The sequence below is a fragment of the Streptomyces sp. NBC_01092 genome, assembly GCF_045039535.1.
Classification (GTDB): Bacteria; Actinomycetota; Actinomycetes; order Streptomycetales; family Streptomycetaceae; genus Streptomyces.
In genome coordinates, this window is sequence record NZ_CP108659.1 from 3,590,347 (window position 1) to 3,821,032 (window position 230,686).

Below are 230,686 nucleotides of genomic sequence, written 5' to 3' on the forward strand. Positions count from 1 at the left end.
GCGCTGGGTTCGGACATCCGGGCGCTGCTGCTGATGGCCTCGAACCCGGTGGTGTCGGCGCCGCGTGCCGCGCACATCGAGCAGCGGATCAGGTCCCTCGACTTCCTCGCGGTCTGCGACGTCGTCCTGTCGGAGACGGCCGAGCTCGCGGACGTCGTCCTGCCCGTCACGCAGTGGGCCGAGGAGACGGGCACGACGACCAGCCTGGAGGGCCGCGTGCTGCTGCGCAGGCGCGCGATCAGCCCGCCCGAGGGCATCCGCAGCGACCTGGACGTCATGCATGAGCTGGCCACGCGGCTGGGGGTGGAGAAGGGATTCCCGACCGACCCCGAAGAGGTCTTCGAGGAGTTGAGGCGGGCGAGCGCCGGCGGGCCGGCCGACTACTCGGGGATCACGTACCGGAGGCTGGCGGAGGAGAGCGGGGTGTTCTGGCCGTGTCCCGCGGCGACGGGTACAGCCGACGACGCCGCCGGCGACTGCGAGGATGCCTCACTGGACGCCGGGCCCGACGACCCCGCGCAGGACCACGATGCCGTCGCGGCACCGCACCCCGGCACGCCCCGCCTCTTCCTCGACCGGTTCGCCACGCCGGACGGACGGGCGAGGTTCGTCCCCGTCTCACACCGGGCGGCCGCCGAGGAACCCGACGACGAGTACCCGGTTCTCCTGACCACCGGCCGGGTCGTGGCCCAGTACCAGTCCGGCGCCCAGACCCGCCGCGTGGACGAGCTGAACGCCGCCGCGCCGGGCCCGTTCGTGGAGCTGCACCCCCGGCTGGCGGCGCGGCTCGGGGCGGCCGAGGGCGACCCGCTGGCGGTGGTCTCACGCCGGGGCCGCGCGGTGGCCCCGGCCCGCATCACGACCGGCATCCGCCCGGACACGGTCTTCATGCCGTTCCACTGGCCGGGCGAGGGCCGCGCCAACACCCTGACCAACCCGGCACTGGACCCGACGTCACGCATGCCGGAGTTCAAGACGTGCGCGGTGCGGGTGGAGACGGTGCAGCAGTAGCGGAGGGGACTCCAGCGCCCCCAAGGGCGGATGGAGACGGTGCGTTGCAGCCGACGGGATCCCAACTCCCTCAGGGGCGCGGGGAACTGCGCGACCAGCCACCACGGCGCCGCAGCCGAACAACCACCGATCGCGGCACCCACAGTGGATCCCTCAGCGCCGCCCCCAGTCCCCGCTCTCGATCAGCCTGCCCCGCGCCCGCAGCCGGGCGGCAACAGACGGAGCGGCCACATACACCCACGCCCGCACGGCAGTTCCGTCGCCATCGCGAAGCACCTCGCGGGCGACGCGCTCATAGAGGCTGCGCGGATCGCCCGGGGCGTACTCCTCCAGACGATCCAGGTCGGCGAGCAGCGTGGCGTACCCCTCGGGGCGGGCGGTGACCAGATCGCCGCACACCATGCCGCCGCCGCGCACGTCCTCGACGACATACGGATAACCCGGCCCGTCGTACAGCACCGCCCCCTCCATCCGCGCCGGCTCCTCCGCGCGGACGCGCCCCCGCAGGAAGGCGTCATGGTTGGGCTCACCGGGGCGCAGGGTGCCGTAGACGAAGAACGGGAGTCGAGGAGAGAGGGTCACGGAAACGATTCTCTCCTCTCACACACCTGCACGTATTCACCCTGGCCACGGCATGTTCATGCCCCCTTGAATCATGGTCAGCTTCCGAGCCGCCCAGTTCAAGGAGACCGATGAGCCGAATACGGTCGCACATCCGAGGTTCCCGCCTGGCCACCGCGGGCGCCGCCGTCGCCGTCGCCGGCCTGCTGGCCGCCGCCCTCACCCCCACCGCCGACGCGGACGAACCGCCCAGCAGGGCCGACGCCGTGAAGAACGCGGCATCGGTCCTCTCCGATGTCGCGGGGAGTCTGGGGCTGACGGCCGTGCAGGGCACGCGCGTTCGGGACGTGGTGGTGGACACGGATGGCGCACAGCACGTCCGCTACGACCGGACGTATCGCCAACTCCCCGTTCTTGGGGGCGACTTCGTCGTGCATCTGGAGAAGGACGGTGCGTACCGAGGCGCCTCCCGCGCCGTCGCGCGCCCGATCTCCCTGAAGAGCGTGTCGCCGAAGGTCTCGGGGCCCAGGGCCGCCGACCTCGCCGCGAGCGCGCTGCGCGCCGTGAACGTCGGCGAGGCGCTCAAGAGGCTCACCTCCAGGCCCGAGCTGGTGGTCGACGCCCTGCACGGCGCCCCGAAGCTGGCCTGGCGGACCGACGCGGTCGCGCAGGACTCCCTCGGCAACCCGGTCGCCCGGACCGTGCTGACCGACGCCGGCACCGGTGCGCAGATCGACGCGTGGGACAGCATCGAGACGGCGTCCGGCGACGGGAAGTCGCTGTACGCGGGCACGGTGCCGTTGGAGACGACGGCGTCGGGATCGACGTACCAGCTGAAGGACGCGACGCGCGGCGGCACGTACACGGGTGACGCGACGAACAAGACGGACCTGTGCGTCCTGACCGTCTGCCTCAACCGGGCGCCCGCGACGGTCTTCACCGACGCCGACAACCACTGGGGCACTGGTACGGCGGCCGACCGCTCGTCGGCGGCGGTGGACGCGCAGTACGGCACGGACGCGACGTGGGACTACTACCGGGACGTCCACGGGCGCAACGGCATCGCGGGCGACGGCAAGGGGTCGTTCAACCGGGTGCACTACGGCAACGCCTACAACAACGCCTTCTGGGACGACCGTTGCTTCTGCATGACGTACGGCGACGGTGACGGCACGCAGCTCGGTCCGCTGGTGTCGCTGGATGTCGCCGGGCACGAGATGTCGCACGGCGTGACGTCGAAGACCGCGGCGCTGACGTACTCGGGCGAGTCCGGCGGACTGAACGAGGCGACCTCCGACATCTTCGGGTCGCTGGTGGAGTTCCACGCGGGCAACTCCTCGGATCCCGGGGACTATCTGATCGGCGAGAAGGTCGTCCGGTCGGGGCTCGGGCGGGGTGCCCTGCGGTTCATGGACAAGCCGTCGAAGGACGGGGTCTCGGTGGATTGCTGGAGCACGTCGACCGCGCAGCTCGATGTGCACTACTCGTCGGGGATCGGCAACCACTTCGCGTATCTGCTGGCCGAGGGCAGCGGCGCGAAGTCGATCAACGGGGTGAGCTACAACTCCCCCACCTGTGACGGCTCTTCGGTGAGCGGGATCGGGCGGGCCAAGCTCGGGAAGATCTGGTACCGGGCGCTGACGGTCTACATGACGTCCTCGACGAAGTACGCGGGGGCACGGACGGCGACGCTGAGCGCGGCCAAGGATCTGTACGGGGCCGGGAGTGCGGAGGAGCGTGCGGTGGCTGCGGCTTGGAGTGCGGTGAACGTGGGCTGACGTTCGGGGCAGGGCTCGGGGGCGGGGCTGCGTGGCCGGGTGCGGGTCGTAATTGGCTGGTCGCGCCCACGCGGCGGAGCCGCATATTGACGCAGCCCCGCGCCCCTAGGTTGGCTGGGCCAACGCCTGTTCAGACTGCGGAGCCAGATGCGCTCCGCCGTCTGCCGTCCTGCCCAGCCGAGATGGAGCCGTATGCCGTCCAGCCGTGAGTCGTCGCCCGTTGTCAAGATGCATGTCGATGAGCTGGACATCGACGCGGCGCTGGTCGGCCGGCTGGTCGCGGAGCAGTTCCCGCGGTGGGCCGGGCTGCCGGTGACGCCAGTCCGCTCGGCCGGGACCGACAACGCGATGTACCGGCTGGGCGACGACATGGTCGTACGGCTGCCGCGGCTTCCCGGCGGGGCCCGGCAGGTCGACACCGAGCACCGCTGGCTGCCGCGACTGGCCCCGTATCTCCCGCTCGCCGTCCCGACACCGCTGGCGAAGGGCGAGCCGGGCGCCGGTTACGCACTGCCGTGGGGCGTGTACCGCTGGCTGGACGGCGAGAACGCCTACGATGCGCCCCTGACCGAACTGCGGGACGCCGCCGAGCAGTTGGGCCGGTTCGTGGCGGCGCTACGGAAGGTGGACGCGGTCGGCGGTCGGCCGTCCTGGCGGGGCGACCCGGTTCGCAAGAACGACGTCCATGTCCGCGCCGCGATCCTCGACCTGGGCGCCGCCGGCACGCTGGACGCCCCGGCGGCGACCGCGGCCTGGGAGGACGCCCTCCGCCTCCCCCAGTGGGACGACGCCCCCGTCTGGCTGCACGGCGACCTCCTCCCGGGCAACCTGCTGACCTCCTCCGGGCGTCTCACCGCCGTCATCGACTTCGGCGGCCTCGGGGTCGGCGACCCGGCGGCCGACACCATCGCGGCGTGGGCCGTCTTCGACGCCGGCACCCGCGAGGCGTTCCGCGCGGCGGCCGACGTCGACGACGCGACGTGGGCCCGGGGGCGGGGGTGGGCGCTCTGCTTCGGCCTGATGGCCGAGCACTACTACGGCGACACCTGCGGCAACGGAACGAACCCCGTACTGGCGTCCGTGGGGCGGCGGGCGGTGGCCGAGGTACTGGCGGAGGCCCGTCCGGGCCACGTGGCCGGCTGACTCCGTCACCCGTTCACACCCCAGCGCCCCGCCCAACCGATTCTCTTCCACGGCGCCCTCGTCCCGCCCCGGTGACCTGCTGAAACGGTGCCGTACGCGCGCCCCTCCGCCTCCTCCGGGCGCCCGTCGACCCCTCTTTCGGCGTTCTCTCGGGGAGCGCGCTCGCCGTGCCGGGACTCTCCTCGGAAGGGCAGGGCTCGGCCGACGGCGGCACATGGGGGTGTCGCGGGTCGTGGGTCCGTGCGCTCGGAGGAGCACGATGCGTCGTACCGCCCGTCTGCTGACCGGGACCGCGCTGGCCGTCGGCGCTCTGGGGCTCGTCGTCGCGCCCTCGTACGGCGCCGACACAGGCGGCCTGAAGTTGCGGCCGGCCTCGGTCGTGCCGGGCGGGCAGGTCACGGTGCACACGGCCGCGTGCCGGGACGGCGGTGCGGCGGGCGACGCCAGCGCGGTCGGCGCCGGAACGTTCACGCTGGCGCCGCAGGAGCGGGAGGCGACCGGACGGTTCCGGGTGCCGCCGAGCGCGCAGCCGGGGACGTACGAGATCGTCGCGACCTGCGCCGAGGGCGGCCGGCGGGTCACGGGCGACCTGGTGGTCACGCTGACGGCGGCGCGCGGGCAGGTGCATCCGAGAGGAAGTGTGAAGACGGGGGTCGGCGGCACGCTCGGCCGCGATCCCGTGCAGACCGCGGTCGGCTGGGCGGCTCTCGCCGTCGCCGCCGCGGGCGGTACCTGGCTCCTGCATCGCCGGGCGAGAGGCGACGGGATCTGACGGACACCCTCCGCTGTCCGTCCGCCGGTACCGCACGTCCCCTCCCCCTCCGGGTCCGACGCCCCTCGCGGCCCGGAGGGGGAACGGGGTGGCCCGAGGAGAGTCCCAGGAGGCTCGCGTGCGCAGTCACAGCAGCGTCGGTGATGCCGCGATAGCCGCCGTCACCGTGCTGGCCCTCTGCTCCGGTGCCTGGCTGCTGCAGAGCGGCGGCACCGGGACACACGCCCCGCCCCAGCCGTCGGCCGCGCAGGCCGGGGAGACCGCGCCGGGGGCACAGGGCGGCGGCCACGCGCTCCCGCCCTCCCCGCCCGACCGCATCCGCATACCCGCGCTCCGCGTCGACGCCCCCCTCATGGGCCTCGGCCTGACGAGGACCGGCAGCCTCGACGTCCCGCCCGCCGGGCGCGCGAACCTCGCCGGCTGGTACGAGGCCGGCACCACGCCCGGCGAGACGGGCACCGCGATCGTCGCCGGCCACGTCGACAACGCCGACGGGCCGGCCGTCTTCTACCGCCTCGGCGCTCTGCGCAAGGGCAGCACGATCGAGGTGGACCGCCGCGACGGCGGCACCGCCCTGTTCTCGGTCGACGCCGTCGAGGTGTACGACGCGAAGGCCTTCCCCGACGAGAAGGTGTACGGCGCGGCGTCCCGCCCCGAACTACGGGTGATCACCTGCGGCGGCGGCTACTCACGGACGACCGGATACCGCGGCAACGTCGTCGTGTTCGCCCATCTGACCGGCACCCGCTGAACCCAACACCCCGAGCACGGCTACCCGTTACGGGCCGGCAATTCACGATCTTCGCTGTCGCAGAGGTCGCGACGAGGTCGGGACGGAGGGGGGCGGTGAGGGTATTGAGAGCGATGAGCAGGACGGTAACGGCCCCTTTTCGTCGCGAGTGACGCAAAAGCGATCTTGACTGCTTTGCTGGAGCACAGCACCATCCGAGCATGGATGCGGACCCGGACATGACCGCGACGCGGGTGGAGCACGTCGTACGCCGTGATGCCGCGCTGCTGGAGGGCGACCTGCGCACGTTCCTCGGCTCCCTGGCACCCGGCACGACCTCCCTGCACGGCGCCGCCCTGCACCGCTCCCTCCACGCCCCGGTCTCCGACGCGCTCGGCTCCAAGGTGGGCCAGCAGGCACTGCCCCCGGCCCCGGGGGCGCCCGGCGGCGCGGGCCCGCTGCGGCCGTCGATGGTGTACTGGGCGTATCGCAACTACCGGGGCTTCCCCGAGGAGTTGCCGGACGAGGAGGCCTCGGCGGACCTGGCCGTCGTGCGGCGGGTGGCGGTGGCCGTGCGGGTCCTGCTGAAGGCCGCTGTCGTGCTCGACGACATCCAGGACGACAGTGACGTCCGCTACGGCGAGCCCGCGCTCCATGTCACCCACGGCGTGCCGGTCGCCCTCAACACCGGCTGCTGGCTGATCATGCAGGCCCTGCGGCACGCGGCGGACCCGGCCGTGGCGGACAGCCTGGCCCGCAGCGTCGCTCACGGCTTCACCGGTCAGGCCCTCGACCTGGCGACCCGGTCGGCGGACACCCGCGCCGAACTGCCGGCCGCCTCAGCCGAGATGCGGGTGCAATTCTGGGAGTCGGTCGCCGAGCGCAAGACCGGCACCCTGTTCCGGATGCCCCTGGACGCGGCCCTCGCGGGGCTGCGCGTCGGCCCGGAGGAGCAGGACGTCCTGGACGGGGCGATGCGCCGGCTCGGGCTGGCCAGCCAGCTGTTCAACGACCTGACGGACGTCGTGCCGGAGCTCGGCGGCGCCAACACCCACGAGGACTTCGACGGGCTCGGCAACCGGGTCTTCCTGGAACTGCTCGGCTCCGGGACGGCTCCGGAGGACCCGGACGGCCTCACGGGCGCTCGGCTCAAGGCGTACGTCCTTGGCCACCCTCGGCTGCGGGACACCCTCCTCGAACTCTCCGCCCGGGCCGTGGAGTTGAAGCGGTCGGCGAAGGAGGCCGTGCACGGTGTGTGCCGGTCGGCCGGCGCCGCGGCCTATTTCGACCTGACGATCGAGCGCAAGGGCCACCTCATCGACCGGCTGCACGAGACGGTGCGGCGGCAGGGCGGCGCGTGACCCGGCTCCTCGACCGGGCCCGGTCCCTCACGCGCGCGTGCCCTCCAGATATCTGAGAACGGCCAGTACCCGGCGATGTCCCGTCTCCGACGGCGGCAGGTCCAGCTTGGTGAAGATGTTGGCGACGTGTTTCTCCACGGCCCGTTCGGAGACCGTGAGCGCGGTCGCGATGGTGTGGTTCGTCCGGCCCTCGGCCATCAGCGCGAGCACCTCGCGCTCCCGGGGCGTGAGCGCGTCCAGGGCCGTGGCGCGCCGGCTCGCGCCGAAGAGCTGGGCGACGACCTCGGGATCCAGCGCGGTGCCGCCGGCCGCGACCCGCTCCAGCGCGGCCACGAACTCCCCGATGTCGACGACCCGTTCCTTCAGCAGGTACCCGAACCCGGCGGGCTCGGTGAGCAGCCGGGCGGCGTGCACGGTCTCGACGTACTGCGAGAAGAGCAGAACGCCCAGGCCGGGGTGCTCCCGCCGCAGCTGCAGGGCCGCCCGTACGCCCTCGTCGCTCTGGTCGGGCGGCAGCCTGATGTCGACGACGGCGACGTCCGGGGCGTGTTCGGCGACGGCGGCCAGGAGCGCCTCGGCGTCGGAGACGGCGGCGGCGACCTCGACGTCCCGCAGCTGGAGCAGTTGCACGATTCCCTCGCGCAGGATGGCGTTGTCCTCGGCGATGACGACGCGCATGCGGCTCCGATCGGCGGTCGGGGGCGGTCCGGGCGGGCGGGTCAGGCGCAGGGCAGCTCGACCGTGACCACCGTAGGCCCTCCCGCCGGGCTGTCGCAGGTGAGGGTGCCGTCGACCGTGCGCACCCGGGCCAGCAGCCCGGTGAGTCCGGAGCCCGCGCCGATCACCGCTGCGCCCCCGCCGTCGTCGGCGACGCGCAGGCGCAGCAGGCCGTCGTGGGCGGCGACGGTCACCGTGGCCGCGTCGGCGCCGCTGTGTTTGGTGGCGTTGGCGAGGAGTTCGGCGGCGCAGAAGTAGGCGATGGACTCGACGGCCGGGGTGGGGCGGGCGCGGATGTCGGTGGTGACGTCGACGCTCAGGGCGCAGTCGGCGGCGAGGGTGGCGAGGGCCGCGGGCAGGCCCTCGTCCAGGACGGGCGGGTGGATGCCTTTGACCAGGTGGCGCAGGTCGACGATGGCCTGGGTGGCGTTGCCGCGGGCGGTGTCGACCACGGCGAGGACGCGCTCGCCGTCGGCTCCTGCGGTGACCAGCTCACGGATCACGGTCAGATGCATGGCCAGGCCGACGAGCCGGGCCTGGGTGCCGTCGTGCAGGTCGCGTTCGATCCGGCGCAGGGTGGCGGCGGCGTCCTCGACGGCGTGCGCGCGGGTCTCCTCCAGGGCGCGGATCCGGCGGTCGGCGGCGCTCGGGCCGAGCAGCGCGGTCAGCAGGAGTCGGTGGGGTGTGAGGGCGTGGCGCAGGAGGCCGGGGGCGACGGCGAGCAGCAGCAGTCCGGCCGCGACCGGGATCAGCCAGCGCGGCCAGCTGTCGACCTGGTACCCGAAGAACTCCAGCGACACCCGCGACACCGAACCGTCGGGGTGGTGCAGGGTCCGGTAGTTCAGGTGCTTGAGCAGCGGGTGCAGGGTGAACAGGACGCCGTATACGTATCCGACGAAGATCGCCGCCAGCCCGAGCACCGCGGTGAACGGGGTCGCCAGCGCGCATCCGACGGCCCGCCAGCCGACCCGCTCGCCGAGCACCGCCCGCCGCCACCCGAGCACCCCTGCGCCGCTCGGCGGGGTCGGCTCCTCGATCTCCACGCCGAGCAGTCCGCGGGCCAGCCCCCGCTGCACCGTGCCCAGCGCCATCGCCCCCCGCACCGTCCCGGCGATCAGCCACAGCCCCAGCGTGGTCACGGACAGCGCCCCGCCCACCACCAGCCCGACCAGGACCAGTACGCAGCCGACCAGTGCCAGCGGGAAGGCGATCACCGCGTACAGCAGGGCGGCCAGGGCGCGGCGGCCGAAGGTGGCGGCGGCGAGGGAGCGCAGGCGATTCACAGCGGCCAACCTAGGCGAGGGCCGTACGGGCCCACCGGAGCTGGAGCCCGGTCAGGGTGCGCACGACCCAGGGCATGAGCAGCAGGAAGCCGAGCCCGCCCACGATCGCGTGGAACGCCCAGGCGCCGGGATACGTCGGTCCGCCCCACGCGTCGGCGGGGTCGCCGCCCGCCCGCAGGGGCCAGCCCAGGTTCATGGGCACGATCGACCAGCCGTACACCGTGACGACGGCGGTGACGAGGTTGAGCGGCAGCGCGACCAGCGCGTGCAGCAGCCCGGAGCGGGAGCCGCGGGCCGGAGCCGCGCCGAGCAGCGTCCGTGCCAGCCCCCGCTGCCAGCGCCCGGCCGGCAGGCCCGCGAGGCCGAGGGGGACACACACCACACCGATCGGAAGAGCGGTGACCGCATACGCGGTGCGCCGCCACGTCGCCGCGGTGAACGGCTCGCGCACGAGCCGCCAGACCCACACGGCGGCGACGTCCCGCTGCGCCGGTCCCGGGTCCGGCACCGGGATCTTCCGAATGAGGTCCATGACGCATCCCCCTGAGCGTGAGCTGCCGAAAGCCGATGTCTCAAGGGTCCCTTCGCCGCCGGTCGTATGCGATGGGGGCTGCACGGAGACCGGAGGTACGGTTCACCCCACCGCGCCGCCCGCGCATCCGGCCTCACAGCCCACCCCCACCGCGCCCGCCGAACCCTCACACCCACCCCCGGGCCTCGCTGAGGGCAGCGTTCCTCATGGGAAACAGACGTGATGCGGTCGGGAAACACCCGCACCGCACGCTCGACACCATGACCTCGAATACGCGTGTGGTGGTGATCGGCGCCGGCCTCGCGGGCGTACGGCTCGCCCGGCGGCTCGGCGAGCTGGGCACGCCCGTGACGCTCGTCGGCGACGAGGAGCACCGCCCGTACAACCGGGTGCTGCTCGCCGAGGTGCTGGCCGGGCGGTACAGCCCCGAGGTGATCGCCCTGCCGGCGCCCGCGGAGCTGACCCGGGGCCGGGTCACCGGCATCGACCGCGAGATGCGAGCCGTACATCTCGCGGACGGGTCGGCGATTCGCTTCGACACCCTCGTCCTGGCCACCGGCTCCAACGCGGTGCTGCCGCCGCTGCGCGGGCTGTTCACCCCGGACCATGAACTGCCGGAGGGCGTCCACGCCTTCCGCACCATGGACGACTGCCTGGGCCTGTCCAAGGCGGTACGGCCGGGTGCGCGGGCGGTCGTGATCGGCGGCGGGCTCCTCGGGGTCTCCGCGGCCCGCGCCCTGGCGCTGCGCGGCGCACAGGTCGTACTCGCCCAGCAGTCCGAGCGGCTGATGGAGCGTCAACTCGACCCGGCCGCCTCGAAGCTGGTCCGGCGCCATCTCGTCGACCTCGGCGTCGAGGTGCACACCGAGTGCCGGGTGCGTGACGTGCGCTCGGTGGGCGGTGCGGTCCGCTCGGTCGAGATGGCCGACGGATACGCGCTCGACGCGGACCTCGTGGTCATCGCCTGCGGGGTGCACCCGCGCGTCGGTCTCGCCCAGAACGCGGGCCTCGCCGTCCACAAGGGCATCCTCGTCGACGACGAACTGCGCACCTCCGACCCGCACATCCGGGCGATCGGCGACTGCGTCCAGCACGACGGCCAGGTGTACGGCCTCGCGTCCCCGGCGCTCGAACAGGCGGATGTTCTGGCCGAGTTGCTGGTGGGGGACGGCGACGCCCGTTACACCGGCACCCGGGCACTGACCCGGCTGACGCTGGCCGGTGAAGGCTTCTTCGACCTCGCCGCCTTCGGCGAGACGGAGCCGCGTCCCGGCGACGACGTCGTGCAGCTCGCCGACGCCACCCGCGGCACCTACCGCAAGGTCGTCGTCCGCGACGACCGCCTGGTCGGCGGGGTTCTCGTCGGCGAACTCGGCACCGTCGGCGCGCTCGCCCGCGCCTGGGAGGGAGCAGAGCCGCTCCCCGACGACGCCCCGCTGCTCCACCTGCTCACCAACGATGGAGGCTCCTGATGACCGCCACCCCGGAGGCCACGGAGGCCACCCCCACGATCGTGCTCGTCGGCCACGGCATGGTCGGCCAGCGCTTCCTGGAGGCGCTCGCCGAGCGCGGCCTGACCGCCACGCACCGCGTGGTCGTGCTGTGCGAGGAGCCGCGTCCGGCGTACGACCGCGTGGCGCTCACCTCGTACTTCTCGGGCAGGACCGCCGAGGACCTGTCCATGACGGACATGGAGTTCATCGCGACGCACGGCATCGAGCTGTACATCGGTGACCCGGCCGTCGCCGTGGACCGCGAGGCCCGCAAGGTCACGGCCAGGTCCGGCGAGGTCTTCGAGTACGACGTCCTCGTCCTCGCCACCGGCTCCTACCCCTTCGTGCCTCCCGTCCCGAACAAGGACGCCACCGGCTGCTTCGTCTACCGCACGATCGAGGACCTGCTCGCGATCGAGGAGTACGCGAGGACGAGGGCCACGACCGGTGCCGTGGTCGGCGGCGGTCTGCTGGGCCTGGAGGCGGCCGGGGCGCTGAAGGGCCTCGGCGTCGAGGCGCACATCGTGGAGTTCGCGCCGCGGCTGATGCCGGTGCAGGTCGACGACGGCGGCGGCGCGGCGCTGCTGCGCACCATCGAGGACATGGGCCTGAGCGTGCACACGGGTGTGGGCACGCAGGAGATCGTGACGGACGCCGAGGGCGCCGTCACCGGCATGAAGCTGTCCGACGGCTCCGAACTCGCCACCGACATGGTGGTGTTCAGCGCCGGTGTCCGCCCCCGCGACCAGCTGGCCCGCGACTGCGGTCTGACGGTCGGCGAGCGCGGCGGCATCACGGTCGACGAGCAGTGCCGTACGGTCGCCGACCCGCATGTGTTCGCGATCGGCGAGTGCGCGCTGGCGGCGGACGGCCGGGTGTACGGCCTGGTGGCCCCCGGATACGAGCAGGCGGAGACAGCGGCCGCGACGATCGCGTCCGACGAAGCCGCCTTCGTCGGCGCCGACTTGTCGACGAAGCTGAAGCTGCTCGGCGTGGATGTCGCCTCCTTCGGTGACGCGCACGGCACCACCGAGGACTGCCTGGACGTCGTGTACTCCGACTCCCGCGCGGGCCTGTACAAGAAGCTGGTCATCGGCCGCGACGGCACACTGCTCGGCGGCATCCTGGTCGGCGACGCGGAGGCGTACGGCACGCTGAAGGCGTTCACCGGCTCGGTCCCGCCGGTCTCGCCCGAGTCGCTGGTGCTGCCGGCCGGTGCCGGGGCGCCCGCCCAGATCGGGCCGGCCGCGCTGCCGGACGACGCGATCATCTGCTCCTGCAACAACGTCCGCAAGGGCACGATCCGCGGCGCCGTCACCGAGCACAACTGCACCACCGTGCCCGAGGTGAAGAAGTGCACCAAGGCCGGTACGACGTGCGGCAGTTGCGTCAAGGTCCTCGGCCAGCTGGTCACCGCCGAGCTGGAGGCCTCCGGCGTCGAGGTCGACAAAGGCCTGTGCGGCTGCTTCGCACAGACCCGCGAGGAGCTGTACGAGATCGTCCTCGCCCTGCGCGTCAACACCTACCAGGACCTGCTCGACCGCTACGGCCGCGACGGCGCCCGGGGCGGCGACGGCTGCGAGATCTGCAAGCCGGCGGTCGGCTCGATCATCGCCTCCCTCGCCCCGACGATCGGCGCGAGCGGCTATGTCCTGGACGGCGAGCAGGCTGCCCTGCAGGACAGCAACGACCACTTCCTCGCCAACATCCAGAAGAACGGCTCGTACTCGGTCGTCCCGCGGATCGCCGGTGGTGAGATCACCCCGGAGGGGCTGATCGTGATCGGCGAGATCGCCCGGGACTTCGGCCTCTACACGAAGATCACCGGCGGCCAGCGGATCGACATGTTCGGCGCGCGGGTGGAGCAACTCCCGCTGATCTGGGCCCGGTTGGTGGACGCGGGCTTCGAGTCCGGGCACGCGTACGGCAAGTCGCTGCGCACGGTGAAGTCCTGCGTAGGCCAGACCTGGTGCCGCTACGGCGTCCAGGACTCGGTCCGGATGGCAATCGACCTGGAGCTGCGCTACCGAGGGCTGCGCTCCCCGCACAAGCTGAAGTCGGCCGTGTCCGGCTGCCAGCGCGAGTGCGCGGAGGCCCAGTCGAAGGACTTCGGCGTGATCGCCACCGCGGGCGGCTGGAACCTCTACGTCGGCGGCAACGGCGGCGCGACCCCGCGCCACGCGGACCTCCTCGCGCAGGACCTGTCCGACGCCGAGCTGATCCGGCTGATCGACCGGTTCCTGATGTTCTACATCCGCACCGCGGACCGACTGGAGCGCACGAGCGTGTGGCTGGAGCGGATCCCCGGCGGCCTTGACCACGTGCGTGACGTGGTCGTCGAGGACTCCCTCGGCATCTGCGAGGAGCTGGAGTCCCTGATGGCGGCCCATGTCGCGAACTACCGCGACGAGTGGTCGGAGACCATCAACGACCCCGAGAAGCTGGCCCGCTTCGTCTCCTTCGTGAACGCCCCCGACACCCCCGACCCGGTCGTCGGCTTCGTCCCGGAGCGCGACCAGATCAAGCCCGACCTGCCGCTGCTGACCATCGGCCAACGCCCCCTGGAAGGAAGCGCCCAGCGATGACCCTGGCACCCGAGACGACCGACCTGAAGATCCAAGTACGGCTGGACGAAGACTGGTTGACGGTCTGCGACCTGACCCACCTGCTCCCCGGACGCGGTGTGGCGGCCCTGCTGCCGAACGGCGGCCAGGTGGCCCTGTTCCGCGACCGCGCAGGTCAGCTGTACGCCATCGACAACCGCGACCCGTTCGGTGGCGCGGCGGTCCTCTCGCGCGGCCTGACCGGCACCCACCAGGGCCGCCCGTTCGTGGCCTCGCCACTGCTGAAGCAGCGGTTCGACCTGGAGACCGGGCAGTGCCTGGACGACGAGGCGGTGCGGGTGGCGACGTACGAGGTGCGAAGCGCTTAACGACAACGCCCGTCGGCAGTAAGCACGAGCTGTACGTCAACGACTCGGCCCCAACGGACTGAGCTTGTTGACTCAGCCCGAATAGGGCTCCGTTTATGCTCCCGACTGCCCCCTACGACAGGGCGGTCACGGGTCACATCTACCGGTCCCGGCTATATTGCCGGGACCGGATCGGGCATGTTGACGAATACCCACGCCGAGCGTGCGCGGGTGCGCACGTTGACCCCGGCGACGACATCGGCCGGCCCAGCGAGGCCGCACCGACGACAGTGGAAGTGGTCCCGAGTGGGGCGGTTGCCGCGCTCGGTGTGGCCGCAGCGCGGGCAGCGCTGCGAGGTGTAGGCCGGGTCCACCTCGATGAACGGCACCCCGGCACGCCTCGCCTTGTAGGCGATGAACGCGCCAAGCTGGTGGAACGGCCACGAAGAGAGTCGTGCTCGCTGGTCGCGGGGAACCGTAACCCGTTCACGGATGCCCTGGAGTTCCTCCAGGGCGACACCGCGCTCGGTGCGTTGGGCGACAGCAACGACTTCCTTGGCCACCTTGTGGTTAACGTGGGTGGCGTGGCGGGCTTCCTTCCTCGCCCGCTTCCTGAGGAGCTGCTTGGCCGAGCGAGTCTGCCTGGCCTGGAGTTCGGCCCGCTTGCGGGCCTGCCAGCGCCGGTAGCGGCCCAGACGCCTGCCCTGGTGGTTGTCCCCATCACTGGTGGTGGCAAGGTTGACGACACCCCGGTCCACGCCAATGAAGTCCTTCGGCTTGAAGGCCTCGGGCTCGGGCACCTCGCAGGTGGCGATCAGAAACCACTTGCCGTCCCGGAACACCAGGTCGGATTCTCCTTGACGGTGCTCGGCAAGCTCCTTGAGCGCGTCTGGGGAGCAGGCGAAGCGGACGTTCCTGACCCTGCCGTCCAGAGTCCAGATGCTCACGGTCTGCGCGTCGTAGTTCCACGACAGACAGCGGTCGTCGTACGTGTGCGCGGCGTGCGGACGGAAGACAATCGGCTTGGACTCCGCCTTACGGCGCCGCTTGGACTTCTCCGACCCCAGGTTTCCGACCCGGATGTTCGCTCGCAGCGCCGTATAGGCATCGGCCACGCGCTTGATGATGTGCTGAGCGGCCTGCGCCCCGAAGCCCCGGGCTTTGAGTTCGCCGTAACACAGCTTCCGCAGCTCACGGACGCTTCCTTTGAGGCCGAAGTGCTCGAACGCCACCTCGGACGCCCAGTTGGCCGCATCGTTGATCGCGGGCAGGGTGCGTTCAAGTGCCGGTGCCTGCGCGGCATCCGGCATCAACTTGACCTGCCTCATGATCTTCACAAGCGTGATCATAGTTTCTATGTCTCTTGATAGGAGCCAAATCCAGATATCAACAGGGACCCTTGGCTTCGTCCACACCGAGCACGCGCGCTGAGGCTTCCACCCAAGTACGACGGGGCGCGATCGTGAACCTCTCCGCCCTGACGAGACTGAGCCCGACCGCGCCGAACGCGCGCAGGCCACCCTCACCTCGGACGACGCCACGTCGGTGGTGGGCACCGACCTGGTGGTGGGCAGCGGGGCCACGGCCTGAGCACAAGCCCGGCGCTCACACCTTCACGACGTCGTACGTCACCCCCGTCAGCCGCTCCGATTCCTCCCAATGCCGATCGCCCGCCCGGTCATCGAGGGTCCACGGCGCCCTCAAGACGGGGCGGGGGAGCCGCGCCAGTTGGCGAAGGACGGGCCCGTGAAGGAGTCGGGGCGGACGTCGGGGGCCCCGGCGGCACTCACCCCACCAACGGCGGCCGCTGCGCGTAGTCGTCGTACCCTCGGCTGTAGTCGTCGGACAGGGGCCGGGTGTCCAGGTAGAACCACTCGGCCCCGGGCCCCGGCAGCGGCGCCGGCTCGACGGCGTCCGTCGGCTCGGGTGCGGCGGCGACGGGTACCTCCGTCTTCGCCGGGCCCGGCATCAGCAGTTCCACCCGCAGCCCCGTCCCGCGCTGCTGCGCCGTGAACTCCTCCACCTGGCTGCGGCACGCGTGGTCCAGATGCGTCACGCCGGTCAGGTCCAGGCGGATGCGGGGCTTGCCCGAGGCCGCCGCGTTCTCCAGCGCCTCGATGACCTGGGGCAGCCGCAGGAACGTCGCGTTGCCGGCCATGACGACCTTCGCCGTGTCGTCCTCGACGTGCTGCCGGATCACCGTCTGCGACATACGCAGGGCGGCCAGGACGATCCCGGCCGCGAGGCCGATGAGGACGCCTTCCAGCAGTGCCGTCGCGACGATGACCAGGGTGGTCACCGTCATCACCACGCACTCGCCCCGGTCCTGGCGCCACATCTTCGGGAACTCCTCCGGCGCGAACAGCTTCCAGCCGCTGTGCACGAGGACGCCCGCGAGCACCGAGATCGGGATCAGCGCCAGGACCTGCGGCAGCAGCAGCGCGAAGGCCAGCAGCCACAGGCCGTGCAGGGTGCGGGAGATCCGGGTCTTCGCCCCCGCCTGGACGTTGGCCGAGCTGCGCGCCACGACCGCCGTGATCGGGAGGGCCCCGAGGATGCCCGCGATCGTGTTCCCGGCGCCCTGGGCGATGAGTTCGGTGTTGTAGCGGGTGCGCGGACCGCTGTGCATACGGTCCACGGCGGCCGCGGTGAACAGGCTCTCCGCGGAGGCGATGACCGTGAAGGTGAGGATGGACGTGATGACCGCCGCGTCCGCCAGCCCCGCGAACTCCCCCGCCCCCGGCACCCGCACCGACGCCAGCAGATTGCCGACCTGGAGCGTCTTCACGTCCACGCCGGGCAGCGCGGCGACCGCGACACCGACGCCGACCGCGACCAGCGCGGCCGGGATCCTCTTGGCCGGGCCCGGCACCTTCTTCCACACGAAGCTCAGCACGATCGTGGCGACGCCGAGCAGCGTCGCGATCATCGCCTGCGGGTTGGTGAGGATGTCGGCGAAGAGGCCCGGGATGCCCGCCATGTTCTCGATCGGCGTGCCGGGTGCCTTGGAATCGGCCATCGGATAGGCCTGACTGAACATCAGCGGCAGCCCGATACCGGCCAGCATCCCCTGGACCACGGCGAGGGAGATCGCCTGGAACAACCGGCCCAGGCGTACGACCCCGAGGACGATCTGGAGGATGCCCGAGAACAGGACGATCACGCCGAGCATCGCCAGGCCGTGCTCCAGCACGGTCTCCGCGACCAGCGCGGCGAGCCCTGCGGCCGGCCCGCTGACCTGGAGCGTGCTGCCCCGGACCGCGCCGACGACCAGGCCGCCGATCACCCCGGAGATGATCCCGAGCTCGGCGGGGACACCGGAGGCGACGGCCACGCCGATGCACAGGGGCAGGGCGACGAGGAACACGACGAGGGAGGCGGTGATCTCATTGGCGAGGTTGGGCGTGGAACCGGGCCTGGAGCCGGACTTGGAGCCCTTGTCCGCCGATGGCACCGCTGGCGCCGCGACACTCTGCGCCGCCGCCTTCTTCGTACGCCCCACCCCACGCCCCCGCGCATGCGCCCCGCTCATCCGGCATGCACCCGGAACCGGCCGTCGCCCTCCCGCTCGTGCACCTGCCCGGTGTCGACCTCGTAGTACCAGCCGTGCAGCCGCAGCCGTCCCCCGTCAAGCCGCTGCCGCACCACCGGGTAGGTCCGCAGGACGGCGAGCTGGTTGACGACGTTGCCCTGCGCCACGTCGGGCAGCGACGGGTCGTCGGAGGCGGAGTCGAGGACCGGCGCCAGTTCGGGGCGGGCCAGCTGGAGCCAGGCGTCCACACCGGGCAGCGCGGTCAGGTCGTCGCCGGACTTCAGCGCGCCCATCGCGCCGCAGTGTGAGTGACCGCACACGACGATGTCCTGAACCCCGAGCACCTCCAGTGCGTACTCGATGGTGGCGGCCTCCCCGGACGCGCCGGGACTGCCGTACGGCGGCACGATATTGCCCGCGTTGCGCAGCTCGAATATCTCGCCGGGCCGCGCGCCGGTAATCAGGGCGGGTATGACCCGCGAGTCTGAGCAGGTAATGAAGAGTGCCTCGGGATATTGCCCCTCGGCCAGTTTCCGGTATTCACCGCTCTCGAAATCGACCCTGCGACTGAACGAGCGGGCACGGTCCAGCAACGCCTTCAACGATGCCTCCTCAGCTGGGAGTTCGACCAGTTCACGGCAACCGTAGAGGTGGGCACACCAGAGGAAGGTTAAGTAAAGGCCAGTACGCGTCCAGGAATTGGACATTCTTTGTCGCAATGCCCCGCAAGCGCTTGTTTCTTGTAGCGTGTCGACGTCGGGGCAGAGAATGCAAATTCACCGAGAGACAGGACGCATGGGCATACGAGTGCTGCTCATCGAGGACGACGAGACGATCGCCGAACCCCTTGTCGAGGGACTGGGTCACTTCGGGCTGACGGTGGATCACGTGACGACCGGGGCGGAGGGGTTGAGAAGTGAGTACGGCGATGTCGTCCTGCTCGACCTCGGATTGCCGGACATGGACGGCATCGACGTGTGCCGGGGCATCCGGCAGGTCTCGGACGTGCCGGTCATCATCCTGAGTGCGCGGGGTGAGGAGGCCGACCGGGTGCTGGGCCTTGAGCTGGGGGCGGACGACTATCTCGCCAAGCCGTTCAGCATGCGGGAGCTGGTGGCACGGGTGCGCGCCGTGACCCGGCGCTCGCAGCGCACGGAGGCGGGGGCGCAGGCAGTGCGCGTGGAGACGCCGGTCGACCGCGGCCGTACGGAAGCGCTGGTGGAGCGGCTGCGCGCGGAGGCGGGCGCGCAACCGGCGCTCACCGCGCCGCCCACGCCCCCGTCGTACGAGGCCGCGCCGCCCGCGTCGTACGAGGACCCGGCGCCCCGACCGCCGTACGCACCCGGCCCCTTGGTCGTGGACCGCCGCACTCGTCAGGTCTGGGTGGGCGAGATCCCCGTCACTCTCACCCCCAAGGAGTTCGAGCTGCTGGCGCTGCTCACCGAGGATCCGGGGGCGGTGTACTCCCGGCAGCAGATCCTGGACCGGGTGTGGGACCCGCACTACGAGGGCCCGACCAAGACGCTGGACGTCCATGTCGCCTCGCTGCGGCGCAAGCTGGGAGCCGCGGAGTGGATCCAGACGCTGCGCGGGGTCGGCTTCCGGCTGGCAGTGCAGACCGAACCGGCCGGGCAGCAGGTGCCCTCGCCATGACCCGTCGGCTGCTGCTCAGCTACCTGAGCCTGGCCGCGCTCGTGCTGTTGTGCCTGGAGATCCCGCTGGGCTTCGTGTACTCGCGCAGCGAGCGGGAGCGGGTGGTGAACGCGGCGAAGGACGAGGCCGAGTCGGTCTCCGCGTACGCCTCGCTGTCGCTCAGCGCGGGCCGTGCCGAGCGGGACCTGCCCCGCCGGGTGGTGCACTGTGCCGAGCGGATCGGCGGGAAGGTGGTGATCGTGGACGCCGTGGGCACGCTGCTCGCCACCTCGCATCCGCGCGCCGCCGTCATGTCGTCCGACCTCGCCTCCCGCCCCGGTATCGCGGCCGCCCTGCACGGCACCGCCACGGTCGACGTGCGCACGTCGACCATCGGCGGGGTCGAGTACCTCTCGGTCGCCGCGCCGGTCCGGCACACCTCGGGGTTGCAGGGCGCCGTGTGGCTGACGCTGCCGACCCGGACGGTGCACGAACGCGTCCATCACGTCTGGCTGTTGCTGTGCCTCGGCGGGCTCGGGGTGCTGGCGGCGGTCGCCGTGGTGGGGTTCGCCATCGCCCGCTGGACCGGCCGGCCGATCCGCGAACTGGAGCGGGCCACCCATGAGTTGGCCGAGGGCGGGCGGGCCACGCCGGTGACGATGACGAAGGGCCCGCCGGAGGTGCGCCGGCTGGCCGCCGCGTTCAACCGTACGGCGGCCCGGCTCGCCCATCTCCTGTCCGCCCAGCGGGCGTTCGCGGGCGAGGCCTCGCACCAGCTGAAGACGCCGCTGGCGGCGCTGCGGCTGCGGCTGGAGAACCTGGAGCCGAACGTCACCGACCGCGGCCTCGGCAGCCTCACCGCCGCCGTCACCGAGACGGACCGGCTCTCCCGGATGGTCGAGGGGCTGCTGGCGATGGCCCGCCTGGAGGAGGACTCCGCGACGCCCGCCCCGGTCGACGTGGGCGCCGTCTGCGCGGAACGGCACCGGACATGGCTGCCGCTGTTCGAACAGCAGCGGGTCGCGCTGGTGCTGTTCGCGGGCAGCGTGGGGCCGGTCCTCGCGGTGCCGGGCGGGGTCGAGCAGATCCTGGACAACCTGCTGTCCAACGCCCTGCGCGCCTCGCCGCGCGACAGCACCGTGACGATGGAACTGAGGCTTTACGTCCCGGCCCGCCGCGCCCTGCGCGACGCCCGCCCCGCCTGGGTGGACCTGCACATCACCGACGAGGGCCCCGGCATGACCCCGGAGCAGCGCGCCCGCGCCTTCGACCGGTTCTGGCGGGCGCCCGGCGCCCCCAAGGGCGGCACGGGCCTGGGGCTGTCCCTGGTGCAGCGCCTCGCCCTCGCGAGCGGCGGCGAGGCGAGCCTGCACGCGGCGAGTTCGGGCGGCCTGGACGCGGTGATCCGGCTGCCGTCGGCGGAGCCCGCGCAGAGTGCCGGGGGCGGCCACCCGCTGGGCAGAGGCGGGCAGCGCCGCCGGGAAGCCCCGGCCCTCCCGGCATAGCGCCGCCGGAACGCCCTGGCCCTCCCGGCGCAGGGCCGCCGTGCCGGATCCGCGCGTACCGCACACCCGCTTCACAGCCTGTGCATAGGACGTCCACCCCGCACCCCTGGGGTCTTTAACCCCGCGCCCCTAGCGTCCGTCACCGCGCGACCCCGCCCCCGACCGGGGGCGGGTCGGTCACGGCACCCTTTGGAGCAGAAGTGGAACGTCGTACCTTCCTGCGTGCGACCGCCATCGGCGGCGCCGCCGTCTTCGGCGGAACCCTGTGGCGCGGCGCCGCCTACGCCGCGCCCGCCCAGCCCGGCGCGGGCCCGTACGGGGCGCTGGGCTCGCCCGACGCCAACGGCATCCGACTGCCGAGCGGCTTCACCAGCCGCGTCATCGCCCGTTCCGGCCAGACGGTCTCCGGAACGTCGTACAGCTGGCACAACGCCCCGGACGGCGGCGCCTGTTACGCCGACGGCTCCGGCTGGATCTACGTCTCCAACTCGGAGATCAACCCCTCCGGCGGCGCGAGCGCGGTGAAGTTCTCGTCGGCGGGCGCGATCACGGCCGCGTACCGCATCCTCTCCTCGACCCGGCAGAACTGCGCGGGCGGCAAGACCCCGTGGAACACCTGGCTGTCCTGCGAGGAGGTGTCCCTCGGCTACGTCTACGAGACCGACCCCTGGGGCACGAACGCGGCCGTGCGCCGCGCGGCGATGGGCCGCTTCAAGCACGAGGCGGCGGCCGCCGACCCGGTCCGCAAGGCGATCTACCTGACCGAGGACGAGACGAACGGCCGCTTCTACCGCTTCGTGCCGACGACCTGGGGCGACCTGTCCTCCGGCACCCTCCAGGTCATGGTCGCGGGCAGCGCGACGTCGGGCTCCTTCACCTGGGCGAACGTCCCCGACCCGGACGGCTCCCCCACCGCCACCCGCTCCCAGGTCTCCGGCTCGAAGTCCTTCAACGGCGGCGAGGGCTGCCACTACGCGAACGACACGGTCTGGTTCACCACCAAGGGCGACAACCGCGTCTGGCAGGTCAACCTCACCAACAACACCTACGAGTTGGCGTACGACGACTCCCTCGTCAACGGCACCGCCCCGCTCACCGGCGTCGACAACATCACCGGCTCCTCCTCCGGCGACCTGTTCGTCGCGGAGGACGGCGGCAACATGGAGATCTGCGTGATCACCCCGGACGACGTGGTCGCCTCGTTCCTGCGGATCGACGGCCAGTCGGGCTCGGAGATCACGGGCCCGGCGTTCTCCCCGGACGGCAGGCGTCTGTACTTCTCCAGCCAGCGGGGCACGAGCGGTAGTTCGTCCGGCGGCATCACGTACGAGGTGACGGGCCCCTTCCGCGCATAGCGGTCACAAAACAGCCACACGCCCTTCACACTCGGACGCGGAGCATTACGGTCATCCCCTCACGCAACACCAGTGGGGGGATGACATGACCAATCCGTACACCACACCACCCATGCCCGGGCAGCCCGTCCGCCCGGGCCCCAGGTGGGCCCGCAAACGCTACGTACTCCCGGCGCTGGGCCTGGCCTTCTTCGTGGGCTTCGGCGCGGGCGGCGCGTCCGGCGAGGACGCGAAGAACACCGAGGCAAAACCGACAGCGGCCTCACCCCAGCCCACGGTCACGATCACGACGACCACGACGGCACCGGCCGAGGAACCCGAACCGGCGCCGACAGTGACCGCCACGAAGACCATCAGGGCCACCACCACGGTCACGGCAGCACCGGCGGCGGACAGCGGCTCCGCCTCCGACGACGACTCGTCCGCCGGCGACGTCTACTACGCCAACTGCTCGGAGGCCCGCGCGGCCGGCGCCGCCCCCGTCCACCGAGGCGAACCGGGCTACGCCTCCCACCTCGACCGGGACAACGACGGGGTGGGCTGCGACAGCTGAGGGGCGTGAGTGACCGCCCGCCGCGGCGCCGGCCGCGGCGGACGGTCACTTCACCGGTCTGGGCTCACTTCACATCGACGAAGTCGGCCGAGCCGGTCGTGGCCACGGTGAGGCTCGTGCCCGCGAAGTCGTAGCGGTAGGCGCCGTCGGCCGTCGCCTGCACGGTGGTGGTGGCCCAGCCGTTGCGGTCGGTCTTGATCTTCTTCAGCGTGACGAAGGGGCCGCTCGTGCCCTTGCGGTACTGGAGCAGCACCTGGTGCCCGATGAGGGGCACGTTCGTGCGCGTCTCCCAGCCGGCGACGGTCATCCGGGCCTTGACCGTGAGGTCCTTGCCCTTCTTCACCGGCTGCGGGGTGGCGACGGTCTGGGACATGGACGTCTGGCGCTTGATGCGGGCGAAGTAGGCGCCGTCTCCACGGGTGACGTTGCCGGCCCCGTCGGTGGCCACGGGAGTGATGGTCCAGACACCGGCAAGGGCGTTGCTGCGGAGGTTGACGTTCGGGTCGGCGGTGACGAGGGTCTCGCAGTAGGAGGTGGTCTCGTTCAGCTTGTGGCAGTCGCTGGACCCGACCAGGACCCCGTCGGCATGCGCCCGGTCCGCCCCGTGCCACAGCTCGTACGACACGCTCTGGACGCCGGACGGGTCGGTGACCGTCGCGGAGACCGAGAAGACCCGCTTGCGCGCGGCCTCGACGCCCACGGTGTAGTCGCGGTCGTGGTTGACATCGATGTTCCAGAACCTCGTGCCCGAGTCCTCCTGATCGGCCCCGGAGGCCGGTACGGCGAGAGCGGCTACGGCCAGGACGGCGCTGAAGGCGGCGGCAGTGGCGGTGACGGCAGTGGTGCGTCTGCGCATGGTGTGGTTTCCCCCCACGTCTGTGAATCGAGTGGTGACTTCACCCGCAGCAGACAAGGGAGGAATCCAGGGGGTTGTGCACCCTGGCCGGCCCGACCCAGCTCTTAACCCAGCGGCCGCCCTGAGTTGGCGGAATCCCGGGTTGCCGGACACACGGGAGGGCGGCACCCCCGCACGGGTGCCGCCCTCCTTCGTGATCCGGAGCCGCCGCCCATCGGTCTTGAGGGTCGGGGACAGGCGGCGGCTCCGGGGTTCAGTGGCCGTACGGCCTAGCGGTGGTCGCTGCCCACCGACTGCGACGCCGCGCGGCCCGCCTCAAGGCGCGCCACCGGGATCCGGAACGGCGAGCAGGAGACGTAGTCGAGACCGACCTCGTGGAAGAAGTGCACCGACTCCGGGTCACCGCCGTGCTCGCCGCAGACGCCGAGCTTCAGGTCGGGGCGGGTTTCGCGGCCCGCCTTCACCGCCGACGCGACCAGCGAGCCCACGCCGTCCTTGTCGATCGTCTCGAAGGGGGAGACTCCGAAGATGCCCTTCTCCAGGTATGCCGTGAAGAAGCTGGCCTCCACGTCGTCCCGGCTGAAGCCCCACACCGTCTGGGTGAGGTCGTTCGTGCCGAAGGAGAAGAACTCCGCCGCCTCGGCGATCTGACCGGCGGTCAGCGCGGCACGCGGGAGTTCGATCATCGTGCCGATCGCCAGCTTGAGCTTCGTACCCGTCGCCGCCTCGACCTCCGCGATGACCTGGTCGGCCTCCTCGCGGACGATCTCCAGCTCCTGGACGGTGCCGACGAGCGGGATCATGATCTCGGCGCGCGGGTCGCCCTTGGCGTTCTTGCGCTCGGCCGCGGCCTCGGCGATCGCGCGGACCTGCATGGTGAACAGGCCGGGGATGACGAGTCCGAGGCGTACGCCGCGCAGGCCCAGCATCGGGTTCTGCTCGTGCAGGCGGTGCACCGCCTGGAGCAGCCGCAGCTCGTTCTCGTGCGGCTCCTGGCGGGACTCCGCCAGCGCCACTCGCACCGACAGCTCGGTGATGTCGGGCAGGAACTCGTGCAGCGGCGGGTCCAGCAGACGCACCGTGACCGGCAGGCCGTCCATCGCCGCGAACAGCTCGACGAAGTCCTTCTTCTGGAGCGGGAGCAGCGCCTGCAGGCTCTCCTCGCGCTCGTCCTCCGAGTCCGCCAGGATGAGGCGCTCGACCAGCTCACGGCGGTCGCCGAGGAACATGTGCTCGGTGCGGCACAGGCCGATGCCCTGGGCGCCGAAGCGACGGGCGCGCAGCGCGTCCTCGGCGTTGTCCGCGTTGGCGCGCACCCGCAGCCGCCGCTTGCGGTCGGCGAACGCCATGATCCGGTGCACGGCCTCGACCAGCTCGCCGGCATCGTGCGCTCCGGCGTGCATCCGGCCCTCGAAGTACTCCACGACGGGCGACGGGACCACCGGGACCTCGCCCAGGTAGACCTTGCCGCTGGAGCCGTCGATGGAGATGACGTCGCCTTCCTCGACGACGTGTCCGCCCGGGACCGTCATCCGGCGGCGCTTGGTGTCGACCTCGAGCTCCTCGGCGCCGCAGACACAGGTCTTGCCCATGCCGCGCGCGACGACGGCCGCGTGGGAGGTCTTGCCGCCACGGGAGGTCAGGATGCCCTCGGCGGCGATCATGCCGTCCAGGTCGTCGGGGTTGGTCTCCCGGCGGACCAGGATGACCTTCTCGCCCGAACGCGACCACTTCACCGCGGTGTACGAGTCGAAGACCGCCTTGCCGACCGCAGCACCCGGCGAGGCCGCGATGCCCCGGCCGACCTGCTCGACCTTCGCGTCGTCGTCGAACTTCGGGAACATCAGCTGGGCGAGCTGGGCGCCGTTGACGCGCTGGAGCGCCTCCGCCTCGTCGATGAGGCCCTGGTCCACGAGCTGCGTGGCGATGCGGAAGGCCGCGCCCGCCGTGCGCTTGCCGACCCGGGTCTGGAGCATCCACAGCTGACCGCGCTCGATGGTGAACTCGATGTCGCAGAGGTCCTTGTAGTGGTTCTCCAGCGTCTCCATGATCTGCATCAGCTGGTCGTACGACTTCTTGTCGATCGTCTCCAGCTCGGCGAGCGGCACGGTGTTGCGGATACCCGCGACCACGTCCTCGCCCTGCGCGTTCTGGAGGTAGTCGCCGTAGACGCCCTGGTGGCCGGAGGCGGGGTCACGGGTGAAGGCGACGCCCGTGCCCGAGTCGGGGCCCAGGTTGCCGAAGACCATGGAGCAGACGTTGACGGCCGTGCCCAGGTCGCCGGGGATGCGCTCCTGACGGCGGTACAGCTTGGCCCGGTCGGTGTTCCAGGAGTCGAAGACCGCGTGGATCGCGAGGTCCATCTGCTCGCGGGGCTCCTGCGGGAAGTCCCGGCCGGCCTCCTTCTTGACGATCTTCTTGAAGGCGGTGACCAGCTTCTTGAGGTCGGCGGCCTCCAGGTCGGTGTCGACCGTGACCTTCTTGGCCTCCTTGGCCTTCTCGAGGGCCTCCTCGAAGAGGTCGCCGTCGACGCCGAGGACCGTCTTGCCGAACATCTGGATGAGGCGGCGGTACGAGTCCCACGCGAACCGCTCGTCGCCGGCCTGCTCGGCGAGGCCCTTCACGGACTTGTCGGAGAGCCCGATGTTGAGGACCGTGTCCATCATTCCCGGCATGGAGAACTTGGCGCCGGACCGCACCGACACGAGCAGAGGGTTGTCGGCCTGGCCGAGCTTCTTGCCCATGCGGGACTCAAGAGAGTCGAGGTGCGCACTCACCTCGTCACGCAGTGCCGCGGGCTCCTCGCCGCTGTCGAGGTAGACCTTGCAGGCTTCCGTCGTGATCGTGAAGCCCGGGGGAACGGGAAGCCCCAGGTTGGTCATCTCCGCGAGGTTGGCGCCCTTGCCACCCAAGAGGTCCTTGAGGTCTTTGTTTCCCTCGGTGAAGTCGTAAACGAACTTCGCTACGTGGGGTTCTTTGTTTTCCGACACGGTCTCGACTCCCTCGAGGACGTGGTGGCTGCCCTGACGGCGAGGAACATACCCAGATCGAAGGCATCTGGGTACGTCTACTCACGCGTCATGCGCCTGTAACCACCCGTCCGCCAGTGGATCGAAAGTCAAGGCTTGGCAAGCCGTGACGGGCTGATGTTTTCACTTCTTGAACGCAAGAGCGTCCACAGGTGCGGTTTTCCGCTCACATGAGCAGCCTTACCGCACGTTTGAGTTCGATCGATGAACGATCAAGAGGTGGCACCCAGTGCCACCCCTTGGAGAAGTGCAGTCGCTCAAGATCTGCTCATCTGAGCGCAGCCCTTATCAAGGGTGGCGAGAATCACGCTGCCACAGCCGCCGGGATTTCACCATGCGGACGTCTGCGCGAAACCGAAACGCGGACGTCACACACCCAGCGCGAGCAGCCGCTCCTCCACCCGCTCGGGCGCGTAGAGATGCTCCACGACCAGCGCACCGGCCCCGATCAGCCCGGCCCGCTCCCCCAGCCGCGAGGTCACGACGTCCAGATGAGCGGTGGAGCGCGGCAGCGCCCGCTGATACAGCAACTCACGGACGCCGGTGAGGAAGGGTGTTCCGGCCAGATCTCCGGCGATCATCAGCACCCCGGGGTTGAGCAGCGTCACGACGGTCGCCAGCACATCCCCGACCTGCCGCCCGGCCTCCCGCGCCAGCGCCGCCGCCCCCGGGTGCCCGGCGGCCAGCAGGTCCCGCACATCCGAGCCGGAGGCCGCCGGGACCCCCTCCTCCGCCAGCCGCCGGGCCACGGCACGGCCGCTGGCGACGGCGGCGAGACAGCCGTACGAACCGCAGCGGCACTGCGCGTCGGCACCCACCCGGATGTGCCCGATGTCGCCGGCGCCGCCGTCGATGCCCCGGTACACCGAGCCGTCCACCACGACCCCGGCGCCGATTCCGGTGGACACCTTGACCAGGACGAAGGCTGAGCAGTCCGGGTATCCCGTGCGCTGTTCGCCGTACGCCATGAGGTTGGCGTCGTTGTCGACCAGGACCGGGACCGCCTCGGCCCCGGTCTCCTCGCCGAAGGCCCTCGCCAGTCGCCCTCTTATGTCGTAGCCGTCCCAGCCGGGCATGATCGGCGGCTGGACGACCCGGCCGGAGTCGCTGTCCACCGGCCCCGGCACCGCGAGCCCGATGCCGCACACCTCTCCGGCCCGCCGCCCGGCCTTCTCCAGCAGCTCGGCGAACCAGCGCGCCAGCTCGCCCAGCACCGCCTCCGGTCCGTCCCGGACGACCAGCGTGCCGCTGTGCTCGGCGAGGATCTCGCCGGACAGCGACAGCACGGCGGCACGCGCGTGCCGGGTCTCCAGGTCGGCGGCCAGCACCACGGCATGGGCGTCGTCGAACTCCAGCGTGATGGAAGGGCGCCCGCCCAGCGGGGAGTCCACGGGGCCGCCGGCACCCTCGCGCAGCCAGCCGGCCCTGAAGAGGCGGTCGAGGCGCTGGCCGACGGTGGCACGGGACAGTCCGGTCGCCTGCTGCAGTGCGCCGCGCGTGACGGCCCGTCCGCTCCGCACCAGTTCGAGCAGTTCCCCGGAACTCGCCTGACCCCGTGCGCTCATGCACACCCCCTTGTGTTTCTCAAGCTTGCATTACATATTGGGTTTTGCGTGTTAAATAGACGTAACTCTACGGTGGCGCCGACCGAACCGGTCGGCCGGACGTCTTTCGGGGAGCCCCGAGTGGATCGCACTGCCCAACTCACCGCCCGCCGCGCGGACCGTGACATTGCATACGATCCGCCGCCCGGCGCCGGTTCCCCGCACGTCAGGGCCGCCCGAGTGCTGGAGGCCAACTGGACCGGCACCTCGACGGTGCCCTCGCGCGGCCTGTATCCGCACCAGTGGTCCTGGGACTCGGCGTTCATCGCGATCGGCCTCAGGCACGTCTCGCCGTTACGGGCGCAGACCGAACTGGAGACGCTGCTCGACGCCCAGTGGGGTGACGGGCGCATCCCGCACATCGTCTTCAACCCCTCCGTGCCGCTCGACGCCTACTTCCCGAGCCCCGACTTCTGGCGCTCCTCCACCGCCGGGCGGGCCGCCGGCGCCCCGCGCACCGTACAGACCTCCGGCATCGTGCAGCCACCGGTGCACGCGCTGGCCGCCTGGCTGGTGCACCGCGCCGACCCCGGACTGTCCCGGGCGCGCGGCTTCCTCTCCCGGGTGTATCCCCGCCTGGCCGCCTGGCACCGCTATCTGCTGCACCGGCGTGACCTCGGCGGCGCCGGCCTCGCGTCGGTCGTGCACCCCTGGGAACAGGGCATGGACAACAGCCCCTGCTGGGACGCGCCGCTGCGCCGCGTCACGCCCGCCCCGACCCGCTCCTTCCGCCGCGCCGACCTGGACCACGGGGCGGCCGAGGACCGGCCGACGGATCTGGACTACGGACGGTATGTGCGGCTGGCGACGGACTACCGGGACGGTGAATACGCCGACGGCGCAGGAGACTTCGCGGTGGAGGACCCGGCGTTCAACGCCCTGCTCATCGCTTCCGAACACGCGCTGGCCAGGATCGCGACGGAGCTGGGGGCGCCGGGGACGGCCCGGCACGCCCGCGCCGAGCGGCTGACGACAGCGCTGATCGACCGGATGTGGGACCCCGCCGAGGAGATGTTCCTCTGCCGCGACGTGCGGGCGGGCGGGCTCATCCCGGAACGCGGCGTCACCGGCCTGATCCCGCTCCTGCTGCCCACGCTCCCGCGCGACATCACCACCGCCCTGGTCCGCACGGCACAGGGCCCGCACTTCGGCCTCGGCGACTCGACCCGCCTCGCCCCGTCGTACGACCTCCTGGGCGAGGCCTTCGACCCGCACCGCTACTGGCGCGGCCCGGCCTGGTTCAACACCAACTGGCTGCTGGAGCGCGGCCTGCGCACCCATGGCGAGCACAAGCGGGCCGACGCGCTGCGTGAGGCGGCGCTGGAGCTGGCCGTCGCCTCCGACTTCGCCGAGTACGTCGATCCGTACACCGGCGAGGCCTGCGGTGCCACGCGCTTCAGCTGGACGGCCGCGCTCACGCTCGATCTGCTGCACGACCTCAAGGAACCGATGGACTCCAAGGGAGGGATCCGGGGATGACGGACCGTCATCATCTGCTCGTGTTCGGGGGGACGTTCGCCGCCGTGGGCGACGCCGGCGACATCAGCGGCGTACGGGCCGCCGGCTCTCCGGAGGGCTTGTTCGTACGCGACGCCAGGCATCTGAGCCGCTGGCAGCTCACCGTGGACGGGGCGGTGCCGGAGACGCTCTCCCCCGTGGCCGACGGCGACACGGCACGCTGTGTGCTGGTCCCGCGCGGCGGACGCGACGAGCCTCCGGCGTACACGCTCTTCCGCGAACAGGCGGTGGGGGACGGCTCGTTCATCGACGCGATCCGGGTGACCAGCAACCGCCCGGTGCCGACGACGATCCGCCTCGCGCTGACCGCGGACGCCGACTTCACCGACCAGTTCGAGCTGCGCTCCGACCACCGCACCTACGCCAAGACCGGCGCGACGCGCACCCGCCAGGTGCTCGACCATGGCGTGGAGTTCACCTACCAGCGCGGCGAGTGGCGCTCGGTGACGTCCGTGACGGCCGAGCCCGTGCCCGACGCGGTGGAGCAGACAGGAACCGGCGCCCGCCGTCTGGTGTGGGCCCTGGACCTCGAACCGCACGGCACGGCGGAGCTGACCCTGCGGGTGATGGCCCGCCCGCACGGCGACAAACGGGCACTGCGCGTGCCCCGCTCGCCCGCGGCCCTGTCCGCCCAACTCCTCTCCCTGGAGGGCGAGTTCGTGGAGGGAGTGGCCTTCCCGACAGGCTGGCCCGAGCTCGCGGCGGCCTGTGCGCGCGGCCTGGCCGACCTCGCCACGCTCCAGGTCCCTGCGACGGGCCCCGACGGCGAGGAACTACGCGTACCGGCGGCGGGAGCCCCCTGGTTCCTGACGCTGCTGGGCCGCGACGCCCTGCTCACCTCGCTCTTCGCCCTCCCCTACCGCCCCCGGCTCGCCGCGGCCACCCTGCCCGCGCTGGCCGCGACGCAGGCGTCCGGCACGCGAGTCGACGCGGTCTCCCAGCCCGGCAAGATCGTGCACGAGGTACGGCACGGCGAGCTGGCGCACTTCGGGCAGGTGCCGTACGGCCGTTACTACGGCTCGGTGGACGCGACGCCGCTGTTCCTGGTCCTGCTCGGCGCGTACGTGGAACAGACCGGCGACACGCTCCTGGCGCACCGCCTCGAGCAGCACGCCCGCGCGGCGATCGGCTGGATGCTGGACCACGGCGGCCTCACCACCCGCGGCTACCTCGTCTACCGCGCCGACCAGGGCGGCCTGGCCAACCAGAACTGGAAGGACTCCCCCGGCGCCATCTGCTCGTCCGACGGCACCCGCCCGGCCGGGCCCGTGATGGCGGCGGGCGCCCAGGGCTACGCGTACGACGCCCTGCGCCGCACGGCGTGGCTGGCCCGCACGGTGTGGCACGACGCGACGTACGCGGCCCTGCTGGAACAGGCTGCGTCCGACCTGCGTGACCGTTTCCAGCGGGACTTCTGGATGCCGGAGCACTCCTTCCCGGCCCTGGCGCTGGACGGCGAGGGCCGCCAGGTGAACGCGCTGGCGTCGGACGCGGGACATCTGCTCTGGTCGGGGCTGCTGGACAAGGAGTACGGCGAGCTGGTGGGCCGGCGCCTGCTGGAACCGGACTTCTTCTCGGGCTGGGGTGTACGCACCCTGGCCTCCGGCCAACCGGCCTACCACCCCCTCTCCTACCACCGCGGCTCGGTCTGGCCGCACGACAACGCCCTGATCACCCTGGGCCTGGCCCGCTACGGCCTGCACGACGAGGCCCGCACGGTGGCCCATGCCCTGGTCGACGCGGCGACGACGACGGGCCACCGGCTGCCGGAGGTGCTGGCGGGCTACGGCCGCGACACCCACGCGGAGCCGGTGCCGTACCCGCACGCGTGCGAACGCGAGTCCCGCTCGGCGGCAGCACCGTTGGCGCTGCTGACGGCGGTTGGAGGGGCGTAGCTGTCCGGGGTGGTGCGCGATGTTCCCCGGCCTCGCCGTCGGCGGCCGCGGCTGTGTCCTCGGCTTCGCCTTCGGCCGGGTTGCTCCCACCAGCACCGCCCGTGCGGGTCTCGTCGTCGTCTGCGGGTGGCCCTTGTGGGGCGAATTCGCCGTCGGCGGGCCCGCCACGGGCCTGTTGGCCTGGCGTTTGCCGGGTGTTTGCCCAGCGCTGGGGCGGACTGGGTGAACAAAGCCCGAGGTGGGACCGTACGAGGGAATGGCGGGCCTACAGCCTCCCCAGCGTGGCCCGCCACACCACTCCAACAGGGGCCTCGCACGGAAGGACCTTCGGGTGCCTGTCTTCACGCGCCAACGTCAACTCCCGGACAAGAACGACGAGCCGGCGCCCGCCGATGGCGAGGAGACCCCACAGGGGCCACCCGCACCCGACGACGAGAGCGTCACGGGTGGTGCGGGTGGGAACGACCCGTCCGAAGGCGAAGCCGAGGACACAGCCGCGGCCGCCGACGGCGAGGACGCCCCACCGGGGCCACCCGCACCCGACGACGAGACCCGCACGGGCGGTGCGGGTGGGAACAACCCGGCCGAAGGCGAAGCCGAGGACGAGCCCGAGCGGCCGGCGCGCCGGTATCTCCGATGGGCCCTCACCCTCCTCGCCGTCGCCCTCATCCACGTCTGCCTGCAGATGCCGAACACCCTCGGCAACCTCAAGGCCACGGAGTTCGTCCGCCTCCCCGCCGAGGCAGTCATCGGCGCCGCCGTACTCCTCAGCCTCCCCCGCCGCCCCCGCCTGATCACCGCGGCCGTCTCCGGCGCCGCCCTCGGCGCGCTGACCATCCTCAGCCTCCTGGACATCGGCTTCAACGAGTACCTGGGCCGGCACTTCAACGTCGTCCTGGACTGGGAACTCCTCGACGACGCCCAGTCGTACATGAAGGACTCGATGGGCGACACCACCACGGTCCTCCTCACGATCGGCCTCATAGTCCTCGCCGTGGCCCTGATCGCCCTGGTCGCCCTCGCCACCGTCCGCGTCGCGAACGTCCTGGCCCGGCACAAGGCCGACGCGTCCAAGGGCGCCCTGATCGCCGGCACCGTCTGGATCACCTGCACGGCGTTCGGCCTCCAGATCGCCGGCGTGCCGATCGCCGCGGACCACACCGCCGGCGTCATCAAGGTCCACGTACGCCGGGCGATGGACACCCTGCACGACGAGGCGGAGTTCGCGAAGGACGCGAGGGCGGACACGTTCGGCAGCACACCGCCCGCCGAGCTGGTCCCCGACCTGCGCGGCAAGGACGTCATCTTCACCTTCATCGAGAGCTACGGCCGCAGCGCGATCGAGGACCCGGACATCGCCCCGGGCGTCACCAGCACGCTCGACACCAGCACCGAGGCCCTGGCGAAGGCCGGCTTCCACGCCAAGACCGGCTGGCTGACGTCGGCGACGTTCGGCGGCAACAGCTGGCTGGGCCACTCCACCACCCTGTCCGGCCTGTGGATCGACAACCAGCAGCGCTACCGCACCGTCATGGCCAGCGACCACCTCAGCCTCACCAGCGTCTTCAAGAAGACCGGCGAATGGGACACCGTCGGTGTGATGCCCGGCGTGCAGAAGGCGTGGCCGGAACAGAAGTACTACGGCCTGGACAAGCTCTACAACGCCTTCCAACTCGGCTACAAGGGACCGAAGTTCAGCTGGTCGACGATGCCCGACCAGTACGCCCTGGAGGCCTTCCAGCGCCAGGTCCACGGCAAGAAGCGCGACAAGCCCCTGATGTCGGAGATCATCCTGACGTCCAGCCACCAGCCCTGGGCGCCGATCCCCAAGATGGTCGACTGGGACGACCTGGGCGACGGCTCGGTCTTCAAGTCCATCCAGAAGGCGGGCACCAAGCCGGCGGACATCATCTCCGACTCCACCCGCTCCAAGGAGGAGTACGGCAAGTCCATCTCGTACTCCGTCACCAGCCTCACCCAGTGGCTGGAGCGCTACGGCACCGACGACACCGTCCTCGTCTTCCTGGGCGACCACCAGCCGATGTCCCGGGTCAGCGGCGTCAGGGCCAGCCGGGACGTCCCGATCTCGATCGTCGCCAAGGACCCGAAGATGCTGGAGAAGATCGCCGACTGGAACTGGGCGGACGGCCTGCAGCCCACCTCCACCACCCCCGTCTGGAAGATGGATTCCTTCCGGGACCGCTTCCTGACGGCGTACGGCTCGACCCCGAGGGCGTCGAAGTAGTCGAAGCAGCGGCCTCGGAACGGCCCCTCAGCCGCCGGAGGTGTCCAGCTCCGCTTCCTCGTCCACGCCCGCGCAGTCGTAGGGGTCCTTCAGCCAGCCGTCCGGCAGCACCACCCGGTTGTTGCCGGACGTACGGCCGCGGGGCCCGTCGGCGCCGGCGGGCCACGGCTGGTCGAGGTCCAGCTCGTCCAGCCCGCCCCGCAGCTCCTGCAGCGACGAGGTGATCGCGAGCCGCTTGCGCATCTCGGAGCCGACCGCGAAGCCCTTCAGGTACCAGGCGACGTGCTTGCGGAAGTCGATGACGCCGCGCGCCTCGTCCCCGATCCACTCGCCGAGCAGCGTGGCATGCCGGACCATGACGTCGGCGACCTCGCGCAGGGTCGGCCGCGCGATGTCTTCCGTACGTCCTTCGAAGACCGCGACCAGGTCCGAGAACAGCCACGGCCGCCCCAGGCACCCGCGCCCGACGACCACGCCGTCGCACCCGGTCTCCCGCACCATCCGCACCGCGTCCTCGGCCGACCAGATGTCGCCGTTGCCGAGCACGGGGATCTCCGGCACATGCTCCTTCAGCCGCGCGATGGCGTCCCAGTCGGCGGTGCCGCCGTAGTGCTGGGCGGCGGTGCGGCCGTGCAGCGCGATGGCCGTCACGCCCTCCTCGACGGCGATCCGGCCGGCGTCGAGGTAGGTGATGTGGTCGTCGTCGATGCCCTTGCGCATCTTCATCGTGACCGGCAGGTCCCCGGCCCCGCTCACGGCCTCCCGCAGGATCGCCCGCAGCAGGTTCCGCTTGAACGGCAGCGCGGAGCCGCCGCCCTTGCGTGTCACCTTCGGCACCGGGCACCCGAAGTTCAGGTCGATGTGATCGGCCAGGCCCTCCTCCGCGATCATGCGGACGGCCTTGCCGACGGTGGCCGGGTCGACGCCGTACAGCTGGATCGAGCGCGGCTTCTCGGTCGCGTCGAAGTGGATCAGCTGCATGGTCTTCTCGTTGCGCTCGACCAGCGCCCGGGTGGTGATCATCTCGCTGACGAACAGCCCCTTGCCGCCGCTGAACTCCCTGCACAGCGTGCGGAAGGGCGCGTTCGTGATCCCGGCCATCGGGGCCAGGACGACGGGCGGCTGGACGGTGTGCGGGCCGATCTGCAGGGGCGCGGCGGTCGTGGGCATCCCCCCATTCTCACGTACTGAACGGGGTGCGGCGAAATTCATTAGTTAGCCGTACTATTCAAGAATGCCGGAGCTCAGCCCCCGCCGCCGGATGCTGGTCCTCGCGATCTGCTGCATGAGCCTGCTGATCGTGAGCCTCGACACCACGGCCCTCAACGTCGCCCTGCCCGCGTTGCAGCGCGACCTCGGCGCCAGCACCTCGGGGCTGCAGTGGACGATCGACGCCTACACCCTCGTCCTGGCCTCCCTGCTGATGCTGGCCGGCTCCACGGCGGACCGGATCGGCCGCAAGCGCGTCTTCATGACCGGCCTGGTCCTGTTCACCATCGGCTCGGCGCTGTGCTCCGCCGCACCGACCCTCGACTCACTGATCGTCTTCCGCATGGTGCAGGCGGTGGGCGGTTCGATGCTCAACCCGGTCGCGATGTCGATCATCACCAACACCTTCACCGACCCGCGCGAACGCGCACGGGCGATCGGTGTGTGGGGTGGCGTGGTCGGCATCTCGATGGCCGCGGGGCCACTGGTCGGGGGCCTGCTCGTGGACGGCGTCGGCTGGCGCGCGATCTTCTGGGTCAACCTGCCCGTGGGCCTGGCCGCCCTCCTGCTCACCCTGCGCTTCGTCCCCGAGTCCCGCGCCCCCAAGGCCCGCCGCCTCGACCCGGTGGGCCAGGTCCTGGTGATCGCGCTGTTCGGCTCACTGACGTACGCGATCATCGAGGCGCCGAACGCCGGGCTCACGTCGGTCCTGCCGTTCGCGGCGATCGCGCTGACGGCTCTGCTCGCCCTCCTCTGGTACGAGCCGCGCCGCGCCGAGCCCCTGATCGACCTGCGGTTCTTCCGGTCGGCGCCGTTCAGCGGGGCGACGGTGATCGCGATCGGGGCCTTCGCGGGGCTGGGCGGGTTCCTGTTCCTGTCGACGCTGTACCTGCAGAACGTGCGCGGCCTCGACGCCCTGCACGCGGGCCTGTGGATGCTGCCGATGGCGCTGCCGATGTTCCTGTGCGCGCCGCTGTCGGGGCGGCTGGTGGGCAGTCGGGGGCCGCGGCTGCCGTTGCTGGTGGCGGGCGTCGCGATGACGACGAGCTGTGCCATGTTCGCCCTGTTCGAGGCGGAGACGTCCAATGTCACGCTGCTGCTCGGGTACGTGCTGTTCGGCATCGGCTTCGGGTTCGTGAACGCGCCGATCACCAACACGGCGGTGTCCGGGATGCCGCGGGCGCAGGCGGGTGTCGCGGCGGCCGTCGCGTCCACGAGCCGGCAGCTCGGGCAGACGCTGGGGGTGGCGGTGATCGGGGCGGTGCTGGCGGCCGGGGTGGGGGCGTCGTCGGACAAGGAGTCGTTCGTGTCCGCCGCGGGGCCGGGGTGGTGGATCATCACCGGGTGTGGGCTGCTGGTCCTTGTCGTGGGCGCGATGACGAGTGGGCCTTGGGCGCGACGCACTGCTGCGAGAACCGCTGAGCGGCTGGATGCGGGCGAGGTGCGGCAAGCCCTGAGGGTACGCGGTTGAGCGGCGCTCAAGTCGGCGTCTCGGTCCGGTGCTGAGATGGGGGCGTGGAGTTTCCCCTGTCGTCGGTGAAGTCAAAAAGGGCGATCACGGCAACTCCGATGGCCAGCAACGCCACCGTCGCGGCTCCGCCGGCGGAGACGGCCGCGAGACGGGACGCGCCGAGCGCGGCCACCGCCAGCCCGGAGGCGAACCCCAAGACGAGGGAGATCAGGACACAGAACGCGAAAGCGATGAGCCTCTTCTGATTGGCGCTCACCGTTGCTCCTTCTTCTGAAGGTGGCCGGTGAGCGCGCGACAGCCTCGACCAGCCACCTGCGCATGCAGATGACGTGTACTCCTCGCCCCGTGCCGCGCCACTGGGCGCGGTCCTCTCAAGGAGTTGGTCGAGTCCCGTCGCACCAGCCCTGTGCTTCAGTCCTCAAAACGGGCCACTGGCCCGGTGGAACTTTCGTGCTGTTGATGATCGCGTCTCACGCACTTGGCGAGAAACTCCCCCGGATCTCGTCCGGTTGGGCTGTGCACCGGACGAAGCAGGTCCTAGCACGGCCGTAGCGTTTCCCAGCCGCTCCTGCTGAACAGCAAAGTAGCACAGCGCCAAGTGCCGCAACACATGCGAAAGGCCCCTCAACTGCGGGCAGTTGAGGGGCCCTTGCCAGCCGCGGCAGCTCAGGCCACCGCCCGCTCGCGCGCAATCGCGTGCAGCTTCTCCAGGCGTTCCCTCGACTCCTCGTCCGCCGGCACGTACGTCACCATCCTTGGCCCCACGTCCGGGCTCAGCCACAGGTCGGTGTGGTCGACCAGGATGCGGCCCACGTGGCGGTTGAGGAACTCCTTGCGCTTGCTGCGGTGGGACACCACCTCGTGGCGCTCCCACACCTCGCGGAACTCGGGGGACTCGGTGCGCAGGCGCTTCAGGAGCATCTTCCAGGCGGGCTCGCCGAGATGGCCGGCCATCGCGGCGCGGAGGCGGGCGGCCATGAGGCGTTGGGTCTCCGCCAGGTGCACGATCGAGGACTGCCAGTCCGGGTTCGTGTACGACAGGATCATGCAGTTGCGGTCCTCGGGCGGCACCGCCTCCAGGTCGCACAGCAGCAGGCCGTAGGTGCGGTTGTGGGCGAGGATGTCGTACCGGCTGTTCTGCAGGCACGCCGGATACGGCTCCAGCTGCTCCAGTACGGCCCGCATCGCGGGCGTCACCGACGGGCAGGCCGTCGCGGGCGTGGGGTCCACCGCGCCGGCCAGCTGGAAGAGATGGGACCGCTCGCTGGGGTCCAGCAGCAGGGTGCGGGCGAGGGAGTCGAGGACCTGGACGGAGACCTGGATGTCGCGGGCCTGCTCCAGCCACGTGTACCAGGTGACCCCGACCGCGGCGAGCTGCGCGACCTCCTCGCGGCGCAGGCCGGGTGTGCGGCGCCGGCTGCCGCGGGGCAGGCCGACCTGCTCGGGGGCGATGTGCTCGCGGCGGTGGCGCAGGAAGGCGGCGAGTTCATGGCGCCGGATCGCCGACGCGGCCGTGCCGCGCGAGTCGTCTGCGGTCGCGATCGTCTCCTGGGCCATGGTCGTCATGCCTCCAGCCTGCCGCTGCCCGGACCCTGTTTCCAGGTGCTTCTTCTACCAGGATAAGGACACTCTGGTACCAGTCTCCGGATCGCCGCAGCCTGGTGAGCGTGACCGAAACCATCACTTCGCCCAAGGCCGCCGGGGCCACCGCGGCGTCCCCCTCCCTCGGCACCCTCGGCCTCTTCACGGTGCTGCTCGCGGCGGCACTCCCCCTCATCGACTTCTTCATCGTCAACGTGGCCCTGCCGACCATCGGCCACGACCTCGCGGCGAGCGAGGCCGTGCTCGAACTCGTCGTGGCGGGCTACGGGTTGGCGTACGCCGTGCTGCTCGTCCTCGGCGGGCGGCTCGGCGACCTGTTCGGCCGGCGGCGGCTCTTCCTCGGCGGCATGGCGGCCTTCGGACTGACCTCGCTGGCGTGCGGGCTCGCGCCCAGCGCGTGGACGCTCGTCGCGGCGCGGGTCGCGCAGGGCGCGGCGTCGGCGGCGATGCTGCCGCAGGTGCTCGCCACGATCCAGGCGGCCACCAGCGGCCCGCGCCGCGCGAAGGCCATGGGCCTGTACGGCGCGACGGCCGGCCTGTCGATGGTGGCCGGGCAGATCCTCGGCGGCGTCCTGGTCGCGGCGGACATCGCGGGCACCGGCTGGCGTTCGGTGTTCCTGGTGAACGTCCCCGTCGTCCTCGTCGGCCTGTTCCTGGCCGCCCGCGCGGTCCCCGAGACCCGCTCCCAGCACCCGGAACCGGTCGACGGCCCCGGCACGGTCCTGCTCGCCGTCTCGCTCCTCGCACTGCTGGCCCCGCTCACCGAGGGCCGGGCGGCGGGCTGGCCGCTGTGGACGTGGCTGTCGCTGGCGGCGTTCCCGTTCGTGGCGGCGGCGTTCTACGCGGTGGAGCGCAGGGCGGACCGCCGGGGCCGTACGCCGCTCGTACCGCCGAGCCTGTTCGCGCTCACGTCCCTGCGGCGGGGCCTGGTGATGATCGTGCCGTTCTCCATCGGCTTCAGCGGCTTCATGTTCGTGATCGCGGTGGCGTTGCAGCAGGGCGCGGGGCACGGCCCGGTCGAGGCGGGGCTGGCCCTGGTCCCGATGGCGGTGGCGTTCTTCTTCGTCTCGCTGGCCGGCGCGCGGCTGGTGGCCCGCTACGGCACCCGGGTCGTGACCGCCGGTGCGGCGATCCAGGGGGTGGGCGTGGCCCTGATAGCGCTGGCCGCCTGGCGCTCCTGGCCGGACCTCGGGTTCCTCGAACTGCTCCCCGGCGCGGCGATCGCCGGCGCGGGCCAGGCCCTCCAGCTGCCCGTCGTGTTCCGGATCGTGCTCTCGGAGGTGCCGACGGCCAGGGCGGGCGTGGGCAGCGGGGTGATGATCACGACCCAGCAGTCGGCGTTGGCGCTGGGGGTGGCGACCCTGGGCACGCTCTTCCTCTCCCTCGTCCCCGGGTCGGGCATGCGGGACGCCCTGGTGACGACGCTCCTGGTCCAGCTGGCCGGTGTGGCGCTGACGGGCCTGCTCAGCCTGCGTCTGCCGCGCACGATCACCTGATCGATTTGTGAGGGTGTGGCCACAGGTTGGTCAACTCGCCGGGGAAGAGTCCCTGTTGATGTTGGTCTTGCTGCACACTCCTTGCTGCGCGAGTGCGCGAACGCAGACTCGATGTCCTGGGACGCTGGAGGCGTCATGCTGGAGATCAACACGAGCAAGGTGAGCCGCTGGGACCACCACGGGCGCGAGCATGTCGTACGAGTACAGCGCAAAGGCGCGCAGCGCTCGATCAGATGCGACACCTGTGGCTGGCGCAAGAGCGCACAGTTCCTGCCCTGGCTGAAGGCGGAGGAGCACCTGGCGGAGGCCCACCAGGCGACGGTGGACCCGGCCGAGGCCGGGTCCGACGGATGAGCAGCGCTCAGCCGCCGGCCCGCAGCCCCCGGATCAGCAGATTCAGGAGCGCCTCGAAGTCGTCCTCCACGCCCGGCTGTTCCCACTCCCTGGCGTAGTGCGGGTCGTGGAAGCGGTCCGTCGCGCGGAAGACGGCGCCGGCGGCGGTGGCCGGGTCCTCGGCGGTGAAGGCGCCCGCGGCGGCGCCCGCGCGGACGATCTCGGTGAGCTGGCCGGTGAGTTCGGCGACGTGTTCGCCGACGACGGTCTCGACGGTCTCGGTGGTCAGCACGGTGTACGTGGCGAACAGCTCGGGGTCGTCGAACGCCTTGCGGCGCTTGGCTGCGAAGAGGGCCGCCAGCCACTCGCGCAACCGGGTCTCCGGGTCCAGATCCGGGGCGGCGACGATGGCCGCGAGCACCCCCGTCGTGCGGTCCAGCCACCTCTTGGTGACCGCCTCCCGCAGCGCCGCCTTCGTACGGAAGTGCCGGTAGACGCTGCCATGGCTGACGCCGAGCGCGCGGGCCACGTCGACCACGGTGGCCTTGGCCGGGCCATGGCGGCGCAGCACCTCCTCGGTGGCTTCGAGGATGCGCTCGGCGGTCAGGGTCTGGGGCGTCGACGGCATGCCCTAGACCGTACCTGGCAAAGGATCCGGCGCCGGGATCACTACTTGCTGCCCAGGTGGGCCATCTGCGGGGCCGGGTAGCGCTCGCCCGCCGCCGCGTCCGCCGGCACCGCCCGCTCGATCGCGGCGAGGTCGGCGGCGTCCAGCGTGACGTCCAGCGCGCCCAGCGACTCGGTGAGCCGCTCGCGGGTGCGGGCGCCGACGAGCGGCACGATGTCGTCGTTGTGCTGCGCGCCCCGTGAGAGCACCCAGGCGATGGCGATCTGGGCGACGGAGACGCCCTTCTGCTCGGCGATCTTCCGCAGTGCCTCGACCAGGTCGAGGTTGTGCCGGAGGTTCTCGCCCTGGAAGCGGGGCGAGTGGGCGCGGAAGTCGCCGGCGGCGAGCTGCCGGTCGCGGGTGAAGTGGCCGGAGATCAGCCCGCGGGACAGGACGCCGTACGCGGTGATGGAGATGCCCAGCTCACGGGTGGTCGGCAGGACCGACTCCTCGATGCCGCGGGAGATCAGGGAGTACTCGATCTGGAGGTCGGCGATCGGCGCGGTGGCGGCGGCCCGGCGGATCGTGTCGGCGCCGACCTCGCTGAGGCCCACATGGCGGACGTATCCCTTCTCGATCAGTTCCGAGATCGCGCCGACGGTCTCCTCGATCGGTACGTCGGGGTCGAGCCGGGCGATCCGGTAGACGTCGATGTGGTCGACGCCCAGGCGCTGGAGGGAGTAGGCGGCGAAGTTCTTCACGGCGGCCGGGCGGCCGTCGTAGCCGGCCCAGTCGCCGTCCGGGGAGCGCAGGGCGCCGAACTTCACGCTGACCTGGGCCTGTTCGCGCAGGGCGGAGGGCGCGGTGCGCAGGGCCTCGCCGATCAGCATCTCGTTGTGGCCCATGGCGTAGAAGTCGCCGGTGTCGAGCAGCGTCACGCCCGCTTCCAGGGCGGCGTGGACGGTGGCGATCGATTCGGTCCGGTCCGCGTCGCCGTACAGCGCGGACATGCCCATGCAGCCGAGGCCGAGGGCGGAGACCTGGGGGCCGGTGGTTCCGAGGGGGTGGGTTCGCATCGTCATGCCTCCACCATGCCCTAACAGCTGACAGATTTCAATATCTGTCAGTCCATACTTGTCAGCACAGTCCATACCTGTCAGCGCGGGTCACGGATTGGTCCAGACCTATTGACGAGAGGTCTGGACCACGAGCAGGCTGTCATGCCTACGACACCTCACCGCACCCCCCACCGGGAGGCCCCGTATGCTCCGCCGCGCCCTGCGCCTGGCCGCCGCCGCACTGGCGACCGCCTGTCTGACCCAGCTCCCCGCCGCCACCGCCGCCTCGGCCGCCCCCACGGCCGACACCTGCGCCGTGAAGTCGAAACCGTCCGGCAAGGTCCTCCAGGGCTACTGGGAGAACTGGGACGGCGCCGCCAACGGCGTCCACCCGCCCTTAGGCTGGACCCCGATCACCGACTCCCGTATGGCCGCGCACGGCTACAACGTGATCAACGCGGCGTTCCCGGTCATCCGCTCCGACGGCACGGCGCTGTGGGAGGACGGCATGGACAGCGGGGTGAAGGTGGCCACCCCCGCGGAGATGTGCGCGGCCAAGGCGTCCGGCCAGACGATCCTGCTCTCGATCGGCGGCGCGACGGCCGGCATCGACCTCAACTCGACGGCCGTCGCGGACAAGTTCGTCGCGACGATCGTCCCGATCCTGAAGCAGTACAACTTCGACGGCATCGACATCGACATCGAGACGGGCCTGACCGGCAGCGGCAACATCGCCCAGCTGTCCACGTCCCAGGCCAACCTGATCCGCATCATCGACGGGATCCTCGCGCAGATGCCGTCCAACTTCGGCCTGACGATGGCCCCCGAGACGGCGTACGTCACCGGCGGCAGCGTCGTCTACGGCTCGATCTGGGGCGCCTACCTCCCCGTCATCAAGAAGTACGCCGACAACGGCCGCCTGTGGTGGCTGAACATGCAGTACTACAACGGCAGCATGTACGGCTGTTCCGGCGACTCCTACTCCGCCGGCACCGTCGCGGGCTTCGTCGCGCAGACCGACTGCCTGAACAAGGGCCTGGTGGTGCAGGGAACGACCATCAAGGTGCCGTACGACAAGCAGGTGCCCGGCCTGCCCGCCCAGTCGGGTGCGGGCGGCGGCTACATGTCACCGTCCCTCGTCGCCGAGGCCTGGCGGCACTACGGCAGCTCGCTCAAGGGCCTGATGACCTGGTCGATCAACTGGGACGGCTCGAAGAACTGGACGTTCGGCGACAACGTCAGGTCGTTGCAGGGCCGTTGATCCCCTGGTCGCCGAGGTCCCGGACGTACTGGTCGAGCAGTGTCCCGTCCGCGCCGAACCGCTGCCCGCCGGGCGTGAACCCCGTCCGGCGGGCGACGGCGGCGGACGCCGTGTTGTCCGGCTCCACCTGGATCACGGCCTCCTTCCCGCCCGCACCGGCCGCGTACCGGCAGGCCAGGAGGACGGCGCGGGTGGCCAGGCCGCGCCCCCGCCACGTCGGGTACAGGCCGTAGGCGACATTGACCTGGCCGGAGGCCAGGCCCTCCGCCTCGAACCGCAGGTCGATCGTGCCGGCGAGCGTCTCGTCGACGCCCACGCGGATGCCGAAGGCGCGCAGCGAGCCGGCCTTGGCCCACTGGTCCTCGCAGTGTCGGAGGTAGGCCTCGACGCCCTCGCGCGTGCCGGGACCGCCGCTCAGCCGGCGGACCAACTCCTCGTCCTCCCCGGCGAGATGTACCTCGGCGTCGTCCGGGCACAGCGGGGACAGGGCGATCACCCCGTCGGACAGTCTCACGTCACGCATCCCCGTGCAGGGCGGCGAACAGTCCGTGCACGCGGGTGCCGTCCGGCAGTTGCCAGGCGCCGGCGACATGGCCGACGGCGCCCTCGGGGAGGAGCGGCGCATCCTGCGGGGCCGGCCGCAGGACGCGGTGCAGCCGCAGGGTCGTGCCGTCCGGTGCGGTCAGCCGGGTGCCGTCCTGCGAGTCCTCGACGACCGGGGCGGTGCCCTGCCCCACCGCAAGGCCCTGGCCTGCGTAGGAGCGGGTGACCTCGCGGTCGACGGTGTCGGTGACGCTCTGCGCCTGCGCCTCGGCCCGCCCCTCGACCAGGGCCCACAACCGGTCGGCCAGCACCGGGTCGTGGCAGCCGTCGTAGGCCCAGCGCCGGCCCAGCACCCCGTGCTCCATGGTCCCGACGAGGGCGTGCTCGGCGCCGTCGAGAGGGGCGCCGCGATAGGTCAGCGGCGTCAGGTAGCTCACCGTTTCGGGACCCGCGGAATCGGTGATCACCATGAACTCGATCCCGACCTCGCCCTTCGGGTCGTCCAGCCGGAAGCCACCGGCCTTGGCCAGAAGGGGTGCACCGGAGCCGCCGTACCACGGGCGGGAGGGCAGCCACGAGGTGAGCAGTTCGAGCTTCGTCGGCTTGAGGGTGGTGTGGTGGATGACGGCCATGCCGAAGGCTCTCACGCGAACCCGGCCCGCTGGTACGCTTTTTCGATCATGACGACGTACTTCCCCCTGCGCTAGCCGCTCCGCCGGCACGACGCGGCACACCCCGGCGCCGACGATGCGGGACGGACATCGACTGGATCGGCCACCGCGAGGTGGGCTTCCGGACGGACGACGACAAGCCCCTGCGGCCACGGACCGCCGACGATGTCTTCCTGCCGACCCACCGCCGCGGCGACATCGGCCCGCACAGGAGCGACCTGACCGCCCTGACCGAACTGGCCCATGCGGTCGACCTGGAAGGTCTGGCACGGGGCCGCCGGACGCACGGCGGCCCACCCGGCTTCGGCGACGGCATCGAGATCTCGGCGTCCTTCCTCGGCCGCAGGACGTACAACCGCTACGACATCGAGGACAACGTCGGCCGGGTGCTGGCCGAGCGTGCCGTACCACTCGCGCCGGCACGGCGCCGCGCCCCCGCCCGGCCACAGCGGATGGCGGCTGACCCTGGACGGCAGGCACGCCACCCTGCTGCTGCGCCTGGGGCGGCGTCCCGCGCACCGGCGCTCCTACAAGAACGCGACCATCCCGGGCACCCTGCCCCCACCGGTCGCCGCCGCCCTGGCCCAGGCGGCCGAACTGCGCCCGGGGCAACGGGTGCTGGACCGTGCTGCGGCGCGGGCACCCTGCTGATCGAGGCCCACCACACGGCGCCGGGCACCACCCTGCTCGGCTTCGACCTCGACCCGACGGCGAGAAGGGCCGCACGGCAGAACGCCGCCCCGCTGCCCATCACCGTCGAACACGGCGACGCCGGCGCCCTCCCCCTCCCCGACCGCAGCATCGACCGGGTCCTGTGCAACCCGCCCTGGGGAGAACAGGTCGGCGCGGGCGGCCGTCTCGCCGGGCACCCGGAGCGCTGGTGGCACGTACTCGCCCGCGTCCTGACCGACGAGGCGCGGTCGTGCTGCTCTCCGAGGCGGGCGGCCTGGGCCACGCCCTGGCGCTCGGCCTGTCCCCCGTGCACGTCCAGCGGCTCACCCTGTTCGGCAGCAGCCCGCTGCTGATCCACCTGGAACGCGTGCGCCGGACAGGGCCCTAGCGGGCGGTGACCGCCAGCTTCGCGCCCAGCGCCACGAAGGACCCGGCGAAGGTCCGCCGCAGCCACGTCATCACCCGGGGCCGGGAGGTGACGTGGCTGCGTACGGAGGCCGCGAGGACGCCGTACGCCGCGAAGACCACGAACGTCGCCGCCATGAACACCCCGCTGAGCGCGAGCATGCGCGGCATTGCGTCCGCCCGGCCCGGGTCCACGAACTGCGGGAGGAAGGCGAAGAAGAACATCGTCAGCTTCGGATTGAGCACATTGATCAGCACCCCGCGCACGATCACCCGCCCCGCGGAGAGGGACGCGCCGTCCTCCTCCACCACGAGGGCCTCCTTGTCCCTGATCGTCGCCCAGGCCATGTACAGCAGATAGGCGACACCGGCGAACTTCAGCACCTGGAACGCGGTCGCGCTCGCGTGCAGCAGCGCGGCGACGCCGGTGACGGTGGCCACCATGTGCGGCACGATCCCGAGCGTGCAGCCGAGTGCGGCCACCACACTCGCCCGCCGTCCACGGGAGAGTCCGGCGGCGAGGGTGTAGACGACACCGGTGCCCGGGGTGGCCACGACGACAAGGGTGGTGAGAAGGAAGGCGAGACTCATGCGGCCGAGCCTGCCGCGGCAGCCGCCTCCCCATACAGGGCCAATCGACGAACAGCCTGGCGGACCAATCGGCTCCGTTGGACACCCCCGCGCACCCCTCGGACAATGGGAATTGTCGGCGCGCAGTGACCCCGGCGGCGCCTGCCGCCGGCCGCGCGGTAGTTCTGCGCCGCCCGAGGAGGCGCGCCATGACCGTCCGTATCGCCACCTTCAACACCGAGAACCTCTTCCGCCGGCTCAAGGTCTTCGGGATGCAGGACCACAAGGAGCAGCAGGAAGTCCTGGAGCACTACGCCGAGTTGGTCTCCCTTCTGGAGAAGACGAACTACGAGCCCGACAAGGACCGGATCGCCGAGCTCATCAAGAAGCACGGGATCTACGACGGCGACAAGGACAGCACCCGGCAGTTCGTCATCAACGAGACCCGCGGCCAGCACACGCTGTTCACTTCACGGCGGGTGCAGAACGACATCGCCATCACCCTCAAGGCGAAGGGCCGCGCCGACTGGACGGGCTGGGTGGACCTCGTCCGCGACAACCTCGACTGGACCGCCGTGCACAACACCGGCCGGGTCGTGGCGGAGGTCGACGCCGACATCCTGCTCACCGTCGAGGTCGAGGACCGGCTCACCCTGGAGCGCTTCAACACCCAGGTCCTGGGCGAGTCCCTGGGCAGGCGGCCGTACCCCTACAGCATGCTGATCGACGGCAACGACCCCCGAGGCATCGACATCGGGATCCTCAGCCGCCACCCGATCACGACCATCCGCTCCCACGTCTTCGACACCAACCCGGAACGCGCCGACAAGCGCCTCTTCAGCCGCGACTGCCCCGAGTTCGAGATCGAACTGGACGACACGAACCTCGTGGTCCTGGGCAACCATCTGAAGAGCAAGGCCGACGACAACCCGTTCCTTCGCCTGACCCAGGCGAGGCGCGTCGCGGAGATCTACCGGGCCGCGCTGGAGCGCTCCCCGCACGTCATCGTCGCCGGGGACCTGAACGACTTCCCCGACAGTGAACCGATCGCGGTGCTGCGGGACACCGGTCTGCGCGACGTGATGGACCACCCCGCCTATCACGGGAAGTTGCACGGCACTCACGGGCAGTGCAAGGGCGAACAGGACAAGCTCGACTACCTCATGCTGCCGCCGTCCTTGTGGAAGGAAGTGCAGCACGTCGGCCTCGAAACCCGGGGGATCTCCGCCAAGGGCATCGATCACTTCGACACGGTGAAGACGAGGGCGGACGCGGCCTCCGACCACGCCGCCCTCTACGCCGATCTGGAACTGTGAGCGCGCGGTCAGCCCTGCCGCAGCGGTAGCGCCACGTCCACCACCTGCCGCCCCTTCGGGAAGCCCCCGGTGACCGTCGCCCTGCCGGTGAGCAGGTTGACGCGCAGGACACGCGAACCGGTCACCGCGTAGCCGGAGTTGGTGCCGGCGGCCGGCGAGCTGTAGATGTCGAAGCCCGAGTCGGGCGGCAGGTCCACGCCCGTCTTCCCGGTCGGGGCAAGGTTGCCCGCGTTGGCCGGGGACTGGACGGAGACCTGGTCCTGGACGGTGTCGAGGTCGAAGAGCGTCGTGGCCGTCGTCGTGTCGAGGTCGTTGTTCGTGTACGCGGCCGCCGTCACCCCCGTCGCTGTCGCCCCGGTCGTCGCGGGCGGCACCGGCGGGTTGGTGAGGGTGCCGTCGACGGCCGTGGTGCCCGCTGCCGGGGCGCCCGCCGGGTCGTCGAGGTTGTGGCGCAGGTTCTGGCCGGTGTCGCTGATGACGCGCAGCCGGTTGGCGGCCGGGTTGAAGTCGACGCCGAAGGACCGGCCCTGGAGGGCGACGCTCAGCTGCGAGACCTTGGTGGCCTTGGCGCCGATCTCCCGGATCGTGTAGACGCCGCCCTTGTCGCCGACGCCGTACAGCTTGTTGTTCTGCACCCGGTAGTCGATGCCGACGAGCCTGCTGTCGCCCTGGAGCCCGCTCACCCTGCCCAGCGGAAGGACGACACCGGGCCGCTCGACACGGAAGCGGACGAGCCGCTGGTCGCCGGTCAGGCCGACGCCGACGAGCCGGTCACCCGACGCCTGCGGCAGCCCGCCCCCGGCTCCACCCTTCGCCTCGACACCGGCGGCCGAGTCGCCGTGCCGGTCGCCGTCGCTCGCGGCCACGTAGCCGACCGACCCGATCGCCAGAGCGAGTACGGCCGCCCCGATCACTGCTTGCTTGCGCATGATGCCCCCGGATGAGGTTCCGCGCCCCGCCCGCTGCGGGCCGCGCACGCCCTCTCCTTCGGAGCGGATCGCCGTACGGACGGCAAAAACCCCGATTCCGTTACGTCTGTTACGTCCGTAACGGAATCGGGGTTTTTCAGCGGGTCCCTCAGGCGCCGACGAGGCGGCTCGCCAGGTAGCCCTCGATCTGGTCGAGGGAGATACGCTCCTGCTTCATCGAGTCGCGCTCACGCACCGTCACGGCGTTGTCCTCGAGCGTGTCGAAGTCGACCGTCACGCAGTACGGCGTGCCGATCTCGTCCTGGCGGCGGTAGCGGCGGCCGATGGCGCCGGCGTCGTCGAACTCGATGTTCCAGTTCTGCCGCAGCGCCTGGGCGAGGCCCTTGGCCTTCGGGGAGAGCTCCGGGTTCCGGGACAGCGGCAGCACGGCCACCTTCACCGGCGCCAGGCGGTGGTCCAGACGCAGAACGGTCCGCTTCTCCATCTTGCCCTTGGCGTTCGGCGCCTCGTCCTCGACATAGGCGTCGAGCAGGAACGCCAGCATCGCGCGGCCGACACCGGCCGCGGGCTCGATGACGTACGGCGTCCAGCGCTCGGAGGCCTCCTGGTCGTAGTAGGCGAGGTCCTGGCCGGAGGCCTTGGAGTGGGCGTTCAGGTCGTAGTCGGTGCGGTTGGCGACACCCTCCAGCTCGCCCCACTCGTTGCCGCCGAACTGGAAGCGGTACTCGATGTCAGCGGTGCGCTTGGAGTAGTGGGAGAGCTTCTCCTTCGGGTGGTCGTACCACCGCATGTTCTCCTCGCGCAGGCCCAGGCCGGTGTACCAGTTCCAGCGCTGCTCCATCCAGTACTCCTGCCACTTCTCGTCCTCGCCCGGCTTGACGAAGAACTCCATCTCCATCTGCTCGAACTCGCGGGTGCGGAAGATGAAGTTGCCGGGCGTGATCTCGTTGCGGAAGGACTTGCCCATCTGCGCGATGCCGAACGGCGGCTTGCGGCGCGAGGTGGTCTGCACGAGGGAGAAGTTGGTGAAGATGCCCTGGGCGGTCTCGGGGCGCAGGTAGGCGATGGAGCCGGAGTCCTGCGTCGGGCCGAGGTGGGTGGAGAGCAGACCCGAGAACTGCTTCGGCTCGGTGAACTGGCCCTTGTTGCCGCAGTTCGGGCAGTTCACATCCGCGAGGCCGTTCTCCGGGAGGTGGCCCTTCTTCGCCTCGTAGGCCTCCTCCAGGTGGTCCGCGCGGAACCGCTTGTGGCAGGAGGTGCACTCGGTCAGCGGGTCCGTGAAAGTGGCGACATGGCCGGAGGCGACCCAGACCTCGGGGGCCAGGATCACGGACGAGTCGATACCGACGACGTCCTCGCGCGACGTCACCATGTAACGCCACCACTGGCGCTTGAGGTTCTCCTTGAGCTCGACACCCAGCGGCCCGTAGTCCCAGGCGGCGCGCTGACCGCCGTAGATCTCACTGCAGGGGAATACGAAGCCACGGCGCTTGCTCAGGCTGACGATGGTGTCGATCTTGTCGGCGGCCACGGTGCTCTCTTCATTACGACGACGGGCGACGAAGCGAGGCGCTTCACAGCGAATGCTCCAGGGTACCGGCGGGCACTCCCCCTCAATCAAATCGGTAGCCCTCTGTGGACAGCTGCTCACGCTTGTTGACAACCGTTTCCAACTTCGCTGAAAATGACTGTCATGAACGTACGACGACCTCACATATCCGGGATCGCCCTCGCGGCCGTCACCGCAGTCGGCATCGGCACCCTCTCCGCCTGCTCCTCGGACAGCGCGGCCGCGGGCAACACGGAGAAGTTCGACGTCGTCGCGTCGTTCTACCCGATGGCCTTCCTCGCCGAGCAGATAGGCGGCGACCATGTGAAGGTCACCAGCCTGACCGAGCCCGGCCAGGAGCCGCACGACCTGGAGATCAGCGCCCAGCAGCGGGCACAGCTCGAAGAGTCCGACGCGGCGCTCTACCTCAAGGGTCTGCAGCCGTCCGTCGACGAGGCCATCGCGCAGGCGGGTCTCAAGACGAAGATCGACGCCGCCACGCTGACCAAGCTGGAGGACCACGGCGACGTCGAGCACGAGCACGCGGGCGAGGAGGCCCACACCGAGGAGGGGCACTCCGAAGAGGAGGAGCACGCCCTCGACCCGCACGTCTGGCTCGACCCGGTGAAGTACGCCGAGATCGCCAAGGGCGTCGCCGGCGCCTTCGAGAAGGCGGACCCGGACCATGCGGCCGACTACAAGAAGAACGCCGACGCGCTGGTCAAGAAGCTCGACGGCCTCAACACGCAGTTCGCGGACGGCCTGAGGAACACCAAGAGCAAGGTCTTCTTCACCAACCACGCCGCCTTCGGCTACCTCGCCGAGCGCTACGGCCTGACCCAGGAGGCCATCTCCGGCCTCGACCCGGAGAGCGAGCCCAGCCCGGCCCGGATCAAGGAGCTCCAGGAAGAGGCCAAGGCCGACGGCGTGACCACTGTCTTCTACGAGACACTGGTGTCCGACAAGACCGCGAAGACCCTCGCCGACGACGCGGGCCTGAAGACGGACGTGCTCGACCCGCTCGAAGGCATCACCGACAAGTCCGAGGGCGACGACTACATCGCGGTCATGGAGGCCAACCTCACGGCCCTGAAGACGGCTCTGGGAGCCAAATGATCGACCCCATGGAGGACGGCATGACCGAGCCCGTCATATCGCTGCGCGGCGTCCGCGCCGAGCTGGGCTCGCGCCCCGTCCTGCGCGGCATCGACCTCACCGTGCACCGCGGTGAGGTCGTCGCCCTGCTCGGCGCCAACGGCTCGGGCAAGTCGACGGCCGTGCGCGGTGTCATCGGCCAGGTGCCGGTCAGCGCCGGCGAGATCGAGCTGTTCGGCGCCCCGCGGGCCCGGTTCCGCGACTGGGCGCGGGTGGGCTACGTCCCGCAGCGCACGACGGCCGCCGGCGGGGTGCCCGCCACGGTCGGCGAGGTCGTCTCCTCGGGCCGCCTCTCCCGCACCCGCTTCGGCGTCTTCCGCAAGGCCGACCACACGGCCGTCCGGCACGCCCTGGAGCTGGTCGGCATGGCGGACCGCGTGAAGGACTCGGTCAACGCCCTCTCCGGCGGCCAGCACCAGCGCGTTCTCATAGCCCGCGCCCTGGCCTCCGAGCCCGAGCTGCTGATCATGGACGAGCCGATGGCAGGCGTTGACCTGGCCAGCCAGGAAGTGCTCGCGCACACGCTCAGGGAGCAGGTCGCGGGCGGTGCGACGGTCCTGCTCGTGCTGCACGAACTGGGCCCCCTGGAGCCCTTGATCGATCGGGCGGTCGTCCTGCGCGACGGCTGTGTCATGCACGACGGGCCGCCTCCGAAGGCGCTCGGCCAGCACGCGCTGCCCGGCCACGACCACGTACACCCGCACGCGGCTCACGACGCCGAACCGATCCGGACGGGACTGCTGAGCTGATGGACTTCCTGAACTACGACTTCATGCAGCGGGCGCTGCTCGCCGCAGTCCTGGTCGGCATCACCGCCCCCGCCGTCGGCATCTACCTCGTCCAGCGCCGCCAGGCCCTGATGGGCGACGGAATCGGCCATGTCGCGATGACGGGTGTCGGCCTGGGCTTCCTCCTCTCCTGGTCGCCGGTGTGGATGGCGACGCTGGTGTCGGTCCTCGGCGCGATCGCCATGGAACTGATCCGCTGGTACGGCAGGATGCGCGGCGACCTCGCCCTCGCGATGCTCTTCTACGGCGGCATGGCCGGCGGTGTGATGTTGATCAACCTCGCGCCGGGCGGCTCGAACGCCAACCTGACCTCGTACCTCTTCGGCTCCCTGTCCACGGTGAGCGAGTCGGACGTGACGGCGATCATCCTGCTCGCGGCCTTCGTGGTCCTGGTCACCCTCGGCCTGCGCCGCCAGTTGTTCGCGGTCAGCCAGGACGAGGAGTTCGCGAGGGTCACCGGCCTTCCGGTGCGCGCCCTGAACCTGCTGACGGCGATCACCGCGGCGGTGACGGTGACGGTCGCGATGCGGGTGGTCGGCCTGCTGCTGGTGAGCGCGCTGATGGTGGTGCCGGTGGCGGCGGCGCAGCAGCTGACGCGCAGCTTCGCGGCGACGTTCGCCATCGCCGTCGCGATCGGCGTCACCGTGACGATCGGCGGCACCGTCACTTCGTACTACCAGGACGTCCCGCCCGGCGCGACGATCGTGCTGCTGACCATCGGCGCGTTCATCGCGCTCACCGCGCTGGCGACCCCGCTGGCCCGGCGCAGGGCCCGTGCCCTGGCGGCGGCGCAGCCTTCCGGCGACCCGGCGGAGTGCGCGATTCCGGCCAGCAGGGAGAGCGACGGGAAGGTGAGCGTCTGACCGCGCTCTGCCCGGGCTGGCACAATGGCCCGGCAAGGCGCAGACGTGAGGAGGCAAACCGGTGACGACCGCTGGACCGCCCGTAAAGGGCCGCGCGACTCGGCAGCGGGCCGCCGTGGCGGCGGCCCTTGACGAGGTCGACGAGTTCCGCAGCGCGCAGGAACTGCACGACATGCTCAAGCACAAGGGCGACTCGGTCGGACTGACCACGGTCTACCGCACCCTCCAGAACCTCGCCGACGCCGGCGAGGTCGACGTCCTGCGCACCTCCGACGGCGAGTCGGTGTACCGCCGCTGCTCGACCGGCGAGCACCACCACCACCTGGTCTGCCGCGTCTGCGGCAAGGCGGTCGAGGTCGAGGGCCCGGCCGTGGAGAAGTGGGCGGACGCGATCGCCGTCGAGCACGGCTATGTGAACGTGGCGCACACGGTGGAGATCTTCGGTACGTGCGCGGAGTGCGCGGCCGCCAACAGCTGACCATTTCCAGCCAGTTGACCAAAACATGGCCCTCTAGTGATCTTTTCGTGATCATGCGTTCATATGATCATTACGGCTTCTGCGACCACAGGAGCCACATAGATCACAGGGGAGAACAACTTGAGACTGGGACGTATGGCGGGTGTGGCCGCTACGAGCGCCGCGCTCGTGATGGCTGTCGCGAACTCTGCGGCGGCGGCCGACCTCAGCATGCACACGGGGGACGCCTGGGGGAACGTGCCTGGCGTCGACTGGAGCGGCGTCGGGCACTTCAACAAGTACGGCGACGTTGTCACGATCAAGGACAACGACGCCGACGGCCGTGGTGTCACGATGAACGTGTACGTCGGCAGCCCGAGCGGCAACCCGCGCTACTCCTTCACCGTCGGCGGCGAGGGCAACAGCGCCACCAAGAGGGCCAGCAATGGCGGCGTGTACGACCTGCCGGAGGGCAAGACGATCGGCTTCAAGTTCTGCCGCGCCCCCGATGGCGAGTGCAAGGACTACACGATCGTCAACAACGCGTGATGTCCGCCTGAGCAGAACCGCGAACGGCCCCGCTCCACTTCGGTGGAGCGGGGCCGTTCCCGTGTGTCCAGGGGGTCAGCCCTCCTCGGGGCGGCCCTCCATCGCCAGCAGCTCCTCGTTCGGGATCGCGCCCCCGAACCGCCGGTCGCGCGAGGCGAACTCCACGCAGGCCCGCCACAGGTCGCGCCGGTCGAAGTCCGGCCACAGCACGTCCTGGAAGACCATCTCGGCGTAAGCGCTCTGCCAGAGAAGGTAGTTGGAGGTGCGCTGCTCACCGCTCGGGCGCAGGAACAGGTCCACGTCCGGCATGTCCGGGTAGTACAGGTACTTCGCGAAGGTCTTCTCGTTGACCTTCGACGGGTCCAGCCGGCCGGCCTTCACGTCCTGGGCCAGCGCCTGCGCGGCGTCCGCGATCTCGGCCCGGCCGCCGTAGTTCATGCAGAAGTACAGCGTCAGCTTGTCGTTGTCCTTGGTCTGCTCCTGGGAGATCTCCAGCTCCCTGGCGACCGACTTCCACAGCTTCGGCATCCGCCCGACCCACCGCACCCGGATCCCCAGATCGTCGAGCTGATCGCGGGTCTTGCGGATGAAGTCGCGGTTGAAGTTCATCAGGAAGCGCACCTCGTCCGGCGAGCGCTTCCAGTTCTCGGTGGAGAAGGCGTACAGCGAGATCGCGCCGACGCCCATCTCGACCCCGCCCTGGAGCACGTCCAGCACCCGCTCGGCGCCGACCTTGTGCCCCTCGGTGCGCGGCAGCCCGCGCTCCTTCGCCCAGCGGCCGTTCCCGTCCATGACGATCGCCACATGCTTCGGGATCAGCTCACCCGGGAGCTTCGGCGCACGGGCCCCGGACGGATGCGGCTCCGGCGCCTTGTACTCCCGACGCTGCCGCCCCAGGATCCCGCGTACGACCATGTGCTTCTCGTCTCCCTTACTTTTCCACGTATCGAAGCGAACGCAGTCCGCGTTCCAGGTGCCAGTGCAGATAGGCAGAGACCAGACCGCTGCCCTCCCGGACGTGCCGCGGCTCGCAGGCGTCCGCCGTCTCCCAGTCTCCCGTAAGCAGCGCACCGAGCAGTTCCAGGGTCTGCGGCGACGGTACGACGCTACCGGGCACCCGGCAGTCGACACAGACCGAGCCTCCGGAGGCGACCGAGAAGAAGCGGTTCGGTCCGGGCATGCCGCATTTCGCACAGTCGCTGAAGGTCGGGGCGTAGCCGTTGACGGCGAGCGAGCGCAGCAGGAAGGCGTCGAGCACGAGGTTCGGCGCGTGCTCGCCGCGCGAGAGCGTCCGCAGGGCCCCGACCAGCAGCAGATACTGCTGCACCGCCGGCTCGCCCTCGTGGTCGGTGAACCGCTCGGCGGTCTCCAGCATGACGGTCCCGGCGGTGTAGCGGGCGTAGTCCGTCACGATCCCGCCGCCGTACGGAGCGATGGTCTCGCTCTGCGTGCACAGCGGCAGCCCGCGCCCGATCAGCTCGCTGCCCCGCGCGAAGAACTGCACGTCGACATGGGAGAACGGTTCGAGACGGGCACCGAACTTGGACTTCGTACGCCGCACACCCCGCGCCACGGCCCGCACCCGCCCGTGCCCACGAGTGAGCAGCGTGATGATCCGGTCCGCTTCCCCGAGCTTCTGGGTGCGCAGCACGATGCCGTCGTCGCGGAACAGACTCATGGGTTCATTCTCGCGTACGGCGGCAGTCAGCGGGTGCGGTCGGGGTGGCTGATCGCGTCCCAGGGGGCTTGATTCCACGGGCTGGAGCGGTTCGCCGGGTCCAGCAGGGCCCGCAGATGCTCGTCGGCGACCGCCTGTGACGCCGGCAGATCGGAGTCCCCCGCGTCCCGCAGCCCCGCCCGCCACACGTGCCGGCCGAGCAGATAGTGATCGGCGTACTCCTGCCACGAGGTGTACTGCCTCACCACCGTCGGCACGATGTTCTTCAGCGCGGTCCAGGCGTCGCCCTCGCCGATCAGGCCGCAGGCGAAGCCCCGGCGGGTGATGTCGACGTACAGCGCGGCATCCCAGGCGAGCGGAGACATGCCCGTCTGCCGGTACGCCCGCGCCCGGTAACCGCTGCGGGCCAGGTCGTCGAGCCGACCGACCAGCTGCTCACGCGAGGTGATCTCCCACTGGTCGGCCAACCAGCGCCGGGCACTGTCGTCGTCGATCCGCACATACGGGTACAGCGTCGTCCGCGAGGCGCCCTTGTCCCGGCTCACCGGCGCGCTCAGCGACACCATCCACAGCTGGTGCGTGGTGAGCGGCACAGGGTAGCGGCGGGCCGCCTTCGCACCACGCCTTCTCCATTTCCACAAGGCCATGCCGCCGCACCCTATGCGCACGCACCTACGTCAAGGAACCTCACCCCTGCTGCGTGCGTTCGCGTACGACGTCGCGGCGCGCAGCCGCTCGGCGGGCGTCGCGCCCCGAACCGACGCCGGCTCGACGTCCCACTCCTTGCCTCCCCCATACGGCCTCAGCTGCACATACGGCCCCTCATGTCCCATCACGATGCCGATCCGACCCGAACGAGTGTCGACCACATACGCCCCGATAGGCGGCCTCAACGCAGCACCGCCGCGAGGCGCTGCGCGATCTCGACGGAACAACGGCCCAATTCGACGAGCGGGCACGGGGCCTCACGCGCAAGACTCGCCGGATCGATCCGGAGTGTCGGAAGCGTAATTCCTGCCTTCTCCAGTGCCGCCCGCAATTCCTTCACTGCTGCCTCCGCTTCTTCGACGCAGCGCGCCGAGTGTCGTGCCGTCACCTTGCTCCCCTGGAATTCGGGTTTCACGCTTTCCAACTCCATGGTGACCTGCGACACCTAGACTCGGCAGGAGTCTGTGCCCTACAAGTGCAGGGCAGTACAAGGGGGTTGGCCATGGCCAACGGTTCGCGTCAGGCGGCGTGGGAGTTCTTCGGGGCGGAACTGAAGCGGCGGAGGGAGAACGCCGGGATCACTCAGGTCGAGTTGGGTTCCCGGGTATTTGTCTCCGGTGGATACATCGGCCAGTTCGAACAGGCAATTCGAAAGCCGCAACTTGATGTCGCCCAGCGGATTGATGAGTCCCTGCAAACCGACGGTATTTTCGAGCGGCTTTGGCGAAAGCTCATCAAGGAGCAGCCGTATACGGAGTACTTCGCGCATGCGGCAGAGCTTGAGCGGATGGCGACGGAGATCTGCGAGTACGCGCCGATGGTGGTCCCGGGGCTTCTCCAGACGCCGGAGTACGCACGAGCGGTCTTCGTGGCGAGCAATCCGCTCGCCGCCGATGAGTACATTGAGGAGTTGCTCAGGGGACGCATGGCCCGGACTCGGCTCCTCAAGGACGCTACACGGCCCGTGTATTGGGCGATCCTGCACGAGGCGGCCCTACGCATCCCGGTCGGCAACCCGGCGGTCATGGCGCATCAGCTGGACCACATCGCGGCGCTGATGCAGGAGCGCAAGGTGCTGGTACAGGTGCTGCCGTTCGCGGCCGGGGCGCACCCGTGGATGGGCAAGATGGTGAAGCTCATGGAGTTCGAGGACACGCCACCAACCGTCTATACAGAGGGGGTGCGTTCGGCGAATCTGCTGGACGACCCGGCAGTAGTGAGGCACGTCCAAGCGTCCTACGATCTCATCAGGGCCGCCGCGTTGTCGCCGGAGGCGTCCCTGGCCCTGATTGAGTCGGCAGTGGAGGACCACAGACGATGCGCGAATACAACCTGAGCACCGCCCGCTGGCACAAGAGCAGCTACAGCACCGGCGACGGTGGGGAAGACTGCGTCGAGGTCGCCTCTGGCCTCCCCGGCGTAGTCCCCGTCCGAGACTCCAAGCTCGCCTCGGACAGCCCCGTACTCCTCGTCCCCGCCTACGCCTGGGACGGGTTCCTCACGTCTCTGCGGTGACCCGCGGAGCCGTCTGCTGACGCTCCCCCTCCGCCCATAGGTCGGCGAACTGGGTGATGTGGTCCTCGATGTGGTCCGGGTCGGTGCTCAGCAACGTGCTGTCCGGGTTGTTCTCCTGGTCCGGCTTGGTCTCGTGGCAGAGTTCGCCGTCGAAGACGATGAAGTCGCTCACCCTGGGGTTCGACTCCATCAGCGACCGCACCGCGATCCGCGCGTCGATGCCACGCCGGCGATGGTCCTCACACAGCGCTCTGAGCTCCGGCGTGACCTCGTCCTCGGTCCGCACGATGAACAGGCGCCGGATCTCCACGCCGCGCCGCTTGATCGCCTTCTCCTGCGCGGCGAGGTACCGGTCGGCGGGCCCACTGCTCCAGAACTCGCGGTCCACCGAGGTGCTGGTGGCGTCGAGGGTCATCTTGACGCAGTCGGTGATGTCGATCAGCCACTCGTGGTTCTCGCCGGGACAGTCCGCGCTGCCGCTGCCGAGCCCCTCCATCATCTTGGCGAGGCGGCCCAGCTCCTTCTCCGCGAAGGCCTGCACGATGTCGCCGCCCTGCTCACGGACCTTGGTGTAGCCGAGGACCAGCCGGGTCACCTCGTCGGAGCGCAGGACCGAACCGTCGACCTGGCTGAACAGCGTCGTCGCGGCGAGGATCTCGTTGAAGCGGGTGTCGACCTTCTCGAACCGCTCGCCGAAGTCGATGAGGAACTGCACGATCAGTGCCGCGCTGCCGATGACGATGGACGCCACCCACTGCCAGATGTTGCCGTCGTCCTCGTTGAGAATGCTGGTCAGCAGGAAGGCGCCGCCCGCCGCTGTGGCCGTGATCAGGATCCGCCAGAACATCCTGGGCATGCGCTGTTCCTGACGTGGTGCTACTTGTCCGTTACTTCCCGCTCCTAACGATGATGCTCCACTCATCTCTCATCCCCCGTCGGGTATCTCGTTCGGTACCGCTCCTCAGCGTGTGCTCAGTGCCTGGTGCGGTGTCGCGACGGCCTGGAGGGCCAGTCGGTCTCGGATGCGCCGGCTCAGGTTCTTCCACTGGCGGGAGAAGCCCGGTTTCTCTTCCAGCACGTCCCACAGGTGACCCAGCGCGGGGTCCACGTGTGCGCGCGGCATCCACAGATGCAGCAGATGGACGACGACCGGATGCAGCGTCTCGACCACGGAAGGCCCGTCCGTCGCGCCGAGCCTGCTGTTGTCAAGCATGTGCTGAACAGTCGTCAAAAGCCAGTCGTGCAGGGCGAGATCTTCGCAAATGCCCGCCGCGGATGCCGCCGGGATGTGCTCCGGCAGCCGTAGCTCCATGGTCCGCAGCCCGCCCTCGGCCACCGTGAAGCTCACCAGGGACGCCCGCTCGCCGTCGGAGGTGCGGTACGCGACCCAACGCATCCTCGTGGGGCTGGACTTGAAGGGCACCCGGCGGTCCAGCAGCGGGTGGCGGCGGAGCTGGGCCAGCAGGCCCTCGGAGATCATGCCGAGGTCGAGCTCGCCGCGCCGGGCGCCTTGCAACACCCCCTCGGCCGTGGCCTGTTGGGGCAGCTTGCCGAAGGGCTCGACGAAGCCGGGCCTGACGAGGTACTGACCCCAGGTGCGGCGGGTGTCGGGGCCGACGGCCGGGACGCTGAAGTACGCCGTCGACTGCAGCAGCCGGCCCTCGGTCAGCGCCGCGCGGGCGGCGACCGTACCGACGGCCCGGACCTTGGAGCCGTTGGCCGCCGGAAGCCGGCAGTCCACGCCGGTCAGGACCTCGGGGGAAAGGACGTACAGGGAAGGCCGCTCGGAGACCCGGACGTGTTCGTCGGCGCGCAGCCTGAGCAGTTGGACGGCGGCCCGGCTGTCCAGCGCCTGATGGGACGGCAGCAGACAGGTGCGCACCTCGCCACAGGCGAGGACCGAACGCGCGGGTTGTCCGAAGGCCGCCGTCATCTCAGGTCCCCTCAGCCTCGGAGGAGTCGCCGGGCTCCTCGTAGAAGACGTAGGTGGCGCGCTGCGCGACCGCCGCGGGAACCGGCATCCCCTCGCCGGCGGACCGCTCGGCGACCTGCTGGAGCGCGCCGGCGTCGACGTCTATCTGGTCCAGGATGAGCCGTACGGCGTCCTCGACGGCGAGGAAGCGATTCGGCACCAGGCTGCAGGTGCGGTACGCGCTGAAGGCCGCCTTGGTGTCGGTGAGCCTGATCAGCGGCGACAGCCGGTCCCAGTCGTGCGGGAACTCCCCGCCCTCCCAGTCCTTCGGCAGCAGCACGGGCTGGCCGAGGTGCCGTAACAGGCCCAGCCGGGCGAGCTGCCATACGGCGGCCAGGAACGGGCAGGACCACAGCCGCCGCCCGTCCTTCTCGGACCACAGCTCGACGTCCATGAAGATGGAGTGGTTGCGGGCCGCGGTCTCCTGGGCCGGTTCCCAGCCCTTGACCTCGCCGAGCGCGCTGCGGGACGTCGAGGGCGTGCGCTGGCCGTTGGCGAGCCAGCCGGTCTGGCTGACGGACGGGCGCGAGCCGTAGCTGCCCGGCGGCGGCGACTCGACGAGGCGGTGCATGACGGACTCGGCGAGTTCGACCCGGTCGGCGACCGCGCAGGCCGACTCGCGGGCCAGGTAGTCGATGACGACGCCCGCCTTCTCGGCCTCTTTGAGCACCATCGGGATCAGCTCGGCCGGTGTGGAGAAGCGGGTGAAGTAGTCGTCGATCAGGAAGCAGGTGCTGATCCGCGGCCGCTTGCTGCGCCGGGCCGCGGAGGCCCGTACGGCGTCCACCCAGATCCGCACCTCGGCGAAGTGCTCCGCCAGCCGCTTGGGGCCCGCCTCGAAGTCCTCCATGTAGAGGTGGCCCAGCTCCAGCGAGAGATGGGCCAGCGGGACGGACTCGGTGCGCCGCTGCGCGGTGGTCTCCTGGAACACGGCCTCACTCACGCCTGCTCCCAGTACTTGTCGTCGGTCAGGCGTCCGGCGAGCTGACTCAGGGCCTGCCAGGTCTCCTGGTTGGCGATCTGGCTGTCGAGCACGTCCTCGTCGGTGATGAGCTGTTCACGCCACTGGAGGACCGGTTCGAGCGGCACCGAGCCGAGGACCTGGCTGTAGCCGATGCCGTGCGTGGAGGAGAGCTGCTTGAGGTCGCCGTCGGTCTTGCGCATCCATGCCGACTGGGTGGGCGAGACCTGCGACCACAGCGGCGACTCGGGGTCGGGTACGGCGGCCCGCACGAAGCGGATCGCGTTGCGCAGCTCGTCCTCGCCATGGCCGCGCTCGACACCGCCGGCGACGATGCCGCGCTTGCCGAAGACCAGGCTCGCGGCGGCCGCCACATGCTGGCGGGTCCAGCGGTGGAAGACCAGCCAGCGGGCCGTGACCTCGCTCATCTCGGACGTCGCGGTGGCCTCCAGGGCCATGTCGACGGCGTAGGAGCGGCCGGCGCTGAGGTCGACGATGACCAGGTCGAACTCGTAGTACAGCGTCATCAGCAGGTCGACGCAGCGGCGCAGGTTGTCGTCGCTGGTGGCGAACTCGCCGCCGCTGACGTCACCCGGCATCAGGACCAGACGTCCGCTGCCCGGCGGCGGGAACCGCAGCACCTGGTGCTCCGTCTCGGCCCACACGTCGATCCGGGCCGGTTCGCTGACCTCTCCTATGAGGTAGGCGTGCAGTCCGCGGTCCTCGGTGGCCTGGCGGGCGTCGCCCACGTCGAAGACGGCCGCCGCGGTGGGCGAGCCGAAGTCGAAGTCCAGGTAACAGACGTCGTCCCCGGCCATCGCGCGGTGGTAGGCGAGGTTGGCGCTCGTGACGGAGCGGCCCGTGCCTCCTTTGTCGGAGGCGGCGAAGAGCAGCACGGTTCACACTCCCCGGTCCGCGGCCTCGCGGGCACGGGCGAGCGAGTCGAGCTGCCCCAGCACGTCGAGCGTCAACGCGTAGGCCGTACCCGGCTGTTCGTCCACCAGGCTGCGGGCGCGGCGCAACTTGACCTCGATGTTCCTGAGCTGCATCCCGTGCCGGCCGGCGTCCGAGGGCGCGGGTTCCATCTGTTCGTTGCCCAGCAGATGGGCGGACTCACTGAGCAACGCCCTTGCGAGCTCGGTGAGTTCGAGGCTGCGGATCGGGGGCTGGCGGTACATGTCGTGCGCCTGGACCATCACCTCGGTGACCCGCTCGGTGATGCTCCACGACACCGGTACGCGCCGTTTGTGGATCTCCGCCTCGGGATAGGCGGCATGGACGTTGTCCCACAGGCCGGCGCCCTCGCCGTCGCGGATACGGCGGCGCCACATGTGGTCGAAGATGTCCTCGGCGAGCCGGAGCAGCCGGTCGTGCGAACCGAGGTTGCGCGACAGCGTGCACAGCTGGACGGTCCGCTTCAGCAGCTGGGCGGAGAAGTCGGTCATGGCCCAGGTCATGGGCGGTCCGAGCCGCTCGCTGCCCTGCAACGGCAGGGCGACGCCCATGTTGTGCAACTCGTGGACCATCGGGTCGTCGCGGGTCATACGGCTGGTGATACGGCCGCGCTCGGCGAGCCGCTCCATGACGCCGACGGTGCGGGTGAGGTCGTCGTCGGTGGCCCGGCGGCGCATCAGGTCGTGCACGAGGATGGCCGCGACGGACAGGGAGAAGTACTCGGACTCCAGCTTCTGTCCCGTCGTACGCCAGGGGATGTCCTCCAGGGGCCAGCGGTCGTCGTCGAAGCGGGCGATCCGGGACCAGTACTGCTGGGTCAGTTCCCACCGCAGCCGCAGCGCCTCGGCGAGCCGCTGCTGTTCGGTGTTGAGCAGGCCGAGGGTGAGGGTGCGGTCGGAGAAGAGGTCCTGGATACCGTCGAGGGCGACCACGGTGAAGTACAGGTACGGCACCGAGTTGGCGACGCCCTCGGGCTGCGGTCCGACCGGTTCGGTGGTCTCGACCTCGGGCGAGTCCTTGACCATCGTCCAGGCCCAGCCGCACTCGAAGAGCTGGTTCTCGTCCTTGAGGCCCTCCTGGACGTCGATGCCGAGGTAGACGCTCTCGACGATCGCCGCGCGTAGCGCACGGAAGCGGCTCTGGAACTTGTTCAGCACCTGGCGCTGCGACATCCGCCCCTGGCCGAGGAGTTCGGAGAGCGTGCGGCCCTGGGACGAGTCGGTGTCGAAGACGTTGACGACGAAGGAGCGCAGCAGGCTCACCATGGCGGCGGTCAGCCGGTTGCTGGTGGCCTGGCGCAGCTCGGCGATGGTGTCCCGGACGTCGCTGCGCTTGGTTCTGGTCTCGTAGATCTTGAGGAAGCCGAGCGTGGCGAGGCACAGGGTGATCGACATGGAGAAGGAGTCGACCACGCCGACCCGGCGCTGTTCCTCGGTGACTTCCCTGGTCTTGTCCGCCGAGCCGAAGTAGTAGCCCCCGGAGAAGGTGGGCCGCTTGTCGTCACCGGTGTGCGTGCTCATGAACTGGGCCGCGGCCGTGACTAAGTTGGCCGGGATGTCCAGCCGTCCGCCGGCCTTCTTCAGAACCTGCTGGACGTCCTCCTGTGTGGTGTCCGGGTCATCGAGCCGGAACGCGGGGATCTCGGTTGCCGGGTACAGCAGGCACAGCAGCCGCTCGGCGTCGGCCACACTGCTCTCTCCGCCCCATTCGCCCCATTCCCACTCTCCCCCGTCGAAAGAGTGACGGGCGACTCCCTGCCAGATGTCCAGCAGATGCTGGCGTGGCTTGATCTGCATCCCATGCCCCTCGCACAGACCGCACTGCCATCAGTTGAGGAATATCCCTCTTCTGTTGTGAAGATTCACTGCGATGATTCACCGATCACCCGATCGGAATGATCGAGTCCGAATTGTTGCGCCATCCGTAGGCGACGATCATTCCGGAATATCCGTCGCGCACTTCGGCCTCGGATGAGAGCCGTTGGACCTTGAAGTCGCCCACGAACGGCTCAAGACTCGCGCGCACCTCGGATTCTCCCACGTCACATGCCGGGAAGAAATGCTCACCCGCGTGATAGCCCTTCGAATGTTCCATGAAGGCGGCCGCGAAGGGCGCGCCGGGGGCCAGGGCCCGCATGAAACGCTCGACGCCGAGCCTGAACTCCTGGTGGGACGAGGTCATCGACTCGGCGACGAAGAACATGGTCCCCATGGACCACCGCCGCTCGTACCGCGCGAGGTCGAAGAGGTCGCCCTGCTCGACGGAGACGACCTTGCCGAACCTCTCACGCGGGTCCATACCAAGGGAGTTGTACGCCTCGTGCTCGCACAGGGCGGTCCAGAACTGGTCCCAGTTACGGTCGTAGGACTCGACCTGGCTTCTGAGGTAGCCGACGTTCGCCGACGAGCGCTCGAAGAGCATGATCTCGTCGCACCACGGCATCATGGAGAGCGCGGGATAGAGATTGGCGCCCGCACCCACATCGATACCGGAGACGGGGCCGCTGCCCTGCTTCCGGAAATGATCGCCGAAATGATCCCGTACCATGTGCAGGATCTCCGCGTCCTCTGCCTGTAAGTCGCGGTAGTTGTGATCAACGTAGGCGATCGGGTCGAATGCCGCCCAGCGCACCTCAGCGTTCTTCAACTGGACGCCCCCCGACGATCTATGGGTCATTCACTCACGGTACCAAAGGAAGGCGCACTGGGAGCGCGTCGAGGCATAAGCATCTCGCACTCTTGAACCACCGGATTGCCCTGCTCAAGATGGGCGGATCTCCAACTGAGCACCTGAAACGGCGGGCAACGGGTGCTCACCCGCATGAGTGACTCCATTCCATCACATAGGGGGCAGTTGATGGCTGTACCGGAGGAACGTTTCCCTCTTCTGGGTCACCGCACTGACCAGGCGTTCCTCGCCGACAGCAGTGATCGGCCGCTGACCATGAGGGGCGTCACCGATACGGACCTGCCCGAACTCCTCCGGGTCGACCGGGAGGTCTTCCCGGACGATCCGTACCCCTACTTCGTGCTGCGTCAGCACATCGACGTGCACGGCGACCGGATCCTCGTCCTCGACGACGGGGAGTACCTGCACGGCTATGTCCTCTTCGTGACCACCTCCGACGGCTATGTGTGCTGGGTGCTGAGCCTGGCCGTCAGCGCCGACCAGCGCGGGCGGGGGCTGGGCAAACGGCTGATGCTGGAGGTGCTGCGCCAGCTGCGCAGAGAGCGGGTGCACGAGGTGCGGCTGACCGTGGAGCCGACCAACGCCGCGGCGATCATGCTCTACCGCACCCTGGGCTTCGCCGCCGAGGGTGGCGTGCACCGGGACTATCTGGGACCCGGGGAGGACCGGCTCATCATGGTGCTGGGGCTGGCCTAGTGGTCGTATGGGGGTAATCCCCAGGAGCGATAGGGGAGTTGCCCGGATGTGACGCTCCGTGAAGGTCGGTCAGGCTGCTGTGCATGAAGCAGATCACGAAGAGTGCCGCCCTGATCGCCGCCGCCTCCGGAGTCGTCTTCGGAATCGTGACCCCGCTCACCGCGTCCGCCACCGGCGCGCCCGCGCCGCTGAAGTGGACCAAGTGCGCGGGCGAGGGGCTCGATCCGCGCCAGCAGTGCGCGACCCTGTCCGTGCCCATGGACTACGCCGACCCCGGCGGTCCGAAGATCGACATCGCCGTCTCCCGGATCCCGAGCGAGAAGCCGTCCGCCCACCGGGGCGCGCTGCTGCTGATCGCCGGCGGGCCCGGCGGGGACAGCATCGCCGACCCGTCCGGCAAGGGGCAGAAGCTGCCGCAGAAGGTGCGCGACACCTACGACCTGATCGGATTCGCCCCGCGCGGCAACGCGCCCTCCACACCGGTCAGTTGCGACATCGACCACGACGACCTGTCGGTGGCGAAGCGGCTGCCCTGGCCCGCCCCGGACGGCTCCGTCACCGAGAACATGGCGCAGGCCCGGCGCATGGCGGACGCCTGCGCCCGTAACGGCGGCGAGCTGATCAAGCACATCAGCACCCTCAACAACGCCCGGGACATCGACAGCATCCGGGCCGCTCTCGGCGAACACAAGCTGTCCGCCTGGGGCGTCTCCTACGGCACGTACATCGGCGCCGCCTACACCGAGCTGTTCCCGCAGCGCACCGACCGGATCGTGCTGGACAGCAGCGACAACCCCGACCCCGTGCAGGCGGAGCGCGCGTGGCTGCGGGCGTTCGAGGTGGGCGTCGAGGACAACTTCCCCGAGTTCGCCAAGTGGGCGTCCAGGCCCGGCAACCCGGACCGCGTCGCCGGCACACCGGCCGAGGTGCGCTCGCGCTTCCTCGCCCTCGCCGCCCGCCTGGACCGCGAGCCGATCCCCTGGCCCGGAGCCAACCCGGCGGAGCTGAACGGCAACGTGCTGCGCCAGACCATGCTGAGCAGCCTCTACGACCCCGACGACTACGGGGTTCTGGCGAAGCTGATGCCGGCCGCGGAGCAGGGCACGCTGCCGCCGGCGCCGCCGAGTCCGCCCGAGGAGGCCATGCAGAACTACATGGCGGTCGGCGCGGGGACCATCTGCAACGACGCCGCGTGGCCGAAGTCGGCGGCCGTGTACGAGAAGGGTGTCGCCGAGAGCCGGGCCAAGTATCCGCTCACGGCGGGCATGCCGAGGAACGCACTTCCGTGCACCTCGTGGCCGTGGGCGCCGCGGGAGGCTCCGCTGCGGGTGTCGGACCGGGGGCCGTCGAACGTGCTGATGATCCAGAACGAGCGGGATGTGGCTACGCCGTTGAGTGGTGCGTTGAAGCTGCGGGATGCCTATGGCAGGCGGGCCGTGATGGTGACCGTCAACTCGACGGGGCACGACTCGTATCTGGACAACGGCAACGCGTGCGGTGACGCTGCCGTGTCGCGGTACCTGGAGACGGGGAAGCGGCCGGGGCGGGACCTGTACTGCGAGTGAGGGGTTGGGTGCCGGGTGCGGCGCCCCTAAGGGTGTTGTGCGTAACGGTGTTGCAAGGCGCGGTACGCCTCCTTCGGTTCCCAGTGCCAGTCCGAGTTCGGGTCGTTCGGGTTGTTTCTGATCGGCTTGGTGATGGCGTAGCTCGCCAGGTCCAGGTCGTAGCGGGGGTTGTCGGGGCGGTGGGGGGCGTCGGGGGTGACGAACTCGAAGGCCATCGCCGCGTACAGGTTCATCGACTCGAAGACGTCCAGCAGATCGGTCAGGTAGGCGGCCTGTGTGCGCTCGCTGCGCACCGGGTCGCCCTTGATCTCGTTCGGCTCCTTCGTGTAGTCGACGATGCTCCAGCCCATGCCGCCCGCCTCGGGGGCGCCGACGTACGCGCACGTGCCGAACTCGGTGATGGCCAGGGGCTTGCCCCAGCGCAGATAGCGGCGCAACTCACGGACGTAGTCGCTGTGTTGGCGGAAGGAGGAGTAGTAGTCGATGCCTACGACGTCGAACAGGTTCCAGTCGACCGGCTCGAAATCCTCGTCCTGGGCGGCGGCGTAGCTGAGGCGGCCGTGGAAGACGGAGCGGCCGACGGTGGCCGCCTTCGCGGTGAAGCGGGCCAGGCGGCGCTGCATCTTCGCCATGTCGACGGTGCCCTTTTGCAGGTTCTCGACGCGCTCCAGGACCGTCTCGCCCGGGATGATCCCCGGCACGAACAGCCAGAACTCGCAGCCCACGCTGAAGTCGACGCTCGCGCCGTGGTGCCGCAGCCGTTCGGCGAAGCGGCCGCACTCCGCGATCGAGTCCAGGATCTCCCGCTCCGGCACGTCCCCGAGGGTCGGCTGGAGCCAGACGTGCAGCCCGCGTTCGGCGGCCTCGGCGGCGGTGGCGACGAGGCGGTCGACGCCGTCGCCGGTGACGTCGATCGTGTCGGCGTGCAGGTCGTCGCGGATGACGCGGACGTCCCTGCGCATCCGGGCGGCGCTCCATGCCGTCCCCGGGGTCTCGCCCGCCCCCACGGTGTAGACGACGCCGCGGTGCTTCAGTCCCCAGCGCTTCGGTCCTCCCCCGGTCGCTGCGGCCTGCGACGCCGGCAGCACCGCCCCCGCCAGTCCGACGGCCGCGGCCCCCGCGAGAAAGCGTGCCCGGCTGATCCCCTCGGTGTTCTCCATACGGCCACTGTGGCGAGCGCGCACGCCTTTGACCGTCGGCCGATGGTCTACGACACCGCAACCAAGGGATGACATACGGCGTCGATCACTGAAGAGATCGTCATCATCCGTCAGACGAAATCCGAGCGAAGGAGACCGAGATCTTAGGCCGACGCACCCTGCTCACCGCAGGCACCGCCACCGCCGCAGCACTCCTCACCGGCGCACCCGCCCATGCCACCACCGACCGCCTGAGCGAACTGGAGCGACAGCACGGCGCCCGCCTGGGAGTGTTCGCGTACAACGTCCGCACGAAGAAGACCGTGACCCACCGTGCCGACGAGCTCTTCCCGATCTGCTCGGTGTTCAAGCCCCTGGCCGCCGCGGCCGTCCTGCGTGACCTGGACCGACATGGCGAGGTGCTCGCCAAGCGGATCCACTACACGGCGGCCGACCTGGTGGACAACTCCGACAAGACCAAGGAAAACCTGGCCACCGGCATGACCGTCGGTGAACTCGCCGACGTGGCCATCCGGTTCAGCGACAACACGGCGGGCAACCTGCTGCTGCGCGAGCTCGGCGGCCCCACCGCCGTCACCCGATTCGCCCGCTCGCTCGGCGACCGGGTGACCCGCCTCGACCGCTGGGAGACCGAGCTCAACTCGGCGGAGCCGTGGCGCGTCACGGACACCACGAGCCCGCGTGCCATCGGCCGCACCTATGCCCGGCTGGTCCTCGGCGACGCCCTGAACCACCGCGACCGCGACCTCCTCACACACTGGCTGCTGAACAACACCACCAGCACCAACCGCTTCCGTGCGGGCCTGCCCCCGACCTGGGCGATCGCCGACAAGACCGGCGGCGGCTTCTACGGTGCCAACAACGACGTGGGCATCGCCTGGACCGAGGACGGCACCCCGCTCGTCCTGGCGGTCCAGACGACGCTGCCCGAGCAGGACGCCAAGTACGACCACGCCCTGATCGTGGAGACGGCGAAGCTGCTCGCCGAGACTCTCGTCTGACGCACCGGGCAACCGATTCCTCGCTTCCGGTGGTCTGGAGGGCGAGGGAGGGTGCTTGATGCAGGCCGAACAAGAGGCCCAGTTCCAGGAGTTCGTCAGAGCGCGGTGGTCCCACCTGGTGCGGACCGCGTATCTCCTCACCGGCGACCCGCACCATGCCGAGGACCTGACGCAGACGGCGCTGGCGAAGGCATACCGCTCATGGCGCCGGGTGGCGCGTGCCGACAACCCCGAGGCCTACGTCCGGCGGATGCTGGTCAGCTGCAACAGCGACCGGTTCCGCAAGAGGCGGGTCGCCGAGGCGCTGACGGCCGCGCCACCCGAGCAGGCGGGGCGCGACGAGGGCTACGCGGGCGTCGACGAGCGCGGCGCGCTGCTCGGTGCGCTGGCCCAACTGCCGCCCAAACAGCGGGCGGTGGTCGTCATGCGCTACTGGGAGGACCTGTCGGAGACGGAGGTCGCCGAGGTGCTCGGCTGCTCCGTCGGGACGGTCAAGAGCCAGGCGTCGAAGGGGCTGGCGAAGTTGCGTACGTTTCCGGGGCTTGCCCGGATGACTCCGTCCGGGCAGGGAGGCAGCAGGTGAACGACGACGAGCAGCGGCAGGAAGCGGACGGCGAGCGGGACTTCGAGGAGCGGCTGCGGGAGTTGCTCGCCGAGGACGCGTACACGATCCGGCCCTCTCCGGCGCCGTTTCCGGCGATCCGGAAGCGGGGCGTGGTCGAGCGGCGGCGCCGGGTGGCCGCGGCGGGGGCGGCGCTGGTGACGCTGGCGGCGATGCCGGTGGGGGCGTACGCGATCGGGGGCGGGGATGCGGGCGGGACCACGGCGACGACACCGACGCCCTCGGCCAGCGCCTCGCGGACCCCCTCGCCGACGCCGTCCCCGACCCGGCCCGCGCGGCCCGCCACAGCGGGGCAACTGCTGGACGGGATCACCTTCGAGCAGGCGGCCGACGGCCTGGAGAGCTGCCTGGACTACAGCCGGTCCGGACCCACGCACCCGGGCGACACCGACCTGGGCACGGCCGACGGCTACCGGATCATCCTGGCGATGAACAGCACAGGCGACTCCAACGCCCCCGGCGACGGCATGTACGTCGTCGCGGTGAAGGACGAGCCGCAGCCGACCCGGCTGATCTGCACCATCAGGGACGGCGAGGCACAGGGCCTGAACACCAGCGTCGGCAATGACGCCGACGTCATCCCGGACGAGGGCCCGGTGTTCACCGACCCCAACGGCGGCAAGCTCTACCAGCAGTCGATCATCGACCGGGGCAACTGGAAACTGCCGTTCCGCTGGGGGCTCATCGGCACGGTCAAGCCGTCGGTGGCCAAGGTGACGGTCTCCTACGGGAACTCCAGCAGCCAGGCGGTCCTCGACCACGGCTGGTTCGTGGCGTCCGGCGTGCTGAACGAGCAGGTCACCCTGGCACCGCACATCAAGGGCTACGACGCCGACGGCAAGCTGCTCTACGACTCCGACGACGACAAGTACTACCAGCGGACCCTGCCGTAGCGGCCGGTCCCGCGTGGAACCGACGGGCCGGGGGCGCCGCACAGGGGACGGCGCCCCCGGCCCGTCGTCACGACGGCTGTGCCTTGCTCGCCGGCACCGCTCCGTTGACCGCGGCTGCCAGGCTGAACGGCGCCTCCCGGTTCCTGAGCGGCCGGGTCACCTGCTTCGCCACGCACGACGGGATCCCGGCCGCCGCGTCCGTCTCCTGGCGCCGGTAGGCGCTCGGCGACATGCCGACCAGCTCCGTGAAACGCGTACTGAAGGTGCCGAGCGACGAACAGCCCACCGCGAAGCACACGTCGGTGACGCTGAGGTCGCCCCGGCGCAGCAGCGCCATCGCGCGCTCGATGCGCCGCGTCATCAGGTAGCCGTACGGCGACTCCCCGTAGGCGGCCCGGAACTCACGGCTGAGGTGCCCCGCCGACATGTGCACGCCCCGCGCGAGCGCCTCGACGTCCAGCGGCTGCGCGTACTCCCGGTCCATCCGGTCGCGGACGCGCCGCAGCGCGACGAGGGTCCGCAGGCGCTGTTCCTCGGATGTCGAGTGGCTCGGGCTCACACCCGCATCTTCCCGGGCGGTCTCCCACCGCGTCCACTCCCGTGCCTGACGGGAGCGGGACGCGAGCAGGGCCATCACAGGTGCTGAGGTCAGACACATCGCCGCTCAGCCGCCGACGTAGGCCGCGAGGTGCTCACCGGTGAGGGTGGAGCGCTCGGCGACGAGGTCGGCGGGGGTGCCCTCGAAGACGATCCGGCCACCGTCGTGACCGGCGCCCGGGCCGAGGTCGATGATCCAGTCGGCGTGCGCCATGACGGCCTGGTGGTGCTCGATGACGATGACCGACTTGCCGGACTCCACGAGCCGGTCCAGCAGGCCGAGGAGCTGCTCGACGTCGGCGAGGTGCAGACCGGTCGTCGGCTCGTCGAGGACGTACACGCCGCCCTTGTCGGCCATGTGGACGGCCAGCTTCAGCCGCTGCCGCTCACCGCCGGACAGCGTGGTCAGGGGCTGGCCGAGGGTGAGGTAGCCGAGCCCGACGTCCGCCATCCGCTCGACGATCCTGTGCGCGGCCGGGATGCGGGCCTCGCCCTCGCGGAAGAACTCCTCCGCCTCGGTCACCGACATCGCGAGCACCTCGCTGATGTCCCGGCCGCCGAAGTGGTAGTCCAGCACCGACGCGTCGAACCGCTTGCCCTCGCAGTCCTCGCAGGTGGTGGCGACACTCTGCATGATCGCCAGGTCGGTGTAGATGACCCCGGCGCCGTTGCAGGTGGGGCAGGCGCCCTCGGAGTTGGCGCTGAACAGGGCCGGCTTGACGCCGTTGGCCTTGGCGAACGCCTTGCGGATCGGCTCCAGCAGTCCGGTGTACGTCGCCGGGTTGCTGCGCCGGGAGCCGCGGATCGGCGTCTGGTCGACCGACACGACACCCTCCGGCGCCGGGATGGAGCCGTGGACGAGCGAGCTCTTGCCGGAGCCGGCGACGCCGGTGACCACGCACAGCACGCCGAGCGGGATGTCGACGTCGACGCCCTGGAGGTTGTTGGCGGTGGCGCCGCGGATCTCCAGCTTGCCCTTGGGCTCGCGGACCGTCTCCTTGAGCTTGGCCCGGTCGTCGAGATGCCGCCCGGTGACGGTGTCGCTCTTGCGCAGCTCTTCGAGGGTGCCCTCGAAGCAGACGGTGCCGCCCGCGGTGCCGGCGCCGGGGCCCAGGTCGACGACATGGTCGGCGATGGCGATGGTCTCCGGCTTGTGCTCCACCACGAGCACCGTGTTGCCCTTGTCCCGCAGGCGCAGCAGCAGGTTGTTCATGCGCTGGATGTCGTGCGGGTGCAGACCGATGGTGGGCTCGTCGAAGACGTACGTCACGTCGGTGAGCGAGGAGCCGAGGTGGCGGATCATCTTGGTGCGCTGCGCCTCGCCGCCGGAGAGGGTGCCGGAGGCGCGGTCGAGGGAGAGATAGCCGAGGCCGATCTCCACGAACGAGTCGAGGCTGTGCTGGAGCTTGGCGAGCAGCGGCGCGACGGAGGGCTCCTTGAGCCCCCGGACCCACTCCGCCAGATCCCGGATCTCCATGGCACACGCGTCGGCGATGTTGACCTTGTCGATCTTCGAGGAGCGGGCCGCCTCGCTCAGCCGGGTGCCGTCGCAGTCGGGACACTGGGCGAAGGTGACCGCCCGGTCCACGAAGGCCCGGATGTGCGGCTGCATCGACTCGCGGTCCTTGGACAGGAAGCTCTTCTGGAGCTTGGGGATCAGGCCCTCGTAGGTGAGATTGACCCCGTTGATCTTGACCTTGGTGGGCTCGCGGTAGAGGAAGTCGTGCCGCTCCTTCTTGGTGTACTGCCGGATCGGCTTGTCCTTGTCGAAGAAACCCGACTCGGAGATGACCCGCACGACCCACCCGTCCCCCGTGTAGGTGGGGATGGTGAACGGATCCTCGGACAGCGACTTGGTGTCGTCGTAGAGCTGGGCGAGATCGATGTCGGAGACCCGTCCCCGGCCCTCGCAGTGTGTGCACATGCCGCCGGTGCGGCTGAAGCTGACCTTCTCGGTCTTGGTCTTGTCGGCACCGCGGTCGATGGTGAAGCCGCCGCTGGCGGAGACCGAGGCGACGTTGAAGGAGTACGCGGCGGGCGGGCCGATGTGCGGCTTGCCGAGGCGGCTGAAGAGGATGCGGAGCATCGCGTTGGCGTCGGTGGCGGTGCCGACGGTGGAGCGGGGGTCGGAGCCCATGCGCTGCTGGTCCACGGTAATCGCGGTGGTGAGCCCGTCGAGGACGTCGACCTCGGGCCGCGCGAGATTCGGCATGAACCCCTGCAGGAAGGCGCTGTAGGTCTCGTTGATCAGCCGCTGCGACTCGGCGGCGATCGTGTCGAACACCAGCGAGCTCTTGCCCGAGCCGGAGACGCCGGTGAACACCGTCAGCCGGCGTTTCGGGATCTCGATGCTGATGTCCTTGAGGTTGTTCTCGCGCGCGCCGTGCACGCGGATCAGTTCGTGGCTGTCGGCAACGTGCGGCTCGGAGGACTGCGGGTCCGTACTCGTGGCCGTGCTCATCGTGAGGTCTCCATCTACAGCTCGGTCGGGAACGTTGCCGGTCGGCGTGGGGCTCGCCGGGATTTCGTCGGTCAGGCCCGCGCCTGGATACGGATCAGGTTGCCCGCGGGGTCGCGGAAGGCGCAGTCGCGGATGCCGTACGGCTGGTCGGTCGGCTCCTGGACGACCTCGGCGCCGGTCGCCTGCACCTTCTCGAAGGTGTCATCGACGTTCGAGGTGGCCAGCAGGATCCAGCCGTAGGTGCCCTTGGCCATCATCTCGGCGATGGTGCGGCGTTCGTCCTCGGTGATTCCGGGGTCGGCGGCGGGGGGTGCGAGGAGGATGGACGTGCCGGGCTGGTCGGCGGGGCCGACCGTGATCCAGCGCATTTTGTCCTGACCGACGTCGGTTCGTACCTCGAAGCCGAGGGCGTCCCGGTAGAAGGCGAGGGAGGCCTCCGGGTCGTCGTGCGGAAGAAAAGTGGCGTGAATACTGATGTCCATGCCCGTCACGCTAGCCGTGGCGCGGGGGCAACGCTTCTCGATTCCTGACCGGCGTCAGCACCGCCCTTTTTTCGCCCCCGCCGCCCCTACCCGTCCCATCCTCTGGGGCTCCGCCCCAGACCCCGCTCCTCAAACGCCGGAGGGGCTGAATTTCAGCCCGTCCGGCGTTTGAGGACGAGGCCCCTTCAGGGCCGAAGCGGGGGTCCGGGGGCGGCAGCCCCCGGGGACGGGACGGGTAGGGGCGGCGGGGGCGAAACCCGTGTTTGGCTACCGCCCCGCCCGCGCCGCGATCCCCCGGAAATGGACCGCCATCGCCCGCTGCGCCCCCTCGACATCCCTCGCACGCAACGCCCCGACAATGTCCCGATGCCACCGGGCAGTGAGCTCGGGGGACGGGTCGTCCGGGCGCCCGCGTGCACCGTTGACCCGGCGGAACACCGTCCAGAACGCCGCGAGCAGCTGCGGCACGAGGTCATTGCCCAGCGAGACGTACAGCAGCTCGTGAAACTCCCGGTCCAGGTCGGGAAAGGCCCGCCCGGACCGCCCCGCCGCCTCCATCCGCGCAACGACCTCCTCCAGCCGGTCCAGCTCCCCGTCGCTCACCGTCGCCGCGACCCGCCGGATCAGCCCCTCCTCCAGCACCTCCCGCACCTGAAGGATCTCCGCGAGCGCCCCCGCGTCATGGTCATGCCGAGCGAGCGTACGAAACGTCAGTCCGTCGATCAGCGGAGTGAGCGAGGCCTGGCCGACATACGTCCCGTAGCCGTGCCGGATCTCCACGATGTCGAGGGCCTGGAGCGCCTTGAGCGCCTCGCGGACCGAGTTGCGGCTGACCCCGAGGTCCTCCATCAGCTCGGCCTCCGTGGGCAGCAGAGCGCCCGCCTGGAGCCTGCGGTCGATGATCAGTTGCATGACCTGGCGCTGGATCCGGCTGTTCCTGGACTCCTCGGACGTACGACTGTTCCTGGGCTGCCCGGGCATGCGGCGCATGCTACGCGCACCCAGACGTCCCACGTCCTATGTCTCCCGTAAACGCCCCTGACGGGGGGTCAACTCGCGCCATTTCACAGCGCCATTGGTCCGACCTGTGGCAGATGCGCCATTCGTGTGAGATCCCTTGACCGCCCCCATCCCCCCACCTATGGTCGCGCTGACCGTCAGGACGTAGGACGTCGTATCTCCTCGTACCTCCTCGCATCACCCATCGCCGGAGCACACCACCCACCGCTGGAGGAACCGTGCGCGACGTGACCCACGACGTGCCGGCGCTGCACCGCCGGTCGTTGCTGAAGTACACCGGCGCGCTGGGCGCGGCCGCCGCCGTCTCGGCGTCGCTGTCGGCCTGTTCGTCGGGGCCGGAGTCCACGAACGAGACCGGCGGGGGCGGTGGCGCGAACCGGACCCTCACCGCAGTGATCGGCTACGGCAACGACGGCAGCTGGGACCCCACCCAGACGGCGTCGGCCTTCTGCATGGCCGCCAACAACCACATCTACGAGGGCCTCCTCGACACCGACCCGATCTCCCGCGAGCCGTACGCCGCGCTCGCCACCCAGGTGCCGGCCGACCCGAATGCCACGTCCTGGAAGTTCGCCCTGCGCGCGGGCGCGACGTTCCACGACGGCAAGCCGGTCACCGCAGACGACGTGGTCTTCGTCTTCGACCGGATCCTCGACCCTAAGACGCAGACCCTCGCCAAGGGCTTCTTCGCGAGCTGGCTGAAGGAAGTCCGCAAGATCGACGCGCAGAACGTCGAGCTGGTGCTCAAGTTCCCCTTCCCGGACGGACTTTCCCGGCTCACCCTCGCCAAGATCATGCCGAAGCACGTGTACTCCCAGCCGGGCGCCTGGGACGACGCCATCAAGGGCAAGGCGGTCGGTTCGGGGCCGTACATGCAGAGCGCGCACCACCCGAAGTCCAACACCACCTTCGAAGCGTTCGCGGACTACAACGGCCCGCGCAAGGCGGCGTTCAAGAAGATGAACTGGCTGACCATCGTGGACGCGGCGCCCCGCGTGGCCAGGATCTCCGGCGCGAGCGCGGGTGCGCAGATCGCGGACAACATCCCGTACGCCAACATCGGGCAGCTGGAGAGCGGCGGGCTGACCGTCGCGGGCGGTGCCGGGATGAACAACCTGTTCCTGATGTTCAACACCAAGCACAAGCCCTTCGACGACGTACGCGTCCGCCAGGCGCTGCGCTACGCCATCGACACCGGGAAGATGATCGAGGTCGCCCTCAAGGGACACGGGAAGCCGTCGAGCTCCTTCCTCAACGAGGCCAATCCCAGCTACCGCCGCGCCAAGAACGTCTACGACTACGACCCCGACAAGGCGAAGGCGCTGCTGAAGGAGGCCGGGGTCAGCGGCCTTGAGATCGAGATCCTGTCCGTGAACGTGAGCTGGATCGTCGACTGTCTGCCGACCATCAAGTCCTCCTGGGACGCGATCGGCGTCAAGACCACCCTGTCCCCGCAGGAGACCACGGCCGTCTTCACCAAGATGGACCAGAAGCAGGACTACCAGGTCGTCGCCGCCGCCTCGAACCCCAACCAGTTCGGCCTCGACGCCGATCTGATCATGCATTACAACTACGGCCCCGAGAACCTGTGGATGCAGTACACGCGGTGGGCCGACAACTCCGTCGCCAAGGCGCTCTTCAAGGACATGGACCGGGCGACCCAGGAGCCGGACGCCGAGAAGAAGAAGACGATGGTCCAGGAGTACATCGACGTCGTCGCCGAGCAGGCCGTCCTCTACCCGGTCGTCCACAACGAGCTGATGACGGCCTGGAACCCGAAGGAGCTCACCGGGATAAGGGCACAGCCGTACCCCGGCATCAACCTCCTCCAGGCCAAGTGGTCGTAGGAGACACTGCGTGGTCACCGTCGTCCGGATCCTGGCCCGCCGAGTCCTGCTGCTCGTGCCGCTGATGCTCGGCATCGTGCTGTTCGTGTTCCTGGTCATGCGGTTCTCGGACGTCGACCCGGCGTCCGCGTTCTTCCAGGGCGCGAACCCGACGCCGCAGCAGCTGCACGACTTCCGCGAGCAGAACGGCCTGCTGGATCCCCTGCCCGTCCGCTACGTCGCCTTCGTCGGCGACCTGCTCCACGGCGACATGGGCACCAGCGCCCTGACCCGCGGATCGGTCATCGACCAGGTCATGACCGCGCTGCCGCTCACCATCCAGCTCACCTTCCTGGGGCTCGGCATCGCGGTCGTCCTGTCGCTGGTCGGCGGCGTCACCGCGGCCATCTACCGCGACCGCCTCCCCGACCAGATCATCCGCGTCGTCTCCCTCACCGGGGTCGCCGCGCCCGGCTTCTGGCTGGCGCTGCTGATGATCCAGTACCTCGCCGTCGAACTCGGCTGGTTCCCGACCGGCGGCTACATCAACCCGGCGGACTCCTTCACCGGCTGGCTGAAGACGATGACCCTGCCGGCCCTCGCGCTGTCCCTGCCGGTCGCGGCGCAGCTGACGCGGATCGTGCGGACGTCGGTGGTGGAGGAGCTGGACAAGGACTACGTCCGTACGGCGATCGGGAGCGGGTTGCCGCCGCGGGTGGTCGTGGGCCGCAACGTCCTGCGCAACGCGCTCATCAACCCGCTCACCGTCCTCGGCCTGCGCGTCGGCTATCTGCTGGGCGGCGCGGTCATCATCGAGACGATCTTCTCCCTGCCGGGCATGGGGAAGCTGATGATCGACGCGGTGAAGAACGGTGACCCGGCGGTCGTCCAGGGAGTGGTCATCACCACGGCGATCGGCTTCGTCGTCGTCAACCTCGTCATCGACATCCTGTATCTGCTGGTCAACCCGCGCCTGCGGGAGGCGACGTGACGTTCAACCGCAAGCGCCTGGCCGAGGCGCTGTCCCGGCCCGGCATCCGCCTGCGCGGCTGGCGCAAGCTGCCGACGCTGTCGAAGGTGGCCGTCTGCTTCCTGGCCGTCGTCGTCATGGTGGCCCTGTTCGCCCCGCTGCTCGCGCCGCACGACCCGCTCGACCAGCAGCCGCCCGTCGACGGCACCGGGCATCCGTCCGCCGAGCACTGGATGGGCCAGGACAGCCTCGGCCGGGACATCCTGAGCCGGCTGATGTACGGCGCCCGCTGGTCGCTGGCGATCGGGCTCGGCGCGACCGCGCTCGCGCTCGTCGTCGGCGCCCTGATCGGCGCCGTCGCGGCGACCTCCCGCAAGGCGGTCGACGAGACGCTGATGCGCTGCCTGGACGTGGTGATGGCGTTCCCGGGCATCGCGCTGGCCGCCGTGCTCGTCGCGGTCTTCGGCGGCGGCATCACCGTCCTGATCTGCGCGATCGCCTTCCTGTTCACGCCGCCGGTGGCGAGGGTCGTCCGGGCGAACGTCCTCGATCAGTACGGCGAGGACTATGTGACGGCGGAAAAGGTCATCGGCGCCCGCACCCCGCACATCGTCCTCAGGCACGTGGCGATCAACTGCGCCGCCCCGGTGCTGGTGTTCTGCACCGTGCAGGTGGCGGAGGCGATCGTCTTCGAGGCGTCGCTGTCCTTCATCGGCGCGGGTGTGCGGCCGCCCGACCCCTCCTGGGGCAGCGTCATCGCGGACGGCAAGAACATGGTGCTCACCGGGGGCTGGTGGGCGACCGTCTTCCCCGGCCTGCTGATGCTGGTGACGGTGCTCTCGCTGAACATCCTGTCCGAAGGCGTGTCGGACGCATGGGCGGCGCCGTCGGCGCGCGAGGTCGACGTGCAGGACGAGCACGACCGGCTTGAGGCACCGGAGCCGGGCAGCGGTGAGGTGCTCCAGCTGCCGGGGCTCACCCAGGCGGCGGCGCGGCTGCGGTCACGGGCGCGGCCGTTGCCGCGGGGGCAGCTACCGGTGCTCGCCGTCGAGAACCTCGCGATCGGGTTCGAGGGCCGCCACAGCGGCGTGGACATCGTCGACGGCATCAGCTTCGAGGTGCAGCCCGGCGAGGTGCTGGGCCTGGTCGGCGAGTCGGGCTGCGGCAAGTCACTCACCGCCCTCGCGGTGATGGGCCTGGAGCCGAAGGGCGCCCGGATCCGCGGCCATGTCCGGTTCAACCAGCGGCAGTTGGTGGGCGAGCCGATGCGCGTGCGTCGCAAGCTGCTGGGCCACGAGATGGCGATGATCTACCAGGACGCCCTGTCGTCCCTGAACCCGGCGATGACGATCCGCTCCCAGCTCAAGCAGGTCGTACGCCGCGGAGGCCGCCGTAGCCCCCACGAACTCCTGACGCTGGTCGGCCTCGACCCCGACCGCACCCTGCGCAGCTATCCGCACGAGCTCTCCGGCGGCCAGCGTCAGCGCGTGCTGATCGCCATGGCCCTGTCCCGGGACCCGAAGCTGATCGTCGCCGACGAGCCGACGACCGCGCTGGACGTCACCGTGCAGGCGCAGATCATAGAGCTGCTGCTCAGACTGCGCGAGGAGCTCGACTTCGCCCTGATCCTGGTCTCGCACGACCTCGCGCTGATCTCGGCCGTCACCGACCGGGTCGTCGTGATGTACGGCGGCCAGATCGTGGAGACCGGCGTGACCGCCGACCTGGTGGAGGCTCCGGCTCACCACTACACGCGGGGTCTGCTGGGCAGCGTGCTGTCGCTGGAGTCGGCGCAGGAGCGGATGACGCAGATCAAGGGCGTGGTCCCCTCCCCCGCGGACTTCCCGGCGGGCTGCCGTTTCGCGGACCGCTGCCCGCTGGCGAGCGAGGTGTGCCGCACGACCGCACCCGCCCTGCTGGGGACGCCGACGCACACGGCCGCCTGCCATCACCCGGCGATCCTTCTGGCGCCGACGGACCGCTCGGAGAGCGAGGCGGTGACATGAGCGCGAGCGAGATGAACGCGGACGGCCTGGGCGCGGGCGAAGTGACCGTGCCCAGGGTGAGCGTGGGCGAGGCGGGCCCGGACGAGCCGGGCGTGCTCGTGCGGCTGTCCGACGCGCACGTCGTGCACAAGGCGCGCAGCGGCGGGCTGTTCACCCGGGACAGGGTGTACGCCCTGACCGGCGCCGACCTCACCATCGCGCCCGGCGAGACGGTGGGCGTGGTCGGCGAGTCGGGGTGCGGCAAGTCGACGCTGGCGAAGGTGCTGGTGGGGGTGCAGCGGCCGACGTCGGGGAGCGTGGCCTTCCGGGGACGCGACCTGTGGGCCATGACGCCGGGCGAGCGCAGGACCGCGGTGGGCGCCGGCACGGGCATGATCTTCCAGGACCCGTCGACGGCGCTGAACCGCCGGCTGCCCGTCCGGCAGATACTGCGGGATCCGCTGGACGTGCACGAGCGGGGATCGAAACGCCAACGTGAGGAACGCGTACGGGAGTTGATGTCCCTGGTGGGCCTTCCCCGCGCCCTCAATGACGCCCTGCCCGGCCAGCTGTCGGGCGGTCAGCGCCAGCGCGTCGCCATCGCCCGCGCGCTGGCACTGGAACCCGACCTGGTGGTGGCGGACGAGCCGACGAGCGCGCTGGACGTGTCGGTCCGCGCCCAGATCCTGAACCTCCTCCTCGACCTGAAGGAGCGGCTGGGTCTGGCCCTGGTCTTCGTCTCGCACGACATCCAGACGGTACGGCGGATGAGTGACCGCGTGATCACGATGTACCTGGGCCGGATCGTCGAGGAGGTCCCGGCCGCCGACGTCACCGACGGCTCCCGGCACCCGTACACCCGTGCCCTCTTCTCCGCGACCCCCGGCCTGCTGGACCCGATCGACCCGATCCCGCTCGTCGGGCCGGTCCCCTCGGCGACACGGCCGCCGAGCGGATGCCCCTTCCGGACGAGATGCTGGAAGGCGGACGGGGTATGTGCGCAGGCGATGCCGGACTTCTCGGCCACGTCGAGCCCCGCGCACCGTTACAGGTGTCACCATCCAGTGGAGGAGGGCGAGGCCACCCACGACCTCGTACGACAGAGTCACCATTCCAGGGAGCCTTGACCATGATCCCCACCCCGCTCACCGGTGTCGTACCGCCCGTCTGCACGCCCCTGACACCGGAGCGCGAGGTGGACGTCCCCTCCCTGCGCAGACTGATCGACCATCTGATGGAGGCCGGGGTGCACGGGCTGTTCGTGCTCGGCTCGACGTCGGAGGTGGCCTATCTGACGGACCGGCAGCGGCAGGTGGTCGTGGAGACCGCCGTACGGCATGTGGGTGGCCGGATCCCGGTACTGGCAGGCGTGATCGACATGACGACGCCGCGGGTCCTGGACCACGTACGGCAGGTCACGCAGGCCGGCGCGGACGCGGTGGTGGCAACAGCGCCCTTCTACGCCCGCACCCACCCCACCGAGATCGCCCACCACTACCGCCTCATCGCGGCGGCGTCGCCGGTCCCCGTCGTCGCGTACGACCTCCCGGCCTCCGTCCACACCAAGCTCCCCGCCCAGGTGATCCTCGACCTCGCCGCCGAGGGTGTCCTCGCGGGTCTGAAGGACTCCAGCGGCGACCTGGCCGGTTTCCGCGAGGTCGTCGTAGGCGCGCGCAACCGGTCCGACGTCACGGGCTTCAGCGTGCTGACCGGCTCGGAGCTCCTCGTCGACGCGGCCCTCGGGATCGGGGCCGACGGGGCGGTGCCGGGGCTTTCCAACGTCGATCCCGCGGGATACGTCCGCCTCGACCGCCTCCACCGCGACGGTGACCGGGAGTCGGCCCGGGCCGAGCAGGAACGCCTGTGCGCGCTGTTCGGCATGGTGACGGTCGGGGATCCGGGGCGGATGGGTGGGAGTTCGTCGGCGCTGGGGGCGTTCAAGGCGGCGCTGTATCTGCGGGGAGTGATCGACTGTCCGGCGACTGCGGAGCCTCAGGTGCCGTTGTCGTCGGAGGAGGTGGAACGGGTGGGGAAGTTTCTGGCCGGGGCGGGGTTGCTGTAGGGACGGGTTTCGCCCCCGCCGCCCCTACCCGTCCCATCCTTCTGGGGCTCCGCCCCAGACCCCGCTCCTCAATCGCCGGAGGGGCTGGTTTTTCAGCCCGTCCGGCGTTTGAGGACGAGGCCCCTTCAGGGCCGAAGCGGGGGTCCGGGGGCGGCAGCCCCCTGGGGGTCCCCCCTGCTCGAAGAGCTTGGGGGAGGGACGGGTAGGGGCGGCGGGGGCGAGAACATGTCCAGGAAGGCGCTGGTCAGCGGGTCCGGGCCGGGGCGGGTGTACGCCGTCAGGGTGCGTTCCACCGGAGGATCCGGGCGCAGCGGCACGCCGGTGAAGCCCGGCGGGATCAGGTTCGCGGGGACGAGCGCGGGACCGAGCCCAGACGCGGCCAGCAACGGCGCGGCAGCAGTCTGCTCCGTGCGCACGGCGATACGCGGCTTGAACCCGGCCACGGCACAGGCGCGGTCGACGACTTCGGCGAGACCGTTGCCCGGGGCGTAATGCACCCACAGGCGGTCCGCGAAGGCCGCCAGCGGCACGCGGCCACGAGCACCGGCGGCGGCTTCGTCACTCGCCGGTACGACGATGACGAACTCCTCCGTTCCCAGGTCGTGCGCGGGACCGTCCCAGGAGCGCGGCGCGGGCCCGACGGCGACGTCGGCCAGGCCCTTGGTCATCGCCTCCTGGAGCGCGTCGGTGTGCGGGAACTCAAGGAGCCGGATCCGGACTCCGGGGTGCCGCTCGCACCAGGCGTGCAGCACCGGCGGCAGTACGCCGAGCGTGACCGAATAGACCGTGGCCACCTTGATCTCGCCGGACTCCAGGCCCACCGCGCGGCGCGCGGCGGTGCGGGCCCGCTGCGCGTCGGCGAGTGCGGCGCGGGCGTGGGGCAGCATGGCGCGGCCCATCGGGGTGAGCCGCACCGCACGCGGGAGCCGTTCGAGGAGGGGGCCGCCCGCGTCCCGCTCCAGGGCGCGGACCTGGTGGGACAGCGCCGGCTGGGAGACGTGCAGCAGGGCCGCGGCGCGGGTGAAGGAGCCGGTGTCCACGACGGTGACCAGGTATTCGAACTGCCGCAGCGTTGCCATGAATGGATTTTATGGGCGCGGTAAAAACCAAGTCTTGGACTTATGAGCGCGGGGCGTCGGAGAGTGCTCGTACCGGGCCGTTCGCGACTGCGGACGGCCGCCGCCTTCCAGCAAGGACGTCCCCATGAACGCTCCCGCCGTACCCATCCCCCACCCCAAGGACGCCCTCGACGGCCGCCGCGTGGTCGTCATCGGCGCGGGCTCGAACGTCGGACGGCAACTCGCGCGGACCGCTTCCGCGGCGGGTACCGAGCTCATCCTGGCCGGGCCCGACGCCGGCCGGCTGACCGAGACGGCGTCTTCGCTCACCGGCCCGGCCCGCGTGCAGCCCGTCGACCTGGCCGACGAGGACTCGATCGCCGCGCTCGCCGACGCGGTCGGCCCCTTCAACCACCTCGTGTCGACGGCGGCGATGCCCGCCAACGGCCCCGTCGGCGGCCTGCAGCTGGATGCGGTGCAGCGCGCGTTCGCGGCCAAGGTGATCGGCCCGCTGTTCCTGGCCAAGCATCTGGCGGGGCAGGTCGCCGAGGGCGGCTCGCTCACCTTCTTCTCCGGTGTCGCCGCGTGGCGGCCCGCGCCGGAGCGGGTGGTGATGGCCACGACCAACGGCGCGCTGTCCTTCCTGGTGGAGGCGCTCGCCGTGGAGCTGGCACCGGTACGCGTCAACGCCGTGTCCCCGGGCATCGTCGACTCCGGAGCGTGGGACGGCCTCGGCGAGGGCAAGCGGGCGTTCCTGCACGGGGTCGCGCAGCGCAATCCGGCCCGGCGCGTCGGCACCCCCGAGGACGTGGTCCAGGCCGTCCTGTACGCGATGACCAACACCTACGTCACCGGCACGGTCCTGCACGTCGACGGCGGCGGCCGCCTCGCCTGACGCCGGCTGCCTTACGCCATCTGCCTTACGCCGTCCGGAGGAGGAAACATGACCACAGGACACGACGACCCCCCGCAGGGCCCCACGCCCGCCGGCACACTCGTCGCCGACGCCTACCGGGGCTGGTCCCGCGAGCTGTGCGAGGAATTCGAGGCCCGCGCCTTCAACGGTCGCGTCGGGGGCCGTCTCCTCAGCGAGACGGACCGCGTCCGGGTGTGGGAGATCCGTCTCGCGCCGGGTGAACGGCTGCCGGCCCACCGGCACGTACTGGACTACTTCTGGACCGCCGTCACCGCCGGCCGCAGCCGCCAGCACACCAGTGACGGCACCACCCGCGACGTCGCGTACGAACAGGGCGAGACCCGGCACTTCGCCTTCGGGCCCGGCGAGCATCTGCTGCACGACCTGGAGAACACCGGCTCGACGGCGCTCACCTTCACCACCGTCGAGTTCAAGCAGGGGCCCAACCCGCCGCTGCCACTCGGGGACTGAGCCGGGGGGCGGGCCCCGCCCTGCTAGCTCAGGTCGGACACCGGCAAGCGGCGGAACTCGATCGTCTCGTACGTCCCGCTCACCCCCGTCTCGTACAGGATCCCGACCCGCTGACCGTTCAGCCGCACCAGATCCGAATACGCCGCCCGCTGCTGAGAAAGCGTCAGTGCCTTCGTGAAGGTCGCTCCCCCGTCCGTGCTGCGCCACACCGCCATCGACTGACGGGCGGTGGGGACGGAGGGGCCGGAGAAGAGCAACGGGCCACCCGAGCCCGGGAGTTGGAGGACGCTGCCCTCGACGACCGGGACGTCGTTCAGGGAGGGCTGGACGGTGTAGGGGCGGTCGAGGGACTCGCCGCCGTCGCTCGACACACTGTCCAGACGGTTGCCGGCGCTCGTCCCGAGCTGGTCGCGGGAGTTGAAGTAGACCCTGCCGTCGGGGAGTTCGGCGGCGGTGGACTCGTTGGCGTTGCTGTAACCGTCGTAGGACTCGTCCACGAAGCCCATCTGCCAGGTGAGCCCGCCGTCGTCGCTGTAGATGGCGTGGGCGCCGTAGTACTTGGCCTCCTGCCCGGTGTCGGGCGATCCCGGCGCCGGTGCCGTGGAGTGGTTGGACGGGACGACGAGGCGCCCCGCGTACTTCCCGCGCTGAAGGGCGAGGGCATGCCCGGGTCCGGTCGCGTACCAGCGCCAGTTCGGCGGCTTCACCTGCCCGGTGATGTCGCGCGGGGAGCTGAAGGTGCGCCCGTCGTCGGTGCTGCGCTGCACGAACGCCCGACGACTCTGCTCCGGCGTCACCTCCCCCCGCATGATCTGCGCCTCCGTCACATCCCCGCTGTTGTAGGACGTGACCAGCACGACCGCACCGGTGAGCGGATCCACCACCGGCGCCGGATTGCCCCGCGTGTCCCCCTCCCCGGCGGCGACCACCGCCACCGGACCCCAGGTGCAGCCGCCGTCGAGGGACCGTCTGAGGACGACATCGATGTCGCCGGTGTCGCCCGCCCCGTCGTGCCGCCCCTCGGCGAAGGCCAGCACCGTGCCCCGCGGGGTCGTGACCGTCGCCGGGATGCGGTACGTGTCGTAGCCGCCCTCGCCCGAGCGGTACGGGACGGAGGACGTGCAGCCGGTGTCCGCCGAGGCGGCGCCGGCGGTGCCGACGGTGGTGAGTGGAGTGGTCAGGAGTACTGCGGTGGCCAGGAGTGTGCGGCTCAGGAGGGTCATCGAGCTCCTTTGACGGAGAGTCAGACATTGACCTGTCCGTCACAGGCTCCCCGGTGTCACCATCCCTGACTCATACGCCACGATGACCAATTGCGCCCTGTCCCGCGCCCCCAGTTTCCCCATGATGCGGCTGACGTGCGTCTTCGCCGTCAGCGGGCTCAGTCCCAACGTCTCGGCGATTTCCGTGTTGTTGAGCCCGTGTGCGACCAGCGTCAGCACTTCTCGCTCACGTTCGGAAAGACATTCGGGTCCGCCGGCCACGGGCGCGGAGGGGCTGCGCAGGAACCGCTCGATCAGCCGTGCGGTCGGCCCGGGCGACAACAGCGCCTCCCCCGCGGCCACCGTGCGGATCGCGTCGAGGAGTTCGGCCGGGCGGGTGTCCTTGACCAGGAACCCGGAGGCGCCGGCGCGCAGCGCGTCCACGATGTTCTCGTCGGTGTCGTAGGTGGTGAGGACCAGCACACGCACCCCGGCCAGGTCCTCGTCGGCCGCGATCAGCCGGGTCCCCTCGATGCCGTCGAGGTCGGGCATGCGGATGTCCATCACGACGAGGTCGGCGCGGGCGCTGCGGGCCAGTTCGGCGGCCTCCCGGCCGGTGGCCGCCTGGCCGACGACCTCCATGTCCGGGGCCGACTCGACGAGCATGGCGAACGCCTCACGTACGAGCGTCTGGTCGTCCGCGAGCAGGACGCGGATCATCTCTCTCCCTCCCCGCCGGCCCCGATGGGCAGCACGGCGCTCACCGCGAAGCCGCCCTCGTCGCGCGGTCCGGCGTCGAGTGTGCCACCCACACTGCGGGCCCGCTCACGCATGCCGACGAGGCCGTGGCCAGGGCCCCCGGCGGGCGCGGGGCAGGGGCCGTCGTCGGTGACCGACAGGTGCAGGGCGCCCCGCTCCTCGTACACCTCGACACGTACGGCCGGTTCGGGCCCGGCGTGCCGGACCACGTTCGTCAGCGCCTCCTGCACGATCCGGTACGCGGCCGCACCGACGGCGGGCGGCGCCTGCCGCACCCGTACCGCCGCATCGACCCGCGCTCCCGCGAGCCGCGCCGCCTCCACGAGGTCCGGCACCCCGTCGAGCTCGGGAAGCGGGCCGCGTGCCTCGCCGGCCACGCCCTGTTCACGCAGCACGTCCAGCGTCGTACGCAGTTCGCCGCGCGCCGTGCGGCAGGTGCCGGCGATGTCGTCGAGGGACTTCGCGATCGCCTCGCGGTCCAGCCGCTCGGGGTCGGCGGCCAGTACGTGCGCGGCGACGGAGGTCTGGACGCCGATGAGGGTGATGCTGTGCGCGAGCAGGTCGTGCAGGTCGCGGGCGATGCGCAGCCGTTCCTCGGCGACGCGTCGGCGGGCCTCCTCCTCGCGGGTGCGCTCCGCGCGTTCGGCGCGCTCGACGATGGCGGCGACGTGCCGGCGGTGATAGCGGACGGCGATGCCGAGGAGCAGGATGGCGAGCACCCAGCCGTAGATGCGCACCAGGTCGGCGGCCCGCTTGTCCTCGCCGAAGGTGAGCATCACCGTCAGGGAGATGCCGAGGCCCGCGGCGCCGACCAGGAGTGTGCGGACCGGGCCCTGGGTGACGGTGACCGCGTACAGCGCGATCAGCGAGGCGGGGACGGGCGCGCCGTGGTTGTTGTCGAGGGCGTGGTAGGGGATGACGAACGCCACCACGGCGGCGAGCACGAGCAGCGGCCTGCGCCGCCGCCACACCAGGGGCACATGGGCGGCGAGCAGGAGCGTCCAGCCGAGGGCGTCGGGCCGGCGGCCGTCGTCGGTGAACAGCGCCAGGCACACGGCCACCGCGGCTGCCGCCACGGCGAGCAGCACGTCGTTGCGGGTGCCGTGCGGGGCGGTGCGGGGGTCGCGGTTGACCGCCGCCATGATCCGCTCGCCGAGGCGGGGCCGTATCGCTGTCGTGTTTTCCTGCACGGGCTCATCTTCCGTGAGCGGGGCGCCCCTCCGGGAGGGAGGGGCGCCGGTCGATCAGTGGGCGGCTGCGGTGACCCGCTCCGGTTCCTTCGGCGGTACGGACTTGTCGGGCTCCCGGGACAGGGCTCCCGGCCACCACATCCTGCGGCGCAGGGCGACGCTGGCGCTGGTCACCAGGTAGGTGCGGACCAGGAAGGTGTCGAGGAGCACGCCGACCGCGATGACGAAGCCGAGCTCGACGAGCTGCAGCATCGGCATGCTGGTGAGCACCGCGAAGGTGGCGGCGAGGACCAGTCCGGCGGAGGCGATGACCCCGCCCGTGGTGCGCAGCGCGGTGAGCGCGGCGGCGACGGGTTCGGCGCCGTTCAGGGACTCCTCGCGCATCCGGTGCATCAGGAAGATGCCGTAGTCGACGCCGAGGGCGACCAGGAACACGAAGGACAGCAGCCCGAGCCCGGGATCGGTGCCCTCGAAGCCGAAGACCGGCCCGAAGACGAGTCCGCCGATGCCGAGCGCCGCGCCCCACACGGCGACCACGGCCGCCACCAGGATCAGCGGCGCGACGAGTGAGCGCAGCAGGGCGACCAGGATCAGCAGCACGCTCAGCAGCACGATCGGCACGACGACCAGGCGGTCGCGGGCGTTGGTGTCCTTCAGGTCGAGTTGCTCGGCGCTCGCCCCGCCGACGTAGGAGCCGTCGAGCTTCTCGCGCAGGGCCTCGATGGTGGCGGTCTCCCCGGCGGACTGGGGCGGTGCGGTGGCGAGGACGGAGATCTCGGTCCAGCCGTCTCCGGTACGGCCTTCCTCCGCGCTTTCGACTCCACGGGTGCCGCGGATCGAGGCGAGCGTCGCGTGGGCGCGGTCGTCCTGCGTGATGACGCTGATGGGCTGGGTGCCGCGCTCGGGGTAGGCCCGGGCGAGGGTCTCCATGGCGGCGACCGCGTCGGGCTTGGAGGTGAAGGAGTCCTCCTGCTTGAGGGTGCCGGGCAGGTTGAGGGTGCCGAGCGCGAGCGCGCCGAGCAGGACGGCGCCGCCCGCGAGGACGGTCAGCGGCCGGCGTCCGGCGGAGCCGCCCATCGCCGTGAACAGGGACCGGCGGGCCTTGGGCGTGCTGCCGTAGCGGGGCACGAGCGGCCAGAACACGCGCCGGCCGAGCAGGACGAGGATCGCGGGCAGCAGCGTCAGCATGGCGAGAAGCGCGCACAGCACGCCGACGGTGCCGAGCGGGCCCATGCCCCGGCTGGAGTTGAGGTCGGCGGCGAGCAGGCACAGCAGTCCGGCGGCGACGGTGCCGGAGGAGGCGAGCACGGCGGGCCCGCAGCCCTTGAGCGCGGCGACCATTGCGTCGTACGGCCGCTCGATGCGCCGCAGCTCCTCGCGGTACCGGGAGACGAGCAGCAGCGCGTAGTCGGTGCCCGCCCCGAACACGAGGATCGTCATGATCCCGGAGCTCTGGCCGGACACGGACGTCCCGAACCCTTGGTTGAGCCCGTAGGCGACGCCCATCGACAGATAGTCGGCCATGCCGGCGACGGTGAGCGGGACCAGCCACAGGAACGGGCTGCGGTAGATGAGGATCAGCAGCAGCGCGACGACCGCGGCGGTGGTGTAGAGCAGCGGTCCGTCGAGCGAGTTGTAGACCTCGCTCGCGTCGGTGGCGAGCGCACCCGACCCACCGACGTCGACGCTCAGCCCGTCGTCGCCCCGGGCGACGTCCCTGACGTCGTTGACGAGCAGGTCACGTGCCTTCTCGTCGGTCCCCGGCTCGGTGCTCGCGATCGGGTACATCAGCGTGGTCCCGTCCTGGGACGGGATGCCCCGCGGCTCACCGGTGAGCTTGTGCGCGCCCGCGATCCGCTCGATCTGCCCGGCGGCGGTCGCCCGGTCACCGGCGGTGAGTCCCGCGTCCCGGTGATACACGACGACCATCTCGGTGCTCTCGCCACCGGGCAGCTGTTCCTGGATCCTGGCCACCTGCGTGGAATCGGCACTGGCCGGCAGATAGTCGACGGCCCGGTCACGCTGGACGTCCGCGAGCTTCGACGCGAACGGCGACGCGATCGCGAGCACCACGATCCACAGCCCGAGCACGAGCCACGGCACACCACGCCGCCGCCGTGTACTTGTCCTTACGGCCCCCATGAGACGGGCCCCCTCCGGTCGGATGTCTGGGTCGCTTCCAGACTTCCGGTGCGGGGGTGGCTGTTCGTCGGGCGGGAGGTCGAGTTGAGGGTTACTGCCGGGGGTGGTGACCGGGCGGGATTACTCCCTGGGGAGTATCGCGGGGTGCGGGCCTACGACGGTGTCCGGGCCGCCGCCGCCAGCAGGCGGGTCACGTCGTCCGTGCAGATCGTCAGGGCCGCGCCCACCGTCGCGAGGGCGTCGCGTTCGGCGGGGGTGTAGGGGCCGTCGGCCAGGGCGATGCGGGCTCCCTGGAGGAGGATCGATTCGCGGCCGGCGGGGGCGAGGTGCGGGGCGAGGGGGTCCAGGGCCTCGTGGAGCTCTATGGCCAGCCCGGCGCCGCAGGGCTCGGAGAAGACCCGGCCGGTGTCGGCGGCCAGTGCCTCGACCAGGGCGCCCAGCTGGTCCTCCGTGCAGTCGTCGAAGCCGGCCGCGCGCACGGTGGCCGCGGCGGTCTCCAGGGACGGACGGGCGCAGGTGCCGCCCGCGGCCAGCACCGCGAGGGCGACGGTGTGGACGGCGTCGCGGAGCATCGCGGAGAAGCGGGTGGTGGTCGGATGGTCGAGGACGTCGGTGCCGAAGTGGCGTCGGCAGGCCGCGCACTCCACGACGGGTGCGGTCTCGCCGCGCGGCAGGACCGGCACGCTGAGGAACGTGAAGCGGCGATGACCGGTCAGCCGCTGGTAGTTGCGGTCGCCCCCGCAGCCGGGACAGAAGAACTCGCCATCCCCTATGGCCGACCACGCGGTGCGGGTGCCCAGGATGCGCGCAAGCCTGGCGGCACCGTTTCGTCCCCGTCCTGGCAGCACGTCGCACCTCCGTAACGCCGCGGCAACATCGCCGCGCTTGCGTGATGTTAGCCACATCACGGACGTGGAGTCAGTACCCCGGACGAGACCTTTCCGTGACCTGCACAGGTCAATGGCTGGAAATGAGCGGACCCCGCCCACCCGAAAGGGGGGACGGGGCCTTCAGATCACCGGGTCGGGCAGCGCCCCTTCAGGGGCGCGGGGAACTGCGCGACAAGCCACGACGGCGCCGCAGCCGCAGGACAGACCCTTCGCGGCACGACCTGCCGGCTCACCCCAGCGGAGCGAACCGTCAGCGAGTCGCCCGGTTGACCGCCGACACGACCGCCTTCAGCGAGGCACGCGTGGTGTTGGCGTCGATGCCGATGCCCCACAGGACCTTGCCGTCGATCGCGCACTCGATGTACGACGCGGCCTGCGCGGAGGCGCCCTCGCTCATCGTGTGCTCCTGGTAGTCCAGCAGCCGGGCGTCCACGCCCACCGTCTGCAGCGCGTCGAAGAAGGCCGAGATCGGACCGTTGCCGGTACCGGCCAGGACCGTGTCGACGCCGTCGACGGTGGCCTCCACCTTCAGCGTGTCCACGCCGTCCGTGTCGGTCGTCGACTGGCCGTTCTTGACCTGGATACGACCCCACGGGTTCTCGGGGTTCGGCAGGTACTCGTCCTGGAAGACGGCCCAGATGTCGGAGCCGGTGATCTCGCCGCCCTCGGCGTCCGTCTTGGCCTGGATCAGCTTCGAGAACTCGATCTGCATCCGGCGCGGCAGGTCCAGCTTGTGGTCGTTCTTCAGGACGTACGCGATACCGCCCTTGCCGGACTGCGAGTTGACGCGGATGACGGCCTCGTAGGAGCGGCCGACGTCCTTGGGGTCGATCGGCAGGTACGGCACCGCCCACTCGATGTCGTCCACGGTGACCCCGCGAGCGGCCGCGTCGGCCTCCATCGCGTCGAAGCCCTTCTTGATGGCGTCCTGGTGGGAGCCGGAGAAGGACGTGTAGACCAGGTCGCCCACGTACGGGTGGCGCGGGTGGACCTCCATCTGGTTGCAGTACTCCCACGTACGACGGATCTCGTCGATGTCGGAGAAGTCGATCTGCGGGTCGACGCCCTGGGAGAAGAGGTTCATCCCCAGGGTCACCAGGTCGACGTTGCCGGTGCGCTCGCCCTGCCCGAACAGACAGCCCTCGATGCGGTCGCCGCCGGCCATCAGCGCCAGCTCGGCCGCCGCCACGGCCGTACCGCGGTCGTTGTGCGGGTGGACGGACAGGACCACGTGCTCGCGGCGGGACAGGTTGCGGTGCATCCACTCGAAGCGGTCCGCGTGTGTGGACGGCGTCGAACGCTCCACCGTGGCGGGCAGGTTGAGGATGATCTCGCGGCCGGGGCCGGGCTGCCAGACGTCCATGACCGCCTCGCAGACCTCCAGCGCGAAGTCCAGCTCGGTGTCGGTGAAGATCTCCGGGCTGTACTGGTAGCCGAACTCGGTCTCCGGACCCAGCAGCTTCTCGGCGTACTCCACCACCAGGCGGGTGCCGTCCACGGCGATCTGCTTGATGTCGTCCTTGGAGCCGCGGAAGACGACCCGGCGGAAGACGGGGGCCGTGGCGTTGTACAGGTGCACGTTGGCGCGCTTGGCGCCCTTCAGGGACTCCACCGTGCGCTCGATCAGGTCCTCGCGGGCCTGGGTCAGTACGGAGATCGTGACGTCGTCGGGGATGGCCCCGGGCTCCTCGACGATGGAGCGCACGAAGTCGAAGTCCGTCTGGCCCGACGCCGGGAAACCGACCTCGATCTCCTTGTAGCCCATCTTGACCAGCTGGTCGAACATCCGGCGCTTGCGCTCGGGCGACATCGGGTCGATCAGGGCCTGGTTGCCGTCGCGCAGGTCGGTGGAGAGCCAGCGGGGGGCGGTGGTGACGCGCTGGTCCGGCCAGGTCCGGTCGGCGATGTCGACCTGCTCGTAGCGGCCGTACTTGTGGATCGGCATGGTGCTGGGCTGCTGGCGGTTCGCCATGTCTGCGGGGCTCCTCAGGATGTCCGGAAGGACGGCCGACGACGCAACGCGAAGCTCCGCGGGGAGGGAGTCGACCTGGACTACAGGCCCTCGCCGCGGCAGCTAAGAAGAAGCAGCCCGAAACGCATGATGCGAAGCATGCTAGCCGAGCCACTCCCCGTACGGGGCGCCGTATCAGTATGCGGAACCCGAGGGATGAATAGGGCAAAACGTGCGCCATACCACTTCGTCACGGAGCGTGTGGCTCACAATCCGCATATTTCACCAATCATGGTTGCGACTAGTGACAGCCCGCTAACGCAGTGCAATGGTGCCGCACATGACGACAAACGGGGGCTTCGAGCCCGTCTTCTGCACCGTCGTACCACCCCACGTCCTCGACAAACTGGCCCGGAACGACGACCCCGCACTCTCCGGCCCGGCCCAGCGGACCTTGATGCGAGACAGCGAGCTGCGCGGCCGGCGCCGCGTGACGACCGAGTTCGCCCTCGCGGCCGCCCCGACGGCGAAGGCACCGTCGGACCAGCCGCTGCGCACCATCTACGACGCCGGGCACAAGGCCACCCTGCCCGGCACCAAGGTCCGCGGCGAGGGCCAGGACCCCGGCCAGGACGCCACGGTCAACCGGGCCTACTCCGGCCTCGGCGCCACCTTCGACCTGTTCCTCAAGGCCTACGCCCGCCACTCCATCGACGGCGACGGCCTGCCGCTGGACGCCACCGTCCACTACGACGAGAACTACAACAACGCCTTCTGGAACGGCGAGCAGATGGTGTTCGGCGACGGTGACGGCGAGATCTTCCTCGACTTCACCATCCCGATCGACGTCATCGGCCACGAGCTCACCCACGGCGTCACGCAGTACACGGCCAACCTCACGTACTACGGCCAGCCGGGCGCCCTGAACGAGTCGATGTCGGACGTCTTCGGCTCCCTGATCAAGCAGTACACGCTCGGCCAGACCGCCGCCGAGGCCGACTGGCTGATCGGCGCCGGCCTGCTCGCCCCGAGCGTCACCGGCAAGGCCCTGCGCTCCATGAAGGAGCCGGGCAGCGCGTACGACGACGACGTGCTCGGCAAGGACCCGCAGCCGGCGACGATGGACGACTACGTCCGCACCGGCCGCGACAACGGCGGCGTCCACATCAACTCCGGCATCCCCAACCACGCCTTCTACCTCGCCGCCACCGCGCTCGGCGGAAACGCCTGGGAGAAGGCGGGACAGGTCTGGTACGACGTCCTGACCGGCGGCAAGCTCACGGACCGGGCCATGTTCACCGACTTCGCGGCGCTGACCGTCAAGGCCGCACGCGAGCGCTTCGGCGACGGCGGCGATGAGCTCCAAGCCGTGTCGAAGGCGTGGGAGCAGGTCGGGGTGCGGATTCAGTAAGTCCGTACTAGACAGGGACCCATGCGGATTTTGGTACGGCGCACGGGTGGATTCGCGGGCATCGAGCGGCACGCCGAGGTGGACACCTCGGGGCGAGCCGACGCCCAGGAGTGGCAGGCCCTGGCCGAGCGCGCGGTCGCGTCCGGCCGGGGCACGCCCCCCGTCGGGGTTCCGGACGGCTTCAGCTACCAGATCACCGTGGACGGCAGGACGGTGTACTGCTCGGATCCCCGGCTCACCGACGAGCAGCGCAAGCTGATCTCCAGAGTGCTGAAGGAAGGGGCGTAACGGGCAGTTCACGTCGGGCCGTTGACTTCCGTTACCAGCGGTACGGATGATCCGGCGCATGGCGATCGATGAGCGCGGTGCGCTGACTCCGATACCCCGGTTCCCGGCCGGCTTCCTGTGGGGCGTCTCCACCTCGGCCCACCAGATCGAGGGGGCGGCGGACGAGCGCGAGCGGTCCGTGTGGGACGCCTTCACGGCCGAGCCGGGACGGGTCAAGGACGGCTCCACGGCCGAGGTGGCCTGCGACCACTACCACCGCTACGGCGAGGACGTGGCGCTGCTGGCCGGCCTGGGCACCGGCGCGTACCGCTTCTCGGTCTCCTGGCCCCGGGTGAACTCCCCCAAGGGCCTCGACTTCTACGACCGTCTGGTGGACGAGCTGTGCGCGGCGGGCGTACGGCCGGTGCCGACGCTCTTCCACTGGGATCTGCCGGTCACGCTGGACTGGCTGGAGCGGGACACGGCCGCGCGTTTCGCCGAGTACGTGTCGGTGGTCGCCGAGCGGCTGGGCGACCGCGTGAAGAAGTGGATCACCCTGAACGAGCCCGCCGAGCACACCCTGCTGGGCCACGCCCTCGGCACCCACGCACCGGGCAGGCGGCTCCTCTTCGACGCCCTCCCGGTCGCCCACCACCAGCTGCTGGCCCACGGCCTCGCCGTACGGGCACTGCGCGCGGCCGGCGCCACGGACATCGGGATCGCCAACTCGCACGGGCCGACCTGGCCGGCGTCACAGGAGCAGCCGGACCTGGAGGCGGCGGACTTCTACGACCTGCTCCTCAACCGCCTGTTCGCCGACCCGCTGCTGCTGGGCCAATACCCGGACGGAATCGGCGAGTTGATGCCCGGCGACGTCGAGTCGGACCTGAAGGCCATCGCGGAGCCGATCGACTTCTACGGCATCAACTACTACGCCCCGACCCGCGTGGGCGCCCCGCAGGGCACCGAGATCGAGTTCGGCGGGATCACCATGCCCGCCGAACTGCCCTTCTCCGTGCGGGAGATCGAGGGCGTGCCGACGACGGACTTCGGCTGGCCGGTGGTGCCGGAGGGCCTGACGGAACTGCTCACCGGCTTCCGCGACCGCTACGGCGACCGGCTGCCACCTGTCGTCATCACGGAGAACGGCTGCTCGTACGAGGGCGTCGACGACCAGGAGCGGATCGCCTATCTGGACGGCCACATCCGTGCCCTGCACCGGGCGGTGGAGGCGGGCGTGGACGTGCGCGGGTACTTCGTGTGGTCGCTGCTCGACAACTTCGAGTGGGCCGAGGGATACGCGCGCCGGTTCGGGCTGGTGCACGTGGACTACGAGACGCAGGAGCGGACGCCCAAGGCGTCGTACGGCTGGCTGCGGGACGTGCTCCGGGCGCAGAGATGACGGTCGATGCCCTTGCCGAGCCCACGGACCGGGTCGGCAGGGGCTGGACCGCCGCGCTCTCGCTCTCCAACGTGGCGATCTGGGTCGGCTGGTACGGCCCGCTGCAGATCCTGCTGGCCCAGCAGGCGGAGGACTTCGCGCCCGGCACCGGGATGTCGAAGGAGACGCTGCTCGCGTGGGTGACCGGCGTGGGCGCGCTCGTGTCGCTGGTGGCGAACCCGTTCTTCGGCGCGCTGTCGGACCGCACCACGGGCCGCCGGGGCCGGCGTACGCCGTGGATCGTGGCGGGTGCGGCGGGCGGCGCGCTGTCGTTGCTGCTGCTCGCCGGTGCGGGCGGGCTGTGGGTGATGGCGGTCGGCTGGTGCCTGGTCCAGCTGACCCTGAACGCGGCCTTCGCGGCGGTGACGGCGGCCGTGCCGGACCGGGTACCGCGGCTCCAACGGGGTGTCGTGGGCGGCTGGTTGGGGGCGGCGCAGATCCTCGGGGCGGTCGCCGGGACGGGCCTGGCGACCGCGGCGGGCGGGATCGCGGCGGGGTACGTGGCGTGCGCGGTGTTCACGATGGCGGGCGTGCTGCCGTACGTGCTGCGGTACCGGGATCTCACGCTGGCGGTGGTGGATCGGCCGGCGTGGTCCTGGCGTTCGTTCGTGGGCGGCTTCTGGCTGAGCCCGCGCCGGTACCCCGACTTCGCCTGGGCCTGGCTGACCCGCTTCCTGATCAACCTCAGCAACGCGCTGGTGATCCTCTACCTGCTGTACTACCTGCGGGACGGGCTGCGGTACGACGACCCCGAGCAGGGTGTGCTGATCCTGACCGCGGTGAACAGCGTGACGCTGCTGGCCACGGTCGTGGTGGGCGGTGTCCGGTCGGACCGCTCGGGCCGCCGCAAGCCCTTCGTGATGTGGTCCGGGGTGCTGATGGCGGCGGCCACGGGTCTGCTCGCCGTATGGCAGACCTGGCCGAGCACGATCGTGGTGGCGGCGCTGCTGGGCCTCGGCCTCGGGGTCTTCATGTCGGTCGACTTCGCCCTGATGACGGACGTCCTGCCGAAGGCACTGGACCGGGGCAAGGACCTCGGCGTCATCAACGTCGCCAACGCCCTCCCCCAGGTAGCGGCCCCCGCCCTGGCCGCCCCGATCGTCACCTACCTGGGCGGATACCGGGTGCTGTATGTGGTGGCGGCGGTAGCGGGGTTGGCGGGGGCGGTGCTGGTCGGACGTATCAAGGGCGTGGACTAGGCGGCCCCTGGCGGCACTCGGTCAGAGCGCTCCCGCGTCCCGCGCCGCGTAGACCGACGGATACACCGGCCGATACCCCAGCTCCCGCCGAATCCGCTCCGTGGAGGTGAGCTGAACCCACGGATCAGGATCCGTACGGCCGTACAACTCGTCCGGAACCTCGACCCCGTTCAGCTGGTGCAACTCAACCGCCGTCACCGGCGCATCGTCGGCGATGTTGTAGATCCGGCCGTCGATCCCCGGCGCGTGCAGCATCCGCAGCAGCCCCTGGGCGACATCCGCGTGATGTCCCATCTGCAGCCGTTGGGTCGCCGCCCAGTTCCTGGCCCAGATCAGGGACTGGGCGAGATGCGGATCGCCCTCGCCGTAGACGAAGGGCAGCCGGGCGACACGCACGTCCAGGCCCTCCATGGCGCGCAGCTCCCGCTCGGCAGCCGCCTTGGACTCCGGGTAGGCGCCCCACATGGACCCGCCGGGCAGGCTCTCGTCGTCCTCGGTCAGCAGCCGCCCCCGTCCGCGGCCGTACACAAGACCGGTGCTGACCTGCACGAACCTCCGCACACCGGCGGCCAGCGCGGCGCGGCCCAGCTCCACGGCCGCGTCCCGGTTGACCGCCCACGCCTCCTCGTCCGGCACCCCGCGGAAGGACGCCGCGACGTTCACGACCGCGTCGACGCCGGCGACCGCCTTGCCGAGGGTGTCGGTGTCGCGCAGGTCCCCTGTGACGACCTCCGCGCCCAGCTCCGCGAAGGGCTCGCCGCGCGCCGCGTCGCGCACCAGAACCCTGACGCGCTCACCCGGCCGGGCCTGCGCGATCAGCCTCGGTGCGAAGCGCCGGCCGACCTGACCCGTCGTACCTGTCACCAATGTCAGCATCATGTGCTCCTCTCGCTTGTGCGACCAGCCTTGGCCGCGGACACCGGATCCGGGAGAGACCTCTTGATCAGGGGATCGACAGTCCCTGGATAACGCGGGCGGACCGGCGCAGGCTGGAGAGGTGAACCGAGCCGAACTCGCAGACTTCCTGCGCCGGGGCCGCGCCCGCCTCGCCCCGTCGGACGTGGGCCTGGCGCCCGGCGCCCGGCGCCGCACGGCCGGACTGCGCCGCGAGGAGGTGGCGCAGCTGGCGGGCATGTCGGTGGACTACTACACCCGCCTGGAGCAGGCCCGGGGTCCGCGCCCGTCACGCCAGATGCTGACGGCGCTGGCCCGCGCGCTGCGCCTGACCGCCGACGAGCGCGACCATCTGTTCCACCTGGCCGACGAGGAGCCGCCGCGCCGCGAGACGGCGTCGACGCATGTCCCGCCCGGCCTGATGCTGATCCTGGACCGGCTGCACGACACACCGGCGCAGGTGGTGACCGACTGCGGCGAGGTGCTGGCCCAGAACGCGATGGCGCGGGCGCTGACGCTCGACGTAATGTCCCGCCCCCGACGCGAGCGCAACCTCGTCCGCCGCTACTTCCTGGACCCTCAGGCGCGCAGCCTGTTCCCGGAGGAGGACCGGGACGAGCACGCGCGCGCCGCCGTCGCCAATCTGCGCGCGGTGGCCGCCGCCCGCCCCGACGACCCGGAACCGGCCGCACTGGTCGCGGAACTCCGGGCGGCGAGCGAGGAGTTCGCGGAGCTGTGGGACGAGCACGAGGTGGCCCTGCGCCACCGGGCGACGAAACGCTTCCTGCATCCGCTGGTCGGCCTGCTGGACCTCGACTGCGAGGTCATGCTCAGCCACGAACACCACCAGCTCCTGGTCATCCACTCCGCCCGCCCCGGCACGGAAGGCTACGAACGCCTCCAGCTGCTGCGGGTGGTGGGACTTCAGGACATGTCACCCAGCAAGGCCTGACCGGACCGAGGCGGCGGCCCGCTCCGGGTCGTCGCCCGCCGCGACCGCGAAGTCCTGGAGCATGCCGGCGAGGACGTCGTCGGGGCCGTAGACGCCGATGACGTAGCCGGCGTGGGCGAGTTGGGCGAGCCCGTGCATCTGGACGAACACCTGCCGTACGAGGAGATCGGCGTCGGTTTCCGCGCGGAACCGCCCGGCCGCGGCGCAGCGCCGGATGGCATTGCGCGGGTAGCGCAGCAGCCGTACGCCCATCTGCCGGTCGTCGTCGGTGAGTTCGAACCCGGCGGTGCCGGAGCCGCCGAACATCACCGCGTACACCGCGGGCTCGGCGCGGGCGAACTCCTGGTAGGCGCGGCACAGTTCGACGAGTTCCCGCACGGGGTCGTCCCCCGCCTCGACCTCGGCCACGCGCCCCTCGAAGCGGGCGACGCCCTCCCGCATGACCTCGCGCGCCAGCCCCGGCATCGACCCGAAGTGGGTGTACACGGCCATGGTGGAGGCGCCGACGGCCTTGACCAGGCGGCGGGCGCTGAGGGCGGCCGGGCCCTCCTCGGCGAGCACGCGTGCGGCTTCGTCGAGGAGGAGGCGGCGGGGGTTCACGGTGTTCACGAAGGGCATGCGGGGGCGGCTGATACGGCTGCCCGAGGCGGCGGGGGCCGACAGCGGGACGACCGACGGTCAGGAGCCGGCGCTGCGGATGGCCGTGCTCGGGGACTCGGTGGCGGCGGGCGTGGGGGCAGCCGAGCACCGGGAGGCGATGGCCGGGCGGCTGGCGGAGGCGGTGTCGGCGATGACCGGGAGGGCGGTGTCCTGGCGCGTCGCGGCGAAGGCGGGGGCGACTCTCGCGGCCGTACGGCAGGGACTGCTGCCCGGCTTGACGGACCCGACGGCGCGGTGGCGGCCGGACGTGGTCGTCGTCGTGGCCGGCACGAACGACGCCTTGCGGCTGCGCCGGCCCGCGCCTTCCTCCCCCACTCTCGAATCCGCTCGAGCGGGGGGACCCCCATGGACGCCGAGCGCCTGATCCGGGATGTGCGGCTGCGCCTCGGCGAGGACGTGCCGATGGTGTTCGCGGGGCTGCCGTCGGTCGGCCGGCCGGCGGCGCTGCCGCGCCGGGTGCGGATCCCGCTCGCCGCTTACGTCCGCGTGCTCGACCATCAGCTGAAGACGGCGGCCACGAGGGGAGTCGCCGTCTTCCACCTTCCCTCCGGGGGCCCGCCCGAGCACGCGGGCGACTGGCTGGGGCGGGACCGCTTCCACCCGTCGGCGGACGGATACCGGGCGTGGGCACGGGTGTTGGGGGCGCGACTGGCGACCCTGACCGAGGCGACGCTCGGCGGCCGGCCCACCGCTGATCGACCCGCCGGTAGTTGACCCTTCGGTAGTTGAGGCCGGAAATCACCCTTGCCGACCCTCGCCCCACGCGCATCAATGGGAACGACGGTTCCGACGGACCGTCAGATTTCAGCTCTCCCCGCAGCGTGCCCGCACCCACCTGCCGAGCTGTCCCCCCACACGGAATTCCCCCACCCCCGAAAGGGAGCGAATCCCCATGAGACGAACGCGCATCGGAGCAGGTGCGGCCCTGGCGGCCGGGGCCCTCGCCGTCACCGGCCTGGCCTTCGCACCCGCCGCCTTCGCCGTCACCCCCGCCACCGCGACGATCACCGCCGACTGCGGCAGCTTCGGGGGCGGCGCCGCCACCCTCACGGCGACGCAGGACGGCACCTCCGCCACCATCACCGTCAACTCCGCCATCACCGCGCCGATCGGGCTCTCCGAGGACTCGATCGCCTCGACGCTCACCCTGGTGAAGGCGGGCGGCGGCACCGCCGTCTTCTCCGGTACCGAGAACCCGGCGATGGCCGCCGGCGACCCCGTCCAGGTCGGCCCGCTCAGTGGCACCGTCGCCTCCGGGGACAGCCTGGAGGCCTTCGGCGGCTCGCTGCAGATGACCGTCTTCGGCATCACCATCACCTGCACGGCGACCGGGCCGCAGTCGCCGGGCCCGTTCGTGTTCGACTGAGGCACGTGACGAACTGACTGGCTGACGCTCTGAGCTCTGAGCCGTGAGCTCTGAAAAAGGGCGCGGTCCCGGCGCTGTTACGGCTTACAGCGCGTCGGGGCCGCGCTCGCCCGTCCGTACCCGTACGACCGTCTCGACCGGCACCGCCCAGACCTTGCCGTCGCCGATCTTGCCGGTGTGCGCGGCCTTCACGACGGCGTCGATGACGTCGTCGGCCGCCGCGTCCTCCACGACGACCTCGATGCGCACCTTCGGCACCAGGTCGACCTGGTACTCCGCGCCGCGGTACACCTCGGTGTGGCCGCGCTGCCTGCCGTAGCCGCTCGCCTCGGTCACGGTCAGGCCGTGCACGCCGATCTCCTGGAGAGCGGTCTTGACCTCGTCGAGCCGGTACGGCTTGACGATCGCGGTGATGAGCTTCATGCCTGCTTCTTGACCTTCTGCGCGGCGGGGAGGGAGGAGGACAGGGACGCGGTGACCGGGGCGCCGTGCCCCAGGACCCGTGATCGTAGGCGCTCTCCGCGTGCACCGTAAGGTCCAGGCCGGTGTGCTCCTGCTCCTCGCTCGCCCGGAAGCCCATGACCCTGTCGATCAGCTTGCCGAGCCCGAAGGTGACGAGGAAGGCGTACGCCGCCACCGCCACGATCGCCACCAGCTGCTTGCCGAGCAGCCCGAACCCGCCGCCGTGCAGCAGGCCCTCGACCCCGCCCGTCATGGTGGCCGTCGCGAACACGCCGATCAGCAGGGTGCCGACGACACCGCCGACCAGGTGGACGCCGACGACGTCGAGGGAGTCGTCGTAGTTCAGCTTGAACTTCCAGCTCACGGCGTAGGAGCAGACGACACCCGCGGCGAGGCCGATGACCAGCGCGCCGAGCAGGGAGACCGAGCCGCAGGACGGCGTGATGGCCACCAGTCCGGCGACCGCGCCGGAGGCCGCGCCCAGCGTGGTGGGGTGGCCGTCGCGCCGCTGCTCGACGAAGAGCCAGCCGAGCAGGCCGGTGCAGCCGGCGGCGAGGGTGTTGAGGAAGACGGCGGCGGCCATGCCGTTGGCGCCCAGGGCCGAGCCGGCGTTGAACCCGAACCAGCCGAACCAGAGCAGCCCCGCGCCGAGCACGACCATCGGCAGATTGTGCGGCCGCATGGCGTCCTTCTTGAAGCCGAGCCGCGGGCCGAGGACCAGGCACAGGGCCAGGCCGGAGGCGCCCGAGGTGATCTCGACGGGGAGACCGCCGGCGAAGTCGAGGGCACCGAGGCCGTCGAGGATCCAGCCACCGGGACCCCAGGTCCAGTGGGCGACCGGAACGTATACGAGCAGCGCCCACACCGGCACGAACACCAGCCACGCCCCGAACCTGGCCCGGTCCGCGACGGCGCCGCTGACCAGTGCGGCGGTGACGATCGCGAAGGTGAGCTGGAAAGTGGCGAACAGGAGGGTGGGGACGGTCCCCTGGACGCTGTCGGGTCCGAGACCGGCCATGCCGGCGTGGTCGAGCCCGCCGATGAACCCGCCGCCGATGTCGTCCCCGAAGGCGAGGGAGTAGCCGCAGACCAGCCAGACGATCGTCACCAGCGCGATGGACACGAAGCTCATCATCAGCATGTTGAGGACGCTCTTCGTGCGGACCATGCCGCCGTAGAACAGGGCCAGACCCGGGGTCATCAGCAGGACGAGGGCGGTGGCGGCGAGCAGCCAGGCGGTGTCGCCGGTGTCGACGCTTGCGGCGGCGAGGGGCACGGTGGTCTCCAACGGTGTGGGGGCTCGCTCACACCTAAGGGGGTGCTCGCTCCCTTGTGCGGCAGGGGCTTGTGGATCAGGGAGAATGGACGCCATGAGCGTTCGCAGCCAGTCATCCGAGCCGTCGGCCTCGTCGCAGGCACCCCACCGCGCCGGCTTCGCCTGCTTCGTGGGCCGCCCCAACGCGGGCAAGTCCACTCTTACGAATGCTCTGGTCGGCCAGAAGGTGGCGATCACCGCGAACCAGCCGCAGACGACGCGGCACACGGTACGGGGGATCGTGCACCGGGAGGACGCCCAGCTGATCCTGGTCGACACCCCTGGGCTGCACAAGCCGCGCACGCTGCTGGGCGAGCGCCTCAACGACGTCGTCCGTACGACCTGGGCCGAGGTCGACGTGATCGGCTTCTGTCTGCCCGCGAACGAGAAGCTCGGTCCCGGCGACCGCTTCATCGCGAAGGAACTGGCGTCGATCAAGAAGACGCCGAAGATCGCGATCGTCACGAAGACCGACCTCGTGGACGGCAAGACCCTCGCCGAGCAGCTCATCGCGATCGACCAGCTCGGCACGGAGCTGGGCTTCGAGTGGGCGGAGATCGTCCCGGTCTCGGCGGTCGGCGACAAGCAGGTGGGCCTGCTGGCCGACCTGATCGTCCCGCTCCTTCCCGAGGGCCCGGCGCTCTACCCCGAGGGCGACCTCACCGACGAGCCCGAGCAGGTCATGATCGCGGAGCTGATCCGCGAGGCCGCGCTGGAGGGCGTCCGCGACGAGCTCCCGCACTCCATCGCGGTCGTCGTCGAGGAGATGCTCCCCCGCGAGGACCGCCCCGCCGACAAGCCCCTCCTCGACATCCACGCCTTCGTCTACATCGAGCGCCCCAGCCAGAAGGGGATCATCATCGGCCCCAAGGGCAAGCGCCTGAAGGACGTCGGCATCAAGAGCCGCAAGCAGATCGAGGCGCTGCTGGGGACGCCGGTGTTCCTGGACCTGCACGTGAAGGTGGCGAAGGACTGGCAGCGCGATCCGCGACAGCTGCGGAAGCTGGGCTTCTGAGAGGGTTCTCGCCCCCGCCGCCCCTACCCGTCCCATCCTTCTGGGCTCCGCCCCAGACCCCGCTCCTCAAACTCCCCCAAGCTCTTCGAGCAGGGGGGACCCCCAGAGGGGCTGGATTTTTCAGCCCGTCCGGCGTTTGAGGACGAGGCCCCTTCAGGGCCGAAAGCGGGGGTCCGGGGGCGCAGCCCCCGGGGACGGGACGGGTAGGGGCGGCGGGGGCGAAGAAACCGACGTGCGCGGATCGGGCCCCTGGAGAAAAGGCCTACGGCCTTGTCAGTCCCCCGGCGTACTCTGGAAATCGCCAGGCCGCCCATGTGGGCGGGCGCGTCGTATCGAGGAGGACGAGCAAGGCCTACGAGCCGGCCCATGACTCAGACACCCACAGCTCACACACCCGCGCAGGGGCAGGCGAGAGCACAGTTCACCGTCCCCGCCCAGCACCCCATGGTGACCGTGCTGGGGTCCGGCGACTCCCTTCTGCGCGTGATCGAGAAGGCCTTCCCGGCGACCGACATCCATGTCCGGGGCAATGAGATCAGCGCCGTCGGCGACTCAACGGAAGTCGCCCTCATACAGCGCCTGTTCGACGAGATGATGCTGGTGCTCCGCACCGGGCAACCGATGACGGAGGACGCAGTGGAACGCTCGATCGCCATGCTCCGGGCAACTGAGAACGGCGAGGGACCGGAAGAGACCCCGGCCGAGGTGCTCACCCAGAACATCCTCTCCTCCCGCGGCCGCACGATCCGCCCCAAGACCCTCAACCAGAAGCGCTATGTCGACGCCATCGACAAGCACACGATCGTCTTCGGCATCGGCCCCGCCGGCACCGGCAAGACGTACCTCGCCATGGCCAAGGCGGTGCAGGCCCTGCAGTCCAAGCAGGTCAACCGCATCATCCTGACCCGGCCTGCGGTGGAGGCGGGCGAGCGCCTCGGGTTCCTGCCGGGAACTCTGTACGAGAAGATCGACCCCTACCTGCGCCCGCTCTACGACGCGCTGCACGACATGCTGGACCCGGACTCCATCCCCAGGCTGATGGCCGCCGGGACCATCGAGGTCGCGCCGCTCGCGTACATGCGTGGACGGACGCTCAACGACGCCTTCATCATTCTCGACGAGGCCCAGAACACCAGCCCCGAACAGATGAAGATGTTCCTCACCCGCCTCGGCTTCGAGTCGAAGATCGTCATCACCGGTGACGTGACCCAGGTCGACCTCCCGGACGGCACCAAGTCCGGTCTGCGGCAGGTGCAGGACATCCTGGACGGCGTCCCGGACGTCCACTTCTCCCGGCTGTCGTCGCAGGATGTCGTCCGGCACAAGCTGGTCGGCCGTATCGTCGACGCGTACGAGGAGTACGACAACAAGCACGGCACCCAGAACGGCACGCACAAGGGCCGCGGCGGCAAGGCCGGGCACAAGGGGAAGTAGAGAACACGCGCGACCATGTCGATCGACGTCAACAACGAGTCCGGAACCGAGGTCGACGAGCAGGCGATCCTCGACATCGCCCGCTACGCACTCGCGCGGATGCGCATCCACCCGCTCTCCGAGCTCTCGGTGATCGTCGTGGACGCCGACGCCATGGAGCAGCTCCACATCCAGTGGATGGACCTGCCGGGGCCGACGGATGTCATGTCCTTCCCCATGGACGAGCTGCGGCCGCCCACGAAGGACGACGACGAGCCGCCGCAGGGGCTGCTCGGCGACATCGTGCTCTGCCCGGAGGTCGCCAAGAAGCAGGGCGATGAAGCGCCGACGCAGCACACCATGGACGAGGAGCTCCAGCTGCTCACCGTCCATGGCGTGCTGCACCTCCTCGGGTACGACCACGAGGAGCCCGACGAGAAGGCCGAGATGTTCGGTCTCCAGGCCGCCATCGTGGACGGCTGGCGTTCGGAGAAGGGCCTGACCGGTCCTTCCCCTGCCCCGACCGTGTCATGAGTCTCGCCCTCGTCTCCGGTGCCATCGCCCTGGTGGTCGTCGCCTGGCTCGCCGCCTGCGCGGAGGCGGGCCTGGCGCGCGTCTCCACCTTCCGGGCCGAGGAGGCCGTACGCAGCGGCCGGCGCGGCAGCGAGAAGCTCGCGCTCGTCGCCGCCGACCCGACCCGCTACCTCAACGTTTCGCTGCTGGTGCGCGTGGCCTGCGAGATGGCCGCCGCCGCGCTGGTCACCTACGCCTGCCTCCAGGAGTTCGACAGCACCACCGAGGCCCTGCTGGTCGCGATAGCGGTCATGGTCCTGGTGTCGTACGTCGCCGTGGGGGTCTCCCCGCGCACCATCGGCCGCCAGCACCCGCTGAACACGGCGACGGCGGCGGCGTACGTACTGCTGCCGCTGGCCCGCATCATGGGCCCGATCCCCTATCTGCTGATCCTCATCGGCAACGCCCTCACCCCCGGCAAGGGCTTCCGCCGCGGTCCGTTCGCCTCCGAGGCGGAGCTGCGGGCGCTGGTCGACCTCGCCGAGAAGGAGTCGCTCATCGAGGACGACGAGCGCCGCATGGTGCACTCGGTCTTCGAGCTCGGCGACACGCTCGTACGGGAAGTCATGGTCCCGCGCACCGACCTCGTCGTCATCGAGCGCTACAAGACCATCCGCCAGGCCCTCACCCTCGCCCTGCGCTCCGGTTTCTCGCGTATCCCGGTGGTCGGGGAGAGCGAGGACGACGTGGTCGGGATGGTGTATCTCAAGGACCTGGCCCGCAAGACGCACATCTCCCGGGACGCCGAGAGCGAGCTGGTGTCGACGGCGATGCGGCCCGCCGTCTTCGTGCCGGACACCAAGAACGCCGGTGACCTGCTGCGCGAGATGCAGAAGGAGCGCAACCACGTGGCCGTCGTCATCGACGAGTACGGCGGCACCGCCGGCATCGTCACCATCGAGGACATCCTCGAGGAGATCGTCGGCGAGATCACCGACGAGTACGACCGTGAGCTGCCGCCGGTGGAGGAGCTGGGCGAGGACCGCTACCGCGTCACCGCCCGCCTGGACATCACCGACCTGGGCGAGCTGTACGGCCTCGACGAGTACGACGACGAGGACGTGGAGACCGTCGGCGGACTGCTCGCGAAGGCACTCGGCCGGGTCCCGATCGCCGGGGCGTCGTCGGTGGTCGAACTGCCCGACGGCCGCGTGCTGCGCCTGACGGCGGAGGCGGCGGCCGGCCGCCGGAACAAGATCGTGACCGTGCTCGTGGAGCCGGTGGGTCCCGTGGAGCCCCCGGAGGAGGAGACGAAGCCCGAGTGACGCCTCAGGAGCTGCGCACGTTCTGTCTGTCCTTCAACGCCGCGGTGGAGGACTTCCCGTTCCGCCCGGAGACCTCGGTCTTCAAGGTCGGCGGCAAGCTCTTCGCCCTGTCCTACCTGGACGCCGAGCCCCTGAAGGTCAACCTCAAGTGCGACCCCGAGGACGCGGTGCGGCTGCGCGAGGAGTACCCCGGCCTGATCGTCCCCGGCTGGCACATGAACAAGCGGCACTGGAACACGGTGACGGCCGACGGTGAGCTCCCGGACCGTCTCGTCCGGGAGCTCGTCGAGGACTCGTACGACCTGGTCGTGGCCGGCCTACCGAGAGCCGACCGGTTGCGTCTCGACCGCCCCTGAGCCGACCGTGCGCCGGGTGCGCAGGCCGAGAGCGACCAGGGCCGCCGCGACGAGGACGATCGCCGCGTTCAGGGCCAGCGCCGTGCGGGTGCCGGACAGCAGGTCGTCGGCGGTCGTCGCGAGGACGCCCAGGAGCGGGATGCCGACGGTGAGGCCGATCTGCTGGGTCGAGGTGACCAGGCCGGTGGCCAGGCCCTGTTCCTCGTCGGGGACGCCCGAGGTGACCGTCAGGCCGTAGGAGATGATCGCGCCCAGGTGGAACATGCTCGCCAGCGAGACGGCCGCCGTGGCGAGCCAGACGGACCAGGTCTCGGTGTTGAGGAACACCAGGGCGGAGATGAAGGCGCCCTGACCCGTGAGGGAGAGAACCAGGGTGCGGCGGGCGCCGAGGCGGCTGATGAACCTCGGGGTGAGCGCGCCCGCGACCACCGAGACCACGCCCTGGACGCCGAAGACCAGCCCCGTCTGCCAGGCCGCCAGATGCAGGATCTCCTGGAGGTACAGGGTGAGCACGAAGATCACCGTCGACATCATCGAGAAGGTGACAAGACCGCCCACGTTGCCCCACGCCACCGTGCGGCGCCGCAGCATGGGCAGGGAGACCAGGGGCGCCGACGTGCGGGACTCGACGATCGCGAAGGCCACCAGGAGCGCGAGGCCCGCGATCAGGGTCACGATGACGTCGGTCCGGGCGAAGCCGTGGTCGGCGGCCGTCGTCAGGGCGTAGATCAGGGACAGCAGACCGCCGGTGACGGTGACCGCGCCGGGCACGTCGAGGCGCGGGCGGTCCGGGGTGCGGGACTCGGGCAGCAGGCCGGGTGCCAGCGGCAGCACGATCAGCGCGAAGATCGCGAGCAGGCCCATCGTGGAGCGCCAGCCGAGCGCGTCGGTCAGGATGCCGCCCGCGACCATGCCGATGGTGAAGCCGAGGGACATCAGCGTCCCGGAGATCCCGAGCGCACGGTCGCGGGCGGGGCCCTCGGCGAAGGTCGTCGTCAGCAGGGACATGCCGGTCGGGACGATGACCGCCGCGCCGAGGCCCTGCAGGGCGCGTCCCGCGAGGAAGGACGCCGGGTCCCAGGCGAACGTCGCCAGCACCGAGGCCGCGGCGAACAGGGCGAGGCCGATGAGGAAAAGCCGGCGGCGGCCGTAGAGGTCGCCGATGCGGCCGAACAGGAGCAGGAAGCCGCCGGACGGCAGCGCGAACGCGGTGACCGCCCACTGGAGGGCCGACTGGCTCATGCCGAGGTCGGCGCCGAGGACGGGCAGGGCGACGTTCAGGACGGAGAAGTCCAGCGCAACCATGAACTGGGCGGCGCACAGGACGAACAGGACGAGCTTGTCGCGCGTCGACAGCCGGGGGGACCGGGGGGTGTCGAGCGGTGGGGTGGACGTGGGAGCGGAAGGGGGCGTGGTGGTGTCGATCGGCATGGGCAAGAGCCTGCGGGCATCGGAATAGCCGTGGGGAGCGGGAAGTTGTCCTGGTGGTGGCACCACCAGCCAACACAGCAAGGGGGATCCGTACGTGTCCGACGTGACCGGGGGCGCGCTGAAGAGTCATCGGCGGCGCGAGCTGCGCGAGTTCCTGATGAGCAGGCGGGCCCGGGTGACACCGGGCGAGGCGGGCCTGCCCGGCGGTGGCGCGCGGCGCCGGACACCGGGGCTGCGGCGCGAGGAGGTCGCCGTGCTGGCCGGGGTGGGCGCCTCCTGGTACCAGTGGCTGGAGCAGGGGCGGGACATCTCCGTGTCGCCGCAGGTGCTGGACGCCGTGGGCCGGGTGCTGCGGCTGAGCAACGCCGAGCGCCGGCATCTGTATCTGCTGGCCGGGCTGAATCCGCCGGCGGCCGAAGTGGCGCCCGAGAAGCAGGACATGTGCGACGGGCTGCGCCGGCTGATCGACGCGTGGATGCCGTATCCGGCACACATCATGGACAAGTACTACAACGGCGTGCTGTACAACGACGCGGCCGCCACGGTGCTGGGCATGCGGCCAGGCAAGCGGTGGAACTGCCTGATCGACTTCTTCACGGATCCGATGTACCGGTCCCGGTCGAGGAACTGGGAGGAGAACGCCGCCACGGTCGTCGCGCAGTTCCGCGCGATCTGCTCGGCCAACCCCGACGACGAGGGGTTCCAGTCCGTGCTGGCCGAGGCGAAGGAGTCCAGTACGGAGTTCATCGCGTTGTGGGAGCGGCGGGACATCGAGGACGCCGGGCAGATCCGCAAGGAGCTGGAGCATCCGCTGGTCGGGCTGCTGTGCCTGGAGTCGAGCGTGATGCAGATGCCGGTCCGGCCCGACCTGTCGATCGTCCTGCACACCCCGCTGGACGAGGCGAACACGGCGGCCAAACTGGAGTGGCTGGCGTCCCCGGAGGGGCGGCGCGGGGCGATGTACCCCGTGGCCGGATAGGCCCGGCGGCGCTACGTATGCTCAGCTCATGACCGACAACAGCGCGCTCGACCCCGAGGACCGCAAGATCGTCACCCTGGCCCGTTCCGCACGGGCCCGCAATGGTGTGCCCGAGGGGGCTGCCGTACGGGACGAGACGGGCCGTACGTATGTCGCCGGGACCGTCGCGCTGGACTCCCTGCGGCTGAGCGCGCTCCGGACGGCGGTGGCGATGGCGGTCGCGTCGGGGGCGACCTCGCTGGAGGCGGCGGCGGTCGTGACGGAGGCCGAGGGCGCGTCGGACGAGGACCGGGCGGCGGTACGGGATCTCGGCGGGCCCGGGACGCCGGTGCTGGTGGCGGGGCCCGACGGGGCGGTGCGGACGACGGTGACGGCGGGCTGAGGTTCCGGACGCCTTCGCGCCGGGAGTTTTCGCGCCGGGAGTTCAGGTCCGGGCCGCCGGTGTGATGTGGCTGAGCACGCAGCGCCAGCGCTCGTCCCGCCGTACGAAGACGTCGGTCGTCCACTCGTCGGCGTCGAAGCGCTCGCCCTTGTAGTGGGCGGTGTTCGTGATGCGTACCGTCACGACCGCCGAGTCGCCGTACAGGCCGATCCTGGGCTCGCCGACGAGTTGGAACGAGGAGTGGGTCAGCTCGCCGGACTCGACGAGCGACAGAAACTGCTCCCTGGCCGACATGCCCGACTCGGAGACGATGACCCAGTCGTCGGCCATGAAGTCGGCGATCCGCGCGGGGTCGTTGGAGACGATCGCCGCCGCCCAGTCGTGCACGGCGGCGGCGAGGAGTTGCCGGTCGTCACGCGTCTCGTCGCTCATGGCCGGATCGTAACCAGGGCGGGCGGACACGGCACCCCGTCGCGTCGCGACGGGCGATTGTCAGTGCCGGGTGTCACGCTGAGGTCATAGAGGATCTGCGAAGGGAATCGCCATGATCACCACTGACCTCGCTCCCGGCTCCCCCTGTTGGCTCGACCTCGGCGCCCCTGACGTCCGGGCCGCCGCGGCCTTCTACGGCGCGGTGCTCGGCTGGGAGTACGAGTCCATGGGCGAGGGCGGCGACATGGAAGGCGGGATGTTCAAGAAGGACGGCAAGACGGTCGCCGGGCTCGGCAAGCTCACCGAGGAGGGGGCGCGCTCGGCCTGGATGATCTACTACACCGTCACCGACGCGGACGCCACGACGCAGGCCGTGGAGCGCGCGGGCGGCAAGGTGCGGGTGGCGCCGCGCGACCTCGACGACTGGGGGCGGATGGCGCAGTTCGACGACCCGCTGGGCGGCCAGTTCGCCGCCTGGCAGCCGGGAAAGCAGGCCGGCTTCGAGCTGGCGGACGAGACGGGCTCGCTGTCCTGGACCGAGCTGTACACGAGCGACGCCGCGGGTGCGAAGGACTTCTACGCCAGTGTGTTCGGCTGGAGTTACGGCGACATGGAACTGCCGGGCGGTGGAGGCACGTACACCCTCATCACGCCCGCCGGGCTGCCCGAGGAGCGCATGCAGGGCGGCCTCATGGAGCTGCCGAAGGAGAACCTCGCGCTGGCGGGCGGTCGGGCCTACTGGCACCCGGTCTTCAACGTCGACGACTGCGACGCGGCAGTCGCCAAGGTCACCGAGAACGGCGGCAGTGTGCAGATGGGACCGGATGACGCGGAGGGTGTCGGCCGGCTGGCGGTGTGCCTCGACCCGGCGAACGCGGACTTCGTGGTGCTGACGCCCACCACCCCGAGCTGAACCCCGCGGGCCCTCGGCGGGCTCGCCCGGACCGGCGCGGGCTCGCCCGCTCTCACGCCGAGCTGCGGAACCCGATCGTCGGCACCGCCCGCCGCAGCGGCCACGGTCTCCCGGCCTCCGTGGGCACCAGGTCCGCCAGGAACGCGTACCGGCGCAGGGCCTCGGGGTCCTGCCGGTCCAGCGAGCGGACCTGACGCCACCAGGCGCCGATCTCGGCCCAGCCGGGCGCCGAGAGGGAGCCGCCGAACTCCTGGACCGACAGGGCCGCGGTCAGGCCCGCGAAGGCGAGGCGGTCCGCCAGCGGCCAGTCGGCCAGGGTGCCGGTGACGAAACCGGCCACGAACACGTCACCGGCGCCGGTCGGATCGAGGGCCTCCACGGCGATCGCGGGGACCACGGCCGTCTCCCCGGTCCTGCCGTCGACCGCGTACGCGCCCTCCGCGCCGAGGGTGACGACCGCCAGCGGGACGTACTCGGTCAGGGCGTGGGCCGCCTCGCGGGGGCACTCGGTGCGCGTGTACCGCATCGCCTCCTGGGCGTTCGGCAGGAAGGCCTCGCAGTGCTCCAGGTCGGCCAGTCCCGCCAGGTCCCACGCCCCGGTGTCGTCCCAGCCGACGTCGGCGAAGATGCGGGCGCCCTTGCTCGCCGCCTGCGCGATCCAGGGCGCGCGGCTGCCCGGCACCAGGGAGGCCACGGCGGCACGCGCACGCGGCGGGCACTCCGGCGCCCCGCCCGGAACGGGCATGGCCTCCGGGGGCGGCTCGTGGCCGTGGGAGACCATCGTGCGCTCCCCCTCGTACGCCATGGAGACCGTCACCGGTGAGTGCCAGCCCGGCACCGTGCGCGACGGGGAGAGGTCGATGCCCTCGCCCTGCTCCAGCGCGTCCCAGCAGTAGTCGCCGTAGTGGTCGTCGCCGAAGGCGGCCGCGAGCGACGTCCTCAGGCCGAGGCGGGCCAGGGCGGTGGCCATGTTCGCCACGCCGCCGGGGCTGGAGCCCATGCCTCGCGCCCAGGACTCCGTGCCGCGCACCGGGGCGGAGTCGAGGCCGGTGAAGATGATGTCCAGGAAGACCGGGCCCGTGAGGTAGACGTCCCAGGGCGGGTCGGCGGGCGCGCGCAGGCCGGCGAGAGGGTCGACCTGGGCCCGGCGATACGGCCCCGGCGCCATGGACGACGGCCGCTGGGGCGAGCCCTTCCCGGTGGGCGCGGTGGGCGTGGTCACGGTGCGCTCCCTGACGTGGTGCTGATCTGGCCAGTTTGCACCACGCCACTGACAACGCCACCGCGATCTTGCGGGATCCGCCCGTCCGTGCAGGCCAGGCCGCCGCTGCCCGGTCCGGCCCGGCGTTACCCGGGCCCGGCCGCCCCTACCAGCGCGGCACCGAGGGCGTGACCCAGCCCGGCTCGGCGACCCGCATCGCCGCCGCGTCGTCGCGGTCCCGGAGCGAGCCGTCGTCTTCCAGCCACCGCCGGTGCAGCTCCGCCAGCCGGTCGCGGTCCAGCTCGACGCCGAGGCCCGGCGCGTCCGGCACGGCGACCTTGCCGCCCTCGAAGGTGAGGCGCTCGGTGAGGACGTCCTCGGACTGCCAGGGGTAGTGGGAGTCGCAGGCGTGGTGGAGGTTCGGCACGGTCGACGCCACGTGGGTCATCGCGGCCAGGGAGATGCCCAGGTGGGTGTTGGAGTGCATGGACACCCCGACGCCGAAGGTGCGGCAGATCGCCGCCAGCTGCTGGGTGCTTCGCAGCCCGCCCCAGTAGTGGTGGTCGGAGAGGACGACCTGCACGGCGTCCGTCGTGAACGCCTCCTTGATCTCGGCGAACGTCGTCACGCACATGTTGGTCGCCAGCGGCACCCCGGTTCGCGCGGCGACCTCGGCCATACCGGCCGTGCCGAGGGTCGGGTCCTCCAGGTACTCCAGGACGTCCCCCAGTTCCCGCGCCACCTTCAGCGAGGTCTCCACGGACCAGGCCCCGTTGGGGTCGAGCCGCAGCGGGTGCCCGGGGAAGGCCTGCGCGAGGGCCCGTACGGCCGCGATCTCCTCGTCCGGCGGGAAGACGCCGCCCTTGAGCTTGAAGGAGGTGAAGCCGTACCGCTCCTTGAACCGCCGCGCCTGCTCGACGACCCCGGCCGGGTCGACGGCGGCGCCCCAGTCGTCCTTCTGCGCGCGGACCCCTTCCGGATGGTCGGCCCACTTGTAGAACAGGTAGGCGCTGTACTCGACCGCGTCCCGCACCTTGCCGCCGAGCAGCGTGTGCACGGGCAGCCCGAGCGCCTTGCCCAGGGCGTCGAGGCAGGCGACCTCGAAGCCGGAGACGACGGACAGCCGCAGCTTGTCGGCGGTCTGGACGCCGCGCAGCCCGCCGACGTCGACCTGTCCCGAGACCCGGGACCGGTCGACAGCCACCTCGTCGGCGACCGCGAACAGGCCGTTCAGGTCACCGACTTGACGACCAATCAGTTTCTGCGCGAACGGCCGCGCAAGCTCCAGGTACTTGGTGTCGCCGTACGTCTCGCCGACGCCCGTGACCCCGTCGGCCGTCACGACCTCCACGATCAGGCGGGGGGTGTACGGCTGGTGGACGCCCTGGGTGTTCAGCAGGGGTGGGTCGGCGACCAGGATCGGTGTCAGGCGCACCTCGGTGACGGTCAGGTTCACAGCGCGGCTCCCACGAGGTCGAGTCCGGTGCCGAGCAGGGCCCCGAGCTCGGCCAGGTCGCCGGGCGACGGGTCGGTGAGCGGGGCGCGCACGGGGCCGACGGGGCGGCCGCGCAGCCGGGCCGCCGCCTTCACCAGGGAGACGGAGTACCCGGGCACCCGGTCGCGCAGTTCGACGAACGGGACGTAGAAGTCGCGCAGCAGCTTGTCGGTCAGGCCGTGGTCGCCGTCGCGCAGGGCGGCGAAGAAGGCGTTCGCGATCTCGGGGGCGAAGGCGTGCACGGCGGAGGAGTAGGCGGGGACGCCGACGGTGGCGTAGGCGCGGGCCTGGATCTCGGCGGTGGCGGCGCCGTTGAAGAAGAGGAAGCCCTCGGGGGCGGCGAGGGTGAGGCGCTGGAGGCGGTCGAGGTCGCTGTGGCCGTCCTTGAGCCCGATGACGCTCGGGATGCGCGCGATGCGCCTCAACGACGCGGCGGTGAAGGTGACTTGGCCCCGCTGGTAGGCGATGAGCGGGAGCCGGGTGCGGGCCGCGAGCTGCTCCAGCTGGGCGACCAGGCCGTCCTGCGGGGCTTCGACGAGGTAGTGCGGCAGGACGAGGAGGGCGTCGGCGCCGGCCTCCTCGGCGATCCGCGCGAACCGGGCGGCCTGCGCCCAGCCGTACCCGACCCCGGCGACCACGGGCACCCGGCCGCCCGCCTCCTCGACGGCCGCCGTGACGACGACGCGGTACTCGTCCTCGTCCATCGAGAAGAACTCGCCGGTGCCGCAGGCGGGGAAGACCGCGCCGGGTTCGGTGGCGAGTTGGGCGGCGAGATGGGCGCGACAGCCGTCCGGGTCGAGCGAGCCGTCGTCGTGGAAGCTCGTCAGCGGGAACGACAGCACGCCGCGTGCCATGCCGTCCCGCAGCCGGCGGATCGTGTCCGTGTCCGTATCGAGGCTCACCCTCGCCATCTCCCTATGTAGACGCCTTCCACGTATAAGAATTGAGATTAGATACGCGAACCGTGACCGTCAATCGCACGGTCCGTCCGATTACGATCGGCCCATGTCAGAGACAGGCGGCGTCCGCGAGGTGAAGTCCGCGGCGCGCACGGTCGAGCTGCTCGAACTCCTCGCCGCGCGCGGCGACCGACCCGCACGCCTCCAGGAGCTGGCCGACGAGCTGGACGTGCCGCGCAGCTCCATGTACGCGCTGCTGCAGACCCTGATCTCCCGCGGCTGGGTCCGCACCGACGTCACCGGATCGCTCTACGGCATCGGCATCCACGCCCTGCTCACCGGCACCAGCTACCTGGACTCCGACCCGCGCGTCCGCCTGGTGCGCCCCTATCTCGACGAGGCGTCGCAGGCGCTGGGCGAGACGATCCACATGGCGCGCCTTGACGGCCGGGACGTGGCGTATCTGGCGACGCGCGAGTCGCACGAGTACCTCAGGACGATCAGCCGGGTCGGCCGCCGCCTCCCGGCGCACGTCGGCGCCCTGGGCAAGGCGCTGCTCGCCGAACGCCCCGACGCCGACCTCCCCGAAGGCCCCTACCGCGCCCTCACCCCCAACACCCGCACCACCCGCGAGGCCCTGGCCGCCGACCTCGCCGAGGTGCGGGCGCGCGGCTGGTCGGTCGACCGCGAGGAGGGCGTCCTCGGCATCGTCGGCTTCGGCTTCGCCCTGCGCTACGACTCCCCGGCACAGGACGCGATCAGCTGCTCGGTGCCGGTGGCCCGGCTGTCGGCCGCGCACGAGGAGCGGATCGTGGCGGTGATGCGGGAGGCCCGGGCGAAGATCGAGGCGACGGCGCCTGCGGCGGGCGGGGCGGCGCACTGGCGTTAGGAAAGGCCACGTTTACCCGGCCTTCCCCACCTCAAACGCAACGTGCGCCAGATCACACCTCCCGCGCTTCTTCTCCGAACCGTGTGCTTGATACAAATTGCCCGCGCGTTCCTGTCCGTCGACGGCCTGCGCCCCTCCCCCTTCTTGTGCCGCTCCTTTCGCATGCCCTGGGAACGCCCGTGCTCGCCCCCCGCACCACTGCCTGGCCCCTCGTCGCCCTTTTCACGGCCGGGTACCTCGCTCCGTATCTGCTGCCGACGGTCGTCGGCAGGCTCGACTCCGGACTTCCGCTCTCCCCCACCCAGGCGGGCGCCGTCGGCAGCGCGCTGCTGCTGAGTTCGGCGTCGGCGGGCTTCCTGCTGGCAGCCCGCGTCGACCGCGTCGGCGCCCGCAGACTGGCCCGGATCGGCCTCACCCTGGCCCTGCTCGGCTACGGCGGCGCGGCCCTCGCGCACGCCGTACCGGCCGTCGTCCTGGGCGTCCTGGTCGGCGGCCTCGGATCCGGTACGGCCACCGCGGTCACCGCGACCCGCATAGCCGCCCAGCCCGACCCGCACCGGGCCACCACGGCCGGCCTGCTCGGCGTCTCCGCCCTCGCGGGCACCGTCTATCTGACGGTCCCGCACCTCGGGCCGGGCCACGGCCAGCCACTGGCCGCGATCGCCCTCACGGCGCTCGCCGTATGGCCGTTGACGGGCCGGATCCCCGTCGACGCGCCGACGATCGAGTCACGCCGGCCCGCCGCACGCCTCCCCCACCGCCGCCCCGGCCTGACGCTGGCGGCCTGCATGCTGTGCTGGTCCCTCGCCCAGAACTCCCTGTGGGGCGTCAGCGGCCGGATCGGCCTGACGCAGGCGCAGTTGACGGAGGCCACGGTCGGCGCGGTGTTCGCCGTGGCGCTCGGCGCCGGGCTGCTCGGCGTGACCGGGGCGGGCGCGCTCGGCCCGCGCCTCGGCCTCGCGCTGCCCATCGGCGCCGGTACGGTCCTCATCGCGGGCTGCATCGCGCTCAGCGCGTCCGCCACCGACCTGACGACCTTCGCGTCCGGCGAGATCGCCTGGAACACGCTCTACCCGATCGTCCTGTCGTACGTCATCGGCCTCGCCGCCTCCCTCGACGCGCGCGGCCGCTGGGCGGTGCTCGTCGGCTCGGCGTCCTCGCTGGGCACGGCGGCGGGCCCGCTGACCGGAAGCGTGCTGTCGGCGCAGGCCGGGTTCCCGGTCATGGGCGCGGTCCTCGCGGTGGGGCTGCTGGTCATCGCGGTGCCGATGACGGCGGTCGCCCTCCGGGCGGGCAGGACGACGTTGCCGGTGGTGGAGATCCCGGTCGACGTGCGTGCCGAAGAAGCCGCCTACGAGGCTGCGACTGCCGCATGAGCGCGACTGCCGGTGCGTCGTGGCTGGTCGCGCAGTTCCCCGCGCCCCTTAGGGCGTTTCAGAACACGTACGCTTCCACCTCGGCCAAATACCGCGCCCGCAACTCCTCGTCGTCCTCCAGGAAGGAGGCGAGGAAGGAGTTGCGGGCCAGCTCCCGAAGCCGTTCCCGGTCAAGGCCGAGCGCCGAGCGCACCGCGTCGAAGTTGTCGCCGGCGTACCCGCCGAAGTAGGCCGGGTCGTCGGAGTTGACCGTGCACATCAGACCGGCGTCGAGCATCGCGGGCAGGGGGTGGTCGGCGAGGGTGTCGACGGTGCGCAGCCGGACGTTCGACAGGGGGCACAGGGTCAGCGGCACCCGCTCCCGCACCAGCCGCTCCACCAGCGCCGGGTCCTCCATGCAGCGCAGCCCGTGGTCGACGCGCTCGATGCCGAGGACGTCGAGGGCCTCGGTGATGTAGGCGGGCGGGCCCTCCTCGCCGGCGTGCGCGACGCGCCGCAGCCCGAGCTCGGCGGCCGCCTCGTAGACCTCGCGGAACTTCACCGGCGGGTGGTTGACCTCCGCCGAGTCGAGGCCGACGCCGGTGATCCGGTCGAGAAACGGCTCGGCGGCCCGCAGCGTCTGCATGGCCGACTCGGCGGAGTCGTCGCGCAGGAAGCACATGATGAGCCGGGTGGAGACCCCGTGGTTCGCCTCGCTGCTCCCCAGCGCCTGCCACAGCCCCTCGACGACCGTGCCCAGCTCGACGCCCCGCTTGGTGTGCGCCTGCGGGTCGAAGAAGATCTCCGCGTGCCGTACGCCCTGGGCGGCGGCCCGGGCGAGGTAGGCGTTCGCGAGGTCCGCGAAGTCCTGCTCGGTGCGCAGGACGGCCATGATCTCGTAGTACAGGTTCAGAAAGGACTGGAGGTCCTCGAACTGGTAGGCCTTGCGGAGCTCGTCGGTGTCGTCGTACGGCAGCCGGACGCCGCCTCGTGCGGCCAGCTCGAAGGCGAGCTCGGGTTCGAGGGTGCCTTCGATGTGGAGGTGCAGTTCAGCTTTGGGGAGGGGCATCAAAGCATCGTACGGCTGTACTACCGGCGCTTCGGCAGGGGCACCCGCAGCAGGTCATGGGCCACCGTCAGCTCCCCCTCGAAGCCTGCGTCCCGCGCCTGCCGCTCGAAATCGTCGGGCTCGGTGTAACGCTGGCTGAAGTGGGTGAGCACGAGATGCCGTACGCCGCAGTCGAGCGCGACCCGGGCGGCCTGAGCGGCGGTCAGATGGCCGTGCTCGGCGGCGAGTTCGCTGTCCTCCTCCAGGAAGGTGGACTCGATGACGAGCATGTCGCAGCCGTCGGCGAGGGTGTACACCCCGTCGCACAGCCTGGTGTCCATGACGAAGGCGAACCGCTGTCCGCGCCGGATCTCGCTCACGTCGTCCAGCGAGACCCCGCCGAGCACGCCCTCCCGCTGGAGCCGGCCGACGTCGGGCCCCTTGATGCCGTGCGCGGCGAGCCGCTCGGGCAGCATGCGGCGACCGTCCGGCTCGACGAGGCGATAGCCGTACGACTCGACGGGGTGCGACAGCAGGGCCGCTTCCAGGGTGTACACGCCGGTGTCGGCGATCACCCCGTCGGCGCTGACCGGGTCCTGCGCGAGGTCGACGGTCTCGCGGTAGGCGGTGGCGTACCGCAGCCGGTCGAAGAAGCGCTGGCCGGAACGGGGGTAGTGGGCGGTGACGGGGTGCGGGACCTTGTCGAGGTTGATGCGCTGGATGACCCCGGCGAGGCCGAGGGAGTGGTCCCCATGGAAGTGGGTGACGCAGATCCGGTTCAGGTCGTGCGCGGCCACCCCGGCCCGCAGCATCTGGCGCTGTGTGCCCTCGCCGGGATCGAAGAGGATTCCCTCGCCGTCCCAGCGCAGCAGATACCCGTTGTGGTTGCGGTGCCGGGTCGGGACCTGGCTCGCGGTGCCGAGCACCACCAATTCACGTACGGACACGGCTGCTTACCCGGGGGGCCACTGCATGCCGCGGCCGCCGAGGATGTGGGCGTGGGCATGGAAGACGGTCTGGCCGGCGCCGGGGCCCGTGTTGAAGACGACCCGGTAGCTCTCCAGCTTCTCCTCGTCGGCGACGGCCTGGGTCTCGCGCAGGACGTCCGCGGCGACGGTCGGTTCGGCGGTGGCCAACGCGGCGGCGTTCGCGTAGTGCACCTTGGGGATCACCAGGATGTGGACGGGGGCCTGGGGGTTTATGTCCCTGAAGGCGACGGTCGACTCCGTCTCCCGGACGATCGTCGCAGGGACGTGCCCCTCGACGATCTTGCAGAACAGGCAGTCGTCCTGCGGTTCCCCTGCCATGGTCCCTCCGGGGGTTGGGCGGCGCTTTACGTGGGGCATCGTATCGTCGTCGGGTGCGGGTGCGTGGGGGGTGATCGCGCCCCGCGGCGGAGCCGCAAATCGATACAGCCCCGCGCCCCTAGGTGGGCAAACTGGGCGGCGTTTTTGCGGGCCGTTCCTCCAGCCCCTCCAACGCGATCCGGATCGCCTCGTCCAGCTGCGTGTCCCTCCCCGCCGCGTAGTCCTGCGGGCGTTGCACCACCTCCACGTCCGGGTCGACGCCGTGGTTCTCCACGTCCCAGCCGTAGCCCTCCAGCCAGATGGCGTACTTCGGCTGGGTGATCAGCGTGCCGTCGACCAGTCGGTAGCGGCTGTCGATGCCGATCACGCCGCCCCACGTCCGCGTGCCCACCACCGGCCCGAGGCCCAGTGCCTTGATCGCCGCGTTGACGATGTCCCCGTCCGACCCGGAGAACTCGTCCGCCACCGCCACCACGGGACCGCGCGGAGCGTCCTGCGGATAGCTGTACGGCCGCATCCCGCGCGGCAGTTCCCAGCCCACGATCTTGCGCGCCAGCTTCTCCACGACCAGTTGGGAGGTGTGCCCGCCGCCGTTCTCACGGACGTCCACGACGAGCCCCTCCCGCGCCACCTCGACCCGCAGGTCACGGTGGATCTGGGCCCAGCCGGGCGCCTGCATGTCCGGCACGTGGAGGTAGCCGAGCCGGCCGCCGGACTTCTCGTGGACATACGCCCGCCGGCCGGCCACCCACGCGTGGTACCGCAGCGGCTGCTCGTCCGCGATGGGGACGACGACCGCGTGCCGTACGTCCCCGCCGCCGGCCGGCGAGATCGTCAGTTCCACCGCCTTGCCCGCCGTGCCGACGAGCAGCGGTCCGGGCCCGGTCACCGGGTCCACCGGCATCCCGGCCACCGCCACGATCGCGTCCCCGGCGCGCACCGCGACCCCGGGGGCGGCCAGCGGCGCCCGTGCCTCGGGGTCGGAGGTCTCCGACGGCAGGACCCGGTCGATGCGCCAACTCCCGTCGGCGTGCCGGGAGATGTCGGCGCCGAGCAGTCCCTGGCGGGCCCCGCCACCGTATCCGCCGCGCGGTGAGACGTAGGCGTGCGAGGTGCCCAGCTCGCCCTGCACCTCCCACAGCAGGTCGATCAGGTCGTCGTGGGTGGCGACGCGGTCGAGGAGGGGGCGGTAGCGGTCGAGGACGCCGGTCCAGTCCACGCCGCTCATGTCCGGCCGCCAGAAGTGGTCCCGCATGATGCGGCCGGCCTCGTCGAACATCTGCCGCCACTCGGCCGACGGGTCGACCCGCTGCCGTACGCGCGTCAGGTCCACGGTGATGTTCGAGTCGCTGTCCTCGTCTCCGGAGGCCCGCCGGTCGCTCGGGACGACCTTGAGTCTGCTGTCGGTCCACAGCAGCACCCGCTTGCCGTCGCCGCTGACCTCGAAGTCGTCGGCGTCGTCGGCGAGATGCTCGACGCGCCGCTGGAGGAGGTCGTAGCGCTCCAGCTCGGTCTTGGGCTCGGGGTCGTCGGGCGTGGCCCGGGAGGCGCCGAGCGCGCCCCGCACGGGGTGCCGCAGCCACAGCACGCCGTCCTTGGCGGCCCGCAGGTGGGTGTAGCGGGCGGCCTCGACGGGGAACGGCACGATCCGGTCGGCGAGCCCTTCGAGGTCGATGCGGGTGGTCGGGGTGCCCTCGCTGTCGGGGGTCTCGTCCTTGTCCGGCGCGTCGAAGGGCCGGCCGTGCCGCTGCGGGCCGAAGGGCGACGGGGTGGTGGCGGCCAGGGTGATCAGGTGGGGGCGGGAGCCGACCACGAAGGCGAGGTCGAAGACGTGCTCGTCGTAGACCGGGTCGAAGGCGCGGGCCGACAGGAACACCAGGTGCTTGCCGTCCTGCGTGAACGCGGGCGCGTAGTCCTGGAACCGCAGCGGGGTCGCCTCGGAGACCGACAGGTCGGTGGTGTTGGCGAGCTTGAGCTGGCACAGCGGGCGCGGGCCGGGGTGCGACCAGGCGAGCCAGGCCGAGTCGGGCGAGAAGACCAGCCCCGACACGTCCCCGTCCACGCTGCGGTCGACCTCGCGGACCTCGCCGCTCTCCCGCTCGACGAGCAGCACCCGTCCGTCGTGCGCGGCGACCGCGGCCCGGCTCCCGTCGGGTGCCATGGCGAGCTCCAGCACCCGCCCGAGCTGCCCGGCGGCCAGCCTGCGCGGCGTGGCCCCGGGCGCGAGGCCGGTCGCCGGGGCGAACTCCAGTGCGTCGTCGCCCTCCGCGTCGGTCACCCACACCACCCACTCCTCGCCCTCCGCCCGGAAGGTGCGTGGCAGGCGGGCCCGTACGCCGGGCTCGGCGGCGAGCGCGCGGGCGGGACCTGAGCGGTGGGTGACCCAGTGCACGGCGCCCCGGACGGCGACCGCGCTGCCGCGCGCGGTGTGGTCGGGCGCGGCCTCGCCGAACGAGACGGCGGCGTTCAGCGGGTACGGCTGCCGGTCGGTGCGCTGTCCGCCGAGCCGGATGTCGAGCCGGCGCGGCTCGGCGCCGTCGAGGTCGTCCAGGAGCCAGAGTTCACCGGCGCAGGCGTGGACGAGGCGGGTGCCGTCGCCGGCGGCGTGCCGGGCGTAGAACCCTCCCCCACTCTCGGCTTCGCTCGAGCGGGAGGTGCCCCCACCCGGAGTGTGCCGCCGCAGATCGGACCCGTCGGCGAGGGAGGAGTACACCGCCCCGACGCCCTCGTGGTCGGAGAGGAAGGCGATCCGCTCCCCCACCCACACCGGGTCCTCCAGGTTCCCGTCCAGCCCCTCGTGCAGCCGTACGAAGTCCCCCGCGCCTTCCCGGTCGATCCACAGCTTGCCCGCCGTACCGCCCCGGTAACGCTTCCACCGGGCGGCCTCCAGGCCCATGGGCGCGGAGGCGAGCACCAGGTGCGGCCCGTGGACGACGTCGCCGACGGGGCCGTAGGGCAGGGTGGTGGCGGGGCCGCCGTCGAGCGGGACCGCGTGGGCCCAGGTGCGGCGGCTGCCGGCCTGGCCCTGGGTGCTGATCACGAGGACCCGGCCGTCGGGGGTCCAGCCGCGCACCCGGGTCTGCCAACTGCCCCAGTGCGTAAGGCGCCTGGACGGGCCGCCGTCGACCGGCGCGATGTGCACCTCACTGGCGCCGTCACGGGTGGAGGTCCAGGCGACGGTCGTACCGTCGGGCGAGATGCGTGGCCGGGAGACCGGCACATTGTCGGCGCTGACCCGCCAGGCGCGGCCGCCGTCGAGGGGGGCGAGCCACACGTCGTCCTCGGCGGTGAAGGCGACCAGGTCGCCGCGCAGATGCGGATACCGCAGGTACGAGGGCGAAGGGTGTGCGGCCGAGGTCGTCAGGGAGGTCGCGGACTGTGTCACCCGATCACCCTAAGCAAGGGCGGCGTGCGCGAACAGACCTTTGGATCACTTGCCCTCCGGCCAGCAGTTGGGGTGCTCCTTGCAGTAGACGGTCCTGGTGACCGTCACCGTGACGGTGGGACCGGGCTGCGAGCCGTTCCCGGGCGGGTTGACCGGCGAGGGCGTGGCGTCGCAGTTGCCCAGCCCGTTCACGTGGAACCACTCCTTGCCGCCGATCTTGGCGACAAGGTCTCCGCGCACGCAGGAGCCGCTGACGGCCCGGGTGATCCGGCCGGTGACGGTGATGTCCTTGCCGTCGCGGGTCTCGCCCTCGCAGTCGACCTTGACGACGGTGTTCTCACTGGCCGTCGGTGAGCTGTTGCCGTTGCCGCCGTCGTACGAGCCCGTGCAGTTGAGCCACTGCACATCGGCCTTCTGCCGCTCCAGCTCCGCGGTCACGGTCTGGTCGGTGGTGAACGCGACGGTCGCGGTGTTCAGCCCGCCCGGGTCACAGGCGGCCAGGCCGCCGACGGCGACCACCGCGAGCCCCGCCGCACCCGCCACCCGCGCCCCGCGCAGGCGCCGCCCGGCGCGACCCCGAACCCTGCTGAAAGCCCCCATGGGACGGCAGCCTGCCACTGTCCCGGCCGACGCGGTAGAGCGCATACGGACACTCGGCCCCCCTGGCGAAAAACCCGGAGACCGGGCGGTGCCCGGCGCCGTAGCGTGGCCGGATGCGATCAAATCGCCGACTGCGCAGGCTCGTCGTGGACGAGCGGACGACGTATCTGTGGAGCGTCCGGCACAAGCACCGCGACGCCGACGTCTGCCGGGAAGTCCTGAATCTGTATCTCGACGGCGCCCGTACGCGCGTCGTCTTCCGGGCGGGCGAGGCCGGCTCGGGCCGCTATGTCGCCGACGGCTACTGGTTCTCGGGCTGTGTCGGCGACGGCCGCGGCAACCTGCTCAACCTGCGCGAGCCCGGCGTCGTACGGGCCCTCGTGGACGAGGCGTCCCGGCGCGAACTGCTGCCGGGGAAGGGCGAGTTGGACGGCTGGGAGCTGTTCCACGCGGTCGCCGAGGCGGTCGACCTCATCCGCGCAGCAGCAGCCACTCCTGAAGCTCCACGAGATTGCCCTCCGGGTCCTTGAGGTGGGCGACACGCATGCGGTCGGTCATGGGGCCCGGGCCGCGCAGGAGGGTCGCGCCGCGTTCGGCGAGCTGGGCGCAGTAGGCGTCCAGGTCGTCCACGCGCAGGACCACCAGGGAGCGGTGGCCGGTGGCGTCGTCGCCGAGTTCACCCAGGACGTCGGCCATCATCGCCCGGTCCTGCAGGGCGATGCCCGCCGAGCCGGCGGCGGGGCTGAACTTCTCGTACGGCCCGTCCGTCGCGCCGGACTGCGGCTTGAGGCCGAGGACGTCGGCGTAGAAGCGGTAGCAGGCGGCGAAGTCGCTGACCAGCAGCCGTACTTGGGCGAGTTCCACGGCGGACGTCCCTCCCGGGGTCAGGACCAGCGGCCGGTGCGGCCGAGGAGCAGTGCCGTCGCCGCGGTTCCGGCAGTGGAGGTCCGCAGGACGGTACGGCCCAGACGGTACGCTTTCGCCCCCGCCTCCTCGAAGAGGGCCAACTCCTCGGGGGACACGCCGCCCTCGGGCCCGACGACGAGCACGATCTCGCCCTCGGCGGGCAGTTCGGCCGTCGCGAGCGGCTCGCTGCCGTAGTCGCGGTCCTCGTGCAGTACGGCGGCGAAGTCGGCCGCCGCGAGCAGCGCCGCGACCTGCTTGGTCGTCGCCGCCTCCGCGACCTCGGGGAAGCGCACCCGGCGGGACTGCTTGCCGGCCTCGCGGGCGGTGGCCCGCCACTTGGCGAGGGCCTTCGCGCCGCGCTCGCCCTTCCACTGCGTGATGCACCGGGAGGCCGCCCAGGGCACGATCGCGTCGACGCCGGTCTCGGTCATGGTCTCGACGGCGAGCTCACCGCGGTCGCCCTTGGGGAGGGCCTGGACGACGGTGATACGGGGCTGCTCAGGGGGTTCCTCCGCCACGGCACCGAGCTCCACCACCAGCCGGTCCTTGCCCTCGGCCGCCTTGACGACGCCCTCGGCCCAGCGGCCCTGCCCGTCGGTGAGGACGACGTCCTCGCCGGCCCGCAGCCGCTTCACGGAGACGGCGTGCCGCCCCTCGGGCCCGTCGAGCACGTACTCGCCACCGGCGGCACCGGCTGCCCGCTCCAGCGACTCGACGACGAACACCGGCGCGGTCATCCGACGGCACCGCCCCTCGGGAAGGCCGACAACGCTGTCGCCGCGGCGTTCAGTTCGGCGGCCAGGACCTCCACCAGCTGCCCCGCGGGCAGTTCGCGGGCCATGCGGTGCCCCTGCCCCGCCCACAGGGCCATGCCCTGCGGGTCACCGGACGCGGCGGCCTTCTTGCGCAGGGGCGAGGTGAGGTGGTGGACCTCGGGGTAGGCGGCGGGGGCGTACGGGCCGTGCTCGCGCAGGAAGCGGTTGACGAGGCCGCGCGCGGGGCGTCCGGAGAACGCGCGCGTCAGCTCGGTGCGGACGAACAGGGGGTTCGTCAGCGCCTGCTTGTGCAGGGCGTTGGCGCCGGACTCCGGGGTGGCGAGGAAGGCGGTGCCGAGCTGTGCGGCACTGGCGCCGGCCGCGAGGGCGGCGGCGATCTGGCTGCCGCGCATGATGCCGCCGGCGGCGACGAGCGGGAGGCTCACGGTCTCGCGGATCTGGGCGACGAGCGACAGCAGCCCGATGCCGGTGCCGTCGGTCTCGGGGTTGTCGCGATGGGTGCCCTGATGACCACCGGCTTCCACGCCCTGCACGATCACGGCATCGGCCCCGGCCCGCTGCACGGCGAGGGCCTCGTCCGGGGTGGTGGCGGTGACGAGGGTGACGGTGCCGGCCCGGCGCAGGGACTCCAGCACGTCGCTGCTGGGCACGCCGAAGTGGAACGAGACCACGGGCACCGGGTTGTCGAGGAGCACGGCGAGCTTGGCGTCGTAGCCGTCGTCCCGTCCGCTGTCCGGGTCCCCCAGCTCGACCTCGTACCAGGCGGCCTCACCGGCCAGCTGGTGGGCGTAGACGTCCACGGCCGCGGCGTCGGCGTACTCGGGCTGCGGCATGAACAGGTTGACGCCGAAAGGGCGCTGGGTCAGCCCGCGCAGCTGCTTGATCTCCTGGTACATCCCGTCGGCGGTTTTGTACCCGGCGGCGAGAAAGCCCAGCCCACCGGCCTCGCACACGGCGGCAGCGAGGTGCGGCACGGAGACGCCGCCTGCCATGGGGGCCTGCACGATCGGATGGGGGAAGAGATCGGTCAGTGCGGAGGACATGACGGCATGTTGTCACGTCCTCCGAACAAGTCCGAATCGGCCCTGTGCCCCGGCATCGGGCCGGGGAAAATCAGCCCGTCCGGCGTTTGAGGACGAGGCCCGTTCAGGGCCGAAGCGGGGGTCTGGGGGCGGCGGCCCCCAGCCACGGAACGCAACCCCCACGCACCGGTCAGCGACCGTTGAACGCGTCCTTCAACCGCGAGAACAGCCCTTGCTGACCCGGCTGGAACTGCCCCTGCGGGCGCTCCTCGCCGCGCAGCTTGGCCAGCTCGCGCAGCAGGCGCTCCTGTTCGGGGTCCAGCTTGTTCGGGGTCTGGACCTCGACGTGCACGATGAGATCGCCACGGCCGCCGCCCCGCAGATGCGTGACACCGCGCCCGTGCAGCGGGATCGACTGGCCGGACTGGGTGCCGGGCCGGATGTCGACCTCCTCCATGCCGTCCAGCGTCTCCAGCGGCACCTTCGTGCCGAGGGACGCGGCCGTCATCGGGATGGTGACCGTGCAGTGCAGGTCGTCGCCGCGCCGCTGGAAGGTCGAGTGCGGCAGCTCGTGGATCTCGACGTACAGGTCACCGGCGGGACCGCCGCCGGGCCCGACCTCGCCCTCACCGGCGAGCTGGATCCGCGTGCCGTTGTCGACACCGGCCGGGATCTTGACCGTCAGGGTCCGGCGGGACCGTACCCGGCCGTCGCCCGCGCACTCGGGGCACGGGGTCGGGACGACGGTGCCGAAGCCCTGGCACTGCGGACACGGCCGCGAGGTCATGACCTGGCCCAGGAAGGACCGCGTCACCTGCGACACCTCACCGCGGCCGCGGCACATGTCACACGTCTGGGCGGAGGTGCCGGGGGCAGCCCCCTCGCCGTTGCAGGTGTTGCAGACGACGGCCGTGTCGACCTGGATGTCCTTCGTCGTGCCGAAGGCCGCCTCGTCGAGCTCGATCTCCAGCCGGATCATCGCGTCCTGGCCGCGCCGGGTGCGCGAGCGCGGGCCGCGCTGGGACGCCGTACCGAAGAAGGCGTCCATGATGTCCGAGAAGTTCCCGAAGCCGCCCGCGCCGAAGCCGCCGGCGCCAGCGCCGCCCGCCTGGGACAGCGGGTCGCCGCCGAGGTCGTAGACCTGCTTCTTCTGCGGGTCCGACAGCACCTCGTAAGCGGCGTTGATCTCCTTGAACCGCTCCTGGGTCTTCGGATCCGGGTTGACGTCCGGGTGCAGCTCGCGAGCGAGCCGCCGGAAGGCCTTCTTGATCTCTTCCTGCGACGCGTCGCGACGCACGCCGAGCACGGCGTAGTAGTCCGTGGCCACTTACGACTCCGCCAGGATCTGTCCGACGTAACGTGCCACTGCGCGTACCGCTCCCATCGTTCCCGGGTAATCCATGCGGGTCGGTCCGACCACGCCGAGCTTGGCGACTGCCTCGCCGCCCGAACCGTAGCCCACCGACACGACAGACGTGGAGTTGAGTCCCTCATAGGCATTCTCGTGCCCGATGCGCACGGTCATGCCCGAATCCCCGGCCTCGCCAAGCAACTTGAGGAGCACGACCTGCTCCTCGAGCGCCTCCAGGACGGGCCGGATGGTGAGGGGGAAGTCATGCCCGAAGCGGGTGAGATTGGCGGTGCCGCCGATCATCAGCCGCTCCTCGTTCTCCTCGACGAGTGTCTCCAGGAGGGTGGAGAGCACGGTCGTGACGGTGCCGCGGTCCTCGATGTCGAAGGCCTCGACGAGGTCCTCGACGAGCCTTGGCACATCACTGAAGCGCCGCCCCGCGACCCGGCTGTTCAGCCGCGCCCGCAGATCCGCGAGCGCGGTCTCACCGAAGGGCGCGGGGCAGTCGATCATGCGCTGCTCGACCCGCCCGGTGTCCGTGATCAGCACGAGCATCACGCGCGCGGGTGCGAGCGAGAGCAGCTCGACGTGCCGGACCGTGGAGCGGGTCAGCGACGGGTACTGCACGACGGCGACCTGCCGGGTGAGCTGCGCGAGCAGCCGTACGGTGCGGGCCACCACGTCGTCGAGGTCGACGGCGCCGTCGAGGAAGTTCTGGATGGCGCGCCGCTCGGGCGGGGTCATCGGCTTGACGCCGGCGAGCTTGTCGACGAACAGCCGGTAGCCCTTGTCGGTGGGGATGCGCCCGGCGCTGGTGTGCGGCTGGGCGATGAAGCCCTCGTCCTCCAGGGCTGCCATGTCGTTGCGGACGGTCGCCGGCGAGACGCCGAGGTTGTGCCGCTCGGTCAGGGCCTTCGACCCGACCGGCTCCTCGGTCCCGACATAGTCCTGGACGATGGCGCGCAGCACCTGGAGCCTGCGTTCACTCAGCATTTCGCGCACACCTCCAGAAAGTCGTGCCGCTTGGCGTCTTTCCTGGCACTCTGTCCGTCCGAGTGCCAGCCGTCCCCGGCCAAGTGTACGGCGGTGGGGTACGCCCCGGGCAAGGCCGGGCCAGGTCCTTCGTGCTTGGCGATGGTGTCTTGGCTAGCGTCGCCGTATGACGGTGACTTGGGAAGAGCTGGGGTGGGAGCGGCTGGCGGCCGGGGTGGGCCGGTGCCGGCTTCCGGTGTGGGACTGCACGGCGGGGCTGGTCGTGGGGGACGGCACCGCACTGATCGTCGACGCCGGGTCAAGCCTCGCGGAGGGCGTGCGGTTGCGTACGCAGGCGCAGTGGCTCGCGGGTCACCGTGTGACTCATCTCGCGCTGACGCATCCCCACTTCGACCACGTCTTCGGGGCGGCGGCGTTCGCGGGCGCCGAGGTCTACGGCCCTGTTGGCATGGAGACGGTGCTCGACGGGCGCCACGCGCGCGAGGAGCTGCGCGCCGACGCGGTCGGCAACGGCCTGGACCCGGCCGCGGCGGAGGAGGCGGTGGACGCGCTGATCCGCCCGCACCACCATGTCAGCGGCGAGTGGACGCTCGACCTGGGCGGCGGCCGCCAGGTCCTGCTGGCGAACGTGGGGCCCGCGCACACCGCCCACGACCTGGTGGTGCTCGTGCCGGGCGAGCGGGAGGTGGTGTTCTGCGGCGATCTGGTGGAGCAGTCCGGCGAGCCGCAGGCGGGGCCCGACGCCGTACCGTCGCACTGGCCGGCCGCCCTTGACCGCCTGCTGGAGCTGGGCGGCGAGGACGCGCTGTACGTGCCCGGTCACGGAGCGGTGGTGGACTCGGTGTTCGTACGGCGTCAGCGAGACGAGCTCGCATCCAGATTCGGCGTGTCGCAGTGACCGTGGGGGCGCTTCTCCTATCGTCATCCGAATGCGCCAGTACTCCCCGGACCTGACCCCGCCCTGGAAGAAGCCCAAGCCCGTCCCCGAGGTCCCGGCGGAGCCCGGCCTGGTGGTCGAGGAGCCCGGCACGGGGTTCTGCGGCGCGGTGATCCGCTGCGAGGCGGGCACGGTCACCCTGGAGGACCGCTTCGGCAAGCACCGGGTGTTTCCGCTGGAGCCGCGCGGGTTCCTGCTGGAGGGCAAGGTGGTGACCCTGGTCCGGCCGTCGTCCGCCGCTCCTGCGCGCCCCACCCGTACGGCATCCGGTTCGGTCGCCGTCCCCGGCGCACGCGCGCGCGTGGCCCGCGCCGGCCGTATCTACGTCGAGGGCCGGCACGACGCCGAGCTGGTCGAGAAGGTGTGGGGCGACGACCTGCGCATCGAGGGCGTGGTGGTGGAGTACCTGGAGGGCGTCGACGACCTGCCGTCGATCGTGGCCGAATTCGCACCCGGCCCGGACGCACGGCTGGGAGTCCTGGTGGACCACCTTGTACCCGGCACGAAGGAGTGGCGTATCGCGGAGTCGGTGACGAGCGGGCACGCGCTGGTCGTGGGCCACCCGTACATCGACATCTGGGAGGCGGTGAAGCCGTCAGCCCTGGGAATCGCGGGGTGGCCACGGGTGCCGCACGGCCAGGACTGGAAGACGGGGGTGTGCCGGGCGCTGGGGTGGCCTTCGGAGAACACCGGGGCGGTGTGGCAGGCGATTCTGCAGCGGGTGGGGTCTTACAAGGACCTGGAGCCGCAGCTGCTGGGGCGGGTGGAGGAGCTGATCGACTTCGTCACGGCCTAGCACCGAGCGGTGGCAATGTGCCGAACCTGCTCGTGTCCAGATCGATGCCCACCCATGGCAGCGGCACCGAATCACCGAACTTACGGGTCCGCTCCGACTGGTAGTCGGCCGAAAGTCCGCTGCCGACCGGCTCCGACAGCACCAGACACTTGGCTTCGAAGGGGTCGATGATCAGGTATACGGGGATTCCACCGGCCGCGTAGAGCGACCGCTTCTCCACGTAGTCACGGTGGACGCTGGTCTTGGAGACGACCTCCACCAACATGGTCACGGCGCCTGCGAGTACGAGCCGCCCGGGGCCGTCATCGGCACCGACCTCCAGGACGACCAGGTCCGGTTGTGGCTCGCTGTACTCACCGGGAAAGGCCACGTCCTGCGTCTGCAGCCGGTCCCATCCGCCCGGCGGGATCTGATCCTGCACTGCCTGCACGATGCGGTTGTGGACCTTGTCGGGTCCGGCCATCATCACGATTTCCCCCCGGATGAGTTCAGCCTTGAAGCCCTCGGGAACTTCGAGGTTCTCGAATGCCTCATGCACCCGGCGATCATCCACAGTGGTCATCTCCGTGGCCCTCCACATCCGCCGCGTACGGTCGGCGGCAGCCTACGAACCAGGTTAGGGACCGAACCGACGTTCCGCACCGATTCACTCGCCCGAGTGATCAGTCCACCAAGTCCCTGACCACCGCATCCGCCAGCAACCGCCCCCGAAGCGTCAGCACCGCACGCCCCTCCTCATACGGACCGGCCTGCAGGAGCCCCTCCGAGAGTGCCCGGCGGGAGGCTGCGAGCCCTTCCTCGCGCAGCAGCTCCAGCGGTGCCCCCTCCCGGAGCCGCAGCTCCAGGAGGATCCGCTCGACCCTTCTGTCCTCCTCCGACAGGAGCTCGCGGCCGGCTCCCGGAGACCGCCCCGCCGCCAGCGCCGCCGCATACGCGCCCGGGTGCTTCACGTTCCACCAGCGCACCCCGCCGACGTGCGAGTGGGCTCCGGGGCCCGCGCCCCACCAGTCGGCGCCCCGCCAGTACAGCTCGTTGTGCAGGCAGCGCCCCGCCTCCGAGGTCGCCCAGTTCGACACCTCGTACCACTCGAAGCCCGCCTCCGAGAGCACCGACTCGGCGATCAGGTACCGGTCCGCGTGTGCGTCGTCGTCCGTCATCGGGACCTCGCCCCGGCGGATCCGGCGGGCCAGCTGCGTGCCCTCCTCGACGATCAGCGCGTAGGCCGAGATGTGGTCCGGCCCGGCGCCCAGCGCGGCCTCCAGCGAGGCCCGCCAGTCGTCGTCCGATTCGCCCGGGGTGCCGTAGATCAGGTCGAGGTTGACGTGCTCGAAACCGGCCGCGCGAGCCTCCGCAACGCAACGCTCGGGTCGGCCCGGCGTGTGCGTGCGGTCCAGCACCCGCAGCACATGCTGCTTCGCGCTCTGCATGCCGAAGGAGATCCGGTTGAAGCCGCCCTCGCGCAGGGTGGCCAGATACGCCGGGTCCACCGACTCCGGGTTCGCCTCCGTCGTGATCTCCGCGTCCGGCGCCAGCCCGAACTCGTCGCGGACGGCCCCCAGCATCCGTACGAGATCGCCGGCGGCCAGCAGCGTGGGCGTACCGCCGCCGACGAAGACCGTGCGGACCTCGCGCGGGTCGTCGCCGAGGACCTTGCGGGCCAGGCGGACCTCGTCGACGAGGGTCTCGGCGTAGTTGTCGCGGGAGGCGAGCACTCCGCCCGTGCCGCGCAGCTCGGTCGCGGTGTAGGTGTTGAAGTCGCAGTAGCCGCAGCGGGTCGCGCAGTACGGGACGTGCAGATAGAAGCCGAGGGGACGGTCGGCGGTCCCGGTGAGCGCGGACGCGGGGAGCGCGCCGTCGTCGGGAACGGGCTCGCCGTCGGGGAGTGCGGAGGGCATGGGTTCCATTGTCCCGTACCGCGCGGGTGTCCCTCCCCGCGCGTCACTCGGCCTGCAGCACCAGCAGCGCCAGGTCGTCCTCCGGCGGACGCCCGCCGAACTCGTGCACCAGCCTGCGGATCCGTTCCGCGATCAGCTGGGCGTTCAGGCCCGCGCACCCGGCGAGCGCCGTCGCGAGGCCGTCGCCGTCGTCGAACTGGCGCGAGCCGCTGCGCCGCTCCGTCACCCCGTCGGTGACGCACAGCAGGGTGTCGCCGGAGCGCAGCTCGAAGGTCTCGCTGGTGTACGTCGCGTCCTCGACGACCCCGAGGAGGGTCTGCGGCTGCGCGACGGTGTGGACCTCGCCGTCCTCGCCGAGGAGGAGCGGCAGCGGGTGGCCGGCCGAGGCGAGGGTGCAGCGGACGCCGCCCTCGAAGGGGGTGAGTTCGCCGTAGAGGAGGGAGAGGAAGCGGGTCTGCGGGCCGTCGCCGGGGGCGACCGGGCCGACGAGGGCGCGGGCGGCGGCGTCGGCGGCCTCGGTGGCGTCGTCGAGGAGGAGCTGGTTGAGGCGGTCCAGGACGTCGGAGACGCGGTAGCCCTCGCGGGCCAGGAGCCGCAGCCAGGGCCGCGCGATGCCGATCACCACGGCCGCCTCGGGACCCTTGCCCTGGACGTCGCCGATGGCGAAGCACCAGCGGCCGTCGCGGGCCGGGAAGAGGTCGTAGAAGTCGCCGCTCGGACCGCCCTTGTCGCACGGCTCGTAGACGAGGGCGCTGGCCACCCCCGGGATCTCCGCGACGGCGCCGGGCAGCAGCCCGCGCTGCAGGACCCGGCTGATGGTGGCCTGCCGCGCGTACTGGCGGGCCGCGCCGATCGCGAGGGCGACCCGGCGGCTGAGATCCTCCACCAGTCCGGTGACCTCGTCGGGGAAGCGCACGAGGTCGGCCCGCCCGATGACCAGCGTGCCCAGCGGATGGCCGCCGGCGATCAGCCGGTACGCGAGCGCCGTACCGTGCGCCTGGCGTGCGCCGAGCGCCTCGCCGGGCCAGGGATAGGGGACGGGCCCGGTGCGGTGGTTGTCGGGCGGCAGCGGCGGCTCCTTCTCCAGGGCCCGGCGGAGTTCCTCGATGAGGTTCTCGGAGCCGTGCCAGACCCGGGCGAGCCGGGGCCCGGTCCCGGCGATGCCTTCCACCGCCCAGCCGCCGCCGCTGTCCGCCTCGCCGGAGCGGGCGTACCCCCAGCGCCCGGCGACCTCGTCCTCCAGCCACACCGCGCACCAGTCCGCCAGCCGCGGCACGATCAGCTGGCCGGCGAGCGCGGCGACCAGGTTCTCGTCGAGCTGCCCGGCGAGCAGGTCGGAGGCCTCGGCGAGGAAGGACAGGGCGCCCCGGTTGAGCCAGTCCCGCTCCCGCTCGGCGCGCTGGGGCTCCGGAGCGAGGATCTCGGCGACCCGCAGCCCGCGCTCAAGGGCGCGGTCCTCGGCGTACGCCTCGCTGTCGTCCTTGGCCGGCACGGGGTCCTCGGCGGGCAGCCGCGCCCACACGGTCTTGGAGCCGGTGCGGTAGGTGACGCCCCAGGACTCCGCGAGCCGGGACACCAGCCGCAGCCCGCGCCCGTACTCCGGCGTCTCGTACGGCGCCTCCAGCTCCCCGTCGCGCGGGGCCCGCGAGGGGTGGTGGTCCAGGACCTCGACGAGGAGGGCGCCGTCGTCCTCCAGCCGGCAGGAGAGCTCGACCTCGGTGCCGGCGTGCACGACGGCGTTGGTGACGAGCTCGCTGACGGCCACGACGGCGTCGTCGAGGAGCCGCTCGCTGAGGTTCTCGGTGCCGGGGAGTCCGGACGTGGCCCACTCGGTGACGGCGGCGCGCACGAGGGTGCGGGCGGAGCCCGGGGAGAGGGGGCTGCCGGGCAGGACGGTGCGGGTCTGCGCGCCCCCGCTCTCCGGCGCAGGCGCATCACAGGCACGGGTGACGGTCTCCCGTTGCACCGGAATGGCCCCCATGTACAGCTCCCCGAGCGGTTCGGACGAATAGCCTCAGTCGACGCCGACAGAGTGACAGACTGGCCACGCCCATAAGCACCGAGTTACCGAAGTGGGCCGCCATGAGTGAGAACCGTGCTACGCGTGTGCTCGAAGACGGACAGAAAGACGGTCAAATTCGAGCATCGGATCTGCGCCCGCTGCTCGCCGCGATGACCGCGGCCCGGGACGGGGACTTCCGCCGGCTCCCGGAGACCGATGAAGGAGTGGTGGCCGAACTGACGGCGGTCTTCAACCAGATCATGGACCGCAGTACGCACTTCAACGGGGAAGTGCAGCGCGTCAAAAGGGAGTTGGTCCGGCACGGCAGGCTCGACGAGCGACTCTCGGCGAGCCCGGGCCAGGGCGACTGGACGACCCGCGTCAATGACGTCAACCATCTGCTGGACGCCCTGGTGGCCCCCGCGGCGAACGCGACGCGGGTGCTGGACGCGGTGGCCGGCGGCGACCTCACCCAGCGGGTGGATCTGCATGACGGCAGCCGCCAGTTACGCGGCGACCTGCGGCGCTTGGGCCGTGCCGTGAACAAGATGGTCGACCAGCTCTCCCTGTTCACCGGCGAGGTCACCCGCGTGGCCCGCGAGGTCGGCACCGAGGGCCGGCTCGGCGGACGGGCCAAGGTGACGGGCCTGTCGGGCAGTTGGCGGGATGTGACCGAGGCGGTCAACGCGATGGCGTCCCGGCTGACGGCCCAGGTGCGCGACATCGCGGCGGTGACGACGGCCGTGGCCCGCGGCGACCTGACCCGCACGGTCACCGTCGAGGCGACCGGCGAGCTGCTCGAACTGAAGCTGACCGTGAACACGATGGTGGACCAGCTCTCCGCCTTCGCCGACGAGGTGACGAGGGTCGCCCGCGAGGTCGGCACCGAGGGGCAGCTGGGCGGGCGGGCCCAGGTCCGTGGCGTCTCCGGCGTCTGGAAGGACCTCACCGACAACGTCAACTTCATGGCGTCGAACCTGACTTCGCAGGTCCGCAACATCGCCCAGGTGACCACCGCGGTGGCCAACGGCGACCTGAGCCAGAAGATCACCGTCGACGCCCAGGGCGAGATCCTGGAGCTGAAGTCCACGATCAACACGATGGTGGACCAGCTCTCCGCCTTCGCCGACGAGGTCACCCGCGTCGCCCGCGAGGTCGGCACCGAGGGCAACCTCGGCGGCCGGGCCCAGGTCCGCGGCGTCTCCGGCGTCTGGAAAGACCTCACCGACAACGTCAACTTCATGGCGGACAACCTCACTTCACAGGTCCGCAACATCGCCCTCGTCTCCACCGCCGTCGCCCAGGGCGACCTCGGCAAGAAGATCACCGTCGAGGCGAAGGGCGAGATCCTGGAGCTGAAGTCGACCATCAACACGATGGTGGACCAGCTCTCCGCCTTCGCCGACGAGGTCACCCGCGTCGCCCGCGAGGTCGGCACCGAAGGAAACCTCGGCGGCCAGGCCCAGGTCCGCGGCGTCTCCGGCGTCTGGAAAGACCTCACCGACAACGTCAACTTCATGGCGCTGAACCTGACTTCGCAGGTCCGCAACATCGCCCAGGTGACCACGGCGGTGGCCAACGGCGACCTGTCGAAGAAGATCACCGTCGACGCCCGCGGCGAGATCCTCGAACTCAAGGACACCGTCAACACGATGGTCCAGCAGCTGCGCGCCTTCGCCGACGAGGTGACGCGTGTGGCCCGCGAGGTCGGCACCGACGGGCGGCTCGGCGGGCGCGCCCAGGTGCTGGGCGTCTCCGGGGTCTGGCGGGACCTGACCGACAACGTCAACTACATGGCGGACAACCTCACTTCGCAGGTCCGCAACATCGCCCAGGTCGCCACCGCCGTCGCCCAGGGCGACCTGTCCAAGAAGATCGACGTGGACGCGCGCGGCGAGATCCTGGAGCTGAAGACCACCATCAACACGATGGTCGACACCCTGTCCTCCTTCTCCTCCGAGGTCACGCGCGTGGCCCGCGAGGTCGGCAGTGAAGGCCAACTCGGCGGCCAGGCAAGGGTCGAGGGCGTCTACGGCACCTGGAAGCGCCTGACGACCAACGTGAACGAGCTCGCGCTGAACCTCACCACCCAGGTCCGCGCCATCGCCGAGGTCGCCTCCGCCGTGGCCCAGGGCGACATGTCCCGCTCGATCACCGTGGAGACGCAGGGCGAGGTCACCGAGCTGAAGGACAACATCAACCTGATGGTGGCCAACCTCCGCGAGACGACCCGCGCCAAGGACTGGCTGGAGTCCAACCTCGCCCGCCTCGCCGCGCTGATGCAGGGCCACCGCGACCTGATGGAGGTCGCCGACCTGCTGCTGCGCGAGCTGACACCGCTGGTGAACGCCCAGTACGGCGCGTTCTTCCTGGCCGACCCGGACGAGGACGGCGCGGCTCTGCGCACCACCGTTCCCACGAAGGGTCTGGCGTTCATCGCCGGATACGGCTCGGCGCAGGGCGCGACCGTGGACACGGGCGCCATGCCGGTGCACGGCCTGGTCCGGCAGGCGGCCCGCGAGAAGAAGCGGATCCTCGTCGAGGAGGCCCCGCCGGACTACATCAAGATCAACAGCGGGCTCGGCGAGGCGGCCCCCACCAGCGTCGTCATCATCCCGATCCTCTTCGAGGACAAGCTCCTCGGCGTGATCGAGCTGGCCTCCTTCTCCCGCTTCTCCGACGTGCACCTGGCGTTCTTCGACCAGTTCGTGAACACCATCGCTGTCGCGATCAACACGATCATCGCCAACTCCCGTACGGAGTCCCTGCTCGGCGAGTCCCAGCGCCTGGCCATGCAGCTCCAGGAACGCTCGGACGAACTCCAGAAGCAGCAGGCGGAGTTGCAGCGCTCCAACGCCGAACTGGAGGAGAAGGCGGCCCTGCTCGCGACCAGCTCCCAGTACAAGTCGGAGTTCCTGGCGAACATGTCGCATGAACTCCGCACCCCCCTGAACTCCCTGCTGATCCTGGCGAGGCTCCTCTCGGACAACCCGGACGGCCATCTCTCCGACCAGGAGGTCCAGTTCGCGACGACGATCCACCGCTCCGGCTCGGACCTGCTCCAGCTGATCAACGACATCCTGGACCTGTCGAAGATCGAGGCCGGCCGGATGGACGTACGCCCGAAGAAGCTGCCGCTCATCAAGCTGCTGGACTACGTCCACGCCACCTTCCGCCCGCTCACCCTGGACCGGGGACTCTCCTTCGAGGTGTCCGTCGGCGAGGACGTGCCGCGCGAGATGTACTCGGACGAGCAGCGCCTCCAGCAGATCCTGCGCAACCTGCTGTCCAACGCGATCAAGTTCACCGCGACGGGCCGGGTCGAGCTGCGGGTGGCCCGGCTGAAGGACCCCGAGCACCGCTATATCCGCGAGAGCGACGAGGTGATCGCCTTCGCTGTCTCCGACACGGGCATCGGCATCGCGCGGGAGAAGCTCCCGGTGATCTTCGAGGCGTTCCAGCAGGCCGACGGCACGACCAACCGCAAGTACGGCGGCACGGGACTCGGCCTGTCCATCAGCCGCGAGATCGCGGGCCTGCTGGGCGGCCGTATCGTCGCCGAGAGCGAACCGGGCAAGGGCTCCACGTTCACGCTGTACGTCCCGGTCGTCAGCCCCGGTCACTCGGCGACCGGCCCGGTGCCCGAGGACCGCCCGCTGCCGGTGCCGGAGCAGCTGTCGACCGAGCCCTACCACGCGATCCATGACACGGACGACTCATGGCCGACGCCGACCAAGCTGGAGGCGTGGCAGACCGGCCGGGCGGGCCAGGTCCTGCCGGGCCGGCGGGTGCTGATAGTGGACGACGACATCCGCAACGTCTTCGCGCTCACCCATGTCCTCGGCCGGGTCGGCATGCCGGTCCTGTACGCGGAGAACGGCCGCGAGGGCATCGAGACCTTGGAGCGCACGCCGGACGTCGAACTCGTCCTGATGGACATCATGATGCCGGAGATGGACGGATATGAGACGATCTCCGCCATCCGCCGCACCCCACGCTGGGCGCACCTGCCCATCGTCGCGCTGACCGCGAAGGCGATGCCCGGAGACCGGGAGAAGTCCATCGCGCGGGGCGCCAACGACTACGTACCGAAGCCGGTGGACGTGGATCAGCTCCTCACCGTCGTCTGCGACCTCCTGGACCCCGAGGCCACGCAGCCGGAGGGCCGTACCGCGAAACCGGACCACACCGCAGTACCGGGACCGGACCCTTCGCGAGAGGAAGAGGTCCCGCCGACCATCACCGAGTGAGGCCACTTCACCATGAGCGCTGAGGCAACGACCGACGAGCGTGCCGGCATCCTCCTAGTCGACGACATGGAGGACAACCTGATCGCGCTGGAGGCCGTCCTGGGGTCCCTCAACGAGCCGCTCGTCCGCGCGCGTTCGGGCGAGGAAGCCATGAAGGCGCTGCTGCGGCAGCGCTTCGCCCTGGTCCTGCTCGATGTCCGGATGCCGGGCATGGACGGCTTCGAGACCGCCACGAACATCAAGCGGCTCGACCAGACCAAGGACGTCCCGATCATCTTCCTGACCGGCGCGGAGGACGAGCCCGGCTACGCCTTCCGCGGCTATGCGACGGGCGCTGCGGACTACTTGACCAAGCCGTTCGACCCATGGGTGCTCCGCGCGAAGGTGTCGGTGTTCCTGGACCTGTACCGCAAGAACAGGCAGCTGGAGCACCTCCTGAGCCGCGAGCACGTCCACGGCAAGGAGCTGAGCACGCGGCTGGCGGCCCTGGAGGACCAGCTCTCCGACGACACGCCCCCGAATCTGACGGACCTGCGCGCAAGGGTCCACGAGATACGCCGGCTCATCGGCTAGGGGTTCGCGTCCCGACCTGAGAGGGGCGCGGGGCCGTATCGATCTGCGGCTCACGACGAACCGCAGCCGCCGACGGCCCCCGCCGCCCCTCCGGCCTTGCGCTACGCCTCCCGCGAACCCGCGTACATCTCCTCGATCAGACCCTTGTACTCGCGCTCCACAACCGGCCGCTTCAGCTTCAGGCTCGGCGTGATCTCCCCGTGCTCCACATCGAGATCCCGCGGCAGCAGCCGGAACTTCTTGATCGTCTGCCACTTCTGCAGCCCGGCGTTGAGCTGCTGCACATACCCGTCGACCATCTCGACGGTGACCGGGGCGGCGACGACCTCGGCGTACGACTTACCGCCGAGCCCGTTCTCCTCGGCCCAGGCCACGATCGCGACCTCGTCCAGCGCGATCAGGGCCGTGCAGAAGTTCCGGTCGGCCCCGTGCACCAGGATGTTGGACACGTACGGGCACACCGCCTTGAACTGTCCCTCGACCTCGGCCGGCGCGATGTACTTGCCGCCCGACGTCTTGATGAGGTCCTTCTTGCGGTCGGTGATGCGCAGGTAGCCGTCCGGGGACAGCTCGCCGATGTCGCCGGTGTGGAACCAGCCGTCGGCCTCCAGCACCTCGGCGGTCTTCTCCGGCAGCCCGTGGTAGCCCTCCATGATGCCGGGCCCGCGCAGCAGGATCTCGCCGTCGTCCGCGATGCGCACCTCCGTGCCGGGCAGCGGCTTGCCGACCGTGCCGGTGCGGTAGGCCTCACCCGGGTTCACGAAGGACGCGGCGGAGGACTCGGTGAGGCCGTAGCCCTCCAGGATGTGGATGCCGGCGCCGGCGAAGAAGTAGCCGATCTCCGGGGCGAGCGCGGCGCTGCCCGACACACAGGCGCGCAGGTTGCCGCCGAAGGCCTCGCGGATCTTGGCGTACACGAGCGTGTCGGCGACCTTGTGCTTGGCGGCGAGGCCGAAGGGCGCGGAGTGGGTGCCGGTGCGCCGGAAGTTGTCCTGGGTGACCTTGGCGTACTCGCGGGCGACCTCGGCGGCCCACTGGAAGATCTTGTACTTGGCGCCGCCGCCCGCGCGGGCCTTGGCGGCGACCCCGTTGTAGACCTTCTCGAAGATGCGCGGCACGGCGGCCATGTACGTCGGCTGCACGATCGGCAGATTCTCGATGATCTTGTCGACGCGGCCGTCGACGGCGGTGACGTGGCCGACCTCGATCTGGCCGGAGGTGAGCACCTTGCCGAAGACGTGGGCGAGCGGCAGCCACAGGTACTGCACGTCCTCCGCGCCGACCAGGCCGGTCGCGGCGATCGCCTTCGCCATGTACGACCAGTTGTCGTGCGGCAGCCGTACGCCCTTGGGGCGGCCGGTGGTGCCGGAGGTGTAGATCAGGGTGGCCAGCTGGTCCTTGGTGATCGCGCCGACCCGCTGCTTGATCAGCTCGGGGTCCTTCTCCAGCCGGGCCGCGCCGCGGGCCTCCAGCTCGGCGAGGCTGAGCACCCAGTCGTCCGTCTCGACACCGGCCGCGTCGATGACGACGACATGCGTGAGGTTCGGCAGCTCGGCGCGCTTCTCCCGTGCCTTGGCCAGCTGCGCCGCGTCCTCGGCGATCAGCACCCGGCTCTCGGAGTCGGAGAGGATGAACGCCGACTCCTCGGCGTTCGTCTGCGGATAGATGGTGGTCGTCGCGGCGCCGGCGCACATGATGCCCAGGTCGGCGAGGATCCACTCGAGCCGGGTCGAGGACGCGAGGGCGATGCGCTGCTCGGACTGGACGCCCAGTTCGATGAGGCCGGCCGCGATGGCGTGGACCCGCTCGGCGGCCTGCGCCCAGCTCAGTGACTTCCACTGGTCGGGGCCCTGCCCCGCGGCGGCCGGGATCGGATAGCGGTACGCCTCGGCGTCCGGCGTGGCGGTCACGCGCTCCAGGAAGAGGGTCGCCACGCTCGGCGGACGGTTCTCGATCAGTGTCTGTGTGTCGCTCACGACATCCTCCGGGGGCCCGCGACTGTGCGGCTGACGTGCGGCTGGTTCCACTCGCGTTGTTTAACTCGCGAGTAACTATCGAGCAGGGATCAGGGTAAAGGCCGACGGCCACCTGCGTAAGAGCCTGCGCCCTGTCACTTCCTCCAGACAGTCACGCCGCGCGCGCAAAGGGGCCCGTCGCGCTTTCGTACGACGGACCCCTGTTGCGGCGATTTGCCGGGCCACCCGGTGTTACCTGCGGTTACTTCTTGGCCTTGCCCGACCCCGCGCTGTCATCGCTGCTCAGTACGGCGATGAAGGCCTCCTGTGGAACCTCCACGGAACCCACCATCTTCATCCGCTTCTTGCCTTCCTTCTGCTTCTCCAGCAGCTTGCGCTTACGGGAGATGTCGCCGCCGTAGCACTTGGCGAGGACGTCCTTGCGGATGGCGCGGATGGTCTCGCGGGCGATCACCCGGGAGCCGATGGCGGCCTGGATCGGCACCTCGAAGGCCTGCCGCGGGATCAGCTCCCGCAGCTTGGCGACGAGCCGCACACCGTACGCGTACGCCGCGTCCTTGTGCGTGATCGCCGAGAAGGCGTCCACCTTGTCGCCGTGCAGCAGGATGTCGACCTTGACCAGGCTGGAGGTCTGCTCGCCGGTGGGCTCGTAGTCCAGCGAGGCGTACCCGCGCGTCTTCGACTTCAGCTGGTCGAAGAAGTCGAAGACGATCTCCGCGAGCGGCAGGGTGTAGCGGATCTCGACCCGGTCCTCGGACAGGTAGTCCATGCCGAGGAGGGTGCCGCGCCGGGTCTGGCACAGCTCCATGATCGAACCGATGAACTCGCTCGGCGCGAGGATCGTGGCGCGTACGACCGGCTCGTACACGTCGTTGATCTTGCCCTCGGGGAACTCGCTGGGGTTGGTGACCGTGTGCTCGGCCCCGTCCTCCATGATCACGCGGTAGACCACGTTGGGCGCGGTGGCGATCAGGTCGAGCCCGAACTCGCGCTCCAGGCGCTCCCTGACCACGTCGAGGTGCAGCAGGCCCAGGAAGCCGACGCGGAAGCCGAAGCCGAGGGCGGCGGAGGTCTCCGGCTCGTAGACGAGCGCGGCGTCGTTGAGCTGGAGCTTGTCGAGGGCCTCACGCAGCTCCGGGTAGTCGGAGCCGTCCAGCGGATACAGACCCGAGAAGACCATCGGCTTCGGGTCCTTGTATCCCCCGAGGGCCTCGGTCGCGCCCTTGTGCAGGCTGGTGATGGTGTCACCGACCTTGGACTGGCGGACGTCCTTCACACCGGTGATGAGGTAACCCACCTCGCCGACGCCGAGGCCGTCGGCGCCGAGCATCTCGGGCGAGTTCGTCCCGATCTCCAGCAGCTCGTGCGTGGCACCGGTGGACATCATCCGGATGCGCTCGCGCTTGTTGAGCTGGCCGTCGATGACACGGACGTACGTCACGACGCCGCGGTAGGAGTCGTAGACCGAGTCGAAGATCATGGCGCGCGCGGGGGCGTCCTTGACGCCGACCGGCGCGGGGACCTCTGCGACGACCTTGTCGAGCAGGGCATCGACGCCCAGGCCCGTCTTGGCGGAGACCCTGAGCACGTCGCTCGGGTCGCAGCCGACCAGGTTGGCCAGCTCCTCCGCGAACTTCTCGGGCTGCGCGGCCGGCAGGTCGATCTTGTTCAGTACGGGGATGATCGTGAGGTCGTTCTCCATCGCCAGGTAGAGGTTGGCGAGGGTCTGGGCCTCGATGCCCTGGGCTGCGTCGACGAGGAGGACGGTGCCCTCACATGCGGCGAGCGACCGCGAGACCTCGTAGGTGAAGTCGACGTGCCCCGGGGTGTCGATCATGTTGAGGATGTGCGTGTTGCCGGGTTCGTGGGTGGGAGCCCACGGCAGCCGCACCGCCTGGGACTTGATCGTGATGCCGCGCTCGCGCTCGATGTCCATCCGGTCGAGGTACTGAGCACGCATCTGCCGCTGCTCGACCACACCGGTCAGCTGGAGCATCCGGTCGGCGAGCGTGGACTTGCCGTGGTCGATGTGCGCGATGATGCAGAAATTGCGGATCAGAGCCGGGTCGGTACGGCTCGGCTCGGGCACATTGTTAGGGGTCGCGGGCACGCAGGGTCCTGTCTCTTGAGGCGCCTTATGCCTCGGGTCGGATCGATACGTAGGTTCCATGGTCCCATGGGCGGCGGCCTGGGACCGGTTTGGGCCATTCTCCGGCCCACTGGTAGCCTGGGTGGCTGTGTCTCATGTCCTCTCAGCGCGAGGCACTCTCCAGAAAATCACCGGTACGGGTCGCTTGCGGCCCCGTGCCAGAACCTGAAAAGGCTCATCAGTGGCGAACATCAAGTCCCAGATCAAGCGGATCAAGACCAACGAGAAGGCCCGGCTGCGCAACAAGGCCGTCAAGTCCTCCCTGAAGACCGCGATCCGCAAGGCCCGTGAGGCAGCTGCCGCGGGTGACGTCGAGAAGGCCACCGAGTACCAGCGCGACGCCGCGCGGGCGCTCGACAAGGCCGTCTCCAAGGGCGTCATCCACAAGAACCAGGCCGCCAACAAGAAGTCGGCGCTTGCTTCGAAGGTCGCCTCCCTCAAGGGCTGACACTTGATTTGATCGCCGGGAGGAATCGAGCGGGCCCTCTCTCTTCCGCTCCCGTCCGGCACCCGAGCCTGTACGCGGCCTGCGTTCGCCACGCGGGTACGGGCTCAGCAGCTTGAACCGAAGGCCCCGGCACCTCGCCCTTCCCCAGGGCGGGCGCCGGGGCCTTCGGTATGGCTGCGTCACGACCAGAAGTCGTTGTTCCTGTCGATGTCCGCGACGCACTCGTCGAGATCGGTGATCTTGTCACCGACGATCCGGAAGACGATGCCGCCGTTTTCGTCGATGTGCTTGCCGCCCCGGTCCGCGGTGAAGTGGTGCACGGTCATGGCATGCCCGCGGCCGTCCACGAATACGTTGCGCAGCTCGACCCGGAACGTCCCGCCCGTCTCCGAGAAGAGCTTGCCGTAGTACCCCTCGAAGATCGAGTCGACCCCTTTGAAGTGCCCCGAGAGCGGGTGGGAGCCCGGCACGTGGTGGGTGCAGTCCCCGGTCATCATGCCGCGCAGGGTGTCCATGTCTCCGCGCTGGAAGGCTTCGTAGCCCCTGCGGACGAGAGCAGCGTGCGGGTGTTCAGCCATGACGGTCGCCACCTTTCCCATTTCCGGCGATACGGCTGATACGCCCGATTCTCCTCCCCAGCCGCTAGCCCTGTCCTCTGGACCGAGCAACTCGCGCGATCGTCACGACGGCCTTCTCCAAGGCGTACTCGGGGTCGTCCCCGCCACCCTTCACCCCGGCGTCGGCCTCGGCGACCGCCCGCAGCGCGACCGCGACCGCATCGGGGGTCCATCCCCGCATCTGCTGGCGGACGCGGTCGATCTTCCAGGGCGGCATGCCCAGCTCGCGCGCGAGATCGGCGGGGCGGCCGCCGCGCGCGGAGGACAGCTTGCCGATGGCCCGCACGCCCTGGGCGAGCGCACTGGTGATCAGCACGGGCGCCACACCGGTCGCCAGCGACCACCTCAGCGCCTCCAGCGCCTCCGCGGCCCGCCCCTCGACGGCCCGGTCGGCGACGGTGAAGCTCGACGCCTCCGCGCGGCCGGTGTAGTACCGCCCCACGACGGCCTCGTCGATGGTCCCCTCGACATCGGCGACCAGCTGGCTCACCGCGGACGCCAGCTCCCGCAGATCACTCCCGATGGAGTCGACCAGGGCCTGGCAGGCCTCGGGCGTCGCGGAGCGCCCGGTCGCCCGGAACTCGCCTCTGACGAACGCCAGCCGGTCCGCCGGCTTGGTCATCTTCGGGCAGTCCACCTCCCGCGCCCCCGCCTTGCGGGCGGCGTCGAGCAGCTTCTTGCCCTTGACCCCGCCGGCGTGCACCAGCACGAGCGTGATCTCCTCGGCGGGCGACGCGAGATACGCCGTCACGTCCTTGACGGTGTCGGCCGACAGGTCCTGCGCGCCCCGCACGACCACGACCTTGCGCTCCGCGAAGAGCGAGGGACTGGTCAACTCGGCCAGCGTGCCCGGCTGCAACTGGTCCGAGGTCAGCTCCCGCACATCCGTGTCCGCGTCGGCGGCCCGGGCGGCGACCACCACCTCCCGCACAGCACGGTCGAGCAACAGCTCCTCCTGACCCACGGCGAGGGTCACGGGGGCGAGGGGGTCGTCGTTCGCACTCTTCTTGGCCATCGCGACAAGCATGGCACGGGCCACTGACAACCCCCGCCGACGCCGGACGCCGTGGGGGCTATGCCCTGTCGTTTGGATCAGCCCGGCTGCGAGGATCGGTTCCTCCCGGCCGACCCGAGCGGGGCGATGGGGGTGCCCCCGCGCGAGCCGAGCGAAGCCGGTTCGCGCGTGGGGGAGTCGGCGACCGACGACAACGCCGCTGGGGTCCCCCTGCTCGAAGAGCTTGGGGGAGTGCGTGCCAGGGCCCGCGACGCCGCGATGATCCAAACGACAGGGCCTAGGGCTGGCCTAGGGCTCCTCCCGCCAGCCGTCCCACTCTCCCGCGAACTCGTCCAGCGCCCCCGGATCGAGCCGCCGCGCCTCGTCCCGCAGCACGACGAGCCACTGCGCGTCCTCGGCATCGTCCTCACCTGCCAGGGCGTCCCGCACCAGGCGCGGCTCCTCGTCGATCCCGAACCGCTCCCCCAGCGCCTCGGCGGCCTCCTGCGCCGCGTCACGGTCGGGCAGCACCAGCACATGTCTCACATCGCTCACGGAGCCATTCTCGGGCACTCGGCGAGAGGCGAACTCCGGTTCAGCCCTTCCGCACGAGCTGCACGTCCAGATCGATCCGGATGCTCGGCCCCACCACCGCGATCCCCCGCGCCAGCATCGTCTGCCAGCTCACGGTGAAGTCGTCCCGATGCAGCTCGGTCGTGGCCCGACAGGCCGCCCGCACCTCGCCCTCCATGCCGTTGCCGAGCCCGAGGTACTCCGTGTCGAGCGCGACCGTCCGCGTCACCCCGTGCAGCGACAGCGCGCCGGTTACGGACCACCGGGTGCCGCCTTTGTGCACGAACCGCTCGCTGTAGAACTCCAGCGTCGGAAAGGCCGCCACGTCCAGGAAGTCCGCCGACCGCAGATGGTCGTCCCGCATCCGCACGCCCGTGTCGATGGATGCCGCGTCGATCACCACATGCATCGCCGACCGCTCGACGGGGTCGGTGATCCGCACCACCCCCGCGAACGAGTTGAACCGCCCGTGGATCCGGGCCAGCCCGATGTGCCGCGCGGTGAACCCGATCGAGGTGTGCGCCGGCTCGATCTCCCAGTCGCCCGGCGCCGGCAGCTCCGGCAGCTGGGCGACCTGGAGGGTCACGTCACCGAGCGAGACAAGGGTGTTCTCCCCGACCGTGGTGGTGGTCCGGTACGGCGTGTACCCCTCAGCCTGCACCGCGAGCCGGTACTCGCCCGCCGGCAGGGTGGTCACGAACGACCCGAAGGGGTCCATTCCCCCGCTGACCACCGTCCGCCCCATGGCGTCGCTCACCGCGAACTCGGCGTGCCGCACGGGCTCGTTGACCGGATCGAGCACCCGGCAGCTCAGCACCCCCGCGCTCGGCGGAGTCTCCAGTGCCGCCAGTGGACTCGTCCGTTGTTCCCGGTTCGTTCGGCTTCCCCGCCCGCGACCGATCATCCTCGCCACCCCTGTACGACTCGACATCACCGGTTGCCGAAGGGGCATTCGACCACCAGTGAGTTTTTCGGGGCAACACGGGATCACATCGTGGGAAACCGGCACATGTGCTGGTTCTACGCGCTGGTAGCCGCAGCGGACACGGGGCCTGGGTCCCCGTGGCGGCAGCGGGCGGGCCTGGGTCGCCTGGGTCGCCCTAGCGGCAGCGGGCGCGACCTCGGTCCCTGCCCGGCGCGGTCCGCGCGCGGCTGCCGCCGCCTCAGCCGCCGAGCTCGGGCCCCCGCACCGTCGGCACCCGGTCCAGCTCGATCCCGAACCGCTCCCGGTACACCTTCAGCACCTCCTCGTCCGTGCCCAACTCCTGCTCCTCACGTGTCCCGTCCTCGGCCGTCGTCTTGAACGTGCGGCCGCTCAGCGTGATCCGTCCCCCTTCCTCCGTCACCCGCGAGCACACCAGCGACTGCGTGAAGTGCGACAGCGGCGAGGTGCTGTGCCACCACGCCCCGGCCACGAAGTCGCCGAGCGCCCGCGGCCGCCGCTCCAGCCGGTACTGCGGTCTGCCGTCCATGACGACGTCCAGGTCCGCCGCCTCCGCCGAGTCGTGCCCGCCCCGCACCCCGGCCGCGTCCGGCCCGGCCTCGACGATCCGGAACACACCCGCCGGGTCCACCTGCTCACCCCGCGCCTCGAACGCCAGCGGATAGTGGCTGTGCGCCCCGAAGCCGACGTCCGCCAGCCACGCGCCGCCGTCGACCGTCCCCACCTTCAGCGTCATGTGGTCGTAGGGGATCCCGAGCCGCCCCTCCTTCCCGTGGACGCGCGCCGCGAGCAGCGTCACGTCGAAGCCCAGCGCGCCGAGCAACGCCCCGAACGACCCGTTCAGTTCGTAACAGAACCCGCCCCGCCGCGCGCCCACCACCTTGTCCAGCAGCCGCTTCTCCTCCAGCACGATCTCCTCGCCGAGGTGGACCGACAGGTTCTCGAAGGGCACGGTCTGCAGATGGCGCAGTTGCAGCTCGCGGAGCACGTCCACGGTGGGCCACGCCGGGTGCTCGACTCCCAGTCGCCGGAGATAGGCATCAACCTCTACGGAATCCATGACCTCAGTCTCCCGCCACCATGAGCTCAGCGCCCGCACCCGCGACCGCCAGCGCCCCGTCCTCGTCCGTCCGCAGCACGACCGCGCCCTGCGCCCGCAGCGCGGCGACCGTGCCGGGAGCCGGGTGACCGTACGGGTTGTCCGCCCCGCAGGAGATCAACGCCAGCCTCGGGGCGGCCCTGCGTATGAGCTCCGGGTCCTGGTACGCCGAGCCGTGGTGGGCGACCTTCAGCACATCGACGCCGGCCAGCAGCGGGCCCGCCGGCGATCTCAACAGCGCCCGCTGGGCCGGGGGTTCCAGATCCCCCAACAGCAGCAGGCGCAGCCCTGCCGACCGGACGAGCAGGGTGACGCTGGAGTCGTTCGGCCCGTCCGGTGCCAGGGCCGGGTGCGGCGGCGGCCACAGCACCCGCCAGCTCAACGCTCCGGTGCGTCGCTCCTCCCCGGCGGCGGCCCGCGTCACGGGGATCCGCCGGGCGGCCGCCTCCCTGCGCACGAACTCCACCTGGTCTACGGGCTCTTCGTGCCCCGTCGTCTCGATCGCGCCCACCGCGCGCCCACGCAGGACGCCGGGCAGGCCCGCCACATGGTCGGCGTGGAAGTGGGTCAGCACGACGAGCGGGATCTTCGTGATGCCGAGCGTGCGCAGACACCGGTCGACCAGCGTCGGATCGGGGCCGGCGTCCACGACCACCCCCGTCCCGTCGCCCGCCGCGAGCACCGTGGCGTCCCCCTGTCCCACGTCGCACATCGCGAACCGCCACCCCGGCGGCGGCCACCCGGTGACCACCCTGGTCAACGGCGGCGGCTGCACCACCGCCAGCAGGAGCAGCGCCCCGCACACCACGCACCACCAGGGGTGCCGCAGCAGCCGTCGGCCAGTGAGTACGACGACCACCGTGACGAGAGCGAGCAACGCCGCTCCAGTCCAGCTGCCGGGCCAGTCCACGCCTGCCCCGGGCAGTGCGGCACCCGTCCGGGCGACGCCCGCGAGCCACCCGGCGGGCCAACTCGCGCACCAGGCCAGGACCTTGGCCACCGGCATCGCGAACGGTGCCGTCGCCAGCGCGGCGAAGCCCAGCACCGTGGCCGGCGCGATCGCGAACTCCGCGAACAGATTGCACGGCACCGCCACCAGGCTCACCCGGGCCGACAGCACTGCCACAACCGGCGCGCACAGTGCCTGCGCGGCAGCCGCGGCCGCCAGCGCCTCGGCCAACCGCGGCGGCACCCGGCGCCTGCGCAGCGCCTCACTCCAGCGGGGCGCGAGGGTGAGCAGGGCGCCCGTCGCCAGGACGGAGAGCAGGAAGCCGTAGCTGCGGGCCAGCCATGGGTCGTACAGCACCAGCAGCAGTACGGCCGTCGCCAGCGCCGGGATCAGCGATCTACGGCGTCCGGTCGCCAGGGCCAGCAGCGCCACGGCCCCGCAGGCCGCGGCCCGCAGCACGCTCGGGTCCGGCCGGCACACGACGACGAACGCGAGCGTGAGCGCGCCGCCGAGCAACGCGGTCGTCCGCAGCGAGATGCCGAGGCGGGGTGCGAGACCGCGGCGCTCGACCCGCTGCGCGAGTCCGGGTGGGCCGATGAGCAGGGCCAGGATGATCGTGAGGTTGCTGCCGGAGACCGCGAGCGTGTGCGCGAGGTCGGTCTCCTTGAACGCCTCGTCCAGCTCCGGCGTGATCCGCGAGGTGTCACCCACGACCAGCCCCGGCAGCAGCGCCCGCGCGTCCCCCGGCAATCCGTCGGTCGCCTCCCGCAGCCCACCCCGCAACCGCCCCGCCAGCCGCTGCGCCGCCGACGGCTCCCCCACGACCTCCGGCACGACCGACTCCCGCACCCGCAACACGGCCGCGATCCGGTCCCCGTCCACCCGGGCGGGCGCGATCCGCGCGGTCACTCGCAGCCGGGTGGAGGGGAGGAGGGTCAGCCAGGGGGAGGGGCGAGTGGAGGAGGGGCTGGTGGAGGAGGGGGGTGGTTGCTCGCCGTCGGCGGAGGGGGAGGAGAGCGATGGCCGCAGCCCGGCGTGCGACGAAGGCTGCCGGTGCTCTCCGGCGTCGGCCGAGGGCCCCCAGCCCCCGTCGACGATCATCAACACGGGCGCCCGCGTCGTCACCGCCGTGCCGTTCGGTTCCTCGACGCGTCGTACGTCCGCGTGGACCAGTACGGAGGTCGGCGCCATGTGATCGCCCCTGATGCGGGGTCGGGTGAGCCGGGGGTCGGAGGTGATCTCGATTTCGGCGGTCACCGTGGCGTACTGCTGCGCCAGCCGCGGCACCGGCCCTCGCCGCAGATCGGCCCCGTGCAGCCCGGCGGAGGCGGCGGCCGCGGCGACACAGAGCAGTACGGCGGCGGCCGAGGTACGGGGCCAGGTCCAGCGCGTGGGCACCTGGCCCTGCCCGCCGGCCCCACGCCGTCGCATCAGCAGCAGTGTGCCCACCGCGAGCAAGCAGACCACCGCCGCACCGGCCACCCACTCCGGCGGGGCGTCCAGCATCAGCGCCGCTGTTGCCCAGGCGGCGAGTGCCGGTGGGACCAGGCGCAGGTCCGCCGGTCCTTCCTGTCGGGGGTGGGCGGCGCCGAGCCGTCGTCCGGACGCGGCGTGAACAGCGGCTCGAGAAGGGGTGAGGCCCCGTGTGAGGGTGTCGTGGCCGTCCTGCCTCATGGCCGTACGAGATTCTGCAGATCGGCGAAACGGCGATCGCCGATGCCATTGACCTCGCGCAGTTCGTCGACCGAGCGGAAGCCGCCGTGCTGGGTGCGGTAGTCGATGATGTGCTGGGCCAGCACCGGGCCGACGCCCGGGAGGGTGTCCAACTGGTCCACGGTGGCGGTGTTGAGGGGGATCGGTGCGGTGGGTGCGGCGCCGGGGGCCGCGGCACCGCCTGTCCCCGGAGCGCCACCCGTTCCCGTGCCGGTGGCCCCGGGCAGGGCGGCCGGAGCGCCGACGATCACCTGCTCGCCGTCCACCAGGAACCGGGCCCGGTTGAGACTGTCGGTGTTCGTGCCGGGGCGCGCCCCGCCCGCCGCCCGCAGCGCGTCGGCCACGCGCGAGCCCGCCGGAAGGCGATGGATCCCCGGCTTGCGCACCTTGCCACTGACGTCCACCACGATCTTGGGCGCGGCTGTCCCCACAGCCCCAGACACCCCGGCCGCCGAAGCAGCCGCCCCGGCGTCACCGCCCTGCTCCCCGCCGGGTTCCCCTCCGCCGTACGGAGCCACCGCCCGCACCACCTCGGGGGCCCGCACGGACTGCGCCCGTCCGGCCCAGAAGTGCTGCACCGCGAAGCCGGCGGCGAGGACGAGCACCACGGTGAGCGCGACCACGCTCCGCCGCTCCAGCCCACACCGCACCTGCAACCAGACCGGCATCCGCTCCCGCAACGCCAGCCCGGCCCGCGCCCGCCAGTCCCCCGAGCCGCCGCCTGCGTCCGCGCGGACACCAGCACCGTCACCATCCTCGGCACCGGCACCAGCACCAGAAGGGGCCCCGAGCGGGTCCTCCGGCTGGTGCAGCAACCGGAGGGCGCCGGAGGCCCCGGCACCCGCACCCGCACCCGCACCCGCACCCGCATGCACCAGATCCAGATCCAGATCCGGATCCGTTTCCGCCCCCGCACCACCGCCCCGCCCCGGCGGCCCCGCCCCCGACTCCCGCCACTCCCCGACCCGTTCGGCGAAAATCACCTCCGTCCTGCGCCGCAGCTCCTCCGCCGACGCATGCCGCTGACGTGCCCTCCCCGTGCCAGGCATGACTCGCCGGTGACCGGCGCGCCCGTCGGAGTGCGGCCCACGTCCCGGGCCGCTGGTCACGGTCGCGACACGGGCGCCCGTGCGCGTGGCGGGACTCGTGGCGGAAAGCGTGCCCGGACGCGCGCCCGGACCCGTGACTGTGCGTGTACGTGTACGTGATCGAAGTGCCATGCCACGAGGATCCGACACCTCGCCACACCCGCGATGATCTTGCTCAATTCCCGGGGATTACCGCCCAGTTGTGGATATCTCCGCAACCCACACGAGTGACTCCCCCGCCCACGCAGAGGGCTCGACCACCCCTCCGCCACTCCCTCACCGCGGCGAAACCACAACCCCCAACAACCCGGGCCCGGTATGCGCCCCGATCACCGCCCCGACCTCGCTCACGTGCAGCTCCGCCAACCCCGGCACCCGCGCCCGCAGACGATCCGCCAGCGCCGACGCCCGGTCCGGCGCGGCGAGATGGTGGACCGCGATGTCGACCTGCGCGCTGCCCGCCCGGTCGGCCGCGATCTCCTCCAGGCGGGCGATCGCCTTGGAAGCCGTGCGGACCTTCTCCAGCGGGCCGATCCGGCCGCTCTCCAGCTGCAACAGCGGCTTCACCGCGAGGGCGGAGCCCAGCAGGGCCTGCGCGGCGCCGATGCGGCCGCCGCGGCGCAGATAGTCGAGGGTGTCGACGTAGAAGTAGGCGGCCGTGGCCCCGGCCCGTTTCTCGGCAGCCGTGACGGCCTCGTCCACCGTGCCGCCCGTCTCCGCCGCCTCGGCCGCCGCGAGCGCGCAGAAGCCGAGGGCCATGGCGACCATGCCCGTGTCCACCACCCGCACCGGCACGGGCGCCTCGCGAGCCGCGAGCACCGCCGCGTCGTAGGTGCCGGAGAGCTCGGCGGACAGATGCAGGGAGACGATGCCGGTGGCTCCGGACTCGGCCACCTCGCGGTAGTGCTGCGCGAAGACCTCGGGGCTCGGGCGCGAGGTGGTGACAGGGCGTCGCTTCTGCAACGCCTGGGCAAGGGAACGGGTCGAGATCTCGGTGCCCTCGTCGAGCGCCTGGCCGCCGATGACCACGGTCAGGGGTACCGCTGTGATGCCGTGGCGCTCCATCGTCCGGGGCGGCAGGTAGGCCGTTGAATCGGTGACGATAGCGACATGGCGGGACATGAGCTGGAGGTTACCTGGCGTAGCGCCCGGGCGGCAGCCCGACCCCGCTCAGCCGGTGAAGCCTTGACCGGAGCGGCTCGCGGTCGCGCGTGCTCAAGTCGTGCTCTCGGGGCGGGGTTTCTTCTGCCACGGGTACGTCGGGCGAGGCCCCGGCGGGTTGAGGGCGGGCCTCGTCGGCTCCTCGGCCCGCTGTGTCCGAGGGGTGTCCGGCCAGGTCTGCTCGCTCGTCGCACCGGACTCGGCGGCGGGCGCCTCCGGCCATGGGGGCGGCGGGGACGCCGGCCGCTCCGATGACGGCGTCGACGACGAGGATCCCGTGGTCGAGGATCCCGTGGTCGAGGATCCTGTGGTCGAGGACTCCGTGGTCGAGGACTCCGTCGTCTGCCAGTGCCGCAGCGCGCCGGTCTCCACGTCGATCTGGGCGCTGAGGGTGTCCAGGTCGTCGTCGGCGAAGCGGCGGGCCCGGTCGCGGACCGCCCAGCGCAGGGAGTCCGCCGCCTCGACGATGCGCTCGGTGCGTTCGCGCAGGTCGGGCAGGCGCGCGACGAGCATCGTGCGGTCGGGCTCGGACTCCAGGCGCCGCAGCTCCGCGTCGAGTTCGTGCCCATGTGCGCTGAGGCGCTCGAAGAGGCCGAGGGACTCCTTGAGGGACTCGTCCTCGCTCACGCCCGCATGGAGGGCGTCCTGGGTGGCGCGCATCGAGGTGCGCAGCTTCAGCCGCAGCTGGGCGAGCTCACCGGGCGCACCGGGCTGGGCGAAGGACTTGGCCCGCAGGGTGTGGTCCTCGACCGTGCGCCGGGCGTGAGTGATCGTCTCGTCCACCCGGCGCTTGGCGGCACCGACCACCTTCACCGTGGCGTACGCGCCGAGCGCGACGAAGAGCACGAAGAGCAGGGCGACGACTGCGATCACTGCTTCCACGAACTCCTCCTCGGACCGGCCGCGACCCATGCCACGTCGCGTCACTCTTCAACGGTAAACGCAGCGGGCAGGCCCGGAGTTCCAAAAGAACCCCGAACCTGCCCGTAGGGGATCACCCCGAGACAAGATCACACGGAGTACGGCACCCGGCCCGGCCCAACCGCCAGAGGCAGACTCACGCCAACCACCGGAGGCAGACTCACGCCGACCGCCGAGGCAGACTCACGCCGGAACGATGTTCACCAGCTTCGGCGCCCGCACGATCACCTTGCGGATCCCGGCCCCGTCCAGCGCCGCCACGACCTTCTCGTCGGACAGCGCGACCTTCTCCAGTTCCTCGTCGGAGATGGCCGGCGAGACCTCCAGCCGCGCCTTGACCTTGCCCTTGATCTGCACGACGCAGGTCACGGTCTCGTCGATCACGTACGCCGGGTCGGCGACCGGGAAGTCCTCGTGCACCACCGAGCCGGTACGCCCCAGTTTGCGCCACAGCTCCTCGGCGATGTGCGGGGCCAGCGGCGCGGCCATCAGCACCAGAGACTCGGCCACGGAGCGCGGCACGGAGCCGCCCGCCTTGGTCAGGTGGTTGTTCAGCTCGGTGACCTTGGCGATGGCGGTGTTGAACCGCATGCCCTCCAGGTCCCCACGCACCCCGTCGATCGCCTTGTGCAGGGCACGCAGCGTCTCCTCGTCGGGCTCGGCGTCGACGACCGTCACCGCACCGGTGGTCTCGTCGATGACGTTGCGCCACAGCCGCTGCAGCAGCCGGAACTGGCCGACCACCGCGCGCGTGTCCCACGGCCGGGAGACGTCCAGCGGGCCCATCGCCATCTCGTACAGGCGCAGCGTGTCGGCGCCGTACTCGGCGCAGATCTCGTCCGGAGTGACCGCGTTCTTCAGGGACTTGCCCATCTTGCCCAGCAGCCGGGAGACCTTCTCGCCCTGGTAGTAGTACGCGCCGTCGCGCTCCTCCACCTCGGCGGCCGGCACCGCGATGCCACGGCTGTCACGGTAGACGTAGGCCTGGATCATGCCCTGGTTGAACAGCTTGTGGAACGGCTCGGCCGAGGAGACGTGCCCCAGGTCGAACAGCACCTTGGACCAGAAGCGTGCGTACAGCAGGTGCAGCACGGCGTGCTCGGCGCCGCCGACGTACAGGTCGACTCCGCCGTGCGGCTGGCCCTCGCGCGGGCCCATCCAGTACTGCTCGATCTCCGGGTCGACCAGCTTCTCGCTGTTGTGCGGGTCCAGGTAGCGCAGCTCGTACCAGCAGGAACCGGCCCAGTTGGGCATGGTGTTGGTCTCACGCCGGTAAGGGCGCGGACCGCGTCCGTCGCCCAGGTCCAGCGTGACGTTGACCCACTCCTCGTTGCGCGACAGCGGCGTCTCGGGCTCGGTGTCGGCGTCGTCCGGGTCGAAGGTGCGCGGCGAGTAGTCCTCGACCTCGGGCAGCTCCAGCGGCAGCATCGACTCGGGCAGCGCGTGCGCGATGCCGTCCTCGTCGTACACGATCGGGAAGGGCTCGCCCCAGTAGCGCTGGCGGCTGAACAGCCAGTCGCGCAGCCGGAAGTTGACGGTGCCCTCGCCGACCCCGGACCGCTCCAGCCACTCCGTGATGCGGGCCTTGGCCTCGACGACGCCCAGGCCGTCCAGGGAGACACCCTCACCGGTGGAGTTGATGATCTTCGCGTCGTACGACCCGAAGGCGTTCTCCCACGTCGAGGTGTCCGTGCCACGGCCGTCCGTCGGCTCGACGATGCAGATGATCGGCAGCTCGAAGGCGCGCGCGAACTCGAAGTCACGCTGGTCGCCGCACGGTACGGCCATGATCGCGCCGGTGCCGTAGCCCATCAGGACGTAGTCGGCGATGAAGACGGGGACCTGCTCGCCGTTGACCGGGTTGGTCGCGTACGAGCCGATGAAGACGCCGGTCTTGTCCTTGGCCTCGGCCTGGCGCTCGACGTCGGACTTCGAGGCGGCCTGCGCGCGGTAGGCGGCGACGGCCTCGGCCGGGGTCGCGTGGCCGCCGGTCCACACGTCGTGCGTGCCCTCGGGCCAGGCGTCCGGGGTGAACTTGTCGACCAGCGGGTGCTCGGGCGCCAGCACCATGTAGCTCGCGCCGAACAGGGTGTCGGGGCGCGTAGTGAAGACCGTGATGCGCTCGCCGTCGACGGGGAAGTCGACGCGGGCGCCCTCGGAGCGGCCGATCCAGTTGCGCTGCTGCAGCTTGATGGCCTCGGGCCAGTCCAGCTCGTCCAGGTCGTCCAGCAGCCGGTCGGCGTAGGCGGTGATCCGCATGTTCCACTGGCGCAGCTTGGACTTGAAGACCGGGAAGTTGCCGCGCTCGGAGCGACCGTCGGCGGTGACCTCCTCGTTGGCCAGGACGGTGCCCAGGCCGGGGCACCAGTTGACCGGCGCGTCGGAGGCGTACGCCAGGCGGTACCCGCCCAGGACGTCGGCGCGCTCGTCGGCACTCAGCTCGCTCCACGCGCGCGTGGAGCCGTCAGCGCCGGCGCCACCGTCGACGTCCGGCACAGCACGCTCGCCCGACTCGAACTCGGCGACCAGCTCGGCGATCGGCCGGGCCTTGTTCGCCTTGTCGTCGTACCAGGAGTTGAAGATCTGCAGGAAGATCCACTGGGTCCACTTGTAGTAGTCCGGGTCGATCGTGGCGAACGACCGGCGCTTGTCGTGGCCCAGGCCCAGCCGGCGCAGCTGGACCTTCATGTTCTCGATGTTGGCCTCGGTGGAGACACGCGGGTGCGTGCCGGTCTGCACGGCGTACTGCTCGGCGGGCAGGCCGAAGGCGTCGAAGCCCAGGGTGTGCAGGACGTTGTGGCCGGTCATGCGCTGGAAGCGCGCGAAGACGTCGGTGGCGATGTAGCCCAGGGGGTGGCCGACGTGCAGACCCGCACCGGAGGGGTAGGGGAACATGTCCATGATGAACTTCTTGGGCTTGGCGACCAGCTCGGGATCGCCCGCCAGATCACCCTTGGGGTTCGGCGCCGCGTACGTGCCCTCGGCGTCCCAGAAGTCCTGCCAGCGTGCCTCGATCTCGGCGGCCATGGCCGCCGTGTAGCGGTGCGGCGCTGCCACCTCGGCGGCAGCGGGGTTCGTCTCGCTCATGATCCTCAAAGCTCCATCGATCGTCTCTGCCAGCGGCTGCGATTTCCCGGGAAACGAAAAATCCCCTCGCACAGGAGGGGACGCCGCGCCGATTCCGACCAACCGATTCGCCCGGTGGTCGGGAGTGATCAGCGCGGCTCGCTAAGCAGAAGGCGTACGGCACGCATGGCGTCAGGGTACCGCAGCGCCGGAGCGGGTCGCGACGGACTTCCGGCGGGGCGCATGACGGTCCTCACTAGGGGCTCACGCATGAACAATCGCGCCCCCGGCTCCGTACCTGAGAGTTGTGAAGACATGGAAAAGCTGAACAACGTTCAATTGTTACCTGGCGTAACAGTCGCTAAGGGACATCGCAAGCTCCTCACAGCCCGTAGATAACAACGCAATAACTCAAACGCCGTACCCCCCGGTATGGAGCCACTTAGAGTGCGGCAGCGGGACCGCCTTCCCGAACCGCTCGGAGTTGCCCCCATGAACCCTCGTCGTAGTAACAGTTCGCTTCCCTCACCGGGCCGGTCGGCCTACGGGGTTGCGACCGCTGCTGTTCTGCTGCTCATACCCCTGGTCGTGCTGCTCGGCGGTACCTGGCTCCAGGAGTTCCTCAACTTCGGTGCCGGCGTCCTGTCGCTCGTCTGCCTGACCTGTTCGGTCATCTGGGGCCTGGTCGCCCAGGACCGGATGATCCTCAACACCCGCCAGCGGATCATCGCGCAGGGCATCCACCGGGTGACCGCGGTGGCCTCGATCGCGTTCCTCCTGGTGCACATCGGCGTCAAGCTGGCGCTGGACCACGCCAGCCCGATCGCCGCACTGATCCCCTTCAGCCTGGTGTTCGCCGGCGGCACCGAGATCCCGGGCAGCGCCTTCCTCATCGGCCTGGGCTCCCTGGCCGCCCTCCTCATGATCTTCGTCGGCATCACCGGCGCCCTGCGCAACCAGTTCGCCTCCCCGGCGCCGGTCGCCGCACGCTGGCGCGCGATGCACATGCTGGCCTACCCGGCCTGGTGCTCGGCCCTGATCCACGGCCTGTTCGCGGGCCGCCCGGCGAAGACGTTCTTCATGGTCAGCTACGAACTCTGCGTCGTCGCCGTCGCCGCGGCCCTCGCCCTGCGCGCCGCCCCGCGCCCGTTCAAGCGCAAGTTCGCCGACCGGATCGCCCAGATCATCGGCAACGAGCCGGGCGCCCGCGAGGACCTGGAGGAGAGCCGCGCCAGGGCCGGGTCCGGCTCCTCCCTGCCGGGCTACGAGGACCAGCGGCCGTCCCGCTCGGCACGCCCCTCACGCGACGAACGACCGGGCCCCCTGCCCGGCATGCCCTCCCAGGCCCCCTCGGCCGCGGAGACCACGGGCGGTTTCGCCGCCGCCTACCGCGCCGTCTCCCCCCGCTCCCGCGGGCAGCAACAGCCGTACGCCGACCAGACCTCACGCATGGACCTGCCCATGGACATGCAGCCGACGGAGGCGATCCCGCGCGTCGACGGCGCCGGCGGCGGCACGGGCAACTGGCCCATCCCCTCCCCCCCTCCGGTCGGCGAGGCGCCCCCGTCGGCCTACGACCCGCTCAACGACACCGGATACAACATCCCCGTCTACGACAATTCCGGCACCACGACCTACGGCTCGAACACCTCGGGCTACGGCTCCAACTCCGCGGGTTACGGCTCGAGTGATGTGTACGACACATCTGAGACGAACGCCGTCTTCGGTACGTACAACCAGAACGACACGTACAACAACAGCGGTCCCGCCACCGAAACAATGCCCGGTGCCTCCTACGACTTCGACGCACCGGGTTCGGGCGAACCTTGGAACACGCCTTCCGGAGGCTTTAAGTGAACGAGGCCCTGCCCGACGTACCCGAAGTCCGCGTGGTCGGACTTCCCCAGCTCACGTCGGGCTTCGACCTTGTCGAGAGACTTGACCTGCCCATGCATCTGAAGGTGCACGGGCCGCTCGAACCGTTGGGCGGCGAGCAGCTGGCGAAGCTCGCCGAGAACATCAACCTGAAGGGCCGCGGCGGCGCGGGCTTCCCCTTCCACAAGAAGCTGCGCTCGGTCGCCGAGGCCGCGATCAAGCGCGGCGTGCGGCCGGTCGTCGTGGTCAACGGCAGTGAGGACGAGCCGGCCTGCCGCAAGGACACGGTGATGATCAACCGTGCCCCGCATCTCATCCTGGACGGCGCCCTGCTGTGCGCCGAGGCCCTGGGTGCCCGCACGCTCGTGGTGGCGGTCACCCGGGAATCGACCCAGCGCTCGATGGAGGCCGCCCTCGCCGAACGCGGCCTCAGCAACAGCCGTCGGTCCGCGCTACGCGCGTTCGTCCAGCGCAACCCGGTGCGCATGGTCACCGGAGCTGCCGCCTCCGTGATCCGCTCCATCGACGGCGGCCCGGCGATCCCGCCCGGCCGCAAGGTCAGCGCCTCGCAGAACGGCGTCGGCGGCGCCCCGACCCTGCTGTCCAACGCCGAGACGTTCGCCCAGCTCGCCATCGCCGCCCGCATCGGCCCGGAGCGCTACGGCAACACCGGCCTGTACGACGAGCCGGGCACCGTGATGCTCACGGTCTCCGGCGCGGTCGCCCGCCCGATGGTCATCGAGGTCCCGACGGGCGTCCCGCTGCGCTACGTCCTCCAGCTCGCCGGCGCCCCGCCGGTCCCCCAGGGCGTGCTGACCGGCGGCTACCACGGCAAGTGGATCGACGCGGCGACGGTCAACGAGGCGATCGTCTCGCGCAACTCCCTGGACGCGGTCGGCGGCGCGCTCGGCGCCGGCGCGATCCTGCCGATCACTCAGGAGACCTGCCCGCTGGGCGAGTCGCTGCGCGTGGCGCAGTGGCTGGCCGAGGAGAGCGCGGGCCAGTGCGGCCCCTGCTACCTCGGTCTGCCGGCCGCCGCGCGCGGCCTGGAGGACATACTCAACGGCGGTGGCCCGGCCGCCCTGGAGGCCCTGAAGCAGGTCGCCAAGAACGTGAAGCGGCGCGGTGCGTGCTCGCACCCGGACGGCTCCGCGATGTTCCTGGAGTCGACCATCAAGGCGTTCACCGACGACCTCGCGGCACACGTCCTCGGCAACGGCTGCGGACGGCCCGTGGAGGGCGTTCTGCCGCTCTTCGAGGGCGGCAGGGGACCCTCGGGCACCCCGGGTGGCGCCGAGTCGGAGGAGGACGGTCCCAGCCGCCAGAAGATCTACGTCGACTGGACGCTGTGCCGCGGCCACGGCCTGTGCGCGGACATCCTCCCGGAGGTCTTCCAGCTCGGCGCCGACGGTTTCCCGACCGTCGCCCAGGCGACGGTCCCGCGCTACGCCGAGGACAAGGCCCTGCGCGCGGTGCGCCGTTGCCCGGCCCTCGCGCTGCGCCTGGAGGAGGACACCCGCGCGCAGGAGTCGTCCCGCAACCTGCCGGTCCTCTCTCAGGGGCGCGGCAGGCGGGCGTTGGGGCGCTGAGACCGAGCACATACGCGCAGAGGGGCCGTCCAAGCCGGACGGCCCCTCTGGTGATGTCGGACGAAAAGGATCCCGCCGTGTCTTGCCGACCCGGCGGGATCTACTGTGGAGCTAAGGAGAATTGAACTCCTGACCTCCTGCATGCCATGCAGGCGCTCTACCAACTGAGCTATAGCCCCTTGCTTGGTCCGCCCGGTCTCCCCGGCGGCGACGCCAACTTTACCGGGCGACCCTGCGCAGCTCCAAATCGTTTCCCGCGCACGCCGATACGACCATAAATGTCCGAATCCGCGACGCGGGCCTCACGCCGTGACGAAGGAATAGAAACGCTTGAGCGTGCAGTGCTCTTCGAGGAGGCGGCCATAGATCGGTTCGCCCTCGAGTTCACGGTAGGTCTCGATCGGGTCGCCCTTTATGATCAGCGCCCGCGCGCATTCCTCGCACCAGTACTGGTAGTCGGGGTTCACCGGTTCCATGTCACGGACGATCGGCGTTCCGCTGCCGCACCAGTCGCACTTTCGCCTGTGTGCACCCATCGATCAGCTCCAGCTGTGGCCGCAGGCCGTGCACACGTAGGAAATTCCACCGTTGTCACCGAGGAGCTGTGCGACGTGGGCGGAACCGCAGGAAGGGCAGCTGAGGCGGGTGATCGTGTCCCGTGTCAATGCTGCCTCGAAGAGGTGACCGACCTCTTCGAGGATGCTCGCAGGCATCACTACTCCCTCCCGTCGGGCCGCGCCCCCTCCGGCCGTTTGATTCTGCCACGGCCGGACCAATACGGTCAGCGACGCCTCAGTACCAGTCCGGACACGGCAGCCTCCGTGGCCGGGCGAACCGTGCGAACCCGCACCCCAACGCGCCTCTCCTGAGAGGTATACGCCTGCGAGGCCCAAGTGACTCAAGCCTGACCCGAACAGTTCGGATACCAGAAGATCCCGCCGATCGGAGCGATCGGCGGGATCTTGTTGTCTGACTGTGGAGCTAAGGAGAATTGAACTCCTGACCTCCTGCATGCCATGCAGGCGCTCTACCAACTGAGCTATAGCCCCTTGCGTTCATCCGCTGTGCAGCGGGGCGAACAAGAAGAACCTTAGCCTGTGACCTGCCGGAAAGTGAAATCCGGGTTCCCGGGCCGTCCCGGCCGGGACCCGGCGTCAGTCGTCGTCGCCGAGCACCGGCTCCGGCAGGGTGCCGGCGTTGTGCTCCAGCAGGCGCCAGCCGCGCGCGCCCTCGCCGAGGACGGACCAGCAGCAGTTGGTCAGGCCGCCGAGGCTCTCCCAATGCCGGGCCTGGAGGCCGAGGAGACGGCCGATGGTCGTACGGATGGTGCCGCCGTGGCTGACCACCACGAGCGTGCCCTCGTCGGGGAGTTTCTCGGCGTGCCGGAGCACCACGGGCGCGGCGCGGTCGGCGACCTCGGTCTCCAGTTCGCCACCGCCGCGGCGCACCGGCTCACCGCGCTTCCACGCGGCGTACTCCTCGCCGTGCCGGGCGATGATCTCGTCGTGCGTGAGCCCCTGCCAGACGCCCGCGTAGGTCTCGCGCAGGGCCTCGTCGTGCGTGACCTCCAGGCCGGTGAGCACGGCCAGCTCGGCGGCCGTGTTCGCGGCGCGCTGGAGGTCCGAGGCGACGATCGCGTCGGGCTTGAGGTTCACCAGAAGCCGGGCGGCGCGGCGGGCCTGGGAGATACCGGCCTCGGTGAGGGGGACGTCCGTGGAGCCCTGGAAGCGGCGCTCCACGTTCCAGGACGTCTGGCCGTGCCGCCACAGGATGACGCGGCGACCGCGGCCGGGCTGGCCCGCGGTCACCTCGCCGGTGGCGCTCATCGCCACTCACCGCCCAGCTCGGCCGCCTCCTCGGCAGCCTGGAGCTTGGCGTGCTCCGCGGCCTTGCCACGGGTGGCCTTGGCGTCCTCGGGCAGCGCGATCTCGGGGCAGTCCTTCCACAGCCGCTCCAGGGCGTAGAAGACGCGCTCCTCGCTGTGCTGGACGTGGACGACGATGTCGACGTAGTCGAGCAGGACCCAGCGGGCCTCGCGGTCGCCCTCGCGGCGCACCGGCTTGGCGCCGAGCTCCTTGGAGAGGCGCTCCTCGATCTCGTCGACGATCGACTTGACCTGGCGGTCGTTGGGCGCGGAGGCCAGCAGGAAGGCGTCCGTGATCGACAGGACGTCGCTGACGTCGTAGGCGATGATGTCGTGCGCGAGCTTGTCGGCGGCCGCCTGGGCGGCGGTGTTGACGAGCTCGAGGGAACGGTCGGTAGCGGTCACTACAAGGCTTTCGGTCGGCGGACTCTTGACTTCACTCGACATCAAGGGTCTCACGGACCAGTGACAGCACCCCACGTGATTATCGGTTCACGTGGGGTGGCCTGTGGTGATGTGCGAGCTGTGGTTACGAGGACGACGGTTCGTAGTCCTGGCCCAGGACCACCGAGACATCGGCGTTCCCGGACACGTCCCCCTTGGTGACCGCGTCGGCGGACAGGCCCAGGGTCTTGGCGACCTCGGTGGCGTTGTCCTTGTCGGCGGCGTCGGCGTAGACGACCTTCGACGTGGCCGCGGCGGACGAGGTGCCGCCCTCCAGGAACGTGAAGCCGCCGTTCAGCAGCACCACGCGGGCCTTGCCGGTGTTGTCCTTGACGCCGCTGGCGTTGCGGACGGACACACGGATCGCGGCGTCCTTGTCGGGGCTCTTCGCGGTGCCGCCGAGGACGTCCTTGACGACGCTCGCGCTCGCCTGGGCGCTCAGCGTGCCGTCGGTCTGGACCGGCATCAGGGCCGTCTTGTAGTCGCCGCCCTTGGCGAGGTCGGCGAGCCTGGCGAGGAAGGCGCCGAGATCCTTGTCGGTCAGCGGCGGCTCGATGATCATGCCGAGTGTCTGCACGGTGGTGGTCGCGCCCTGTGCGTCCGAGGTCAGCTTGCGCAGCACCGCCTGCATGACCTGACCGAACCGCTCCAGCTGGGCGTTCTGTGCCTCGCCCGAGCCCTGGTAGGTGGCGTAGGCGACGGCCATCTTGCCGCTGAGGGTCTGCGCGCTGCCCTTGCGCACGAGGGGGGCGCTGCCCTTGGACTTGGCGTCGGGGTCGGGGACGTTCGCGTTGGTGTCGATGTCGATGTCGCCGACCAGGTCGACGAGGTTCTGCAGATACGGGGTGTCCAGCCGCCAGGTGCCCTGGATCTCGGTGCCGAGGGCGGTGTCGATCGCGTCGCGCGTGCCGGAGGAGCCGTCGTCGTCGACCGACTTGGCGAGCGTGGTCGTGCTGCCGTCGTCGCCGGTCAGGGCGAGGGAGTTGGGCAGCAGGACGGTGGTGCCCTGCTTGGTGGTGGTGTTGTCGACGAGCAGCGCCGTGGAGGTGCCGCCCTTCTTGGTGTTGTGCAGGTGCAGCACGATCACGTCGCGCTTCTGGGCGCCCACGGCCGTGGCGGTGTCGGTCTTGTCGTCCGACGAGGCGAGGCCGGGCAGCTTCCCGGCGTACCAGAGGTAGCCGACGCCGCCGGCCGCGGCGAGCGCCAGGACGACCACGAGGGCGATCACCCGCGCGCGTGCCCGTCGCTTGGCCTCCTCGCGGCGCTCGGTGCGGTTCTCGGTGAACTTCAGCCAGTCGATGACGTCCTCGGAGTCCTGGTCGGGCTCCTCGACGAAGGCGAACTGCTCGGTGCGGTAGTCCCGGTCGCCCCGCTGCTGGGCCATGGGCTCCTCGACGGGCCCGGCCTGGTGCGGGATGTAGGCGGTCTGCTCGGCGACCCTCGGCTGCTGACCGCTGGTGGCGGTACGGCCGTAGGGGTCGTACTGCGCCGCGTGCCCACCGGCCTGCTGCTGGTGCGTGCCGGTGCCGTACGGGTCGTAGGACGGCTGGGCCTGCTGCCGGCCGGTGTCACCGCCGCCGTAGGGGTCGTACGGCTGGGCCTGCTGCTGGCCGGTCGCGTACGGGTCGTAGCCGTAGCCCTGCTGTGCGTAGGTGTCGTACTGCTGCTGGTTCTGCTGCGGCGGCGGGATCGGTCGGTACACCGGCCGGCCGTACTCGTCGTAGCCGACGAGTTCGTACTGGTCGGACTCGTATCCTGCCGCCCCCGCGTCGTATCGGTCGTTCACCGGTAGCCCCTCTCGGCTCACTCGCCTCACTCGCCGCGGTACAGCTCACGTTTGTCGATGTAGCGCACGACTCCGTCGGGCACCAGATACCAGATGGGATCTCCCTTTGCGACTCTCGCGCGGCAATCGGTGGACGAGATGGCCAGCGCGGGAACCTCGACCAACGACACACCGCCCTCGGGGAGCCCGTCGTCGTCGAGGTGGTGGCCGGGCCGGGTGACCCCGACGAAGTGCGCGAGGGAGAACAGCTCCTCCGAGTCCCGCCAGGTCAGGATCTGGCCGAGGGCGTCGGCCCCGGTGATGAAGAAGAGGTCGGTGTCGGGGTTCAGCGAGCGCAGATCGCGCAGGGTGTCCACGGTGTACGTCGGGCCGCCCCGGTCGATGTCGATGCGGCTGACGGAGAACTGCGGGTTCTCGGCGGTGGCGATGACCGTCATCAGATAGCGGTCCTCGGCCGGGGAGACGTGCCGGTGGCTCTTCTGCCACGGCTGGCCGGTCGGCACGAACACGACCTCGTCCAGGTGGAACTGCGCGGCGACCTCACTGGCCGCGACGAGGTGCCCGTGGTGGATCGGGTCGAAGGTTCCGCCCATGACGCCGAGGCGGCGCTTGCCGGGGTTCGACGGGCCGTGTGCGAGGCCGGTAGGCATGTCCTGCTCTCCCATGCGTGCAGACCCTACCGGCCCCGCCTGAGAGCTCCGGCCGACTGTCGCGCGGGCGGAGCGAGGGGCCTGGCCGGGACTCAGCGGTCGCGGTTGAAGCGGGTGGTGATCCACAGCAGCAGCATGAGGATGATGAACGCGCCGCCACCGGTGGCCAGCGGGCTGATGCTGCTGTGGCCGCCGCTGTGCTCCTCGCCCTCGGCGGCGAGGGTGACCAACTGGGCAGCTGCGCTGTGGAGGCTCATCTTCGGCGTGACCTATCGGTGAGGGCGGGATAAGGCTGTCGGCCCATCGTAAGCGGGCGCCATGACGGCCATCACGCCGACTCCACCGTTGGGGCGCCTCGGACGGACCGACGGGCAACCTTCCCGGCCGTTCAGTCGTCCTTCTGCCTGTAGCCCCGCAACAGGAACCACGCGGTCAGCACACAGCCCACGACCATCACGATCAGTACGACCCGGAGCAGATTCCCCGCCCCCTGCTGCTCGGCCGCCCTCGCGGCCTCGGTGAGCCAGGCGGCCGAGGGGTTGTACTCCATGACGCGGAACTCCTTCGCTGTAGTGCCCGTCCACGGTAACTCCGCCTAGGCTGGGCTCTGCTTCGGGGGCGCAAAGGGCGGAACAAGGCTCCGCAAAGGGCCGGCATACCCATCCACACGCACATGGGGGAAAGACATGTCCGACGGCCACGAGCACAACGGGCACGAGAACGTACCGAGCAGGCAGCGCAGGCGTTTCCCGGGGATCTCCTCGCGGGCGTACGAACACCCGGCGGACCGCTCTGCCCTGGTGGCTCTGCGCAAGCTCACCGGCTTCGACACGGTCTTCAAGGCCCTGAGCGGCCTGCTCCCCGAGCGCAGTCTGCGTCTGCTCTTCCTCTCCGACTCCGTGCGGGTGTCGGAGCAGCAGTTCACGCACCTCAACGACATGCTGCGGGACGCCTGTTACATCCTGGACCTGGAGAAGGTCCCGCCGATGTACGTCAACCAGGACCCGGTGCCCAACGCGATGTGCATCGGCCTGGACGAGCCGATCATCGTCGTCACCACGGGCCTGGTCGAGCTGCTCGACGAGGAGGAGATGCGGGCGGTGATCGGCCACGAAGTGGGCCACGCCCTCTCCGGTCACTCGGTGTACCGCACGATACTGCTGTTCCTGACCAGCCTCGCTGTCCGGGTCGCCTGGATCCCGCTGGGCAACCTCGCGATCATGGCGATCGTGACGGCGCTGCGGGAGTGGTTCCGCAAGTCGGAGCTCTCCGCGGACCGCGCCGGCCTGCTCGTCGGCCAGGACCTCCAGGCCTCGATGCGCGGCCTGATGAAGCTCGCGGGCGGCCACCATCTGCACGAGATGAACGTGGACGCGTTCCTGAAGCAGGCCGAGGAGTACGAGGCGGGCGGCGACCTGCGCGACTCGGTGCTGAAGATCCTGAACGTGCTGCCGCGCTCGCACCCGTTCACCACGGTCCGCGCGGCCGAGCTGAAGAAGTGGGCCGAGACCCGCGACTACCAGCGGATCATGGACGGTCACTACCCGCGGCGCAGCGAGGACAAGGACACCTCGGTCACCGACTCCTTCCGCGAGTCGGCGTCGCACTACGCCGGCCACGTGAAGTCCTCCAAGGACCCCCTGATGAAGCTGGTCACGGACATCGCCGGCGGCGCGGGCGACCTGGGCGGCCGGGTACGCCGCGGCTTCGGCGGCTTCACGAGCGCACCGTCGAACGACGAGCCGAGGCGCGAGGGCGAGGGCGAGGGCGAGGGCGAGGACGGCAACGACACCGGGCCGAAGGCCTGACGCAGCGGCCACCTCCGAACCCCGGGCGGGCCGCCTTCTTCAGCCCGTCCGGGGCCCCCTCAGGCCCCCGGCTCACATCTTCGGCTGCGACCCCTCCGCCAGCGATCCGCACAGCGCCGTCGCCCCACCCGTGGCATACGGGTCGGTACCCGCCGGACCGCCCTCCTTCGCCGTCTGCCCGGCCAGCAACGGATGCAGCCGGTTCGTGGAGTCCTCGGCGCAGGACAGCGGCCCCGCCTGGACGTAGGAGACGACCAGCTGGGCCTGGTGCAACCGCAGGTCCTCGCGGTCGAAGCGGAACTGCAGCTCCCGGCGCACGGTGAACAGCGAGGCCTCGGCCGTCTTCGCCCCGGCGTCCGCCTTCTGACCGGAGCCGTCCGCGACCGCCCGCAGGGCGTACACGAACGTGTGGTCGGCCGTGACCTCCAGCGTCGACGAGTCGGTCTCGGCGGCCTGGAGCGTGCCCTGCACCCGGATGCTGCGATCGGCCAGCTCGGCCTGCGAGGAGTCGAAGCGCACCAGCCAGCCGGTCGGCGCGTGCCGGCCGTCCGCCGCCGGGTGCCCGAAGCTCTGGTCGAACTGGTCCAGTTGGTCGGGGTCCAGCAGCACCCGCACCGGCCGGACCTGCTCGCCGGTCAGCACCTCGGGATACAGCGCGGACCGCACGATGTAGTCCTTCGCGATGCTCAGCGCGTTCGTGACCTGACCGTCCGAGAAGTGCGCGGTGCGCCGCGCGGCCGGCAGCGGAATGCCCTCAGCGCCGATCCGGAACTGGGCCGCGGGACTGCTCGCGTACAGGTGGTCCGTATCGCTCGCCCCGGGCACCTCGCCCCCGGGGGCGAGCGGGATGACGGTCATCCGCAGGGGCTCGGCGGGCGGCCCGGAACCGGCCGGGCTCTGGTAAGGGTGCCGTACACCCATGTAGATCGCCGTACCGAAGGCGACGGCGATCAACAGGACGAGGACGAAAGCCTGCCGGGACAGTCCCCGGCGCATGGGTGGACGGCGGCGTACGGCAGGGGCGTGGTCGGCCATCCGCTCCTGTGCGGAGAACTCCTGAAGGCGGGCAGCACGGACGAACGACTCGTCGAAGACGACGGATCGGTATTCGTCCTCTCCACCACCCGCGGGGCCGCCTTCGGGTGTCCCCTCAGGTGGGTCTCCAGGCCCTCCCATATCTTCAGGGTAGGTCGCCGGGAGCTCAGGTAAACGCCCTGCTGCACGACAACTTCTGACAGGTTCTCACCAGGTTCACCCAACAGCTCTCCGTAGTGCTCAGGCCATCGGTCGACTCCGCGTCAGGGCGTGCGCGGGGTCGCCGGGACGGCCGGCGGCGAGTACTCGGCGGAGGCGGAGGGAGCGGGTCCGCTGCCTTGCTCCAGACCGGTCGAGGCCGGTGGCGGGACCCGGTCCCGGCTGCCCGAGGAGGCGCCGCGATAGACCGCCGTGAAGGCCAGCGCGACCATGCCGATGCCCATCACGAGGGCGAGCATCCAGGCGACGGGACGGTGCCAGCGGACCTGCTTGCCGTAGGTCCCGGGGGCGCCGTAGTGGCCTTCGAGGATGTCCGTGTCGTCCAGATCGTCCAGCTCGGGATCATGGCCGAATCCGGTGCGGTCGTCGGGGCCGTACCCCTCTTCGTACCGCTCGCCCCGGCCGTGGGCCCGGCGTGCTTCCGCCTCGGAGGCCTCCGCTCTCGCCTGGGCGGCGGCCAGGAGGCGCTCGACCGCGGTCGGCTCGTGCACCGCGGCCGCCTGCACGAAGGCCTCGTCGAAGACCACGGAGGCGAACTCTTCGTCCGACACCCCGCGGTCGTGGTCGTCGTCGGGCTCCCAGCCGTCAGGGAACGGCGTGCCCCCCACGTCCTCCGGCACGGCTCCAGAGTAGACCTGGGGGGTCAATTTGGGCAGACGGTATGGAAATTCATCCGCCTTGTGAGACACCTTCCGTGCGCCACGGAGGCAGTCCGGGGGCGCGTGTCGGACGCATATGCCCTGGCCGCGCGCCCCTACGCCGTACGGGCTCAGCGCCGTACGTGGCCGTCGCCGGTGACGATGTACTTCGTGCTGGTCAGCTCCGGCAGCCCCATCGGGCCACGGGCGTGCAGCTTCTGCGTGGAGATGCCGATCTCCGCGCCGAAGCCGAACTGGCCGCCGTCGGTGAAGCGGGTGGAGGCGTTCACCGCGACCGTCGTGGAGTCGACCAGTTGGGTGAAACGGCGGGCGGCCTGCTGCGAAGTGGTGACGATGGCCTCGGTGTGACCGGAGGTCCACAGCCGGATGTGCTCGACGGCCTTGTCCAGCGAGTCCACGACCGCCGCGGCGATGTCGTACGACAGGTACTCGGTCTCCCAGTCCTCCGCCGTGGCCTCCACGACGGTCGCCTTGGAGTCCTTGGCGTACGCCATCACCCTCTCGTCCGCGTGCACGGTCACGCCGGCCTCGGCGAGGGCGTCCAGGGCGCGCGGCAGGAACTCGGCGGCGATGTCCTGGTGGACCAGGAGGGTCTCGGCGGCGTTGCAGACGCTGACGCGCTGGGCCTTGGAGTTGATCAGGATCTCGATCGCCATGTCGATATCGGCGTTCGCGTCGACGTAGACGTGGCAGTTGCCGGTGCCCGTCTCGATGACCGGGACGATCGACTCCGAGACGACGGTCTGGATCAGCGAGGCGCCGCCGCGCGGGATCAGCACGTCGACCAGGCCGCGCGCCCGCATCAGCTCGCGCACGCTCTCGCGGCTCTCACCGGGCACCAGCTGCACGGCGTCGGCGGGCAGCCCGGCCCCGCCCACGGCGTCGCGGATCACCCGGACCAGGGCGGAGTTCGACTCGTACGCCGACGCCGAGCCGCGCAGCAGGACCGCGTTGCCGGACTTCAGGCACAGGGCGGCGGCGTCCACGGTGACGTTCGGGCGGGCCTCGTAGATGATCCCGACGACGCCCAGCGGGACGCGGACCTGGCGCAGGTCGATGCCGTTGGGGAGCGTGGACCCGCGCACGACCTCGCCGACCGGGTCGGGCAGCGCCACGACGTCCCGGACGTCGGAGGCGATGGTCCGCACGCGCTCCGGCGTCAGCGTCAGCCGGTCGATGATCGCCTCGCTGGTGCCGGCCTCGCGGGCCTTGGCGATGTCCTTGGCGTTGGCCTCGACGATCTCACTCGTACGGACCTCCAGGGCGTCCGCGATGGCGAGCAGCGCGTCGTCCTTCTCGGCCCGCGGCAGGGGGGCGAGGTCGGCGGCGGCGGCCTTGGCGCGGTAGGCGGCCCGGTTGACCGGGGACATGGAGTCGTACGGCGAAAGCGTGGTCATGAAAGAAGGGTAGTGCGGTCGCGAGGCGGTTCCCTCGTGCATTCCGAACCGCGAGACAAGCCGCCCAGGGCCGCTCAATAGGGGTGGACGCCGACCGGGGTCGCCGGTGGCGGTCCGTAGCCCTCGGCGATGCGCTGGTGGTAGGTCTCGCGGTCGATGACCTCCAGACCGACGATCTCCCAGGGCGGCAGCCCCGCGCTCTGCCGGTGCTCGCCCCACAGGCGCAGGGCGACGGCGGCCGCGTCGTGCAGGTCGCGGGCCTCTTCCCAGTAGCGGATCTCCGCGTGGTCGCACGCGTACCGGCTGGTCAGCAGAAAGGGGTGGTCGTGGGCGAGCTGTTCGAGAGCGCGCCGCACCTCCTTCAGCGGGGCCTCCCGGCCGGAGACGCTGAGGGTGACGTGCCACAGGCGGGGCAGGTCCTCGGGCTGCTCGTAGCGGTCGCCGGCCGCGACGCTCGTCAAGGCGCGCTCCTCACCGGCCGCACGGGACGAGGCCCCACCGGCACTGCGGGACGCCGCCCCAGGGCGCACTCGTCTCACGACGGCCTCCTTTACGCAGTGACCGACTCGGTGGTCGTGCGGAATGTGTCCCGTAGACAAAGTTGAGCAGGCCGCAAGGGCTCGCGGGGCGATTTTGCGGAACGTCCACCTCAGGGCGACCGGTGAAACAGGGCGTTCCCCCCGTTTTCGGCCGGAGGGCGGGGCCCCTATGGCTCCAGGACCACCAGGTCGTCCCGGTGTACGACCTCCCGCTCGTACTCCGCGCCCAGCTCGCGCGCCAGCTCCCGCGTGGAGCGCCCGAGCAGCTGCGGGATCTCCTTGGCGTCGAAGTTGACGAGGCCGCGGGCGACCGCGTGCCCTGTGCTGTCGCGCAGTTCGACCGGGTCGCCCGCGCTGAACTCGCCCTCGACGGCCGCGATCCCGGCCGGGAGCAGCGACTTGCGGCGCTCGACGACTGCCCGTACCGCACCGTCGTCGAGGGTGAGCGACCCCTGGGGCGTGGACGCGTGCTGGAGCCACAGCAGGCGGTCGGCGGAGCGCTTGCCGGTGGCATGGAAGTAGGTGCCGGTGTCGCCGCCGGACAGGGCGTCGGCGGCGTGGACCGCGCTGGTCAGGACGACCGGGATGCCGGCGGCGGCCGCGATCCGGGCCGCCTCGACCTTGGTGACCATGCCGCCGGTGCCGACGCCGGCCTTGCCCGCGCTGCCGATCTCGACGTGGGCCAGGTCCTGCGGTCCCCGTACCTCCGCTATCCGCGAGGTGCCGGGCTTGGTGGGGTCGCCGTCATACACGCCGTCGATGTCGGACAGCAGCACCAGCAGGTCGGCGCGCACGAGGTGGGCGACGAGGGCGGCGAGCCGGTCGTTGTCGCCGAAGCGGATCTCGTCCGTGGCGACGGTGTCGTTCTCGTTGACGATCGGGAACGCGCCCATCGCGAGCAGCTTGTCGAGGGTGCGCGAGGCGTTGCGGTGGTGGGCGCGGCGGCTCATGTCGTCGCTGGTCAGCAGCACCTGGCCGACCCGGACGGTGTAGCGCGCGAAGGAGGCCGCGTAGCGGGCGACCAGGAGGCCCTGCCCGACGCTGGCGGCCGCCTGCTGGCGGGCGAGGTCCTTGGGGCGGCGGCGCAGCCCCAGCGGGGCCAGCCCGGCCGCGATGGCGCCGGAGGAGACCAGGACGATCTCCCGCTCCCCACCGCTGCGGCCCTTGGCGAGCACGTCGACCAGCGCGTCGACGCGGTCCGCGTCCAGGCCGCCGGACGCGGTGGTCAGCGACGAGGAGCCCACCTTGACGACGACCCTGCGGGCCTCGCGCACACCCTGCCTTGCCCCTGCCACCTGTGCTGTTTCCCCTCGCGCGGATGCCCGTTGCCTGCACCGGAAATCTACGCGAAGCGGATCGAGAGGCGCGCATCGGTCCAGTCTCCGGACAGCCAAAACGTGACCATTTTCAGCCACCCAAAGCCTTCAAGACACGTGCGTGTCGTCTGTACGCTGCCGCGCGTTAACCCAAGCGCAGACCTCTCGCGCCGACCTTGGAGTGACCGCAGTTGCCCACACCCCTGTCCCGCGTCCCGGCCAGAGCCCTGGTCGCGGCGCTGCTGGTCGCAGCCTTTTGCGCCCAGGCCCTGGCCGCGCTGCGCCCGCACGTGCCGCTGCTGCTCGTCTCGACGGTCGTGTCCCTGGCCGTCGAGGGCGTGATGTACCGCTGGCAGCGCGGCATGCTCTCGGTGTTCGCCAAGTCGCACGCGGACATCACCGTGCGGCATGTGCTGCGGGACCTGCTGCTGGTGGTGGCCCTGCTGCGGCTCGGCGAGCAGCAGCGCGAGACGCTGTACACGCCGCTGGTCGCGGGCCTGCTCGCCTTCTACGCCCTGCACTGCGCGATCCAGGCGGTCTCGGTGCTGGTCCGCCGCACCCGCACCCTGCCGGTGGTCACCCGCAACATCGACGCCTCCGCCCTGCGCCTGTCCCCCGCCCCGCCGGTCCTGCTGCGCCGCCCCGGCGACCGTCTGCTGGTCTTCGGCCTCCCGGCCACGGCGGGCCTGCTGGCCACAGCTGCCACCGACGACCCGCGCTGCGCCGCCCTCGGCATCGCCCTGTCCCTGGGACTCGCCCTGCTGGGCCTGTACGACCTTCTCGTACGGCTGCTGCCGGGCCGTCGCCCGGCGGGCGAGCGCGAGACGCTGGAGTGGCTGGACGCCTGGCTGGCGGAGTACCGGCCGACGGCCGGCCTGTACTTCTCCGGCGGCGCCTCCTCGGCGTACCAGGCGAACATGTGGCTGGAACCGCTCGCACAGCTTGAGGGCCGTCCGCTGATCGTGCTGCGCGAGCGGTTCATGGTGCCGAAGATCGGCCCGACCGACGTCCCGGTCCTGTGTCTGCCGAAGGTCTCCACGCTGATGCGCCTGGAGGACTCCTCGCTCCAGGTCCTCGTCCACCCCTCGAACTCCGGCAAGACCTCCCAGGTCCTGCGCATCCCCACGCTCAAGCACACCTTCGTCAACCACGGGGAGAGCGACAAGCTGTCGTCCTGCAACCCGTACGCGAAGGCCTACGACGAGGTGTGGGTCGCCGGGCCTGCGGCGCGGGAGCGGTACGCGCTGGCCGAGGTCGGCGTCGAGGACAAGGACGTCGTGGAGATCGGCCGCCCGCAGCTGGACGCCGTCCGGCCGTACGAGGGCGCCCCGGCCGGCGCGCGGACGACCGTGCTGTACGCGCCGACCTGGGAGGGCTGGGACGGCAACCCGGGCAACACGTCGGTGATGGAGGCCGGTGAGAACCTCGTCCGGGCGCTGCTCGCGGACCCGGGCGTGCGGCTGCTGTACAAGCCGCATCCGCTGACGGGGTCGGTGGACCCGCGGGCGGGGGCGGCCGATCTGCGGATCCGTGAGCTGATCCGGGCGGCGATCCGGGAGCAGGCGGCCGAGCGGTCGCGGGACACCGGGGAACTCGACCTTCGTACAAGGGAGTTGGACCGGCTGACCACGACCGCGGTGCGGGCGGGCGCCGATCAGCTCGAGCGGATGCTGCTCCAGGGGGAGCCGGAGCCGGGGCGGGCGGACGCGGTGGCGGCGGCCACGGCGGCCTGGGAGGAGGCGTACTGGGCCTCGCTGCCCGAGGGGGAGCACCAGGTCGTCACCGATGCGCGGCCCACGCTGTACTCCTGCTTCAACCGGGCGGACCTGCTGATCAGCGATGTGTCGAGCGTGATCAGCGACTTCCTGGCGAGCGGGAAGCCGTACGCCGTGGCGAACACCAGCGGCCTCGCGGAGGACGTGTTCCGCAAGGCCTTCCCGACGGTGCGCGCGGCGACCGTGCTGACGCCGGACGCGGCCGGGGTGCCGGACCTGCTGGAGACGGTGCGGCACCCCGAGAAGGACGAACTGGCAAGGGCACGGGCCGAGTTGAAGCGGCATCTGCTGGGGCCGGACGAGCCGGCGTCACAGGAGCGGTTCAACGCGGCCGTACAGGCGCTGGGTTCGGCGGCCTGCGAGCACCGGGCGCGGATGGCGGAGCGGCTCGCGGCGGAGGTCGCCACGGAGATCCCGGACCAGCGCCGGTCCGCTACGCCGCCGCAGCCCGCCCACCCGGCGTAGCCCCGCCGGAGGATCGCAGCGCCCGGCGCGCCTTGCGCACCGCACGCCGCAGGAACGAGTCCGCGCCGCCCTCCCGGTAGCCGGGGTAGGCGCGGGCCTGGCGCGGTTCGGCGAGGTACACCGCGTCGGGGATCCCCGCCGCCGCGTCCCGGAAGTGCGGGTAGGCGAGGTAGACCCGGCGGCCCTTCTTCTCCAGGAGGGCCGCCGGCTGCTTCTTGGCCTTGACGAACTCCACGACGGACAGCAGGAGTTCCGGGCGCTGCTCGGCGACCAGGTGCAGCCGCAGCCGCTCGTCGACCTTGAGGCGGCGGGCGATGCCCGGGGTCCAGAAGGTGTCCATGAGGGGCTTGGCCAGTTCGAGCTTGTGCCGGCGGACCTTCTCGCTGTCCTTGGCGTACTTGGGCCCGAACTGCGGCAGCAGGGTGATGAGGAAGGGCCGGAGCAGGAGCAGCTCACGGCGCTCCCCCGCGGGCACGTGCTCGGCTATCAGGTTCATCAGGGCGCGCGCGGAGTCGAAGCGCAGAGCGTAACCGCCGCTCTTCGTCACGTGCTTGCCGTCGTCGCGGCCCACCAGGTAGTAGCAGGTGTAGTCGGCGATCACGGAGACGCCGTCGGCCCGCAGATAGGCCTCCATCGTGAACAGCGCGTCCTCGCCGGTCCACAGGGACTCGTCGAAGCGCATGTTGTGCCGGGTCAGCAGGTCGCGGCGGAACAGCTTCTGCGCGCTCAGCGTGAACTTGATGTTGGAGGAGAAGACGTCGGTCCGCTCCAGCGTCTTGCCCCACATGGACTTCGGCGCGGTGCGGTTGACGCCCTCGATGCGGCCGAGCACCACGTCCGTGCCGCATCTGTCGGCCATCGCGACCATGCGCTCGAGGGCCTCGGGGCCCAGCCGGTCGTCGGCGTCCAGGAAGAAGACGTAGCGCCCGGTCGCCTTGCCCAGTCCGACGTTGCGCGGGCCGCTCGGGCCGCCGGAGTTCTCCTGCCGGATGACGGTGACCTGCATGGGCACGCGTGCCGCGAACTCCTCCAGGCACTCCCCCGTTCCGTCCGTGGAACCGTCGTCCACCGCGATGACCTCGATGCGCCCCGGCTCGATGGTCTGTGCCTCGACCGAAGCCAGGCACTCGACCAGGTACGGCATCGCTTCGTACGCCCCGATGATCACAGTCACATCAGGCTGCGTGACGGTCACGTTTCCCCCTTGTCGACGGGATATTTCCCCCGTATCGCCTCATTCGCTACCTGGTAGACGACTGGGCATTGCAAGCGGTTGCCTCAAAGGCCTGATTTGGTGAGCCAGTTCACATCGCGAACTGACATGGACTCACGGTATTCGGGCAACGTAAGAGGCCCACGAGAGCAGTGCGAACGGCACGTCAGAAAACGGCTCGGCCCCCGAGGATTCGCTCCTCGGGGGCCGAGCCGTTCGTGCGTTGTGCGGGTCAGGCCGTCAGGTCGTCCCCGGCCACCGAAACCCGCTGCTCGGGCAGGGCCGCCGCCCGTGACTCCTGGCCGACATTGCGGGTCTCGGCCTTGATCGCGAGGTTCGACACCGCGGTGTTGAACTGCTCGATGGACGTCGGCTCGTCCGGTCCCAGCAGGTACCGCTTGAGGTCGCCGCGGTCCTCGGCCAGCGGGTCGGCCGCCGGGTCGCGTACGGCGTCCAGCAGCTCGCCCAGCTCGGCCGCGCTGTTGGACAGGATCGTCGCCGCGCGCACCGCGGTGTTCGCCCGCTTGAACTCCTCCACGCCCAGCTCGGCGGAGTCCGTGACGGCGTACGGCTTGCCGCTGGCGATGAAGTCCGAGACCACGCTGGAGATGTCGGAGACCATCGCGTCGGAGACGTTGAAGCAGTCGTACAGACGCGGCTCGGCGCCCGTGATGACGCGGTGCTCGTGGCTGCCGAAGGAACGCCAGTACTCGGTGTTCCACTCGGCGCGCAGCCGGGCGACCTCCTCGTGCCGGGCGATGTCGACCAGGCCGTCACGGGTGGCTTCGGCCTCGTCGCCCCCCTTGCCGTTGCCCTTGCCCTTGCCCTTGCCATTGCCCTTGCCGGACAGCTCGGCGAGACGGGCCTCGATCCGGGTCAGCTCGGCCTTGGCGAGGGTCTGCGCGACGGCGTCGGCCAGGAAGCGCGGGTCGGTGACGCGCTCGGCGGCGGCCTGCTCGACCAGGGCGGTGATCCGGCGGTGCGCGGCGCCGGCCTCCTTGCTGACGGTGCCGGTGAAGGGGTGCGGCTTGTACAGGACGCGGACCGGCGGGTCGGCCTTGACCAGCTGGTTCACGATGTTCTCGCCGGCCAGCACGATCGAGGTGTTGCCGGGGTTGCCGTCCCAGCCCTCCCAGGTCGGGGCGTAGAGAACCGTCGGGATCCGGCCCTCGGGGACTCCGCTCCAGCCTTGGATCGGCGCCAGCTGCGGGCGGCCGACCTCGACGATGTCGTCGTCGCGGACGCCGACGTCGGCGATGGCGTAGCGGTCACGGCCCGCGCGGCCGGCGGTCCACACCTCGTCGTAGACCTTGCTGTACGGGTTGACGCTGGCCAGCTTGTCGCTGTCGCCGTGGCCGATGAAGACGTGCTTCATGGTGGGGACGCGCAGCAGGTGGATGTTCTTGCCGACGTTCGCCGCGTACAGGGCGACGCGCACGTTGGTCAGGTCCAGGTTCATCAGGTGCACACCGCCGGGCACACAGATGACGGGGACCGTGGTGGCCGCCATGTTGTTGAGGATGACCCGCTCGCGCAGGATGATCAGCGGCTTCGAGTCCAGCTGCTCCATGGTCTCCAGCCACATGTTGAGCTGGTACGCGGAGTCCTTGGAGCCGGAGAAGTACAGCACCGTCTCGGGCCGGTACTCGGCCAGCCAGTCGTCGACGGCGGCCAGGACCTTCTCCGCGTTCGGGGGGACCTTCGCGCCGCGCACGTACGGGACGAGCGCGAGCACGTACAGGCAGCCCAGGCCCACCGTGATCCCGATGCCGATGAAGCCGGCGACGGCCGACTCCAGGGAGGCCGAGACGAGAATGCCGACGACGGCCGCGAGGTCGAGGTGCAGCATCTTCTCGGCGGAGCGGTGCATCAGCCGCCGCGGCGGGGCGTCCGGGATGCGGATGCGCGAGGCGAGGTCGACGTTGCGGGTGGCGACCGGCATACGGCGGCGGTTGCGGATCAGGGTGACCAGCGCGCCGTGCGGAGCCTGAAGGCCGTAGAAGGCGATGAAGCAGGCGATCGCGCCGTAGTAGATCAGGTCGTCCGCGAGGCCGAGCCGGGCCAGCAGCAGGATCAGCAGCAGCTGCCTGATCAGGAAACGGATCGACAGACCTGCCCGCACCTTGCTCAGGCGGTTGACCAGATAGCTGCCCTTGCGGTGCAGATAGTGGTCCGCCAGGTACGTCACGGCGGCCGCGGCCGCGAAGGCGGGAACGCTCGGGACGAGCGCGGCCAGCATGAGTGCCGGGAAGCCCAGCATCATGAGGGCCGCCGCGGCCAGCTCGGCCGCGCTGCCCACCCGGGCGACGCGAATAGCGGTGGTTATCACGGAGAACCTGCTCAGGGAGAGGGGCCGGTCTGAAGTGGTGCAGAGTGAAGGGGTGAAGGACTCAGGCCCCTGTGAATTCTTCGTGAACGAAGAAACGCAGAGGCCTGAATTCCATAAGGCTATTGAATCTTGATTATGCCATGCCGTCCTGGCGGTCCAGCACACTGGCCAGCGCCTGCTCGAAGCCGGAGGCCTGGCCCGCGGACGCCGTCGGGTCCTGCTGGCGGACGTCGATGACATGGCCGGTCAGCTCGGAGAGCAGCACGTCGAGGGACGTACGGGCGACCGCCTCGGAGGAGAGCAGGCTGCCCGAGGGCTCCTGGCCGAAGGCCTTGGTGCGCATCGGGGTGGCGGTGCGCTCCGGGTTGATGCAGTTCACCCGAATGCCGTCACCGGCCCACTCGTCGGACAGGGCCTGGGTGAGGTTCACCATGGCGGCCTTGGTCGAGGAGTACAGGCTGTACTCGGCGCGGCCGCGGGTGTAGCTGCTGGAGGTGTACAGCAGCAGCTGGCCGTTGGTCTCGGACAGGTACTTGTACGAGGACCGCGCGATCTGCACCGGGGCCAGGTAGTTGACCTTCAGCGCCTCCTCGATGGTGGCGTTGTCGGTCTCGGCCAGCTTGCCGATGCGCAGCACACCGGCGGTGTTGACGACGTAGTCGATCCGGCCGGTCTCCGCGTACGCCTTGGACAGCGCGTCGTCGACCTCCTCCGGGTTCTCGACGTGCGTGCCGGTGGTGGAGCGGCCCAGCGCGTACACCTTGGAGCCGTAGGACTCGGCCAGTTCGGCGATGTCCTTGCCGATGCCGTAGCTGCCGCCGAAGACGACGACCGTCTTGCCGGTCAGCAGCTCGCGGTAGGTCTCCTCGGAGACCTGCTCGGGCGTGGCGGTGGAGGCCAGTTGGAAGAGCTTGTCGGCGATGAAGACGTCGACGGGCTGGGTGACCTTCATGTTGTACTCGTCGCCCGCGACGACGTGGATCGGCACGTCCGGCAGGTACTTGAGCACGACGGAGCAGTCGTCCGTGGCCTGGAAGTTGGGGTCACCGGCGGCGACCCCGTAGGCCCGCTTGATCGTGGACAGCTTGAAGGCCTGCGGCGTCTGGCCGCGGCGCAGCCGGGAGCGGTCCGGGATCTCGGTGATGAACTCGCCGTCCTCGCCGTGCGTGCGCGTGACGATGATGGTGTCCGCGGACGGGATGGCGACGTCGACGGCCTGGAAGCGCTCCAACGCCACGACACAGTCATCGATCACGCGCTGTGACAGCAGCGGGCGGACGGCGTCGTGGAACAGGACGTTCAGGTCCTCGCCCTCGGCCAGGCCCTCACCGAGAGCCTCGATGGCCCGCTCGGTCGTCTCGTTTCGCGTCGAGCCGCCCTCGATGATTTTCTTGACCTTCGCGAACCCGGCCTTGGCGACGATCTTCTCGATGTCCGGCACATAGCCGGGCGCCATCAGCACGATGACGTCGTCGATCGAGTCGGCCTTCTCGAAGGTGGTCAGGGTGTGCTCGATGACTGCCTTGCCGGCGATCTTCAGCAGCTGCTTGGGGATCGACAGACCCACGCGCTGACCGGTACCACCGGCCAGGATCACTGCGGTGGTACGGGGCTTGGCTATGTGCTGGGACACCTGTGACCTACCTTGTGGCGACTGGGAACCTGGAAATGGTCCCACTTGTGGTTACCGCAGTGCAAGGTGAGCGTCCCCGGCTGCATATGTGCGCGCAACCTGTCATTCACCTTGTACGCATGGTCATTGCCGAGAAGCCCTCCGGAGGTTCCTGGTAATTGCTGTGAGTAACCGCACAGGTTGCGGCCGAGGATCAGCGAAGTCGCAGCCGTTTCAGGCAGCGATGTCCGAGTACCCGCACGAGCTCTCCCGACGACGTCTGGTGAACCGTGCGCGACTTGGCGGGCGCGGTGTGCCGTACGGGCGCGGCGGCGGCCGCGGCGAGGGCTCCGTACAGCGCCTGCGCGGCGGCCTCGGGGGCGATGCGCGGCGGTGCCTCGGTACGGGTCGCGGGCTTCGGTACGGCGGACAAAAGGCGCATGTCGCCGAGGACTCGCACGCCCATCACCCCGATACGCTCCGCCATCTCCGCACCGATCTCAGCGGCGGCCTCGACGGCCCACTGCGGGGTGCAGATCTTCACATCGCCGGGACCTGGAGCGCACGTGTTCTTCATATGCATCACGGCGCCGTTCCGGACGAGCTGTGAATACAGCTCCTCGGGCAGTTCATTGGCGCGGAATTCCCTATTAAGATTCCGCAGCATTTCGGTCTCGGCGAGGGTGAGCGAACGATTCGCCGCGTCCGGAACGAGGCGCAGCAGACCTTCCGGCAGCCCGAGCAGCGCCTCGAAGGTGCGCATCAACCCCTCCCGGTCACCGTCGTCCACCACGACGACGGTGACCCGCTCCGCTCCGACCACCCGGGCCCACCGCTCGACCAGCCGGTCGTGCCGGTGCCGGCGCCAGAAGCTGGGGTTGGGCTTCTCGTACGGCGGCTTTCTGAGCAGGTGCTCCAGCCAGTCCTCGTAGCCCATGCGCAGGCCGTTCTGTACGTACTGCTGCCACTGCGAGGGCATGATCCGCGCGAGGGGGCGCAGCGTGACCAGGACGTGCACGGTCCCCCAAGCTCTCGACTCCGCTCGAGCAGGGGGGACCCCCATGCCGCCGAGCTGCTCGACGATCCGCGCGATGGTGTCGTCGTCGGGCGCGTCGGCGAAGAACTCGCTGCTGAGCACGGACGTACGCCGGCCCGTGGCGCGCACCCGCTCAAGCAGCCGTTCCCAGTGCCGCTCGGTGGGCGGGGTGTCGCCCAGCATGCCGGTGCGGGCACAGGCGGCCAGGACCGCCTCCATGGGGTGCCGGGTGGGCGCCGGCCACTCGACCCCGTGGCGTGCCATGTCGTCCCTGGCCGCGAACATCGCGCCCTGGATCGAGGTGGTGCCGGTCTTGTGGGGGCCGATGTGCAGCAGGCGGGTGCCGGTCGGCAGCGGGGCAATGACGCCACCGTTGCCCCTGCGTTCATCTCTCGTACAGTCCGTCTCCATGGTCAGAGGACGGTAAGAGAGCCTGCTGAGAGCGCACTGAGAGGGACCTGGGACGGAGCTGAGTCCCAGGCCCCGATCAGGCCGTACGGCCGCTACACGACCTCGACGCCCGGCCGCCCCGCCTCGACCCGCAGCCGTGCCAGCGTGCTCGGGGTCGCCGTCTGGCTGCGTACCGTGTCCACGACCCTGACCTGCGCGTCGATGCCGTCACGGCGGACGTCGAAGAGGTGGTAGCCGCGGTGGGCGTCGAGCAGCTTCCAGTGCGGGTTGTCCGGCAGGCGCGGGTCCCACTCCTTGTGGAACGCGGCCTGATCCTGGTCGCCGTTGCTGGAGATGGACGTACCGACGAACTCGGCGCCGACGATGTCGGAGTCCGGGTCGGCGTAGTCCTCCTTGAGGTCGCTGATCATCGTCAGATGGCGGTCGCCGGTGAGGACGACCGGGTTGCGGACGTGCCTCAGCTCCTCCATCAGCTCGTTGCGCTCGGCCTGGTAGCCGTCCCAGGCGTCGTAGAACCAGAGCTTGCCGGGGCCGACCTGGAGGTCGGTCTCGGCCATCATGATCTGCGAGCCGATCATGTTCCAGCGGGCCGGCGAGTGCCGCAGCCCGTCGATCAGCCACTCCTTCTGCTCGGCGCCGAGCATGGTGAGCGTGGGGTCCTGGGCGCCCGCCTGGCTGGTGGCCTGGTCGCTGCGGTACTGGCGGGTGTCCAGGACGCTGAGCCGGGCCAGGCGGCCGAACTCCAGACGGCGGTACATCTGGATGTGCGGGCCGTTCGGGATGGCGCTCGCCCGGACCGGCATGTGCTCGTAGTACGCCTGGTAGCCGGCGGTCAGCCGGGCCACGAAGGCGTCGTGCGACTGCTTGTCCGGGTCCTGCGGGATCTCGCCGGCGAAGTCGTTGTCGATCTCGTGGTCGTCGAAGGTGACCACGAAGGGCGCGTTCGCGTGCATCGCCGCGAGGTCCGGGTCGGTGCGGTACTGGGCGTACCGGTTGCGGTACTGGACCAGGCTGTACGGCTCACCCGTGCCCTCGTGCCGGCGCACGCCCGTCGACGACGGCGTCGACTCGTAGATGTAGTCGCCGACGAACAGGACGAAGTCGGGGTCCTGGTCCAGCATGTCGGCGTACGGCGTGAAGTAGCCGTGCTGCCAGTTCTGGCAGGAGGCCAGCGCCATGCGCAGCCGGCCGCCGGAGCTGTGGGGGTGCGGCGAGGTGCGGGTGCGGCCGGTCGGCGAGATCTGGCCGCCGGCGCGGAAGCGGTACCAGTACGTACGGCCCGGGCGCAGCCGCCGTACATCCACGTGAACGCTGTGCCCCAGCTCGGGCCGGGCCTGGGCGACACCGCGGCGCACCGGTTTGCGGAACCGCTCGTCCTCGGCGAGCTCCCACTCGACCGGGACGACGGCGTCGGGCATCCCACCGCCGTTGAAGGGGTCGGGGGCGAGCCGCGTCCACAGCACGATGCCGTCGGGCAGCGGGTCGCCGGACGCCACGCCGAGGCTGAACACACCGTCGGGCAGCGGGGTTTCGGCTGCTCGGGCGGAGGTCGGCAGCCACAGCTGGGCGGAGGCCGCGGCGCCGAGCACGGCGGCTCCGGCGGTCAGGAAACGGCGTCGGTCGGGGGACACGGACCTGTACTCTCCGGTCATCGGCGAACTCCCTTGCCTCGCTGGCCTCTTGGACACTTCGGATGCTCACGCCCGAGGGCGGCCCGTCCGCTGAACTGCGAGCTTCGCGTGCATGACAACTAGGGAGACAACAGAAGACCCGCTGCGAGCACGGCAACGCGCCTTTGCCGCAACGGGTCTGTCGGTCGGTCAGTCGGTGAATCGCCCTCGGTCAGTGATTGAACCCGGAGCCCAGCTTCGCGTTCGCCGCGACCGTGCCGAGGGTCCCGGCCCCGAAGGTGAACGAGCCGGTCGGGGTGATGCCGGCCGAGGTGGACCTGAACACCCAGACGGATCCGGCGTTCGCGTTCTCCCCCGGCGCGCCGACGACGAGTTCCGCGCGGCCGTCGTGGTTCGCGTCCACAAGGTGGGTGGTGCGGCCGAAGGCGTCGTCGGTCTCCGCCGCGCCCGGCACGCCGGCGGTGCTCTGGTTGACGCCCTTGGCGCCGGCGCCGGTCGGACCGCTCGCGCCGCCGCGCAGTACGACGGCGCCGCCCGCGTTGCTCAGCCCGTCGAAGTCCTCGCCGGGCACGCCCTTGGAGATGTCGGCGTACCCGTCGCCGTCGACGTCGCCGACCGAGATGTCGGAGCCGAACCCGTCGCCGCGCTCGGCGGCGCCCGGCACTTGGGCGCTGTCCTGGTTGACGTACGTCACCTTCGTGCCGACCGGCCCGTGCGCGGAGCCCGGTATGAAGGCGACCCGGCCGCCCTTGGGGATCGGGGTGTCGAGGTCGCTGTCGTAGCCGTCGACGGGCCGGCCCACGACGATGTCCTCGTAGCCGTCCCCGTTCACGTCACCGAGGTCGAGGGACTCGCCGCCCTGCACTCGCCAGTCCCTGCTGTCGCGGAGCACGATCCCCTCGGCGAGCCCGTCCGGCGTGCCCCGCCAGTACGTGACGCGGCGGGCGTCGTACTCGTCGCCGTCGTGCATGGTCCCGACGACGTCGTCGATGCCGTCGCCGTCGACGTCGCCGGTGGCCAGGTCCAGGAAGCGGGGGTCGGAGTCGTCGACGAGGATCTGCTCCCCGCCGCTCGCGGACCCGTCCCGCCCGAAGGGGCCCTTGACGACCCGCAGTTTGTACAGGCTCTCCACGACGACGAGGTCCGTCGCCCCGTCCCCGTTCACATCGCCGAGGGTGAGCTGCCCCTGGTCGCTGAGCCGGTCGTAGGTGTGATGCCCGTACGCCAGCGGCGCCCCGCCCGACAGCCCCTTCGGCCCGCCCCACACCACCTGCACGAGCCCGGTCTCGGCGCCCCCTTCGACCGAGTCCTCACCCGCGACGCCGACGACGAGATCCGAGTACCCGTCCCGGTCGAGGTCGGCGCTGCTCACAGCGCTGCCGAACCGGTCATCGGTCTCGGCGGAGTCGGTGACGCCCGGGGTGTTCTGGCTGACGACCTGCTTGGAGGCGGTCTTCAGCCCACTCGCCGACCCGTACAGCACGGCGACGTATCCGGCCTTCGACTTCCCGTCGACGATCGCCTCGGGCGCCGCGACGGCGAGGTCGGAGTAGCCGTCGCCGTTGAAGTCGTCGTGCAGCGGCTTGGTATCGGCCGCGGCTTCGGCGCCCAAGTCCAGGGCGGGGAACGTCAGGAGGCCGGCGGCGAGAGCGACGCAGGGGGCGAGGAGGCGGCGGCGGTGCGAGGGCGAGGGCACGTCATCTCCGGGAATCTGGACGGCGGTTGAGGGTGGAGAGACCCCGACGAAGCGCCAAGATCTCTCCACGCCGACCAGTACGACTCACGGCGGAGGGTGGGGGTTGCCCTGAGGTGCGTTGCGAGTTTCCCTGTCGTTAACCGAGAAGGCCCGCCCCCTCAGCCCGGCTTGCCTCAGAACGGCTTGAAGTCGTCGAACTCCTGCGCCGCCTCATCCCGTTCGGCGTCCTTGTCCCGCCGCCGCTGCGCCGCAGGCCTCGGCGCCTCGAAGCGGTGGTCCTCGCCACGGCGGCCCAGCATCTCGGCCCCGGCCATCAGGGTCGGCTCCCAGTCGAAGACGACCGCGTTGTCCTCGGGTCCGATGGCGACGCCGTCCCCGGAGCGGGCGCCCGCCTTCATCAACTCGTCCTCGACACCGAGCCGGTTGAGCCGGTCGGCGAGGTACCCGACCGCCTCGTCGTTGTTGAAGTCGGTCTGGCGCACCCAGCGCTCGGGCTTCTCGCCCCGCACCCGGAACACCAGCTCCCCGCCGGCCTCCTCGCGCGTCACGGTGAACCCGGCGTCGTCGACCGCCTTGGGCCGGATCACGATCCGCGTCGCCTCTTCCTTCGGCTTCGCGGCCCGCGCCTGGGCCACCATGTCGGCCAGCGCGAACGACAGCTCCTTCAGCCCCATGTGCGCCACCGCCGACACCTCGAAGACCCGGTATCCCCGAGCTTCCAGGTCCGGCCGCACCATCTCGGCGAGGTCCTTGCCGTCCGGTACGTCGATCTTGTTCAGGACGACGATGCGGGGCCGGTTGTCCAGCCCGCCGTACTCCCGCAGCTCCGCCTCGATGATGTCCAGGTCGGACACGGGGTCGCGGTCGGACTCCAGCGTCGCGGTGTCCAGGACGTGCACGAGCACGCTGCACCGCTCGACGTGGCGCAGGAACTCCAGGCCGAGGCCCCGGCCCTGGCTCGCGCCCGGAATGAGCCCCGGCACGTCGGCGACGGTGTACACGGTCGAGCCGGCCGTCACCACGCCGAGGTTCGGCACGAGGGTCGTGAAGGGATAGTCCGCGATCTTCGGCTTGGCGGCGCTCAGCACGGAGATCAGCGAGGACTTGCCGGCGCTCGGGTATCCGACCAGCGCCACGTCGGCGACCGTCTTCAGCTCGAGGACGATGTCCTGGAGGTCCCCCGGCACACCGAGCAGCGCGAACCCCGGCGCCTTGCGTCGCGCCGACGCCAGCGCGGCGTTGCCGAGACCGCCCCGGCCGCCCTGCGCGGCGACGTACGAGGTGCCGTGTCCGACCAGGTCGGCGAGCACATTGCCCGCCTTGTCCAGCACCACGGTGCCGTCGGGCACCGGCAGCACCAGGTCCTGCCCGTCCTTGCCCGACCGGTTGCCGCCCTCGCCGGGCTTGCCGTTCGTGGCCGAGCGGTGCGGGGAGTGGTGGTAGTCGAGCAGCGTGGTGACCGACTGGTCGACGGTGAGGATCACGTCCCCGCCGCGCCCGCCGTTGCCGCCGTCGGGCCCACCGAGCGGCTTGAACTTCTCACGGTGAACGGAGGCACAGCCGTGGCCTCCGTTACCCGCGGCGACATGCAGTTCGACGCGGTCCACGAAGGTGGTCATCCGGGGTGCCTCCAGCACTTCAAAAACGTACGGGTATGTCTCTGCTCTAACACGCGAAAGGCGGACCCGCCTTCCCACCTGGGAAGTGAGGTCCGCCTCGCGAAACGTTCGGTCGAAGCCGTGAAGTCAGAAGACTCAGGCGACCGGAACGATGTTCACGACCTTGCGGCCACGGCTGGTGCCGAACTCCACCGCACCGGGCTGAAGCGCGAACAGCGTGTCGTCGCCGCCGCGGCCGACGCCGGAGCCAGGGTGGAAGTGGGTGCCGCGCTGACGGACCAGGATCTCGCCCGCGTTGACGACCTGACCGCCGAAGCGCTTCACGCCGAGGCGCTGAGCGTTGGAGTCACGACCGTTACGGGTGGACGATGCGCCCTTCTTGTGTGCCATTTCTCCTCAGTCCCTTACTTCGCAGCCGCGGGGATCTCAGTGACCTTGATCGCCGTGTACTGCTGGCGGTGGCCCTGACGACGACGGTAACCGGTCTTGTTCTTGTAGCGAAGGATGTCGATCTTGACGCCCTTGTGGTGGTCCACGACCTCGGCCTGGACCTTGATGCCGGCCAGCACCCACGGGTCGCTGGTCACAGCGTCGCCGTCGACAACGAGCAGGGTCGAGAGCTCGACCGTGTCGCCAACCTTGGCAGTGGAAATCTTGTCAACCTCAACGATGTCGCCGACAGCAACCTTGTGCTGGCGACCACCGCTGCGCACGATGGCGTACACGCGGATCTCACTCTCTCGCTCGGGAACGGCACCCCCGCAGTCCAGCCACCCGACAGACGGACGGCCTCTCCGGGACACCGTGTGCTCCGGAGGATGAGGTTTACGGGGATGTGGCGTGCCTATATCTACGGACACGCCGACGGTCAAGGTTACGGGGCGGTGGCCGAGGGGGTCAAACCGGGCCGGGCCCAAACGGAGTGCGGCCGGTCACAGGGACCGGCCGCACCTCGCTGGTTGGTGAGCTCACTGGTGGGTGAGCATCACTCGTCGGTGAGCGTCACTCGTCGGTGGCGGCGGAGACCGTGGTCTTCTTCGCCGTCGACTTGGCCGCGGCCGTCTTGGCGGTCTTCGCCGCCTTCTTGACCGTCGCCTTCTTTGCGGCCGTCTTCTTGGCCGCGGTCTTCTTGGTGGCGGCCTTCTTCGCCGTGGCCTTCTTGGCCGTCTTACGGGCCGTCTTCTTGGCCGGAGCCGCCTCCTCGGCGCCCTCCTCCTCGGCCGGGGCCTGCGCCTCGGCCGCCGGGACGACCAGGACGGCCGCCTCGTCGGACGCGGTCGGCGCGGTGGCCTTGCGCACGGCACGGCGCCGCGGACGGGCCGGAGCGGCGCTCTCGGCAACCGCCTCTGCGGGAGCCTCGACAGCCTCCTCGGCCTCGACCGGAGCCTCCGCCGGGCTCTCGCCGACCGTCACCACGGCGGCCTCGGCCCCCGCCGGCGACCCTGCGGGCGCGGACACCTTGCGGGTGGCGCGACGGCGCGTACGGCCCTTGGGCGCAGCCTCCTCGGCAGCAGGGGCCTCGGTCTGTACGACCGCGTCCTCCACAGCCGCCGGCTCGGCCTTCGCCTGCGCGGCCGGCTCCGGCTGCACCGGACGCTCGACCTCCTCGGCGACGGTCACGTCCTGAGCGGTCCCAGCCGCCTCCGCCTTGCGCGGCGCACCCGCCGGAGCCGACACCCGCCGGCCCCCACGGCGCCGCGAACGACCACCGCGTACGGCGGCCTCCGCCTCGGCGACGCTGCTGTACAGCTCCTCGTCCGGCGCGTAGGCGGGCTCGGCGAGCGCGGCCGGCTCGGCGACCTCGGCAGCGACCTCTGCCTCGGTCTCCGCCTCCTCCTCGGCCGTCTCGACGGCGACGGACGCCTCGTGCACGTGCTCAGGACCGGCACCGGCACGCGCACGCTTCTTGCGCTTGCCACCGCCGCCGCCACCGACGGCCGTCGGCTGCTCCATGTGCACGATGACACCGCGGCCGTTGCAGTGGACGCAGGTCTCGGAGAAGGACTCCAGCAGGCCCTGACCGACCCGCTTGCGGGTCATCTGCACGAGCCCCAGCGAGGTCACTTCCGCGACCTGGTGCTTCGTACGGTCCCGGCCCAGGCACTCCAGCAGGCGCCGCAGCACCAGGTCCCGGTTGGACTCCAGCACCATGTCGATGAAGTCGATGACGATGATGCCGCCGAGGTCGCGCAGCCGCAGCTGACGGACGATCTCCTCGGCCGCCTCCAGGTTGTTCCTGGTGACGGTCTCTTCCAGGTTGCCGCCCTGGCCGGTGAACTTGCCGGTGTTGACGTCGACGACGACCATCGCCTCGGTCCGGTCGATCACCAGCGAACCGCCGCTGGGCAGCCAGACCTTGCGGTCCAGCGCCTTGGCGAGCTGCTCGTCGATCCGGTACGTGGCGAAGACGTCGACCTCGGACGTCCACTTCTGGAGCCGCTCGGCCAGATCGGGCGCGACGTGCGAGACGTACCCGTGGACGGTCTGCCAGGCCTCGTCACCGCTGACGACGACCTTGGAGAAGTCCTCGTTGAAGATGTCCCGGACGACCCGGACGGTCATGTCCGGCTCGCCGTACAGCAGCGTCGGCGCGTTGCCGTTCTTGGCCTTCTTCTGGATGTCCTCCCACTGCGACTGCAGCCGCTCGACGTCCCGGCGCAGCTCGTCCTCGCTCGCGCCCTCGGCGGCGGTGCGCACGATGACGCCCGCGTCCTCGGGGACGATCTTCTTGAGGATGGTCTTCAGCCGCGCCCGCTCGGTGTCGGGCAGCTTGCGGCTGATGCCGGTCATGGAGCCCTCGGGGACGTACACGAGGTAGCGGCCCGGCAGGGAGACCTGGCTGGTCAGACGCGCGCCCTTGTGGCCGATCGGGTCCTTGGTGACCTGCACGAGGACGGACTGGCCGGACTTCAGGGCGGCCTCGATGCGCCGCGGCCCGTTGGCCATGCCGAGCGCCTCGAAGTTGACCTCACCGGCGTACAGGACGGCGTTGCGCCCCTTGCCGATGTCGATGAAGGCGGCCTCCATCGACGGCAGCACGTTCTGGACCTTGCCCAGGTAGACGTTGCCGACGTACGAGGTCGACTGCTCCTTGTTGACGTAGTGCTCGACGAGCACGTTGTCCTCGAGGACACCGATCTGCGTACGGTCGCCGTGCTGGCGGACCACCATCACGCGCTCGACAGCCTCACGGCGGGCCAGGAACTCGGCCTCGGTGATGATCGGCACGCGGCGGCGGCCCTGCTCGCGGCCTTCCCGGCGGCGCTGCTTCTTGGCCTCCAGACGCGTGGAGCCCTTGATGGACTGCACCTCGTCGGACGGCTCGGCACCCTTTTCCCGCAGGGGACGGGGCTCGCGGACCTTGACGACGGTGCGCTCGGGGTCGCCCTCGCCGGGCTCGGAGTCGACGCCGGAGTCACCGGCGCGACGACGGCGGCGGCGACGGCGACGGCTGCTGGAGCTGGAACCGCCGTCCTCGCCCCGGGCGTCGTCCTCGTCTTCTTCCTCCTGCTCGGCGGTGTCCTCGGCGTCCTGCTCGGCCTGCGCGGCGGCGGCATCCTCGCCCTCGTCACCGCCCTCGGAGTCGGAGTCGGCGGACTCGCCGCGACGACGACGCCGGCCACCACGCCGACGGCGCCGACGCGAACCGGTCTCCTCGGTCTCGTCACCCTCGGCGGCGTCCTCGGCCTCCGCCTCTTCGGCTTCCTCGGTCTCGTCCTCGGCGGCGGTCTCGACGCTCTGGGTCTCGGTCTCCTCGGCGTAGCCGCCACGGCGGCGGCGACGGCGCCTGGACGCGCCGGCCTGCTCCTCCGGGAACTCCTCGACGTCCTCGGTCTCCGCCTCCGCGGCGGCCTCGGCGGCAGCGCGCTGGGGCGTCTGGAACTGCGGCTCGGTGAACACGGGCGCCTGGAACACGGCCACGGCGGGCCGAGCGGGGCGCGGAGCCTCGTCGGACTCGGAGGCGGCGGACTGAGCCGGCGCCGCGAACCCGGTGGCGGCCCGCTGGACGACACGGCGACGGCGGCGCGGGGCGGCCTTCTCGTCGACGGGAGCCTCGGCAGCGGGGGCCTCGGTCTCGGTACCGGACGTCACGGGCGCCTCGTCAGCGGCGACCTCGGAAGCCTCGTCGGCACCGGTCGGCGCGGTCACACGCCGCGTGGCACGCCGACGCGCACGACGCGGGGCGGCCTCGGCGGTCTCCTCGGCGTCGGCGGTCTCCTCGGCACTCACGGGTGCCTCGGCGCTCTCCTCGGCCACCTCGGAGGCAGCGGCCTCGTCGGCAGCGGAGGGCGCGGTCACACGCCGCGTGGCGCGCCGACGCGTACGACGCGGGGCGGCCTCGGCGGTCTCCTCGGCGTCCTCGGCCGGGGCGGCAGGCACTTCAGCGGCCGTATCGGCGACCGCAGTCTCAGCGGCCTCCGTCGGCGCGGGAGCACCGGCGGGCGCCGACGCCCGGCGCACCGAACGGCGACGCGTACGAGACGGCGCCGTCTCCTCGGCCTCCACGGCACTCTCGGTCGCAGGCGCCTGCTCGGCGACGGATGCGGCGGCGGTCACCGGCACCACGGTCTCGGCGGCCTCGGCAGCCGCCGGCGATCCGGTCGGCGCGGACGCGCGACGCACCGCGCGCCGACGCGTACGACCGGCAGGGGCGGCCTGTGCCGTCTCCTCCGCCTCTTCGGTCTCCTGGGTCTCTTCGGTGTCGGCGGCCTCAGAAGTCGCCTCGGCCACGACGGCCTCGATGGCGTCCTCGGGCTTCTCGGCCTCTTCGGTCAGTGCCGCGACATCGGCGGCATCGGCGACCGGTATGGCCGGCTCGACGACCTCTGCGGGCTGCGTCTCGTTGGCGGCCGTGGGCGGTCCCGCCGGGCGGGACGCGGCACGACGCCGACGGCGCGGCGGCAGGGTGTCGCTAGGAGTGTTCAGTTCGGAACCCTCGGTGGGTTCGGTCGGTTCGAGCATGCGGGCGTTTCTCCCGTCAGGCTCCCGGGCGCCGCGCCTGGTCCGGCGGCATGCCGGTGACGTCCGCGGCTCGCGCGGTGCGCGACTGCCGCCGTCCGGGGCGCGGGCGCCGCACGGGAGCTCTCTGTGTCCTGTCTCACCGGTTCCGTACGCCGAATGCGTACGGCCTGGCGAAAGTCTTGTGGTCGGTGCGCTGCCCGACCCAGGTGGCTCCCGAGTACGAGGGCGGCGCTTCGACGTACGTCCCTACGCGGAACCTTCCTTACGCCGGCGCCGTCGCGGCGGCAGCGGGCTCGGCCTCGGTTGGGGCCGTCGCTGCCTCGCGGTCGGGCGCGAGCGGGTCGGTCACCGTGCCTGTCTCTTCATCGAAAAGCCCCTGCGCCAGCCTGGTCACCGCTGCGGGGACCGGCGGCGCCAGGTCGGCCACGGCGCGGAGACCGGACAGGACGTCGTCGGGTCGTACGGCAGGCGTCACGTGCCGAACAACCAGCCGCAGTATCGCACAGGGCTGGTCGGTCGGCCTATCAGCCGTTTCACTCTGTGTTTCAAGTTGTACGACAGCGGGGCGGGCGTCAAAGGTACGGACGCCGTTCTTGGTCATCCGCTGGACCTCGACCGCCTCCGCGGCGTTGAACGCCGCCACGGCCCGCTCGGCCTCGGCCGGCTCCACGCCGTCCAGCCGCAGCTCCCACACGGAAGCGGTGAGCCGGTCGGCGAGCCCCGAGATCCGGGCCTCGACCGCGTCGACGATGTCGAGGCCGGTGGGCATCGACTCGTCGAGGAGAACCCGCAGCTTCTCGGGATCCCGCGCCACGGTGAGCGCGATCTCCAGATACTCCGCCTCACTGCCCGTGCCGGTGGGTGCGGCATTGGCGTACGACACCTTCGGATGCGGCGTGAACCCCGCCGAGTACGCCATCGGCACCTCGGCACGGCGCAGCGCACGCTCGAAGGCGCGCTGGAAGTCACGGTGGCTGGTGAACCGGAGGCGGCCGCGCTTGGTGTAGCGCAGTCGGATGCGCTGCACCGCGGGTGCGGGCGGCGGGCCTTCGGGCTGTCGCTTGCCCAGTGTCGTTCAGTCCTTCGTGAGAGCGGTCGTACTGCTACCAAGAGTACGTGTCTCGCGGCCGCGAGGTTCCCGCCCTGGCACCGCTTCACGCTCCCGAGGCTCCCCGAACAGCATCCGCCGGAAGTCGGCGCGCGCCTGTCGCACGGACTCTTTGGCGGAGGCGATGGCCTGCCGGGTGGTCCGGCCCACGCTGCGCGCGGCCTCGGCGACGGGCCGCAGCACCGTGTCCCGGACGACGTGCCCGATGGGCGTGAGCACGGTCCGGTAGGCCCACCGCATCGGCTCGACGAAGATCCACCGGACCAGGGTCGCGAGGAACCGCCCGACGGCAAGCGAGATCCGGCCTGCGATCCGCCAGGCGTGCCCGAGCGCGTCCCGGATCTCCCGGCCGACGACGGCGAGCGCCCGGCCGACGGGGGCGAGGATCCACCGGTACAGGGCCAGCGCGGGCAGCACCAACAGCACGCGCGCGGTCCAGTACAGGGCGATACCAATGCCGGTGGCGACGGTGCTCACGAGCCACACGACGCCCTTCGCGCACCAGGCGACGGCATGGCCGACCGGCGTGAGGATCCACTCGTACACCCACAGGGCAGGGACGACGAGGAGGTACCGCGCCAGCCACGCCACCGCGCCGAACACGCCGAGCCCGACGGCGGCGAGCACCGCGCCGAGCCCCCTGAGGACCCACATCACGGCGTGCCCGAGAGGAGTGAGCACGCGCGCGTACAGCCACGTCAGCCCGGCCCCGATGCCCCGCGCCACCCACGCGCACGCTTGCCCGACGGGAGTCAGGACGTACCGGTAGAGCCACACCAGGGGTATGACGACGAGCACGTTCCCCAGCCAGGCGAGCCCCTTGGCCACGGGCACGACGACGTACCGCCACAGCGCCACGAACGGCCACACGAACACCGCCCGGCCGAGCCACAGCAGCGCCCGGCCCACCGGCCGGAACACCGTGTCGTTCAGGAACCGCCCGCCGACGACGAGCGCGTCCCACACCATCCGCACCGGCACGACCAGCACGAGCACCACGATCCGTACGGGCACCCGGATCGCGACGGCAAGGCATCCCTCCGGCGCCGGGTGCTGCTGCCTGGGCGGTGGCTTCTCAAGGTCCATATCCCTGTAGACGCCCGAGCCACCTGTCCGGATCCCGCTGTACCCCACAACCATCTACCGCCAACCATGTACGGACCCCTGAGAACAACCCTCGGGAACAACACCCCGCCCGAGGCCGGACGTTCGCATTGCGGGATGCGCGGAGCGGGTTAACAGTGGATTCACAGGCCCCGGTCGGCCCACAGTTGATGCGGTACAACGCCCAGCGCATCTGGAACCCTCATGGCCAGAACCACTCGGCGGTACGCCTTCCACAGGGTCCACGTATCCCTCCTGACCGCGGCGCTCGCGGTGCCGGCCGGTGTGACGGGTGCGGTGGCAGCGCAGCAGACGCACCCGACGAACAGTGCGAACAGGCCCTACGCAACCGCTCAGACGACACCGCCCCCTCAGCCCACGCCGTCAGCGACGCCGTCCGCCCCGACGACGGCTCCCCCTTCCACGCCATCGACCCCTCCGTCGACGACCGCGCCGGACGATTCCACTCCGACCGATACGACGGGTTCGAGCGACACGTCGCCCACTGATCGGACGTCAGGTCCGACCACCGGCGGCGAGGAGGGGACCGAGCCCCCGCCGGAGCAGAAGCAGGCGGTTGAAGAGGTGACGGCAGCTCTGAACGCGAGGCGGGAGGACGTACCCGAGGAGCTCACGTCGTCCGTCGACTCCCTGACCTCCGTGCTCCGTGCGACTGAAGACCCGGACACGGCACCCCAGGACAGGGAGGCGATCACTGACAGCGCGCAGGACGTGGCCTCGACGCTGGGAGTCATCAGCGACGACGGCACACCCGGCAAGGTGCGGGAGCAGTTGACCGGGCTCGTGAAGCAGGTGACGGCCACGCTGAAGGCGGGGCAGGAGCCGGATGTGCAGCCCGAGGACCGGTCCAGGGTCTTCCTGGTGGTGCAGCGGACGACTCCCGCTTTGAAGATGGTCGGCGATCCCGAAACGCCCCCGAAGTTGCGGGGGCTGGCGAAAACGCTCATCAACAACGTGAGCAATGGGGCGGAGCAGAACCACGGCAGTGGAGAGGAAGGCCTCGCAACGCTGTGGGCGAGCTCGGGGGTGGAACCCCTTGCCGACGCGGACATACCGAAGGGGCTGCGGGAAGACGTCGGGGAGGAGTCGACGCGGGTCAGCCAGCACATCAGGCGGGCCAGTGACCCCGAGTCCTCGCCGGAGGAGCGGGACGAAGCCCGGCGGGAGATGAGGGAGGGGACGGCCCGTATGAGGGATGCGCAGGAGGAGGCCGCCGCGGCTCGGGATCGGCCGGACACCTCACTCGGGAAGGCCGCCGAGGTGTGCACCAACGCCATATTCGGAGCCGTCCAGGAACGAAAACTCTCGAAAGGACTGAAGGATGTGACTCCCCAAAGCTGGGACAGCGCGGGAGTCAAGGACTTCTGGAAGGCCAGCGCCGAGGGAAACGCCATGCTCGACGTCCGCGCCCAGTTGCAGAACGACGAGCACACCCACGCCCCCTTCGAGGTCGCGCGGCTCATCACCAACCTCGCCGACGTCGTGCCGGAGAAGGATCTGACCGTAACCCTCGCGGGAAAGCCGGCAGCCCACTGCAAGCAAACCGCTGTGTATCTGGATCGGCAGGGCATCACGGCGGGGGACTGGCTCTCGACCCCGGACTGGTGACCGGGGACCGGTGGGGCGGCAAAGACCGCCGTCACAGACCGGCGGATCTCAGCAGTTCCGCGACGGGCACCTCCGCATCGGCCCGAACGCTCGCAGCTCCGTATCTGTCCAACTCCCGCCTCACTTCCAGCAGAGAAATTTTCGTGTCCCAGTGGCGAATTGACGAGATAGAAGAAGTAGGAACTCCCCCCGGCAGCCAGGTCGCTGTCACAAAGCGTGGCTTGCGCGTCACGTTGATGAGGTTGTTGTTGTGCCGGACCCGCCCGCTGTAAATGAGCTGCTGCCCGCACTCCTCCGCTGGACAGTAGAATCTGCCCTCGCTTTCACGCCACGTATAGTGCGGAGTCTTGAACTCGTCCACATCCAGCTTTCCTCGATCCTTCCTCATATAGGAAACCTGCATGCTGACGGAAACAGTGCCGTAAGGCGCGTCTTTGGGAATTTGAAAAACGCGCTCAACGGAAAACTCCTGCCCGACCTCGAGCCACTTGCCGGGGCCGTAGACTTGGCTGCTACTGATAATGGTTCTCCTGAGATCACCGGCGTAGAACTCGACGTCCCCCAGATTCCCCTGCCTTCCCGCGGTCTCCCGCCATTCCCTCAACATGTCCTCCACGCCGGGCAATTCGGCATATTTGGCATCTCTGCCGCGGACCGTGTAGATGTCGTTGGTGACATAGACGGGAATCCCGCCGGTGTTCTTCATGTAGAGCGACAACGGGACATGAACAAAGGGCAGCCCACGATCCGCGCGCGCCGCCCCGAACTTCGCCTTCAAGGAAAGGTGCATCGGAGCAGCGGTGGGCTGGTACATGGTCGAGTACGCCAGGCTGACACCGGTCAGGAGTGCGGTGGCGACCACTCCGGCCGCGAACCTCTTGGGCCGCGGGACCCCTTTCCAGCAGTCCTCCCGCACGAGCACGACGAGCGCCCAGAGAGACCAGCACCAAAGCGGCAGGAAGATCAGCAGATACGGCGTGTACTCCGCCTCTTCGAGCCACATGACGAGAAGGAGACTGTCCGTGCCCAGCGCGATGAGCACCCCGAGCAGGACAACCGCGCCGGAGATCCTGACCTGCCGTCTCCCCCAGTAGTCGAACGCCGCCACCGCGGCCACGCCCTGCACGAGGCCCGACAGCACGAAGAGAACCCCGGTCATCCGTTGCGCGAAAGTGAGCGCCCCGGTGGCGTCCGGCCAGCCGACCATCGCGCTGAGCACCATGGAAGCCAGCAGGCCGGCCGTCATCAGCGCGAAGGTCGCGCATCTTCGCCACCGACGGTCCGGCCAGGTGCCGCTGCCACCTCCGCGCCAGTAAATGAATGCCGTGTCGTCCAGATCGATGTCGTCCGGGAAATCGAGCCGTCGGAGTATTCGGCGCAGATCACCCGACGACCAGGCACTGCCCACCGTCCGACCGCCCATGGTCACCCGGCGAAGACCACGCCTGTCCGGCGCCTCGACGACGACCCAAGGGCGGATGCTCATGGCACCAGGCTCAGACGTCCCCCATCCCTGCGCACGCGGGGCTCCCCCGTTCGGCAGACCCAAATCTCCTGACGAGATGCGCACCCCGCATTCCCCATAGAGTGGAATGAATGGAGTGAGTGGAGTGAGTGGAGTAACCGGATCGGCCCCGAACGGCAAAGTATTCGTCGCCAAGGAGTGATCATGAGCTTCGCCTACGCGTCGATCCACACCCGGCAGGAAGACGGCGTCCTGTTAGCCACCCTCGCCGCCGGCCCCCTCAATCTCATCGGCGTCGACCTCGTCAGGGACCTGGTCTCGCTCGTCGACACGCTGTACCGCGACCCCGGTGACGTGCGAGTCGCCGTCATCGAAAGTGCCTCGGCCGAATACTTCTCGGCGCATGTGGACCTTACGGCGATCCCGCAGTACACCGCTGAAGCCGCGAAGGCCGGAGGACCCGGAGACGCCTCCCTCGGCATGTTCCTGTACAAGCTGGCGCACGTCCCGGTGATCACCATCGCCAAGGTGCGCGGCAGGGCCCGCGGCGGCGGCAACGAGCTCGCCCTGGCCTGCGACATGATCTTCGCGGCCCGCGAGAACGCGGTTTTCGGGCAGTTCGAGTCGGGCACCGGCGCCCTGCCCGGCGCCGGCGGAGTACAGCATCTGGCCCGACGGCTCGGCAGAACCCGCGCCATCGAAGCCATCACCAGCGCCGACGACTTCGACGCCGACCTCGCCGAACGCTACGGCTGGATCAACCGCGCCCTGCCCGACGCCGAACTGGACGCCTTCGTCGACCGTCTGGCCAAACGCATCGCCGGCTTCCCGCCCGCCGGAGTCAAGGCCGCCAAGCGCGCCGTCAACGACCTCACGCTGCCGGACCCGGCACACGTCCGCTCCGACGCGGCCAGGTTCGTCGGCCTGGTCGCCCTGCCCGAAACCCGCGAACGCCTGGACGACCTGGCGAGCCGCGGCCTCCAGACCCCCGGCGACGTCGAACGCGACCTCGGCAGGGCCGTGGCGGAGTACAGCGCCAAGGACCGCTGAAGCGCCCCGCTCGGCCCTCAGTAGCCGGTGCCGTGCTTGACCTTGGCCCGCTCCTTGCCGTGGGTCGCACCCTTGTCGTCCAGAGTGCGACACGCGTCGATGATGTCCTGGGTCAGGCGATCGATCTGCTCACGGCTCAGAGTCTCCTTGACCAGTGCACGCATGATCTTCACCCGCTCCGCGTTGGGCGGAAGCGTGTACGCCGGCACCATCCAGCCGCGCTCGGCCGAGAGTTGCCAGGCGACATCGGACTCGTCGTAGGCGTGGTCGCCGGCGAGACGGAAAGCGACCAGCGGCAGCTGCTCGAGGTCACTCCCGATCACTTCGAAACGGCCGCTGCTCCGCAGGTTGTCCCCCAACGTACGGGCGTTCTCCTGCATCGTCCTCATGACATAGGTGTAGCCCTGGCGACCGAGCCGGACGAAGTTGTAGTACTGCGCGAGCACCATCGAAGCGCCGGTGGAGAAGTTCAGCGTGAAGGTCGAGTCGGTCTTGCCCAAGTAGTTCTCGTAGAACACGAGGTGCTCCGGCAGGTCGGATTCCTCGCGAAAGACCAGCCAGCCGATGCCGGGGTAGACCAGGCCGTACTTGTGTCCCGAGACATTGATCGAACGCACCTGCTCAAGCTGGAAATCCCATTTCGAGTCCGGGTACAGGAACGGCCACACGAATGCGCCGCTGGCACCGTCCACGTGGATCGGGATGTCGAGGTCCCGCTCCTTGCGGACGTCCCGCAGCAGCTTGTCGATCCCGACGACATCGTCCTTGTGGCCGGTGAACGTGGTACCGAGGACGGCCACGACGCCGATCGTGTTCTCGTCGAGGTGGGGCTCCACGTCCTCGGGTCCGATCGTGTACTTGCCCTCGGCAAGCGGCACGATCCGCGGCTCGACGTCGAAGTAGCGGCAGAACTTCTCCCACACCACGTGGACGTCTCCGCCGAAGACCAGGTTGGGGCGGTCGACCGGCAGATGGGCCGCCTCGCGGCGCTGCCGCCACTTCCACTTCAGCGACAGCGCCCCGAGCATGATGGCCTCGGACGACCCCTGGGTCCGGCATCCGACTGTCCTGCCCGGAGCGTTGAACAGATCGGCGAGCATGCGCACGCAACGCTGCTCGATCTCCGCGGAAATCGGGTACTCCGCGTGGTCGATGAAATTCCGATGGAGATTCTCGGCGATGATCCGTTGCGCCTCCGGCTCCATCCACGTGGTCACAAACGTGGCGAGGTTGCGCTGCGGATCGCCCTCCATGGCGAGTTCCACGTCCAACAGCCTCATTGCGTCCGTCGCAGTCATGCCTTCCTCGGGAAAAGTCTCCGAAGGGGCGGGCATGGTCAGGAATCGATTACCGAACAGAGCCGCGTCACCACGCCTAGTCATATGACAATTCAACCAGCGGCGTGGTCGGTCCCACCGAGGGACACGCCGAAGCGCGTCCCGAGGCGCCTTCGCCGGGACGGGCGCGCAACGGGCAAGGGTCCCGGCCGGGCAAAAGCACGCATAGGCACAGCGCGTGTATCGACCGATGAGTTCCGCCGACTGGGCCGGTCTACCAGGACGCACGCCATCGAGCCACCCATGGGAGACCCACCATGACCCATCCCGCACACCCCGGCCGCATGCTGTTCGTGAACATCCCCGTTGCGGACCTCGAGCTCAGCAAAGCGTTCTTCACCAAGCTCGGGTTCAGCTTCAACCCGAAGTTCACCGACGAGACCGCCGCCTGCATGCTGGTCGGCGAGCACGCCTTCGTCATGCTGCTCAGCCGCGAGAAGTTCGCAGAGTTCGCGAAACTGCCGATGGCCGATCCCACCACTCACACGCTGGCGCTGTACTGCTTCAGCGTGTCGTCCCGCGATGAGGTCGATACGGTCAGCGCCGCCGCGCTCGCGGCGGGCGGCTCCAAGGCAGATGACGCGGAGGACTACGGCTTCATGTACTCACGCAGCTTCTTCGACCTCGACGGCCACGGCTGGCAGGTCATGTGGATGGACCCGGCGGCGGCGGAGCAGGGCCCCGAGGCGTTCGCGGCCTCCGAGCAGGACGCCGACACCCCAGCCTGACCCACCGCGTTCGGCAGGAATTCCACCACGCCGAGAGCCCCCTCCCAGACGGGAGGGGGCTCAAAGGCCACACGGCCTCGCATATCTGCGGACACTCACAGCAATATTCTCGACGCCCTGAGAGCTTTCGAAGGGCGGTCAGCGTCGTTGTGTTCATGCCACCGACCCCTGCTACATTGCGCCCTCAAGATCAGATAAACGGGGGCCGGACATGACCGTGCAAGGGCACGCCGGGGGCTATCAAGTCCAGACGAGCGCGATGAACAGCGAGGCGCAGACACTCGACACGGCGGGTGCCGACGTCGGTGCCATCGCCAGGGCGGTCAAGGACACCGCCTGCTACCCCTCGGACGTCCTCGGCGGCTCCGACGCGGGCCCCGCGTACAACAACTTCGCCGGTGACTGGCAGGCAGAGGCCAAGGTCCTGGAGAGCGCCCTGCACGAGCTGGCCGACAAGGTGCGGGTGTCCAAGGCGAACTACCAGGGCGCCGAGCACGCCTCCATCCGGGGCATGAGCGCGGCGGGCGGCGAGAGCGTGACGACGATGCCCGCGCCCGCGGGGAATGTTCCCGCGCCTGGCTACCGCACCATGCCCGCGCCCGGCACGCCGCCGCGCGGCCTGTCCGACTTCGGCTGAGCGTCCTACGTCCTACGAACCGCGTACGAGTCCGCACTCCTGCCCTCACCACGACAGAAGGCCGCACCCGTCATGTCCGACGCAGGCGAATCCACCACCGACCGCCGCCAGAAGCTCGCCGAGCACCACGACTCCATCTCCTCGGCCGACAGCAAGAACGGTCTCATCGGGGCCATCAACAACGCCCTGGGCGTCTCGGCGCCGGTAGGTGACCCCGGGGTCATCGAAGGTCTCGCCAAGACCTACCGCAAACAGATCGACGACGTCGCCGACGTGCACCGGCGGGTGCAGAAGGTCGCGGGCGAGGGCCTGCCCGACGCCTGGGTGGGCAGCACCGGGGCGCGGGCGTCCGAGGTGGTGATGGCGGCGGCGCGCTCCGCCGAGCAGATGGAGCAGGCGTTCAGCGGCGCGGCCGGCGCCCTGTACCGCTTGGCCGACGCGCTGACCAACGCCAAGGCCCAGGACAAGGGTGGCCGCGAGCAGTTGCGCGAGGCGCTCGGCATGCTCGGCGGTGAGGACGGCTTCTTCGACGACATGGTGGAGAAGGACGCCGAGGAGGCGGAGCGGATGCGGGCCCGCAGCATCGCGGCCGCGGGCGCCAAAACGATGCACACCGCCGCGGAGGTCGCCGACGACGCGGCGCGGTCCGCGGCGCGCGACCTCAACAAGCTGGCGTCCGAGGCCCGGGCGGGCCAGATGCAGACCGACAACATCTCCGCCGCCGACCGCCTCGTGCTCGCCGACATCGCGGGCCCCGGCGGCCCGGCGGAGATGAACGAGCTGCTGACCGCGAACGACCTGGAGCGCTCGGGCCGCGCGATGGAGCGCCTCGACGCCCGCGAGGAGGCCGAGTTCGAGCGGATGCTCGCCGAGGCGAAGACCCCGCAGGAACGGGCCTACCTCGTGAAGGCACTGGCCGCCGGGTACGACGTCAAGGAGGTCGGCGAGTTCCGCGACAAGATCCATGGCAAGGACCCGGCCTGGCTGCAGCGGCACTTGACGCCCGTCACCACGGCCGGGGACAGCATGAACGACGAGGGGGTCAACACCAGCGGCCCCAAGGAGGGTGCCAACAAGAACACGGACCAGCAGACGTTCAACGGCGAGAGGTGGTCGCAGGAAGGCAACACCTGCGTGCCGTCGACCGTCGTCACCGGGCGTGCCATGGTCGATCCGGTGTACGCCCTCGAACTCACCGGCGGCCCGTCCGGGCAGGAGGACGACCCTGGCGCCTTCCGGGAGCGGCTGCGCGACGAGCAGGTGCGGATGCACGACGAGGGCGACGGCAACGACGCGTACGACTTCCCCTTCGGCTCGACGCCCGACGGCATGGACAACGACGGCAAGACCGAGATCTCCAACAAGGAGATCAGCCCGCACACGGGCGGCGAGTACGAGTTCCAGGAGGTCAGGAGCGCGGACGACCGCCGGGACGCGCTCCCCGACATCCAGCGGGCCGTCGCCGAGGGCAGACCGGTGCCGATCGGCGTCGAGGGCAAGGACGGGAACGGCGACCGGGTCGGCCACTCCATGATGATCGTCGGTCAGGAGGGCGACATGCTGCAGGTCTACAACCCCTGGGGAACGACCACATGGGTCAGCGAGGACGACTTCGTCAACGGCAACATGGACAAGGCCTCCGACAAGGACTTGCCCGACGCCTACGGCGTCCACCTGCCCGCCCAGTGAACGGAAGGCCGATCCCCGTGAAGTCCAGCCACCGCCTGTCCGCCGCCCTGGCCTTGCCGCTGACGGCCGTAATGCTGTCCGGGTGCGGCCTCTTCGGCCCCGAGACGTTCGAGGCCGACGAGCGGTCCATCGAAGTGGACGCGGGCGACACGTTCGAGCTGACGCTCCCGGCCAACCCCTCGATGGGCCAGGACTGGAGCATCGTGCGCCCCGGTCCCGACCTTGCCACGGTGCGCCAGGAGGGCGGCCGGGAGGAGGACTTCGAGGGCGACAGCGGTCTCGACGGGGGTGGTGACGGTACGCAGACCTTCACCTTCCAGGGCGTTGCCGCGGGCACCACGAAGATCAAAATGAGCTACTGCGTGCTGGGCGAATGCCCCGACGGCGACGACCGCACCGCGACGGGCAACCCCGGCAACGACCCGGCGTACTTCATCTACACGGTCACCGTGCGATGACCGGACCGGAGGTACCGATGAACCCCAGCAAGACCGACGAAGAGTCGGCCCAGGCCGACGTCGCCATGTTCCTGCGCTACGGCATCGGCGCCCCGGGCCCGCGTCGCAGCGCCCTGTTCGGCGACGGAGCCGTGGGCGCCGCGGTCACGCTCGACCGCCTCGGCGTCCAGCCCCGCTCGGTGGCGTTCCTCGGCAGGACCGTCCGCAGCGGTGGCACCGGCTACACCGCCCGGCTGCCGGAGCTGCTGCCCGAGCCGGCGGCCTCGGACCTGATGCGCGGCTGGCTGGACGCGGCCGCGTCGGTGGCCCGGCCCGTGGAGGGCGACGAGGTCGTGGCCCGCTGGCTGGAGTCAGTCGCCGAACTCATCGGGCTACGCCGCACGACCCGGGAGCGCGCCACCCGCTGAACTCAGCCCTCGCGGCCCCGTGGGGGCTGCGTCCACATCGGTTGTCGGACTCGCCCCGACTATCGCTCCTGTGCCGGCGGGCGGCCGCCGCCCCGCAACAGACCGCTCGGCGACGCCCTACCGGACGCGGCGCTGTCGTCTCCTTAGGACTGCTACCACTGGTGCCTCGACCATTAGGCGCGGCCCGATTTGTACGGCCGTATCCATCTGCGGGCTGTGGCCAAAAACAACGGTGCTTCGGAGTGCCGCTACGTTCGCCACAGCGGGCTGCTTCAGCCTCCACGGACCTGTTCTGTTCAGTAGCTGGCAGTGCGGTCGAAGCTTGTGATGTTGAGTCTGATGCCCTTCACGCCCTTGAGTGTCGTCGGGTACTCGCCCTGGGCAGTCTGGCCGGGCTGCACATCGGTCTCCAGTTGCGAACCGTTCGCCAGGCGAGTACCGCCGGCGTCTACCGCCTCCCACTCCCATGAGTAGTCCGACTTCTCACTGCTGCTGTTCTTGATCGTCCATACGAGCCAGATATTGGTGATGCCGGCTTCCGAGCGGTCGTCCAGCTTGAAACTGATGAGGTCGGCTCGTTCCCCTCGGGGTTCCTGTGGCTGCTGCGACGCCCTCGGGGTGATGGTTGTACTGGGCGCAGGCGTGGTGCTCTCATCGCCATCCCCGGGCGCTACCACCAGGACGACTACGACGATGACAACCACCGCGGCCACAGCCCCGGTGCAGCCCCAGAGACAGCCACGACCCCGCCGTTTCTTCTGTGGCGGCCCGGCAGGAGGCGCCCATGATCCTGCAGGCTGATGGGAACTGTCCGGGCGGGACCCCCATTGCGGACCACCCTCCTGCGTTCCGCCCACCGATGGGTCGCTCGCCGGCATACGTGCCTCCTCCGCAGCGCATACCGCAACGCCAGGAAGGCAGGAGACGCACAGCGAGCCGGGAACGGCCACTCAATCGAGTTCGACAGCTTCGAGCAGGCCGTCGCGGCGCACGAGAGTGCGGCCTACCAGGAGGCGCTGGTCGCCCTCTCCAACGGCGTCGAGCGCGACTTCCGCATCGTCGAAGGCATCGACTGACCGAGGTCCAGACCAATACCGGGAATCAGACGGCGACGAGCTCCTGCTCGCGGTCCGGCGTCTTGACCTTGGGCTTCTTGTTCGGCAGCGAGAGCCGGAAGACCTTGTGCCACGCGGAGAACACCTGCTTGGGCAGCGGCCCGGTGACGTACTCCAGCTCGTACTTTTCGAACAGCGCGCGCACCTTCACCGCGACCTCGGCGTAGCGGTTGCTCGGCAGGTCCGGGAACAGGTGGTGCTCGATCTGGTGCGACAGGTTGCCGGTCATGAAGTGCATGGCCCTGCTGCCGCTGATGTTCGCCGAGCCCATCATCTGGCGCAGGTACCACTGGCCGCGCGTCTCGCCCTTGATCGACCGGCGCTCGAAGACCTGCACGCCCTCGGGGAAGTGCCCGCACATGATCACCGAGTGGGTCCAGATGTTGCGGACCAGGTTGGCGGTGAACGTGGCGGCGAGCGTGGTGAGGAACGACGGGCCCGACAGTAGCGGGTGGATCACGTAGTCCTTGAGCACCTGCTTGCGGATCTTGCGGCCCACGGCCTTGGCCCGCGCGCGGAACTCCGGGTTCTTGCGGCGGCGCTTGTGCAGGTTCTTGCCGAGCTCCAGGTCGTACGCCGCGATGCCGTACTCGAAGAAGCAGGCGTTGAGGAAGTTCCACAGCGGCTGGCCGAGGTGGAACGGGTGCCACTTCTGGTCCTCGTCGACGCGCATGATGCCGTAGCCGAGGTCGTTGTCCTTGCCGATCACGTTGGTGTACGTGTGGTGCAGCTCGTTGTGCGAGTGCTTCCACTGATCGGACGGCGAGACGTGATCCCACTCCCACGTGGTGGAGTGGATCTTCGGGTCCCGCATCCAGTCCCACTGGCCGTGCAGGACGTTGTGGCCGATCTCCATGTTGTCCATGATCTTCGCCACGGACAGACCGGCGGTGCCGATCAGCCACGCGGGCGGGAAGAACGAGAACAGCAGCACGCCCCTGCTGACCAGCTCGAGCTTGCGCTGCGCCGAGATGACCTTGCGGATGTAGGCGGCGTCCTTCTCGCCGCGTCCGGCGATCACCTCGTCGCGGATCGCGTCCAGCTCGCGGCCAAGCTCCTCGATCTGCTCCGCGGTCAGGTGGGCGGTGGGGTCGATGGCGGTCAAGGTGCTCCTACCGTTCGATGTCGCAGGGGCCCGCCGCGGCGGACACGCAGGTCTGGATGAGGACGCCCGGCTCGGCTTCGGTGATCTCGCCGGTGCGCAGGTCGCGGACAGCGCCCGCCTTGAGCGGCGTGATGCAGCCGAAGCAGATGCCCATGCGGCACCCGGAGGGCATGAGCACGCCGGCCTCCTCTCCGATGTCCAGCAACGGCGTGGCGCCGTCCGCGTCGACCCTCTTGCCGGTGGCGCTGAACGTGACCTCGCCGCCGTCGCCGGCGACGACGATGCTGGGGCGGAAGCGTTCGGTGTGCAGGCGCTCTTGTACGCCGTGCTCGGTCCAGTGCACTTCGGCGGCGTCGAGCAGACCCGCGGGCCCGCAGGCCCAGGTCTCGCGCTCGGCCCAGTCGGGCACGAGTGCGTCGAGACGGGCGATGTCGAGCATGCCGTCTGTGTCGGTGTGCACCTCGGTGAGCCGCAGGTTCTTGTCCGCGACCAGGTCGTGCAGTTCGTTGCGGAAGATCACGTCTCGCGGCTGTGGCGCGCAGTGGACCATGACGACGTCGTCGAACTCGGTGTCGCGCAGCATGCCCATCACGGGCGTGATGCCGCTGCCGGCCGTCAGGTAGAGCACCTTGGCAGGCTTGGCCTGCGGCAGCACGAAGTCACCGGTCGCCTGGTCGAGCTGGATCAGCGTGCCCGGTTTCGCCCTGCGGACCAGGTGGTTGCTGACCTTGCCGTCCGGGATCGCCTTCACGGTGATCGTGAAGCGGCCGTCCTGGCGGTTTGTCGGCGAGGTGAGGGAGTAGGCACGCCACAGGCGCACCCCGTCGACGTCGACCCCGATCCGCACGTACTGACCGGCCGTGTGGCCGCGCCAGCCCCGTCCCGGCCTGATCACGACAGTCGCGGCGTCACCCGTCTCGGGATGCACGGCCTCGATGCGCCCACGCAGGTCAGCGCCCGCACGCAGCGGGCTGACCAGGTCGAGGTAGTCCGACGGCAGCAGCGGCGTCGTGACCATCTCCAGCAGTTTCCACGCCCTGCCGCGGAGGGCTGTACTCGTCATGGCCCCAGCTTGCTGCGCCTCAAGGCGTAAAATCTTGACCGCAGGACGTAAATCTGGTCGACTGAATTGTTCGCAGGGAATAGAAACGTGAGCCATGCAATCCGGAGGGCCAGCGAACTGGCCCTGGATGAGACGACGGTCACCGCACTTCGGGCCGCGCTGAAGAGCACCGCCGACGAGGTCGTCCAGGCGATCATCGACGAGGTCCCTCCCTACGCCAACGCTCTTTCGGGCCACATGGGCGCCACCATCCGCCGCGCCGTCCGCACCGCCCTGGGGCACTACCTGGACCTCGCGAGCGGGAACGCCACGGGCGGCGACGCCGGTGACGCGGCCTACGAGCTGGGCCGCGGCGAGGTACGCGACGGCCGTTCGATGGACGCCCTGCTCAGCGCCTACCGTGTCGGCGCCCGCGTGGCCTGGCGATGCCTGGCAGCGGGTGCCGTACCCGCAGGTCTGCCCGCCGCCGAGGTCGCCAAGTTCGCCGAGCTGACCTTCGCCTACATCGACGAGCTCTCCGCCGCGAGCGCCGCGGGCCACGCCGACGAACTGGCCGCCCGGGGCAGGGACCACGAGCGCCACCTGGAACACCTGGCCCGCGACCTCCTCGCCGGCGCGAGCCCGGACGTGCTGCTGGCCTCTGCTCAACGGGCCGGGTGGCAGCCTCCGGTTTCACTGACCGCGGTCCTGCTGCCCGCCGCCCAGGCCCGGCCTGCCTACCGCGCGCTCGACCCGAGCACCCTCGTCCTCGACGATCTGCCGGACGCCACCGGTGTGCTGCTCGTCCCCGATGCCGACCGATCACATCTCTTGCGACAGCTGACCGACCGCACCGCCGTGGTCGGCCCGGCCCGGCCATGGACTCGCGCGTCCGCCTCGTACGCACGAGCCGTACGCGCGCGCTCCCTCTCCTCCGATATTCGCGACACCGAGGACCACCTGCCCGAGCTGGTGCTGAGCGCCGACGTGGACGCGTTCGCAGACCTGCGCGCCCGAGCCCTCGCACCGTTGCGGACCTTGCCTGTCGCGACCGCACGGCGGCTGGAGGAGACGTTGCGGGCGTGGCTGCTGCACCAGGGCAGGCGGGACGAGGTGGCGGCGGCGTTGTTCGTCCATCCCCAGACAGTCCGGTACCGGATGTCGCAGCTGCGGGAGCTGTTTCCGGATCTCGCATCGCCACACCGGGTCCTTGAACTGACGCTGGCGGTCGGTCTTCGGGTCAGCTGACGCGTACTTCGACCGTCCAGGCCCGCGTCCGCGAGCGGTCCAGGATTCGCGCCTCGTTGGCGGTGCCATCAGCTGGCTCATACAGCCCAGGGAAGAGCGGTATTGGCCAGCTGAGACCGGGGGTTGATGTGAAGACCAGACAGGGCCTCGGGAAGCCCGTCGGGGGCGCTGTCTCGGAGAAGCGCGGTGGCGGATACGGCTCGACCGGATCCGGTGGACGATGCGCACCGGCCCGCTCGTCGACGCGCTCATCGAGCATCTGGTCGGTGATCTGGGCCGCTATGCCCTGGAAAACAGCTTTCATGTCGTCATGGAGGGCGCTCTCCTGGCACGAGCTGACCCACGGGCGCGCGGCGGGCTGCAGCTGGGTGACCGGTGGGGCGGCCAGGCCGGGTCACTATGGGCGAGGGGGGCCGGGCCGCTCGCGCCGGGGACCACCGTGGTTCTGCGACGGCCCCGTGCCTTCCTTCCGACAGGTCAACCGGACGACCGACCGGGCCGGCCTGGCACACCGCGCGAGGGATGATGGGGATGGAATGACGGAACGTGAGGTCAGGAGTTTCCATGGCGAAGCGGGTTCACCGACCCCGTGAGGACGCGGAGTTCAATTTCATCCTCGGGATGAGCGGAGTTCCGGTCCTCGCATACTTCACCGGGACATGGCCCAAGGCAATCGAGCCCTGCCGGGTGATGGACCTCGTCGTGGGTGGCATCGCCGACGACTACACGGGCCGCCTGACGACCGTCCGCGCCGACATCACGCGTTGTCCGGCCGCAACCGAGCGATACGGGATCACCGGAGCCCCGTCCTACGTCCTACTGAAGGAGGGAGAGGCGGTGGCACACGGGACAGGGCCTATGACCATCGCCGAGGTACGGAAGTTCCTGGACGGCCACCTCTGAGCGACCGCTGCGGCACGTGGCCGCGACGCCCGTCACGTCTCGTCTATGGGAGCTGCGCCGCCTGAGACGCGTTGGGGCTGAGACACCCCCACAGGTCGCGGAACCGGACCGCCCAATCGATCCTCCTGATGGGGCCGACTCTGGTAACGCCCGACCATCTCCCCGTGGGCGGTCGAGGCCTGACTCTGACGGCCACACTCGGCGGCCGACTGGGCCAGAGGGCAAACACCTCCGACCTGTGTTTCGACGTCGCCACCCTCATCGGCCACGCCAGTACGCTGACCGCACTGCAACCCGGCGATCTCATCACTACCGGCCCCCCAGGCGGGGCTCTCAACCGGCCCCTCGAATTCGGGCAGAGCCTCCACAGCGCCATCAAGGGTTTGGGCGACATCGACACCGATTTCACCGCTGCTCAGGGCACTTGAAGAGGTACCCGAACGGCTGGCGAACCGCTCTCAGTAGCGGCCAAACAGCGTGACGTCCACGGCGGTCTCGACCCCGTGGTGCCAAGCTGAGCCGCCGTTCAAGCAGCTCACCGGCGTCGGACAGCATTGAGCCCCCTCTGCATTCAGAGGGGGCTCAACATCGCATACGGGGCCTCACAAAGGTCTCAGCACTCAGACCCACTCGACCTCTGAGTGGATACCCGAGGGCTCTGCGGAACCTGGCAGAGGTGTAACGGGCACCCGCCGCGGCGCTGATCGTCGAAGGTCAGAAGCCCCGACAGCAGCCAGCGCAGCGGCCACCTCTTCCTCACTCGCCTCAGCCAGGGCCTCAACCACCCGATCGAGTGCCTCGCTCACGTCAGTGAGAGTGCCCGCTAGGCGCCGGCCCAGCGTTCTTGACCGTAAGCGGCAGCAACTTCTTCCCGGTCGGCCCAATCTGGATGTGCGTATCCATCTGCGGCCATACTCCAACAGGGCTACAAGCACAGGTGATATTGACGGCTGAGGGACCGGGTGATCCCGGCGGCGACGGTCGTGGCAACAACCCACCCGACCGCAATCAGTAGGACAACCACTGATAAGCGCCGGTGGACCTGAAAGCACTCTGCTGACCGAAGTCGATGATCGGCAGCAGGAGATCCACGGTTTTGACGGGCATTGAAGCTAGGGCCTAGCCGTACTCGACCGGGGGTGGATGGTGCAGCCGTACGCGACCGAGCCCAAAAGTAGCCGGGACAGGAGCCATGGGGCGGAGCCGTAGCCCACGGTCCTGCCCTGGAGATGGCCTCCTCCGCATGCCCACGGCGCCGGAGGAGCCACATATCGTGTCCTTGGTACATGCCCCCGCGTGTCGGCAATTGAGTTTCGGATCAATATGAATGTGCCAAGTGTGATGAGCTGCTACGGGTTCGGGTGCCGCGCTAGGTAGTCCTGCAGTTCCCGATGTCGGAACTGGTAACCGCTCCCTGCCACCCTGATCAGCGCTGCCCCACAGCACCAGTTCAGGAATCGAACCAACCGCCAGGGCAGCCATTTTCTGTTCCATCGCCGGGTGCACAACAGCAGAGCGATGTACCGAGTGCCGGCCAGCCCACCCGCGAGACCGAATACGGGGCCGCCTCCGATTCCGATGGCGAGCCCACCGGCCAGACAGGCCGTGAGTACGCCAGCCAGTATTCCGGCATGATCGGCAGTAACCACACTCATGAGCGTTACCGCGCCACCCCCAGTCAGCCCGAACATGGCTCCCGAAGCGACCGTGCCGAACACCCTGCCCGCTACCCCACCGAGAACTCCGCCCGCAGCCGCCATCACGACCCCGCCCACAGGCCCTGCGAGTCCAGCCGTAAGCCCGGTAGCGAGCCCAGCCATCAAGCCGAAGCCCAGCCCGAAGGCGAGGTCGTCTCGCACCATGTCTCCCGAGTCGCCCGCCCCAATCGGCCCCGGGGCGGCGAGCCCCGCAGAGACTCCGGCCACGAGCGCGGTGACAAGCCCAACCACGACCCCAGAGACAACACCGGCCACAATCCCGACCCCAACGCCAGCCACACCTCCGCCGGCGAGTCCAACCGGCAGACCAGACGCAAGACGGCGAACTCCAGAGCGCGTTCGCAGCCGATGAAGGTCCGCGCGAGTCGTCTCCGGCCACGCGTCACGCCACGCAACGAACGCTGGCCACAGCATCGCCAAAGCCCACATAGCCGCAGTCAGCCGAAATAAGGGGGTGGAAGATATCGGTGCTTGGGCCACCACTGCTGCGGCACTCATGCTCCATACCCCGATAATCAGGACGGCGTGAACTATGCGAGGAGGGCGGGCACCTGCCAGAGGCCACAATTCGTGCAGAACTATGTCGGTGCCCGACAGTGAACGCCCCACCAGACTCCGCCCCGTGATCGCATTTTGACTCAGGTAGGTGGCAAGAGCGGCTAGCCAGGTATGGACTCGCTCTGGCGTGTAAGAGACGCCGTTGGGACACGGATGAACTGCGGTGGCGGCAGGGATGAACAGACTCAGGAGGTGATCACGAACCGCCTCGGCGGTATTCAACCCCGGAGCGATCAGTTCATCGGGATCGTATAAGTAGGCGCCGCTACGCGCATCGCGCTGCTCGTAAATGATCACCGCCAATGTGAGTCGCCAGGGCGTAGACATGCCTTGGGCCAGCGGTCCGGACGGGCTGTGATCGATCGTCTGCTGCACCCGCTGCCAACGGGCGACATCGCTGACCCGGTCTTCGAGGAACCTGCGTGTCTTGACGGCGCTGACCGGACGGATCTCCACACGGGCGGCATCCTCCACCCCAGCGCCCACTGCCTTCAGCGCTTCGTACTGGTCGCTCCGGCACGTCAGCACTAGTTCGCCTTTGCCCCGCCCATGCTGGTAGGCGTTGAGCGCGCGGACTGCCTGAGCGGCACGAGAAGCAAAGGTGAGAGCCGGATCGTCGTCCATCTCGTCCAAACCGTCCACCACGGGGAGAACCCGGCGAGCAGCGACCAATGCCCTGGCCGTGGGGTGAGGCACCCGATAAACCTCGGCCAGGTATGCAGATAGCCACACGTCCAACGGTTGGTCGGTATTCCAGGCGGCCGCCGAAAGTCGCACGGGCACAGGATCCTCCGGCGCCCGCTCTTCCAGCAGGCCCAGCAACAACTCCACAGCAAGGGCCGTCTTACCCGCCCCCGGCGCCCCGGTAATTACCATCCGACGTGGACGCAATTGCCCGTAGTATGCGACTACCTCCGCCAGATGTCCCACTGAGGCAGCACCCGCAGCGTCATGCATCGTGACGGGACGGAAGTCGAATTCCACGTCGATCGTCTTGTCATGCGCACCGAGTATCTTACTCCGCGCGTCGCGCTCCGTGACCAACACCGCCTCGGCCAAAAGCCCCACAGCTGTGGCCACTTGGGTCCTGTGCAGACGCAATGCCCGCGCAGAAAGCCACCCCGCCCAGACGCCGACGGCCAGAGTCAACACGCCGAAAACCGCAGCCACGGGGTCAACATCCCCCACCTCACCAGCGGCAATTACCTGACCAATACCGGCGTCACGCCAATCCCCCCACACCCAAGTGCCCAACAGTCCCCCCAACCCCTGCGCCTGGCCATATAGCATGATGGGGAAATCGGAGTCTGATGCCAGAAAATGGCCGCGCAGACTCCAAGTCTGGTAGCGCATCAGCCACCGCGCGCCCCTTAAGCACGCCCGGCGCGCGGGCGGGGTCCGTAAGGTCACACGAGAAGTTGAGGGCCGAGGCTCAGGGGGAGGTGCCGTTCGAGGTGGCAAGAGTCATGAAGCGGGCGTTGGCTAGCAAGAAGTGACTCCGATCGACCATTCTCGTCAGGTCTGCCATGGCTCGCTTCCCACATCTCGGGGTGCAGTCGAACCCGAGGAAGAAGCACCTTCAACCAAGCTGACCATGAAGCGCCCCCGCGATCACGGCACTGTGAGCGTGACCGACCCGTCCAGCGTCCACTGGGCACTCACCGCCGGACAGTGAGCTCTTTCAGCGTTACCGCTCCAGGGTGAGGACGGCCGCGGCGATTGACGACATTCGATTCGGGCTGCACCGGCTCTGCGGAAGATGTGCCAGGACTTCAGACGGGCCACGCCCCGCTCCACCGGTGCCCGTGCCACCGAGAGTGCGCGGTTGACCGTTTGTTGGGTCGGCGGCAACCCGCGGCCGGGTGGGCGTCTGACGGGTGTCGCCACCCACGGCCCTGCCCCCAGGTAGGCGCGGTCGGCGAGCACCGGGATGCCCTGGCGTTCGCAGATCCGGATGATCCAGTGGGTACGGGCCGCGGTCAGGTCGTCCGTACGGCCAGGCAGGGCGGGCGAGATCCACAGCAGCCGCCCGGCAGGATCGGCCACCACTTGCACGTTCACCCCGTGCCGACGGCGCTTGTGGGAGTAGTCGGCCCGACCGTCGCCGACCCGGTCGCACTCCGCCAGGGTGCCGTCCAGCAGCACGTAGTCGGGGTCGGCTTCACGCAGGGCACGCAGCAAGCCGGGCGCGCGCTCGGCAAGCAGGTCAATGACGGCTGCCGTGTAGGCGTGGGCTGTGCCGACGGCGATACCGAAACCGGCCGCGATCTGCGCAAGGGGTCGTGTCGTCGCAGGTACACCAAGCCGACCAGGGCACGCTGGTGCGGCGGGAGCTTGCAGCGACGGTCACCCTCGCGGGTGACGATGAGCATGGTGACCCACTCGACCAGAGCATGGGGCAGGTCGAGTGCGTCAGGATAGGAAACCAACGAGGCTTCTGCGCCAGCTAGTTGAGCCTTCGAACACCTCCCTCAACGGCACGGGAGCCTCGTGCGTTGCGGACACCGACCCCCTCACCGGGTCACCGACGAAAAGCGCGGGTACTGGGTGACGAAAGGGCCGCGCGCGACCCTAAAGGGCTTGAGCGGCGTGGACAGCTCCTAGCCGGCCGTCCGTACGGCGCAGTCGGAGGTGCGGCCGGCTGCCCGAGATGGTCGGCTGGGCCTGACTCTGCAAACTTGCGCGCAAGGGAGCCCAGCGTGGCAATCGTCGCGATCTTCGACCAACCCGGAATGACCCAGGCCCAGTACGAACAGGTCGCCAACAAGGTGAACCGCGACCGTGGCCTGGTCAAGACGCCCGCGGACTGGCCCGTACCGGGCCTCATCTCGCACACCTCCGCCCCCACTCCCGATGGCTGGTACGTCGCCGACGTCTGGGAGTCCGAGGAGGCGTTCCGCCGGTTCAGTGAAGTCGTCCTGCCGCTTTTGCGGGAGGCCGGTGCTCCGGAGGTGGAGCCGAAGATCTACCCGGTCTTCAACCTGGTGACCCCGTAGTCGTCGGTCTTCTGGTACACGACGAGCTGAGGCATGCCACGCTGAAGAGCTCACTGACAGCTGGCGTGTAGACCATCTGTGATCAGCGGGCGGGCACACCCGGTCGATGGGGAGAAGGCGATAGACGTCTCATGGCTTCCCCTGTGGCCCAATCAGGTAGGTGTGAGCCGACCAACCCGTTGCGGCTGCGGCTGCGTGGCCGGCCTCCGGTTACGTTCGCGGGGCTAAGAGAGGCTGTGATGACTGATCACCCGAACATCACTGTGTTTCAACGGGCCATGGCCGCCTTCACGGCTGGCGACATGGAGGCGCTGGCGGAGGTATTCCACCCCGATGTGGTGTGGCATAACCCCGGCCAGGGCCCACTGGCGGGTGACTTCCGTGGTCGTGAGGCGGCGTTCGCTCTGTTTCAACAGGAATTCCGGATGTCTGGGGGCACGTACCGGCCGCAACTCCACGATGTGCTCGCCAACGACAAACACACGGTCGCCCTGCTCCACGCCATGGCCTCGCGTGAAGGCAAGGAGCTCGACATGGACTACGCGATCGTCTTCCACATCCGAGACGGCAGGATCACTGAGGGCTGGGACCTGTGGTCCGATCAGAAGGCCTATGACGAGTTCTGGTCGTAGCTAGGTAAGTCGTCACTCGACTTCTGTGACGAGTGACGCTCCGTTATGGCTCGATATCGAAGAGAGCGATGGAGGGTGGCAGCGGGGCAAGTACGGATCTGCGAACGCCAGGGCATCCCGGTGCTCGCCGACCGCGCCTACCTGGGGGCAGGGCCGTGGGTGGCGACACCCGTCAGACGCCCACCCGGCCGCGGGTTGCCGCCGACCCAACAAACGGTCAACCGCGCACTCTCGGTGGCACGGGCACCGGTGGAGCGGGGCGTGGCCCGTCTGAAGTCCTGGCACATCTTCCGCAGAGCCGGTGCAGCCCGAATCGAATGTCGTCAATCGCCGCGGCCGTCCTCACCCTGGAGCGGTAACGCTGAAAGAGCTCACTGGGCGGCGGGCAGTTCGGCAATCGCAGCGAGAATGCCGAGGCAGAAGACCAGAGGTCCGGTTGATACGCCCCCGCGAGCGGCGGTGTGCTCAGCAGTCCTTCGGCTGACAGGCTCTCGTGATCGCGCCCCTGCTACTGACGTAGCCGTTCGTATCGATGGTGCGGTGATCCAGCGGTTCCAGCACATGCACGCACACGGTCCGCTCCAGCATGCTCAGCCAAGTGCGACGGTCATACATCGGGCATGTCCCTGCCATTGGCAGCCTGCTGTGGACGGTCACGTAATTCCCCAGCCAGACGTTCGCGTGCCTCCCATGGGGATCCCGGACCCGACTCCGTCGGCACCATCCGTCCATCAGAGCGGCCCTTCCTTGCGGAGAGCTTCGGCTACCCGGCCTACACCTGGATCGACACATCGCGTCCGGCCGCCTTAGCTGTTGCCGAAGATAGGCACTTTCGCCCGCATATGCACCGAAAGGTCTGCTTTGTATGATTCGCCGTTGGTTCACAGCCGTCCTGGGCGCGCTCCTGCTCCTCACACCCGCGTCACTCACTGCGGCCTCGGCCGCCGAGGCCCCCGCCCCTTTGCGGGTCATGACCCGCAACCTCTACCTGGGTGCCGACCTCGCGCCCGTCCTCGCCGCCGGTAACCCACAAGCGCTCGTCGCCGCGGTGACCGCGGTTTACGCGAACGTCCAGGCGACGAACTTCCCCGAGCGCGCCGAGGCACTGGCCGACGAGATCGCCGACAGCGACCCCCACCTCGTGGGCCTCCAGGAAGCCGTCCTGTGGCGCAGCCAGACCCCAGCCGGACCGGGCAGCGCCACCCACGTCGAGTACGACTTCCTGCAGATCCTGCTCGACAAGCTTGCCTCCCGGGGCAAGCACTACGCGGCCGTGGCCACCGTAACCGTCGGCAGCGACTTCGAGGCACCGCGCTCCCTGCCCGGCGGCGGCCTGCAGGACATCCGGCTCACCGACCGCGACGTGCTCCTGGCCCGCACCGACCTGCCCGCGCGCGTCTTCTCCGTGGCCAGCCCTCAGGCGGCCCGGTTCCAGGCCCACGTGCCCATCTGCCGCCCGTTGTTCGGCTGCGTTCCGCCCGGCAACGTCCCCATCCGGGTCGAGCGCGGCTGGGTCGCTGCCGACGCCACCGTGCGCGGCAACACCACCCGGGTGGTCACCACCCATCTGGAGCCCACCTCTCCCACCGTCCAGGAAGCACAGGCCGACGAACTGCTCACCGGCCCGCTGAACACCACACTCCCCACCGTGCTTCTCGGCGACCTCAACTCGGCCGCCGGCGGAGTCGGCGCAACACCGGGGACCGCCACCCAGACCTACAACCACCTCCTGGCCGCCGGCTTCACCGACGCCTGGACCGCGACCCGCCCCGGCAACCCCGGCTTCACCTGTTGCCAGGCCGCCAACCTGATCAACCCCACGTCCAGCCTCACCCAGCGCATCGACTACGTGCTCTTCCGCGGCAACGTCACCGCACTGGCCAGCAACCGGGTGGGCGACACCCAGGCCGACCGCACTCCGTCAGGACTGTGGCCCTCCGACCACGCCGGAGTCAGGAGCGTGCTCCTGCTGCGTTGAACGACACCCGCACAGGAGTAGGGCCCTTCATGAGGGGTTGCCCCATCACGCCCCCGAACGGGCACTCCTTCGCCATGGGGAGCCTCCGCCTGGGGAATTACGTGACGCTCGAGGCCTCGATCGTGGGGAAATCCCTGAACGCTCACACCTGCGTTTTGATGCAACCCTGACCAGAAATCGGATGCGGCCACGATTGGCCCGCCACCGCACGGGCTGGCCCACCACAGACAGCACGAGCCCTTCCCGACCGGGGAAGTGGCTCAGCTGGTAACACACAACACGACATGATCCGGGAACGACTCAGACCCACCCCACCCGGAGTCGATCTGCGAGCCGTCTCCCGGGCCAGCAGCTACCTCGTCCTCACCCAGCCCCGCCAAGGCTTCAAGCACCCGATCGAGCGCCTCGCCCACCTCAGTGCACGTGACCGCTCGGCGCCGACGCAGCGTTCTTGACCGTAAGGGGCAGCAACTTCTTCCCGGTCGGCCCGATTTGGATGTGCGTATCCATCTGCGGACACACCCCACAATCGAAGCACGGCGTCCACCGGCAGTCCTCGACCTCGGTCTCGTCGAGGGCGTCCTGCCAGTCCTCCCAGAGCCAATCCTTGTCGAGGCCGGAGTCGAGGTGGTCCCAGGGGAGGACCTCCTCGTAGGTGCGCTCGCGGGTGGTGTACCAGTCGACGTCCACGCCGAACGGCTCCAGCGCCTTGTCCGCGCAGCTCATCCAGCGGTCGTACGAGAAGTGCTCGCGCCAGCCGTCGAAGCGGCCGCCGTCGTCGTAGACCGCGCGGATGACCGCGCCGATGCGGCGGTCGCCCCGGGACAGGAGGCCCTCGACGATGCCCGGCTTGCCGTCGTGGTAGCGGAAGCCGATCGAGCGGCCGTACTTCTTGTCGCCGCGGATCTTGTCGCGCAGCTTCTCCAGGCGTGCGTCCGTCTCCTCGGCCGACAGCTGCGGGGCCCATTGGAAGGGGGTGTGGGGCTTCGGCACGAAGCCGCCGATCGAGACAGTGCAGCGGATGTCGTTCTGGCCGGAGACCTTGCGGCCCTCGGCGATGACGCTCATCGCCATGTCGGCGATCTGGAGCACGTCGCCGTCCGTCTCCGTCGGCAGGCCGCACATGAAGTACAGCTTCACCTGGCGCCAGCCGTTGCCGTACGCCGTGGAGACGGTCCGGATCAGGTCCTCTTCCGAGACCATCTTGTTGATGACCTTGCGCATGCGCTCGCTGCCGCCCTCGGGGGCGAAGGTCAGGCCCGAACGGCGGCCGTTCCTGGTCAACTCGTTCGCCAGGTCGACGTTGAAGGCGTCCACGCGGGTGGAGGGGAGGGACAGGCCGATCTTGTCCTCCTCGTACCTGTCCGCCAGGCCCTTGGCGATGTCGCCGATCTCGGAGTGGTCCGCCGAGGAGAGGGACAGCAGGCCGACCTCCTCGAAGCCCGTCGCCTTCAGGCCCTTCTCGACCATCTCGCCGATGCCCGTGATGGAACGCTCACGGACCGGGCGGGTGATCATGCCGGCCTGGCAGAAGCGGCAGCCGCGCGTGCAGCCGCGGAAGATCTCCACCGACATGCGCTCGTGGACGGTCTCGGCCAGCGGGACCAGCGGCTGCTTGGGGTAGGGCCACTCGTCGAGGTCCATCACGGTGTGCTTCGACACACGCCACGGGACACCGCTCTTGTTCGGTACGACACGGGCGATACGGCCGTCGGGGAGGTACTCCACGTCGTAGAACGCCGGGATGTACACCGCGCCCGTCTTCGCCAGGCGGAACAGGACCTCCTCGCGGCCGCCCGGCCGGCCCTCCGCCTTCCACTCGCGGATGATCCGCGTCATGTCGAGCACGGCCTGCTCGCCGTCGCCGATGACGGCGGCGTCGATGAAGTCGGCGATCGGCTCGGGGTTGAAGGCCGCGTGGCCGCCGGCCAGGACGATCGGGTCGTCGATGGTCCGGTCCTTGGACTCCAGCGGGATGCCCGCCAGGTCCAGGGCCGCCAGCATGTTGGTGTAGCCGAGCTCGGTGGAGAAGGACAGACCGAACACGTCGAAGGCCTTCACCGGCCGGTGGCTGTCCACCGTGAACTGCGGGACGCCGTGCTCCCGCATCAACGCCTCCAGGTCCGGCCACACGCTGTACGTGCGCTCGGCGAGGACGCGATCCTGCTCGTTCAGCACCTCGTAGAGGATCATGACGCCCTGGTTGGGCAGCCCGACCTCGTACGCGTCCGGGTACATGAGCGCCCAGCGGACGTCGCAGGACTCCCACGGCTTGACCGTGGAGTTGAGTTCTCCGCCGACGTACTGGATCGGCTTCTGCACGTGCGGGAGCAGAGCTTCGAGCTGCGGGAACACGGACTCGGTGACCGCAGCGGCTTCGGCAGGCATCTCGCGAACCTTCGTGAGCTGGACTGAACTGACAGGGATGACCATCTACCCTAACGCGATCGCGACGGCCCCCCGCACGCTCAAATGCTCGTCCCGCTCTTGATCTCCTTCCAGAGCCCCGGAAGCTCGGCCTCGTCCTCGACCGCGCGCCGTTCCTCACGCCCGTACAGCAACCCGTACGTGAACGAGGGCTCCCCCGCGCCATGCGCCTGCCGCGCCAGATCCTGCAACGCCTCCCGGGTCATCACGCTGTCCTGGTGGTCGCCGAGCAGGTTCTGCAGGCTCTTCATCGACTTCACCAGCCCACCGGCGGGGTCGCCCAGCACCGGGACCGCCGACTCCGCCGCGTACCTCGCCCGCTTGGCCTTCTTGCGCGCCTCGTGCAGCGAGAGGTCCCGGTCGTGCCCGCGTTCCGTGTCCAGCCCCTGCTCGACCAGCACGGACACCTTCGAGAAGTCCTTGCGTACGGCCTTCCCGATCACCTTCTCCGGCTTGCCGCCGGCCGCCTCCAGCAGGGGCGGGTCGGCGACCAGGGCGTCGAGGGTTTCCAGCAGCTGGAGATACCTCTTGCCGTCGAGCACAGCGAGCAGTCGCCGTCGCGATCCCCCGCTGCGGGCCTTCGACCAGGTACGCAGCCGGGTGCGGACGGGCCCGGACATCAGGGTCCGCGGCAGCTCGCCGAGGGCGGCCGTCAGCCGCTCGGTCAGCACCTCCTGGTCCCGGTCGACGCCCAGCTCCCCGGCCAGCCACTTCAGCTCCTCGCCGATCGGGTCGGTCACCGCACGGTCGAGGACCTTGCCGTACGTCTTGAAGGCGCTGCGCATCCGGCGCGTGGCGACCCGCATCTTGTGCACCGAGTCGTACACGTCCCGCCGCACGGCCGGGTCGAGCTCGACGATGGCGTCCCGCTGGGCGCGGATATAGACGAGGACGTGATCGCCGGCGGTCACCGGCTCCTCGGCCGCCGGGGCCTTCTTGCCCCGCTTCTTCTTCGGGGCCGTCTCCTCCAGCGCCCTCTGCAGCTTCGACGCGGACGACGACGGCCGCACTCCCGCCTTCTTCAACCGCTTCTCGACCTTGTTCAGGAACGCCGGATCGATGCCGTCGGCCAGCTCGACCTCGATCTCGGTCCACTGAACGGTGCCACCGTCCCCACTCAGGCGCTCGGCCTGTACGGCATCCACGCCGACCTCGGCCAGCAGCCGCCCGTCGGCGTCCATGAGCTCACGCACATCGCGGTCGGAGCGCAGCCGGACCACGGGCACCAGCTCGGCGTCCCGCACCCGGGAACGCACGAGCCCCGCGAACGAACGGGGCAAGCTGTCCGCCAGCGGGGCCTGGATCTCGTCCCGCACCCCCTGGGCGACGGGGAACTTCAGATGCCAGCCCGCGTCCGACCCGCCCGTTCTGCGGCGCAGGGTGATCGACGCCGCGGCGAGGCGCTCGTCCGGGGTGTCGTAGTAGGTGGCGTCCAGATGCGCGACACCTTTGTCGACGACGGCAGCCACGCCGGCGACGCCGGTCAGATCGGGCAGGCCGCTGTCGTCGGACTCATACTTCCGCTCGATTTCGCGCTTCGTGTCCGCCATGACCCGAATCTAATCGGAGTCACGACGAGATGACAGGGCTTACCAGCCATGAACCGCAGGCAAACGGGGGGTGAAGACCGAGAGGTCGACCGAATCACTCAATGCCACGGGCGGCACGGTGACCCCGTGCCGCCCGGTAACACCTGTCTCACCTGTCTCAGCCGACTGCGGCTGTCACGCCGACATCGGACGTTGGACCCTGATCGACTGCAACAACCCCACGGCCACCCACACCGAGAACATCGACGATCCTCCATAGGAGACGAACGGCAACGGCAGTCCCGTCACCGGCATGATCCCCAGGGTCATCCCGATGTTCTCGAAGGCCTGGAAGGCGAACCACGCCACGATCCCGGCCGCGACGATCGTCCCGTACAGCTCGGTCGTCTCCCGAGCGATACGGCTGGCCCGCCACAGGATCACGCCGAGGAGGACGATGATCAGCCCACCGCCGAGGAAGCCCAGCTCCTCCCCCGCCACGGTGAAGACGAAGTCGGTCTGCTGCTCCGGCACGAACTGGCCGGTGGTCTGCGAGCCGTGGAACAGCCCCGAGCCCGTGAGCCCGCCGGAGCCGATCGCGATGCGTGCCTGGTTGGTGTTGTAGCCGACGCCCGCCGGGTCGAGATCGGGGTTGGCGAAGGCGGCGAAGCGGGCGATCTGGTAGTCGTCCAGGACGCCCAGCTGCCAGACCGCGATCGCGCCCATGGTGCCCGTCCCGATCAGTCCGAAGACCCAGCGGTTGGAAGCACCGGACGCGAGCAGCACGCCCAGCACGATCACCACCATGACCATGACCGAGCCGAGGTCGGGCATCAGCATGACGATCAGCATCGGCACGGCGGCCAGGCCCAGCGCCTGCACCACTGTGCGGTGGTCCGGGTACTGCTTGTCCCCCGCGTCCACTCGCGTCGCCAGCAGCATCGCCATGCCCAGGATGATCGTGACCTTCACGAACTCCGAGGGCTGCAGCGAGAAGCCGCCGGGGAGCTTGATCCAGGAGTGGGCGCCGTTGATGGTGGAGCCCAGCGGGGTGAGCACCAGCAGGATCAGGAACACCGACAGGCCGTACAGGATCGGCACCGCCGTGCGCAGGGCGCGGTGGCCCAGCCACACGGTCCCTATCATCAGCGCGAGCCCGATCCCGGTGTTCAGGACGTGCCGGATCAGGAAGTAGTACTGGTCGCCCTGGTTGAGCTCGGTGCGGTTGCGGGTCGCCGAGAAGACCAGGAGCGCACCCATCAGCGACAGGGCGATCGCCGACAGCAGTATCGGCCAGTCGAGCCGGCGGGCGAGCGAGTCACGGGCCAACAGACGGGTCCAGCCCGCCCGTTCCGGCCCGTACCCGGAGACCTGGAAACTGTTGCCGGTCATGTGAGCATCCTCCGGCTTCCCCGCCTACGGCCCCCGCGTCGCCGGCGCCGGGTGTCCCGGTTCTCGGCCGTCGGCGTCGCCGCCGTCCCGGCGAGCTGCGGCTCGTCGGTGTCGTCCTCGCCCCCCTGGCTGGCCCGCTGCTCCTTCGCCGGGTCCTTCGAGACCTTCGGCGAGGTCAAGGTGCCGTCCGTGCGGACCTTCGGCAGGTTCTTCTGCGGCGTGGGCAGCAGCGCGTTCTTCTTGTTGATCGTGCCGTCGTCGGAGACGCCGTACAGCGCGTCGTAGATGTTGCGCACGGCCGGACCCGAGGCACCGGAACCCGTACCACCCTGGGAGATCGTCATGACGACCGCGTAGTCCTTGGTGTACGTCGTGAACCACGAGGTGGTCTGCTTGCCGTAGACCTCCGCGGTACCGGTCTTGGCGTGCATCGGGATCTTGTCCTGCGGCCAGCCGACGTCCGCGAAACGCCAGGCGGCGGTACCTCGGGTTGCCACGCCCTCAAGGGCTTCGTCCATCTCGGCCAGCGTCTTGCGGCTTATCGGCAGCTTGCCGTGCGACTGGGGCTTGATCTCCTCGACCGCCTTGCCGTCGGCGCTGACGATGGCCTTGCCGACGGTGGGGTCGTAGAGGGTGCCGCCGTTGGAGATCGCCGCGTAGATGGTGGCCATCTGGATCGGGGTGACGAGCGTGTCGCCCTGTCCGATGGAGTAGTTGACGGAGTCACCGGCGCGCATCCGGTTGCCTTCGAGGCAGTTCTCGTAGGCGATCACCTCCGCGTACGAGCCGCCCTTCTTGCCGTACTTGCACCAGGCGTCCTTGTTGGCCTTCCAGTAGTCCTGCTTCCACTGGCGGTCGGGGATGCGGCCGGTGACCTCGTTGGGCAGGTCGATGCCGGTCTCCGCACCCAGGCCGAACTGGTGGGCCGTCTTGTAGAACCAGTCGTTGGCGTTCTTCTTCGGCTTGGTGCCGCCGTCCCGCTTCCACTCCTCGTGGGAGAGCCGGTAGAAGACGGTGTCGCAGGAGACCTCAAGGGCGCGCCCCAGGCTGATCGGGCCGTATCCCTTGGACTCGAAGTTCTTGAAGACCTGGCCGCCGATCGAGTACGAGCTGGAGCATTGGTAGGGGCCGTCGAAGGAGTAGCCGGCGTTGACCGCGGCGGCCGTCGGGACCACCTTGAAGACCGAGCCGGGCGCCGACTGGCCCTGGATCGCCCGGTTGAGCAGCGGGTAGTTGGAGGCCTTGCCCGTCAGCGTCTTGTAGTCCTTGGCGGAGATGCCGCCGACCCAGGCGTTCGGGTCATAGGTCGGGTTGGACGCCATGGCGACGATGCGGCCGGTCTTGGCCTCCATCACGACGACCGCGCCCGAGTCGGCCTTGTACGGCTCGTTCGTGTTGCGGTCCCACTCCTGGCGGGCCTTCTTCATCGCGTCGTTCAGCTCGTACTCGGCGACCCGCTGCACTCGGGCGTCGATGCTGGTGACGAGGTTGGAGCCGGGCTGCGCGGCGTCGGCCTGGGCCTGGCCGATGACCCGGCCGAGGTTGTCGACCTCGTAGCGGGTGACGCCGGCCTTGCCGCGCAGCTCCTTGTCGTACTGGCGCTCCAGGCCCGAGCGGCCGACCTGGTCGGAACGCAGGTAGGGCGAGTCGGTGTCCTGGGCCTTCTGGAGCTCCTCGTCGGTGACCGGCGAGAGATAACCGAGGACCTGGGCGGTGTTGGACTTGCCCGGGCCCGCGTAGCGGCGCACGGCCTGGGGCTCGGCGGTGATGCCGGGGAAGTCCTCGGCACGCTCACGGATCTGGAGGGCCTGCTTGGCGGTGGCCTCGTCGGTGATGGGGATGGGCTGGTACGGCGAGCCGTTCCAGCAGGGCTGCGGCGTTTCGGCGTCGCACAGCCGGACCTTCTCCATGACGTCCTTGGGCTTCATGCCCAGCACGCCGGCCAGCTTGGCCAGGACGGCCTTGCCGTCGTCCGGCATCTTCAGCAGGTCGGTGCGGGAGGCGGAGACCACCAGCCGTGTCTCGTTGTCGGCAAGCGGCACTCCGCGTGCGTCCAGGATCGAGCCGCGCACGGCGGGCTGTACGACCTGCTGGACATGATTGCCGGACGCCTCCTTGGCGTAGGCGTCGCCCTCGCGGATCTGGAGGTACCAAAGGCGCCCGCCGAGGGTGCCGAGGAGGGAGAGGACGAGGATCTGGATGACGACGAGCCGGATCTGGACGCGTGGCGTCCGGCCGGTCTCGGGAATGTTGGTCACGGCTGCCTCCCCCTCTCGGTGCGATGGCCGGCCCGAGTACCGGTGCGACTACGACTGTGTGTGTACGACTGTGTGCGTACGAGTGATGAACGACCGGCCCGCGAGGCTCGGTTCCCCCCGGACTCACCCGTCCGGGTGAACTCCCCTGTTCTCACAGTCGCTTGACCCCCTTGATGCGCCCGGCGCGTGCCGTTCGCGCCTTGACCGCCTTCCCCTTCAGGCCGCCGAACCCGCCGCGCTGGCCGCCGATGCGCAGGCCGGTGCCGCCGGAGAGCCAGCCGGAGGAGATGTCGGCCTTCTTGGCCTGGGAGTTGCTGTCGGCGAGCGGGTCGTTCTCCGCGCGCCGGGCCAGCGCCATGATCCCGGGGACGACGAACGGCGCGAGCAGCAGGTCGTACAGCGCGGCCGTGAACAGCAGGCTGCCGAGGCCGACATGGCGGGCCGCGGTGTCCCCGACGAGGGCGCCGACGCCCGCGTACAGCAGGGTCGTGCCGATCGCGGCGACGAACACGACGACCATCGGTCCGGTGGCCGATTTGAGCCGGCCGTTGTCCGGCTTGATGAGCCCTGCGAGGTAGCCGATGACGCAGAGCACCAGCGCATAGCGGCCGGCGGCGTGGTCGGCGGGCGGGGCGAGGTCGGCCAGCAGTCCGGCGCCGAAGCCGACGAGGGCGCCGCCGACATGGCCGTAGACCATGGCGAGGCCCAGGACGGTGAGCAGCAGCAGATCGGGGACGGCGCCCGGCAGATGCAGCCGGGACAGGACGCTGACCTGGAGCACCAGGGCGACGACGACCAGAGCGGAGGAGAGCAGGATTCGGTTGACGCGCATCGGGCTTCAGCTCCTACTGCTCTTGCTCGTACTGGTTCTGTGCGTCGCCCGGAGGCTGATACTGGCCGTCGAACCGGGGCTCGTACTGACCGTCGGCCAGCGGCTGGTCCTGCCCGTCCGCCTGCGGCTGCTCCTGCCCGTCCTCCGGCACCTCGGCGCCCGGTGTGACGGTGACCGTCACGGTCGGCCTGGGGGTCGGCCGAGGCTTGGCGGGGAGCACCGTGTCGCGCGGGTCCTTGGCGGGGGCCTGGACGACGACGCCGACGACGTCGAGCTTGGAGAAGCCGACGTACGGCGTGACGTAGAGGGTGCGGGTCAGGTCGCCGCCGGAGGGGTCGACGCGGGAGACGACGCCGACGGGGACGCCGGGCACGAAGGGCTTGTCGGCCTGCGAGCCGAAGGTGACGAGCCGGTCGCCCTTCTTCACCTCGGCCTTGCCGTTGAGGAGTTCGACGCGCAGCGGGCGGTCGCCCTGGCCGGAGGCGAAGCCGAGCTCGTCGGTGGACTCCATGCGCGTGCCGACGGTGAAGTCGGGGTCGTTGGCGAGGAGCACGGTCGCGGTGTTCGGGCCGACGGTGGTGACGCGTCCGACCAGCCCGTCGCCGTTCAGGACGGTCATGTCGCGCTGGATGCCGTCGTTCGCGCCGACGTCGATGGTGATGGTCCAGGAGAACCCCTGGGCCGCTCCTATCGCGATGACCTCGGCGCCCTTGATGCCGTACTGGCCCTTGCCCGCGATCTTCAGCATCTTGTCCAGCTGGTTCAGCCGGCTGCGGTCCCGGTCGTCGCTGCCGAGTTTCGCCTTGAGGGCGGCGTTCTCCTGCTCCAGCTGGGCGAGCCGGTCGTGGCGCTCGCCGGAGTCACGGATCGCGGCGACCGCGTTGCCGACCGGGTTCACCGCGGCCGACACGCCGTTCTCGATCGGGCCGAAGACCGTGGCAGCGGCCTGGCGGGCACCGTCGACCGGCGAATCCTCACCGCCGCGGATGTCCACCGTGATCAACGCGAACGCGATGGCGATCAGCAGCACCAGGAGCAGCCGGCTCTCTCGTGTGTCCCTCACGTGCGGCGGCCGTGCCCTTCCTCATAGGAATTCGGGAAACCCCCGGTCAACCCGATGGGTTCTGTATACGGAGTTGGTACGCGGAGTTGTATGAGAAGTTTCGAGGCTCTTCGGGGATCTTATGCCTCTATATCAACGATCCGCCGTACGAGAGGAGATCATCCCGTACGGCGGAACCGAAGAGTTACGTCATCTGCGCGGCTGGGCGTCCAGCACCTGCTGCAACGCCTCGAACTCCTCGACGCACTTGCCGGAACCGAGCGCCACGCTGTCCAGCGGGTCCTCGGCGATGTGGATCGGCATACCGGTCTCGCGGCGCAGGCGCTCGTCGAGGCCGCGCAGCAGGGCGCCACCGCCGGTCAGAACGATTCCTCGGTCCATGATGTCGCCGGACAGCTCCGGCGGACACTTGTCGAGGGTCGTCTTCACCGCGTCCACGATGGCGTTGACCGGCTCCTCGATGGCCTTGCGCACCTCGGCGGCGGAGATGACGACGGTCTTCGGCAGGCCGGAGACGAGATCCCGGCCGCGGATTTCGGTGTGTTCGTCAGCATCGAGGTCGTACGCCGAACCGATCGTGATCTTGATCTGCTCGGCCGTCCGCTCACCCAGCAGGAGCGAGTACTCCTTCTTGATGTGCTGGATGATCGCGTTGTCCAGCTCGTCGCCCGCGACGCGGATGGACTGGGCGGTGACGATGCCGCCGAGGGAGATGACCGCGACCTCCGTGGTGCCGCCGCCGATGTCGACCACCATGTTGCCCGTGGCCTCGTGGACCGGCAGGCCGGAGCCGATGGCCGCGGCCATGGGCTCCTCGATGATGTGCACCTGGCGGGCGCCGGCCTGGGACGACGCCTCGATGACGGCGCGGCGCTCGACGCCGGTGATGCCGGAGGGCACACAGACGACGACCCGCGGACGAGCCAGATACCGGCGCTTGTGGATCTTCAGAATGAAGTAGCGGAGCATCCGCTCGGTGATCTCGAAGTCGGCGATCACGCCGTCCTTCAGCGGACGTACGGCAACGATGTTGCCGGGCGTGCGCCCGATCATCTTCTTCGCCTCGGCGCCGACCGCGAGGATGCCACCGGTGTTGGTGTTGATCGCGACCACGGACGGCTCGTTGAGTACGATCCCGCGACCCCTGACGTACACCAGCGTGTTGGCGGTCCCGAGGTCGACAGCCATGTCACGGCCGATGAACGACATTGAGTTCCCCATCAGGATTCGTCTGGCCTTCCTGGGAGCATTTGACGGCTTTTCAGGACGGCGAAGTTGGTGCTGTGATGTGAAGGCTTCCATCGTAGACGCGCCTGCACGAACACTGCGGGAGGGTCTTCGCCATTGTCAGCAGATGGCGAGTCGCCTCGCTTGTGGAGACGGGCCATCGGGGGCACTCGTTCCCTCGATCGCCGCGCATATGCATTTGGTATGCACTCAGGTGCCGAGATTCAATCTCCGCACCCTCTCCGTTCAACTACGAAGGGGTTACGCACGCCCCGGAAAGAAGATCTTCACCTCGCGCTCGGCGGACTCCTCGGAGTCGGAGGCGTGGATGAGGTTCTCGCGGACGATCACACCGAAGTCGCCGCGAATGGAGCCCGGCGCGGCGGCGATCGGGTCGGTCGGACCGGCGAGGGCACGCAGCCCCTCGATGACCCGCTCGCCCTCGACGATCAGGGCGACGACCGGGCCGGAGGCCATGAACTCCACCAGCGGCTCGTAGAAGGGCTTGCCCTTGTGCTCGCCGTAGTGCTGCTCCAGGGTCTCCTGGTCCAGCGTGCGCAGCTCCAGCGCGGTGATCTGCCAGCCGGCCTTGCGCTCGATACGGCTGATGATCTCGCCGGTCAGGCCGCGGCGGACTGCGTCGGGCTTGAGCAGGACGAGGGTGCGCTGAGTCACGGGAGGGCTCCTTCTTACTGCTGGTGTGCGGTGGGATGAGGCTACAGGGCGTGTCTGGGCACCCGTTACGCAGCGTCAGGTGTGGAGGAGTCGGCCTGCGCGGCGAATCTCGCCTTCGCCTCGTCGACCTTCTTGCCGTAGTGCACCGAAGCCCACCAAAGTGCCGCGAAGATCGCGCCCAGGAAGAACATCGTGGGAACAATGAAGCCGGACGCGATGAGGGCGATCTGCAGGGCCCAGCCGAGGGCGACGCCGCCGGGGCGGGTCACCAGGCCGCACAGCAGCAGGCACAGGAACATCGCGATCCCGCTGACCGTCCACACCGTCGACATGGCCAGGTCGGGATCCTTCATCGCGACCAGACCGGCGAAGCCGATGACGAAGAACTCGCCGATCAGGGTCGAGGAACAGAGCGTACGCATCTTTCGGACTCAGCCCTTCCCCAGCAGCAGCCGGGCTTCGCCGACCGTGATGACGGACCCGGTGACCAGCACACCGCCGCCCGCGAACTCGCCCTCTTCCTCGGCCAGCGTGATCGCGGCCTCCAGGGCGTCCGGCAGCCGCGGCTCGACCTGGACGCGCTCGTCGCCGAACACCTCGACGGCGATGGCGGCCAGTTCGTCGGCGTCCATGGCGCGGTGGGAGGAGTTCTGCGTGACGACGACCTCGGCGAAGATCGGCTCGAAGGCCTCCAGCAGCTCGCGCACGTTCTTGTCGCCGCTCGCGCCCACGACCCCGATCAGGCGGCTGAAGTCGAAGGCCTCCTGAATCGCCTCGGCGGTCGCCCGCGCGCCCGCCGGGTTGTGGGCGGCATCCAGCACGACGGTCGGAGAACGCCGTACGACCTCCATACGGCCCGGCGAGGCGACGGCCGCGAACGCCTTGCGGACCGTGTCGATCTCCAGCGACTCTGGGCGCGCGGCGCCGACGCCGAAGAACGCCTCCACGGCGGCGAGGGCGACGGCGGCGTTGTGCGCCTGGTGCGCGCCGTGCAGCGGCAGGTACACCTCGGGGTACTCACCGCCCAGTCCGCGCAGGGTGGCGAGCTGCCCGCCGACCGCGACCTGGCGCGAGACGACCCCGAACTCCAGGCCCTCGCGGGCGACGGTGGCGTCGACCTCCACGGCCTTCTTCAGCAGCACCTGCGCGGCGTCCACCGGCTGCTGGGCCATGATCACGGTGGCGTCCTGCTTGATGATGCCGGCCTTCTCGACGGCGATCTCACCCGGAGTGGACCCCAGCCGGTCGGTGTGGTCGAGGTCTATGGGCGTCACGACGGCGACATCACCGTCGATGACGTTGGTGGCGTCCCAGGAGCCGCCCATGCCCACTTCCACGACGGCGACATCGACGGGCGCGTCCGCGAAAGCGGCGTACGCCATGCCCGTGAGCACCTCGAAGAAGGACAGGCGGTACTCCTGCGAGGAGTCGACCATCTCGATGTACGGCTTGATGTCGTTGTACGTCTCGATGAAGCGCTCGGCGGAGATCGATGCGCCGTCGAGGCTGATCCGCTCGGTGATCGACTGGACGTGCGGCGAGGTGTAGCGGCCGGTGCGCAGCTCGAAGGCGCCGAGGAGGGCCTCGATCATGCGGGCCGTCGACGTCTTGCCGTTGGTGCCGGTGATGTGGATCGAGGGGTACGACCGCTGCGGCTCACCGAGCACGTCCATGAGCGCGGCGATGCGGGTGACCGAGGGCTCCAGCTTGGTCTCGCCCCAGCGGGTCGCCAGGTCTGCCTCGACCTCGCGCAGGGCCTTGTCGACCTCGGGGTCCTCGGGGCGCGCGGGCACGTCTGCCTCCGGCCCGCCGCCCTGGGTGCGCAGGGTTCGGCTGCCGGCCTCGATGACGGCGAGGTCCGGGTCCCGGTCGGTCTCGGCCGCGATGATCTCTTCGAAGGGGTCGAGGGGGTCGGGCTCGTTCTGGTCGCTCACGGGGTCAGTCTACGGAGGGCTACTGACAGTGCGCCCATGGAGTGGGGTGTCCTGGGTTGTCGGGCGGCTGCTGGTCCGTTGTCGCTGGTCGCGCCCACGCGGCGGAGCCGCATATCGATCGGGCCCCGCGCCCCTGACGTACGCGCAGGCCCCCGGCGCCTGACAGCACCGGGGGCCTCATGGCCGTAGAACCACCTACGCCTGCGGCAGGCGCTCCAGCTGTGTCGCAATCCGCGCGATGTCCTCGTCCGCCTTCGCGAGGCGGCCGCGGATCTTCTCCACGACGTTGTCCGGGGCCTTCGCCAGGAAGGCCTCGTTGCCGAGCTTGGCGTTGGCCTGGGCCTTCTCCTTCTCGGCAGCCGCCAGGTCCTTCGCGAGGCGCTTGCGCTCCGCCGCCACGTCGATCGTGCCGGACAGGTCCAGCGCGACCGTGGCGCCCGCGACCGGGAGGGTCGCCGTCGCCGAGAAGCCCTCGCCCTCCGGCTGGAGGCGGAGCAGCTGGCGGATGGCGGCCTCGTGGGGCGCCAGCGCCGTGCCGTCCAGGGTCAGCCGGGCCGGGACACGCTGACCCGGCTGCAGGCCCTGGTCGGCGCGGAAGCGGCGGACCTCGGTGATGACCGACTGGAGCGACTCGATCTCCCGCTCGGCGCCCTGGTCACGGAAGCCGCTGTCGCTCGGCCACTGGGCGATCACGATCGACTCGCCGCCGGTGAGGGTGGTCCACAGGGTCTCCGTGACGAACGGGACCACCGGGTGCAGCAGCTTCAGGGTGACGTCGAGGACCTCGCCGAGGACGCGCTTGGAGACCTCGGCCGGCTCGCCGCCCGCCTGGAACGTCGTCTTGGACAGCTCGACGTACCAGTCGAAGACCTCGTCCCAGGCGAAGTGGAAGAGGGCGTCGGACAGCTTGGCGAACTGGAAGTCCTCGTAGAACGCGTCGACTTCGGCGACGACCGAGTTCAGGCGGGACAGGATCCAGCGGTCGGTCGAGGACATCGCCGACGGGTCGGGCAGCGGACCGTCCACCGTCGCGCCGTTCATCAGCGCGAAGCGGGTCGCGTTCCAGATCTTGTTGGCGAAGTTGCGGGAGCCCTGGACCCAGTCCTCGCCGATCGGGACGTCGACGCCGGGGTTGGCGCCGCGCGCGAGGGTGAACCGGAGCGCGTCGGAACCGTACTTGTCCATCCAGTCCAGCGGGTTGACCGCGTTGCCGAAGGACTTCGACATCTTCTTGCCGAACTGGTCGCGGACCATGCCGTGCAGGGCGATGGTGTGGAACGGCGGGGTGCCGTCCATCGCGTACAGGCCGAACATCATCATCCGGGCGACCCAGAAGAAGAGGATGTCGTAGCCGGTGACCAGGACGGAGTTCGGGTAGAACTTCGCGAGCGACTCGGTCTGTTCGGGCCAGCCGAGGGTCGAGAAGGGCCACAGACCGGAGGAGAACCAGGTGTCGAGGACGTCGGTGTCCTGGTGCCAGCCTTCGCCGGTGGGCGGCTCCTCGTCCGGTCCCACGCAGACGACTTCGCCGTTCGGGCCGTACCAGACCGGGATCCGGTGACCCCACCACAACTGCCGCGAGATGCACCAGTCGTGGAGGTTGTCGACCCAGTCGAAGTACCGCTTCTCCATCTCCTGCGGGTGGATCTTGACGCGGCCGTCGCGGACCGCGTCACCGGCGGCCTTGGCGAGCGGGCCGACCTTGACCCACCACTGCATGGACAGGCGCGGCTCGATGGTGGTCTTGCAGCGCGAGCAGTGGCCGACGGAGTGGACGTACGGCCGCTTCTCGGCGACGATCCGGCCCTCGGCGCGCAGCGCGGCGACGATGGCGGAGCGGGCCTCCAGGCGGTCCAGGCCCTGGAAGGGGCCGTGGGCGGTGATGCCCGCATGCTCGTCCATGATCGTGATGGCCGGCAGGTTGTGCCGCTGGCCGATCTCGAAGTCGTTCGGGTCGTGGGCCGGGGTGACCTTGACGGCGCCGGTGCCGAACTCGGGGTCGACGTGGGTGTCGGCGACGACCGGGATCGAGCGCTCGGTCAGCGGCAGCTTGATGAGCTTGCCGACCAGGTGCTTGTAGCGCTCGTCGTCCGGGTGGACGGCGACGGCGGTGTCACCGAGCATCGTCTCGGCACGGGTGGTGGCGACGACGATGGTCTCGTCCCCGTCGCCGTACTTCATGGAGACGAGCTCGCCGTCGTCGTCCTGGTACTCGACCTCGATGTCCGAAATGGCGGTCAGACAGCGGGGGCACCAGTTGATGATGCGCTCGGCGCGGTAGATGAGCTCGTCGTCGTAGAGCCGCTTGAAGATGGTCTGGACGGCCTGGGACAGGCCCTCGTCCATGGTGAAGCGCTCACGGGACCAGGCGACAGCGTCACCGAGGCGGCGCATCTGCCCGGAGATCTGCCCGCCGGACTCGCCCTTCCACTGCCAGACGCGCTCGACGAACGCCTCACGCCCGAGGTCGTGCCGGGACTTGCCTTCCTTCCCC

General features: G+C 70.3%; 201 protein-coding genes, 2 tRNA genes and 4 pseudogenes (2 of these 207 running past the window's edge). 85 read left to right on the forward strand and 122 right to left on the reverse strand.

Going from position 1 to position 230,686, the window contains the following annotated elements:
* Positions 1–1,011: the end of a molybdopterin oxidoreductase family protein gene (locus OG254_RS16060; protein WP_405582234.1), read on the forward strand. Its footprint begins 1,158 nt before the window's first position; 1,011 of the gene's 2,169 nt are visible here — the last part of the coding sequence; its start codon lies off the left edge, out of view; its stop codon occupies positions 1,009–1,011.
* A gap of 153 nt (positions 1,012–1,164) precedes the next feature.
* Here the strand turns inward: OG254_RS16060 and OG254_RS16065 are convergent, their stop codons facing one another.
* Positions 1,165–1,593 carry a gamma-glutamylcyclotransferase family protein gene (locus tag OG254_RS16065; RefSeq protein ID WP_405582236.1) on the reverse strand — a complete coding sequence of 143 codons (429 nt, stop codon included), beginning with the start codon at positions 1,591–1,593 and terminating at the stop codon, positions 1,165–1,167.
* Between the two features lie 110 nt (positions 1,594–1,703).
* Between OG254_RS16065 and OG254_RS16070 the strand changes: the two genes are divergently transcribed.
* From OG254_RS16070 to OG254_RS16090, 5 genes are all read left to right on the forward strand, one after another.
* On the forward strand, positions 1,704–3,350 hold the full coding sequence (locus OG254_RS16070) for a M4 family metallopeptidase (protein ID WP_405582239.1): 1,647 nt from the start codon (positions 1,704–1,706) through the stop codon (positions 3,348–3,350).
* A gap of 192 nt (positions 3,351–3,542) precedes the next feature.
* Positions 3,543–4,493 carry an aminoglycoside phosphotransferase family protein gene (locus tag OG254_RS16075; protein ID WP_405582242.1) on the forward strand — a complete coding sequence of 317 codons (951 nt, stop codon included), beginning with the start codon at positions 3,543–3,545 and terminating at the stop codon, positions 4,491–4,493.
* Between the two features lie 259 nt (positions 4,494–4,752).
* A complete protein-coding gene (locus OG254_RS16080; RefSeq protein WP_405582244.1) occupies positions 4,753–5,265 on the forward strand; it encodes a hypothetical protein in 513 nt (170 codons plus the stop codon).
* A gap of 118 nt (positions 5,266–5,383) precedes the next feature.
* Positions 5,384–6,016, forward strand: a complete 633-nt coding sequence (locus OG254_RS16085; protein ID WP_405582247.1) for a class F sortase — start codon at positions 5,384–5,386, stop codon at positions 6,014–6,016.
* A 200-nt stretch (positions 6,017–6,216) separates the two neighbouring features.
* Positions 6,217–7,356: a polyprenyl synthetase family protein gene (locus OG254_RS16090; protein ID WP_405582250.1), complete on the forward strand. Its 1,140-nt coding sequence runs from the start codon at positions 6,217–6,219 to the stop codon at positions 7,354–7,356.
* 27 nt (positions 7,357–7,383) lie between these two features.
* On the opposite strand, the gene OG254_RS16095 is transcribed toward OG254_RS16090, so the two are convergent.
* Genes OG254_RS16095 through OG254_RS16105 form a run of 3 tightly spaced genes read right to left on the reverse strand, consistent with a single transcriptional unit; the run spans position 7,384 to position 9,888 of the window.
* The gene (locus OG254_RS16095) at positions 7,384–8,034 is read right to left on the reverse strand and encodes a response regulator transcription factor (protein ID WP_351187373.1); all 651 of its coding nucleotides are present in this window, start codon (positions 8,032–8,034) and stop codon (positions 7,384–7,386) included.
* A gap of 41 nt (positions 8,035–8,075) precedes the next feature.
* Entirely contained in the window at positions 8,076–9,356 is a 1,281-nt protein-coding gene (locus tag OG254_RS16100) for a sensor domain-containing protein (RefSeq protein WP_405582252.1), read from the reverse strand.
* 10 nt (positions 9,357–9,366) lie between these two features.
* Positions 9,367–9,888: a hypothetical protein gene (locus tag OG254_RS16105; protein WP_405582255.1), complete on the reverse strand. Its 522-nt coding sequence runs from the start codon at positions 9,886–9,888 to the stop codon at positions 9,367–9,369.
* Between the two features lie 260 nt (positions 9,889–10,148).
* On the opposite strand from OG254_RS16105, the gene OG254_RS16110 reads away from it, so the two are divergent.
* Genes OG254_RS16110 through nirD form a run of 3 tightly spaced genes read left to right on the forward strand, consistent with a single transcriptional unit; the run spans position 10,149 to position 14,313 of the window.
* Positions 10,149–11,360, forward strand: coding sequence for an NAD(P)/FAD-dependent oxidoreductase (locus tag OG254_RS16110; protein ID WP_405582258.1), 1,212 nt, complete (start codon positions 10,149–10,151; stop codon positions 11,358–11,360).
* Positions 11,360–13,966 carry a nitrite reductase large subunit NirB gene (gene nirB, locus OG254_RS16115; RefSeq protein ID WP_405582261.1) on the forward strand — a complete coding sequence of 869 codons (2,607 nt, stop codon included), beginning with the start codon at positions 11,360–11,362 and terminating at the stop codon, positions 13,964–13,966. The genes OG254_RS16110 and nirB overlap by 1 nt, the downstream gene beginning before the upstream one ends.
* Positions 13,963–14,313, forward strand: a complete 351-nt coding sequence (gene nirD / locus OG254_RS16120; RefSeq protein ID WP_405582263.1) for a nitrite reductase small subunit NirD — start codon at positions 13,963–13,965, stop codon at positions 14,311–14,313. The genes nirB and nirD overlap by 4 nt, the downstream gene beginning before the upstream one ends.
* 152 nt (positions 14,314–14,465) lie before the next feature.
* On the opposite strand, the gene OG254_RS16125 is transcribed toward nirD, so the two are convergent.
* Positions 14,466–15,602, reverse strand: coding sequence for an RNA-guided endonuclease InsQ/TnpB family protein (locus OG254_RS16125; protein ID WP_405582266.1), 1,137 nt, complete (start codon positions 15,600–15,602; stop codon positions 14,466–14,468).
* 160 nt (positions 15,603–15,762) lie between these two features.
* On the opposite strand from OG254_RS16125, the pseudogene OG254_RS16130 reads away from it, so the two are divergent.
* Positions 15,763–15,882, forward strand: a pseudogene (locus OG254_RS16130) (short-chain dehydrogenase); the annotation flags it as partial.
* A gap of 196 nt (positions 15,883–16,078) precedes the next feature.
* Here the strand turns inward: OG254_RS16130 and OG254_RS16135 are convergent.
* Positions 16,079–17,824 (reverse strand): SulP family inorganic anion transporter, encoded by a 1,746-nt coding sequence (locus OG254_RS16135; protein ID WP_405582268.1) that lies wholly within the window; start codon positions 17,822–17,824, stop codon positions 16,079–16,081.
* Complete coding sequence (locus tag OG254_RS16140; RefSeq protein WP_405582271.1) at positions 17,821–18,426, reverse strand: carbonic anhydrase; 606 nt, start codon at positions 18,424–18,426, stop codon at positions 17,821–17,823. The genes OG254_RS16135 and OG254_RS16140 overlap by 4 nt, the downstream gene beginning before the upstream one ends.
* A gap of 193 nt (positions 18,427–18,619) precedes the next feature.
* On the opposite strand from OG254_RS16140, the gene OG254_RS16145 reads away from it, so the two are divergent.
* From OG254_RS16145 to OG254_RS16160, 4 genes are all read left to right on the forward strand, one after another.
* Complete coding sequence (locus OG254_RS16145) at positions 18,620–19,477, forward strand: response regulator transcription factor (protein ID WP_405582274.1); 858 nt, start codon at positions 18,620–18,622, stop codon at positions 19,475–19,477.
* Positions 19,474–20,961: an ATP-binding protein gene (locus OG254_RS16150; RefSeq protein WP_405582277.1), complete on the forward strand. Its 1,488-nt coding sequence runs from the start codon at positions 19,474–19,476 to the stop codon at positions 20,959–20,961. The genes OG254_RS16145 and OG254_RS16150 overlap by 4 nt, the downstream gene beginning before the upstream one ends.
* A 200-nt stretch (positions 20,962–21,161) precedes the next feature.
* Positions 21,162–22,316: an alkaline phosphatase PhoX gene (locus OG254_RS16155; protein WP_405582280.1), complete on the forward strand. Its 1,155-nt coding sequence runs from the start codon at positions 21,162–21,164 to the stop codon at positions 22,314–22,316.
* A gap of 85 nt (positions 22,317–22,401) precedes the next feature.
* Positions 22,402–22,869 (forward strand): excalibur calcium-binding domain-containing protein, encoded by a 468-nt coding sequence (locus tag OG254_RS16160; protein ID WP_405582283.1) that lies wholly within the window; start codon positions 22,402–22,404, stop codon positions 22,867–22,869.
* 64 nt (positions 22,870–22,933) lie between these two features.
* On the opposite strand, the gene OG254_RS16165 is transcribed toward OG254_RS16160, so the two are convergent.
* The 3 genes from OG254_RS16165 to OG254_RS16175 form a co-directional block, all read right to left on the reverse strand.
* Entirely contained in the window at positions 22,934–23,725 is a 792-nt protein-coding gene (locus OG254_RS16165) for a hypothetical protein (RefSeq protein ID WP_405582286.1), read from the reverse strand.
* A 269-nt stretch (positions 23,726–23,994) separates the two neighbouring features.
* Complete coding sequence (gene ppdK / locus OG254_RS16170; RefSeq protein WP_405582288.1) at positions 23,995–26,715, reverse strand: pyruvate, phosphate dikinase; 2,721 nt, start codon at positions 26,713–26,715, stop codon at positions 23,995–23,997.
* 407 nt (positions 26,716–27,122) lie between these two features.
* Positions 27,123–28,319, reverse strand: a complete 1,197-nt coding sequence (locus OG254_RS16175) for an ROK family protein (protein ID WP_405582291.1) — start codon at positions 28,317–28,319, stop codon at positions 27,123–27,125.
* Between the two features lie 120 nt (positions 28,320–28,439).
* On the opposite strand from OG254_RS16175, the gene OG254_RS16180 reads away from it, so the two are divergent.
* The 3 genes from OG254_RS16180 to OG254_RS16190 all read left to right on the forward strand — a co-directional run bounded on the left by OG254_RS16180 (position 28,440) and on the right by OG254_RS16190 (position 34,016).
* Entirely contained in the window at positions 28,440–29,837 is a 1,398-nt protein-coding gene (locus OG254_RS16180; protein ID WP_405582294.1) for an MGH1-like glycoside hydrolase domain-containing protein, read from the forward strand.
* A complete protein-coding gene (locus OG254_RS16185) occupies positions 29,834–31,771 on the forward strand; it encodes a glycogen debranching N-terminal domain-containing protein (protein WP_405582295.1) in 1,938 nt (645 codons plus the stop codon). Before OG254_RS16180 ends, OG254_RS16185 begins: the two co-directional genes overlap by 4 nt.
* Positions 31,772–32,102: 331 nt before the next feature.
* Positions 32,103–34,016 carry a CDP-alcohol phosphatidyltransferase gene (locus OG254_RS16190; protein ID WP_405582297.1) on the forward strand — a complete coding sequence of 638 codons (1,914 nt, stop codon included), beginning with the start codon at positions 32,103–32,105 and terminating at the stop codon, positions 34,014–34,016.
* Positions 34,017–34,043: 27 nt separating this feature from the next.
* On the opposite strand, the gene dusB is transcribed toward OG254_RS16190, so the two are convergent.
* Positions 34,044–35,186, reverse strand: coding sequence for a tRNA dihydrouridine synthase DusB (gene dusB / locus OG254_RS16195; protein ID WP_405582299.1), 1,143 nt, complete (start codon positions 35,184–35,186; stop codon positions 34,044–34,046).
* A gap of 64 nt (positions 35,187–35,250) precedes the next feature.
* On the opposite strand from dusB, the gene OG254_RS16200 reads away from it, so the two are divergent.
* Positions 35,251–36,696, forward strand: coding sequence for an MFS transporter (locus OG254_RS16200; protein ID WP_405582302.1), 1,446 nt, complete (start codon positions 35,251–35,253; stop codon positions 36,694–36,696).
* A gap of 7 nt (positions 36,697–36,703) precedes the next feature.
* Here OG254_RS16200 and OG254_RS16205 read toward each other — a convergent pair whose 3' ends face one another.
* Together OG254_RS16205 and OG254_RS16210 are read right to left on the reverse strand one after the other, a co-directional pair.
* Positions 36,704–36,952 carry a hypothetical protein gene (locus tag OG254_RS16205; protein ID WP_405582305.1) on the reverse strand — a complete coding sequence of 83 codons (249 nt, stop codon included), beginning with the start codon at positions 36,950–36,952 and terminating at the stop codon, positions 36,704–36,706.
* A 410-nt stretch (positions 36,953–37,362) separates the two neighbouring features.
* Positions 37,363–38,262: a helix-turn-helix transcriptional regulator gene (locus OG254_RS16210; RefSeq protein ID WP_405582308.1), complete on the reverse strand. Its 900-nt coding sequence runs from the start codon at positions 38,260–38,262 to the stop codon at positions 37,363–37,365.
* 101 nt (positions 38,263–38,363) lie between these two features.
* On the opposite strand from OG254_RS16210, the gene OG254_RS16215 reads away from it, so the two are divergent.
* Positions 38,364–39,794, forward strand: coding sequence for an MFS transporter (locus OG254_RS16215; RefSeq protein ID WP_405582310.1), 1,431 nt, complete (start codon positions 38,364–38,366; stop codon positions 39,792–39,794).
* A 135-nt stretch (positions 39,795–39,929) separates the two neighbouring features.
* On the forward strand, positions 39,930–40,148 hold the full coding sequence (locus OG254_RS16220) for a hypothetical protein (protein WP_351188006.1): 219 nt from the start codon (positions 39,930–39,932) through the stop codon (positions 40,146–40,148).
* 7 nt (positions 40,149–40,155) lie between these two features.
* Here the strand turns inward: OG254_RS16220 and OG254_RS16225 are convergent, their stop codons facing one another.
* Positions 40,156–40,755, reverse strand: coding sequence for a TetR family transcriptional regulator (locus tag OG254_RS16225; protein ID WP_405582313.1), 600 nt, complete (start codon positions 40,753–40,755; stop codon positions 40,156–40,158).
* 41 nt (positions 40,756–40,796) lie between these two features.
* Positions 40,797–41,816 (reverse strand): aldo/keto reductase, encoded by a 1,020-nt coding sequence (locus OG254_RS16230; RefSeq protein ID WP_405582316.1) that lies wholly within the window; start codon positions 41,814–41,816, stop codon positions 40,797–40,799.
* Between the two features lie 181 nt (positions 41,817–41,997).
* Between OG254_RS16230 and OG254_RS16235 the strand changes: the two genes are divergently transcribed.
* Positions 41,998–43,053 carry a chitinase gene (locus tag OG254_RS16235; RefSeq protein WP_405582318.1) on the forward strand — a complete coding sequence of 352 codons (1,056 nt, stop codon included), beginning with the start codon at positions 41,998–42,000 and terminating at the stop codon, positions 43,051–43,053.
* Here the strand turns inward: OG254_RS16235 and OG254_RS16240 are convergent.
* On the reverse strand, positions 43,031–43,576 hold the full coding sequence (locus tag OG254_RS16240; protein ID WP_405582321.1) for a GNAT family N-acetyltransferase: 546 nt from the start codon (positions 43,574–43,576) through the stop codon (positions 43,031–43,033). The genes OG254_RS16235 and OG254_RS16240 overlap by 23 nt on opposite strands.
* Complete coding sequence (locus OG254_RS16245) at positions 43,569–44,228, reverse strand: maltokinase N-terminal cap-like domain-containing protein (RefSeq protein WP_405582324.1); 660 nt, start codon at positions 44,226–44,228, stop codon at positions 43,569–43,571. The genes OG254_RS16240 and OG254_RS16245 overlap by 8 nt, the downstream gene beginning before the upstream one ends.
* Before the next feature lie 152 nt (positions 44,229–44,380).
* Here OG254_RS16245 and OG254_RS16250 point away from each other — a divergent pair, with 152 nt between their 5' ends.
* Positions 44,381–45,292: a methyltransferase domain-containing protein gene (locus tag OG254_RS16250; protein ID WP_405582326.1), complete on the forward strand. Its 912-nt coding sequence runs from the start codon at positions 44,381–44,383 to the stop codon at positions 45,290–45,292.
* 31 nt (positions 45,293–45,323) lie between these two features.
* Here the strand turns inward: OG254_RS16250 and OG254_RS16255 are convergent, their stop codons facing one another.
* The gene (locus OG254_RS16255; RefSeq protein ID WP_405582329.1) at positions 45,324–45,935 is read right to left on the reverse strand and encodes a LysE family translocator; all 612 of its coding nucleotides are present in this window, start codon (positions 45,933–45,935) and stop codon (positions 45,324–45,326) included.
* Between the two features lie 188 nt (positions 45,936–46,123).
* On the opposite strand from OG254_RS16255, the gene OG254_RS16260 reads away from it, so the two are divergent.
* On the forward strand, positions 46,124–47,230 hold the full coding sequence (locus tag OG254_RS16260; protein ID WP_405582332.1) for an endonuclease/exonuclease/phosphatase family protein: 1,107 nt from the start codon (positions 46,124–46,126) through the stop codon (positions 47,228–47,230).
* Between the two features lie 8 nt (positions 47,231–47,238).
* Here the strand turns inward: OG254_RS16260 and OG254_RS16265 are convergent, their stop codons facing one another.
* Positions 47,239–48,159, reverse strand: a complete 921-nt coding sequence (locus OG254_RS16265; protein WP_405582335.1) for a DUF4394 domain-containing protein — start codon at positions 48,157–48,159, stop codon at positions 47,239–47,241.
* 148 nt (positions 48,160–48,307) lie between these two features.
* Positions 48,308–49,690, reverse strand: coding sequence for a glycine--tRNA ligase (locus OG254_RS16270; RefSeq protein ID WP_405582338.1), 1,383 nt, complete (start codon positions 49,688–49,690; stop codon positions 48,308–48,310).
* A 162-nt stretch (positions 49,691–49,852) separates the two neighbouring features.
* Between OG254_RS16270 and OG254_RS16275 the strand changes: the two genes are divergently transcribed.
* The 5 genes from OG254_RS16275 (at position 49,853) to OG254_RS16295 (ending at position 53,520) form a co-directional block, all read left to right on the forward strand.
* Positions 49,853–50,824 carry a metal ABC transporter substrate-binding protein gene (locus tag OG254_RS16275; RefSeq protein ID WP_405582340.1) on the forward strand — a complete coding sequence of 324 codons (972 nt, stop codon included), beginning with the start codon at positions 49,853–49,855 and terminating at the stop codon, positions 50,822–50,824.
* Positions 50,825–50,844: 20 nt separating this feature from the next.
* The gene (locus tag OG254_RS16280) at positions 50,845–51,612 is read left to right on the forward strand and encodes a metal ABC transporter ATP-binding protein (protein WP_405582342.1); all 768 of its coding nucleotides are present in this window, start codon (positions 50,845–50,847) and stop codon (positions 51,610–51,612) included.
* The gene (locus OG254_RS16285) at positions 51,612–52,514 is read left to right on the forward strand and encodes a metal ABC transporter permease (RefSeq protein ID WP_405582344.1); all 903 of its coding nucleotides are present in this window, start codon (positions 51,612–51,614) and stop codon (positions 52,512–52,514) included. The genes OG254_RS16280 and OG254_RS16285 overlap by 1 nt, the downstream gene beginning before the upstream one ends.
* Before the next feature lie 61 nt (positions 52,515–52,575).
* Positions 52,576–52,992: a Fur family transcriptional regulator gene (locus tag OG254_RS16290; protein WP_405582346.1), complete on the forward strand. Its 417-nt coding sequence runs from the start codon at positions 52,576–52,578 to the stop codon at positions 52,990–52,992.
* 120 nt (positions 52,993–53,112) lie between these two features.
* Entirely contained in the window at positions 53,113–53,520 is a 408-nt protein-coding gene (locus OG254_RS16295; RefSeq protein ID WP_405582349.1) for a hypothetical protein, read from the forward strand.
* Positions 53,521–53,595: 75 nt separating this feature from the next.
* Here OG254_RS16295 and OG254_RS16300 read toward each other — a convergent pair whose 3' ends face one another.
* From OG254_RS16300 to OG254_RS16320, 5 genes are read right to left on the reverse strand one after another with little or no spacing between them, the layout of a single operon-like run.
* Positions 53,596–54,435 carry an isoprenyl transferase gene (locus OG254_RS16300; RefSeq protein ID WP_405582352.1) on the reverse strand — a complete coding sequence of 280 codons (840 nt, stop codon included), beginning with the start codon at positions 54,433–54,435 and terminating at the stop codon, positions 53,596–53,598.
* Between the two features lie 16 nt (positions 54,436–54,451).
* A complete protein-coding gene (recO, locus tag OG254_RS16305) occupies positions 54,452–55,198 on the reverse strand; it encodes a DNA repair protein RecO (protein WP_405582354.1) in 747 nt (248 codons plus the stop codon).
* A gap of 26 nt (positions 55,199–55,224) precedes the next feature.
* Positions 55,225–55,845, reverse strand: coding sequence for a DUF1266 domain-containing protein (locus tag OG254_RS16310; protein ID WP_405582357.1), 621 nt, complete (start codon positions 55,843–55,845; stop codon positions 55,225–55,227).
* A 30-nt stretch (positions 55,846–55,875) separates the two neighbouring features.
* The gene (locus OG254_RS16315; protein WP_405582359.1) at positions 55,876–56,091 is read right to left on the reverse strand and encodes a hypothetical protein; all 216 of its coding nucleotides are present in this window, start codon (positions 56,089–56,091) and stop codon (positions 55,876–55,878) included.
* Positions 56,088–56,351, reverse strand: coding sequence for a hypothetical protein (locus OG254_RS16320; protein ID WP_405582361.1), 264 nt, complete (start codon positions 56,349–56,351; stop codon positions 56,088–56,090). The genes OG254_RS16315 and OG254_RS16320 overlap by 4 nt, the downstream gene beginning before the upstream one ends.
* Before the next feature lie 57 nt (positions 56,352–56,408).
* On the opposite strand from OG254_RS16320, the gene OG254_RS16325 reads away from it, so the two are divergent.
* Both OG254_RS16325 and OG254_RS16330 read left to right on the forward strand, forming a co-directional pair.
* Entirely contained in the window at positions 56,409–57,242 is an 834-nt protein-coding gene (locus OG254_RS16325; RefSeq protein WP_405582363.1) for a helix-turn-helix transcriptional regulator, read from the forward strand.
* Positions 57,224–57,421, forward strand: a complete 198-nt coding sequence (locus tag OG254_RS16330) for a DUF397 domain-containing protein (protein WP_405582365.1) — start codon at positions 57,224–57,226, stop codon at positions 57,419–57,421. The genes OG254_RS16325 and OG254_RS16330 overlap by 19 nt, the downstream gene beginning before the upstream one ends.
* Here the strand turns inward: OG254_RS16330 and OG254_RS16335 are convergent.
* From OG254_RS16335 to OG254_RS16360, 6 genes are all read right to left on the reverse strand, one after another.
* Positions 57,405–58,277 (reverse strand): DUF6879 family protein, encoded by an 873-nt coding sequence (locus OG254_RS16335; RefSeq protein WP_405582367.1) that lies wholly within the window; start codon positions 58,275–58,277, stop codon positions 57,405–57,407. The two genes, OG254_RS16330 and OG254_RS16335, sit on opposite strands and share 17 nt — an antisense overlap.
* A 105-nt stretch (positions 58,278–58,382) precedes the next feature.
* Positions 58,383–59,354, reverse strand: a complete 972-nt coding sequence (locus tag OG254_RS16340; RefSeq protein ID WP_405582370.1) for an SCO2521 family protein — start codon at positions 59,352–59,354, stop codon at positions 58,383–58,385.
* Between the two features lies 1 nt (position 59,355).
* A complete protein-coding gene (locus OG254_RS16345; RefSeq protein WP_405582373.1) occupies positions 59,356–60,336 on the reverse strand; it encodes an SCO2522 family protein in 981 nt (326 codons plus the stop codon).
* Positions 60,333–61,250, reverse strand: a complete 918-nt coding sequence (locus OG254_RS16350) for an SCO2523 family variant P-loop protein (RefSeq protein WP_351187459.1) — start codon at positions 61,248–61,250, stop codon at positions 60,333–60,335. The genes OG254_RS16345 and OG254_RS16350 overlap by 4 nt, the downstream gene beginning before the upstream one ends.
* Positions 61,251–61,253: 3 nt before the next feature.
* A complete protein-coding gene (locus OG254_RS16355; protein WP_405582376.1) occupies positions 61,254–63,104 on the reverse strand; it encodes an SCO2524 family protein in 1,851 nt (616 codons plus the stop codon).
* 85 nt (positions 63,105–63,189) lie between these two features.
* Positions 63,190–63,984, reverse strand: coding sequence for an SCO2525 family SAM-dependent methyltransferase (locus OG254_RS16360; RefSeq protein ID WP_405582379.1), 795 nt, complete (start codon positions 63,982–63,984; stop codon positions 63,190–63,192).
* A gap of 180 nt (positions 63,985–64,164) precedes the next feature.
* On the opposite strand from OG254_RS16360, the gene OG254_RS16365 reads away from it, so the two are divergent.
* Positions 64,165–64,692, forward strand: a complete 528-nt coding sequence (locus OG254_RS16365; protein WP_351187465.1) for a GNAT family N-acetyltransferase — start codon at positions 64,165–64,167, stop codon at positions 64,690–64,692.
* A gap of 83 nt (positions 64,693–64,775) precedes the next feature.
* Entirely contained in the window at positions 64,776–66,257 is a 1,482-nt protein-coding gene (locus tag OG254_RS16370) for an alpha/beta hydrolase (protein ID WP_405582382.1), read from the forward strand.
* A gap of 26 nt (positions 66,258–66,283) precedes the next feature.
* On the opposite strand, the gene OG254_RS16375 is transcribed toward OG254_RS16370, so the two are convergent.
* The gene (locus OG254_RS16375) at positions 66,284–67,417 is read right to left on the reverse strand and encodes an abortive phage infection protein (protein ID WP_405582385.1); all 1,134 of its coding nucleotides are present in this window, start codon (positions 67,415–67,417) and stop codon (positions 66,284–66,286) included.
* A gap of 140 nt (positions 67,418–67,557) precedes the next feature.
* On the opposite strand from OG254_RS16375, the gene bla reads away from it, so the two are divergent.
* The 3 genes from bla to OG254_RS16390 are packed head-to-tail and all read left to right on the forward strand — an operon-like array spanning position 67,558 to position 69,933.
* A complete protein-coding gene (gene bla / locus OG254_RS16380; RefSeq protein ID WP_405595020.1) occupies positions 67,558–68,418 on the forward strand; it encodes a class A beta-lactamase in 861 nt (286 codons plus the stop codon).
* Positions 68,419–68,476: 58 nt separating this feature from the next.
* Positions 68,477–69,001 (forward strand): SigE family RNA polymerase sigma factor, encoded by a 525-nt coding sequence (locus OG254_RS16385; protein WP_405582387.1) that lies wholly within the window; start codon positions 68,477–68,479, stop codon positions 68,999–69,001.
* On the forward strand, positions 68,998–69,933 hold the full coding sequence (locus tag OG254_RS16390; protein WP_405582389.1) for a hypothetical protein: 936 nt from the start codon (positions 68,998–69,000) through the stop codon (positions 69,931–69,933). Before OG254_RS16385 ends, OG254_RS16390 begins: the two co-directional genes overlap by 4 nt.
* Positions 69,934–70,000: 67 nt before the next feature.
* Here OG254_RS16390 and OG254_RS16395 read toward each other — a convergent pair whose 3' ends face one another.
* From OG254_RS16395 to OG254_RS16410, 4 genes are all read right to left on the reverse strand, one after another.
* A complete protein-coding gene (locus OG254_RS16395) occupies positions 70,001–70,417 on the reverse strand; it encodes a helix-turn-helix transcriptional regulator (protein WP_405595022.1) in 417 nt (138 codons plus the stop codon).
* Between the two features lie 180 nt (positions 70,418–70,597).
* Complete coding sequence (locus OG254_RS16400; protein WP_405582391.1) at positions 70,598–72,991, reverse strand: ATP-binding cassette domain-containing protein; 2,394 nt, start codon at positions 72,989–72,991, stop codon at positions 70,598–70,600.
* 71 nt (positions 72,992–73,062) lie between these two features.
* Positions 73,063–73,473, reverse strand: coding sequence for a VOC family protein (locus tag OG254_RS16405; RefSeq protein WP_351187477.1), 411 nt, complete (start codon positions 73,471–73,473; stop codon positions 73,063–73,065).
* A gap of 267 nt (positions 73,474–73,740) precedes the next feature.
* A complete protein-coding gene (locus OG254_RS16410) occupies positions 73,741–74,454 on the reverse strand; it encodes a FadR/GntR family transcriptional regulator (protein WP_405582394.1) in 714 nt (237 codons plus the stop codon).
* Between the two features lie 257 nt (positions 74,455–74,711).
* Between OG254_RS16410 and OG254_RS16415 the strand changes: the two genes are divergently transcribed.
* The 5 genes from OG254_RS16415 to OG254_RS16435 are packed head-to-tail and all read left to right on the forward strand — an operon-like array spanning position 74,712 to position 81,336.
* The gene (locus OG254_RS16415; protein WP_405582396.1) at positions 74,712–76,340 is read left to right on the forward strand and encodes an ABC transporter substrate-binding protein; all 1,629 of its coding nucleotides are present in this window, start codon (positions 74,712–74,714) and stop codon (positions 76,338–76,340) included.
* 10 nt (positions 76,341–76,350) lie between these two features.
* Positions 76,351–77,310, forward strand: a complete 960-nt coding sequence (locus OG254_RS16420; protein ID WP_405582398.1) for an ABC transporter permease — start codon at positions 76,351–76,353, stop codon at positions 77,308–77,310.
* A complete protein-coding gene (locus OG254_RS16425) occupies positions 77,307–79,295 on the forward strand; it encodes a dipeptide/oligopeptide/nickel ABC transporter permease/ATP-binding protein (RefSeq protein WP_405582400.1) in 1,989 nt (662 codons plus the stop codon). Before OG254_RS16420 ends, OG254_RS16425 begins: the two co-directional genes overlap by 4 nt.
* Positions 79,292–80,401 carry an oligopeptide/dipeptide ABC transporter ATP-binding protein gene (locus OG254_RS16430; protein ID WP_405582403.1) on the forward strand — a complete coding sequence of 370 codons (1,110 nt, stop codon included), beginning with the start codon at positions 79,292–79,294 and terminating at the stop codon, positions 80,399–80,401. Before OG254_RS16425 ends, OG254_RS16430 begins: the two co-directional genes overlap by 4 nt.
* A 2-nt stretch (positions 80,402–80,403) precedes the next feature.
* The gene (locus OG254_RS16435) at positions 80,404–81,336 is read left to right on the forward strand and encodes a dihydrodipicolinate synthase family protein (protein ID WP_405582405.1); all 933 of its coding nucleotides are present in this window, start codon (positions 80,404–80,406) and stop codon (positions 81,334–81,336) included.
* Positions 81,337–81,461: 125 nt separating this feature from the next.
* Here the strand turns inward: OG254_RS16435 and OG254_RS16440 are convergent, their stop codons facing one another.
* Positions 81,462–82,415, reverse strand: a complete 954-nt coding sequence (locus OG254_RS16440; protein ID WP_405582407.1) for a LysR family transcriptional regulator — start codon at positions 82,413–82,415, stop codon at positions 81,462–81,464.
* A gap of 124 nt (positions 82,416–82,539) precedes the next feature.
* Here OG254_RS16440 and OG254_RS16445 point away from each other — a divergent pair, with 124 nt between their 5' ends.
* The gene (locus OG254_RS16445) at positions 82,540–83,289 is read left to right on the forward strand and encodes an SDR family oxidoreductase (protein WP_405582410.1); all 750 of its coding nucleotides are present in this window, start codon (positions 82,540–82,542) and stop codon (positions 83,287–83,289) included.
* A 48-nt stretch (positions 83,290–83,337) separates the two neighbouring features.
* Positions 83,338–83,781 (forward strand): hypothetical protein, encoded by a 444-nt coding sequence (locus tag OG254_RS16450; protein ID WP_405582413.1) that lies wholly within the window; start codon positions 83,338–83,340, stop codon positions 83,779–83,781.
* Between the two features lie 23 nt (positions 83,782–83,804).
* On the opposite strand, the gene OG254_RS16455 is transcribed toward OG254_RS16450, so the two are convergent.
* The 6 genes from OG254_RS16455 to leuA form a co-directional block, all read right to left on the reverse strand.
* A complete protein-coding gene (locus tag OG254_RS16455; RefSeq protein ID WP_405582415.1) occupies positions 83,805–85,004 on the reverse strand; it encodes an exo-alpha-sialidase in 1,200 nt (399 codons plus the stop codon).
* Between the two features lie 39 nt (positions 85,005–85,043).
* Positions 85,044–85,703 carry a response regulator gene (locus OG254_RS16460; RefSeq protein WP_405582418.1) on the reverse strand — a complete coding sequence of 220 codons (660 nt, stop codon included), beginning with the start codon at positions 85,701–85,703 and terminating at the stop codon, positions 85,044–85,046.
* The gene (locus OG254_RS16465) at positions 85,700–86,932 is read right to left on the reverse strand and encodes a sensor histidine kinase (protein ID WP_405582421.1); all 1,233 of its coding nucleotides are present in this window, start codon (positions 86,930–86,932) and stop codon (positions 85,700–85,702) included. Before OG254_RS16465 ends, OG254_RS16460 begins: the two co-directional genes overlap by 4 nt.
* Positions 86,933–86,986: 54 nt before the next feature.
* Complete coding sequence (locus tag OG254_RS16470) at positions 86,987–89,074, reverse strand: MMPL family transporter (RefSeq protein WP_405582424.1); 2,088 nt, start codon at positions 89,072–89,074, stop codon at positions 86,987–86,989.
* Positions 89,075–89,226: 152 nt separating this feature from the next.
* Positions 89,227–89,922: a TerB family tellurite resistance protein gene (locus OG254_RS16475; RefSeq protein WP_405582426.1), complete on the reverse strand. Its 696-nt coding sequence runs from the start codon at positions 89,920–89,922 to the stop codon at positions 89,227–89,229.
* A gap of 292 nt (positions 89,923–90,214) precedes the next feature.
* Complete coding sequence (gene leuA / locus OG254_RS16480; protein ID WP_405582428.1) at positions 90,215–91,936, reverse strand: 2-isopropylmalate synthase; 1,722 nt, start codon at positions 91,934–91,936, stop codon at positions 90,215–90,217.
* A 319-nt stretch (positions 91,937–92,255) separates the two neighbouring features.
* Between leuA and OG254_RS16485 the strand changes: the two genes are divergently transcribed.
* Genes OG254_RS16485 through OG254_RS16500 form a run of 4 tightly spaced genes read left to right on the forward strand, consistent with a single transcriptional unit; the run spans position 92,256 to position 96,233 of the window.
* The gene (locus tag OG254_RS16485) at positions 92,256–93,326 is read left to right on the forward strand and encodes a M4 family metallopeptidase (protein ID WP_405582431.1); all 1,071 of its coding nucleotides are present in this window, start codon (positions 92,256–92,258) and stop codon (positions 93,324–93,326) included.
* Between the two features lie 21 nt (positions 93,327–93,347).
* The gene (locus OG254_RS16490) at positions 93,348–93,614 is read left to right on the forward strand and encodes a protealysin inhibitor emfourin (RefSeq protein WP_405582433.1); all 267 of its coding nucleotides are present in this window, start codon (positions 93,348–93,350) and stop codon (positions 93,612–93,614) included.
* Positions 93,615–93,660: 46 nt separating this feature from the next.
* Entirely contained in the window at positions 93,661–94,995 is a 1,335-nt protein-coding gene (locus tag OG254_RS16495) for a GH1 family beta-glucosidase (RefSeq protein ID WP_405582435.1), read from the forward strand.
* A complete protein-coding gene (locus OG254_RS16500; protein WP_405582438.1) occupies positions 94,992–96,233 on the forward strand; it encodes an MFS transporter in 1,242 nt (413 codons plus the stop codon). Before OG254_RS16495 ends, OG254_RS16500 begins: the two co-directional genes overlap by 4 nt.
* Before the next feature lie 21 nt (positions 96,234–96,254).
* Here OG254_RS16500 and OG254_RS16505 read toward each other — a convergent pair whose 3' ends face one another.
* The gene (locus tag OG254_RS16505) at positions 96,255–97,109 is read right to left on the reverse strand and encodes an NAD-dependent epimerase/dehydratase family protein (RefSeq protein ID WP_405595024.1); all 855 of its coding nucleotides are present in this window, start codon (positions 97,107–97,109) and stop codon (positions 96,255–96,257) included.
* 121 nt (positions 97,110–97,230) lie between these two features.
* Here OG254_RS16505 and OG254_RS16510 point away from each other — a divergent pair, with 121 nt between their 5' ends.
* Positions 97,231–98,079: a helix-turn-helix transcriptional regulator gene (locus OG254_RS16510; protein WP_405582440.1), complete on the forward strand. Its 849-nt coding sequence runs from the start codon at positions 97,231–97,233 to the stop codon at positions 98,077–98,079.
* Here the strand turns inward: OG254_RS16510 and OG254_RS16515 are convergent.
* Positions 98,062–98,688, reverse strand: a complete 627-nt coding sequence (locus OG254_RS16515; RefSeq protein WP_405582442.1) for a TetR/AcrR family transcriptional regulator — start codon at positions 98,686–98,688, stop codon at positions 98,062–98,064. The two genes, OG254_RS16510 and OG254_RS16515, sit on opposite strands and share 18 nt — an antisense overlap.
* On the opposite strand from OG254_RS16515, the gene OG254_RS16520 reads away from it, so the two are divergent.
* From OG254_RS16520 to OG254_RS16530, 3 genes are all read left to right on the forward strand, one after another.
* Positions 98,681–99,103: a GDSL-type esterase/lipase family protein gene (locus OG254_RS16520; protein WP_405582445.1), complete on the forward strand. Its 423-nt coding sequence runs from the start codon at positions 98,681–98,683 to the stop codon at positions 99,101–99,103. The genes OG254_RS16515 and OG254_RS16520 overlap by 8 nt on opposite strands.
* The gene (locus tag OG254_RS16525) at positions 99,085–99,453 is read left to right on the forward strand and encodes a hypothetical protein (RefSeq protein ID WP_405582447.1); all 369 of its coding nucleotides are present in this window, start codon (positions 99,085–99,087) and stop codon (positions 99,451–99,453) included. Before OG254_RS16520 ends, OG254_RS16525 begins: the two co-directional genes overlap by 19 nt.
* Positions 99,454–99,631: 178 nt before the next feature.
* Positions 99,632–100,105 carry a hypothetical protein gene (locus tag OG254_RS16530; RefSeq protein WP_405582450.1) on the forward strand — a complete coding sequence of 158 codons (474 nt, stop codon included), beginning with the start codon at positions 99,632–99,634 and terminating at the stop codon, positions 100,103–100,105.
* A gap of 84 nt (positions 100,106–100,189) precedes the next feature.
* Here the strand turns inward: OG254_RS16530 and OG254_RS16535 are convergent, their stop codons facing one another.
* Both OG254_RS16535 and OG254_RS16540 read right to left on the reverse strand, forming a co-directional pair.
* Positions 100,190–100,528, reverse strand: coding sequence for a P-II family nitrogen regulator (locus OG254_RS16535; RefSeq protein WP_405582453.1), 339 nt, complete (start codon positions 100,526–100,528; stop codon positions 100,190–100,192).
* Positions 100,525–101,843, reverse strand: a pseudogene (locus OG254_RS16540) (ammonium transporter). Before OG254_RS16540 ends, OG254_RS16535 begins: the two are co-directional and overlap by 4 nt.
* A gap of 85 nt (positions 101,844–101,928) precedes the next feature.
* On the opposite strand from OG254_RS16540, the gene era reads away from it, so the two are divergent.
* The 5 genes from era (at position 101,929) to OG254_RS16565 (ending at position 106,504) form a co-directional block, all read left to right on the forward strand.
* The gene (era, locus tag OG254_RS16545) at positions 101,929–102,897 is read left to right on the forward strand and encodes a GTPase Era (RefSeq protein ID WP_351201397.1); all 969 of its coding nucleotides are present in this window, start codon (positions 101,929–101,931) and stop codon (positions 102,895–102,897) included.
* 366 nt (positions 102,898–103,263) lie between these two features.
* Positions 103,264–104,331, forward strand: a complete 1,068-nt coding sequence (locus OG254_RS16550) for a PhoH family protein (RefSeq protein WP_405582456.1) — start codon at positions 103,264–103,266, stop codon at positions 104,329–104,331.
* Positions 104,332–104,346: 15 nt separating this feature from the next.
* Positions 104,347–104,844 carry an rRNA maturation RNase YbeY gene (gene ybeY, locus OG254_RS16555; protein WP_147999161.1) on the forward strand — a complete coding sequence of 166 codons (498 nt, stop codon included), beginning with the start codon at positions 104,347–104,349 and terminating at the stop codon, positions 104,842–104,844.
* Positions 104,841–106,148 carry a hemolysin family protein gene (locus tag OG254_RS16560; RefSeq protein WP_405582459.1) on the forward strand — a complete coding sequence of 436 codons (1,308 nt, stop codon included), beginning with the start codon at positions 104,841–104,843 and terminating at the stop codon, positions 106,146–106,148. Before ybeY ends, OG254_RS16560 begins: the two co-directional genes overlap by 4 nt.
* A complete protein-coding gene (locus OG254_RS16565; protein ID WP_147999159.1) occupies positions 106,145–106,504 on the forward strand; it encodes an MmcQ/YjbR family DNA-binding protein in 360 nt (119 codons plus the stop codon). Before OG254_RS16560 ends, OG254_RS16565 begins: the two co-directional genes overlap by 4 nt.
* Here OG254_RS16565 and OG254_RS16570 read toward each other — a convergent pair.
* Positions 106,466–107,935: an MFS transporter gene (locus tag OG254_RS16570; RefSeq protein WP_405582462.1), complete on the reverse strand. Its 1,470-nt coding sequence runs from the start codon at positions 107,933–107,935 to the stop codon at positions 106,466–106,468. The genes OG254_RS16565 and OG254_RS16570 overlap by 39 nt on opposite strands.
* Before the next feature lie 157 nt (positions 107,936–108,092).
* On the opposite strand from OG254_RS16570, the gene OG254_RS16575 reads away from it, so the two are divergent.
* Entirely contained in the window at positions 108,093–108,914 is an 822-nt protein-coding gene (locus OG254_RS16575; RefSeq protein WP_405595027.1) for a helix-turn-helix transcriptional regulator, read from the forward strand.
* Between the two features lie 28 nt (positions 108,915–108,942).
* Positions 108,943–109,296: a cytidine deaminase gene (locus OG254_RS16580; RefSeq protein WP_405582464.1), complete on the forward strand. Its 354-nt coding sequence runs from the start codon at positions 108,943–108,945 to the stop codon at positions 109,294–109,296.
* Between the two features lie 42 nt (positions 109,297–109,338).
* Here OG254_RS16580 and OG254_RS16585 read toward each other — a convergent pair whose 3' ends face one another.
* Positions 109,339–109,728: a nuclear transport factor 2 family protein gene (locus tag OG254_RS16585; protein ID WP_405582466.1), complete on the reverse strand. Its 390-nt coding sequence runs from the start codon at positions 109,726–109,728 to the stop codon at positions 109,339–109,341.
* Positions 109,729–109,840: 112 nt separating this feature from the next.
* Between OG254_RS16585 and OG254_RS16590 the strand changes: the two genes are divergently transcribed.
* The gene (locus OG254_RS16590; RefSeq protein WP_405582469.1) at positions 109,841–110,641 is read left to right on the forward strand and encodes a VOC family protein; all 801 of its coding nucleotides are present in this window, start codon (positions 109,841–109,843) and stop codon (positions 110,639–110,641) included.
* A 52-nt stretch (positions 110,642–110,693) separates the two neighbouring features.
* Here the strand turns inward: OG254_RS16590 and OG254_RS16595 are convergent, their stop codons facing one another.
* From OG254_RS16595 to OG254_RS16605, 3 genes are all read right to left on the reverse strand, one after another.
* On the reverse strand, positions 110,694–111,809 hold the full coding sequence (locus OG254_RS16595; RefSeq protein WP_405595029.1) for a carbohydrate kinase family protein: 1,116 nt from the start codon (positions 111,807–111,809) through the stop codon (positions 110,694–110,696).
* Between the two features lie 199 nt (positions 111,810–112,008).
* Positions 112,009–113,298, reverse strand: a complete 1,290-nt coding sequence (locus OG254_RS16600) for a glucarate dehydratase family protein (protein WP_405582472.1) — start codon at positions 113,296–113,298, stop codon at positions 112,009–112,011.
* Positions 113,295–114,191: a 5-dehydro-4-deoxyglucarate dehydratase gene (locus OG254_RS16605; protein ID WP_405595031.1), complete on the reverse strand. Its 897-nt coding sequence runs from the start codon at positions 114,189–114,191 to the stop codon at positions 113,295–113,297. The genes OG254_RS16600 and OG254_RS16605 overlap by 4 nt, the downstream gene beginning before the upstream one ends.
* Before the next feature lie 151 nt (positions 114,192–114,342).
* On the opposite strand from OG254_RS16605, the gene OG254_RS16610 reads away from it, so the two are divergent.
* Complete coding sequence (locus OG254_RS16610; protein ID WP_351191425.1) at positions 114,343–115,125, forward strand: IclR family transcriptional regulator; 783 nt, start codon at positions 114,343–114,345, stop codon at positions 115,123–115,125.
* A 179-nt stretch (positions 115,126–115,304) separates the two neighbouring features.
* The gene (locus tag OG254_RS16615) at positions 115,305–116,501 is read left to right on the forward strand and encodes an MFS transporter (protein ID WP_405582476.1); all 1,197 of its coding nucleotides are present in this window, start codon (positions 115,305–115,307) and stop codon (positions 116,499–116,501) included.
* A 58-nt stretch (positions 116,502–116,559) separates the two neighbouring features.
* Here the strand turns inward: OG254_RS16615 and OG254_RS16620 are convergent, their stop codons facing one another.
* The 5 genes from OG254_RS16620 to OG254_RS16640 all read right to left on the reverse strand — a co-directional run bounded on the left by OG254_RS16620 (position 116,560) and on the right by OG254_RS16640 (position 122,820).
* Positions 116,560–117,549, reverse strand: coding sequence for an adenosine deaminase (locus OG254_RS16620; protein ID WP_405582479.1), 990 nt, complete (start codon positions 117,547–117,549; stop codon positions 116,560–116,562).
* Positions 117,550–117,569: 20 nt separating this feature from the next.
* Positions 117,570–118,475, reverse strand: a complete 906-nt coding sequence (locus OG254_RS16625; protein ID WP_405582482.1) for a ribonuclease Z — start codon at positions 118,473–118,475, stop codon at positions 117,570–117,572.
* Positions 118,476–118,481: 6 nt separating this feature from the next.
* Positions 118,482–118,835: a histidine triad nucleotide-binding protein gene (locus tag OG254_RS16630; RefSeq protein WP_405582485.1), complete on the reverse strand. Its 354-nt coding sequence runs from the start codon at positions 118,833–118,835 to the stop codon at positions 118,482–118,484.
* A 118-nt stretch (positions 118,836–118,953) separates the two neighbouring features.
* Complete coding sequence (locus OG254_RS16635; protein ID WP_405582488.1) at positions 118,954–122,220, reverse strand: S41 family peptidase; 3,267 nt, start codon at positions 122,218–122,220, stop codon at positions 118,954–118,956.
* A 45-nt stretch (positions 122,221–122,265) separates the two neighbouring features.
* Positions 122,266–122,820 carry a hypothetical protein gene (locus tag OG254_RS16640; protein ID WP_405582491.1) on the reverse strand — a complete coding sequence of 185 codons (555 nt, stop codon included), beginning with the start codon at positions 122,818–122,820 and terminating at the stop codon, positions 122,266–122,268.
* Positions 122,821–122,933: 113 nt separating this feature from the next.
* Here OG254_RS16640 and OG254_RS16645 point away from each other — a divergent pair, with 113 nt between their 5' ends.
* Positions 122,934–123,350, forward strand: coding sequence for a hypothetical protein (locus OG254_RS16645; protein WP_405582494.1), 417 nt, complete (start codon positions 122,934–122,936; stop codon positions 123,348–123,350).
* Here the strand turns inward: OG254_RS16645 and OG254_RS16650 are convergent.
* The 5 genes from OG254_RS16650 to hrcA all read right to left on the reverse strand — a co-directional run bounded on the left by OG254_RS16650 (position 123,292) and on the right by hrcA (position 127,868).
* Positions 123,292–123,684, reverse strand: coding sequence for a VOC family protein (locus OG254_RS16650; RefSeq protein WP_405582496.1), 393 nt, complete (start codon positions 123,682–123,684; stop codon positions 123,292–123,294). The two genes, OG254_RS16645 and OG254_RS16650, sit on opposite strands and share 59 nt — an antisense overlap.
* A 20-nt stretch (positions 123,685–123,704) precedes the next feature.
* A complete protein-coding gene (locus OG254_RS16655; protein WP_405582499.1) occupies positions 123,705–124,463 on the reverse strand; it encodes a 16S rRNA (uracil(1498)-N(3))-methyltransferase in 759 nt (252 codons plus the stop codon).
* Positions 124,460–125,545 carry a nitronate monooxygenase gene (locus OG254_RS16660; protein ID WP_405582502.1) on the reverse strand — a complete coding sequence of 362 codons (1,086 nt, stop codon included), beginning with the start codon at positions 125,543–125,545 and terminating at the stop codon, positions 124,460–124,462. Before OG254_RS16660 ends, OG254_RS16655 begins: the two co-directional genes overlap by 4 nt.
* Positions 125,546–125,714: 169 nt before the next feature.
* On the reverse strand, positions 125,715–126,851 hold the full coding sequence (dnaJ, locus tag OG254_RS16665; RefSeq protein WP_351191447.1) for a molecular chaperone DnaJ: 1,137 nt from the start codon (positions 126,849–126,851) through the stop codon (positions 125,715–125,717).
* Positions 126,852–127,868 (reverse strand): heat-inducible transcriptional repressor HrcA, encoded by a 1,017-nt coding sequence (gene hrcA / locus OG254_RS16670; RefSeq protein ID WP_405582505.1) that lies wholly within the window; start codon positions 127,866–127,868, stop codon positions 126,852–126,854. It abuts the gene before it with no gap.
* 166 nt (positions 127,869–128,034) lie between these two features.
* On the opposite strand from hrcA, the gene OG254_RS16675 reads away from it, so the two are divergent.
* Entirely contained in the window at positions 128,035–128,766 is a 732-nt protein-coding gene (locus OG254_RS16675; RefSeq protein ID WP_405582508.1) for an MBL fold metallo-hydrolase, read from the forward strand.
* 31 nt (positions 128,767–128,797) lie between these two features.
* A complete protein-coding gene (locus OG254_RS16680) occupies positions 128,798–129,601 on the forward strand; it encodes a DUF3097 domain-containing protein (RefSeq protein WP_405582511.1) in 804 nt (267 codons plus the stop codon).
* Here OG254_RS16680 and OG254_RS16685 read toward each other — a convergent pair.
* The 3 genes from OG254_RS16685 to OG254_RS16695 all read right to left on the reverse strand — a co-directional run bounded on the left by OG254_RS16685 (position 129,591) and on the right by OG254_RS16695 (position 133,477).
* Positions 129,591–130,163: a Uma2 family endonuclease gene (locus OG254_RS16685; protein ID WP_405582514.1), complete on the reverse strand. Its 573-nt coding sequence runs from the start codon at positions 130,161–130,163 to the stop codon at positions 129,591–129,593. The genes OG254_RS16680 and OG254_RS16685 overlap by 11 nt on opposite strands.
* A gap of 100 nt (positions 130,164–130,263) precedes the next feature.
* Positions 130,264–131,496 carry a radical SAM family heme chaperone HemW gene (gene hemW, locus OG254_RS16690; RefSeq protein WP_405582517.1) on the reverse strand — a complete coding sequence of 411 codons (1,233 nt, stop codon included), beginning with the start codon at positions 131,494–131,496 and terminating at the stop codon, positions 130,264–130,266.
* Positions 131,497–131,539: 43 nt separating this feature from the next.
* Complete coding sequence (locus OG254_RS16695) at positions 131,540–133,477, reverse strand: SpoIIE family protein phosphatase (protein WP_405582520.1); 1,938 nt, start codon at positions 133,475–133,477, stop codon at positions 131,540–131,542.
* Positions 133,478–133,578: 101 nt separating this feature from the next.
* On the opposite strand from OG254_RS16695, the gene OG254_RS16700 reads away from it, so the two are divergent.
* The gene (locus OG254_RS16700; RefSeq protein ID WP_405582523.1) at positions 133,579–137,748 is read left to right on the forward strand and encodes a HAMP domain-containing protein; all 4,170 of its coding nucleotides are present in this window, start codon (positions 133,579–133,581) and stop codon (positions 137,746–137,748) included.
* A gap of 12 nt (positions 137,749–137,760) precedes the next feature.
* Positions 137,761–138,321 carry a two-component system response regulator gene (locus OG254_RS16705; protein ID WP_405582526.1) on the forward strand — a complete coding sequence of 187 codons (561 nt, stop codon included), beginning with the start codon at positions 137,761–137,763 and terminating at the stop codon, positions 138,319–138,321.
* Between the two features lie 101 nt (positions 138,322–138,422).
* Here the strand turns inward: OG254_RS16705 and OG254_RS16710 are convergent, their stop codons facing one another.
* Positions 138,423–140,297 carry an AMP-dependent synthetase/ligase gene (locus OG254_RS16710; RefSeq protein ID WP_405582529.1) on the reverse strand — a complete coding sequence of 625 codons (1,875 nt, stop codon included), beginning with the start codon at positions 140,295–140,297 and terminating at the stop codon, positions 138,423–138,425.
* A 241-nt stretch (positions 140,298–140,538) separates the two neighbouring features.
* Entirely contained in the window at positions 140,539–142,407 is a 1,869-nt protein-coding gene (lepA, locus tag OG254_RS16715; RefSeq protein WP_405582532.1) for a translation elongation factor 4, read from the reverse strand.
* Between the two features lie 220 nt (positions 142,408–142,627).
* Between lepA and rpsT the strand changes: the two genes are divergently transcribed.
* On the forward strand, positions 142,628–142,894 hold the full coding sequence (gene rpsT, locus OG254_RS16720; protein WP_405582535.1) for a 30S ribosomal protein S20: 267 nt from the start codon (positions 142,628–142,630) through the stop codon (positions 142,892–142,894).
* Positions 142,895–143,073: 179 nt separating this feature from the next.
* Here the strand turns inward: rpsT and OG254_RS16725 are convergent, their stop codons facing one another.
* From OG254_RS16725 to leuS, 10 genes are all read right to left on the reverse strand, one after another.
* A complete protein-coding gene (locus tag OG254_RS16725; RefSeq protein ID WP_405582538.1) occupies positions 143,074–143,472 on the reverse strand; it encodes a nuclear transport factor 2 family protein in 399 nt (132 codons plus the stop codon).
* Positions 143,473–143,536: 64 nt separating this feature from the next.
* A complete protein-coding gene (gene holA / locus OG254_RS16730) occupies positions 143,537–144,526 on the reverse strand; it encodes a DNA polymerase III subunit delta (protein WP_351191470.1) in 990 nt (329 codons plus the stop codon).
* A 288-nt stretch (positions 144,527–144,814) separates the two neighbouring features.
* Complete coding sequence (locus OG254_RS16735; RefSeq protein WP_147999196.1) at positions 144,815–145,060, reverse strand: hypothetical protein; 246 nt, start codon at positions 145,058–145,060, stop codon at positions 144,815–144,817.
* Positions 145,061–145,100: 40 nt separating this feature from the next.
* Entirely contained in the window at positions 145,101–145,982 is an 882-nt protein-coding gene (locus OG254_RS16740; RefSeq protein WP_405582542.1) for a YceI family protein, read from the reverse strand.
* Between the two features lie 259 nt (positions 145,983–146,241).
* Entirely contained in the window at positions 146,242–147,081 is an 840-nt protein-coding gene (locus OG254_RS16745; protein ID WP_405582544.1) for an arylamine N-acetyltransferase, read from the reverse strand.
* A gap of 4 nt (positions 147,082–147,085) precedes the next feature.
* The gene (locus OG254_RS16750) at positions 147,086–149,743 is read right to left on the reverse strand and encodes a ComEC/Rec2 family competence protein (protein ID WP_405582546.1); all 2,658 of its coding nucleotides are present in this window, start codon (positions 149,741–149,743) and stop codon (positions 147,086–147,088) included.
* Complete coding sequence (locus OG254_RS16755) at positions 149,740–150,831, reverse strand: helix-hairpin-helix domain-containing protein (protein ID WP_405582549.1); 1,092 nt, start codon at positions 150,829–150,831, stop codon at positions 149,740–149,742. Before OG254_RS16755 ends, OG254_RS16750 begins: the two co-directional genes overlap by 4 nt.
* A 315-nt stretch (positions 150,832–151,146) precedes the next feature.
* A complete protein-coding gene (locus tag OG254_RS16760; RefSeq protein ID WP_405582551.1) occupies positions 151,147–151,992 on the reverse strand; it encodes a DegV family protein in 846 nt (281 codons plus the stop codon).
* A 93-nt stretch (positions 151,993–152,085) separates the two neighbouring features.
* A complete protein-coding gene (locus OG254_RS16765; protein ID WP_405595034.1) occupies positions 152,086–152,913 on the reverse strand; it encodes a hypothetical protein in 828 nt (275 codons plus the stop codon).
* A 222-nt stretch (positions 152,914–153,135) separates the two neighbouring features.
* Positions 153,136–156,039: a leucine--tRNA ligase gene (leuS, locus tag OG254_RS16770; RefSeq protein ID WP_405582553.1), complete on the reverse strand. Its 2,904-nt coding sequence runs from the start codon at positions 156,037–156,039 to the stop codon at positions 153,136–153,138.
* 471 nt (positions 156,040–156,510) lie between these two features.
* On the opposite strand from leuS, the gene OG254_RS16775 reads away from it, so the two are divergent.
* Positions 156,511–157,875, forward strand: coding sequence for a cytochrome b/b6 domain-containing protein (locus tag OG254_RS16775; RefSeq protein ID WP_405582555.1), 1,365 nt, complete (start codon positions 156,511–156,513; stop codon positions 157,873–157,875).
* Positions 157,872–159,482 carry an NADH-ubiquinone oxidoreductase-F iron-sulfur binding region domain-containing protein gene (locus OG254_RS16780; RefSeq protein WP_405582557.1) on the forward strand — a complete coding sequence of 537 codons (1,611 nt, stop codon included), beginning with the start codon at positions 157,872–157,874 and terminating at the stop codon, positions 159,480–159,482. The genes OG254_RS16775 and OG254_RS16780 overlap by 4 nt, the downstream gene beginning before the upstream one ends.
* Positions 159,483–159,588: 106 nt before the next feature.
* On the opposite strand, the gene OG254_RS16785 is transcribed toward OG254_RS16780, so the two are convergent.
* The 10 genes from OG254_RS16785 to OG254_RS16830 all read right to left on the reverse strand — a co-directional run bounded on the left by OG254_RS16785 (position 159,589) and on the right by OG254_RS16830 (position 164,776).
* A tRNA-Ala gene (locus OG254_RS16785) sits at positions 159,589–159,661 on the reverse strand.
* A 123-nt stretch (positions 159,662–159,784) separates the two neighbouring features.
* The gene (locus tag OG254_RS16790; protein ID WP_003976229.1) at positions 159,785–160,018 is read right to left on the reverse strand and encodes a hypothetical protein; all 234 of its coding nucleotides are present in this window, start codon (positions 160,016–160,018) and stop codon (positions 159,785–159,787) included.
* Between the two features lie 3 nt (positions 160,019–160,021).
* Positions 160,022–160,195 (reverse strand): hypothetical protein, encoded by a 174-nt coding sequence (locus OG254_RS16795; protein ID WP_351191487.1) that lies wholly within the window; start codon positions 160,193–160,195, stop codon positions 160,022–160,024.
* A gap of 263 nt (positions 160,196–160,458) precedes the next feature.
* Positions 160,459–160,531, reverse strand: a tRNA-Ala gene (locus OG254_RS16800).
* Positions 160,532–160,636: 105 nt separating this feature from the next.
* Entirely contained in the window at positions 160,637–161,308 is a 672-nt protein-coding gene (locus OG254_RS16805) for a histidine phosphatase family protein (RefSeq protein WP_405582559.1), read from the reverse strand.
* Positions 161,305–161,751, reverse strand: a complete 447-nt coding sequence (gene rsfS / locus OG254_RS16810) for a ribosome silencing factor (RefSeq protein ID WP_351191491.1) — start codon at positions 161,749–161,751, stop codon at positions 161,305–161,307. The genes OG254_RS16805 and rsfS overlap by 4 nt, the downstream gene beginning before the upstream one ends.
* Before the next feature lie 124 nt (positions 161,752–161,875).
* Positions 161,876–163,576 (reverse strand): LCP family protein, encoded by a 1,701-nt coding sequence (locus OG254_RS16815; protein ID WP_405582562.1) that lies wholly within the window; start codon positions 163,574–163,576, stop codon positions 161,876–161,878.
* A 26-nt stretch (positions 163,577–163,602) separates the two neighbouring features.
* Entirely contained in the window at positions 163,603–164,241 is a 639-nt protein-coding gene (nadD, locus tag OG254_RS16820) for a nicotinate-nucleotide adenylyltransferase (RefSeq protein ID WP_351191495.1), read from the reverse strand.
* A gap of 77 nt (positions 164,242–164,318) precedes the next feature.
* A complete protein-coding gene (locus OG254_RS16825) occupies positions 164,319–164,483 on the reverse strand; it encodes a hypothetical protein (protein ID WP_351191497.1) in 165 nt (54 codons plus the stop codon).
* A gap of 131 nt (positions 164,484–164,614) precedes the next feature.
* A complete protein-coding gene (locus OG254_RS16830; protein WP_030948199.1) occupies positions 164,615–164,776 on the reverse strand; it encodes a hypothetical protein in 162 nt (53 codons plus the stop codon).
* A gap of 136 nt (positions 164,777–164,912) precedes the next feature.
* On the opposite strand from OG254_RS16830, the gene OG254_RS16835 reads away from it, so the two are divergent.
* Complete coding sequence (locus OG254_RS16835) at positions 164,913–166,034, forward strand: M48 family metallopeptidase (RefSeq protein ID WP_405582565.1); 1,122 nt, start codon at positions 164,913–164,915, stop codon at positions 166,032–166,034.
* A 72-nt stretch (positions 166,035–166,106) separates the two neighbouring features.
* Here the strand turns inward: OG254_RS16835 and OG254_RS16840 are convergent, their stop codons facing one another.
* The 5 genes from OG254_RS16840 to proB all read right to left on the reverse strand — a co-directional run bounded on the left by OG254_RS16840 (position 166,107) and on the right by proB (position 171,157).
* Complete coding sequence (locus tag OG254_RS16840) at positions 166,107–167,210, reverse strand: hypothetical protein (RefSeq protein WP_405582567.1); 1,104 nt, start codon at positions 167,208–167,210, stop codon at positions 166,107–166,109.
* Between the two features lie 122 nt (positions 167,211–167,332).
* Positions 167,333–167,935, reverse strand: a complete 603-nt coding sequence (locus OG254_RS16845) for a hypothetical protein (RefSeq protein ID WP_405582569.1) — start codon at positions 167,933–167,935, stop codon at positions 167,333–167,335.
* Between the two features lie 122 nt (positions 167,936–168,057).
* Positions 168,058–169,344, reverse strand: a complete 1,287-nt coding sequence (locus OG254_RS16850; protein WP_351191505.1) for a glutamate-5-semialdehyde dehydrogenase — start codon at positions 169,342–169,344, stop codon at positions 168,058–168,060.
* 74 nt (positions 169,345–169,418) lie between these two features.
* On the reverse strand, positions 169,419–169,883 hold the full coding sequence (locus OG254_RS16855; protein ID WP_351191507.1) for a hypothetical protein: 465 nt from the start codon (positions 169,881–169,883) through the stop codon (positions 169,419–169,421).
* Positions 169,884–170,050: 167 nt separating this feature from the next.
* Positions 170,051–171,157: a glutamate 5-kinase gene (proB, locus tag OG254_RS16860; protein WP_351191811.1), complete on the reverse strand. Its 1,107-nt coding sequence runs from the start codon at positions 171,155–171,157 to the stop codon at positions 170,051–170,053.
* Positions 171,158–171,390: 233 nt separating this feature from the next.
* On the opposite strand from proB, the gene OG254_RS16865 reads away from it, so the two are divergent.
* Positions 171,391–173,439, forward strand: a complete 2,049-nt coding sequence (locus OG254_RS16865) for a hypothetical protein (protein ID WP_405582571.1) — start codon at positions 171,391–171,393, stop codon at positions 173,437–173,439.
* On the opposite strand, the gene OG254_RS16870 is transcribed toward OG254_RS16865, so the two are convergent.
* From OG254_RS16870 to OG254_RS16925, 12 genes are all read right to left on the reverse strand, one after another.
* Positions 173,408–174,634 (reverse strand): glycosyltransferase family 2 protein, encoded by a 1,227-nt coding sequence (locus OG254_RS16870; protein ID WP_405582573.1) that lies wholly within the window; start codon positions 174,632–174,634, stop codon positions 173,408–173,410. The two genes, OG254_RS16865 and OG254_RS16870, sit on opposite strands and share 32 nt — an antisense overlap.
* A gap of 250 nt (positions 174,635–174,884) precedes the next feature.
* Positions 174,885–176,981, reverse strand: coding sequence for a hypothetical protein (locus OG254_RS16875; RefSeq protein WP_405582575.1), 2,097 nt, complete (start codon positions 176,979–176,981; stop codon positions 174,885–174,887).
* A 133-nt stretch (positions 176,982–177,114) separates the two neighbouring features.
* Entirely contained in the window at positions 177,115–178,614 is a 1,500-nt protein-coding gene (locus OG254_RS16880; protein WP_405582577.1) for an SDR family NAD(P)-dependent oxidoreductase, read from the reverse strand.
* Between the two features lie 193 nt (positions 178,615–178,807).
* Entirely contained in the window at positions 178,808–180,040 is a 1,233-nt protein-coding gene (locus OG254_RS16885; protein WP_405582579.1) for a hypothetical protein, read from the reverse strand.
* 92 nt (positions 180,041–180,132) lie between these two features.
* Positions 180,133–181,692: an alkaline phosphatase D family protein gene (locus OG254_RS16890; protein ID WP_405582581.1), complete on the reverse strand. Its 1,560-nt coding sequence runs from the start codon at positions 181,690–181,692 to the stop codon at positions 180,133–180,135.
* Between the two features lie 190 nt (positions 181,693–181,882).
* Positions 181,883–183,367 carry an FG-GAP repeat protein gene (locus OG254_RS16895; RefSeq protein ID WP_405582583.1) on the reverse strand — a complete coding sequence of 495 codons (1,485 nt, stop codon included), beginning with the start codon at positions 183,365–183,367 and terminating at the stop codon, positions 181,883–181,885.
* Between the two features lie 173 nt (positions 183,368–183,540).
* Entirely contained in the window at positions 183,541–184,986 is a 1,446-nt protein-coding gene (gene obgE / locus OG254_RS16900) for a GTPase ObgE (protein WP_405595036.1), read from the reverse strand.
* Positions 184,987–185,121: 135 nt separating this feature from the next.
* Positions 185,122–185,376 (reverse strand): 50S ribosomal protein L27, encoded by a 255-nt coding sequence (gene rpmA, locus OG254_RS16905; protein ID WP_007492765.1) that lies wholly within the window; start codon positions 185,374–185,376, stop codon positions 185,122–185,124.
* Positions 185,377–185,390: 14 nt separating this feature from the next.
* Positions 185,391–185,711, reverse strand: a complete 321-nt coding sequence (rplU, locus tag OG254_RS16910; RefSeq protein WP_007381993.1) for a 50S ribosomal protein L21 — start codon at positions 185,709–185,711, stop codon at positions 185,391–185,393.
* Between the two features lie 277 nt (positions 185,712–185,988).
* The gene (locus tag OG254_RS16915) at positions 185,989–189,948 is read right to left on the reverse strand and encodes a ribonuclease E/G (RefSeq protein WP_405582586.1); all 3,960 of its coding nucleotides are present in this window, start codon (positions 189,946–189,948) and stop codon (positions 185,989–185,991) included.
* 262 nt (positions 189,949–190,210) lie between these two features.
* Positions 190,211–190,975, reverse strand: a complete 765-nt coding sequence (locus OG254_RS16920) for a TIGR03936 family radical SAM-associated protein (protein WP_405582589.1) — start codon at positions 190,973–190,975, stop codon at positions 190,211–190,213.
* A 48-nt stretch (positions 190,976–191,023) separates the two neighbouring features.
* Positions 191,024–192,142 carry a hypothetical protein gene (locus OG254_RS16925; protein ID WP_405582592.1) on the reverse strand — a complete coding sequence of 373 codons (1,119 nt, stop codon included), beginning with the start codon at positions 192,140–192,142 and terminating at the stop codon, positions 191,024–191,026.
* Positions 192,143–192,892: 750 nt separating this feature from the next.
* Between OG254_RS16925 and OG254_RS16930 the strand changes: the two genes are divergently transcribed.
* A complete protein-coding gene (locus OG254_RS16930) occupies positions 192,893–193,789 on the forward strand; it encodes a hypothetical protein (RefSeq protein WP_405582595.1) in 897 nt (298 codons plus the stop codon).
* Between the two features lie 31 nt (positions 193,790–193,820).
* Here OG254_RS16930 and OG254_RS16935 read toward each other — a convergent pair whose 3' ends face one another.
* Positions 193,821–195,275, reverse strand: coding sequence for a Yip1 family protein (locus OG254_RS16935; protein WP_405582598.1), 1,455 nt, complete (start codon positions 195,273–195,275; stop codon positions 193,821–193,823).
* 183 nt (positions 195,276–195,458) lie between these two features.
* On the opposite strand from OG254_RS16935, the gene OG254_RS16940 reads away from it, so the two are divergent.
* Positions 195,459–196,304, forward strand: a complete 846-nt coding sequence (locus tag OG254_RS16940; protein ID WP_405582601.1) for an enoyl-CoA hydratase/isomerase family protein — start codon at positions 195,459–195,461, stop codon at positions 196,302–196,304.
* 17 nt (positions 196,305–196,321) lie between these two features.
* Here OG254_RS16940 and OG254_RS16945 read toward each other — a convergent pair whose 3' ends face one another.
* On the reverse strand, positions 196,322–197,686 hold the full coding sequence (locus OG254_RS16945; protein WP_405582603.1) for a glutamate decarboxylase: 1,365 nt from the start codon (positions 197,684–197,686) through the stop codon (positions 196,322–196,324).
* 239 nt (positions 197,687–197,925) lie between these two features.
* Here OG254_RS16945 and OG254_RS16950 point away from each other — a divergent pair, with 239 nt between their 5' ends.
* From OG254_RS16950 to OG254_RS16970, 5 genes are all read left to right on the forward strand, one after another.
* The gene (locus tag OG254_RS16950; protein WP_405582605.1) at positions 197,926–198,369 is read left to right on the forward strand and encodes a VOC family protein; all 444 of its coding nucleotides are present in this window, start codon (positions 197,926–197,928) and stop codon (positions 198,367–198,369) included.
* Positions 198,370–198,580: 211 nt separating this feature from the next.
* A complete protein-coding gene (locus tag OG254_RS16955; protein ID WP_405582607.1) occupies positions 198,581–199,006 on the forward strand; it encodes a WXG100 family type VII secretion target in 426 nt (141 codons plus the stop codon).
* Between the two features lie 72 nt (positions 199,007–199,078).
* Complete coding sequence (locus tag OG254_RS16960; protein ID WP_405582609.1) at positions 199,079–200,695, forward strand: WXG100 family type VII secretion target; 1,617 nt, start codon at positions 199,079–199,081, stop codon at positions 200,693–200,695.
* Positions 200,696–200,712: 17 nt separating this feature from the next.
* Positions 200,713–201,153 carry a protease inhibitor I42 family protein gene (locus tag OG254_RS16965; RefSeq protein WP_405582611.1) on the forward strand — a complete coding sequence of 147 codons (441 nt, stop codon included), beginning with the start codon at positions 200,713–200,715 and terminating at the stop codon, positions 201,151–201,153.
* A gap of 17 nt (positions 201,154–201,170) precedes the next feature.
* Positions 201,171–201,560, forward strand: a complete 390-nt coding sequence (locus tag OG254_RS16970) for a hypothetical protein (protein WP_405582613.1) — start codon at positions 201,171–201,173, stop codon at positions 201,558–201,560.
* 296 nt (positions 201,561–201,856) lie between these two features.
* Here the strand turns inward: OG254_RS16970 and OG254_RS16975 are convergent, their stop codons facing one another.
* The gene (locus tag OG254_RS16975) at positions 201,857–202,273 is read right to left on the reverse strand and encodes a hypothetical protein (protein WP_405582615.1); all 417 of its coding nucleotides are present in this window, start codon (positions 202,271–202,273) and stop codon (positions 201,857–201,859) included.
* A gap of 87 nt (positions 202,274–202,360) precedes the next feature.
* On the opposite strand from OG254_RS16975, the gene OG254_RS16980 reads away from it, so the two are divergent.
* Positions 202,361–202,636: a DUF1330 domain-containing protein gene (locus OG254_RS16980; RefSeq protein ID WP_405582617.1), complete on the forward strand. Its 276-nt coding sequence runs from the start codon at positions 202,361–202,363 to the stop codon at positions 202,634–202,636.
* 25 nt (positions 202,637–202,661) lie between these two features.
* Here the strand turns inward: OG254_RS16980 and OG254_RS16985 are convergent, their stop codons facing one another.
* On the reverse strand, positions 202,662–203,780 hold the full coding sequence (locus OG254_RS16985; protein ID WP_405582619.1) for a fatty acid desaturase family protein: 1,119 nt from the start codon (positions 203,778–203,780) through the stop codon (positions 202,662–202,664).
* A gap of 7 nt (positions 203,781–203,787) precedes the next feature.
* Complete coding sequence (locus OG254_RS16990; RefSeq protein WP_405582621.1) at positions 203,788–204,843, reverse strand: ferredoxin reductase; 1,056 nt, start codon at positions 204,841–204,843, stop codon at positions 203,788–203,790.
* Positions 204,844–204,930: 87 nt separating this feature from the next.
* On the opposite strand from OG254_RS16990, the gene OG254_RS16995 reads away from it, so the two are divergent.
* The 3 genes from OG254_RS16995 to OG254_RS17005 all read left to right on the forward strand — a co-directional run bounded on the left by OG254_RS16995 (position 204,931) and on the right by OG254_RS17005 (position 207,401).
* On the forward strand, positions 204,931–206,070 hold the full coding sequence (locus OG254_RS16995; RefSeq protein ID WP_405582623.1) for a PucR family transcriptional regulator: 1,140 nt from the start codon (positions 204,931–204,933) through the stop codon (positions 206,068–206,070).
* A 564-nt stretch (positions 206,071–206,634) separates the two neighbouring features.
* Positions 206,635–206,973, forward strand: coding sequence for a thioredoxin family protein (locus tag OG254_RS17000; protein ID WP_405582625.1), 339 nt, complete (start codon positions 206,635–206,637; stop codon positions 206,971–206,973).
* A 71-nt stretch (positions 206,974–207,044) separates the two neighbouring features.
* Positions 207,045–207,401: a fumarylacetoacetate hydrolase family protein gene (locus OG254_RS17005; protein ID WP_405582627.1), complete on the forward strand. Its 357-nt coding sequence runs from the start codon at positions 207,045–207,047 to the stop codon at positions 207,399–207,401.
* Between the two features lie 921 nt (positions 207,402–208,322).
* Here OG254_RS17005 and OG254_RS17010 read toward each other — a convergent pair.
* Both OG254_RS17010 and OG254_RS17015 read right to left on the reverse strand, forming a co-directional pair.
* Positions 208,323–210,602 (reverse strand): NACHT domain-containing protein, encoded by a 2,280-nt coding sequence (locus OG254_RS17010; protein WP_405582629.1) that lies wholly within the window; start codon positions 210,600–210,602, stop codon positions 208,323–208,325.
* A gap of 334 nt (positions 210,603–210,936) precedes the next feature.
* Positions 210,937–211,678: pseudogene (locus OG254_RS17015) on the reverse strand (transposase family protein).
* A 270-nt stretch (positions 211,679–211,948) separates the two neighbouring features.
* Here OG254_RS17015 and OG254_RS17020 point away from each other — a divergent pair.
* The 4 genes and pseudogenes from OG254_RS17020 to OG254_RS17035 all read left to right on the forward strand — a co-directional run bounded on the left by OG254_RS17020 (position 211,949) and on the right by OG254_RS17035 (position 214,855).
* Positions 211,949–212,245 (forward strand): hypothetical protein, encoded by a 297-nt coding sequence (locus OG254_RS17020; RefSeq protein ID WP_405582632.1) that lies wholly within the window; start codon positions 211,949–211,951, stop codon positions 212,243–212,245.
* 239 nt (positions 212,246–212,484) lie between these two features.
* On the forward strand, positions 212,485–212,877 hold the full coding sequence (locus OG254_RS17025; RefSeq protein WP_405582634.1) for a nuclear transport factor 2 family protein: 393 nt from the start codon (positions 212,485–212,487) through the stop codon (positions 212,875–212,877).
* Positions 212,878–212,967: 90 nt separating this feature from the next.
* Positions 212,968–213,236, forward strand: a pseudogene (locus OG254_RS17030) (transposase family protein); the annotation flags it as partial.
* A gap of 506 nt (positions 213,237–213,742) precedes the next feature.
* On the forward strand, positions 213,743–214,855 hold the full coding sequence (locus OG254_RS17035) for an endonuclease/exonuclease/phosphatase family protein (protein WP_405582637.1): 1,113 nt from the start codon (positions 213,743–213,745) through the stop codon (positions 214,853–214,855).
* Between the two features lie 414 nt (positions 214,856–215,269).
* Here the strand turns inward: OG254_RS17035 and OG254_RS17040 are convergent, their stop codons facing one another.
* The 11 genes from OG254_RS17040 to OG254_RS17090 all read right to left on the reverse strand — a co-directional run.
* Positions 215,270–217,243: a TIGR03960 family B12-binding radical SAM protein gene (locus tag OG254_RS17040; protein ID WP_405582640.1), complete on the reverse strand. Its 1,974-nt coding sequence runs from the start codon at positions 217,241–217,243 to the stop codon at positions 215,270–215,272.
* Between the two features lie 80 nt (positions 217,244–217,323).
* Positions 217,324–218,832 carry a CHAD domain-containing protein gene (locus OG254_RS17045; RefSeq protein ID WP_405582643.1) on the reverse strand — a complete coding sequence of 503 codons (1,509 nt, stop codon included), beginning with the start codon at positions 218,830–218,832 and terminating at the stop codon, positions 217,324–217,326.
* Positions 218,833–219,006: 174 nt separating this feature from the next.
* Entirely contained in the window at positions 219,007–220,203 is a 1,197-nt protein-coding gene (rodA, locus tag OG254_RS17050; protein WP_405582646.1) for a rod shape-determining protein RodA, read from the reverse strand.
* Complete coding sequence (gene mrdA / locus OG254_RS17055; RefSeq protein ID WP_405582649.1) at positions 220,200–222,461, reverse strand: penicillin-binding protein 2; 2,262 nt, start codon at positions 222,459–222,461, stop codon at positions 220,200–220,202. Before mrdA ends, rodA begins: the two co-directional genes overlap by 4 nt.
* 151 nt (positions 222,462–222,612) lie before the next feature.
* Positions 222,613–223,293, reverse strand: a complete 681-nt coding sequence (gene mreD, locus OG254_RS17060; RefSeq protein ID WP_351191555.1) for a rod shape-determining protein MreD — start codon at positions 223,291–223,293, stop codon at positions 222,613–222,615.
* Between the two features lie 13 nt (positions 223,294–223,306).
* A complete protein-coding gene (gene mreC / locus OG254_RS17065) occupies positions 223,307–224,356 on the reverse strand; it encodes a rod shape-determining protein MreC (RefSeq protein ID WP_405582651.1) in 1,050 nt (349 codons plus the stop codon).
* 189 nt (positions 224,357–224,545) lie between these two features.
* Positions 224,546–225,565: a rod shape-determining protein gene (locus tag OG254_RS17070; RefSeq protein ID WP_004931372.1), complete on the reverse strand. Its 1,020-nt coding sequence runs from the start codon at positions 225,563–225,565 to the stop codon at positions 224,546–224,548.
* A gap of 279 nt (positions 225,566–225,844) precedes the next feature.
* Positions 225,845–226,258: a nucleoside-diphosphate kinase gene (ndk, locus tag OG254_RS17075; RefSeq protein WP_030052239.1), complete on the reverse strand. Its 414-nt coding sequence runs from the start codon at positions 226,256–226,258 to the stop codon at positions 225,845–225,847.
* A gap of 65 nt (positions 226,259–226,323) precedes the next feature.
* Positions 226,324–226,680 (reverse strand): DUF4233 domain-containing protein, encoded by a 357-nt coding sequence (locus OG254_RS17080; protein ID WP_147999241.1) that lies wholly within the window; start codon positions 226,678–226,680, stop codon positions 226,324–226,326.
* A gap of 9 nt (positions 226,681–226,689) precedes the next feature.
* Positions 226,690–228,192 carry a bifunctional folylpolyglutamate synthase/dihydrofolate synthase gene (locus OG254_RS17085; protein ID WP_405582654.1) on the reverse strand — a complete coding sequence of 501 codons (1,503 nt, stop codon included), beginning with the start codon at positions 228,190–228,192 and terminating at the stop codon, positions 226,690–226,692.
* Positions 228,193–228,387: 195 nt separating this feature from the next.
* Positions 228,388–230,686: the 3' portion of a valine--tRNA ligase gene (locus OG254_RS17090; protein WP_405582657.1), read on the reverse strand. It continues 326 nt past the right edge of the window; only the last 2,299 of its 2,625 coding nucleotides appear in the window; the start codon falls outside the window, past its right edge — the gene reads right to left on this strand; its stop codon occupies positions 228,388–228,390.

Bases quoted from the DNA above. Each gene is read 5' to 3' on its own strand.
- OG254_RS16070 (WP_405582239.1), top strand. From the start codon at position 1,704: ATGAGCCGAATACGGTCGCACATCCGAGGTTCCCGCCTGGCCACCGCG.
- OG254_RS16075 (WP_405582242.1), top strand. From the start codon at position 3,543: ATGCCGTCCAGCCGTGAGTCGTCGCCCGTTGTCAAGATGCATGTCGAT.
- OG254_RS16080 (WP_405582244.1), top strand. From the start codon at position 4,753: ATGCGTCGTACCGCCCGTCTGCTGACCGGGACCGCGCTGGCCGTCGGC.
- OG254_RS16090 (WP_405582250.1), top strand. From the start codon at position 6,217: ATGGATGCGGACCCGGACATGACCGCGACGCGGGTGGAGCACGTCGTA.
- OG254_RS16095 (WP_351187373.1), bottom strand. From the start codon at position 8,034: ATGCGCGTCGTCATCGCCGAGGACAACGCCATCCTGCGCGAGGGAATC.
- OG254_RS16105 (WP_405582255.1), bottom strand. From the start codon at position 9,888: ATGGACCTCATTCGGAAGATCCCGGTGCCGGACCCGGGACCGGCGCAG.
- OG254_RS16110 (WP_405582258.1), top strand. From the start codon at position 10,149: ATGACCTCGAATACGCGTGTGGTGGTGATCGGCGCCGGCCTCGCGGGC.
- nirB (WP_405582261.1), top strand. From the start codon at position 11,360: ATGACCGCCACCCCGGAGGCCACGGAGGCCACCCCCACGATCGTGCTC.
- nirD (WP_405582263.1), top strand. From the start codon at position 13,963: ATGACCCTGGCACCCGAGACGACCGACCTGAAGATCCAAGTACGGCTG.
- OG254_RS16125 (WP_405582266.1), bottom strand. From the start codon at position 15,602: ATGCCGGATGCCGCGCAGGCACCGGCACTTGAACGCACCCTGCCCGCG.
- OG254_RS16135 (WP_405582268.1), bottom strand. From the start codon at position 17,824: ATGAGCGGGGCGCATGCGCGGGGGCGTGGGGTGGGGCGTACGAAGAAG.
- OG254_RS16145 (WP_405582274.1), top strand. From the start codon at position 18,620: ATGGGCATACGAGTGCTGCTCATCGAGGACGACGAGACGATCGCCGAA.
- OG254_RS16150 (WP_405582277.1), top strand. From the start codon at position 19,474: ATGACCCGTCGGCTGCTGCTCAGCTACCTGAGCCTGGCCGCGCTCGTG.
- OG254_RS16160 (WP_405582283.1), top strand. From the start codon at position 22,402: ATGACCAATCCGTACACCACACCACCCATGCCCGGGCAGCCCGTCCGC.
- OG254_RS16165 (WP_405582286.1), bottom strand. From the start codon at position 23,725: ATGCGCAGACGCACCACTGCCGTCACCGCCACTGCCGCCGCCTTCAGC.
- OG254_RS16175 (WP_405582291.1), bottom strand. From the start codon at position 28,319: ATGAGCGCACGGGGTCAGGCGAGTTCCGGGGAACTGCTCGAACTGGTG.
- OG254_RS16185 (WP_405582295.1), top strand. From the start codon at position 29,834: ATGACGGACCGTCATCATCTGCTCGTGTTCGGGGGGACGTTCGCCGCC.
- dusB (WP_405582299.1), bottom strand. From the start codon at position 35,186: ATGCCCACGACCGCCGCGCCCCTGCAGATCGGCCCGCACACCGTCCAG.
- OG254_RS16200 (WP_405582302.1), top strand. From the start codon at position 35,251: ATGCCGGAGCTCAGCCCCCGCCGCCGGATGCTGGTCCTCGCGATCTGC.
- OG254_RS16210 (WP_405582308.1), bottom strand. From the start codon at position 38,262: ATGACGACCATGGCCCAGGAGACGATCGCGACCGCAGACGACTCGCGC.
- OG254_RS16220 (WP_351188006.1), top strand. From the start codon at position 39,930: ATGCTGGAGATCAACACGAGCAAGGTGAGCCGCTGGGACCACCACGGG.
- OG254_RS16225 (WP_405582313.1), bottom strand. From the start codon at position 40,755: ATGCCGTCGACGCCCCAGACCCTGACCGCCGAGCGCATCCTCGAAGCC.
- OG254_RS16230 (WP_405582316.1), bottom strand. From the start codon at position 41,816: ATGACGATGCGAACCCACCCCCTCGGAACCACCGGCCCCCAGGTCTCC.
- OG254_RS16235 (WP_405582318.1), top strand. From the start codon at position 41,998: ATGCTCCGCCGCGCCCTGCGCCTGGCCGCCGCCGCACTGGCGACCGCC.
- OG254_RS16240 (WP_405582321.1), bottom strand. From the start codon at position 43,576: ATGCGTGACGTGAGACTGTCCGACGGGGTGATCGCCCTGTCCCCGCTG.
- OG254_RS16245 (WP_405582324.1), bottom strand. From the start codon at position 44,228: ATGGCCGTCATCCACCACACCACCCTCAAGCCGACGAAGCTCGAACTG.
- OG254_RS16255 (WP_405582329.1), bottom strand. From the start codon at position 45,935: ATGAGTCTCGCCTTCCTTCTCACCACCCTTGTCGTCGTGGCCACCCCG.
- OG254_RS16260 (WP_405582332.1), top strand. From the start codon at position 46,124: ATGACCGTCCGTATCGCCACCTTCAACACCGAGAACCTCTTCCGCCGG.
- OG254_RS16265 (WP_405582335.1), bottom strand. From the start codon at position 48,159: ATGCGCAAGCAAGCAGTGATCGGGGCGGCCGTACTCGCTCTGGCGATC.
- OG254_RS16275 (WP_405582340.1), top strand. From the start codon at position 49,853: ATGAACGTACGACGACCTCACATATCCGGGATCGCCCTCGCGGCCGTC.
- OG254_RS16280 (WP_405582342.1), top strand. From the start codon at position 50,845: ATGACCGAGCCCGTCATATCGCTGCGCGGCGTCCGCGCCGAGCTGGGC.
- OG254_RS16285 (WP_405582344.1), top strand. From the start codon at position 51,612: ATGGACTTCCTGAACTACGACTTCATGCAGCGGGCGCTGCTCGCCGCA.
- OG254_RS16300 (WP_405582352.1), bottom strand. From the start codon at position 54,435: ATGGTCGTACGCGGGATCCTGGGGCGGCAGCGTCGGGAGTACAAGGCG.
- recO (WP_405582354.1), bottom strand. From the start codon at position 55,198: ATGAGTCTGTTCCGCGACGACGGCATCGTGCTGCGCACCCAGAAGCTC.
- OG254_RS16310 (WP_405582357.1), bottom strand. From the start codon at position 55,845: ATGGCCTTGTGGAAATGGAGAAGGCGTGGTGCGAAGGCGGCCCGCCGC.
- OG254_RS16325 (WP_405582363.1), top strand. From the start codon at position 56,409: ATGGCCAACGGTTCGCGTCAGGCGGCGTGGGAGTTCTTCGGGGCGGAA.
- OG254_RS16330 (WP_405582365.1), top strand. From the start codon at position 57,224: ATGCGCGAATACAACCTGAGCACCGCCCGCTGGCACAAGAGCAGCTAC.
- OG254_RS16335 (WP_405582367.1), bottom strand. From the start codon at position 58,277: ATGCCCAGGATGTTCTGGCGGATCCTGATCACGGCCACAGCGGCGGGC.
- OG254_RS16340 (WP_405582370.1), bottom strand. From the start codon at position 59,354: ATGACGGCGGCCTTCGGACAACCCGCGCGTTCGGTCCTCGCCTGTGGC.
- OG254_RS16355 (WP_405582376.1), bottom strand. From the start codon at position 63,104: ATGCAGATCAAGCCACGCCAGCATCTGCTGGACATCTGGCAGGGAGTC.
- OG254_RS16360 (WP_405582379.1), bottom strand. From the start codon at position 63,984: ATGACCCATAGATCGTCGGGGGGCGTCCAGTTGAAGAACGCTGAGGTG.
- OG254_RS16365 (WP_351187465.1), top strand. From the start codon at position 64,165: ATGGCTGTACCGGAGGAACGTTTCCCTCTTCTGGGTCACCGCACTGAC.
- OG254_RS16370 (WP_405582382.1), top strand. From the start codon at position 64,776: ATGAAGCAGATCACGAAGAGTGCCGCCCTGATCGCCGCCGCCTCCGGA.
- OG254_RS16375 (WP_405582385.1), bottom strand. From the start codon at position 67,417: ATGGAGAACACCGAGGGGATCAGCCGGGCACGCTTTCTCGCGGGGGCC.
- OG254_RS16385 (WP_405582387.1), top strand. From the start codon at position 68,477: ATGCAGGCCGAACAAGAGGCCCAGTTCCAGGAGTTCGTCAGAGCGCGG.
- OG254_RS16395 (WP_405595022.1), bottom strand. From the start codon at position 70,417: ATGGACCGGGAGTACGCGCAGCCGCTGGACGTCGAGGCGCTCGCGCGG.
- OG254_RS16400 (WP_405582391.1), bottom strand. From the start codon at position 72,991: ATGAGCACGGCCACGAGTACGGACCCGCAGTCCTCCGAGCCGCACGTT.
- OG254_RS16405 (WP_351187477.1), bottom strand. From the start codon at position 73,473: ATGGACATCAGTATTCACGCCACTTTTCTTCCGCACGACGACCCGGAG.
- OG254_RS16410 (WP_405582394.1), bottom strand. From the start codon at position 74,454: ATGCCCGGGCAGCCCAGGAACAGTCGTACGTCCGAGGAGTCCAGGAAC.
- OG254_RS16430 (WP_405582403.1), top strand. From the start codon at position 79,292: ATGAGCGCGAGCGAGATGAACGCGGACGGCCTGGGCGCGGGCGAAGTG.
- OG254_RS16435 (WP_405582405.1), top strand. From the start codon at position 80,404: ATGATCCCCACCCCGCTCACCGGTGTCGTACCGCCCGTCTGCACGCCC.
- OG254_RS16440 (WP_405582407.1), bottom strand. From the start codon at position 82,415: ATGGCAACGCTGCGGCAGTTCGAATACCTGGTCACCGTCGTGGACACC.
- OG254_RS16445 (WP_405582410.1), top strand. From the start codon at position 82,540: ATGAACGCTCCCGCCGTACCCATCCCCCACCCCAAGGACGCCCTCGAC.
- OG254_RS16450 (WP_405582413.1), top strand. From the start codon at position 83,338: ATGACCACAGGACACGACGACCCCCCGCAGGGCCCCACGCCCGCCGGC.
- OG254_RS16455 (WP_405582415.1), bottom strand. From the start codon at position 85,004: ATGACCCTCCTGAGCCGCACACTCCTGGCCACCGCAGTACTCCTGACC.
- OG254_RS16460 (WP_405582418.1), bottom strand. From the start codon at position 85,703: ATGATCCGCGTCCTGCTCGCGGACGACCAGACGCTCGTACGTGAGGCG.
- OG254_RS16470 (WP_405582424.1), bottom strand. From the start codon at position 89,074: ATGGGGGCCGTAAGGACAAGTACACGGCGGCGGCGTGGTGTGCCGTGG.
- leuA (WP_405582428.1), bottom strand. From the start codon at position 91,936: ATGGCGAACCGCCAGCAGCCCAGCACCATGCCGATCCACAAGTACGGC.
- OG254_RS16485 (WP_405582431.1), top strand. From the start codon at position 92,256: ATGACGACAAACGGGGGCTTCGAGCCCGTCTTCTGCACCGTCGTACCA.
- OG254_RS16490 (WP_405582433.1), top strand. From the start codon at position 93,348: ATGCGGATTTTGGTACGGCGCACGGGTGGATTCGCGGGCATCGAGCGG.
- OG254_RS16495 (WP_405582435.1), top strand. From the start codon at position 93,661: ATGATCCGGCGCATGGCGATCGATGAGCGCGGTGCGCTGACTCCGATA.
- OG254_RS16500 (WP_405582438.1), top strand. From the start codon at position 94,992: ATGACGGTCGATGCCCTTGCCGAGCCCACGGACCGGGTCGGCAGGGGC.
- OG254_RS16505 (WP_405595024.1), bottom strand. From the start codon at position 97,109: ATGCTGACATTGGTGACAGGTACGACGGGTCAGGTCGGCCGGCGCTTC.
- OG254_RS16525 (WP_405582447.1), top strand. From the start codon at position 99,085: ATGGACGCCGAGCGCCTGATCCGGGATGTGCGGCTGCGCCTCGGCGAG.
- OG254_RS16530 (WP_405582450.1), top strand. From the start codon at position 99,632: ATGAGACGAACGCGCATCGGAGCAGGTGCGGCCCTGGCGGCCGGGGCC.
- OG254_RS16535 (WP_405582453.1), bottom strand. From the start codon at position 100,528: ATGAAGCTCATCACCGCGATCGTCAAGCCGTACCGGCTCGACGAGGTC.
- era (WP_351201397.1), top strand. From the start codon at position 101,929: ATGGACGCCATGAGCGTTCGCAGCCAGTCATCCGAGCCGTCGGCCTCG.
- OG254_RS16550 (WP_405582456.1), top strand. From the start codon at position 103,264: ATGACTCAGACACCCACAGCTCACACACCCGCGCAGGGGCAGGCGAGA.
- ybeY (WP_147999161.1), top strand. From the start codon at position 104,347: ATGTCGATCGACGTCAACAACGAGTCCGGAACCGAGGTCGACGAGCAG.
- OG254_RS16560 (WP_405582459.1), top strand. From the start codon at position 104,841: ATGAGTCTCGCCCTCGTCTCCGGTGCCATCGCCCTGGTGGTCGTCGCC.
- OG254_RS16570 (WP_405582462.1), bottom strand. From the start codon at position 107,935: ATGCCGATCGACACCACCACGCCCCCTTCCGCTCCCACGTCCACCCCA.
- OG254_RS16575 (WP_405595027.1), top strand. From the start codon at position 108,093: ATGAGCAGGCGGGCCCGGGTGACACCGGGCGAGGCGGGCCTGCCCGGC.
- OG254_RS16580 (WP_405582464.1), top strand. From the start codon at position 108,943: ATGACCGACAACAGCGCGCTCGACCCCGAGGACCGCAAGATCGTCACC.
- OG254_RS16585 (WP_405582466.1), bottom strand. From the start codon at position 109,728: ATGAGCGACGAGACGCGTGACGACCGGCAACTCCTCGCCGCCGCCGTG.
- OG254_RS16590 (WP_405582469.1), top strand. From the start codon at position 109,841: ATGATCACCACTGACCTCGCTCCCGGCTCCCCCTGTTGGCTCGACCTC.
- OG254_RS16595 (WP_405595029.1), bottom strand. From the start codon at position 111,809: ATGGCGCCGGGGCCGTATCGCCGGGCCCAGGTCGACCCTCTCGCCGGC.
- OG254_RS16605 (WP_405595031.1), bottom strand. From the start codon at position 114,191: ATGGCACGCGGCGTGCTGTCGTTCCCGCTGACGAGCTTCCACGACGAC.
- OG254_RS16610 (WP_351191425.1), top strand. From the start codon at position 114,343: ATGTCAGAGACAGGCGGCGTCCGCGAGGTGAAGTCCGCGGCGCGCACG.
- OG254_RS16620 (WP_405582479.1), bottom strand. From the start codon at position 117,549: ATGCCCCTCCCCAAAGCTGAACTGCACCTCCACATCGAAGGCACCCTC.
- OG254_RS16630 (WP_405582485.1), bottom strand. From the start codon at position 118,835: ATGGCAGGGGAACCGCAGGACGACTGCCTGTTCTGCAAGATCGTCGAG.
- OG254_RS16640 (WP_405582491.1), bottom strand. From the start codon at position 122,820: ATGGGGGCTTTCAGCAGGGTTCGGGGTCGCGCCGGGCGGCGCCTGCGC.
- OG254_RS16645 (WP_405582494.1), top strand. From the start codon at position 122,934: ATGCGATCAAATCGCCGACTGCGCAGGCTCGTCGTGGACGAGCGGACG.
- OG254_RS16655 (WP_405582499.1), bottom strand. From the start codon at position 124,463: ATGACCGCGCCGGTGTTCGTCGTCGAGTCGCTGGAGCGGGCAGCCGGT.
- OG254_RS16660 (WP_405582502.1), bottom strand. From the start codon at position 125,545: ATGTCCTCCGCACTGACCGATCTCTTCCCCCATCCGATCGTGCAGGCC.
- hrcA (WP_405582505.1), bottom strand. From the start codon at position 127,868: ATGCTGAGTGAACGCAGGCTCCAGGTGCTGCGCGCCATCGTCCAGGAC.
- OG254_RS16675 (WP_405582508.1), top strand. From the start codon at position 128,035: ATGACGGTGACTTGGGAAGAGCTGGGGTGGGAGCGGCTGGCGGCCGGG.
- OG254_RS16680 (WP_405582511.1), top strand. From the start codon at position 128,798: ATGCGCCAGTACTCCCCGGACCTGACCCCGCCCTGGAAGAAGCCCAAG.
- OG254_RS16685 (WP_405582514.1), bottom strand. From the start codon at position 130,163: ATGACCACTGTGGATGATCGCCGGGTGCATGAGGCATTCGAGAACCTC.
- hemW (WP_405582517.1), bottom strand. From the start codon at position 131,496: ATGCCCTCCGCACTCCCCGACGGCGAGCCCGTTCCCGACGACGGCGCG.
- OG254_RS16695 (WP_405582520.1), bottom strand. From the start codon at position 133,477: ATGGGGGCCATTCCGGTGCAACGGGAGACCGTCACCCGTGCCTGTGAT.
- OG254_RS16700 (WP_405582523.1), top strand. From the start codon at position 133,579: ATGAGTGAGAACCGTGCTACGCGTGTGCTCGAAGACGGACAGAAAGAC.
- OG254_RS16705 (WP_405582526.1), top strand. From the start codon at position 137,761: ATGAGCGCTGAGGCAACGACCGACGAGCGTGCCGGCATCCTCCTAGTC.
- OG254_RS16725 (WP_405582538.1), bottom strand. From the start codon at position 143,472: ATGGCTGAACACCCGCACGCTGCTCTCGTCCGCAGGGGCTACGAAGCC.
- holA (WP_351191470.1), bottom strand. From the start codon at position 144,526: ATGGCCAAGAAGAGTGCGAACGACGACCCCCTCGCCCCCGTGACCCTC.
- OG254_RS16740 (WP_405582542.1), bottom strand. From the start codon at position 145,982: ATGATCGGTCGCGGGCGGGGAAGCCGAACGAACCGGGAACAACGGACG.
- OG254_RS16745 (WP_405582544.1), bottom strand. From the start codon at position 147,081: ATGGATTCCGTAGAGGTTGATGCCTATCTCCGGCGACTGGGAGTCGAG.
- OG254_RS16750 (WP_405582546.1), bottom strand. From the start codon at position 149,743: ATGAGGCAGGACGGCCACGACACCCTCACACGGGGCCTCACCCCTTCT.
- OG254_RS16755 (WP_405582549.1), bottom strand. From the start codon at position 150,831: ATGCCTGGCACGGGGAGGGCACGTCAGCGGCATGCGTCGGCGGAGGAG.
- OG254_RS16760 (WP_405582551.1), bottom strand. From the start codon at position 151,992: ATGTCCCGCCATGTCGCTATCGTCACCGATTCAACGGCCTACCTGCCG.
- leuS (WP_405582553.1), bottom strand. From the start codon at position 156,039: ATGAGCGAGACGAACCCCGCTGCCGCCGAGGTGGCAGCGCCGCACCGC.
- OG254_RS16775 (WP_405582555.1), top strand. From the start codon at position 156,511: ATGAACCCTCGTCGTAGTAACAGTTCGCTTCCCTCACCGGGCCGGTCG.
- OG254_RS16790 (WP_003976229.1), bottom strand. From the start codon at position 160,018: ATGGGTGCACACAGGCGAAAGTGCGACTGGTGCGGCAGCGGAACGCCG.
- OG254_RS16795 (WP_351191487.1), bottom strand. From the start codon at position 160,195: ATGCCTGCGAGCATCCTCGAAGAGGTCGGTCACCTCTTCGAGGCAGCA.
- OG254_RS16805 (WP_405582559.1), bottom strand. From the start codon at position 161,308: ATGAGCGCCACCGGCGAGGTGACCGCGGGCCAGCCCGGCCGCGGTCGC.
- nadD (WP_351191495.1), bottom strand. From the start codon at position 164,241: ATGGGAGAGCAGGACATGCCTACCGGCCTCGCACACGGCCCGTCGAAC.
- OG254_RS16825 (WP_351191497.1), bottom strand. From the start codon at position 164,483: ATGAGCCTCCACAGCGCAGCTGCCCAGTTGGTCACCCTCGCCGCCGAG.
- OG254_RS16830 (WP_030948199.1), bottom strand. From the start codon at position 164,776: ATGGAGTACAACCCCTCGGCCGCCTGGCTCACCGAGGCCGCGAGGGCG.
- OG254_RS16835 (WP_405582565.1), top strand. From the start codon at position 164,913: ATGTCCGACGGCCACGAGCACAACGGGCACGAGAACGTACCGAGCAGG.
- OG254_RS16840 (WP_405582567.1), bottom strand. From the start codon at position 167,210: ATGGGAGGGCCTGGAGACCCACCTGAGGGGACACCCGAAGGCGGCCCC.
- OG254_RS16850 (WP_351191505.1), bottom strand. From the start codon at position 169,344: ATGACCACGCTTTCGCCGTACGACTCCATGTCCCCGGTCAACCGGGCC.
- OG254_RS16885 (WP_405582579.1), bottom strand. From the start codon at position 180,040: ATGGAGACGGACTGTACGAGAGATGAACGCAGGGGCAACGGTGGCGTC.
- OG254_RS16890 (WP_405582581.1), bottom strand. From the start codon at position 181,692: ATGACCGGAGAGTACAGGTCCGTGTCCCCCGACCGACGCCGTTTCCTG.
- obgE (WP_405595036.1), bottom strand. From the start codon at position 184,986: ATGACCACCTTCGTGGACCGCGTCGAACTGCATGTCGCCGCGGGTAAC.
- rpmA (WP_007492765.1), bottom strand. From the start codon at position 185,376: ATGGCACACAAGAAGGGCGCATCGTCCACCCGTAACGGTCGTGACTCC.
- OG254_RS16915 (WP_405582586.1), bottom strand. From the start codon at position 189,948: ATGCTCGAACCGACCGAACCCACCGAGGGTTCCGAACTGAACACTCCT.
- OG254_RS16925 (WP_405582592.1), bottom strand. From the start codon at position 192,142: ATGGACCTTGAGAAGCCACCGCCCAGGCAGCAGCACCCGGCGCCGGAG.
- OG254_RS16935 (WP_405582598.1), bottom strand. From the start codon at position 195,275: ATGAGCATCCGCCCTTGGGTCGTCGTCGAGGCGCCGGACAGGCGTGGT.
- OG254_RS16940 (WP_405582601.1), top strand. From the start codon at position 195,459: ATGAGCTTCGCCTACGCGTCGATCCACACCCGGCAGGAAGACGGCGTC.
- OG254_RS16945 (WP_405582603.1), bottom strand. From the start codon at position 197,686: ATGACTAGGCGTGGTGACGCGGCTCTGTTCGGTAATCGATTCCTGACC.
- OG254_RS16950 (WP_405582605.1), top strand. From the start codon at position 197,926: ATGCTGTTCGTGAACATCCCCGTTGCGGACCTCGAGCTCAGCAAAGCG.
- OG254_RS16955 (WP_405582607.1), top strand. From the start codon at position 198,581: ATGACCGTGCAAGGGCACGCCGGGGGCTATCAAGTCCAGACGAGCGCG.
- OG254_RS16960 (WP_405582609.1), top strand. From the start codon at position 199,079: ATGTCCGACGCAGGCGAATCCACCACCGACCGCCGCCAGAAGCTCGCC.
- OG254_RS16970 (WP_405582613.1), top strand. From the start codon at position 201,171: ATGAACCCCAGCAAGACCGACGAAGAGTCGGCCCAGGCCGACGTCGCC.
- OG254_RS16980 (WP_405582617.1), top strand. From the start codon at position 202,361: ATGGGAACTGTCCGGGCGGGACCCCCATTGCGGACCACCCTCCTGCGT.
- OG254_RS16990 (WP_405582621.1), bottom strand. From the start codon at position 204,843: ATGACGAGTACAGCCCTCCGCGGCAGGGCGTGGAAACTGCTGGAGATG.
- OG254_RS17000 (WP_405582625.1), top strand. From the start codon at position 206,635: ATGGCGAAGCGGGTTCACCGACCCCGTGAGGACGCGGAGTTCAATTTC.
- OG254_RS17010 (WP_405582629.1), bottom strand. From the start codon at position 210,602: ATGCGCTACCAGACTTGGAGTCTGCGCGGCCATTTTCTGGCATCAGAC.
- OG254_RS17025 (WP_405582634.1), top strand. From the start codon at position 212,485: ATGACTGATCACCCGAACATCACTGTGTTTCAACGGGCCATGGCCGCC.
- OG254_RS17035 (WP_405582637.1), top strand. From the start codon at position 213,743: ATGATTCGCCGTTGGTTCACAGCCGTCCTGGGCGCGCTCCTGCTCCTC.
- OG254_RS17040 (WP_405582640.1), bottom strand. From the start codon at position 217,243: ATGCCTGCCGAAGCCGCTGCGGTCACCGAGTCCGTGTTCCCGCAGCTC.
- OG254_RS17045 (WP_405582643.1), bottom strand. From the start codon at position 218,832: ATGGCGGACACGAAGCGCGAAATCGAGCGGAAGTATGAGTCCGACGAC.
- rodA (WP_405582646.1), bottom strand. From the start codon at position 220,203: ATGACCGGCAACAGTTTCCAGGTCTCCGGGTACGGGCCGGAACGGGCG.
- mreD (WP_351191555.1), bottom strand. From the start codon at position 223,293: ATGCGCGTCAACCGAATCCTGCTCTCCTCCGCTCTGGTCGTCGTCGCC.
- OG254_RS17070 (WP_004931372.1), bottom strand. From the start codon at position 225,565: ATGTCGTTCATCGGCCGTGACATGGCTGTCGACCTCGGGACCGCCAAC.
- OG254_RS17080 (WP_147999241.1), bottom strand. From the start codon at position 226,680: ATGCGTACGCTCTGTTCCTCGACCCTGATCGGCGAGTTCTTCGTCATC.